We start from the raw sequence: 227,980 nt of genomic DNA, 5'->3' as shown, positions 1-227,980 counted from the left end.
GCACTCCTCCCGCACATGATCGCCACCGCCAAGGGTGCGATCGTGCACGTCACGTCGATCCAGCGCCGCATGCCGCTGTGGAACGGCACCCTGGCCTACGCCGCCGCCAAGGCCGCCCTGACCACCTACAGCAAGGGCCTCGCCAACGAGGTCGCCCCGCACGGCATTCGCGTCAACACCGTCTCGCCCGGCTTCGTGCAGACCACGGCCGCCGACCACCTCGTCGCCCGGATCGCCCACGACGCGGACATCACCCAGGAAGCGGCCCTGGGCCGGCTCATGGACTCCCTGGGCGGCATCCCGCTGGGGCGTCCCAACCGGCCCGAGGAAGTCGCCGAGCTCGTCGCCTTCCTCGTCTCCGACCGCGCCTCGGCCATCGTCGGCGCCGAACACGTCATCGACGGCGGCACCACCCCCACCGTCTGAACCCGCCACCCCCCAAGGAGCGTCATGCACGACAACCAGCCCCGCACCAGCATCCCGGACACCCTGCCCGAGGTGATCACCCGCTACCTGAACGCGCACCGTGCTCACGACACCGCCACCGCGATCACGGCGTTCACCCGCAAAGCCACGGTGATCGACGACGGCAACACCTACGACGGCACCGAGGCGATCGGGGAGTGGCTCGACCGATCCGCCACCGAATTCACCTACACCATCCACCTCACCGACGCCCAGCAGACCGACGCGACCCACTACATCGCCACCCACCACCTCGAGGGCGACTTCCCCGGCGGCACCATCGATCTGCGCTACCAGTTCACACTTCACGGCGGACTCATCGAACGCCTCGTCATCGAACCCTGAGTCCCCGCCCACGCGGGACCGCCGTTCCAGGCGTCGTGCAGGCCTACTTGGACGAGTGGTGATCCCCTGCTCGCTTGTCTGGTCAGGGGAAGGTCAGGGTCTGGGCGAAGAGCGTGACCAGGACGAGGACCAGCGGGAAGCAGACCAGGAACATCGCGAAGGTGTAGCCCATGATGTCGCGGGCCTTGAGGCCGAGGATGGTCAGTGTGGGCAGCATCCAGAAGGGCTGGAGGAGGTTGGCGCTCGCCTCGCCGAGGTCGTACACGACGACCAGCCAGCCCTGGTGCACGCCGAGTTGGTTGCCCGCGTCGATGACGTACGGCGCCTCGATCACCCACTTGCTGCCGCCGCTGGGCACGAAGACGCCCAGGGCGCAGCTGTAGACGGCGATGAAGGCCGGGTAGAGGAACTCGTTCGACACGGACACGAGCCAGCCGGCGATGGTCTTGCTCAGGCCGGTGAAGGCGATCATGCCGAAGATGCCGCCGTAGAGCGGGAATTGGAGCAGGACGCCGGAGGCTGCGGGAGATCCTTCCTTGACCGCCTGGGCGAGGCGGACCGGGCGCCAGTGCAGGATCAGCGCCAGCAGGATGAGGATGAGGTTGATGGTGTTCAGGTCGAGGGCGTTGAGGGCGTTGCCCTCGGCGCGGGCGAAGTAGCGGGCCACGTACCAGGCACCGAGCGCGAACAGCAGGATCGCGAAGACGGGGCTGTGCTCGATCCACTCGCCGGGGCGGCTGCGGCGCACCGGGGTGCGCTCCTCGCCGACGCTCGGGCCGAGCTCGATGCCCAACTGCTCGGCGCTCTTGGCGCGTTCGGGAGAGGGCGACAGGAACCAAGCTGTGACTACGGCGATGACGAAGACGATGGCGGTGGCGGCGATGCCCTGCCAAAGGAAGATCGTGTCGGTCAGCGGGATCAGACCGTTGCCCTCACCGCGCCCCTCGGCGATGACCGCCTGTACGGCGGGCGGGCTGGAGGCACTGCTGGCCACCTGCAATGCGGCCGAGCCGGACAGACCTTGCGCCCACACGGTGCCCAGGCCCAGGAACGCCATGGCGCCCAGCGCCCGGTAGTCGACACCCGTGAGCCGGCGGGCGATCTCCTTGGCGAGGATCGCCGTGAAGACGAGGCTGAACGCCCAGTTCAAGTAGGCGGTGACCATGGCGACGGCCGCCGTGAAGGCGATGGCCACCCGGGGCGTGCGGGGGATGCGCGCGATTCTCGCAATCAGCCGGCCGACCGGGGGCGAGACCGCCACCGCGTACCCCCCGATGATGATCATCGCCATCTGCAGGGTAAACGTGATCAGGGACCAGAAGCCCTGCCCCCATGCGTCCACCAGGCCGTATCCGCTGGTCGCCGTCGGATCGTCCGGCGCGCCGAGCAGCTTCTCGCCGGTGACGAGTCCGAGCGCGAACACCGCGAAGGTCCCCACGAGCACGAATCCGAGCGCGTCGGGCAGCCATTTCTCGGTGAAGGCGGTGAACCGCAGTGCCATGCGCGCCAGCCAGTTCTCCCGGCCGGTGGTCCGCTCGTTGGTGGGCGCAGAGGTCATAGAAGTCCTCTTCTCGAAGGGACTTGGGCAGCACTGACCCTGGTCCCGTGCGTGTGGGCTCGCGCGAGCACCCACGCCCTGGGCACTCACCTGGGTGATTCCGGCTAGCAAGGTCCCACAACACGAACGCGGTCGCCACGGTACGGAGATTGCGAAACAGCTACGGTGCGAGGCGCGGCGGGGCGGCGCCGTGTGCGTAGCGGAGGGCGTGCCTCCCCGCCTGGCACCGGGGAGTGCCCGGCTTGCAGCCAATCCACGGGTTCGACGGCGCCGAGGTGCCGTCGGCTCGCGTTTGACGAGCCTTCCTGAGGTGCCTCCTGCTGCCATCGCGGTGTCCGGCGGATCTTGCCAGGCTCTCCCCGAGCACCGACGATGCTGTGGCACTTGACGGTGCTTCCGATCAATTGCGTCGACATCCGTTCCGAGCTGCGGGAAACTCCCCGTGATGACTCAACGAACCGACACGCCTCCTACGTGGGACGAGCGTGCGCAGCTGGTCACCTTCCTGGACTACGCCCGTGACACCGCGCGAGGCAAGTGTGCGGGCGTGTCCGCCGAAGACGCCCGCAAGGCCCCGCTCCCGAGTTCACCGCTGATGACGTTGTGCGGGCTGATCAGCCATCTGCGGTGGGTCGAGTACTACTGGTTCCAAGTGATGTTTCTGGGCGAGGAACTCGCGGGACCGCTCACCGAGGCGACCGACGATGATCCCGACCCTGAGATGCGGACAGCAGTCGACATCCCGTTGCCCCAGCTTCTCGCCGAGTACGAGGAGCAGAGCGCCCGCTACCGCCGCCTGGTGTCCGACCACGACCTGAACTCAACGGCCAAGCGCCCCATCAGCGACGGCCGCCACGTCGACCTCCGGTGGGTGATCCTCCACCTCATTGAGGAGACGTCCCGCCACAACGGCCACCTCGACATCGTGCGTGAGCTCGTCGACGGGCGGACCGGCGCCTGACTGATCGTTTTAGAATGCGATGCGTAGTCGTCTCAAGCAGATGACGGAGCAGGCGAGTTCGAGTTTCAGGCTCCGGTCCTCTCGGATGCCTGGTCGATCGCCAGGGCGAGTGAGGCCGCGTACTACTCCGCGTGGCTCGTCAGCGTGTATTCGTCGCCCCTGTCACCAACCATGTCACGCCAGTGCTTTTCAGCGGAGCGGATGAGGTCGTCGCCGAGGCGTTCGAGGAATCGGCCTGCCAGGGCGAGCCGGGATCCGGCAGCGGTCTCGGCGCCGAAGAGCTCGGCGCCGCGCAGCGCGGTGGCGGCGAACCGCTGGTTGGCGGCGACGCTGGCCGCGACGGTCCGCAAGCCCGCCTTGTCGTCAAGGAAATACCGGTGGCGGCGGCCACGGTCATCGCGGCCGCGTCGAATCAGATCTTGCCGCTCCAGCAGGCGGACTGCGTACGAGATGGTCGCCGCGCTGACTTGCAGGTGCTGCGCCATCTCGATGGCGGTGCGACTGCCGGACTCGGAGGCGAACAGGCAGGCCATCACGCGGGCGGCGGTGCGCGGGAGGCCGGTTTCGACAAGTGCTGTGGTGAGGTCGGTGACGAACGCGGCCGTTGCGTCGGGGCGGGGACTGCGGCCGGCGCTGGGCTCGGTGGGTGGTCGCGAGCTGTGCGAGTTCCGCGCGGTACCGGGCAGGTCCGCCGTTGCGCGCGACCTCGCGGCTTACCGTCGAGGCGGGACGGTTCAGGCGTCTGGCGATGTCGGCGTAGCTCAGGTGCTGTGCCAAACCCGCGGCGATCTGGTGCCGGTCGGCTCTGGTCAGCCTGCGTCCTGGCATCGGGGTCGGTTCCTCTGATTCCGTCGTCTCGGCACACAGTGTGTGCACCGGTCGCCGATCGTTGCAACACCCTCTCTTTCGCCGTGCATTGACCATCACTGTCATTGCAATTGACAGTTGCGTAGCTGACCAGCGCAAATAGCACGGTCTCGAGGAGATCGCCGTTGACTGGCATTTCGACTCGTACCTAACGTTCGGCTCCGAGCGCCGAACACGGGTGTCAGGTGGTCGCCCAGGGAGATGCGAGGTGGCAGCGCGGCCAAGGTCGCCGTCGAGCTGATCTCCAGACGCACCCCGAGTAGTCCATGCGATCCGTCCGCCGAACCGATTCCCATCGACGTCCGGCGAGACGCAGCAACAGATGTCGATCGATCGTCAGGAGCATCCGATGCGAGCCAAAGGCATCACCTACGACACCGGCTTCACTCCGGGTGGAAAGAGTTCGCGGCCTGTCTTCGACGCCGACGCGGTGCGACGCGAGATCCGCGTCATCGCAGACGACCTGCACTGCGATGCCGTGCGGATCACGGGCGGCGACCCTGGGCGACTGGCCCTTGCGGCCTGGCACGCCGCCGATGCCGGGCTTGAGGTCTGGTTCTCCCCATTCCCTTGCGAACTGTCCGCCGAGGAGCTGCTGCCCTTCTTCGCCACCTGTGCCGTCCGCGCCCAGGAGGTGGGAGCGGACGTCTTCGTCACCGGCTGCGAGCTGAGCCTGTTTGCCGCCGACATTCTCCCCGGAGACGACAGCCTCGCCAGAATCGAAGCCCTGACCAGCGGTGCCCCCGAGGCATTGGCCGGGCTCGCCGAGGTTCCTGCCCGGCTGAACTCCTTGCTGGCCAACATCGCAGAGACGGTGCGGTCACGGTTCCGCGGAAAGATCACCTACGCTTCCGGAACGTGGGAACAGGTCGATTGGGCGCCCTTCGACATCGTAAGCGCGGACGCCTACGGCGATGCCAGTGACGCCTTCCGTCAAGGCCTGCGGGAGTATTTCCGGCACGGCAAGCCGCTCGCGGCGACCGAGTTCGGCTGCTGCACCTACCGGGGCGCAGCCGAGCGCGGCGGCATGGGCTGGGTAGATGTCGTCGATCACGACGCCGATCCGCCCCGCATCAACGGCGATTACGTCCGCGATGAGGAAGAACAGGCCCACTACCTGCGCGAGATGCTCGCCGTCTTCGACGAGGAAGGCGTGGACACCGCCTTCTGGTTCACCTTCGCCGGCTACGAGTACCCGCACCACGCCGACCCGCGCTTCGACCTCGACATGGCCTCCTACGGGGTATGCAAGGTCATGTCCGACGGCAGCCTCGCACCGAAACGCTCATTCCACGCCATGGCTGAGGCATACCGATCAGCAACGTCAGCGCCGCGCGACCTATCGGACACGCCAACTTGATCAAGTTGCTCAAGCGCCAGATGTTCTGCCGCCCAGGCTCCGAACTCCTCTGTAAACGTGTCCTGTTGGCGTGACTGAGCGTCACCGCACCATACGAACCGGACCAGAGCCCGAAGATCAATTGCAAAGCCACGAAGCATGAGTCGGCGCGTCACTGATCATCGAGGGATGCCTGCCGGGCAAGGAACTCCTCGAACGCCGCCTTCTGCTTCGGATCCATGAAGCCTTGGCGGACATTGCGGGCTTTCTCCTGGAGCCAGTGGGCCTCGTCGGGGTCCAGTAGCTCGGCGACCACCACGCCTTTTCGAGCGACTGCCGTGCGCCGTCCTGCGCGACGACGAAAGAGTGTGAACGCGCCGAATTCCGCTGGGTGGGCGAGTTCCGGCTCCTCCGCCACAGCCCGGTTCTCTTCCCCAGCGCCACTCATCGGGTAGGCGGTGGGAGCCCAATGCTCCCAGAGCGCCAGCGTGGTCGCTGGCACCAGCACCGCGCGTTCCGCCTCTTCACGCCCCTCCCACATGAACGTGACAGTGACGGGCTCGCCGACCGCCTCGGCCAACCCGAGCACTCTCTCCATCTCATCGTTGACCGGGTAACCCACCACTACATCGATCTGAATGCCCATGGTGCCTGAGGCTACGGGCCGCTTCTGACATGCCGGCCGCCCAAAGCTCCTGCGCCTCGTCGACCACGGCGCACCAGGTGGACCGTCCGCAACCGGTGATCTCACCGAACACTGGCGCTACCCCCAGAGCCCGGAACGTCCAGCAGGCTCCAGTCACCAAGATCCAGACCGACCTGACGGAGTCCGGAGTCCTACTCGGACTTGATGTCGGCCGTCGTGCCCTCCGGGTATACGTACGACTGCGCCAAGCGTGGCCGCAGCAGTGGCGCGCTCAGAAGTCCGCTCGGTTCCCCGCGGCCTGGCACGTAGTGGTTTGCCGCCGTGGATGCCACCGTGATCGTGACGGTGTTCATGCCGCCGCTCAGCACTCCGGGGGGCAGTGCGCAGATGAACGGACCCCATCCCCAGTCTCCGACCTGTTGTCCGTTGATGTCCGCGCGTGCGCTGCTGCCGACGCCCGGCAGCACGAGTTCCCATACGGGCCATTGCTCCAACTCCTCTGAGTCGAGCGTGAACTGGGCTGTGTAGATGCCCTCTCCCGCGATGTCCGGGAAGCCCTGCCGCTCCCATCCTCGCCGGACGTCGACGCCGGCCAGTTCACGGTCGGCCAGGCTCAGTGTCCAGCCACTGTCGAGCACCTTCGTCTCCGGTACGTCCTGGGATCCCGGCCCGGCTGCGATGCTCAGGCAGGAGAGCTCGGCAGGGTGCAGTACGAGCGACTGGGCTCCGGTCAGCGGGCGTGGCTTGCTCGTACGTCCGGTTGCGGGATCCCACCAGGTGACGGTTGCCGGAAGTGCCGCCGGGCGCACGGTGACCACCTGGCGCTCGGCGGTGTCGTTGAACAGCGCCAACCGGGTCGCGCCTGCCAGTGTGCGGCGCGTTGTCCACACGCCGTGTCCTGCTTCGGCGGTCGCGGCCGGGGGACTGGGTACCGCGGCCAGGCGGCTGTCGGCCTCGCCGGCCGAAGGCACATGCGGCCAGTGTGCGCCGCGCGGCCCGGTGAGCAGCGCCCGCATTCGCTGCGTCAACTCGTCGCGGCCGTCCCCGTGTTGAAGCAGCCGGGGGAGCGGCCCCGATGCCAGGACTGTGCCGTCCGCCCGGACGAAGTCCTCCACCGCGTCCACCGTGGCCATGTCTTCAAGAACCTCGGCGCCCGGCAGGATCAGCGCGATGGTGCCGGGCGCGAGGCCGATGCGGATCTGTTGCTCGTCGACGATCTGGAAGTCACGACCGGCACGCGCCAGGTACTCGGCCCAGAACGCGAAGTGCTCGCCGTAGGGGTGCTCGGGGCCGCCCGCCCAGCTGGTGCGCAGGGGGTAGAGAAGCGCAATGCCGGGCAGCGGCTCGGCGGCGTCGAGGAATTCCGACAGGCGGCCGGACTCCTCGGCGAATGAGCGGTGATGGGTGAACCACGGCTCGTGGTTGACGCCCGGGGGGAAGTCCAGCCGTGGGTCGGTGAAGACCTGTCCTTCGGCGCCGGGGCCGGCGGGGGCGTCGGTGAGCCAGAACGCGTGCGTGAGCAGTTGGCGCGCGCCCAGGAGATGGTGCCGCATCGTTGCCGCGCGCAGCCGTCCCAGGGTGAGTTCCCAGGCGCCTTCGGCGAAGTGCGATCCGGCTGTCGTGCTGGCGAAGTACTGCTCCACCAGGCAGCCGGACCGGCCGTGTGCCCGGGCGAGGGAGTCGCCGAACTTCGCCGCGAGCTGCGGGTGGTCGTTGCGGGCGTCGACCGCCGTCATGTCGCGCCAGCGGTCGAGAGCGAAGTAGTCGGTGCCGAAGTTCGTCCGCGGGTCGTCGGTGATGACGGTGCTGGTGGGATCCCATGAGGAGACATAGCCGAGCACCTCGTGGCCGGACAGGGCCACACCGTGCGCACGGCACCAGGCCGACAGCGTGCCGAAGAAGGCGTCGATGCCGGTGTTGGCGTACCGCTCGAAGAACGCGCACCGCCATGCCTCCGTTCGCGGTCCCACTGGGCGGGCCAGGGACAACAGCACCCGGAGGTCGTCGGGCACGATCGAGGGCGCGTACATCAGTGAGGCGGTGACATGCCCCGTCTCCGCCTGGCGTTCGGGTGCGAGCAGGTCCTCGTGGAGCTGTCGCCAGTGGTAGAAGCAGCCGTGCGGCTGATCGAAGAAGACATACCTGACCGTGGTGCCCAGGTGTTCCCCGAGCACGCGGGCCAACGGCTCGTAGCCCACCTGCAAAAAGCGCTCGGCGGCCTGCGGCAGCAGATAGTTGATCATTCGGCTGGAGGCACACCGGGCCGCGGTGAACACGGTCACCTCGGCATCCCGGCCGGCCCAGGCGACCACCTCGGCGGGCACGGACACCACGCAGCCGTCCGGGCCGGTACGCACCAGCCGCGCCTCGTCGGTCACGTCCACGATGGACGTCTCGTCGGCGATGGCGCCGCGGGGGTGGGCCAAGGCCGCCACGATCTCCCAGTCCTCCCACCGGGGCGCGCCGCCGTCGAAGACCCACTCCTTACCGGGCTGGAGCAGATACTCCACGTCCTGGGCGGTGATCGAGTCGACCGAGCACTCCACGGGTGCGCCGCCCGATCCTGCGGGGGCGGACGAGAAGAACATGTGGCGCTCCCGCAGATCGTCCCGCCCCTCGACCGTGCGTCCGCCCGCGTGTCCGGACAGCCAGTTGTACTCGTCGTAGATCCCCATCAGCAGCCCGCGCTCCGCTGCCTCCTCGGCTGCGCGCCGGTAAGCGGCGAGATAGGCCTCCCCCAGGTACTCCGCGCGGGGAAAGGACAGCCGGGCCTGGATCTGGAACGACCGGAACCCGGCCGCCGCGAGCGAATCGAGCTGCTCACGGATCTCCTCGTCGGTGGGGACACGCTGCCAGAACCAGTATGTTGCCGGCGCGTGCCAGTGGTCTGGGTCGGCGAAGCTCATGGCGGTGTCCTGTCGCTGTGGTCGCTCGCTGTGGTCGCTCGGTGGGGGAGTCGGGAAGGGTGGCCTACGTGGTCGTCCGTGTGGAGCCGTCCCCGTCCGTGGCCCCGACTTGGGTGCGCTCGCTGTCGGTGGCGGGATGCGCGGGGCCGGGCGAGTGACCTCGGCCAGGGTCGATCCGAAGCGCGAAGGTGAGCGTCGCGTACAGTGCGGCGCCGACTCCCATGGCGACCAGGACGCCGATGTTGGTCGTCCCGATCAGTCCCTTCTTCTGGTCGTCGGTGAGCAGGAACCCGACTGCCTTGGCGATGTTCGGATCGGAGGAGGTCACCATGCCCAGACCGATGACCGTCGCCGCCAACAGGGAGATCAGTGCCGTCCAGCGGCCGCTGCGGCCCCCCTGCCCGGCGGGCAGGGCCGGTGTCACTGGCCACCCCTGGCGGCGTTGCCGGATGAAGTCGAGCAGCTGGATGGCTCCCATGGTGCCCAGGACCACGGCGATCAGCGCCAGGAACGCCTGGAAGGTGGCGAGGAAGGACGTGGAGACGAACAGCAGGTAGAAGGCGCCGGCCGAGATCACCACCATGTTGATCACCGTGGTGCCGGCCCGTGAGACGGGGACGCCCAGGGCCAGCAGCGCCAGGCCGGAGGAGTACAGCCCGGTGATGGCGGCGGCCACCAGCGAGATGACGATGACGATGCTGAAGGGCACGAAGAACCACATCGGCAGCAGTCCTGTCAGCGCCGCCACCGGGTCCGCCGCGGCGGCCGAGCCGAGCGCGGGGTCACCTGCGACGAGCAGGATCCCCAGGACGAGCAGTACCGCGACGGGCAGGGTGATCCCGCCGGCCGTCCAGCCCACCACGCCCGCGGCCGGCGTGCGGCGCGGCAGGTAACGGGCGAAGTCGCCGCCGTAGTTCAGAAACCCGATGCCGACCAGGGTCATGGCGAGGATCATCCCGCCCACGAACTGGCCGAACGAACCGGCGGGCGCGTCACCGATGCGGCTCCAGTGGATGTGCGGAACCATCAGCGCGATGAAGATCACGGTCATCACCGAGGTCAGCCACGCGATCCACTGCTCCACCCGCACGATCACGGCGTGCCCGAGGACCGCGACCGTGACGGTGACCACCAGGACGACCACGAACCACACCACTACGGCGGCCGTCGTCCCATTGCCGTCCGAGTCGGCAAAGGCCCCCGGCCACAGACGGGCGAAGAGGTTGGCCCCGGTCGTGGAGGCCAGCGTGATGATGGTGACCTTCCAGCCCACGTTCGACAGGTAGGCGAAGAACGTCGGGAATTTGTTGCCGTGGAAGCCGAAGGCGATCCGGGTCTGGGTCAGCGTCGGCAGTCCCGTTCGAGGCCCTCCGACGGCCAGGATCCCGACGAGGACCGCCGACAGCGCGTAGCCGAGCAGCCCGGCCAGGGCAGCCTGCCAGGCGTTGAGTCCGACACCGAACACGTAGATGCCGTAGCTGACGCCGAGGATGGACACGTTCCAGGAGAACCACACGCCGAACAACTCGCGCGGTGTGCCGTGGCGTTCGTCGTCGGGAATGGGATTGACGCCGTTGCGTTCCATCTGGGGTATGGCGGGGCCCGGTTGGACGGTCTGGCTCATGGGTGAACTCCTTCGTACGCGCGAGCGGCGGGGATCAAAGAGAATTCGAGCGGGTGAATTCGAGTGGGTGAAGAAGCCTTCGGTCTCGAGGCCGTGGTGGGTTGCGTCGACCGGCTTCGTCGTCGGAGCCGACCGGGCCATGACTCGGTGACTTCGGCCATTCGATGGGCGCCCGGTTCACGGCCGCTGCCCGCGGCGCCTGCCCGCTGCGCGGAACCGAAGGAGCACGGGGCGGTCCAGACCGAGGTCGCGGATCACGGCTTCGGTGTCGTCCGTGTAGCTGTTCACTGTGGAGCCGGAGTCGGGCCGTATGGACCCACCGGCTGTTGGTGGGGATGCCGGCCCATGTCGTCGTTCGCGAGTCTTGGCCGGTCAGGTGTGGCGCTCACTCCATCGGGGTGGGCGCCAGGGTGGGGGAGTGGGGCATGATGGCAGATCCTTTCGAGCGGGGAGGTGACCCACCAGAAAATAATCCGGACACGGATTATTGGTGTCCGGTATACCAGTCGCCGCGAGTCCTGCCTAGAGTCTTCTTGCGGCGTCCAAGGGGGGATGCGGCAGGATCGGGAGGCTGGCTCGATGGGTGACACCGCAGAATCAAAGGCCGCGCCGCAGGCCAGCCCGCCGGCCTTGCTGGAGGCCCCCGGCTTTCTGGTCAGACGCTTGTATCAGGCATACACATCGGCCTGGATGCGTGGTGTCGACTCTTCGTTGACGGGTCCCCAGTTCGCGGCGCTCACCGCGGTGGGGGCGTGCCCAGGGCGGGACCAGTCGTCGTTGGCTTCTGCGGTCTCGCTGGACGCGTCGACGATGACGGACATCGTCCGACGGATGGAGAAGCGCGGACTGATCACGCGGCGGACGCCGGAGTCCGACGCCCGCCGCAAACTGCTGTACCTGACCGACGAGGGACGGAGCGTGCTGGAGCAGGCCAACCATCTGGCCCGACAGCTGGACGAGAAACTCCTCCGACCGTACGGGGCACTCGAACGCGAGCAGTTGATGGTGATGCTGGCCCGACTCGCCGACCACTGGGAAACCGTGCCCGGGGAGTTTCGGTAGTCGACTCCGCCGCAGCCGTCTCTTGACGTCCCGGGCCCGTCCACTTAGCTTCGCCTGAACACGTCTAGACAGGTAGGTCGATGATGGCGGAATCTCCCGGCAGCAGAACCGGCGGCGGCGCCCCCGGCAGGCAGCAGCTCCAGGTGGAGGCGCACGGCCTCGACGTGATCGGGGACACCGAGCGCAAGGGCACGCCGCGCACGCTGTTCTGGCCCTGGTTCGGGGCCAACGTCGGGGTTCTGGGCCTGAGTTACGGCGCCTTCGCGCTCGGCTTCGGCATCTCCTTCTGGCAGGCGCTGGTGGCCGGATCGCTCGGCATCGTGCTGTCCTTCCTGCTCTGCGGCTTCATCGCGGTGGCGGGCAAGCGCGGGTCCGTGCCGACGATGGTGCTCAGCCGCGCCGCGTACGGCGTCCGCGGCAACAGGCTGCCCTCGACGATCTCGTGGATGCTGACCGTCGGCTGGGAGATCGTGCTCGTCTCGCTCGCCACCATGGCCACCGCCACCGTCTTCGACCGGCTCGGCTGGGGCGGCGGTACCGAGACCAAGGTGGTAGCCCTGGTCCTGGTCAGCGCGCTGACCGTGGTCGGCGGGGTGATGGGCTTCGACCTGATCATGCGCCTACAGACGATGATCACCGTGGTCACCGGCGTACTCACGATCGTCTACATCGCGCTGGTGGCCGACCACATCCACTGGCACACAGTCAGCGCCGTGCCGGCCGGCTCCGCACAGGAGTTCATCGGCGCCCTGGTCTTCATGATGACCGGCTTCGGCCTCGGCTGGGTCAACGCGGCCGCGGACTACTCCCGTTACCTGCCGCGCGGCTCCGCCAGCCGGGGTGTCATCGGCTGGACCACCTTCGGCGGCTCGGTGGCGCCACTGCTTCTGCTGGTGTTCGGCCTGCTGCTGGCGGGCTCCTCCGGCGACCTCAGCGCGGCCATCGCCCTCGACCCGATCGGCGCGCTGACCACGATCCTGCCCAAGTGGTTCCTGGTCCCCTTCGCTGTGGTCGCCGTCCTCGGCATGGTCGGTGGCGCGGTGCTCGACATCTACTCCTCCGGCCTGGCGTTGCTTGCCGCCGGTCTGCGGGTGCCGCGGTACGTGGCCGCGCTGGTCGACGGCGTCCTGATGATCGCCGGTTCGGTCTACATCGTGTTCTTCACCGACAACTTCCTCGGTCAGTTCATCGGCTTCCTCACCACGCTGGGTGTCCCGGTCGCCGCCTGGTGCGGAATCATGCTGGCCGACCTGGCGCTGCGCCGCCACGACTACGACGAGGCCGACCTGTTCCGCGGCAGCGGGCGCTACGGCGATGTTCCACTCCGGCCGCTGCTGCTCACGCTGGCCGCGACCGCGCTCGGCTGGGGGCTGGTCACCAACGCGGCCGCAAGCTGGCTGGAGTGGCAGGGCTATCTGCTCGGGCCGCTGGGCCTGGGCGGGAAGTCGGGCGCGTGGGCGTACGCGAACCTGGGCGTGCTGGTGGCACTCGTGCTTGGTTTCCTCGGCACGCTGGCCCTCGGTGGCGGGCGGGTACGGGCGCAGGAACGGCGGGCGGCGAGCCCGGTGACGACGGAGGAAGTGCTGAGCGGATGAGCACAGATGGAGTACAGGAAGTTCGGTCGGATGACGGCGTACGGCGTGGTCGGCCGGGCGAGAACGCAGGGGAGGCCCGGCCGCAGGGCGTAGCGCACGCTCGGCCGGACGGTGTGCCGCGCGGGCTGCTCGCCGTCATCGACATGCAGCGCGTGTTCGCCGAGCCCGACAGCCCCTGGGCGACCCCCCGCTTCGACGAAGCAGCCGGGGGAGTACGCCGGCTGCTGCCGGTCTTCGGGGAGCGCGTCACGTTCACCCGGTTCGTCGCGCCCGACAAGCCCGTCGGTGCCTGGCGGGCGTACTACGAGCAGTGGCCCTTCGCGCTACAGCCGCCGGGGTCCTCGCTGTGGGAGCTGACGGACGAATTCGAGGCGCTGGCCCCGGACTTGGTGGACGCGACCACCTTCGGCAAGTGGACTCCCGAGCTGGCCGAGCGCGTCGGCTCCGACGGACGGCTGGTGCTGGCCGGGGTCAGTACGGACTGCTGCGTGCTGTCGACCGCTCTGGCTGCCGCCGATGCGGGCGTGGAGGTGGTCGTGGTCGCCGACGCGTGCGCGGGAGTGGACGACGCGTCGCATGCCATGGCGCTGCAAGTGATGGACCTGTACCGGCCGTTGATCCGGGTCGTCACGTTGGACGAGGTGCTCACCGGGAGCGACTTGGGCACCGGGGACCCGTCATGACCGGCATCCGGCTCAAGCACCAGCAGATCACCGACGTGCTCGCTCGGGAGATCCGCAGCGGGCGCCTGCCGACCGGCGAGCAGTTGCCGGGGGAGTACGCGCTGGCCCAGCGTTTCGGGGTCAGCCGCACCACGGTCCGGGCGGCGCTGGCCGAGCTGAACGAGACGGGCTTGATCACCACCCGCACGGGCAAGGGCTCGTATGTGCTCTTCGACGGCCGGCCGCTGGACAACCGGCTCGGCTGGGCGCGCGCCCTGGAGGTCCATGGCATCGACACGCGGGTGCGCACCCTCACGGTACGGGAGGTCACCGACGAACAGCTGGCGGATCAACTCGCCATGGACAAAGCCGTGTTCGTGACGGTCGAGCGGACCCGGGAGCTGGTCGGGAACGGCTGCGTGATCACGTACGAGCGGAGCTTCCTGCCCTGCGTCCCCGGGACCCGGGAGTTGCCGCAGCGGAGGGATCTCGATGAGCTGTCGCTGACCGAGGTGATGCGGCAGGCCGGGTTGCACGCCGATCATGGCGAACAGAGCCTGGCCGGGCGGCGGATCGACGCCCGCGAGGCGGAGCTGCTGCGGCGCAGACCGGGCGACTGGTTCCTGGACGTGCGGCGGACGAGCCGGGCGGCCGACGGCTCCCTCGTCGAGCATGTCGTCAGTCTGCTCGATCCCGAGCACTTCCAGCTGTCCCTCGAGTTCGGCTCACACGCCGACTGACGGGTCAGCCGACCCACCCCACCTCGAAGGCCATCAGTAGTGGTCAGCCGACGCTCGTCCAGCGAGAGGCGTCCGCGGTGCTGCGCTCGATGGCCTCCAGGACGTACTGGACCTGTAGGCCATCGGCGAACGACGGGCGCGGATCACTCCCGTCGTCCGCCACGGCTGTCAGGAAGTCGTGGACCTGGTGGACGAACGCGTGCTCGTAGCCCAGGCCGTGGCCGGGCGGCCACCAGGCACCCAGGTAGGGGTGTGCGGGCTCGGTGACCAGGATGCGCCGGAATCCCGCCTCCGTCTCCGGGTCGGCGGCGTCGTACAGCAGGAGCTCGTTCATCGACTCGAAGTCGAAGGCGAGTGCCCCGCGTGAGCCGTTGACCTCTATCCGCATCGCGTTCTTGCGTCCCGTGGCGAAGCGCGTCGCCTCGACCACGACGAGGCCGCCCCCTTCCAGCCGACCGGTGAACGCGGTCGCGTCGTCGACGGTCACCTGCCCGCGCTGTGCCCCGGCCCGCGCCGAGAGCCCGCTGGATTCCGTCGGCAGGGGGCGCTCGGTGACGAACGTGGCCTGCGTCGCCGACACCCCGGTGAGCCGCTCTCCGGTCAGGTGCTGGAGCAGGTCGATGACGTGCGACCCGAGGTCTCCGAGCGCGCCGGAGCCGGCCCGTTCCTTGCGCAGCCGCCACACCAGCGGGAACTCGGGGTCGACGATCCAGTCTTGAAGGTACTGGGCTCTGACGTGCCGCACCTCGCCGATTCGGCCCTCGGCGATCAGCCGCGTGGCGTGTGCCAACGCGGGCACGCGCCGGTTGTTGAAGCCGACCATCGACCGGACGCCGGCCTGGCCGGCGACCTGCGCGGCGGCGGCCATCCGCTCGGCCTCCTCGACCGTGTTGGCGAGGGGCTTCTCGCACAGCACGTGCTTGCCGGCGGCCAGGGCGGCGATCGCGATGTCGGCATGGGAGTCGCCGGGTGTGCAGATGTCGACCACGTCCACGTCCTCGCGTCGTACCACCTCCTGCCAGTCGGCCGCCCAGTCACCCCACCCCAGCCGCTCGGCCGCCCGCGCCGCGCCCTTCGGGTCACGGCCGCAGACGACGGTCATGTCGACGTCGAAGGGCAGGTCGAACACTCGGGGGGCGGTGCGCCAGGCCTGGGAGTGCACGGCTCCCATGAACGAGTGACCGATCATCGCCACCCCGAGGCGGGGGCGGCCGGGAACGGGGGAAGGGGAAGGGCGGGGCACGGAATCTCCGTATCGGTAGGGCGTCAGGCGGAAGCGGCGGCCGGCGGTGCCTGGTGCGGGGCGAGGGCGCCGCGGACCGATGGCCAGCCGGCGAGGGCGGCGCGTACGTCGGGGCGGTTCTCGTCCCGCAGAGCCTCCGCGTACGCCTGGTCGAGCACGTGGTCGACGAGCACGCGCTGTCCGGTCCGGGCCGACTCCACCGCGGCCTCGACCATCGCCAGGCTCATGGTGTTCTCGTGCACTTCGCCCATCGGCGTGCTGCCGGTCCGCAGCGACTCGACGAAGACCCGCAGCGCTCCGGCGATGTCGGAGTAGGGGGAGGGGGGACGCTCGGCGGGTTGTACGTCGGCGGCGAGCACGGGCCAGTTGTCGCCGTCCCACAGCGCCGAGCCCTTCTCGCCGCTCGCCCGCCACGTGCCGTTCCACGAGGTCTCGGCGCCCGGACTGCACCAACTGCCGTTGTACGCATAGCGCGCACCGCTCTCCATCTCGAAGACGGCGCTCGCGGCGGCGTCGCCGTCGTACCAGCTCCACGGCGGGTTGTACGCCTGGCAGTAGGCGGAGACTGGGTCCGCACCGAGCAGGAAACGGGCCGAGTCGAAGGCGTGGATCGCCATGTCGATCAGCAGCGGGTACGCCATCTCCTCGCGGAAACCGCCCATGTGCGGAGCCTTGAAGAACTCGGTCGTCAGCGTGCCGATCGCACCGAGTTCCTCCAACATGCGCCGCAGGGCGAAGAGTTGAGGATTCCAGCGTCGGGACTGGCTCACCATGAACAGCTCGCCGCTCACCTCGGACGCGGCGGCCAGGGACAGGGCGCGGGCCAGGGTGTCGGCGATCGGCTTCTCGCCGAGGACAGGCAGCCCGGCGAACAACGCGGCGGTGGTGACGGGGTGGTGGGCCACCGGAATCGTCACATTGATGATCGCCTGGGCGCCGGTGTCGGCCGCGAGCGCGACCGCGTCGGAGCCGACCGGCAGATCCGGCCGGCCCAGGCCGGCGGCGGACCGCCGGGCTGCGTCCAGGTCGAGGTCGACGATGCCGGCGAGCTCGGTCTCGGGCGCGGCGGTGACCGTGGTCAGCCACTGCTGTCCCATGGAGCCGGCTCCGACCACCAGTACGCGCAGGGGGTTGTCGGGCCCGCAGGGGATGGTCCGGTGGGTCATCGAAGCGGCCCCGAGTAGTCGATGCCGTTGAAGAAGTCGTCGGTGTCGTAGCGCAGTAGCACCGGGTGGCTGCGCTCGGGCCGGTCCGTACGCGCCCACTGGACGGCGTTGGCGATCACCCGGCGGATGTCCTTGTTGTGGTAGACGGGGTAGTCCTGGTCGCCGGGGCTGAAGTAGAAGATCCGGCCGTGGCCGCGGCGGAACGTGCAGCCGCTGCGTATCACCTCGCCGCCCGTGAACGAGCTGACGAAGACCAGCTCATCCGGGACGGGGATGTCGAAGAACTCGCCGTACATCTCGTCCTCGTCGACGACGAGCGGATGCGGGACTCCCTGGGCGATGGGGTGTGTGGGGTTCACTGTCCACACCAGCTCGCGGTCGTGCTCGTTGCGCCACCGCAGGGTGCAGCTGGTGCCCATGAGCTTGACGAAGATCTTCGACCAGTGGCCGGAGTGCAGCACCACCAGGCCCATGCCCGACAGCACGTGCCGGTGCACCCGTTCGACGACCTCGTCGGACACCTCGGCGTGGGCGGCGTGTCCCCACCAGGTGAGGACGTCGGTCCCGGCGAGCACCTCCTCGGTCAGGCCGTGCTCGGGGTCGTCCAACGTCGCGGTGCGTACGGCGCAGGCGTCACCGAGGTTCTCCTTGATGCCCTCGGCGATCGTGGTGTGCATGCCTTGCGGGTAGATCTTGGCCACGTGCTCCTCGATCTTCTCGTGGCGGTACTCACCCCACACGGTCACCTGGATCGGGGCCGGCGGCGGTGCGGAAGACGTGGTCACAGGGGTGTTCTGCCTTTCTCCGAAGTCGCCCAAAGGGCGGGTCATTTGACGGCTCCACCGGTCACGCCGGTGGCGATGTAGCGCTGTGCCACCAGGAGCAGCACGAGAGCCGGCACCGAGGCGAGGGTCGCGGTGGCCATCACCGCGTTCCAGTCGCTGACGTGGGAGCCGAGGTACTGGTAGAGGCCGAGCGTGACGGGGCGGACGTCCTCGGTCGTCGTCAGGGTCAGCGCGAAGAGGAAGTCGCTCCAGGTGAACAGGAAGGTGAACAGCCCTGCCGTGATGAGGGCGTTCCTGCTCATCGGCAGGACGATCGAGACGAACGCCCGGACCCTGCCCGCCCCGTCCACCCGGGCCGCCTCGATCACCGACGAGGGGATGTTGCCCATGAAGGCCCGCAGGATCAGGATCGCGAAGGGGATGCCCGCGGTGGAGTCGGCCAGGATCAGGCCCGGGATCGAGTTGAGCAGCCCGAGATCGTTGTACGCGCTGTAGAGGGCGTTGGCCACGACGATGCCCGGGACCATCTGGCTGATCAGGATCCCGAACAGCACCGGGCCGACCCAGCGCGCGTTGACGTGGGCGAGTGCGTACGCTGCCGGGCTCGCGACGATCAGGCTGAACACCACACTCCCCACGGCCACGACCAGGCTGGTCAGGAGGTTGGACCCCTGCTGGCTCAGCGCGGTCGCGTAGCCGTCGAAGTTCAGTCGCGTCGGGAACCAGGGCGTGCTCACAGCGGTGTTGGCCGGCTGGAGGGAGACGTTGACCATCCAGTAGACCGGGAACAGCATCACCGCCAGGATCAGCGCGCCGATGGCGGTGTATCCCCATGGCCGCCGCCGGGAGCGCCGCCGGTGGGTGGGTGTGTGCGTGGCCGGTTGGACAGATGTGTGCGTGACAGATGCCATGACGGCCTCACTGCTCCACGGCGCGTCGGTTCGCGCGCAGGTAGAGGACGGCGAAGACCAGCGAGATGACGATCAGGATGTTGCCGAGCGCGGCACCCTGCCCGAAGTCGAACTGCTGGAAGGAGAGTTGGTAGGACTGACTGGCGATGGTCTGCGTCGCGTTCGCCGGGCCGCCGTTGGTGAGCCCGAGGATCACGTCCAGCACCTTGACCGTGTAGACGACGCCGAGGACGAGCACCACGCTCACCACGGGCCGCAGCAGGGGCCAGGTCACGTGCCGGAACGCCCGCCAGCCCGTCGCACCGTCCAGGGCCGCCGCCTCGTACAGCTCCTCGGGGATGTCCTGAAGTCCGCCGTAGAGGATCGCGACGTTGAAGGGGATCCCGATCCAGATGTTGACCACGATCACCGCGAACAGCGCCAGTGAGGTGCTGGTCAGCCAGCCGGGACGGTCCTGTACGAGGTGCAGGTCACCGAGGAACCGGTTGAGCACGCCGTTGTCCTGGTCGAGGATCCAGCGCCACACCGCGCTGGAGACGATCAGCGGTACCAGCCACGGCAACAGCAGCAGGGAGCGCATCACGCCGTTCAGCGGGAACCTGCGGCGGAAGAACAGGGCGATCGCCAGACCGATGAGGAACTGCCCCGCGATCGAACCCACCGTGAACAGCACGGTGTTGAGGAGTGCCTTGTCGAACACGGCGGACGACACGACGGCTCTGTAGTTGGCGAAGCCGACCCAAGGCGCCTGGCCGGTGTAGAAGGTGGTCGTCGTGTAGTGCTGGAACCCCATGACGACGTTCTTCACGACCGGGTAGCCGAAGAAGGCCACCATGTAGGCCAGGGCGGGCAGCAGGAACAGCAGGTGGGACTGGCGCCGTCGGCTGCGTTTGCCGAGTCTCCCGACCACCGGGGCACTGTCCATGGCCCGCACCGTCCGCCGTACTGCGTCAGCCATCCTGGGCCTGCCTGAGTGCCTGCTCCGGGGACGCGCCCTGGGTGAGTGCGGTCTGTATCGCGGTGTAGATCGTGGTGGCGGCCTTCGGCCAGTCCTTGCCCAACTCACCTGTGCGGGCACGGGCGTTGCGCACCTGTTCGGTGAACGCCTTCATCCTGGGCTGTTCGGCGGCGAGCTTGTCCATCAGTGCGGTCTTCGTCGGCACGGTCTGGCGCTGCTCGGCGAGCGACAACTGGTTCTTGTCGGAGTTGAGGCACGCGACGACCTTGGCCGCCTTGTCCTGGCGCTGCGCGTTGCCGGTCTGCGGGATGGTCCAGGTCTCACCGCCCAGGGGGACGACCGGAGTTCCGCCCGCCTTGGGCACGGGGATCTGTACGACGCCGTAGTGCAGGCTCGTCTTCTTGTCCAGGATGGGGAACTGCCAGGGACCGTTGATCATCATGGCCGCGTTGCCCGCCGCGAACTGGTCGTTGGCGTCGGCCTGGGCCCAGCTGACCACCGACTTCGAGGCCGATCCGTCCTTGACCAGGTCCACCCACAGTTGAAGTGCCTGTGCGACCTGGGGAGTTGCTATGTCCTTCTCGTCGCCGCTGTTGGACCACATGAAGGGCAGGAACTGCCAGGTTCCCTCGTAGGTGGCCGGTGCGGCGAAGGCGATGCCGTACCTCTTGCCCGAAGTGAGCTTCTTGGCGGCCGACTTGAGTTCGGCCCAGGTGGTGGGCGGCTTGACCCCCGCCTTGTCGAGCATGTCCTTGTTGTAGAACAGGCCCAGCGTATTGGTGACCGGTTGCAGGCCGTAGAGCTTGCCCTGGTAGGTCGAGGCGTCCACTACACCCTTGGCGTATCCGTCCGCCTTCAGGCCGAAGTCGCCGAGCGGGGCGAGGGCGCCGCTGGCGGCGATCTGTTGCAAGTCGGGGTTGTCGAGCATCAAGACGTCGGGCAGGGTCCGCGACGAGGCCTGTTGCAGCACCTTGGGTATCAGGGACGGACCGGCCACGGCCTCCCGCTCGATCTTCACGCCGTTCTGCTGCCCGCACGCGTCCAGGACCTTCGCGTAGATCCCCTTGTCCGGCTGATCGGCGTAGTAGTCCATCACCCGCAGTGTGTCGGCGGCGCCGGACGATCCGCTGTTCGAGCCACAGGCGCTCAGGGAGAGCGGTGCCAGGAGCGTGAGGGCCACCGGCAGTGTCGTTCTGCTGAGGATTGCTCGTCGTTGAGCCATGTTCGTTCTCTCCTCGGTCGGCGCTGTCTCGGGCGGACCGCGCGGGGGTGTCGATACGTATCGACAGCAATGGCGCGTCAGCCCCCTGACTCGGGCAGTGAGGGTCAGCGGGCAGACAGGCTGGTCTGACGCCGGGTCAGTCTCGGGGTCACCAGTTCAACGGTCGAAGGGGCAGGCACGCTCTCGCGGTTCAGCAGCCGGAACAGGATCCTCATCGCACGGCGCGAGACGTCTCTGGGTTCCAGCGACAGGTTGGTGACGGGGGGTGTGGTGGTCTCGGCCGTCCGGTCCGTGCACAGTCCGATGACGGACAGGTCGCGGCCCGGCACCAGACCGCGGTCCAGCAGGCTCTGCAACGTCGGCTGGATCAACTGGGGATCGGGGACGACGAGTCCGAGCCTGCCGCCACCGCCGGGCCCCGGTTCCGTGAGTGCCTCGTCCAGGGCGACCTCGGCGCCGGCACGGCTGGTGTCCGGCGGGCTCACCTCGGCGTAGGCGATGCCGTGCGCGGCGGCCGATTCCTCGGCTCCCCGCAGGAAGCGACGGACGAAGTTGACGTCGCGCGCCATCACGTCACGCGGGTAGCCGAGCAGGACGACGCGGTCGTGCGCGGAGGTGGCCAACTCATCCACCGCCAAGCGCCCCGCCAGGGTGTAGTCCAGGTCGACGCAGTACAGGCCCGCGGGGTCGTCCGGCACGCCGATCAGGATGACGGGCACGCTCAGCCCGGCCGCCACGGAGATGCGCGGGTCCTTGGACCCGACTTCCATCAACACGATCGCGTCGCACAGGGATTGGTCGCTGAGCCGGGTGAGGCCCTCGGCGCCCTCGTCCTCGGTGGCCAGGATGACGTTGTGGTCCTCTTCCCGGGCGCACTTGGTGATCGTCTCGATGAAGGGCAGCACCCCCGTCATGTCGGCCCCCGGCGCGAACGGCACGACCAGGCCGATGACTTGGCTGCGCTGACTCGCCAGCGCCCGCGCACCCGCGTTGGGCTGGAACCCCAACGTCTCGATCGCCTCCTCGACCCGACGCCGGGTCTCGGGGGATATCGAGCGGCGCCCGCTCATGACGTAGGAGACCGTGCTTTGGGAGACGCCCGCCAACCGGGCCACATCCCGGCTTGTCACCATGCGAGCACCTCCCTCGGCGTCGATCGTTGTCGATGCGTATCGACTGACTGCGACGAGACTGTAGGGACCGCCCGCAAACAACGGCAAGTGTCCTGCGGGAAAAAATTCCGCAGGGCCAGGACTTGACGTCGTATCTGGGCAATCGGCTGATCCGACGCCGCGAGGAGCCTGGGTCCGGAACAACAGCAGGGCGAAAGTGGTGCGGCCGAGTTGTTGACTCTGGTCGCGTGCCGCTGTGGCAGCGCCACCAAGTACCGTGCCCAGGCCCGGAGTCCGGGGGAGTGGCACCAGGTCTTCAGCCCGATCGTTTGACCGGCCCGATCATCGACGGCAGTTTTTCCTTTCTGTGGACAAAGTGTGGACGCACAGGAGTCACATCCCTACGCTGAGCGTCGCTTTGCCACAGAAGTCTGCGTGCGTCGCCCCGAACAACGCAGGAGGAAGAGTGAAGCCACCCCCCGAGCGCCATGAGTCCCCCGGGCACATGTCCCGCCCCCTCCGTCACAGAGTTCGAAGAGCCGCCGGGCTGCTGCTCACCGCTCTCCTCGGCGGCGCCCTTGTCACGCCCGCCGCGGCCGACGACGATCCACGGCCCTTCGCCGACCTCCCGCCGCAGGAACCAGGCGTCACCCTGCGGGTGTTCGACATCCAGTCCCCGCTCAGCAAACTGTGCGATCTCAAGCCCGCACAGACGCCCAATGTCGACAGGCTGATTCCGACGGCCGACTGGACGTCCACCGACGGCTTCGGGTTCAGCGACAACTTCGTGTCGCAGATCATCGGCCATCTGAACGTGCCCGAGGCCGGCGCGTACACCTTCCGGCTGACCAGTGACGACGGATCGCGGCTCTTCCTCGGTGACCAGCAGGTCATCGACCACGACGGGCTGCACGGCGCCGAGCCCAAGGACGGCGAGATCACCCTCAACGCGGGCTACACCTCGCTGCGCATCGACCACTTCGACGCGGGCGGCGGTCAGCAGGTCACGTTGCAGTGGAAGCCGCCGGGGGCAGCTGAGTTCACGGTCGTGCCGAACTCCGTGCTGAGCACGGACGCCGGGGTCGTCAGGGTCACGGCTCCCGGACGCAAGGAGTGCGAGGGGACGTACGACACCCCGGGCGACGGGCTGCCCCTGACCGAGGTCAACCCCGGTTACAGGCTGACGAATCTGCGGCCCGACGGCTTCGAGCCGCAGGTGTCCGCGATGGACTGGCTGCCCGACGGCCGACTCGCGATCTCCACCTGGGGCGGCAGCGACCAGACCAAGGGCGAGGTCTATCTGCTCGACAACGTCACGGGGGACACCGGACCCGACAAGGTCACGTACAAGAAGATCGCCGACGGGCTCAAGGAACCCATGGGCATCAAGTACGTGGACGGGAAGCTGTACGTGTCGGAGAAGCATCAGCTGACCGAGCTGAACGACACCAACGGTGACGATGTAACGGATGAGAAGAAGAAGATCGCCGAGTGGCCGTTCGGCGGCAACTTCCATGAGTTCGCCTTCGGACTGCTGTACGACAAGGGCGACTTCTATCTGAACCTGTCCGTCGCCATCAACTACGGCGGCGCCACCACCGACCCGCAGCCCGCCGCCAACCGCGGCACCACCATCAAGGTCAACAAGGCCACGGGCAAGGTCAGTTACGTGGCCGGCGGCCTGCGCACCCCGAACGGCATCGGCCGCGGCCCCGACAACGAACTGTTCGTCACCGACAACCAGGGCGGCTGGCTGCCCGCCTCCAAGCTGGTGCATGTCAAGCAGGACCGGTTCTTCAATCACTACATGAACCCGGACGGCCCGTACGACGACCAGCCCGTCACCAAACCGGTGCTCTGGCTGCCGCAGAATGAGATCGCCAACTCGCCCAGCACGCCGATGCAGTTGAAGAAGGGACCGTTCGCGGGGCAGATGATGTTCGGTGACGTCACCTACGGCGGACTCCAGCGCGCCGACCTCGAGAAGGTCGACGGCGAGTACCAGGGCGCGGTGTTCCGGCACACGCAGGGCCTCGAGTCCGGCATCACCCGGATCAGCGAAGGGCCCGACGGTGCGATCTACACCGCCGGTCTGGGCGCCGACGGCAACTGGGGGCAGGCGGGCAAGCTCCGCTTCGGCCTACAGAAGCTGACCTCGAACGGCAAGACCGCCTTCGACATGAAGACGATGCGCGCGACCGCGAACGGCTTCGAACTCACCTACACCAAGCCCCTGTCGGAGGAGACCGCGGCCAAGCTCACCGAGGGCGCGTACTCCGTCGAGCAGTGGCGTTACGCGCCGACCCCGGCGTACGGCGGCCCGAAGATCGACGAGGAGTCGCTGCCGGTCACGTCGGCGAAGCTCTCCAAGGACCGCAAGAAGGTCCAGCTCACCATCCCCGGGCTCAAGACCGACCGCGTCGTGCATGTCCGCTCGCCGCGCCCGTTCTCGTCCACCGAGGGCGAGCAGCTGTGGTCCACCGAAGCCTGGTACACGCTCAACGCCAAGCCCGGACCCGATGAGCCCGTCACCACGTACGACGCCGAGTCCGGCCGGCTGTCCGGCAGCGCGGGCACCGACACCGAGCACGCCGGGTACACCGGCGGGGGGTTCGTCGACGGCTTCGGTGAGCAGGGTGCCGAGGTGAGCGTGGACGTCGAGGTCGGCAAGCAGGGCACATACGACGTGGGGCTGCGCTACGCCAATGGCCCTCACCCCGCCCCGGGCACGAAGACGGTCAGCGTCTCCGTCAACGGCGGCGAGGCGAAGCAGACGAGCCTGCCGTCGACGGACGAGTGGAACCGCTGGTCGACAAAGACCGAACGCCTCGAGCTCCGCAAGGGCCGCAACACGATCACGTACTCCGTGGGCGCAGGTGACACCGGCCACGTCAACCTCGACGCGGTCGACATCCGCCGCCCAGGCGCACGGATCGACCTGTTCTCCGGCGGCAGCATCTCCACGGCCTGGCAGCACATCGACGGCCGCAGCGCGGAATGGCCGCACACCGCAGAGAAGTCCATGGAGGTCTGCTGCGGCGACCTGCGCACGAAACAGCACTTCGGCGACTTCAAGCTGCATGTCGAGTTCCGCGTCCCCAAGCTTCCGGACGATGTCACCGGCCAGGACCGCGGCAACAGCGGTGTCTATCTCCAGGACCGGTACGAGGTGCAGATCCTCGACTCGTACGAGGACACGGATCTCGCGGACAACGAGGCGGCGTCGATCTATCTGAAGAAGGCCGCCGACCTCAACGCCGCGAAGGCTCCGGAGACATGGCAGACGTACGACATCACCTTCACTGCTGCGCGCTTCGACGGGGACGGCACGAAGACTTCGGACGCGCGGGTCACGGTGATATGGAACGGTGAGAAGGTCCACGACGACGTGGCCATCGACGGGCCGACGGGTGGAGGTGGCCCCGAGTCGGCCGCGCTCGGTGCGATCCGCCTCCAGGACCACGGCAACAAGGTCCGGTTCCGCAACGTGTGGGTGGAGCCGCTGTCCTGACCGAGGAGCAGAGGACACCATGACCCTGCCGGTGGCTCATCGGGCCGCCGGCAGGGTCTGGCCCGCACGGGCGAGCGGGCTGACCGGCGATCTGCTTCGGTTGAGCTCTTCGACCAGTCCGGTGGTGATGCCGCTGCTGTCCCGGGAGGAACCGCAGATCAGCATGGTGGTGGTCAGCGGTGCGGCCGGTTCACGCCTGGAACTCGGTGAGGTCGATGGCGTGTACGCGCAGTGGATAGTCGTATACCGGGTGTGTGGTCTCTCGCTCGGGCGCCATGCCGAGCTTTCGGATGATGTCCTCGGAGGCGTCGTCCCCGGCCTGACTGATGCTGATGATGCGGTCGAGGCCGCGGTCCTGGAGTGCGAATTCCAGGGTGGCGTGGGCGGCTTCGGAGGCGTATCCCTGGCCCCAGAACGGTGAGCCGAGCCGCCAGCTGATGGACACGGCGGGCAGGACCTCCGGCAGGAACTCGGGCACGGACAGACCCGTGAAGCCTGCCAGTTCACCCGAGGCCAGCAGTTCGACGGCGAAGAGTCCGAAGCCCTCCTCGTCCCACTCCTCCTCCCAGCGCTCGATGGCCTGTGCCGTGTGGTCCAGGTCGCGCACCGAGCCGTCGTCGATCCAGCGCATGACCCGGGGGTCTGCGTTGATATCCGCCATCGGCGCGAGGTCGTCGTCATGCCAGCGACGCAGGAGGAGGCGGGGTGTGCGGATCTCGGTCATGGCGCCCATCCTGCCGAAGACAGGGGCCTCACCGGTAATCCGGCACACGGCCGTGCCGCCGCTCCGGGACCGCACGGCAGCAGGCCGCCTGCACCGAACACCACGACGGGCGAAACATCGGGCCGAGGGACCGGGCAGACGACGTGCCGCTGCGGCAGCGCGGTCGCGAAGTGAGACCGATTCGGCGGCAGCTTGCCGCAGTACCGAGATCGTTCACGGGGCCGCGGTCGATAACGGGTGATCTGGGCGGTCCACTCGGCCGAGGCTCTCAGCAGGGCCTCGGGCGTGATCCGGCAGGCGACCAGTTCCTGGCCCGGCCGGATGGGGTGCTGGTGCTGGACGAGACGGAGTTCTTGAAGACGGGCCGGATGCCGAGCAGGGTGGCCCGGCAGAATGCCGGGATCACCGGGCAGACCGGGAACTGCCAGGTCGCGGTGTTCTGCGCGTATGCCGGCGGCACCGGACGCGCGCTATCGACCGCGAGTGGTACCTGCCCGCCGTCTGGTGCGCCGACGCCGGCCGCCGCTGCACCCCCGGTTCCGGTTTGGTCACCTTCGGCTGGGTGGCCGCCCACAGCGCCTTCGGCCAGGACCGCAAGCTCCGTGCCGCACTACAGCGTCGCCGCATCCCGTATGCCATGGCCGTCCCGGTGGACGAGACGGTGTCCACCCATGGCACCGGGCCTCTGCGCGTGGAAGGCGGCCTCCACCTGCTGCTGGGCAGGTGCTCGATCTCCGATCCGATCTGGCGAACGTACTGTCAGGTCCTTGACGTGGACTGTCGTTCCTCGACGAGTTCAAACGTGACCCCAGCCATGACCAAGCGGTCGATCAGCGCGTCGCCCATGGCAGCAGCCGGCGTAACCGGACCGGCCGTCCGCGGCAGGTCGTCGAATGCGAGGCTCATCGCGGCTTCGCCGAGGATCTTGGCTGTTTCGGTGTAGCCGGGGTCGCCGCCGGACACTCGGCAGACCACGTGTCGGTCGCCACCGGTGCCGTGGAAGGTGACGGTGAACGTGCTCTTGGCGCGGACCTCCTCCGTCGGCCCCGCACCCGAGTCCTTCAACTTGAGCAGTACCGACCGCAACGGCTTGATCTGCGCACCGACCAGCAATGTAGTGACCAAGCCGATGATCCCGGCCGCAGCCGGAAAGCGGCGGGTTCCGATCCAGTGGCGGTACGTGAAGTCCGGTCCGTACCGGTCGAGCAGTCGGCCCGAGTACGCGATGTTCTGACCGTCGACACCGGGAAACGGCACGAGCCAGAGTCCGAAGCGGTGCGTCGGCCGCGCGCTCGGGTTCTGCGAGACGCGCCCGGTCGGTTGCCCTTCGAGGGCGGCACGGGCTCGGGCCGCGGCACGCCACTGGCGCAGGCGCGAAAGGTAGTTGACGACAGTGTGGTACGTGCCGCCGGAGATGTCCGCCGAGGTCTGGACGACCCCGTCGACGGTGATCGGTACGTCCTCAGGAAGATGCTTGACGGTGAAGTACGTACCGAGGTCGTGCGGCACCGAATCGAAGCCTGCCGAGTGCACCCATGGAGATCCTCGCTGATGCCGGCTATCAAGGGATGGGCGCGCAGACCGGCGGACGGGTGGTGACACCGCCCCATCGCAAGTTCAAGAAGAACGCTCCCGCCTGGTACGAAGAGCGGCACGAACAGCAGCGCCAGGCGCGCTCCTCACGACGTATCCGCGTCGAGCACGGAATTGCGCACCTGAAGAACTGGCGGTCTCTGGCCCGCCACCTCGGCCGTCGTGAGCACCTGAGCGACATCGCCCAAGCGGTCGCCGGACTGCTCTCAGACCAGCAGACTGCCACCCTCTCCCTGAGCAGAGCTGTTGGTGCTGGGCTGATGGTGTGCCTACCCGAGGCTGTTGACGAGCTGCTCGATGCGTGGCTGGTCGAGCAGTGAGTAGATCTGGGCGATTCGGCCGTGAGAGATCACGAAGGCCATGATCGAGACAGGCTGGTGGTCGGTGCGGACGATGACTGCCGCGCTGGCGTTTACTGTGATCGGCTGGAAGGTGGCCTCCGGGATAGCGAACGTCGCAGCGCGCCGTGTCACGTTCTCTGGGCCGCGGATCGTGGCGGTCGCGGCATGCCTGGTCGCCCCGCCGTCAGCGTGGAATGTGATCTCGGGGTGCAGCACAGTTAGGAGCGTGTCGAGGTCACCGTCGCGGGATGCTGCGAAGAAGGCGTTGACCACGCTGCGTTGGTTGGCCGGGTTGGTCTCAATTTCGGCCGGATCTACGGCGTGCACTCGTTGACGAGCGCGGCTGGCGAGCTTGCGGGTGGCTTCGGTCGAATTTCCTAGGATGGCGGCGATCTCGCTGAACGGCATCCCGAAGGAGTCGTGAAGCACGAACGCGAGGCGCTCGGGTGGCGTCAGGCTCTCCAGGACGATATGGAGCGCCATAGTGACCTGCTCGGCGAGAAGAGCCTGATCCTCTGGGTTCAGGGCCTGGTCCGGTCGCACGTGGAGTTCGGGCCCGATTGGGTCTGTCGGGCTTTCGGGGCGTGCGGCTCGGGCTCTGAGCTTGTTGAGACATGTGCGTGAGACGACCGTGGTCATCCACCCGTCGAGGTTGGTGACGGCGGCGATGTCTGTCGCACCGGGGCGGCTGAGGCGGACCCAGGCATCTTGGACAGCGTCTTCAGCGTCGGCGCTGTTGCCGAGGATCCGGTGGGCCAGTGCAGTCAGCCGTAGACGGCTCTCCTCGAAGTGTCGGCTGAGCTGTTCAGCAGGGTCCATCGGTCACGTCCTCGTGTTGCGGGGTGTCAGTGCCTATGACACGCGTACGACCGAGAACGTGACAGGAGCACGATGTGACGCCCCCGAACCAATCAGTGCCAACCCTGGGCGCCCGCCAACGACGACGGACGGCGCTGCTGGCGTTGTGTCTGGCAGGTTTCGTGATCCAGCTCGATGTCACCATCGTCAATGTCGCCCTCCCGACAATCGAGCATGAGCTCCAGGCGGCCCCCGATGCGTTGGAGTGGATCATCAGCGGTTACGCCCTCGGGCTGGCTGCGTTGATCCCTTTGATGGGCGCACTCGGTGATCGGCTTGGCCATCGGCCTGTCCTGCTGGCCGGTCTCGTCGTCTTCGGCTTCTGCTCTGCGGCAGCAGCGCTGGCCCCCAGCCCAACAGCGCTTGTAGGTGCTCGTGTCGGGCAAGGCATTGGCGGAGCAGCCATCTTGGCGCTCACCCTCGCCGTGCTAACCGATACCCACCCGCCGGAACAGCGCGGTCATGCGATCGGCTGGTGGGCAGCAATCGGCGGCATCGGCTTCGGAGCGGGCCCGATCGTCGGCGGCCTACTGCTGACGGCATCCGGCTGGTCAACGATCTTTTGGGTCAACCTCCCGATCATCGTCGTCACGGTCGTCTTGATTTGGCTGACGGTCCCGCGGGCCGCCGCAACCTCCGAGCCGCGGCCGCTTGACGTGCCGGGTGTCGTGCTCGCGTCGTTGGGCCTGGCAGCAGTCACCTTCGGACTGATCACCGCGACCGACATCCCCTGGGAGCCAGCGCGAACCCTGGTTCCGCTGGTCATCGGTGGGCTCGTTCTCGCGACATTCGTGCAATGGCAACGCCGCGCCAGCGACCCTTTGGTGCCGAGAGCTGTGCGCAGCAACTCAGCGTTCATCGGCGCCTGCGTCATCTACTTCACCAGCTACGTAGCCTTCAGCGGCACGCTCTACTACGTCACCTTGATGTTCCAGAACCTTCTCGGGTGGTCCGCACTTCACACCGGGCTGTCGTGGCTGGTGATGAACGCCCCGTTCCTGGTTGCCGCGCAGATGGCCGGCAAACTCAGTCAACGCTTCACGCCACGTGCCATCGTCACCACGGGCTGCGCGGCCGGAGCACTCGGTGTGGCAGCGCTGAACACCTTGACGCCAACCACCCCATTCGTCGTTGCGGGCATTGGATACCTGGTCGCCGGAGTCGGCTTTGGACTGCTGGTTCCCGGGATCACCCACGTGGCCATGCGCGACGTCTCTGGGCCTGTCGCGGGTGCTGCCTCGGCGGTGCTGAACGCCTCCCGCCAGCTCGGTACCGCTGTAGGACTCGCTCTCGTCGGCGCCATTGGAGCGGCAGTGACCCACCATGCCTGGGCCGTTTCGCGATTCGGGCACACGCACATTGCCTCCGGCTCCGTCGCCACGGGGAACCTTCACGGAGTCCCCTCTCCTATGCAGGCCACGGCCCGCAACGCGTTCGAGGTGGGCTACCACGTCGCCCTCGGAATCTGCATCGCGAGCCTCTTGGCCGGCGTGTGGCTTTCACTGCGGGCGTGCCGGCCGAAGTCCGTGAACAAGGCCCACGCCCGGATCCGCCGCTGCGGCGAACGCGCCGTCGCCACCCTCAAGACCTGGAGAATCCTGACCAAGCTGCGCTGCGGCCCCTCCCGGACGACCGCATTGGTGCAGGCCATCCTAGTTCTCCACCACGTCGAAAACCCGACCTGCCAAGGAGGAAAACGCTCCGCAGCCATGCCGACCGACCCTGGACGAGTAGTTCCGATGTGGTTAGTGGTCGAATGCGGTCAGAGACCGCAGGACGGGGGCACCGGACTTGTGGTTGTGCCAGATCGCGGCGGCCATCGGGAGAACGCGCTGGGCGACGCGGACGGCAACGCCCTCGAAGGTCGGTCCACCGTGCTGTTCCAGATCGAGCTGGCCCTTGAGCGTGTCATTGACCGACTCGATCAGCTGCCGTACCGACTTCAGTAGCGACTCGCCCTTGCGGCGCTTCTCCCGCTTGAAGGACGGGCGGAGTAACTCGGCGCCCCGGAAGGCGAGATCGGTTTCGAACTCCTTCGAGGCGAAGCCCTTGTCCGCGATGACGAGCAGGCCAGGCCGGTCTTCGGCCAGAGATGGTTCGCGGTCCAGCATCGCGGCCAGCACCTCCCGCTCGTCGATCTTTGGGTTCGCCAGCGCCCACGTGATCGGCATCCCGATCGGCGTGCACACCAGGAATAGCCGCAGGCCCCAGAAGAACCGCGAATGCGAGGCGCAATACCCGTATCCGGCCCAGCCGGCCATCTCCGACCGCTTCACGGTCGGCCGGGACATCCCGCACAGCACCGGTGTGGAGTCCACGATCCAGTGGTTGTCGAACCAGAAGTCCGTGTCCGTGGCCAGCAGTCGTATTGCTTTCTTGACCAGCGGCAACGCCGCGCGAAGCCCCTTGTTGTATCCGGGCCGCTGGGGCAGATACGGGAACATCGACGCGAGGTTGGTGCGGGCGAACCGCAGCCAGCGGGCCTACGAGGCGAAGCCCAGCAGAGCCTGCGCCACGGCGAGACACACCAGCTCGGAGTCGCTCAACTGCGGTGGTCTGCCCAGCCATCGGGTCTCCGTGATCTCGTCGTCGATCTTCACGTACAGTCCGGTGATGAAGGTGTCCAGGAGCTCGTTCGGCATGGGCGTCCCTGTTGCGACGTGCGCTGCTGAGCTGGGGTGTTAGGCATCGCGGTATCGCGATGCCTAACACCTGACGGATGATCCGCCCAGTTGTTACGCGGTCATCGGACGGTGACGGTCTCCGTGGTCTCCGCCTCGTCCGTGGTGGCGCGGTCTGAGCCCTTCGGCCCGCGAAGAGCGACGTAGATGAGCAGCACGCCCATGACGGCGACGCCTGCCCACATGGCCTGCTGCCAGCCGTCGACGAAGGACTGCTGCGCGCTGTGGATCAGGTCCTGGGCGTGGCTGCCAGTGCTCGGGGCCACCTCGACGGCGTTGGCGATGCCTTCGCGTGCGGTGACCGCGGCCCCCTGGGGGATGCCGCCAAGCTTGTCGTCGATGGCGCTGCGGTAGCCGTTGGCCAGGAGCGCGCCGAGCATCGCGACGCCCAGGGCGGTGCCGAATTCGCGGGTGACGTCGTTGAGGGCCGAGGCAACGCCCTGCTTGGCGCGGGGCAGGGAGCTGGTGATGGCCTCGGTGGAGGGCGTCATCGACAGGCCCATGCCGATGCCCATGGCGAGCATGCCGGCGAGGATGGACAGGTAGCCGCCGTCGACGGAGACGAACAGCGCCATCAGCGCGAGGCCGAGGGTGGACAGGGCGATGCCCACGGTCATGGTGGAGCGGGCGCCGATCTTGGCGGCCATCTTGGGGGCCAGGCCGGACGCCATCATCATCATGATGGCCATGGGCATCATCGCCACGGTGGACAGCAGGCCCGACCAGCCCAGCACGGCCTGGAAGAACGGGAAGAGCACAACGGCGATACCGGCCTGGACACCGAAGACGACGAGCAGCGTGATGGAGCCGCCGGCCAGGCCGCGCTCACGGAAGAGGCGTACGTCCAGCAGGGATGCCTCGCGGCGGTGCAGCTCCCAGGCCACGAAGACGATGGCGGCGACGACGCCGACGGCCAGGCTGATCAGGGAGACGGGGTCGGTCCAGCCGCGCTCGGGGCCTTCCTGCAGGACGTAGATGAGTCCGATCACGGCAATGGTGGACACCCATGCGCCGATGGTGTCGAAGGAATGGGTGGAGCGTTCGAGGGAGTTGGGCACCGACTTCAGGGTCATCGCCAGCGCGACGACGACCAGCACCACGGGCAGCACGAACAGCCACCGCCAGTCCGCGACGTCCACGAGGAACGCGGAGAGGAACATGCCCAGGATGCCGCCGCCTCCGGCGACGCCGGTCCATACACCGATCGCCTTGCCCCGTTCCTCCTCGGGGAACGTGGAGGTGATGACGGCCAGCGTGATCGGCATGATCATCGCGGCGCTGACGCCCGCGGCCACACGGGCGCTGATCATCACTGCGGCCGACGGGGCGAGCCCGGCGACGACGCTGGCCGCGCCGAAGATGATCAGTCCGGTGATCAGCATGGGCTTGCGGCCCAATCGGTCACCGATCGCACCGAGCGGCAGCAGCAGGGCGGCCAGGGCAAGGGTGTAAATATTGATGATCCACAGGACAGTGGTCTGCGAGGCGCCCCACTCGACGGCCATGTGGGTCTGGGCGACGTTCAGACCGGACACCGACGCGATGACGGCCATCAGCGCGATCGACACGGTGATCAGGATCGCGCGCAGCTGACGCGCATCCGGCGTACCCCCGCCGCTTACTGGCGCGGCCGCCGCCTGTGGAGGCTGGCTGCTACTCATGATTTCCTCTCAAAAAGGGCATGCAGAATCAGCGCCGGAACAGGGCCGGTCGCCAAAGAAGGGTGGAACAGGGGACTCGTCGCGCGGACCGCTGGCTGCGGTCCGCGCGGATCAGGCCGAGGGGCAGGCGGGGGTGTTCGCGGCCTGGGCGGCGGCGAGGGCCGCGTCGGTATCGGCGGTGGCCAGCAGAGCGTTGATGTGGGATCCGGCCAGGGCGCCGGCCGCGGCGGACGCACCGACCTGCGCGGTCAGATCGGTGGCGTTGCCCGCCACCCACACGCCGTGGACGTCGGTGCTGCCGGCCATGGCGGAGGCGAAGCGGCGGCCCATGTTGCCGGGCAGGTCATCCATCGGCAGCTTCAGCCCGTCCAGGCCCTCGGTGCGGGCCTGCAACTGCGTGGCCACCGCGATCACGCGTCGGGCGACGAAGGTGCCGTCCACCAGGCGCAGACCGGCAGGCCGCCGCCCTTCTCGACAACTTCCTGTACCTCGGTCTCGACGATGCGGATGTTGCGGGCGGCGAACCGGGCGCGCGTGTCCTCGTCCAGGTCGGTGCCATTGGTGAAGTACACGAGGTCGTCAGTCAGCTGACGGAACAGCAGTGCGTGGTGGAGGGAAGCGGGGCTGGTGGCGAGGATGCCGATGGGCTCGTCGCACACTTCCCAGCCGTGGCAGTAGGGGCAGTGCACGACGCTGTGGCCCCAGTGCTCGGCCAGGCCCGACACCTCGGGCAGTACGTCGCGCAGGCCGGTGGCCGCCAGGACGCGGCGCGCGGTCACGCTGCGGCCGTCGGTGAGGGTTACGGTGAACCGTAGGTCACCCTCGACCGATTCAGGCGGGCTCGGCGGAGGCGACTTCACCGAAGACGATCCGCCCGCCGTATTCGCGGACCTGCTGGCGTCCGCGCTTGAGGATCTCGGGCGGCGGGGTACGTCCAGGACGATGAAGCCGTGCATTGCTGCGGCAGTTGCGTTGCGCGGGGTGCCGCTGTCGATCACGACGACCGAGCGACGCGAGCGTGCGAGCATCAGCGCGCCGTTCAGGCCCGCGGCACCGCCGCCGATCACCACCACGTCCACGGTCTCGGCTGGGCAGGGTGTCGCTCTCGTAGCGGGAAGTCTGCGCAGACATGTCGCGCCCTTTCGTCGTACCTGGCCCCCGTGCTGGACCATCTGTATTCGACGTTAAGCCCGCATTGCAGCAAGGGCATACCTTGTTGCCTATGACGCAAGAAGATGGGGCGCTGGACAGCCTCGTACGCAAACGGATCCGCGCACTGCGCGTCGCACAGGGCTGGTCCCTGGAAGAACTGGCCACCCGCGCCAACTTCAGCCAGTCCTCGCTGAGCCGGATCGAGAACGGACAGCGCCGCCTCGCCCTGGACCAGCTCGTCACCCTCGCCCGCGCCCTGGACACCACCCTCGACCAGCTCGTGGAGAACGCCGCCGACGACGTCGTCATCAGCCCGATGATCGACGGCACCCACGGCCTGATGCGCTGGCCCATCAAGGGCGACCCCGGCATGAGCGTCATGCGTCAGCGCATGACCGAGCCGCCGCCCGACAATCCCGCCCGCATGCGCGCCCACCCCGGCCGCGAATGGCTCGTCGTGCTCTCCGGCACCGCGATCCTCATGCTCGGCCACCGCCGGTTCCGCATCGAGACCAACCAGGCCGCCGAGTTCCCCACCATGATGCCGCACGCGGTCGGAGCCGAGGGCGGCCCGTGCGAGATCATGGGCATCTTCGACCGCGACGCCCGCCGCGGCCACCAACGCGACGCAGGCGAGACCGGCGAGTGAGACGGCCGGGCAGGGCCCCTGCGAATAGCACCCTCGCGAGTACGGAGTTCCGCCGCCACATGAGGGATGATCTTGCGCGGCGGGCAGCGCATCAAGCCACCTGTTTGCGTATCCCGCAAGGAGTCGTGCGATATACGCATGGGGTGCCTACGGTGATGTCATGACCCCAGCGCATGAGCACACCCCCCACCACGGCGGCTCGCACGGCCACCACCAGGAGCACGACGACAGCGGCCAGACGGAGATCCTCGACCTGGACGCCGAGGTCCTCGCCGAGCACATCGCATCCATCACCACCTGGCTGCCGCTGAAGGTCGAGCCGCGCCAGATCGTGGACCTGGGCTGCGGCACCGGCGCGGGCACCTTCGCGCTCCTTGAACGCTTCCCCGAGGTGCACGTCACCGCGGTCGACGCCTCCGCCGGCCACCTGCAGCTCCTGCGTGAGAAGGCATGCGCCCGCGGCGTCTCGGACCGGGTGCGCACCGTGCAGGCCGACCTCGACACCAGCCACTGGCCCGACCTCGGCACACCGGACCTGGTGTGGGCCTCCGCGTCGATGCACCACATGGCCCACCCCGACCGCGCACTACGTAGCGTCCACGAACTTCTCGCGCCGGGCGGGCTGTTCGCCGTCGTCGAGCTGGACGGCTTCCCCCGCTTTCTGCCCGCCGACGCCCCTGAAGGCCGACCGGGACTTGAGGAGCGCGCCCACAGAGCGGCCGACAGCTTCCACGCTGAACACGTCCCGTACCGCGGCGCCGACTGGGGGCCGATGCTGGCCGCCGCCGGATTTACCCTCAAGGACGAGCGCACCATCACCGTCAACATCGAGGGCAACCGCAGCGAGGCCATCGGCCGCTACGCCCACCGCAGCCTGCAACGCATCCGCGGCGCCGCCGCACCCGCACTCAGCCCTGAGGACCTCGCCGCCCTCGACGAACTCCTGGACGTCGACAGCCCGCACAGCATCCTGCACCGCGACGACCTAGCCGTGCGCACCGAGCGCACCGTCTGGGCCGCCCGCCGCACCTGACCCCTGAGCTGCCCGGTTGCCTGCCGGGCAGAAGCCGCTGCGCGGTGCGACCCCCATCCAGTCGGAGCGGCTCGCGGCTCCGCCAAGCACCCGATCAAGAATCTCGCTCTGCATCGGCTGCAACAGCGGCCCTGCTATCGCACGCTCACGCCATGCTTCGAGCCTTTCGGAACTACTCATCTAGTGATGAGTTTTCGCGGCCCCACCCGTCACACCTACGACCGGACACGACGAGACGGAAGGATGACGTGATGAGTGCGGACAGGCGGCTGGAGGAGCTGGGCGTGAGCGGTCTGGGTGAGGTCGACGAGCCGGCGTTCTCGGGGCTGGCGGAGCGGCACCGGCGGGAGTTGCACGTGCACTGTTACCGGATGCTCGGGTCGTTCGAGGACGCCGAGGACGCCGTGCAGGAGACGTTCCTCCGTGCCTGGCGGCGGCGGGAGACCTTCGAGGGGCGGTCGACGTTCCGGGCCTGGCTGTACCGGATCGCCACCAACGCCTGTCTGGACCTGCTCGCCAAGCGCCGCCCGGAGCCCGCGACCGGCGGCGAGGTGCTGTGGCTTCAGCCCTACCCGGACCGGCTGCTCGACGAGCTGCCCGCGGGCGACGCGGACGAGCCGGAGACCGTCGCCGTCGCGCGGGAGACGATCGAGCTGGCGTACCTGGTCGCCGTCCAGCACCTCGCGCCGCGCCCGCGGGCCGTGCTGATCCTGCGGGACGTGCTCGGCTGGCCGGCGAAGGAGGTCGCGGGGCTCCTCGGGGACTCCGTCAACTCCGTGAACAGCGCGCTCCAGCGGGCCCGCGCCGGCATGCGGGAGCACCTGCCCGCCGAGCGGCAGGACTGGACCGGCGGCGAGGAGGACGCCGGGACGCGCGAGCTGGTGCGCCGCTATACCGACGCCAGCGTCGCTACGGACGTCCCGGCGCTCGCCTCGATGCTGCGGGACGACGTCCGCTGCTCGATGCCGCCCACGCCTGGCCTGTACGTCGGCCGCGACGCGGTGGTGAACGACTGGGTCGAGAGCGGCTTCGAGGGCATGAAGGGCCTGCGCACCGTCCTCACCTCCGTGAACCGGCAGCCCGCCGTCGCCTTCTACCTCTGGCAGAAGGAGGAGGGCGCGTACCTGCCGCTGACGATCGACGTCCTGCGCGTCACCGGCGGGGCGATCGCCGAGATCATCACGTTCCACGACGACCAGTTCCCGCGGCTCGGGCTGCCGGAACGCCTGCCGGCGGACGGCACGGAGTAGTCCCGGTGTGGACGCTCACGCTGCGCGGTGGCGCGCGTGTCGCAGTGGTCGCGGCGGAGTGGTACGACGCGTTCGGCGTCGTCACCAGCGGGCGGGTGCAGCTGGAGCTGCGCGACGGCGATCCCGGGCCGGTTCTCGGACGCGACGCCGGGTTCTGGCTCCGCGGCACCGGCGTCCGCGCCCTGCGGAACCCCGGCCGTCGCACGGCGAGGGTGCGCATCGTCAGCCCACAGGGCCAGGACCGTCACATGCCAGTCAGCGCACCCCGTACCCCAGTTGCCGAAGGATGGAGGAACGACATGAACAGAATGAATGACACCGGGGTCGGCGCAGGCCCGGCATCGGGCCGGACGAGCCACACCCACGGACTCCGCGGGCTCGCCGGCACCGGCTTCATCGCCACGCTCGCGGCCATGGTGGCCACCACCCTCGCCGCGGCGCTTGCCCAGGCCGTTGGCGTCGACTTCGAGGTCCCCGATGGTGGCGAGACGATCCCGTTGTCCGGGTTCGCCGTGGTGACCGGCTTCTTCTCGGTCGTGGGCATCGTCGTTGCCGTCGCTCTTCTTCGTTGGAGCGCTCGCCCCGCCGAGCGATTCGTGTGGACGGCGGTGTCGCTGACCGCGATCTCGTTGGTCCCGCCCCTCCTCTCCGGGGCAAATGCCGTCACCACCACCGCCCTCCTCGCACTTCACCTCGTCGCAGCGTCGGTGATGATCCCCACCCTGGTACGGAGCCTCCGCACCCGGACCGATTGACGATCCCGCAACTCGTTTGAGCTGTTTGGATTCCGGTGGCTTTTGGCCTGGTCAGCGGCCGACGGCGGCGTCCCCGCGGAACGCTCCAGTCACCACGGGGACCAGCTGCCGCTCGATCTGCTCGGCGGACATAGCGGCCAGCTCGGCGCCGATGGGTGCCAGCGCGAGCCAGTTCAGCAGGCCGGCTGCGCATCGCGTACGGAAGATCAGTTCCTGCTCGTCGACTCCGGGAAGGTTCGCTGTCAGCACCCGGAGGGCCTCCCGGCGACTCTGGTCGAACTTGCCGGTCAGCCGCTCCCACCCCTGGGGCGGTTCGATGCCGACACGCGCCACGGTCCGCATCACGGCCAGGTCTTGTCCACCGGCCGCCAGCGCGCGCACCATCGGCCCGGCGAAGGCTGCCGCCAGGTCCTGGAGTGTCGAAGTGGAGTCAAGCGGATTGAGTGCCTGGATCTGCGCGTCCAGATACTGCTCCAACGCGTGCTCTATCGCCGAGTCGCACAGCGCCTTCAGCGACCCGAAGTGGTAGCTCACCGCAGCGACGTTGGCTCCGGCGCGATCTGTGATTTCGCGGAGTGTCACGCCCTCCTGGCCTCGTTGCGCGAGTAGCTCCAGGGCGGCCGTCTGGAGGCCGTCCCGCGTGCGCTGACCGGCCTCTCGGCGCAGGTCCGTCTTTTCCACCCGTACCACGGTATGAACTCAAGCACCTGCTTGAGTTCATTGTCAAACAGCCGTCTCGCGGATCGAGGCACTCGTGCTGGAGCTGCGGCGCGAACGAACAATTCAAACATTCGCTTGACAATCTGCCGCCGCCTTCATTCTGTAAAGCGATCGTTTGATTTGTAAGGACGCCGAGAGACCGTTGCGACGGATCTCAGATCCTGAGAACCAACCCAGAGGGAGCACGACATGAAGTTGCTCAGGCAGAAGACGATCATCGCCACGGCCGCGATAGCGAGCCTGGGTGGCCTTGCCATCGCCGCTGTGCCGTCACAGGCCGCAAGCCCCGTCGTCAGCAGCACGAGCACGGAGGTCCGCGCGGACCTGAGTCCTCGCGAGCTGTCGAAGCTGCCGCTCACGGACCGCCACCTGACCAAGCACGAGAGGGAGAACCTCGCCGTCGTCCTGCGCGCGTACCACGTGGCGGAGGGCGACAGTCTGGACGTCAACGCGTTCGTCAACAGCTTCACCAAGGACGGCGTCTTCAACGACGTGGTCGCCGGCCAGGCCTACCAGGGCGAGGCGCTCGGTGGCGTTCCGACGTACATGGCCAACCTCTTCCCCGATGTTCACCGTGAGCTCAAGAGCATCACCGTGAACGGCGACGTGGTCAGCATCGAGCTGGCGATCCAGGGCACGTTCAAGGGACCGCTCCAGTCCCCGGCGGGCACCGTCAAGCCGACCGGCGCGAAGGTCGACGTGCCCACTGCCGACTTCTGGTACCTGGACAACGGCAAGGTCGAGAAGTTCAACTGCTACGTCGGGTACACGGCCATGTATGCCCAGATGGGCGTGAACCTCGACTGGGCTTCGGCGGTCGACCCGAGCTGAGTCGTTCCCCGGCTGGTGAGGCCGGCAGTATCGGCCGCGCATCACCCGCCGGGTTTGGTTGCCGGCACGCCGGACCACACAGGGACGTGCGCAGATGCTGTCGTGGCATCGGCCGGGCGTCAGCTGGATCGCGAGGGACCGGCCGAGGGCGTGACCGTCTGGTTCGTCCGGCCTGTGGGGCAACTGCCGTGCGCCGCGAGGCGAATTGACTACACATCTCAGCCGCACTCACGAAGTGGATCACCGTCGTGCTGGCCGCCGACCTGCCTTACCTGCACGCCTTCGCGAACGGCCCCGAGAGAGCACTCCCGCAGTAGGAGGCACGACGGGCGAACGCCCGCCTGGGGGGCGCAGGCGGGCGTTCGTCTGTGGGGGCGCTCGTCTTGAGCCTGTCCGGCGTGAGCAGGGCACCGGACGTACGCCTCACGTGTCAGGGTGCGGAACGCGTCAGTCCACGATCACCTCGCCACGCATCGCCGGGGCTCGCCCGACGAGCACACTGCCGAAGTTCCCCTCGACCTCCGCCTTCTCTGCCCCGTTCGGATACGGGTTCGTGCACGCCGTGCCCGCGCTGGAACCGGACATCAGACTCGAGCACGGTCCGGGCTTGCGATCGGGCAGGCCCAGGATGTGCCCGAGTTCGTGGGCGGAGATACGAATTGTGTCGTAGCCCTGGTCGACGGCCTGGCGCCCGATGTAGACGGTTCCGTTGCCCAGAGTGGTGGGCAGGGCGCGCGGCCAGCCGTCATCCGCGAGGACCCGTATGTTCGCGCTCTGCCCGGCGGCGGCCGATCGTAGCTCGACGGCGTCGACACTCTCGTTCCAGATTGCCGCGCCCTGGTCGACAGCGCTCTTGAACTCCGCGGAGCCGCTGGCGTCGTAGGTCAGGACACGGGCTGCCAGAGGGGCATCCGACGTGTCGGAAGGAGCGGCCGTGGCCTGGCCACTCGTCAGGGACAAGGACACCACCAGGGCAGCGGCCAGGCCGCCGATCAGCGTACGTACGTGCATGCTCGACCTCCTTTTGGGGGAAGGGTAGTCGTGCTCATGACATTCTCAGCTCACACTGCCCCGTTGGGGTGGAGCTGAATCCGTCAATCCGACGTGGTCGCGGCCGGTCCCTGTCTTGGGGCTGGACGCCAAGGGAGAGGGCTCGGGAACTGTGGAGTTGCCCGATATCGGACACCTGGCAGATTCTTTGTCTCTGGTTCCTAAGCTCCTGCCGCTCAACACGGGCCCGCCGCCCCTCCCTTACCAGGTGCTCGTCATCAGTGGCCTCCGTCTGGCGGCCCGCCACGGCATCACCGAGGCCATCCGGTGGGCCGTCCGATGAATGACCAGAGCGTTCACCATCCTCGGCCTCACTTGGCAAAAGACCATTTTCTGAGCATTTGTTGCGGGTGTTGAAACAAAGCAGCGTTGACACGGTGTTCTGCGTCCCCGGAAGCGCCATCGGCCCATTACTGGATCGCACCCTGACCGACGCGGACCTGCGGCTCGTTGTGGCGCGGCACGAGTCGGGCGCGGTGGCCATGACGGACGGCTACGCGCGCGTGACCGGCAGGCTGGGTGTCGCCTTGGTGACCAGCGGGCCTGGAGCCTTGAATGCCCTGCCCTACCTGGAGGTTGCCCAGGCGGACGGTTCACCGGTACTCCTGATCGGCGGCGCGGTGGCCCGAAGTCATCACGGGCGCGGCGGCTTCCAGGAGGGGGCCGAGGACGGGGTGGACGTGGTCGGTGCGTTGGGGCGGTGCGTTGGGGCGGTGCGCCAAGTAGGGCAGGAGATAGGCAATTCCCACGCCGCCCCGCAATTGGTCGACAATGCTGTGCGTCACGCGTTGACCGCCCCTCGCGGAGCCGTGCACCTGAGCGTTCCCGTCGACCTGTTCACGACAAGGCCGGGTACACGATCGACGACGTCGACTTCCTCGTCGTCAACACGCCGGTCGCCTGGTTCGCCGCGTTCTGCGCCAGGGCAGTAGCCAGCACGGGCAGAATCAAGTCGGGCGACGTCGTCGTCCTGTTCGGGATCGGCTCGGTGTCCGCGGCCGGAGCGGGCGTCGTGGTGTGGGGTGACGACGTCGCCCTCGGCCCCCACCCTGTGTCCGGCTGAACCAGCACGGTGCCGGGGGTCGAGCAGCGCGAGATCGTCCTTCCGGCCATCGCGTTGCGATCACTCCCGAGCGCTCGGCAGTCCACGCGCGATGACCGATGCGGCGAAACGGCGGCACAGCACGGCCGGGCGCCGGGCGGCGCGGTCACTCGGCAGCTGTCACCTCCACGGAGAGGTCGTTGTCGACCGTGTAGTAGGGACGCACAGTGACACCGCCGACCGCGGCCGACGGATAGACGAAGATCGCCTTGCGGTCCGCCACGTCGTCAAACAGACGGCCGATACGGATGAGAGGGGCGCCCTCGGCGGTTTGAGCCTGAACACTGATGTCCCAGACGCGGCTTCCGGTGGCGTCGGCGGCGACCAACTCTTCGTAGTCCACGGTGAAGGAGAATCGCCGGCCGGTGCTCTCGGCCTGTGGCTCCCAGGTCCGTACAGCGCCGTTGGGACCCCTCGCGCGCAGTCGTACGACGGCTCCCGCGGAGAGCGTGGCGCCGTGCAGCCGCGCCTTGACCGTCATCGAGTGGTCCGTCACGTCGATGCCCTCGACCTCGGCATGGGCAGTGCGCAGCCAGGCCCGTACCGCGAGATAGCCATCCTTGGTGGCGTACGGAACCCGCACCGCCACCGGCGACGGCCAGTCACGGGTGTGTCCGTCGACGAGGGCTCGCAGGTCCCGCAGACCGGGGCGGACCCGCTGTCGCGGCGCTCCCGGTTCGAGGAGCAGGTACACGTCCCACCGTCCCTCGGAGAGAGGGTGCTGCGGCTCCAGGACGGCGCGCAGTCCGCCGCCGTCCACCGCTTCGACATCTTCGACATCGAGGACGTGGAGGGTTTCCTCGGGCTGTCCCTTCTTGGGGCGCAGCCGCAGGAGCAACTGGGCCGACTGGGGGTCTGGTGCCTCAAGTGTTGGAAGGTGAAAGGTGATTCGGCCGTCCGCGTCGGCCGTGCAGTGGGCACGGAGCTGAGCGTCAGGTGTCGTGGCTGGTTCCCTGTTCATCGGCGTCCCCTCCGTACCGTGCGCAGCGCACTGCCGGCCGCCGTATGGGCGGCGTCTCGCGCGGCAAAGCCCCGGCTGATCAGGGCGCGATGTATCCGTCCGCCTTCCGGCGCGACCGGTCGCCCGGCGCTTCTCGCCGATATGGCCTCGCCGATCAGGCGCTCGGCCTGCTCCACGACGGGGACCGGGGCGAAGCGTTGCGCGTTCTCCATGGCCGTACGGCCCATCCGTCGGCGTCGCTCGTCGTCACCGACGAGTTCCAGCAGGGCGTCGCCCAGCGCCTCGCGGTCGCCGACCGGCACCAGTCGGCCGTCGACCCCGTTCTTGATGATCTCGCCGGGTCCGTGCGGGCAGTCGGTGCTCACCACGGGCAGTCCGCAGCGCATCGCCTCGACGATGGTCATGCCGAACGGCTCGAAGTTGGACGCGGCCGCACCGATCGAGCCCTTGACCCACTCCGCCTCCATGGGCGCGGCCGCACCCATCAGAAAGACGTTGTCGCTCAACCCCAGGCTCTGGATGAGCTGACGCAGCCGGGCCTGTTCCTCTCCCTTTCCGTAAATCCGCAGTTGCCAGTCCGGGTGTTCGGCGGCGACCCGGGCGAACGCCTCGACGAGCAGGTCGTAGCGCTTCACCGGAACCAGCCGACCGGCCGCGACCACCACCTTCGCGGTGCCGTCCGCGGCAGGCAGCACCGGATCGGGGACGCTGTTGGGAAGCACCTCCACCCTGACGCCGGGCAACCGCATCTTGCGCCGGTAGGCGGCAGCATCCGCCTCCGTGACCGTGGTGAGCACGTCGAGCCGGCGGTAGGCCCGGCGCAACGTGGTGCGCAGCCATGGTGAGTGGTTGTCGAGGGTGAGGTGCTCCTGCCCGATGCGGACGACATGTCGCGGGGCCTGAGACGCGAGATGCACGTTGAGCCCCGGTCGAGTGCCGATGACCACGTCGGCGTCGGTCGCCGCAAGGCACTCGCCGATCCGCTCATCGGTCAACTCGCTGTACTGCTGGTACCGGTACTCGGAGGCAGGGAACACTCGCGCCGGTCTCAGATGAAGTGGATGATCCTTTTCCTGCCGCAGGTCCACCAGCGGTCGTAGGGAAACTCTCGGGTCCAGGGTGAAATTCGGGTGTTCCCGATGGCGCAACACCGAGACGATCTCCACATCGTGCCGTGCGGCCAGTGCCTGGGCCAGATTGAAGGTCGTGGTGATCGTGCCCCCGATGCCGTAGGCGTTGTGTATCAGGAAAGAGATCTTCATAGTGGACTAGACCTCGTCAACCCCCTCCCCGTTGCCTGGCATTATCGCTTCGTTCTCTTTCCCGTCACACTTCGGACGGTCGTCAGCCGGAGTCGACGCTTGAGGCTGGGGCGACGTTTCGGTGCCCCGGTCTGTAGTCACCGATAGAAGATGTGCAGAGCCACCACGCGGATTCGTTGGCTGCTCGCCTGGTCGGCTCGTGCGCTGTGCTCGACAGGACGAACCCGATGGAACCCCCGTCACCCAGTTCGGCGGCGGCCGCTCGGGCGAGCCGTACCCCGCCCAGGAGCAGGAAGGGTGTCTGACCTGTCTGTTCTTCTGCGCCTGTCAGGGCGTGAGCAGGTCGGCGAGTTCTGTTCGGGAGCTGATGCCGAGCTTGGGGAACGCGCGGTAGAGGTGGTGGCCGACGGTGCGTGGGCTCAGGAACAGGTGCGTGGCGATTTCGCGGTTGGTGGCGCCGGTGGCCGCGAGGCGGACGACTTCGCGCTCCTGGGCGCTCAGGCGGTTCAGGGGGAGTCGGTGGCGTCGGACGGGTCGTGGGTTTCTCCGGCTGCCTGGAGTTCCGTGCGAGCGCGGTGGGCCCAGGGTCGGACGTTCAGCTGATCGAAGATTTTCAGTGCGGTGCGCAGTTGGTCGCGGGCGTCGATTTTGCGGCGCGAGCGGCGCAGCCATTCGCCGTAGAGGAGTTGGGTGCGCGCCCGATCGAAGTCGTTGCCGCCGGTGTGCAGGTCCAAGGCGGCCAGATAGTGCTGCTCGGCCTGTGTGTCCGGGCTGGTCAGGGCCGCGCAGCGGTGCGCTTGGGCCGTGAAGTGGAGCTGTCCGAGGTCGGCCGCCCATGTCATGAGCTGGTCCGCGGGTGCCCGCGCGACTTCCGGATGTCCGGCGCGTACGGCCGCCTCGATCAGATCCGGCAACAGATGCCGGGCCAGGAAGGGGTGGCCCGCCGCCTGCCGGGCCGCCTCCAGATGGCCCAGCGCGTCCTGCGCCCGCCCGAGGCCGAGGTCGAGCAGGCCCAGCGCCCACAGCGCCTCCGCCGCGCCTCGTCCGACCTCGCGCGGGCGGGTGTACTCCAGTGCCTGTTCGGCCATTTTCCGGGTCTGTACCTGTGCTCCCCTTGGACGGCGGCCAGCACCGCCAACAGGGCACGCAGATGGGCTGCTCGGTGGTCCAGGTCGTAGCCGTCGGCCAGCCGGAGCGCTTCGGTGGCGTGTGCGTGCGCGTCGTCGAGCCGGCCGAGCGCCAGCTCCACCTGGGCGCGCAGATGCAGCGTGGTGGGCAGCCATCCACCCATGCCCTGCTCGCGGCAGTGGGCGACCGCCGTGTCGGTCAGTTCGTGCGCCGTCGCGTGATCGGCCATCAGGTGGCAGTAGATCGCGGTCACCAACTGGTCCATCAGCCCGACGTCGGCGAGGCGTCCGGCCCGTACGAGAGTGTCCAGGGCCCGGCGCGCGCCGGGCAGGTCGCCCGCAAGGAGGTGGGCGGGCACGGTCAGGATCGGCAGATGGGGTGTGCGGACGCCGATCTCCACCATGAGGGGTGCGTCGCCCGCGCAGAAGGCCGCATGGATGGCGTCGGTCAGCAGCGGCGCGAGCTTGTCGGGGCGGTCGGCCGAGATCGTGTCCGCGCAGTCGACGAGGATGCGGGCGGCCCGGCGGGGGCTGCCGTAGCCGAGCTCGACCACGGAGCGTACGCGGGCGAAGTCCGCCGCCATCCCCGGGTCCCGCAACGGCAGTGGCACCTGGTCGGTGAGAGCGCGGCACCGTTCGTCCTGGCCGGCCTCGCTCGCCTTCTGCGCGGCGGTGATCAGGCGGCGGGCGTGCCGGTGCGGATCGGCGCTCAGGCGGGCGGCCCGCTCGTACGCCGCGGACGCGGACGCCATCGCCTGCCTGCTTCCGGCCCACTCGGCGACCCGTTCCAACTCCGCGGCGACCTCTTCGTCCGGGCCGGTCGTCGCGGCGGCCAGGTGCCAGGCGCGCCGGTGCGCGTGCTGAGCGCCGTCCAGGTCCGCCGCCAACGCCCGGTGCGCCGCGATCCGCCAGGCCAGCGGGGCCTGTTGGTAGGCGGCGAACCGGATGAGGGGGTGCCGGAAACGCAGTTTCTGCGCGGAGACGAAGACCAGTCCGGCACGCTCGGCGGGCTCCAGATCCCTGACCTCCCCGTCGAGCCGGCCCGCGGCTGCCAGCACGGTGGGAAGGTCCCCGGTGTCGTCGGCCGCGGCCACCGCGAGAGTGCGCTGCGTCGCGTCGGGAAGGCGGCGGATCTGCTGTGCGAACGCGTCCTGGAGCCGATGGGGCAGCTCGGGCCGCGCCTCGGCCGGCGCCAGCGGCCCCAGCTGTCCGGCGCGCTGCGCCGGGGTCAGCGCGGCGGCCAACTCCCGCAGCGCCAGCGGGTTTCCCTGCGCCTGGTCGAGGATGTGCTCGGCGACCGGGGGAGCGAGGCCGGGCAGCAGCGCCACGGCCGACCGCCGGTCGATGCCGGTGACGTGTACGCGCGGCAGCGCTTTCGATCCGCTCTCCGGCGAGGTGCCGCGGGTGGCGAAGAGCATGACGATGCCTTCGTTCCGCAGCCGCCGGGCGGCAAAGGTCAGCGCGTCCCCGGACGGCCGGTCGAGCCATTGCAGGTCGTCGACCAGGCACAGCAGGGGGCCGTCCGTGGCCGCCTCGGACAGCAGCGACAGTGTGGCGAGCCCCAGGGTGAGACGGTCCCGTACGGGCTCGTCGCTCAGGCCGAAGACGGCGCGCAGAGCCCCGGCCTGCGGTCCCGGCAGCCGGTCGAGTAGATCGAGCACCGGCAGGAAGAGCTGATGGAGCCCTCCGAAAGCGAGCTCCATCTCCGACTCGATGCCCTCGACCCGCAGCACGCGCACGCCGTCCGCGTGGGCGGCCGCATGCTCAAGGAGAGTGGTCTTGCCGATGCCGGCCTCGCCGTGCAGCAACAGTGAACTGCTCGCTCCGCGCCGAGAGTTGGCGAGCATCCGCTCAATGTGGCGTCGTTCCTCTGCACGCCCCTGCACCGTCCGCCCCCCGCCAGCAACCGAGCATCATGATCGACACTGTACGTCGGGGGAGGGGTGATGCCGCAACGGGCCGTCCTCAGGCGCCTTCGAGCACCGGCCAGATCTCGATGGTCTCCAAGGTACCGAGCCCCTTGGCGAGTTCCACGGCTTCCTCACGGTCGGTCACGTCGACGACGAACCAGCCGCCGCGATCTTGCCGATCCAGGTCTCGTATGCCGCTCGGTGAGCGGCCCGGTCGGTCCGGATCCGGTGGCGCGACTCATCCGTCTCGAAGATCACGAGTGCGTACTTCATGAGCGTTCCCTTTCGTTGTCTCGTTGTCTCGTTGTTCGTTGCTTCGTTACGTGCGGACACGGACGCCGACGCGGGCCAGTGCGCCGATTTCCAGCGCTGTCCACAGAGCTCCGTCCGGGCCCAGGGCGATCCCGTGCGGCTCCGAGCCCGGGGTCGGCAGGTCGTGCAGGGTGACGGTGCCGTCGAGGGTGAGGGAGCCCACCCGGTTGCCGGCCCACTCGGTGAACCACAACGTGCCGTCGCTGCCGGCGGTGATGGCATGCGGCCGGGACGTGCGGTCCGGCAGCGGGAACTCGGTGATCCCGCCGTCGGGAGTTATCCGCCCGATCTGCCCTGCACCGATCTCGACGAACCAGACCGCCCCGTCGTGCCCGGCCGCGATGCCCACCGGGGCGGCGGACTTGGTCGGCAACGGATGCAGAGTGACGGCTCCGTCCATGCCGATCCGCCCGATCGCGTCGGCCTGGTTCAGGGTGAACCACATCCCGTCGTCGGCGCCTGCGGTGATCGCGGAGGGGTAGGTCCCCGTGGCCGGCAGCGGGAACTCGGTCACCCGTCCGTCGGTGGTGATCCTGCCGATCCGGTCGGCGGCGGTTTCGGTGAACCACAGCGCTCCGTCCGGCCCGGCGGCGATTCCGAACGGACCGCACTCCGCAGTCGGCACCGTGAATTCCTCGACCTTGCCGCCGAGGGCGATCCGGCCGATGCGGTGCGCCCGGTGCTCGGTGAACCACAAGGCGTCGTCCGGCCCGACAGCGATGATCGTCGGCCCGCAGTCCGAATCGAGTTGATGGTGCGTGAGCGCCCCTCCGGGCACAAGACGCCCGATGCCCCCGCTGTGAACCAGCGTGAACCACAGCGCCCCGTCCGGGCCCGTGGTGAGCGCGTAGGGACCGCTGTCGCTCCCGGCCACGGTGAACTCTTCGATGACAACCGGCATCAGACCGGCTCTCCTCTCTTCTTACGGCTCATACGGCTCTCTTCATACGGCGCGCCCGCTGCCGCCCTCAGCGCTCCGGCAATCAACCGTCCGCCTCCCCCGGGCGAAGGGACCCCGTCTCTCCGCCCTACGCCACCGGCGCCGAATACACCATGCGGATCTCCGAAGTCCGGTAGCCGGCGCGGGCGAAGGCCGCGGCCATGGGGGCGTTGCCGGTGTCCGTGGTGGCTGTGATCAGTTCGGCACCGGATTCCGCGTGGATGAGGGTGATCTCGGTGAGGAGGTCGTCCACGTATCCATGGCCGCGGAACTCGGGGACGACGCCCAGGTAGCCCACGTTGCGGGCATACGGTGTCGCGGAGGGGAGGGCCAGGCCCGCGACCTGCCCGTCCGGGGTGTGGGCCACGCGCCACCACTCGCGCCGACCGGGGCAGCCGAGATAGAAGTCCATCTCGTCCCTGGCCGTGGCTTCGGCGCCCTTGACGGCGATGTTCCTGCGGGTCTCGTCGTCCAGGCTGCCGACGGCTATCCGACGGAACAGCCGGAGGAACTCCTCGTCCGAAGCGGGGGCGAACGTCAGCCGGCCCCTGGACGCGGGGAGGCCGACATCGGCCGTCCATTGCAGGCGCAGCCGTTCCACCTCGTGCGTGAGGCCCGCTGCCATGGCGGCCCGGCGCCGCCACTCCACGGCGGCCACCGCGGCCGGGGTGTCACGCCAGCCGACGGGCAGCGTCAGGTTGTACAGCGGAGGTTTGGGCGCACCGGCGTCGGCGAACGCCCGCAGCGCGGCGGTCAGCAGCCCGGCCGCCACCTCCGCGCGGTCGGGGAGCGCCGGGTCGACATGCAGACAGTCCAGAGCGACGGGATGAGCGCTGTCCTGCCGCCCCCACCACAAGGAACGGCCCACGATCCGCCCGTCGTCCTCGGCGATCCACGTCCACTCCGGCCGGTACATCCCCTGCTTCAACTCGTCCAGGTAGCGGTCGGCGTCGATCCAGCCCACCGGTTCATCCACGATGACTGCGGCGACACGCTCTTGATCGGCCTCGGCCGTGGGGCGAAACAACACATGTGCTCCTACTGCTTGGTGTACGTGGTGACAGTCGCGCCGGTGGCGAAGACCCGGAAGTCGGTCAGCGTGAAGGCGGCAGGGTCGAATGCCGCGTGGAACAGCGGAACGCCGGCCCCGAACACCACCGGGTGGCGGTGGACCACGAGCTTGTCGACCTCGCGCAGCAAGCGCCCGGCCAGCACCGGGCCGCCGCACAGCCAGATGCCCATGCCCGGCCGCCGCTTCAGCCCGCGGACGAATTCCGCCGGGTCCCCGGCGACGACATCGACGCCTGACACGGGCCGTTTCAGGGATGAGGAGACCACGTACTGCCGCAGCCAGGGATACGGGCTGTCGGCACCGGCCGCCCGAGCGGATTCGTAGACGCCGCGCCCCATGACGACCGTGTCGAACAACCTGTTCGCCGTGCTGACGACGCCCAGCGGCCTGCGGACATGGTCCGGGACGGTCTCGGGGTACTCGGCCAGAACGGCGGCCTTGAGATCGCCGTCGAAGCCGAAGGGGTCGCACTGTCCGTCAGGACCGGCGGTGAAGCCGTCGACGCTGCAGGCGACGAGGTACGTGAGCAGACGCATGCGGGTCCGATTCCGATCCGTTGCCACCAGGGACGAGATGACACTAGGCACCCCGATTCAGGAAAGCATCGGTCATCGCGACGTAACGTGACCGGCCTCGCCCGGGACGGCATCGGTAGCGGTGTCGGGGTCGGAACCGGTACGGAAGGCGAGCTCACCCAGCTCCGACACGACCGCCGAGTCCAGTCCCAGCTCCTCCGCGGTACGGCCCATCAGTCATCAGGCATGAGACCGCCGACCCGCAGCGCCTCCAGGCTCCGGCCCGCCAGAGCTGTGTTCCACCCAGTTCCTAGTACGTCGCCGCGATCGCCTCTCCCTGCCCGGCGGTGTGGTGCAGGTACTGACCCTCTTCGTCGACCACGCCGCCGACCCGGACGGTACCTGTCTTCGGACCTCGTGCTCCACCTCGGTGGGGCCATCGGGCAGGCGGCCCGGCTGCTGGGTGCCGCGGATGCCCTGTGACGCGACGCCGGCAGTTCAGCCTCCGCGTTCGCCCGATCTGCGACTGATGACAAAGGCGCTGCTGACCGCTGCGTTCTTGTGAGCATCAGCCAAGCGCACCGTCCTCGCGGCTCTACGGTCCCGCTATGAACACGAGTCGCAGCAGAGGAAGAACTTGGCGCAGCGCCGCGCTGGCGGTGCTGTTGACCGTGGGGGCGCTCACCGCGGCGTCCCCTGATGCGCAGGGGGAGAACGCGCGGACCGAAGCGCCCGTGACAGCGACGAGTTCCGTCGCCGGAGTGGCCGAGTCGGTGGTGCGGGTGAAGGTGCCAATGCCGGCATCCCTCGGGGCGCGTCCGGCGGCGTGCGACTGGCTGTCGTATCTGCGCTACCGAGCCTTGGACGGCCCGGAGACATCGGCCGACGCCGATCGGATCCTCGTCGCCCAGCCGGGCATCCTGGAGGGAGCCGGCGCATTCGACAGCGTCGCCCGCAACACCGTGGCGCGCGCCGCCGAGCAGGGCCGGCACATCGAATTCTGGGCCCTGGACCGGCGCTCCAACTGCCTGGAGGACCGCACCGGAATCGCCTCCGGCGACCAGCACACGGCCGTCGACTACTACCACCGCGGCAAGCAGGTCGAGGGCCGCACCTTCGCCGGGTTCGTGGGCAACGACCGGCTCGGGTGGATGGCGAAGCTCGGCATCGAGCAGACCGTACGCGATCAATACGACCTGCTCGCCGCCGAGTTGCCTGACCAGCAGGTGCGTAAGCGCAAGGTGCTGTGCGGCGGACACTCGCTCGGCGGTGTCATCACCGGGTACTTCGCGACCGCCGACTTCGACGGGAACCGCGCCACCACTGCCGACGCCGGACACAACCAGTGCGCCGGCTACTTCGCCCTCGATACCACTGTCTCCACCTCACTCGCCGACCTGAGCGGCAGCATCCCGGACGACACCAACCTGCCCGATGTGGGCCTCGGCTACGGCGTGGTGCAGGCCGGGCTCGACAGCGGAGTGCTGCCGCGCTCGCTGTCCGCGCCGGTCCTGCTCAACCCCGAGACCATGACCCTGCTGGCCATCGCCGGCCTGGGCGCCGTACGGGATCCGGGTGGTGAGGCCGACCTGCCCCGCTATCTGCCCCTCAACACCAACATCGAGGTGACCAACCGCTTCCTGTTCTCCGAGGACACCGCCACGTTCCTCACCGGCTCACCCGCGGTGAAGGATTTCCGGCTCACCAACGAGGCGGTGCTCGGCGCGTTGATGGACGACCACTCCGTACCGCTGGCGTTCCTGCAGAGCAGTGTGGGCTTCTTCGACGGCGGGCCGATCGCCGACAAGAACTTCCCCGTCGCCAACGGCAGCGACCAGCAACCGGAGTTGTTCGGCAGCGACTACAAGGCCATCCCGGACCGGCCGGGCGGGCCGCTCTACACATGGCGCAATTACGACCGTGTGGGCGATCCCGACGACCCCGGGTACCGGTCGGCCGACGGCACGCCGTTCACCGACGCGGGCAAGGAGGTCACCGACATCCAGGAACTGGCCCGCAGCCTGGCCGAGCAGCCGCTGGACTTCACCGAGCAGTACTTCCCCACCAAGTTGGTCACCGACCTCCAACTGGCCACCTCGCCCCAAGTGAAACGGCTCGTCATGCACCCGGACGGGCTCACCGCCAACCCGACGCTCACGGTACTGGCGGGCGACGGACTCCTGGCGGGCCGCATCCCGGCCGACCTTGATCCCGTGGTCGCCGACGGCTATCAGCACCTTGACGTGCTGACCGCGGCGCCCGCACAGAACAACGGCCGTCCCGAGCCTGTCTCCACGAGCCTTGCGCAGTTCGCCAGGGCTCCCGAGTAGCTGTCCCCCCACGGAACAAGGGCCCGGGAGGAGATCCTCCCGGGCCCTTCTCCCGTGCGAGCGCGGGGATCAGACCTTGCCGGCGGCGAAGGCCGCAGCCGCGTCGGCGTTCGCGGTGTAGCCGAGGTGTGCGCCCACGTCGCCCCCGCCGTTCTCACAGATGGGATCACCCTGGGCACAGAAGTCGATGGTGCGGCTCTCGTAGGTGCCGGTGACGCTCTTGCCGAGGGCGCGGATCGGGTTGCCGAAGAGCAGTACCGCGGCGACCCTGGGTTCGAGCGCGTTGGGGATGGTGGCCACGATGGGGCTGCCGACCACCGCGCCCGCGCTGCTGATGCCGATCGAATTGTCGACGACGTTCGCGCCCTGTGAATAGCCCACCAGAATGAAACGCTGGTTCGGGCACGCCGCCGCCTGGCTCGTGACGTGGTTCACGAGGTCCGAGTTACCCTGCGCGGCCGAGGTCGGGGAAAGATCCGCGGGATAATTCACCTTGTAGCTGGACAGGGTTTTTCCCGTGATTTTCTGCTGCAGTGCCGAATAGACGGGGTCGCCGACGATGAGACCGAGCGTGCCCGGCTCGAAGGTGCCACGAGCTGCGAGGACGTCGATGTCGGTGCAGGCGGCGGCCGTTGCCGAGGGTGCCGAGACGGTGGCCAGTCCGGCCCCGCCCACCAGTGAGAGCGCGGCGAGGCACAAGCGGATACGCATGGGGATCCTTTGCGGGTGGGGCGCGAAATGCGCCTGTGGAAAAGGACGCCCCGAACGTATCCGCTTTGCCTGACCTAGCGTTATGGACGAGAATTCAGAAATTCCTCGTTTTTTTGTGCCGCCGTGAGTGGGGCAATTTCATTGTGCGGTGATGACGGCCTGGTCGCGCAACGCCTCGGCGCGCAGGGCCAGGATGAGGTCCAGGCGGGTACCGGGATCGTGCAGCGCGTCGCCGAAGAGCTTCTCCAGCTGGCGGAGGCGATAGCGGACCGTCTGCGGGTGGATGTGGAGGCGGGCGGCGACGTCGGGCACGTTGCTACCGCTGAGCAGCCACGCCAGCAGCGTCTCGGCGAGTCGGCCGCGCTGCCCTTCCGACGCCGCGTCGAGGGGAGCGAGGACACGCAACCGAAGCTGGGTGAGCATCGGTTCGTCGCTGTGCAGCAGCAAGGTCGACAAGTGGTCGGCGCTGCGCACCACGCCCTGCCGGGGGAGGATCCCACGACCCATCAGCCCCAGGGCCTGGATGGCCCAGCGCAGCGACCGGGCGGCCTCGGTGAGCGGGACCGTCGGGCCGATCGCGGCCGGCCGGCCGCGCAGGGCGAGGGTGAGTGCCCGGCCGCCGAAGCCGCCGGAACCGTCCGGATCGGGCACCAGCATCCGTGGCGGCCGGGATTCCATGTCCACCAGTGCTCCCGCCGCCGCCAAGGGCCAGTCCTCCTGCCGCTGGTCCGGGGTGGCCGCGAGCGCGACGACCGCGACCTGCCTCGGTACCGACCACCGGGCGCCGTGCGCCAGGTCCTGCACTGTCTCCAGGGACACCGGCCCCTGGCACAGCAGCAGGTCGAGCAGGCGCCTGCGGCGCCGTTCCAGCTCGTCCGTGCTGCGCAGCTGTGCCTCGGCGTATCCGGCCGCGGCCGCCTCTGCGACCTCGTGCACGGTGCGGAACGCGAGCTCACCCAGGGCGGCCACGACCGTGGAGTCGAGGCCGAGTTCCTCCGCCGTACGGCCCGTCAGCCGCCACGCGTGCAGACCCCCGACGCGGAGCGCGGACTGCAGCGCGTCCAGGCTGCGGCCCTCCAGGGCCTCGCCGCGTCCGAGTTCGTAGTACGTCTTCGCGATCGCGTCTCCCCGCCCGCACGGATCGGCGATGTGGTCGACGAAGAGGGTCAGCGCCTGCACCACGCCGGCTCTGAGGTGCTCGCGGTAGGTCCCATCGGCCGGGCGCGCGTACTCGGGCACCTGCCGGCGGACCTCCTCCTCCACCTCGTCGGCGACGTCCTCCAGTTGGGCGCGCAGCAGCAGCGCCAGGTCGGGCGGCACAGGGGTGGCGCCGAGACCGTCCGGTACGCCGTGCGGGGTGGGGGAGGCCACGGTGGACCCTCCTTTCACACGGAAGCGGCTCACCCGCGGACTCGTGCCGGTGGGACGAGGGGTAAGTCCTGCGTTGGACGGACGTTCCCTCCGCTGCGTTCCGTGCCCCGACGGCACCGAGATCACTCCGGCACTCCCAGCGCACTGGCGAGCAGCGGCCATGACGCTGTGAACTCCCGCTTCCAGTAGGTCCAGCTGTGTCCTCCTCCCCTGTAGTAGTGGGTCGTGGCCGGGATGCGGAGCATCGCGAGGGTGTCGGTGAAGGCGTGGGCAGAGGGCCACAGGGCGCTCTCCAGCGCCTCGGGCAGCCAGTCACCGGTTCCCCCGACCACCCCGCTGCCGCTGGAGACGTACAGGGCGGTGCCGCGCAGTCCCTGAGCGCGGGCCCTCGGGTTGAAGTCGCGCCAGGTGAGGAGGTTCAGCACCGGATTGCCCCAGAGGGAGTGGAGCGCCAGGTTCTCGCGGGCCACAATGGCGTCCATGAGGTGGGGGACACCGAGTGCTGTGGTGTCGAGGATTCCGCTGTAGGAGGCCGCCGCGGCGAACGTGCCCGGGTGTCGTGCCGCGTGCGCGATGGCGCCGTAGCCGCCGGTGGAGACCCCGGCGACGGCCCGCACGCCGGAGGCGCGAAAGTCGCGGGCGAGCAGCGCCGGCACCTCCGTGAGCTGGAAGGTCTCGTAGTCGGGGCCGCTGCGCCAGGCGGTGGGAATGCCGGTGGGTCCCGCGTCCGGCATGGCCACGATCAGATCCAGCCGCTGGGTGAAGGCCTCGATATCGGTTTCTCGAGTCCAGGACGTGTAGTCGTCGTGGGCGCCGTGCAGCAGATACAGCACGGGGTAGGTGCGCGCGGGTTGCGTGTCGAAGCCCGACGGCAGGATCACCCGTACCGGGGCACTGCGGCCCAGGGCGGCGGAGGACACGGACACGTCGAGGGTGCGCGGCCCTAGGGCCTGTGTCGAAAGTGGCGTCGTCCGCCCGGAGGGCGGGCCGGGCGGCGTCTGGTGCGTGCTCTCGGCGTGCCGGGCGGATGCCCTCGTACTGGATGTACTTGGGTTTTCGCCCGGTGCGGCGAGAGTGCGTGCCAGGCGTCGCCCGGCAGGCGCCACTTTCGACACAGGCCCTAGCCGGGTCGCGGCCAGTGCGGTGGTGGTCGTGGCCCCGAACACGGTGGCCAGACCGGCCACTGCTGCGGCTTTGGTGACGGTGCGTCGGGACACCTTGGTCGTGCGGTACGGCATGGCGGCTCCTCGGTCCGGTTCAGCGGCTCAGCTCGGTGAGCTGCCGCCGCAGATGGGCGGCGATCTCGTCGACGTGCGGCGGGTCGAGCAGCGACAGATGGTGTCCCGCGACCGGTACGACCGTCAGATGCGGGCACACCTCGTCCCAGCCGAGCGCCTCGTCGTCCCGTTCGTATGCGGGATCCCGCACGGTGTGCGGAGCGGGCTCGGTGGCCCGGTACAGGACCACCCGGCCGTCGTGGCGGCCCGGCCTGTGGGCCTCGCCGATGCTCAGGTCCAGATAGGAGGCCCGCTGGTGCTCCAGGGCGGCGGGCGGCACCTCGGCGGCCTCACGCAGGGCCCGCAGCACGGTGTCGATGCGTTCACTGTCGTCGTCCATCGCGACGAGCTCGTCGTACGACAGCTCCAGCCGGACTCCGTAGGCGTCGGCGACATGGCGGGCGAAGCCCGTGAAGTGGGCGCGGATCCGCTCGGCCGGTGTGCGGCCGGGCTGGGGGAGGGGGCGTACGGAGTCGATGAGCACCACCAGCTCGACGTCCCGCCCGGCGGCGGTGAGCTGCCGTGCGGTCTCCTGGGCGACGAAGCCGCCGAAGGACCAACCGCCCAGCAGACAGGGCCCGTCGGGGTGGGCGACGGCGACGGCCTCGGCGTAGCGGCGTGCCTTGTCGGTCACCGTGCGGGTGTCTTCGAGCCGCTCCAGTCCGTACACCGGTCGCTCCTCCCCGAGCCGCTCGGCGAGCGGACGGTAGACGTCGGTGGTTCCGCCGGCGGCGTGGACGAGGAAGAGCGGGGCCCGGGAGCCGGTGGCGCGCAGAGTGCGCAGCGGGGAGTCCTCGCCGGTCGTGCTAAACAGGTCCTGTGAAGTCCGATGCGGTTCGGCAGCGCCCTGAAGGGGCGCGGGGCTGTATCCATATGCGGCTCCGCCGCGGGGCGCGACCAGCCACGATGGTGCCGCAGACGATCGACGGCCTATCGCGGCCCCGCGGCGGAGCCGCAAATCGACACAGCCAGCGGAGCGCTCAGCGGGCAGCGCCCGTTGGATGCGACCGGCGGCCTCCCCGACGGTGGCGGCGGCGAACAGGTCACGCAGGGGTGGCCTGACGGCGAACTCGCGCTCCAGGGCGGCGAGAATGCGGACGGCCATCAGGGAGTCCAGGCCCAGGTCGGCCAGAGCGGTGGCGGGTGTGACACGGGTAGGCGGGTGACCGGTGACGGCGGCGATGTGGTGACACAGGCGGACGGACAGCGAAGTGTCCTGTGCCGAGGGGGAGTCCTCCATGGCTGGTGCCGGTGCGTCCGTGGTCGCCGTGGACGTACGCCCGTCCGTCCACCAGTGCCGCGCGTGCCGCCAGCGCGGCGCGGGCAGGTCGATGACGCGCCCGGGCGGCGGCGTCAGGCGCCAGCCCGCGCAGGACAGGGCGCCCACCTGGGTGAGGAAGTCGGCGGAGCCGTCGGCGTCGCGGCGCAGTGTGCCGACGGCGAGAACTCCGGGAGCGGTATCGGTGATGGCACGGGTCAGGACCGGGTGGGGCGAGATCTCGACGAAGGCGGTGTGGCCGTCGTCGGCGGCCGACGCGACGGCCCGGTCCAGACGCACGGGCCGTCGCAGGTTCGCGGCCCAGTGGGTGGCGTCGAACACACAGTCGTCGCGCGGGTCGTCCAGCACGGTGGAGTAGACGGTGACGTGGGCCCTGCCACCCCGGACGTCGGCCAAGGCGCCGGTCAACTCAGCGAGCAATGGCTCGACTTGGGGCGAATGCCCGGCGCCGACGACCCGCATGGCCCTCGCAGCGCGCCCCTCTTGCTCCAGCCGCCGCACCAGCCGAGCCACCGCCGACACCTCGCCGGTGACGACCTTCTGGCCGGGCGACGAGTGGACCGCTACGTGCACACCGGGGAAGTCCCCCGGCAGCGCGTCGATTTCACTGTCGTCGAGGTCGACGACGGCCATCGCGCCGCCACTCAACCCGCTGAGCAGCCGGGCCCGTACGGCGACGACCCGGGCGGCATCCGACACCTCCACCGCGCCCGCACACACCGCGGCGGCCACCTCGCCCATGGAGTGGCCGATGACAGCGGCAGGTTCGACACCGTGAGAGCGCCACAGCTCGGCGAGCGCGACCTGGACGCCGAACAGGACGGGCTGGGCCACTTCCAGACGATCGAGCTCGCCGCCAGAGGCCAGATGGTCGTACAAGGACAGCCCGCACGCCGCGGCCATCTGCGCGTCGAGCTTCTCCACGGCGGCCGCGAAGGCAGGTTCCTCGGCCAGTAGCCGACGCCCCATGCCGGCCCACTGGCTGCCGTACCCGGAGAACACCCACACGGGGCCGCGCCCCATGTGATCACGGTCGCCGGTGGCAACCCGCGCGTGCCGACGACCTTGCGCCAACGCGCCCAGTCCGTCCGCGAGTTCATCCCGGTCACCGGCGATGACCGCAGCCCGCACGGGTCCGCGCCCGGCGCGCCCGGCGAGCGTGTGCGCCACGTCGGCGGGGTGCGCGGTGCGCCCCTGGGGCGTACGGAGCCAGTCGGCGAGCCGGGCCGCGGTGTCCCGGACGCGTGCGGTATCGATGCCGGAGAGAAGGTGGAGGCGTGCGGCCGGCTCCTCGTCCGTGGGCGGCGGCAGGACACCGGGCCGCCATTCCTCCAGCACCGCATGGGCGTTGGTGCCGCCGAAGCCGAACCCGGAGACCCCGGCGGTGGCCGTCCCCGTGTAGCGCGGCCACGGCTCGCACTCGGTCACCACCCGCAGCGGTACGTCGTCCAGGGCGCTGCCCCCGGCGCAGTGCAAGGACGGTGGAACGCTGTCGTGGTGCAGAGCGAGCACCGTCTTCACCAGACCTGCGATGCCCGCGGCGGACTCCAGGTGCCCGAGGTTGCCCTTGACGGAGCCGAGCAGCAAGGGCTGATCAGGTTCGCGGCCCGCACCGAGCACGGCGCCGAGCGCGCCCGCCTCGATAGGATCGCCCAGCGGGGTGCCCGTGCCGTGCGCCTCGACATAGTCGATGTGCGCCGGATCGAGCCCGGCCTGCGCGCAGGCGGTCGTCAGCAGAGCCTTCTGGGCCGCCGGGTTGGGTGCCAGCAGACCGTTGGAACGGCCGTCGGAGTTGACCGCCGTGGCCCGGATGACGGCGAGGACACGGTCGCCGTCCCGCTCGGCGTCGGACAGCCGCTTCAGGAGCACGGCCGCGCATCCCTCACCGCGCCCTATGCCGTCGGCCGCCGCCGAGAACGGCTTGCACCGCCCGTCCGGCGCGAGGGCTCCCGCCCGCCGGAACGCCACGGAGACGGCAGGGGAGAGCAGTAAGTTGACGCCTGCGGCGATCGCCGTGTCGCTCTCAAGAGTGCGCAGACTGACACAGGCGTGGTGCAGGGCGACCAGCGACGAGGAACAGGCCGTGTCGACGGCCATGCTCGGCCCGCGCGTGTCCAGCACGTACGCCAGACGGCCCGCTGCCACGCTCAACGCCCCGCCGGCCGGCGCCCACGGGTCGACGGCGGCCGGGTCGGCAGCGGTGAGCGCGCCGTACTCCGGGGCGGAGATACCGACGAAGACACCGGTAGCGGTGCCGGCGAGGGATGCGGCCGGGACGGCGGCGTGGTCGAGGGCCTCGTGGACGACTTCCAGGAGGATCCGCTGCTGAGGGTCCATCACCGCGGCCTCGCGCGGGGTGACACGGAAGAAGTCCGCGTCGAATCCGGCGATGTCGTCGAGGTAACCGCCGTACAGGGGCGCGTCGGTGGGCGCGAAGGCGGTGAAGTCACGCCACCGGTCCTCGGGCACGCGGCGGATCGCGTCGACGCCCTCGCACAGCAGCCGCCAGTAGTCGCCCGGCCCGTGCACACCTCCGGGCAGTCGGCAACCGACGCCGATGACGGCGACGGGCTCGCCGGGGACCGCCGGGGGAGGGGGCTGCGGGACTGGCGGAGCGACGTCCGTCTCCGTGAGGCACAGATGTGCCACCAGGGCATTGCCGCTGGGTGCCTCCCACAGCAGCGTCGCCGGTAACTCGCGGCCGGTCAGATGGGAGAGCTCCCCCGCCAGTGCAACCGCGTCCCGCGAGGACAGACCGAAGTCCGCCAGCGGCCGGTCCATCGCTACCTCCTTGGGTGCGATGCCGTTCCAGGCGGCCACCCGTTCCGCGATCAGACGTCGCAGTGCGCTCTCGTCGACGGCCTTCATCCGGCGCTCTCCACCGCGTACGCGCCTTCCAAGTACTGCCGGCGGGTCAACGTCCGCGACACCTTGCCGCTGGACGTACGTGGCACAGCGCCCGGAGGCACGACGACGAGGTCTGCGAGCCGCAGCCCGTTCCGCGCGGACACGGCAGCACGCACGGCACGCACCAGGGCCGGTACGTCGATCTCGGCAAGGCTCGTGGTTCGTACGTGCTCGGCCACCACGACCACCCGCTCCCCGGAGTCGCCCGGTACGCCGAAGGCGGCGAGCCGGTCGCGTCGCACGGCCGGATGCGCGTCCTGGGCCGTGGCCTCCACGTCCTGCGGGTAGTGGTTGCGGCCGTCGACGACGATGAGGTCCTTGAGACGGCCGGTGACGATCAACTGACCGTCCAGAACGGTGCCCAGATCGCCCGTGCGCAGCCAGCCTCCCGGGATGTCCCCGAGCGTGGTGCCGAAGACGCGCCGGGTGGGCTCGTCCTGTCTCCAGTAGCCGCGCCCCACATTGGGACCCTGCACGCAAATCTCGCCGACCTCTCCCTCGGACAGGGCGGCGTGGCTCACGGGATCGGCGATACGGATCCGCTGCCCCGCCGGAGTGCCGCAGCCCGCCAGCAGCACGGCCCTGGGATCGTCGGGCCGCGCGGGCAGGGCCTTTCCGGTGGCGAGGGCGTCGCGGTCGAGCGCGAAACGGCTGAGCGGCATCCCGGGCCGGGCGGCGCTGACGAAGACGGTGGCCTCGGCGAGCCCGTAGGACGGACAGTGGGTGTCCGGCGCGAGCCCCTGGCCGGCGAAGGCGGCGTGGAACCGTTCGGCGGTGCCGGGGCGAACGGGCTCGCTGCCGTTGATGAGCGCGGCGACCCCGTCCAGGCGCAGATCTGCCTTCTGCGCGTCGGTCACGGCCGAGACGCAGTAGTCGTAGGCGAAGTTGGGGGCCGCACTCAGCGCGCGCGGATGCGCGGCCAGCAGCCGCAGCCAGCGCACGGGTTCGTGCAGGAACGCGACCGGGTCCATGAGCACCGACAGCAGCCCCCGCACGACCGGGGCGGCGACACTCAGCACGAGCCCCATGTCGTGGTACAGCGGCAGCCAGCCCACACAGGTCACCGGATGCGCGTCCGCCCGGTAGGCGGCCAACGCCTGACGCGCGTTGGCGACGACGTTGGCGTGGCTGATCTCCACGCCCGCCGGGGTACGGGTCGAGCCAGAGGTGTACTGGAGGTACGCGATCACTGCGTCGTCAGGTTCGACCGGCCGCCGGTCTCCGGCAGCGGCGTCGGGCACCTGGTCCACGGCGACGATTCGCACCGGCGTGTGCGCGCAGGCGTCACGCACCTGGTCGATGACTTGACTCGTCGTCACGACGACCGTCGGCCGCGCGTCAGCCAGCACGGCCGACAGCCGATCACCGTGCCCGGGCAGACCGGGCGGATACAGCGGTACGGCCACCAGGCCGGCGGCGAGCGCCGCCAGGAAGGCGGTGACGTACTCCGTGCTCTGCGGGCACAACAGTGCGACCCGCGCCCCCGGCTCGGCCTCCTCGGCGAGCCGGGCGGCCACCGCCCGCACCCGCACGTCCAGACGTCGCCAGGTCAGCGTGCGATGGACACCACGCGAGTGCGGGGCCGGATGGTCGACGAAGGTGAACGCCCGGCGGTCGGGGGTGGTTTCGGCCCAGTGCCGCACATACTCCGGCAGACTTCGGTACGCGGGGGCGAGCGGGGGACGACGGCTGTCCATCGGGGGCGGCTCCTCACGGCGCGGGACGGGCAGGTTTCGGCTGGGCGGGTCAGAGCGGGATGTTGCCGTGCCGTCGCTCCGGCATCGGGGCACGCTTACCGCGTAGCGCACGCAGGGCACGGCAGACGTGGGCACGGGTGTCGCGTGGGGCGATGACGGCATCGACGTATCCGCGCTCGGCGGCGAGGTAGGGAGTCCCGTGCGTGCTCTCGTACGTGGCGACGAGGCGGGCCCGCAGCGCCTCGGGGTCGTCGGCGGAGGCGAGTTCGCGCCGGTGCAGGATGCCCACCGCACCTTCGGCGCCCATGACGGCGATTCGCGCGGTGGGCCAGGCGAGGTTGATGTCGGCGCCCAGGTGCTTGGAGCCCATCACGGCGTATCCGCCGCCGTACGCCTTGCGCACCACCACCGTGACCTTCGGGACGGTCGCCTCGGCGTAGGCGTACAGCAGCTTGGCGCCGCGCCGGATGATCCCGGCCTGCTCCTGACGGACGCCGGAGAGATAGCCCGGGACATCAGCGAAGGTGAGCAGCGGGATGCCGAACGCGTCGCAGAACCGTACGAAGCGCGCGGCTTTCTCGGAGGCGTCGATGTCGAGGACCCCGGCGGCGTGCAGCGGCTGGTTGGCGACGACGCCGACGGAGCTGCCATCGACGAGTGCCAGCGCGCAGATGATGTTCTTCGCGAACAGCTCCTGAACCTCCAGCAGTTCGCCGTCGTCGACGACCGCCCGCAGTACGTCGCGCATGTCGTAGGCCTGCCCGAGACGGTCCGGCACGATGTCGTCGAGCCGGGCGCCGGCGGGCTCCGCCGTCGGCGCGTACTGCGGGGGCCGGTCCAGATTGTTGGCGGGTAGGTACGACAGCAGGTCGCGTACGGTGTCCAGGGCCTCCACCTCGTCGGCGGCGAGGAAGTGGGCGTTGCCGTTGACGGAGTTGCTGGTGCGGGCCCCGCCCAGCTCCTCGGCGCTGGTGCACTCACCGGTCACCGCCTCGATGACGTCGGGCCCGGTGACGAACATGTGTGAGGCGCCGTCCACCATCACGGTGAAGTCGGTGATGGCGGGCGAGTACGCGGCACCGCCGGCGCACGGCCCCAGGACGACGGAGATCTGCGGAATCACGCCGGACGCCCTCACATTGCGGCGCACCAGTTCGGCGTAGAGGGCGAGCGATGTGACCCCCTCCTGAATTCGGGCGCCACCACCGTCGTTGAGTCCGACGACCGGACAGCCGGTCTTCAGAGCGAGATCCATCAGAGCGACGGTCTTCTCCCCGAACGCCTCACCCATGCTGCCGCCGAAGACCGAGGAGTCCTGGGCGAACACACAGACCGGACGACTGTCGACCGTGCCGTATCCGGTGACCACCCCGTCTCCGTACGGGCGACGAGCGTCGTCCCCGGCCGGCCGGGCCCGGACGAACAAACCCGTCTCGGTGAATGACCCCGCGTCCAGCAACAGATCGATCCGCTCCCGCGCGCCGAACTCCCCACGTCTCCTCGGCCCGACCTCGGCCACCGCTTGTGCCCGACGGCTCTCCAGAACGGTGATGCGGTCGGCGGTGCCGTCGGGCACCTGCGGCCCCCTCTGCCCCGCAATCCGACTCTCCCGGGATGTTGTCGCCTCTAGCGTCACAGCCACCTCCGAATCGGCTTTCGAATATGGCAGCGCCGGAGGGGCGGACCGAGTCAATCGCTGTTCTGTTTGCGCGAGATGAGTCCTGCGAGGCCGATGTTCGTGCCTGCGTGACAAGGTCCCGTCCGGGACACGTGGCCGCCATTGCGTCACGAGCGAGATCGGCATCGCGCCCTCAACCACGCCGACTACGACAACTCCCGGATGTTCAGGGCCTACCTCCAGGTCAGAGGCCCGCGAGGCGAGATCACGGTAAAGGCCCCAAGCCTGTGCGCCGCGCTCGACCAGGTCTGCGCTTGCGGTCTTGAACTTGTCCTGGGTGGTGGGAAAGAAGATGCCCTTGGCGAGTTCTCTGTGGAGCGAATCGTGCACGGGACACGTCTTGACTGTGATCATGATCGTGCCCGCTGCCACGCTCCGGCCATGCCCTACCCCGGTCCGTTTCGTCTGGACCAGATTGGATGGCAACGGACACTTCCCGGAGTACTGGGACTTACACGTCCGCGCCGAACAACACCGGCCCCATCCCACCGGCCACCAGGCCAACTTCAAGCTCACGGCCTGATCGACAACCTCACCAGAGCAGAGCTACACCCAAGCGCACTTCTCGGACCGACTCGGCACGCCGGCTGCGCTTCGCGACGAGGGGGAGATCGGGGGACCGGACTGCCCGCGGTCACCCCCGAACTCCTCGCGGAAGGCCAGGCAAAGACGCCCGTCGCCGGCGTGCGGAGCATCCTCAACGTGGACGCCCGGCACGCCGTTCCGCCTCGTTGGCGGCCCCGGCCCACCCGCCGATCGCCTCTCTTCCCAGGCGGGGCCGCCGGTCAAAAGGTGTACACGTGGGCGTGCGTGATCTTGCCGCGGCGGCTGGTCAGGAACTCGCGTACCTCGCTCCGGTTGCCCATTCTCCGCGGACAAGGGCGTCACGCCGGGGCAGGTGGCCCTCGCCTGGCTGCTGGCGCGCAAGCCCTTCATCGTTCCCATCCCCGGGACCACCAAGGCGCACCGGCTGGAGGAGAATCTCGCCGCCGCCGACATGACCCTCACCACAGGTGAACTGGAGCGGCTGACCCGGGCGTCCGCCGCCATCCTTCGGTTGCGGCGGCCCCGCGCTCTCCCGGCGCGAGGACATCGTGCTCGCCACCCAGGTCCCGCAAGGCGATTCTCGAACAGGTCACGCTTCGCCCCCCCGGACGGGATGCGTATGTCAGTCCGAAGGCGACATCATCGCTGCCGTATGTGAACATCGTCGGCGACCCCACTGACCGACGTCCGTGCCCGACGTCCTGGCCGCCTTCTCTTCCGGTGGTGGGTGGAAGAGCCATGGCCGCACTGACCTGGTGGACCGCCCAGTGCGGTACGCGCCTCTCGTGTTGCTGGCGACAACTCGATACTCCGGTCCTCGGCACGTCAGGAGTGCGCAGTGAGATCAACACGGGGTTGTCGGTACAGACGGAGTTCGGCTGGTAGCCGAAGGCCGGCCCATCAGGGCCACACCCTTTCCTTCATCCCGGCTCGGCACCATGCCGGTGAGGCTGACGGCAGGCTCCCCGCCGAGGTCAGCACGTTCACAGCCGACCACCGGCCCTACATCCCGCGCCGCCACCCACGCCCGCAGGCGCTGCCGACCGAGTCAGCGACGTGGGCTTCCGCTCAGTTGGCCATAGCAGCGAGACGGCAGAAGAGTTCCCGGGTCGTGGAGCCTGGCTCGGCGCAGTAGACGATGAGGCGTTGACCGTTCTCGGGGATGTGGAGTACCTGGCACTCGTATTCCAGTGGCCCGAAGGTGGAGGAGTCGATCTTCTTGATGACCCGGCGCCGTACCGCGACGTCGCGGATGGCCCACATCTCGGCGAATCGTGGTGAGGTGCCGAGGAGTTCGGTGACGAGCCCTTCGATCCCGCGGTCGCCGGGGTGGAGGGCGTAGGCGGCGCGCAGGTCGGCGACGGTCGCGCGGGCGAACGCGATCGCCGACTCGTCGTCCCAGCGGTGGTCGTCGAGGGCCTCGCGGAACATCCAGCGGACGAGGTTGCGGTCGTCCTTCGGTGCCTGCGCGATGCTGCTGATGAAGTGCGCCGCGAGCGTGTTCCAGGCGAGGAGGTCGTACTTCGCGTCGACGACGTAGGCCGGTACCTCCGGCATGCTGTCGAGGAGGCAGCGCACTGCGGGAGTGAGTTCGCGGAGCGGGCCGGCGACCGGGGGCGGGCTTTCGTCGGCGACACGGAAGAGGTAGTCCCGCTCGTCGCGGGTGAGCAGCAGCGCCCGGGCCAGAGCGGAGAGCACCTGCCGGGACGGGTTCGGGCCACGGCCCTGTTCGAGCCGGATGTAGTAGTCGATGGACATTCCGGCGAGTTGGGCGACCTCCTGCCGACGCAGACCGGGCGTGCGGCGGCGCAGACCGTCCGGCAGACCGACGTCACGAGGTTTCAGACGAGCCCGGCGGTCCCGTAGGAATGCCCCCAACTCCTCGCGCAGGATCATGTCTCCATGCTGCCTCAGCCCTGGCGGCCGTGGGTGGCATCGCCGATACCAGCTTCACCAGGTCTCTGGTGGGCCGGCCACGGGCGCCGCAGGGTCGGGGCATGACACTGATTGCGCTGATCACAGGCGCCAACAAGGGCATCGGCTATGAGACCGCCCGTCTGCTCGGCGAGCGCGGGATGACCGTCCTGGTCGGTGCGCGGAACGAGGAACTCGGGCAGAAGGCCGCACTGGCGCTGCGCGAGGGCGGCGTCGACGCCCGCTTCCTCCAGATCGACGTCACCGACGATGCGTCCGTCCAGCGAGCCGCCGGCCAAGTGGACGCCGAGTACGGACGGCTCGACGTCCTGGTCAACAACGCGGGCATCGTCGGCGATGTCGAAGGCGCCCGTGGCGGACCGAGCGCCGCCACCCGGGTGGCCCTGCGTCAGGTCTTCGAGGCGAACGTGTTCGGCGTGGTGGCGGTCACCAACGCGTTCCTGCCGCTGCTGCGGAACGCCGAGGCTGCTCGTGTCGTCAACGTTTCCAGCGAAGTCGGGTCGCTGACCTTCATGAGCGATCCGGAGCATCCGCTCCACCGGCTGGCCACGATTCCGTACCCGGCGTCGAAGACCGCGCTCAACATGGTCACCGTGATGTACGCCAAGGAACTGCGTGACACCCCGATCAAGGTCAACGCCGCCAACCCCAGCCACTGCGCGACCGACCTCACCCGCCACACCGGCTCCCGCACGCCGGAGCAGGGTGCCTTGGTGAGCGTCGCACTGGCCACGCTCCCGGCCGACGGTCCGAGCGGGCGGTTCTGGGGCGACGGCGCCCCGGCCGCGGACGCGGAACTGCCCTGGTGATTCCCGACAGGGATCACCGGAACGACGCAGGACAGTGACGGACCAACAGGCCGTCCGGACGGTGGACTCGTCAAAGTCAGCCCCAGTTCCTGTTATGGCGCCCCGACGCACCACATCTCCTGTGTGACGGACGGAATTCGGCACACAGGAGAGCGAGCTCGTAGTGAGTCAGCAGAACAAGCACCGCGGCATCAACCGTCGCAGCATGCTGCACATCGCCGGAATAGCCATTGCGGGTACGGCGGGTGTCGCCGGAGTGGCCACGTTCGCCGGCGGCAGCGCGAACACGGCGCTGACGGACTGCAACGAGACGCTGTCGCCCACCGGCGGTGCGGTCGGCACGGCGACCGCACGACCCACCTCGGGGTTCGCCCACCCGGGGCTGTTGCACGCACAGGCTGACTTCACGCGTATGGCGGAGAAACGCTCTACAACGACATTCACGCCGCCTACCAGAACGCGCTGCGCTGGAAGGTCACCGGCGAGACCGCCCACGGCGACGCCGCCCGGAACATGCTCGCAATCCTGGTGGAGGACAGGTCAGGCGTCGGTCCACTGGCGGCCGTCATCGACGGTGATCCGTTTGAAGTCGAGCCCGGGGAAGTGATCGATACCGAGGGCCACTTCGGTGCCCGCGAACCGGGCGAGGAGTTCCTCCCGAGTCCGCAGCGCATGCTCGGGATCGGCGTCCATGAGGAAGGAGATGCCGGTGTCGCCGAGCTGCAGCGGGTGGTGCACGGCGTCACCCAGGAGGTATGCCTCCTGGCCGCCCGAGGCGATGCGGAGCGCGTAGTGGCCCGGGGTGTGCCCGGGAGTGTGGAGGGCGGTGACTCCGGGGGCGATCTCCACGGTGGGCGCGTCGATGGCCCGCAGCACCCCGGCCGACTTGGCGGCCTCCATGCCGACACGGGCCGGGTCCTCGGCGGGGGCCGGGGCGATCAGCGCGTCCCAGTCCGCGGCGCCGTAGACGATCTCCGCGTTCGGAAAGAACAGCTTTCCGCCCGGCGCGACCCAGCCGACATGGTCGCCGTGCAGATGGGTGAGGAAGAGCGTGGTGATGTCTTCTGGCGCCACTGACTCCGCGGCCAGGGCCGCGGGCAGGCGGCCGCCCACCGCGATGAACTCGGGCGCCGGCTCCAGGCCGGCCGCAGCAGCGAGCTCCGCGGGAAAGGGGATGCTGTCGGGGCCGCTGCCGGCGTCCACCAGGACCGTGAAGCCTTCGCCCTGGATCAGATAGCTCCCTGCGGGAATGTGGTAAGTCCCGTCGCCCTCCAGCAGTTCCGGATGGGCGTCGAAGTCCAGCCCCGGATAGAACATCGGCGGCATGTGACTCGCGCCGTCGCTCAGTGCGGTGATTCTGATGGTGCCGACCTCGATGGAGGTAGCCATGGTGTGGTCCTTTGGGAGAGGTGCCGGGAGGCGGAAACCGTCCCGGTCAGGCGGGAAAGTCGACCGACTCGCTGAGTGCGCGCCAGGCGGCGTCGGATGAGGCGAGTTCCTGGGCCGTGGCGGAGGCGATGGCCACGGCGTCGCTGCCGAGCAGCAGGTGCATCGGCGGCTCTTCGGCCTCGGTGACGCGGATGACGGCCTGGGCGGCCCGGGCGGGATCGCCGGTCTGGGTCCCGTTGTGGCGGTCCAGGAACTCGACGACGGGTCCGATGACCGGCTTGTACGGGTCACTGATCGGCGGTGTGCTCATCGATGATCCGGCCCAGTCGGTACGCATGCCGCCCGGTTCGATGAGGGTGACCTTGATGCCGAACGGGGCGACTTCCTTGGCCAGGACTTCGGAAAAGCCCCCGACAGCCCACTTCGCGGCCTGATAGGCGCCCAGGCCGGGCGAGCCGATACGTCCGCCGATGGAGGAGATCTGGACGATGCGCCCTCCGCCGCGCTCCCGCATCGCGGGCAGTGCGGCCCGGGTCACGTTGACCACTCCGTAGAAGTTGGTGTCGATCTGGGCGCGGAAACCGTCCTCGGTGAAGTCCTCAACGGAGGCGATGTCCGCGTAGCCGGCGTTGTTGACCAGCACGTCCAGCCGGCCGAAGGTCTCCAGGCCCAGCTCGACGGCTTTGCGGGCGGCGCTGCGATCGGTGACATCGAGAGCCACCGTCTGGACCTGGCTGCCGTAGCGCTGGACGAGATCGTCGAGCTGCTCCGGCCTGCGGGCTGTGGCGACCAACTGGTCGCCTGCGGCCAGGACGGCCTCGGCGAGGGCACGGCCCAGGCCGCGGGAACTTCCGGTGATGAACCAGACCTTGGACATCGAACTGCCTCTCTGCTCATGCCCCCGGTGGAGGGGGTGGCGCGGGCGAGGTGCCCGCTCGGAGCCGTGTGTGCACCCGGCATGCAGCAAGAAACTAAACGTTCATTTATATGCTAGCACTCGAAGCAACTGAACGTTTATTTGCACTACGCTGCTGGTATGCCCGAAACCCCACGCGCTCCACGGACCCGAGACTCGGAAGCGGCCAAGGCCCGGCTGCTGCAAGCCGCGACGGACGAGTTCGCCGCTCATGGCATCTCTGGTGCCCGCATCGACCGGATCGGTGCCGCGGCCGAGGTCAACAAGGCGCAGATCTATACGTACTTCGGCAACAAGGACCAGCTCTTCGACATCGTCATGGACACCCATGTCTCGCGGATCCTCGACGAGGTGCCCTTCGTCCCCGAGGACCTTCCGGGCTACTCGGGCCGCCTGTTCGACTTCCTGATCGCCAACCCGCACCAGCTGCGGCTCGCGACGTGGAACCGGTTGGAGCGCACCGGCCGCGACACCAGCCCCGTCCAACTCGCGGCGTCGATGGAGCGGAAGGTGGCGGAGATTACCCGGGCGCAGGCCGACGGGCTCATTCCCATGACATTCACTGCCGAAGACCTGCTGACCTTCGTCCTGGCCCTCGCCAGTGCATGGACCCCTGCCAGCCCCGTGATCCCGGCCGCATTGGAGGACGCCGCACTGCGTGCCCACCGTGCGGCGGTCGTCGAAGCCGTACGGCGGCTGGTCTCCGGCTGACACGAGCGGCGGTGCTGGTCCTCAGCCCAGGGCGGGGCGATCACCAGGCCAGTGGGTGGCGCACGCTCCCAAGGCGAGAGGCGTCAGCCAGCCGCTGAGCGGGGCCAGGGCAGTGAGCGCCACGAGGGAAGCCGCATTGGAGCGGGCGACGACCTCGAACACGAGGCGCTGATCGAGGCTGTACCCGAGGAGGAAGAGCTTCCACCACTCCATGGCAGGGGCATCACGTACTCCACGAGTCGGCGTGCAGCTCAGTCCGGGCCGGACCGGATCGGCGGTGTGCGATGGTGCCGGGGCACCATCGCACACCGCCGCCGGATTCAGCTGCCGGGCGTGAGCTCGAGCGTGTCGAGTACCCCGTACACCCCGAGGAACAGGATCGCCGCGCTGCTCAGGACGAGGGCGGCGGTCAGCCAGGGGTTGGCGCGGAAGCGGGGCGGGACGCCGGTGTAGCGCAGGCGCCAGACGGCGACCACGACCGCGAGGAGGAATATGCCACCGCCGATGCCACCGATCTGCACCATCAGGACCGGGGACTGGACCCACAGGAAGATGCACATCCACACCGGGGGCAGACAGCAGGTGAGGATGCGTATGGTGCGCGTGCGCGAGCGCATGTTGTGCCAGTCGACCACGCCGAGCAGACCGAGGGTGTTGGTCCACAGACGGGGGACGCTGGCCGACGAGGCGACGGTGACCGAGAAGAGGACGGCGATGGCGCCGGCCAGGAACAGGTACTCGGCCCATGGCCCGAGCACGTCGGTGTAGCTGTGCGACAGCGTGGTGATCATGTCGTTGCCCTCGGGCACCAGGCCCTGCGGATGGAGCACCGAGGCGCCGATCACGTAGAAGGACAGGGTGCAGACGGTGCACACGACCCAGGAGACGCCCACGTCGAGCCGCATGACCTTGAGCCAGCCCTCGGCCCGCCGGGCGCGCTGCTCGGTACCGTCGTCGGGACCGGTCCAGCGGGCGTAGCCCTTTTCCAGGCACCAGTACGTGTACGTCGTCATCTCGTCGGCGCCGACACCGGTGATGCCGAACATGGCGAGTGCGATGCCGACCGTGCCCGCGGGGATCTGGAAGCTCAGTCCGTCGGCGAGCTGCTCGCTGCCGTACCCGAAGGCGGTGAACGGGAGGGCGAGTGCCAGGCCGAAGGTGATGACCGTCTTGAGCGTGATGCCGACGACCTCGACCCGCTCGATGACGTGGTACTTGCCCGTCTGGAGGATGAGGATGGCGGCGCCGGTGACGATGAGGGCCCAGATGGTCAGCGACGACGTGCTCAGTGACTTGCCATGGATCGGCAGCAGGATCGAGCAGGCCGCCGCGGTGCCGCCGATGATGCCGCCGCGCTGGAACATCTTGGCGAAGTCCATGCCGATCCAGAGCCAGTTGATCCAGCTCAGCCTGCCGATCTTCGGACCGATCTGGCTGTAGCCCTCCAGCGCGGGCTTGCCGTTGAGGATGGTCCAGCGGGCCAGCTCCATCTGCACCCACACCTTGACCGCGGTGGAGATGATCACCAGCCACAGCAGCGCGAACCCGGCCTTCGCGCCGAGCGAGGTCGTGGTGATCAGTTCACCGGAGCCGACGACGGCGGCGGACAGCACGAGCCCGGGGCCGAGTTGGCGCACCCGGCCGCGGAAGGTCTCGGGGGCCGGGCGGGCGTCCTCGGCGCGCAGAGCGTACGGGTCGGTCTGCGCGGGTGGCGGCGCCGCCGTGGCGCCGTCGGTCGTGGTGGCCATAGCAGGTCCTTAGGGGATCTTCCGGCGTCGTCGCCGGTATCCGGAACGGGGACAGGGTGGTGCTGTGGTGATGTGGTGCCTTGTGCCGTGGGGTGCTGCGGCGTCTTGTGCCGCGAGTCTCAACTCGCCTGGTGGTACGGCTCCTTGCCCGCCAGTACGCGGACGACGTCCTCGGCGACCATCGCGCCCATGGCCTGGTTGGCCTCGGGCGTGCAGGCGGCCATGTGGGAGGTGAGGAGCGTGCGCGGGGCCTCCCGCAGGGGGTGGTCGGCGGGCAGCGGCTCGGTGCTGAACGCGTCCAGGGCCGCGGCTCCGAGGTGCCCGGCGCCGAGCAGGTCGGCGAGCGCGTGTTCGTCGACGAGGCCGCCGCGCGCGGCGTTGACCAGGATCGCGCCCGGCTTCATCGCCGACAGACGGGCGCGGTCGAGCAGCGGGGTGCCGGACGGGTCGGGCGGGGTGTGCAGGCTGACGGCGTCGGCGCGCGCCAACAGGGCGTCGAGTGCGGCCGGTTCGGCGCCGAGTGCGCGGACGTCGGCGTCGGAGACGTACGGGTCGTGGGCGAGCAGCTCCATCCCGAAGGCGCGGGCGTAACCGGCCAGCAGGCGGCCGATGCGGCCGAAGCCGACGATCCCCAGCGTCCTGCCGTGCAGTTCGGGGCCGTACAGCTTCGGCCACTCGCCCGCCGCCACCGCGGTATGCGAGGCGGTGAGGGAGCGGGTCGCGGACAGCAGCAGGCCGAAGGCGTACTCGGCCACCGCGCGCGAGTTGCTGCCCGGAGCGCACACCACCGGTATCGCGCGGGCGTGGGCGGTGGCCAGGTCGATGGTGTCGACGCCCACGCCGTGTTTGGCGATCACCTTGAGGCGGGGCGCGGCGTCCATCACCTCGGCGGTGATCGGGTCCATGCCGACGATCAACGCGTCCGCTTCCGCTGCGTACTTGAGGAGTTCGGCAGTAGGCAGCGCCCCGTCCTCGCGGGGGCGCAGGGGACCAGCTCCGGCCTCCTCCAGGATCTGCCAGGGGCGCGCAGAATGCCGGGCGAAGGTGGGCGTCGTGATGAGCGTGGTCGGCATCAGCGCGCCCCGCCGCGTGCCGCCTCAAGGTGGGACGTAGCGATCTGCTGCAGATGTACGACATCGGCAGCGACCGACGCGAACGTGAAACCCTCGGCGAGGCGACGCGCGGCGCTCGCGCCGTCGGCGTTGTGGATGCCGGCCGCGATGCCCGCCGCCTCGGCCGCCTTCCGGACGCGGGTGAGGGCCTGCTCGAACTCCTCCTGCACGGAGGGGTCCGTGGAGGTCGCGCCCCCGATGGCCAGACGCAGGTCGGACGGGCCGACGTAGATGCCGTCGAGGCCGGGGGTCGCGCAGATCTCCTCGACGTTGGCCAGGCCGTCGGCCGTCTCGATCATCGCGAGGACGGCGGTCTGTTCGTGCGTGTCGGCCGGGTTCGGGCCGATGCGCAGCTGGGCGCGCATCGGGCCGTAGGAGCGGCGGCCCAGGGGCGGGTAGCGTACGGCGGCCACGGCGTCGGCGGCGTCCTGGGCGTTGTCGATCAGCGGGACGATCACGGCGGTCGCGCCCGCGTCGAGCGCCTTGCCGATGTAGGTGAGGTCGTTGGCCTCCACGCGCACCATGCCGACGGCGGTGCTGCCCTTGGTGTCGGTGGCGAGGAGGTTGTTCAGCATGCCCTGGTAGCCGAAGAGGCCGTGCTGGGCGTCGAAGGCCAGGTAGTCGTAGCCGATGCGGGCGAGGCGCTCGGCGGCGATCGGCGAGTCGAGCAACGACCAGTAGCCGATGAGCTGTTCGCGGTTGCGCAGCGCGGCGGTGAACTCGGTGGGGGTGCGGCCTGTGGACATGTCTGTCTCCATTGCGGGGGCGGTGCGGTCAGCGGTTGTAGGCGGGCATCGGGCCGCGCAGGCGGGCGCCGACCTCGTCGCAGGCGGCCAGGATGTCCGCGGGCAGCGGGCCCGCGGACGCGGCGGCGATGTTGGCCTTCAGATGCTCGACCTTCGAGCCGCCGAGCAGCAGCGCGTCGGTGGAGGGCCGTGACAGCAGCCAGCGCAGGGCCAGTTCGGTCAGCGGCAGGCCCGCGTCGGAGGCGATGCGGGTGAGGTCCGTGACGGCACGGAACAGATCCTCGTTCCAGTACCGCTCGCGGTACATCGCGGCCAGCTTGGAGTCGCCGAAGCGCCCGCCGTCCGGGGCCTGTTCGAAGCTGTGGCGGCCGGTGAGCAGGCCGCCGCCGAGCGGGTTGTAGACCATGGTGCGCAGGCCGGTGACGGCGGCGTACTCGACGTACTCCTCCTCGATGCGCCGCGCGAGGAGATTGTGGAGCTGCTGGGCGACGACGGGACGCGGGGCGCCGACCTCGTCAGCCACGCGGCTCAGCTCGGCGATCTGCCAGGCCGCGAAATTGGAGACGCCGAGGGAGAGGACCTTGCCCGCCTGTACGAACTCGGCGACGGTCGCGAGGGTTTCGGTGAGCGGCGTCGCGCGGTCCGGTTGGTGCAGGTAGAAGAGGTCGACGTGGTCGGTGCCCAGGCGCTTGAGGCTCCCGTCGAGCGCGGCCCGCAGTCCCTCGGCGGAGAGCGGCGCGTGCTCGCCCTGGTCGGGGTGCGCGATGCCGGCCTTGGTGGCGAGCACCACCCGGTCCCGGCGGCCGGGCAGCAGCTCGGCGAGGATGCGCTCGCTCTCGCCTCCCGCGTAGCCGTTGGCGGTGTCCACGCCGGTGATGCCCGCGTCGAGCGCGGCGTCCAGCATCGCGGCGGCCGTCGCGCGGTCGGCGGTGTCGCCGAAGGTCATCGTGCCGAGAACGAGTCGGGACAACGGGACGGGGACGTGCGGGAGTTCAAGGCCGACAGTCACGGCGGTTCCTTCCAAGGCGGGTCGTGCGGGTGGTGCGGTCTCGTGCCCATGCGTGATGTGCGCATCGCGGGTGGTGCCGTGCGGCTATGCGGCCTCAGCGGTCGCCGCGGTGGTTCCCGGCGATGCGCTGTGCTGCGGCCACATGTGGTGCGATGAGCTGTGTAAGCGGGCACCCGTCGCATCCACGAGGGCGACGCGGTCCGCTGGTGACGGCCTCGGCGCCACGGGAACGCTCGCACGACTGCGTAATTCGCGCAAGAGGTCTCGCGCACTTCACGCAACTTGTGTCATGATCCCACCGGGCCGCTCACCGCCGACACGTCCGAGGAGGTTCGATCCCGTGGCTTCCCTGCCCCCGCCCGCAGTTCCCTGCGCCTCGCCGCGTGTACCGTACGTCGTTGCGCTCGCGGACGATCTGTCCGGCGCGGCCGAGACCGCCCGCGCGCTCGGCGGCCCGGTCCGTCTGTCGCTCGACGCCGTCGACGTGACCGAAGTCACTGGCCCGCACGACCTCGTCGTGGACCTGGACACCCGTCATCTGCCGCCCGCCGAAGCGGCCTGCGCTGTGCGGACGGCGCTGCGGGCGGCGCAGGCCGGCCCGCCTCGCCTGCTGTACAAGAAGGTCGACTCACAGCTGCGCGGCCACCTCGCCGCGGAGGCGGCCGCGTACGCGGAGGGGGCCGAGGCCGTCGTCATCGCCCCCGCGCTGCCCGCGGCTCGACGCACCGTGACCGGCGGCGTAGTGCACGTGAACGGCGTTCCACTGCACCGCACGGACGGATGGCGCGCGGAACACGGGTCCGCGCCCCGCTCGCTGCCCGAGGCGCTGTCCGGTCTGCCGGTCCGGACGGTCCCCCTCAATGCCGTACGGTCCGAGCCCGCCGCGCTGGACGCGGAGCTCCGGCGGATCGCCGCGTCCGGTGCGCACCCTGCTCCGGACGCCGAGACAGACGCCGACCTGGACGCGGTGGCCGCGGCAGTGTTGCGGCTCGGCCCCGGATTCCGGCTCCTGGGCAGCGGTGGTCTGGCGGCCGCGCTCGGGCGCGCGCTGCCGCGTCCCGCTGCCGCCGCACCCCCGCCCACTCCCATCCGGGATCGCACCCCGTTGCTCTTTGTCGTGGGGACCGCCGAGCCCGGCGCGGTTGCGCAGATCGCGCACCTCACCGCGCTCGGCGCACACCATGTGCCGCTGGATCCGGCCGACTTGGCGGCGGGCACGGTCCGCCTGCCGCCTACGGCCGCCGCCCCTGCCCTGACCGTGCTCTCCATCGACGGTTCGGCAGCCCTGCGGCCCGGCGCGGGGCGGGCCCTCAGTGCCGCTCTGGCTGCGCTCGCCGCCGCGTACCCGGGCCGCCCCGACCTCGTGCTGACCGGCGGCGAGACCGCCCGCGCCACCCTGGATGCCCTGGGCATAAGGGAGCTGGAACCGCTCGGTGAGATCCACCACGGCGCGGTCCACTCCCGTACCTCCGACGGTCGCCACGTCGTCACCCGCCCCGGCAGCTATGGCGCCGAGGACTCGCTGCTGCGCATCACTGTCGCGCTACGGCCCCGCCTGGCCGCCGCCACGGCCGCCCCCTGAACCTGTCACCGTCCGCCTCCCGCCTAGGAGTTGTTCCCATGAGCACCCCCCTCCCTCTCATCGCCGTCACCATGGGCGACGGTGCCGGTGTCGGCCCCGAGGTCGTCGTCGCGGCCCTGCTCGACGACGCGGTCCTGACCCGCTGCCGCCCCGTCGTCATCGGCGACGCGCAGCGGCTGCGGGAGGCCGCCCGCATCCTCGGCCTCGACTGCGAGATCGCCGTCGTCGACCACCCGCGCGACGCCGAGTTCACACCCGGCCGCGTCAACGTGATCGACCTCGGCCTGCTCCCCTCCGGCCTGCCCTGGGGCAAGCTGTCACCGGTCGCGGGCCACGCCGCGTACGCGTACATCGAGCGTGCCGCCCAACTCGCCGTGGCAGGCGAGGTGAACGCGATCTGCACCGCACCGCTCAACAAGGAGGCCCTGCACGCCGCGGGCCACATCTACCCAGGCCACACCGAACTCCTCGCCCACCTGACCGGGACCGAGGAGGTCTCGATGATGCTCTCCACCGAGAAGGTGAAGGTCATCCACGTCACCACGCACATCGGCCTGATCGACGCCGTCAACCGCATCGAGCCGGGCCTCGTCGAGCGCACCGTGCGCCGTGGCCACGAGGCGATGGTCCGCGCGGGCACCCCGAACCCCGTCATCGGTGTCTGCGGCATCAACCCGCACGCGGGCGAGAACGGACTGTTCGGCTACGGCGAGGAAGAGGAGAAGATCGTCCCGGCCCTGGAGAAGCTGCGCGTCGAGGGCGTCGACGCCCGGGGTCCGCTCCCCGCCGACACCGCCTTCTTCCTCGCCTCACGCGGTGACTACGACCTGATCGTGGCGATGTACCACGACCAGGGCCACGGCCCGGTCAAGGTTCTGGGCATCGAGGCGGGTGTCAACCTCACTGTGGGACTGCCCGTCATCCGCACCTCCGTCGACCACGGCACCGCGTTCGACATCGCCGGAACGGGCACGGCGGAGGCCGGTAGCATGGTCGAGGCGCTGCGCCGGGCAGCCGAGATGGCCACGGTGCCGGCCGCCCCGGTGGCCTGAACCGCCGTCCCCTGCACCGCCGTTACCACCGCACCGTAGAGGACTTACGCAGATGCCGCCGACCACCTCCCAGGCACGACGCGACCGCATCGTCCACCTCGCGACCACCACCGGCCTCGCCAGCGTCGAGGAACTCTCAGCGCTCTTCGACGTCACCCCCTCAACCATCCGCCGCGACCTCGCCCGTCTCACCACGGAGGGCCGCCTCGCACGCACCTACGGTGGCGCGATGGCGCTGTCCGCGCACCCCGAGGCGTCGCTGCGGCAGCGTACCGGCGAGGCGTACGAGGAGAAGCGGGCCATCGCGCAGTGGGCGGCGCGGCAGGTCGAGCCGGGTGAGACGCTGCTCCTCGACGCCGGTACGACGGTGGGCGCGCTGGCCCACGAGCTGCGCGGCGCAAAGGAACTGACGGTCGCGACTACGGGCCTGACCGCCCTGCATGCCCTGGCGGACGCGGAGGGAGTGCACGTCGAGTGCCTCGGTGGCACGCTCCGCCCGCTCAGCCAGGGCTTCGTCGGCCCGCTCACGGAGGCCGCGCTCGAGCACATGTCCTTCGACCGGGTCTTCCTCGGCGCCGACGGCGTCACCGTCGACCGCGGCATCTGCGAGGCGGACCTGCGCCAGACCCGCCTCAAGGAGCTGATGTCACGCCGCGCCGACCGGGTCTACGTGCTGGCGCACGGCGCCAAGTTGGGGCGTGCGCCGTTTCACGCGTGGGCGAGGCTCGGGGACGGGTGGACCCTGGTCACCGACGCATCGGCTCCCGACGCGCAGATCCGTGCCTTCGAGGCCCGCGGAGTATCCATCGAAATCGCCCCGCCCGCGGGGACGTGAGGGAACCGGCACGGGCAGTGCCGCGCCACCGATGCTGTCGCGGGTGCGGGCTGGGGACACGTAGTCCTCAGTCGGAGGCTGCCGTGGTATGCGCGTCGAGCCGCTGGCTTCCGATGACCGAGAGCAGTCGGAGCTTGTCGTGGTCTTCCGTGCCGGGGATCGCTGTGAACACCAGCAGCGATTGGGCCTGGTCCGGGTCGACGAGTGTCTGGCAGTGCAGGGAGATCATTCCGACCTGCGGGTGCAGAATTCTTTTGCGGTTGGTGTAGGAGATACCGACTTCGTGCTGGGCCCACAGTTCCGCGAACTCGGAGCTCTCCGCGCAAAGACGGTCGGCGAGCGTGGCGGCGTGTGAGCCGTGGCCTTCGCGGGAGGCGACCGTGCGGAGCTGGGCCACATAGACCCGGCTGTGCGTAGGGTGATCGTCGGGCGCGTAGTTCGTGCGTTCGTTCGGGTCGGTGAACCAGCGGTGGATGATGCTTCGCGCGAGCCCGGTGAATCGTGTCTGGTCGCCGAGCAGGGCCACTGCCAGCGGGGTCTGGACGATCGTCTCGCCGGTGCCGGTGACGACCTGCGCGGGGGTGTCGCCAAGGCGATCGAGGATGCGCATCATGCCGGCGTTCACGTGGTCGTCGCGTGTGGTGCGGGCCGGTGCGTTGTGGCCGGCGAGGACGAAGAGGTGGTCGCGTTCGGCGAGGGTGAGCCGGAGCCCACGGGCGATCGCGGTGATCATCTGCTCCGATGGCTGCGGTCCGCGGCCGCGTTCGAGACGGCTGTAGTAGTCCGTCGACATGCCACACAGCGCGGCCACTTCTTCGCGTCGTAGCCCCGGCGTGCGTCGGCGCTGCCCTGGAGGAACGCCGACGTCGTCGGGTTGCAGCGCCTCTCGACGCTTACGGAGAAATGTCGCCAGGCCACTCTGATCCATATCGACACTGTGCCTCACCCGGATACGGCTATCCACTGTCTGCCAATCCCAGGCTTGCGCCCCAGCCTGGGACCGCCGGACAGTGGATAAGCAGGCACTGGATGGCTTCTCGGATCGCGCGTCAACTGGTCATCGGGTTCGACAACAGCACCTCGAACCCTCCCGAGCGACCAGTGACCAAGGAGTCATCGTGAGTGCCACCCAGAAGATCGCCGTCATCACCGGAGCCAACCGAGGTCTCGGACGCGCATACGCACTGCACCTCGCCAGGGCAGGCGTCGATGTCGTGGTGACCTATCGAAGCAACCGGGACGAGGCCGAGGAGGTCGTGTCCGCTGTCACGGATCAGGGACGTTCCTCCGTCGCGCTGCGGCTCGACACCAGCGTCGTGAGCACCTTCGCGGACTTCGCGGAGCAGCTCGGCGCCGAGCTCCAGGCGCGCTGGGGCACGACCACGTTCGACTTCCTCGTCAACAACGCCGGCACCGACCTGACCGCCCCGTTCGCCGAGACGACCGAGAAGGACTTCGACGATCTGGTGGACGTACACCTCAAGGGCGTGTTCTTCCTGACGCAGACCCTGCTGCCGGCGCTTGCCGACGGCGGCGCGATCGTGAACGTCTCCAGCGGTCTGACCCGTTTCGCCGTCCCGGGGCATTCCGCCTACGGCGCGGTGAAGGGCGCGGTCGAGGTCCTCACCCGCTACCAGGCCAAGGAGCTCGGCAGCCGCGGCATCCGCGTGAACACCGTCGCGCCCGGAGCGACCGCAACCGACTTCGGCGGCGGAATGATGCACGAGGAACAGGTCCGCAACTACCTCACCTCGCCAGGTCGCGCTGGGACGCGTGGGCGAACCCGACGACATCGCGGGCGCGGTGACCGCACTTCTCTCGGATGCGAACCGGTGGGTCACCGCGCAGCGCATCGAGATCTCCGGCGGACAGAGCCTGTGAACGGCAGACCGGCAGGGGCAACGATTCCGATGCGTGATCTGACCGGGAAGACGGCCGTGGTCACGGGCTCCGCCCGAGGTATCGGCAAGGCGATCGCCCTGCGCTACGCACGCCTCGGCGCGAACATCGTGGTCAACTACGCCTCCAGCGCGAAGGAAGCCGACGCCACGGTCGCGGAGATCGGGCATCTGGGCGCGGATGCGATCGCCGTACAGGCCGACATGTCCGTCGTCCCCGACATCCAGCGCCTCTTTACCGAGGCCACCGAGCGTTTCGGACAGATCGACATGGCTGTCGCCAACGCGGGCGTCGAGCTCATCGGCATTGATTTCCTCGACATCACCGAGGAGCAGTTCGATCGTCTCTTCGCCATCAACACCAAGGGCACCTTCTTCACCCTCCAGGCGGCAGCGCGGTACGTCGTGGATGGCGGTCGCATCATCTACGTCGGTTCGAGCACGACGACCGTGCCGGTCCGGGGCGAAGGACTGTACGGGTCGAGCAAGACAGCACCGCGCTACGCCGTACAGGTCCTGGCGCAGGAGCTTGCTGACCGAGGGGTCACCGTCAACTCGATCCTTCCCACGGCGATCGAGGGCGCGGGCGTGTTCACCGAGCCGGACCCGGACCACCCGGTGCGGCAGTTCGTCGCCCAGCCCGGGCGCATCGGCCGCCGGATGGGGACCGTGGACGACGTTGCGGACGCCGCCGAGTACCTCGCCTCCGGCCTCGCGGCCTGGGTCAGCGGGCAGAGCCTCCTGATCAGCGGGGGTGCACTCCAGTGACCATGCCGACGGCCCCACACGGACCGCAGCACACTGAACGGAGCATGACCATGACTGACGATGCGTCCCAGACCACGGTCGGGCCCAGATGGGCAAGCCTCGGCTCGGCCGACCCGCACACCGTCGCTTCCTTCTACAGGGCCGTGCTGGGCTGGGCCCTGACGGAGACCGACGGTCAACTGATCGCATCCGCCGCGGGCACGCCGGTTGCCGACATAGCCGCCATCGTCGACGTCACTCCCGGATGGCTGATCCACTTCGACGTCGACGACCTCGACACCGCGCTGACCGCCGTCTCCAAGGCCGACGGCGCGGTGCTGCCCCCGGCCAAAGGAGCCACGGCCGAAACTGCGGTCGTGAGCGACCCCAACGGAACACGGTTCGCACTCCGCGCGCCCACCACACGGCACCGCGAGCGACCCGCTCACGGCACCCTCGCATGGGGCGAACTGATCACCGACGACGTCGACACATCCGCGGCGTTCTACCGTGGGACCTTCGGATGGGAGCTCACGGAGCCGAGGGGTCCCCTCGGCCGCCGCGAGTGGCAGACGCACGGCAGATCCTTCTCCGGGCTCCTGCCACGGCCGCCGGCCATGCAGGCCGAGACCCCCGCGTACTGGGACGTCTACTTCGCCGTAGACGACATCGAGGCCGCCGCGACGGTCGCCACCGAACACGACGGCACCCAGCTCATGCCGCCCACGCCGATCGAGATCGGCACGATCGCGGTCTTCCTCGACCCTGCAGGCGCCATCTTCACACTCGTCCAGCTCACCACCGAGGAGGCCGTCACATGACCCCCGGCACCCGCGACAAGCACGACAAGACCGGGAAGGTCGGACTCGTCACCGGCGCCGGATCGGGCCTCGGCGAAGCGGCCGCCAGACGACTCGCCGCGGACGGCGCGCGCATCGTCGTCGCCGACCGCGACGCAGCGTCCGCCGAACGCGTCGCCGCGGAACTCCGCGCCGCTGGCCACCTCGCTTCCGCGTTCGCCGCAGACGTCATGTCGTTCGACGACACCGAGAAGCTGGTCGCTTTCACCGTCACGACCTACGGCGCCCTCGACCTCGCCTTCAACAACGCCGGCATCACGCCCGGCCTGGTCGAGGTCCATGACATCGCTCTCGACGACTGGAACGACGTCATCGGCATCAACCTGACCGGCGTCTTCCACAGCATGAAAGCCGAGATCGCCCACATGCTCGACGCCGGCGGTGGGACCATCCTCAACATGGCCTCCACCGCCGGAGTGATGGCCCACGCCGGACGGGCCGCATACTCGGCCTCCAAACACGGCATCATCGGACTCACCCGCTCGGCCGCCGTCGAATACGCCAAGCGCGGTATCCGCATCAACGCCGTCGCACCCGGTCCGATCGACGCCCCATCGGCACTGGCACTCCCGCCGGAGGTTCGCGCCTCCATCGCCGCGAAAACCGCGATGGGCCGCGTGGGCCAGGTCGATGAGGTCGCAAGCGTGGTGAGCTTCCTGCTCTCCGACGATGCCGCCTTCGTCACCGGCTCCGTCTACGAGGTCAACGGCGGCCAGACCCAACTCTGAACGCAGCGCAACGGAGGGCGCCTCAACAAGCTCGGCACCTACGTGCGGTCCGGCGTCCTCGTCGTGGACGAGGCCGTGCTACGAACAAGACCAAGCGGGGTGATGGCACACTTCCGGGGACTCAACGCGCCGGCGTACTAGACCGCTGAGCTCAGCGGAGTCGTCGGGACCTCGGGAGTGTGAGGGTAGGCACCTGACCTGTGCTGGAAGGAGAGGATCTTCGGGTTCTGGACGACGCCGTCGCGGATCTCGATGGCCTTTCTGACCGTGACGTCGGTGTCCCATGCCGCGGGGCCGTTCATGACCTTGCGCAGGTAGGGAAGCAGCGCCTCGCTGATTTCCCAGGTGGCGGAGTTCCACAGATGCGACGGGCTGTGATCCACCGCGTAGTAGTGGCAGCCCGACCCCACCGCGGGCATGGGCTCACCGAAGGTGGTCGGGCGGGCCCACCCGAAGCCCATGCCTTCGTCGCAGGAAACGTCGATGAAGAAGGTGCCCGGCCGGAACAGGGCGAGTTCCTCGTCGGTGACGAACATGAGCGGCGCGTCGGTGTCCTGAAGGACGCAGTTGACGATGATGTCGAACCCGGCCAGGTACTCCGCCAACGGCATGGAACCGGCTGCGGTGATGGCCCGCAGGCGCGTCGGATCGTCCTCCTGTTCCTCGAAGTGGGCCATCACGACCGAGGGCATCGGCGAGGCCACCGCCGCGGCGGCGCGTTGGGTGAGCACCGTGACGTCGGTGACCCCCATGGCGCCCAGGCCCGTGACCGCTCCGCGTGCCGTGGCGCCGAAGCTGATGACCGCCGCGCGCAGGCGCCGACCGTAGCTGCCGGTCAGCCCGCCGAGCTGTAGGGCGTGCAGCACCGAGCAGTAGCCGGCGAGCTCATTGTTCTTGTGGAACACATGGACGCTGAAGGCGCCCGTGGACGTCCAGTGGTTCATGGCTTCCCAGGCGATGAGGGTCAGCCGTCGGTCGATGCCGAGCTGAGTCATCTTCTCGTCCTGTACGCAGTGCGGCCATCCCCACAGCACCTGGCCCTCGCGCATTTCGGCGACGTCGTCGTGCATCGGTTTGGGCAGCAGCAGGATGTCGCACTCGGCGAGGAGTCGCTCGCGGGAGTGCAGGCCGGCCACGAGTGGTCGCAGCGCGTCGTCGGCGACGCCGAACCGTCGGCCGTAGCCCTGTTCGAGGAAGATCCGCTCCCGTATGTCCGGGGCGATCCGGTCGAGGTGGCGGGGGTGCAGCGGCAGCCGGAACTCGTTCTCCTTGCGGCAGGAGGCGAGTACTCCGAGACTCATCAGGCTCATGTGGGGCGGCTCATTTCCGACCGGACGCGATACGCTCCGGCATTGCCGTTCCCCGAGGGCGACGCCGAAACGGATGACGGCGTGCGAGGTGCGCTCGGTACCGCCACCGTACTCCGATGCCGACCGCTCAACGCCCGCCGCTCGTTTGAGCACGAAGGATCCATAGGTCCAGGTCTGGAGAACGTCTGGTCATCCGGCTCTCCCGTGATCACGACGTGAACGATCTGGCCACTTGTGCCGCCTGGATGCGGTTATGACAGGCGTCGCAGGCCACGGCGGTGTTGCGGCGCCGGTCGAGCATGACGCGCCTCCAGTCGGACGGCGGCCATCCGGCATGCGCGAGGTCGGCAAGATCACGCAGCTCTCCATCACTTTCGACCATCGCGTCTGCGACGGCGGCACCGCCGGAGGATTCCTGCTACTTGCCCGACGGGAAGGCGACGTGTGCCGGTGCCTAGCGAGGACTCCTGGCGAGGTAGTGGCGCCAGGTGTCGGATCCCGCGTCAAACTCGCTGACCGCGGCGGTCATCAACTGCAGGACCGGGAAGTCGGAGGGACCTGTGTCGGTGCGGATCATGCCCCCCGCATGACCTCACACAGGCAGCGGTCGAAGGACTGGACTTCGCAGACCCGCTCCACACAGCGCGTCAGTCCCAGTCAGGCATCCTCCTCGGCCAGTGCCTCGGCGAGGTAGCGGTCGACGGTGTCGACCATGTCGCCGAAGAGTGAGCGATCACCACCAAAACACTAAGTGGAGAAAGATCCTCCACTTAGTGTTAGGCTTCAAATTACCCCGATACCTCCGTCCGCTTCTTCGAGCACCCGGAAAGAGATAGCCATGGCCACACGCAGCCGACTCGCCGCGGCCGCCGCCGGAGCCGTTGCCCTGGGACTGGTCCTCACGGCCTGCTCCTCGGGTTCGAGCAGCACCGGTTCCAGCGCCGCCTCGCCCGCCCCCTCGCCGACGCTCGGCGCCTGCCCCCAGAAGTCCCCGTCGACCACAGAGCCTGGGGCCGGCGGAGGTGGTGAAACGCCCAAGGGGGCGGCGTTCTCGGTATCCAAGACGGTGAAGGCCACGGACACCAGCACAAGCACGGTCATCGATCCGACGGGGCCGCAGATCAAGTGCGGGCAGGCCGACCTTTCGAGCCACAAAGACATCGTCTACTCCTCGCCGACCACGGCCGGGAAGAAGACCGACCTCAAGCTGGACCTCCAGGTGCCGAAGGGCTCCGGGGCGAAGCCACTGGTCGTGTACATCACCGGCGGCGGCTTCGTCGCGGACGACAAGGCGGCCAACCCCGGGCAGCGCACCTATGTCGCCGACCAGGGCTACGCGGTGGCGAGCATCGAGTACCGCACGATCGCCAACGGTGCGACCTACAAGGACGGGGTGGCGGACGTGAAGTCGGCCATCCGGTATCTGCGCGCGCACGCGGATCAGTACGGCATCGACGGCACCAAGGTGGCCGTGTGGGGTCAGTCCGCGGGCGGATACCTCGCAGCCATGGCGGGCACCACCAACGGCGACAAGCAGTTCGACATCGGTGACAACCTCGGCCAGAGCAGTGAAGTGCAGGCCGTCGTCTATGAGTTCGGGGCAGGAGACCTGTCGAAGATCGCCGACGACTTCGACGCGGCGACGCAGAAGACGTACAACGCCCCGGGCAGCTTCGTCAACGCCTACGTCTTCGGGCCGGGCTCCAAGAAGACCGTCACCGACGACGCGGCGGCCAACGCGGCCGCGAATCCGGCGACGTACATCAACTCCAGGACCGCGCCGTTCATCCTGCTCCAGGGCGACAACGATCACGTCATTTCCCCCAGCCAGTCGCTCATCCTCGCCGACGCCCTCAAGGCCAAGGACGTCGACGCGACGAGGTACGTGGTCAAGGGCGCCGATCACGGGGACATGTCCTTCGTCGGCGACCCCAAGGCGGGCATCCCCTGGTCGACGCAGAAGGTCATGGGCACGATCACGAGCTTCCTCGGCGAGCGAATCGGCGGCTGACCTCCACACGCCGACAGCTGCGACTTCGGTCTCGCCGCCGACAACCTGAACGGCCGCCCCGCGTACTCCCAAGAACAGGGATGGCCGTCTCGATGCCGATCCCCGAGGGCGGAGAGCCTTCAGATGACCCTTTGAGCACGAGGCAGCGCTGGACGTCTGCCGACATACCCGACCAACGAGGACGCACGGCCGTGATCACCGGCGCGAACACAGAGCTGGGCTTCCAGACGGCCAAGCTGCTCGCCGAACACGGCGCCACCGTCATCCTGGCGTGCCGCGCGACGGGGGCATAGTTTGAAATGTCCACGACCCGGGAGGGGGCCCGATGAGGCGCACGGAAGCGGCCAGGCAGTTGGGAAGGTTCGTGCGAGAGCACCGTACCGATGGCGCGCGGCGCCTGCGGCAGGCGGGCATCTGGCTGATGGTCGGGGCGACGGGCACCGCCTTCGGGGTGCCGGTGGCGATCGCATCGGTGGGCACCGCCGAGGGGCCCCGGGGCTGGCGGGGCTACTGCTCGGGGTCGGCCTGACGGGGTGGGGCCTGGGGATCTGGCGCCTGGTGCAGGCGTTCCGTACCCGGGAGCAGTGCTTCGACATCCATGAGCGGGGGTTCACCCACCGGGTGGCGGGCACCGCCACCGTGATCCCCTGGGAGGATGTCGCGCAGCTGAGCACCACCGGCGGTGACGGCCGGCCGCTGGCCGACGCCCGTGGCATGGGCTCTACGTGTGAGATCCGGCTGCACAGCGGACGCCGGATACGCGTCGATGCCTTCACGGAGGACGTCCGGGGCCTGGGGGTGGTCGTCCACCGTGCGGTTCACCTCGGGCAGTTCCCCGAGGGCCGGGGACGCTGACCGGCCCTCGGTTGACGCCGGGCGGTGCCCGGGCAGCTGGCGGGATGATCACCTCGCCGCGACAGTCATTGCGGCTGGGCCCGCTCAGCGGGTCGCCTCCTGTGCGCAGGCGACCGCGCGTTTCCGCCTCAACAGCCGCCGTATCCAAGCGAAACGGCTAGGTTGGCGCTGTCGTTCTGCGCTAAGGAAAATGAAGTCGGTCATGAGATTTCGAAAGCCGGGATTGTGGCAGGTTCGCTCCCACACCGTCGCCGCCGGTGCCTGCGTTCGGGCGGGCCGGTCGACCGCGCGGCGGATCACTTGGGTAGTGCCGATGCTGTCGCTCCTGGCGTTGGCCGGGTGCGCCGGAGCGGCTTCGTCGAGGTCGACAGCAACGGCGCCGGCCACGACGGCGACCGTCGATTGCGACCGGATCGCAGGGAACGGCCGGACGTTCTATGAGAACAACCCGACGTACACGGATCCCCGGGACGACGGTGCGGAATGGTCGTCGACCCCGCCGGAGGAGCAGGGGATGGATTCCACCCTGTTGCGTACGGGGCTGACCAAGCTCGGGAACAACGCATCATTGTTCAGCGCGCTGGTCATCCGACACGACCGTCTCGTGGCCGAGCAGTACTACCACGGTAGTGGCGTACAACGGAGCAACAACGTCCACTCGGCGTCGAAGAGCATTCTGCAGGCGCTGGTCCACATCGCCATCGCCAAGGGCGACATCGGAAGCCTGGACGACCCGGTGGCCGACTATCTGCCGGAGTACTTCGGGAATGTGTCGCCGGATAAGAAAAAGATCACCATCCGACACATGCTGACCATGACGTCCGGTCTCGACTGGACGGAGGATTCGACCGAAGGCCAGGTCGAGGAGGCGTCGAACTGGGTCCAGACGATTCTCGGCCGTTCGCTCGTGTCCGTCCCTGGCGCGACGTACAACTACAGCAGCGGCAATACGCACATCGTCTCGGCCGTATTGCAGAAGGCCACGCACATGAGCACCTGCCAGTTCGCCCACCAGCACCTGTTCCAACCGATGGGCATCACGGCCGAGCATTGGGGCCGTGACCCGCGAGGCATCTTCTCCGGCGGGTACAACCTCTACCTGACGCCACGGGAAATGGCCAAGTTCGGCCTGCTCTACCTGCACGACGGCAAGTGGGACGGTCAGTCGCTCGTGCCACAAAGAGCGGTGCGGGCGGCGCAAGCCCGGACCACACAGGTCGACGACACAATCGCCTATTCCGAGGGTTGGTGGATGCACACCATCTCCGGACGCTCGATGTACTTTGCCTGGGGCTACGGCGGGCAGTTCATCTACGTAATCCCCAGCGCGGACATCGTGCTCGTGACCAGCGAGAACACGAGCAACACCAGCAACAACAAGGAGATCAACTCAACGGCGTTCATTCGCGACTACCTGCTGCCCTCCATAACCGGACCCTGATCCCGGTACCCCCTCGCGTGGCAGTGTCGAGTTGAAGGGTGCCCTTGATCTTCGCCAGCGACGACACGCCTTCTCCTCCCCAACGGCCAGACACCCTCAGGGAACCGTAGGAGTCCCGCCGAACACCTCACGGCCGAAGCCAAGAACCCCCATCCGGTACGTGCCAGAAGATCTGCACTCCAGCCTCCCGCCCTCGACCAGCACAAGTACGCCACCGACCACCCACGCCGGCACCGCTGACCAGGACGGATTTAGGGCTCTTCGCAGTTGAGGGTGTAGGGCCGAGAATGTAGAGCTGTTGGACGGTTGGATGTGAGGCGTCAGGAGGTGCGAGCGTCGTAGTTCTCACGGTTTGCGAGGACCTCGGCCATGTGCGTCTGCGCCCAGTTTCTGAGCCCGCGCGTCATGTGGTGGAGCGAGAGGCCGAGGTCGGTCAGCTCGTAGGAGACGGTGACAGGGACGGTTGGCGTCACGGTACGGGTGAGCAGACCATCGTGCTCCAGCGACCGTAGCGTCTGGGTCAGCATCTTCTGGCTGACCCCGGCCAGAAGACGAGAGATCTCGGAGTAACGCATCACCTTCGGAGCGTCTGCGTGTGCTGCACCGGGCTGGCCAGGGCTGTTGTCGCCGCCCAGCGCACACAGGATCAGGACGACCCACTTGTCCGAGATTCGGTCGAGCAGTTGCCGGCTGGGGCACCCTGCCAGGAACGCGTTGTACTCCACCTTGGCCTGAGCCCTCTTCTGGGCCGCCTTCATCGTCGTCACTGATCGCACCTCTCACCGATGGGTGGGTTACGCACTCCCAAGTGCCTACTTCCCGACAGGAAGTTTCTCTCCAATGCTGATGCAGGGAGGCAGCAGGCGCCACCCCCCAAGTGCACGACGAAAGGCAACAAGATGAGCACACCCTCCCTCTCTCTTCCCGGCGGCACCTGGACTCTGGGTGACCTGACCGTCACCCGGTTCGGCTACGGCGCCATGCAACTGGCCGGCCCGTGGGTCATGGGGCCGCCCGCCGATCGCGAGGGTGCCCTGGCCGTGCTGCGTGAAGCGGTCGACCTCGGTATCACACACGTCGACACCAGCGACGCCTACGGGCCGCGCGTCACCAACGAGTTGATCCGCGAGGCACTGCACCCCTATCCCGAGTCGCTGCACATCGTGACCAAGGTGGGCGCGACCCGCGACGAACAGGGCGGCTGGCCCACGGCCCGGCGACCCGAAGATCTGCGCCGCCAGGTCCACGACAACCTCAAGTCCCTCCGGCTCGACGTACTCGACCTGGTCAACCTCCGACTCGGCAACGCCGAAGGTCCCCAGCCCGGCTCGCTCGCCGAGGCGTTCGAGACGCTCGTCGAACTCCAGCAGCAGGGCCTGATCCGCCGCCTCGGGATCAGCAACGCCACCGAGGAGCAGGTCACCGAGGCACAGAGCATCGCGCCGATCGTGTGCGTGCAGAACATGTACAACCTCGCCCACCGCCACGACGACAAGCTCATCGACCGGCTCGCCACCGACGGCGTCGCGTACGTGCCCTTCTTCCCCCTCGGGGGCTTTACCCCGCTTCAGTCCTCGGCGCTCTCGGCGGTCGCCGCTCGACTGGAGGCGACACAGATATCCGTCGCACTGGCCTGGCTGCTGCAGCGATCACCGAACATCCTGCTCATCGCCGGCACGTCATCGACAGCGCACCTGCGCGAGAACATCGCCGGCGCGGGACTCTCCCTCTCTCATGAGGACTTGACCGAGCTGGACGACATCGGCCCCTGAATGCCCCAGAGCTGAACGGCCCACAAGCCACGACCGAAGCCACCGTTGAAGTTCCGGCCCCGATCGCCTTCGCGTGACCGGGACCGAAGCAGAACGATTCACCCTCATCTGGTTGACTTCAGATCATCAGGAACTTGTGTCACACCGGCGGTGGCAGCTCACCCCGCGTCGGTGGCCGGGTAGGCGCCGAGGTCTCCCGAGGAAGGGGGTTCCTACACCAAGCCCATCCGGAAGACCTCGACGTTGCACGACGCTACCCCTGAGGCCGGCTTCGCCCGCGCTGACATGAATACGTTCTGCCGCCTTGACGAGCTCGGGCTCGAAGTCACCGGTCAGCGACTCGCCCCGGACCATGCGGGTTCTCGCGTGCCGGGTCGTCGAGTCCGATCAGTGGTGCCGCCGCTGCGGTTGCCAAGGCACACCGCGTGACACCGTGACCGGCGGCTGGCGCACGAGCCACTGGGCTCGCGGCCCACGATCCTTCACGTCACGATCCGACGCTACCGCTGCATCGACTGCGGGCACGTGTGGCGGCAAGACACCACCAAGGCGGCTGAGTCGCGGGCGAAGCTCTCGCGCCGCGGGCTGCGGTGGGCGCTTGAAGCCATCGTCTGCCAGCACCTCACCGTCGCCCGTGTCGCCGAAGGGCTCGGGGTCGCCTGGAACACCGCCAACGACGCCGTCCTGGCCGAGGGCAAGCGTGTCCTCATCGACGACACCGGTCGGTTCGACGACGTCACCGCGATCGGCGTCGACGAGCACGTCTGGCGCCACACCAGACGTGGCGACAAGTACCTCACCGTGATCATTGACCTGACCGGCAACCGTGACGGCACCTGCCCTCCCGGCTGCTCGGCATGGCTGAAGGCCGCTCCAAGCAGGCTTTCAAGGCCTGGCTCGCCGAACGCGACGAGTCCTGGCGCAACCGCGTCGAGGTCGTCGCGATGGACGGTTTCACCGGGTTCAAGACCGCCGCCAGCGAGGAACTACCCGACGCGGTCGCGGTCATGGACCCATTCCACGTCGTGCGTCTGGCCGGCGACGCACTCGACCGATGCCGCCGACCTGTCCAACTGGCCATCCACGGGCACCGCGGACGCAGGAGCGACCCGCTCTATACCGCACGGCGAACCCTCCACACCGGCGCTGACCTGCTCACCGACAGGCAGAAGGACCGACTGGCCGCGCTGTTTGCGAGCGACGCTCACGTTGAGGTCGAAGCCACGTGGGGGGTCTACCAGCGGATGATCGCCGCCTACCGCGAACCCGATCGGAGGGCAAGCGCGTTGAGCGAGATCATCACGCTCGGCCGGACACTGAAGAAGCGAGCCACCGACGTGCTGGCCTACTTCGAACGCCCGGGCACGTCCAACGGACCGACCGAGGCCATCAACGGACGGCTCGAACACCTCCGCGGCTCCGCCCTCGGATTCCGCAACCTCACCAACTACATCGCCAGATCCCTGCTGGAAACCGGCAGCTTCAGGCCACGACTACACCCTGGATTGTGAAGAGCCGGATTTAGGCTGTACAGGTCTCAATGAGGCATACCGGATATGGTTTGGTGGCCCATTGCCAAGCCGCACCGCGGTCGGCGTCACCGACCTGGCCCTGGACGCAGCACTGGAAATCGACGTGATCGCCGCGATCCCCGAGAGCACCAGCATGACTGGCACTCCCCACATCGCTACCTGACTTTCGCTCTGCCCTCGGCCTTTCGTGTTCGGTCGTCAGCTTCGGGTTGCCGCCCATTCGTCGGACTGGCGCATCGCGCCCTTCTCCCATCGTTCGTTCGCCGGGAGCGCAGGAATTGACCCCGCGTGGGCGGGACCTGCGCCCCGCAGAACAGGCGGTCATCGCGCCGTGCCCCTACCGGTCCATGTCGTCGGTGCTGTCGGCGCCGGCAGACCGCGCCGCTCTGCCGGCCGGATCACCGGCTCCAGCAGCGCCTTGCCGATGATGCTTGACGTGGTCCTGAAGAAACCCCGTCAACGCAGGTCGAAGGGCACTTCTTTGTTTCCGGAGACGCTGTCCGCAGGCATCAGGCCGGTGGATCCGGGCTCAGGTCGCGGCTCGCTCGGTGCCAACCGCCGCAGCAGCAGCGGGGTCATCCGCCGATAGGCCGCGGGATTGACCGCGCCCAGCCAGTGCGAGGCCCGGACCGTGGCGCCGATGTTGAGATCGAGGTCGCCGAGTACTTCGTCGACGTTGTGCATCGAGAACGGGATGATCTTGGTGCCGCGGCAGTGATGCGTGTCCGTCGCCTCGTCCATGAACGCCAGCTGCTCGACGACAGCCCGACGCATGGCCTCGGGGTCGGGCAGCGCCACTGCCTTCGCGAGGTCGGCCGCGATCCAGAGGGCCGCCATCTCGGCGTTGAGCGGGCTGAAGAACGAGGAGTTGTAGCCGTTGAAGTAGAGCCCGGGAACGCCCAGGGGCAGAATCTGCCGGTAGAGCATGAAGTTCCCGCGCTCGTCGAGCAGTCGTTGCCGGGTCTCCTCCGGCAGAAACGGCACGCCCTGGGTGAAGCCGGTGGCGCAGAGCACCAGGTCGGCGCGGTGCGTGCTGCCGTCGCTCAGCTCGGCCGCGGGGCCATCGTGCCCGGCGAGAAGCCGCGTGATGGTCCGGTCGCGGTGGACGATGATGCTTCCGTCCGCGACGCCCTCGAAGAAGCCCTCGCTCGCCAGCCCGATGGCTCCGCGGACGATGTCCTCCATGTGCCCGGACGGAACCAGGCCGAGCTTCGCGAGGCCGAACTGCCGTACCGAGACCGAGCCGATGGAGTTGATCATCCGTCGGCGCAGGCCGTCGCCCGGGCCGTGCAGGAACTTCTCGAGACCGCGCAGTCGCAGGTAGCGGAAGAGCCCTTCGCCCAGCCGCGTGAGCAGCAGCAGCTTGAAGTTGAGGAACCCGCCGATCTTGCGCGGTACCTTCCACAGCAGCTGACGGGCGATCACATCGGTGCCGGCGGCGACGCCGCTGATCGCCGCCGCGACATCGCAGGCCGATTTGCCGTACCCGACGACGAGGACGTGCTGGTCGCGAGCCTCCTCCGCGTCATGGAACTCCGTGGCCGCGCGCAGCCGCCCGCCCGCCGCGGTGAACTCCTCGAGGCCTGGATACGCCGGTACCAGGGGTTCGCAGAACACTCCGTTCGCGACGACGAGCCGGTCGAATGTCTCGACGGACTCCGCTCCTCCGGCACCACGGGTCTCGACCGTCCAGCGGCTGTCGCCGGCCGGGCGCGCTGCCATCACCTCGGTGTTCAGGCGCAGGGCGGATTCGAGGCCGAACTCGGCGACGTACGCGGCGAGGTATGCCTGCACCTGGGCGCCGCTGGGCCATTCCGGGTAGCTCTTGGGCATGGGGAAATCGGAGAGCGAATACTGCGCCTTCGGGCTCTGCGTCGTCACGCCCGGGTAACGCCGGGTCCGGCTCCACACACCGCCGACGTCCGGGGACTTGTCGAACACCCGCACCTCGTGACCGGCCTGGGTCAGCACCTTCGCGGTGGCGAGACCGGCGAAGCCGGCTCCTATGATCGCGATCCTCATGGTTGGGCGACCTCGGGCGGCAGCTGCAGCTCGATGCCGAAGTCCTCCATGATCTTCTTCATCAGCGAGATGTCCTTGGGTCCTGGCGGCATGTCCGCCAGCGCCTGGTAGTAGCGCTCCAGCCCGGCGGGCGAGACCACGGAGATCACCCGCGACTCCTCCTTGTACGGGTTGCGGAAGGCATGCACCACGTCCCGCGGCAGGTACAGGTAGTCGCCGTGTTCGAGGACGAAGTCCTCGCCGCCGAGGTGGACGTCGAGGCGCCCGGCCAGGCAGATGAAGGACTCGTCCTCGCGGGTGTGCAGGTGCGGGGGAGGCCCGTCGGTCTCAGGGGGGATCGTGTACTCGAACAGCGAGTACGCGTCACGGGTCGACGTGCCGTCGGCCTTCGTCGTGATGCCGAGCCCGATCGCCGCGATCGCCTGTCCCTCGCGCGAGGGCAGCATGTAGCCGCCGCCTAGAGTCATCGTCGTCTCCTTGAGGTCGCCGCACCGGCCAGCCGTCGGTGTATCAGCGCTCACAGCGTGCGGGCCGCGCGGCCCGATCGGCAATCAGAAGTCCCACTCAGCGGGACTTCGGTCTGGTCTGCGGCGGTCGATGACAGTCGGCGACGGTCACCGGCGCGAGCAGTAGGCCCGGGACGCCGCCGCGGCGGCCAAGCGTACGGCGGGGCCGATCGCCTGCGCCCGGATCAGGCCGGAGGGGCCGGTGACGGACAGTGCGGCCGCGACCTCGCCGAGCGGGCCGAACACCGGGGCGGCCACGCAGCTGACCCCGATGTTGCCCTCCTCGCGTTCGACCGCCCAGCCGCGCGGCGGGATCGCGGTCAGCTCGCGCAGGATGGCCACCGGATCGGTCAGCGTGCGCGGCGTCCTGCGTTCGAGGCCGGCAGCCAGCACCGCGTCGATGGTCGCGGGGTCGCTGTAGGCGAGAATCGCGCGGCCCAGCGCCGAGCAGTGCGCCGGGATGATCCCGCCGACCTGGGAAAGCATCGGCATCGGCCGATGGCCGGTGATCTTCTCGACGACCAGGATCTGCGCGCCGTCGAGCACCCCGAGCTGCACGGTGACCTTGGTCGCGCTGTGCAGGTCCTGGAGGAAGGGCAGCACCGCCTCGCGCAGCTGGAGCCGGATCGGGGCCAGGCTCGCGATCTCGAACAGGCGGTTGCCGATCCGGTACCGGTCCTTCGGCTTGTCGAGCCAGCCGAGCCGGATCATCCGGTCGGCGGTGCGGTGGGCGGTGGAGCGCGGCAGACCGCTGCGGGCGACGAGGGCGGCGAGGGTCAGGTCGCGGTGCGTCGCGTCGAAGGCGCCGAGGATCGCCGCGGCGCGATCGAGGCCGCCCGCAGCCTGAGCGCCACCGTCCCGCTCAGTGGGACTCAACGTTGGTTCCCGGGTTCATGCGGGCCACGATAGACCCGTCGCGACCGGTGACCCGGTCCGGGAACCTCAGAGCCTGTGTCACATCCCCAGCCGGGCGCCCGCCGCCTGGCACGCACGCTCGCCGCGTTGGCGAAACGCCCACGTGGCTCCGCCACGAGGGCGCTCCGGCGCCTTGCGATCGCACGCACCAGACGATGTGCGCTGATCCGGCTGGGGATGTGACACAGGCTCTCAGCGCCCGCGAACCCCGGCGTACGGAACCAGCGGTGCCGTAAAAACCAGGAGGCTGCCATCAACGCTCGCAACGCCCTCGTCGGCGGGGGCAGCGCCGGAATCGGGTACGCCGTCGCCGAACAGCTCCTGCGGTCGGGCCACCGCGTCGTCATCACCGGGCGGCGTGCCGAGCCGCTGGGGTCCGCGGCGTCGCGGCTCGGCAGGGACACCGGCGGCATCGTTCACGCGCTGGTCAACGACGTGTCGGAGCCGAAGTCCGCCGTGGCGGCCTTCGACGAGGTGGAGAACTGCTACGGCGCGCTCGACGTCCTCGTGCTCAACGCCGGCGGACCCCCGCCCGGCCGCATCCTCGATGTCGAGGACGAACGCTGGCAGCAGGCCTTCGAGCTGCTGCTGCTCGGCCCGCTGCGCCTGGCGCGGCTCGCCCTGCCGGGCATGGCCGCGCGGGGCTTCGGCCGGGTCGTCCTCGTGACCTCCGCGGCGGTGCGCCAGCCCCAGCCCGACCTCGCGACGTCCGTGGTCCTGCGGTCCGCGGTCACCGCGGCCGCCAAGCTGCTCTCCCGGGAGTTCGCGGCCGAAGGGGTCACGGTCAACTGCGTGGCGCCCGGCGCCACGGCGACCGAGCGCCGCCGGGAGATCCTGGACGCTCGCGTTCGAACTACCGCGGTCGCGTTCGAGGACCTCGACGCGGCCGACGCCGCGGGCATCCCGGCCGGCCGGGCCGGCCGGCCCGAGGAGATCGGGGCGGCCGTGGCCTTCCTCGCCTCGGCGGCCGCGAGCTACATCAACGGGACCGTGCTCACGGTCGACGGCGGAAGGACGGAAACGATCTGATGGCCCAGTCAGGAGACGGATTCGCGCTGGCCGACTTCCTCGGCGCGATCTCCGATACCGTGCGGCCCGGCGCCGCCCGCCCGGTCGTCGTGCACGCGGCGCAGCTCGAGACGCTGCCGGCCGACCAGGTGCACAACCCCACCACGCTCTCGATCGCCGGCAAGCTGCCGACCACCACCTTCGAGATCTTCCGGCAGACCATCCCGCCGGGGCTGAGCTCGGACATGCAGCGGCACCACCACGAGACGGTGCACTTTGTCATCAGCGGCGAGGGGTACAGCGAGGTCGAGGACGAGACCGAGTCCTGGTCGGTCGGCGACTTCATCTACACCCCACCGTGGACGTGGCACCGCCACTACAACGCCTCAGCCACCGCGCCGGTCGAGTTCCTGACCATCGAGAACTCCCGGCTGCTCGGCCTGCTGGGCGTCGGACGGCGGCAGAGCGCGGGCCTGGCCACCGTCGCCGAGGCGCGGGCCCGTTTCGGAGAGGACTCACGATGAGCGCGCTGCCCGAACACATAAGCCTCTGGGGCGAGTTGGCCGACGTCGACCACGAACTCCGGCACGTCGACGTGGGCGGCGTGCGCACCCGGGTGCTGCGGGCCGGGTCGGGCCCCGACCTGATCCTGCTGCACGGCACCGGCGGACACCTGGAGGCGTACGCCCGCGACATCGCGGGACTGGCCGCGGACTTCCGCGTCACGGCCTACGACATGGTCGGCCACGGCTGGTCCGACCTGCCGGACAAGCCGTACACCATCGACGTCCTGTCCGCCCACCTGCTCGGGCTGATGGACGCCCTGGGCATCAACTCGGCGCACCTGTCCGGCGAGTCGCTCGGCGGCTGGGTGACCGCCTGGACCGCGGCGCACCACCCGGACCGCGTCGAACGGCTCGTTCTCAACACGCCCGGCAACATCACCGACAAGCCGGAGGTGATGGTCCGGATGCGAGAGAGCACGCTGGCCGCCGTCCGGGATCCGAGCGACGAGACGGTACGCCGCCGGGTGGAGTTCCTGTTCCACCACAAGGAGATGGTGACCGACGAGCTGGTGAACCTCCGTCGCGCGGTCTACAGCCGTCCCGGGTTCCTTCAGGCGATCACCAACACGCTCGTCCTCCAGGACCCCGAGATACGCAAGGACTTCGCCTGGCGCCCGGCCTGGGTCGGCAAGGTCACCGCGCCGACGCTGCTGCTGTGGACCGATCACGATCCCACCGGCGGGCTCGACGAGGCCGAACTGCTGCTGCGCTGGCTGCCCGACGCCCGCCTGCACGTGATCACGGACGCGGGCCACTGGCCGCAGTGGGAGAAGCCGGGCGAGTTCCTGCGCGCCCACCGCGATTTCCTCGTCCTCGGCAAGGATCCCGTATGAGCGAGATCATCGGCCTGGTCGGCATCTCGCACTCGCCGTTCGCCACCATGACGCCGCCGCGCGGGCCCTCGGAGCCCGGCGGCAGGTTCCTCGCCGACGCCGCCCGAGTGGCCGAGGCAGTGGCCCGGCTGGCTCCCGACGCCGTCGTCGTCATCGGCCCCGACCACTTTCACGCGAACTTCTACGACCAGATGCCGCCGTTCGTCCTCGGCGTCGAACAGGCCGTGGGATTCGGCGACTTCGGCAGCCGGTCCGGGCCACTGCCGGTCGCCGCACAGCTGGCCTGGTCGGTGCGCGACGCGCTCGCGGGGGCCGGATTCGACCTGTCGCTGTCCTACTCGCTCACCGTCGACCACGGAGTGACGCAGGGCTATGACATGGTCTGCGGCGGGCGTCCGGTCCCGCTCGTACCGCTGATCGTCAACACGGCCGCCCCGCCGCTGCCGAGCATGCCGCGCTGCGTGCAGCTCGGCAGAGCCCTCGGCGAGGCCCTCCGCGGCGCCGACTTCCCCGGGCGCGTCCTCGTCGTAGCCAGCGGAGGCCTTTCCCACTGGCTTCCGCCCAACGATCCGCGCGACCCCGCGGTGGCCGGCGAGCGGCGGGAGGCGGTCATCCACGGGCGTGCGAATCTCCAGGCCTTCGCCGCGGCGCGCGAACCCCGGGTCCGGGCCATGGGCGGCGATCCGCACGCGCACGTCAACTCCGCCTGGGACCGCTGGTTCCTCAAGCAGCTGGCCGCCGCGGACCTCACGCCGATCACCGCTCTGGGGGACGAAGGCCTCGAAGAGCAAGCAGGGAGCGGCGGGCACGAGATACGCACCTGGCTCATCGGACAGGCCGCCGTGGACAGGCCGTTCGCGTGGACGAGCTACGAGCCGGTCCCCCAGTGGATCACGGGCATGGGCATCGGCACGACCTTCGAGGTGAGCTGAGAGGTGGTGGCGGCAGGGGCCAGGATCGTGGGACGCAGGGCCGGGCTCACCAACCTGGTCGTGCATAAGCAACTGGGCGTCGATCAGCCCGACTTCGGCGTCCTGCTCGACACCATGGCGTGCCCGGCCTGCGTACCCTTCGACATCGCACCCACCCTGCCACCCAAGATCGAGGCCGAGATCGCCTTCGTGCTGGCGCACGACCTGACCGCCCCGGTGATCGCACCCGCCGACGTGGCCGCCGCCACCGCGCACGTCGTCACCGCACTGGAGATCGTGGACAGCCGGATCGCCGCCTGGGACATCGACATCGTGGACACGGTCGCCGGCAACGCCTCCTCCGGGCCTGTTCGTGCTCGGCGGCGCGCCCGTCCGCTCACCTCCGTCGACCTGTGCTCGGTCAGTGCGACTCTCAACCGCAACGGCGAGAAGGTCTCCAGACCGGCGGGAAACGGAGCCGAGACGCCTCTGGAGGCAACGGAAAGTCACTGCCGGGCTCAGCAGCAGCGACAACACGCGACAGTTGAGAACGGGACCCCACCAGCAGTCATGGCCCGACACCGGAACCATCCGCACGGCGGACGCGACCACGACCGACACCCCGTGCTCGGCCGTGGCGCAGGCACGCATCGGGCTGCCCGGCGTGCCGCTCATCGAGGTGTCAGGGCTCACCGCGACCTCCAGCAGCGAGTGCGCCAAGGCCACGGGCAGGACCACACTCACCCTGAGAATCGCGGGGGTTCCGGTTACCGTGTCGGGTGATCCGAATTCCGAGATCCCGCTCGGCGGAGGTGGCCGGCTCATCGTGAACGAACAACTGCCCTCGACCGGCGCCGACTCCGGCCTCAAGGTCAACGGCATCCATCTCGTCCTGCCCGCCGGCGGCGGTGAGGTCGTCCTGGCCCCGACGGACAGCGCGATGCACAACTGCGATGACTGACGACACCGCCGCTTGGGGCGGACCGCAGGAATACTCGGACGTGTTCCTGCGGTCCGCCCTACGGGCCGTGCAAGATCTGTGCGAACGACGGGGCAGCGTACTCGAGTCGCTCACCTGCGACGTCGTACCCGACACCACGGGCGACGACGTGGTTGTCGCCGCCACGACCGTGGTGCTCTTCCGCGGTCACCGCTGCGTCTTCCGCCGCGGGATCTGGCCGCCGAACCACCCCGCTGACACCCGAGCCGCCATCTACGCGTCCGTTCTGGAGGAGCGCCTGCTGACGCGGGTACACCTGAGGATTGGCGACGATGCATCGCCAGTCGATCTCTGACGGCCGTACCCACGATCACGCTTGATGCGCAGCCGCAGTGGGCCGCCCGGTGCTGCCGCCCACGTCCAGCGGCCGCGCGGCGGGCGGCCGTTGGTTCTGGTGCCTCACATCGAAGCCCCTTCACCCGTCGACCTGCACCGTCGCACCCGCCGGACGCGTACCACAGCGGCCGCCCGGTGCGCGTCTTGGCGGGCCGGGCGGGGGAGAATGAGGGCCGTACCCAATGGTCGACGCTGGCGGAGGAGTGGGGAAATGCAGGACGTACGAGCGGGTCAGGTCGCCGGGCCCGAGGATCTCATCGATGTGGCCCGCCTGGTCACGGCGTACTACGCACTGCACCCCGACCCGGCCGAGCCGGGGCAGCGGGTGGCGTTCGGCACCTCGGGGCACCGTGGTTCGTCCCTCTCGGCGGCGTTCAACGAGGACCACATCGCGGCCACCAGCCAGGCCATCTGCGAGTACCGCGCCGCGCAGGGCACCGACGGCCCCCTTTTCCTCGGCGCCGACACCCACGCTCTGTCCGAGCCTGCCCGGATCACGGCGCTGGAGGTGTTCGCGGCCAATGACGTGACCGTCCTCATCGACCAGGCCGACGGCTACACGCCCACGCCGGCGGTGTCGCACGCCATCCTCGCCCACAACCGGCGGCGCACTTCGGGGCTCGCCGACGGTGTGGTGGTCACCCCCTCGCACAACCCGCCCGCTGACGGCGGCTTCAAGTACAACCCGCCGAGCGGCGGCCCGGCCGGTTCCGAGGCGACCTCCTGGATCCAGGACCGGGCCAACGAGATCATCGCCGGCGGCCTGAAGGACGTACGGCGCATCCCGTACAGCCGGGCGCTGACCGCACCTGGCACCGGCCGCTACGACTTCCTCGGCACGTACGTGGCCGACCTGCCGAACGTGCTGGACCTGGAGGCGATCCGGGGCGCCGGCGTGCGCATCGGCGCCGATCCGCTGGGCGGTGCCTCGGTCGCCTACTGGGGCCGGATCGCCGAACAGCACAGGCTCGACCTGACGGTGGTCAACCCGTTGACCGACCCGACCTGGCGTTTCATGACGCTCGACTGGGACGGCAAGATCCGCATGGACTGCTCGTCGCCGTACGCGATGGCCTCGCTCATCGAGCAGCGCGACCGCTTCGACATCGCCACCGGCAACGACGCCGACGCCGACCGGCACGGCATCGTCACGCCGGACGCGGGCCTGATGAACCCCAACCACTATCTGGCCGTGGCGATTTCGTACCTGTTCTCCCACCGGGAGCAGTGGCCGACGGGCGCCGGGATCGGCAAGACCCTGGTGTCGTCGAGCATGATCGACCGGGTCGCGGCGGACGTCGGCCGGCCGCTGGTCGAAGTCCCCGTCGGATTCAAGTGGTTCGTGGACGGCCTGTCCGACGGCTCGCTCGGCTTCGGCGGCGAGGAGTCGGCGGGCGCGTCGTTCCTGCGCCGCGACGGCTCGGTGTGGACCACCGACAAGGACGGCATCATCCTGGCCCTGCTCGCCTCCGAGATCACGGCCGTCACCGGCAAGACCCCCTCGCAGCACTACGCCCAGCTCACCGACCGCTTCGGCGCCCCCGCCTACGCGCGTGTCGACGCCCCGGCCTCCCGTGAGGAGAAGGCGCTGCTCGCCAAGCTGTCCCCGCGCCAGGTCACCGCCGACACCCTGGCCGGAGAGCCGGTCACCACGGTGCTCACCGAGGCGCCCGGCAACGGCGCCGCCCTCGGCGGTATCAAGGTGGCCACCGCCAACGCCTGGTTCGCCGCCCGCCCTTCGGGCACCGAGGACGTTTACAAGATCTACGGGGAGTCCTTCCTCGGCCAGGACCATCTGCGCCAGGTCCAGGAAGAGGCCAGGTCCGTGGTGCTGGCAGCGCTGGACGCCTGACGTGGACGATGCCGTGGTGACGGCGCTGATCGCCGCCGGGGCTGCGATCGGCGGCGCGCTGACGGGGGTGTTCACGTTCTCCGCCGCCGCATGGGACGTGGGACAGCTCCAGGCCACGGCCCAGCTCGACGTCGCCCGCCGCACCCTCACCGAACAGACGCTCGCGAACCAGTGGGCGGTGCGCTGAGCGGCGTCACGTACCTGAGCCCCACCGACAGCGCCCAACAGGGGTTGACGGCCTGGCAGGGCGCGATCGGCACCGCGGAGGAGTCGCCGCGCAGGAGGGAATGCGACTCAGCGATGGGCGCGGTGGGGGAGGCGCTTGACGTCGTACGGCTGGAAGGGCCGGACGCCGTGAAGGCGGCGGCCCTGCGGAGCTCTTGCGCCGTCACTGCTCCCGGAATGCCACGCTTGCGGCCGGCTCGCCTGAGCGCGGCCTGGGGCTGGGTGTATGCCGAGCGGCCCGGGAAGGGGTCTGTGCGGCCTTGATGAGTTCGCGTGCCTCCGGGCGGCACAGGCCGTTGGTCCATGTGGCGAAGGCGTCGAGGGCAGCGGGGTAGTACTCGCGCAGAAGGGAGCGCAGCCGGGCCAGCGCCCCAGCTCCCCGGGTCGGCTCGACAGCCCTACCGAGGCTGGGCGGCCCCATCGCGCCCGGCCGTGACAGCTCGGTGACGTCCGTCGTCGAGGTCTCTCCGAGGCTCGGCGGGCGCGTGGTTCGAGTTCACGCGGCTCGGAAGCAGCCGGGACGGCCAAGGTGGTGGTCCGGCTCGGCCCTGACGGGCCGTTGCGAGGCGACGGGGTGCCCGAGGGGCACCTGGGCGGGGTTTGTCGTGGCCCATCAGGAAGGGGCGTCGCTGGAGGAGGTGAGGTTGCGCATGCAGGCAAAGAGGGAGGGCATGACCTCGTCGGTGGCCGTCGCGCCGACGCCGGCCAGGTTCTGCGCGAGGTCGAGGATGAAGTCGGTGCTCTCCGGGCAGTCGGACGGGGTCGTGAGGCCCAGGCCGGTCCCGGTGTCGATGGGCTCCAGTACTTCTGCAGTGGCAGACGGGTCGTCGCAGGCCACCTCGCGGTAGATGCCCTCGCCGCTGACGGGATCCGGGGTGGCGCAGTCGCCGGGGCCGAAGTATTCCTCGGCGGGGGTGGATGTGGTCGCGGACGAAGAGGCGAACGAGGGGTGAGAGTCGGGGTCGGGATCGGACCTTCCTGTTTCGATCTCGATGCCGGCCGATACACAGCCCGTGAGAAGTACGGCCGCACACGCGACGGCGATGCCTTTCGCGGCAGTCGAACGCATGGCCACCCCCCAGGTGAGCAGCTGGCTCGGTGGGAGCGTACGTCTCAACTGCCCGCGTGGGAAGAGGGCCTTGATGGGCGTAACATCGGTGCGGGGGTGGGGAGTTGAAGCGTGCACGACGCATACGACGGCACCTGCTGGCGGGTGCGGTGTTCGGTTTGGCTGTCGCTGCCTGCTCCGGCTCGGACGGCTCGGATCCCGCATCGTCCCCGTCCTCCTCGGCCGCATCCGAACCGCCTCCGCCCTCCGTCCGGGGCCGGTTCATCGTGCTGTCCTCCACCGAGACCAGTGCTCCGGACGCCGGAGCATGGCCGCGCACGGACTACTCGGTGTGGCAGTTCGATGTCGGTCCCGGCGCCGGGCCGAAGACGACCCGACTGGCCAGCCCCGCCAGGGCGGGCGGCGCGGCCGTCTCTCCGGATGGCAAGTGGCTGGCGTACACCAAGACCAAGTCGCTCGTCCTGCGGGACCTGGCCAACGGCCGGGAGCGCGTGATCCCCAGCAAAGACACGAACGACTGCGTGCGGTGGTCGCCCGACAGCCGCCGCGTTGCCACCGCCCTCAACGGGGGCCTCGACCTCGTCGACGTCGATGGCCATGTCACCACCGTCGACCGCTCCCGTACCAACCGATACACCGACGGCACGGACAAACACACCGCCAAGGGCCGGGTGACCTGCCCCGACTGGCTGGACGCGCACCGGCTCGTCTACGACCGGCTGACCTCCTTTCCCTCCTTTATCAAGGGCACGCCGCAGACCATCGATGCCGACACCACCACACTCGCGGTACTCCGCGACGGCCGGGCTCCCCGGCTCGTGGACTCGGCCGGCAGGTGGACGCTCGTCGCGGCCTGCGGCAACCGGGTCATCACGGCGAACGAAAAGACCTGGTCACGAACCGCCCCGCCGAAGACCCTCTACGTCCTGGACAGGCTGGACGAGGCGGCCCTCGCCGTACGGGACGGCACCATGCCGCCCGCGCGCGCCATCGACACCGGCTTCCCGGAACTCAGTCCCTGGACCGTCACCTTCATCCCCGGCAGCTGCCGCCCGGTCATCAGCGGCAACGAGGCGGTCTTCTCAGTCGATACCGCCGGGCGTCGCGTCGATACCCGCCCGCTCGTCAGGAACGTGAGCGAGTACGCCTTCCTTGACGGCTACGCCTGGAGCCCGGAGCGGGACACCGACACTTTCGTGACCGGTGACGGCCGCGTGTACGACCTCGGCACCGGCGGCTCGGCCACCCTCGGAACCGACGCGATACCGCACTTCAGCGCAGTGCTGGCCTGGCTGCCCGATCCGGCATAGACCGCTCTGCCCGGTGTTGCTCAAGCCCGCGCAACACCGGGACGGCCTGCGACGTGCGCGGCGCCGGGGCACCGCCACGCGCTGGGGCCGAATGACCCCTCCCAGGAGCGGGCGGCCACAGGCGACCAGGCGTTTCGCCTTCGGCCGCAGGGCCTTCACCCGGGCTGGCCTGGACGGGAGCCTCGGTGACCTCCGCTTCGGCGGTGTTGCCATCGTCCGAAGCCAGCACCGCCTCGACCCGCCTGCGGGCGATCGCCCACTCCTGCCACTCCGGCTTGGCCGCGGCCAACTCGGCCTGGACACGGTCGGCCTCCTCACGCAGCCCGTCGACTCGACGGCGCGTCGCCAACTCGTGTTGTTCCAGCAGTCCAACAACCGACGCCCTCGTCGGCGATCCCCGTACCTCGCCCTGCATCCGGTCAACGCCGGGCACCCTGCAACTTTCGAGGTTTCCGGACGCGTGCTGTCACCGGACGATGAGTGTCCAGGCAACGAGTTGCCTGGACAACACACTGCACGGCACCAACGGGAGGAACCCATGTCCAAGATCCGTACCATGATGGCCGCTTGTGCGGCGACGGCCGCTCTCGCGGGCGGGCTGATGCTGTCCACCGGATCGGCGGGCGCACAGCCGGTGGGCGTGCTCGCCAAGTGTGACTCCGAGCATCATGCGGAAACCAGCGGAGCCGACGGTGACTGGACCATCAGCTGCTCTGGCGGCAAGGTCGACGTCTTCGGCAACGTCACCGACACGGAATCCGACGGCGAGTGCGCCCGCGTCTACGCGGTCTACAACGACGGCTCCAAGCAGTACAGCAAGAAGGCCTGCCCCAAGGGGGAGACCCAGGAATTCGATTTCACCGCGAAGTCGTACAACGACTCGAGCAATGCCGTGAAGGTGTACCTCCAGGAACTCTGAGTCCAGGTTCCGTCCGGGCCTGTGGCTTGCCGCGTCCCGGCCGACCGCGAGTGCCTCACGGTCGGCCGGGCCGAGCGCCTCCGCCTCGTTGATGCCCGGGGAGGAACTGTTGGAGAACGCCCTCTGAGACGCGCGACCGACCGGCCCCGTGGAAGGACCGGCCGGTGCACAGGGAGGTCGCTCAGGACGCCGGCCCCCAACTCTGCGCGCTCGGACGTGCCACGCGTGGGGAGTCCAGCGGCAGGTTGATGAAGGACGCGGCCCACGGGGACCGCTCGATGGTGTAGACACCGCCGGAGAGGTCGGCGAGCTGTTGCGGGGTCGGTGCGACAGGGTAGTGGAAGTCGGCCGGTGTCTGGCTGGTGAGGGCGATCCGGATGCGGTACCCGGCCGGGATCTCGGTGAGGCTCGGCAGCAGGGCGATGTCGTAGCGCGTGGTCGCCCCCGGCACGACCGGTCGTTGGGACTCCTGAGTGAAGGGGTGGCTCGGCTTGAGGAGCGCCCCGTTGCTCCCGTACCAGCTCTCGCGTCGGTCGAGGGAGCGCCGGCTGCCCAGGAGGATGCCGTCGGCCTGCTTGGTGACGGTCCCGTCCGGAGCGACGATGCTCAGCGTGGCCGACAGCTGGGTCTCCGGGGTGGTCGATCTGGCGTAGAGGGTGACGTCGGCAGGCCCGTTCAGCAAGGTCGGCTTCGTGAGCGGGGCCGTGCTGTAGGTGAGGGTGTTGCCGGCGGTCGCCTCCGCCCGGGAGAGGTTGTCGCTGCCGCCGCGCGTGGGTCTGCCGGCCGTGAGCGCTCCGTTTCCGAGGTAGTAGGTCCGAGCGTCCATGGACAGGGGCCAGGCGGCACTGTCGACCCACCTGGTCGCGCCGTTGTCGAAGAGATGCAGCGGAGTAGAGGTGGCGGCCATCCCGGTGGGGGCGTTCTTGAGCCAGGTCTCGAACCACTTCAGACGGATGGACTGAAGCGTGGGCTCGTCGACGTGCTCGCCATGCGTCCACGGTCCGACGATCGCCTGGTAACGGCCGGTGACGGCATCGGACCGCTCGATCGGACCGGTCAACTGCCTGTCGAAGTAAGCATTTTGGGCAGCTGTGTACGTGCCGAGGTTGCCACCGGGAAAGAGGTCGTACCAACCGGCCTGCGAGAGCGCCGGAATGCCGTTGCGGACGATCTGCGGCATGAGCTTTTCTACGTCCAGGTCCTGCCAGTAGGCGTTGTTGTACGCGCGTGGTCCGCCGTTCGCCTGCTGGGCGATCGTCACGGACAGCGGGTCGGTCGCCGGATCGTCCTCGGGTCCACGCGGCAGGCCCCGCCCGACGGACGCGACGAAGTTGGTGGGGATGCCGCCGTTGGCCGTGAGGTCGTTGTAGAAGTCCGAGTCGGTGCAGAACGGCGCGATGGCCTTGAGGGGCGAGTTCTTGCCCACAGCCGCCGCAGTGAACCACTGATTGACCCCGAGATACGAGCAGCCGTCAAGGCCGACCTTGCCGTTGGTGTCCGCCAGCGAACGGGCCGCCCACTTCACCAGGTTGGCACCGTCCTTGCCCTGTCGGTCACCGAACCAGTCGGCCTGTCCACCGGAGTCACCGGTGCCACGCACCGCCGACGCCACGAAGATGTAGCCCCGCTCCACGAAATAGGTGCCGCTGTCGGTGGGGTCGGAGCGCTGCTTGCCGTACGGGTTCTGCGTAAGGAGCACGGGGAAGTCGCCCGACGCGCGCTTGCCGGTGCTCGGATCCGTCGGATAGGCGACGTCGACGGCGATCTTCACGCCGTCGTCCATGGTGACGGTCATCGGTACCGGCTCGCTCGCGCCGTAAGTGGCTGCCGGCGGCCTCCAGACTGAGGCCTTCGCCGGCGCAGAAGCCGTCGCGGTCTGTCCTGCCGCCACGAGGATCAGGGCCGAGGAAGCTCCCGCAAGGACGGAAACGGCGCGCGGCCGCCGGTGTCTGCCGTTGGAGCTGGTCTGCGTCACGCGCGACCTGCCTTCCTGAGCGTTCTCATGGTTGTCCTCGACCGGCCGGCCCGGGGAGGGGGGGCCGGCCGGTGCGCAGAGGTGGCTACTTCTCGTGCGGGGCCCGGTATGTCTTCGCCTCGTCCGCCTCGAACAGCGGCTGTACGGACCGGAGTCCGCCCTCCGCGTCGGCGTCGGGCTGGGCGATGTAGACCTGACGCGTGGCCGGAGCGCCCGGCTTGGAGTAGTCAAGGGTGGCCACGAGATCGCCGGTGTCGGCGGAGGTGGTCTGCTGCATCGCCTTGAGGATGCCGTCGCGCGTCAGATCCTTGTTGTCGCACGCCTTCTTAAGGATCGAGCCCCACACCTCGGCCACCGCATAGCCGTACGGGACACCGGCGTTGGGCGGCTCGGCGTACCCGGCCGCCTTGTACGCGCCGGCGATCTCCTTGGCCTTGGGGATGTCGGAGGAGTACGGCACGGTGCTGGCCGCGACGTACAACTTGTCCAGAGCCTTGGCGGCCGGACCCTCGTGCAGCACCGGGTCGAAGGCCGGGTTGTTGGACAGCACCGGCACGTTCAGACCCAGCGCCCTGTTGGCGGCGAGGGCCGATCCGGTCTGGCCCGGCGTGGTGGTGAGGAGGATCGCCTTGACGCCGTCGCCCTTGAGGCCGGTCACGACGTTCGTCAGGTCGGTGTCCGTGGAGGTGATCTTGACATCCCGGAGCTTCAGGTTGTGCTGCTCCGCGTAATAGCGCGCGCCGCGCAGTCCGTTGGCGCCGTACTCGCCGTCCACATAGATGTGTCCGACCGTGTCGCCGTCCTTGATCAGGCCTTCCTTCTGAAGGTAGGACAGCCCGTCGATCATCTCGATGTCATAGGTGGTCCCGACGACCATGACGTACGGATTGCTCAGCAGCTCGGAGGACCAGGAGGCGGGCGTGGTGGTGACCTTGTCGGACTGCACATCGCCGGCCAGGGCCGCCACGATCGGCGAGCCGGTGAGCTGAAGGAAGCCGAGCACCTTCGGCTCCAGCTGCGGGTACAGGGTCTTCGCCGTGTCGGCCTTGTAGCCGTGGTCCACGACCTCGAGCTCCACCTGGCGGCCGCAGACCCCGCCCGCGGCGTTGAGGTCCTTCACCCACAGCTCGTTGCCGCGGGTGATGGCGGTCGCGAGGTTCTTGAACACCCCGGTCTTGTCGGTCATCACACCGAGGGTGATGGTCTTGTCCGTCACGCCGGCCCCGGTCTTCACCCCGTCGGCCCCGGACGAACCCTTCTCGTTGTCCGCCGCCTTGGTGCTGCAGGCGGTGGCGAGGATCAGCAAGGCGCAGCACGCCGCGAACCGTTTCATGCTCGTCTCCTTATGGACTGTGTGAGCCCTCGGCCGATCGCTGCCAGTCCGCCCGGTGCGAACAGCACGAGCAGGACGATCGCCGTGCCGTACACGAAGGAACCGACAAGGACCGGGGTGAATGCGCCTTCTCCCGAGCCGGCGAACCAGCCCAGATCCACGGAGTACAGCGCGAGGATCTGCGGCAGGCCGTTGACCAGGACGGCACCGGCCAGCGCCCCCGGCACCGAGCCGAGGCCGCCGATGATGGCCATCGCGAGATACGCGATGGAGATATTGATCCCGTACGTGCCGAACTCGCTCTCGTCCGGCTTGAGGATGTCGAACCACAGAACGGTCATCACGCCGGCGAGACCGGCGTACGCCGAGGACACGGCGAACGCGCCCGCCTTGGCGCGGCCCACGTCGACGCCCATCGCCGCGGCCGACGCCTCGTTGTCCCGCACCGCCCGCCAGGCCCGCCCCACCCGTCCGGTCACGGCCCCGCGGGCACAGACGTACGCGAGGACGACCAAGGCCAGGAACAGGTACCAGACCCGCTCGGTCTCCCCGAGCGGCACCCCCGCGATCGCCAGATCCCCCTCGTCGGAGAAGGAGAAGCCGAAGAGTTCGAAGTCGGCGGGCGGTCGGCCCGTCGACGTACCGCCGGTGAACGAAGTGATCTCCTGGCCCAGATAGAGGCCGAGGAATACGAGGGAGAGCGAGGCCACACCGAGATAGATCCCGCGCAGCCGTCCCGCCACGGGCGCGAACGCCAACCCCAGCGCTGCGGTGATGACGACCGCGCCGATGAGCGCGAGCAGCGGATCCCAACCGAGCCCGACGAGGTCGCCGGTCGACGGACCCGCGAGGACGGTGTACGAGGTGGCTCCTGCGAGGACGAAGAAGGCGTGGGCGAGGGAGAGTTGACCGGCCTGCCCGCTCAGCAGGGTCAGCCCGATGGCGCCGACCGCGCCCACCATCATGAACTGCCCGGCCTTCAGCCACGGCGCGGTGAGATAGAGCGGAAGGACGAGCAGCAGCGCGAGGGCCGCTGCCCAGCCGGCCTTCGACATGGTTCTAGACACGGGCCGTCTCCCTCGAACCGAACAGTCCGGCGGGACGCACGACGAGAACGACGAGCATCACCAGGAACACCGCGCTCTTGGCGAAGGCGAACGAGATGTAGTGCGCGGACAGCGCGTCCACCAGACCGACGATCAGCCCGCCGAGGACCGCACCCGCGGTGGAGTCCAGGCCGCCGAGGATCGCCGCGGGGAAGGCCGCCAGGGCGATGGAGTGGGTGCCGCGCGACAGGCCGGAACCGGAGAAGTCCTGGGTGGCGATGAACAGCACCGCGACTCCGGCGAGTACACCGGCCACCAGCCAGGCGACGGCCGTCACTTGGGAGCTGCGGATGCCGGCGAGCGCGGCGGCCTCGCGGTTCTCGGCCTGGGCGCGGATCCGGATGCCCCACGTCGAGTAGCGGAAGGCCAGGAAGAACGCGCCGATCAGGACGGTCGCGACGGCCAGCGCCACCAGATGCGTACGGAACAGGGTGATGCCGCCGACGGTGACCGGGGTGGAGTCCCAGCCTTCGCCGAGGAAGGGCACGGAGACGCCGAGCCGGCGCACGATCTCCTCGGTGATCACGACATCCGCGCCGATGGTGAGCAGCGCGAGGCTGAAGGGATCGGCATGCCGGGACCTGGCGAGGATCCGCTCCAGGCACAGGGCGAGCAGCCCGGCGCCGGCGATCCCGATGGCGCCGGCCGCCACCCAGCCGACGGAGTCCCGGGTGGCCACCACGAGATAGCCGCCGAACATCACGAACGAGCCATGGGCGAAGTTGACCACCCCGGTGGCCTTGAAGATCACCACGAAGCCGAGGGCGAGCAGGGCGAACACGGCGCCCTTGCCGATCCCGTTGACCGACAGTTGGACGAATGTGTTCACGCCTCAGCCTCCGTACCGAGATAGGCCTTGATGACCTGGGGATCGTTCTGGACCTCGGCCGGCGTTCCGTCGGCGATCACCCGGCCGAAGTCGAGGACGGTGACCTGGTCGGCGATGCCCATCACGAGGTTCATGTCGTGCTCGACCAGGAGCACCGAGATGCCGAGCCCTTCGTTGACCGCCCGGATCGTGCCCGCCAGTTCGTCGGTTTCGGCCGTGTTCATGCCGGCGGCCGGCTCGTCGAGCAGGAGCAGCGAGGGTTCCACGGCGAGGGCGCGGGCGATGTCGACGCGTTTCGCCTTTCCGTACGGCAGAGAGCCGACCGGTGCGTCGAGGATGTCGCCGAGCCCGAGGAAGGCGCAGATCTCCGCTGCCCGCTGCGTGTGCACGCGCTCCTGCCGGGCGGTCAACTTCAGTGCGCAGGACAGGAATCCGCCGCGGGTCAGCGAGTGCCGGCCGAGCATCACGTTGTCGAGCACCGTGGAATGGGGCGAGAGCGCGGTGTTCTGGAACGCCCGGCCGATCCCGAGTCCGGCTCGCTGATGGGGCCGCAGCGCCCGCAGGTCCTTGTCGTCGAAGGTCAGGGTGCCTTCCGTGGCGCGGTAGAGCCCGCCGATCACATTGAAACAGCTGGACTTTCCTGCGCCGTTGGGGCCGATCAGGGCGTGGAGGCTGCCCTTGGTGACGGTGAACGACACGTCGTCGAGAGCCCGCAGTCCGCCGAAGCGCAAGCCGACGCGCTCGACCCGCAGTTCGGTCACCGCGACCACCTCGCGAACGAACGCCTCCTGGGCGGCGTCCAGGCCGGGAGGGTGCGGGGCCGGTCTGGTGCGGCGGTCTTCCCCGCATTGCTGCTGCGAGCGCCATTCGCGTAGTCAGCGCCCGTATCGCCACCGGCACGACCGCGGCCTTCATGACCGCCGAGATACAGCCGCCGCAGCTCCTCGCTGCCCGAGACGTCCGCTGCCCTCCCGGACAACGCCACCTTCCCGACGTCGAGTGCGACGACCCGGTCGGCGACACTCAGCGCCATCATGGCGTTCTGTTCGACGAGCACCACGGCCGTGCCCTGGGCGTGGATCGAGCGGATCGTCGCTGCGATCCGCTCGACCATCTTCGGCGCCAGACCGAGCGAGGGCTCGTCGAGCAGCAGCAGGCGAGGGTTGGACATCAGCGCCCGTCCAATGGCGAGCATCTGCTGTTCGCCGCCGGACAGCAGCCCGGCTGGCTGCCGCGAGCGCTCCGCGAGCACGGGGAAAAGGTCGAGGACACGGTCCCTGGCCGCGGTGCGTTCGGTGGCAGAGGTGACGGTGATGCCGCCGGCCCGGAGGTTCTCCTCGACGGTCATCCGAGCGAACACCTGACGTCCCTCGGGAACGCCGACCACTCCCATCCGTACGATAGCGGCCGGATCGAGCCGGTCGATCCGCTTGCCGTCGTAGTGGATTTCGCCCTGGGTGACCGCACCCCGGTGCAGGCGCAAGGTCGCGGAAATCGACCGGAGCACGGTCGACTTGCCCGCGCCGTTGTTCCCGAGCAAGGCGAGTACTTGATCGTCCGCGACATCGAATCGGATGTCGTGCAATGCGGTGGCCGACCGGCCGTACCGCACGCACAGTCCTTGAATGGTCAGCACGCTGAGCCTCCGCTGCGAACTGGCGGCTTTGCCAGTGGCCGTATTGTGCGGAGGGTTCTGCGCGGGCCATACCCCCAAGTGGAGAGGTGGATACGGCGATCTGCGCCAAACTACGGGTGGTCAGAGCAATCCGGCCTCGCTGGCCTTTCTGATCGCCTCGACCCGGTTGCGCGCACCGAGCTTGTGCAGCGCGGACTGAAGATAGGTCTTCACGGTGTTGCGGGTGAGACCGGTGGCATCGGCGATCTCCGGATTCGTCTTGCCCTGCGCGGCGAACCGCAGCACCTCGTACTCACGCCGCGTCAGCCCGCTGCGGGCCAGCGCATCGGAGCGCTGTGAGGTGTCCTGGAAGATCCGCGGATCCACTACGCGTTCGCCGTGCAGCACCCGTCGCAGCGCACTGACCAGGTCGGTGCCGGCGACGTCCTTGAGCAGTCCGCCGTCCGCGCCGGCCTCGATCGCGGCGACGACGCCGCCGTGGTCCGCGTGCGCGGTGAACACCACGATCTTTCCCGCCGGATGGACCTGCCGCAGCCGGGTCACCACCTCCGGCGCGAGCATGTCCGGCAGCCGCAGATCGAGCAGCACGAGATCGGGCCGTAGCTCCATCGTCCGCTCGATCGCTGCACGTCCGGACTCGGCGGAGCCGACGAACACAAGGGACGGATCGGAGCGCAGCAGCAGCGTCACCCCGTCCCGCACCACCGGGTGGTCGTCCACGACAAGGACGGACCCGGTCACGCGGGATCCGGCAGCCAGGCGCGCAGAGTGCACCCGCCGTCCTCGTCGCGCACCAGACTGACCCGGCCCGCCACCCGCGCCGCGCGCTCGGCCAGCGAACGCACGCCCATCCGCGTGCCGTTGGAATCCGACGGGGCCGCGCCCGCGCCGTCGTCCGCGACGACCAACTGGACGCCGCCGTCGCACGGGCCGAGCGTGACGATCACCGAATGCGGCCGGGAGTGCTTCTCGATATTGAGCAGCCCTTCCCTGACCACCGCGAGCAGCAACGCGGTCCGCTCGGAATCCATCGGAGCCACCTGCCCGAGCTGCACGAACCGCGTGGTCACTCCCGTACGGGCTTCGAAGGACCGGGCGTACTCGGCGAGTTCCACCGGCAGCGCGCGCTCGGGGGTCGTATCCGACAGAGCGAGCAGCGACTCGCGCAGGGCGCTGGACGCCGCGGAAATGTCGGACTCAAGGCGTGACAGGCGCGTCTCAAGAGGTGGATTGTCCTGAATGGCCTGGTGCAGATCGCGGACCTGCACCCCGATGGAGAACAGCAGCGCCCCCACCGAATCGTGCAGCGCGTTCTGCATCCGGTGCCGTTCCGCCGTGACCGCGGAGGTCGCCTTGGACTCGGCGGCGCCGGCGATATGCAGCGCGGTCGCGGCCTGCTCGGCTATGCCTTCCATCCGCTGCACAGCCGTATCACCGAAATCGGTGGCCGAGCGCATAGCGGCATAGGCGACCGCGACCGTACGGCTCTTGCTGATCACCGGCACGGCGATCATCGCCCCGAGGCCCTCGCCGCGTACCTGCGCGTCGAAGTGATGGGTGATCTCGTGTGAGCTGACGTAGTCGCTCACCCGCACGGCCTGGCCGAGCGCCATGGCCCGGCCGCCGATGCCCTGGCCCAGCGGGACGGTGAGGTTCTGCAGCAGGTCCGTCCTGGTGCCCGACATCCACCGGACCACCGCCTGGTCGGTGCCGTCGAGGTCGGCCACGAATCCGGAGTCGACCCCGAGGGTGGCTCGGATGAGCCGGGCGGTCCCATGCAGGGCCACGATCCGGTCCATCACCGTGAGCAGACCGTCCCGTTCGCGCAGCAGCGCGTCGAGCAGGTTGATCTGCTCGACGGCACGATCGACGGGTCCTTGGCGCACGGCGTCAGAGTCGCACAGGGGTGCATGCCAGGGGTATCTCCAGGTGGAGACTTCTTTGGAGTGCCCCTGCGGTCTGGACCCGGCTTCCTCGCAGGCCCGGTCCTAGCCTTCGCGCAGGTCGATCACCCGCTGTAGTTTGCCCGTCGACCGCGCAAGGGACCCGGGCGGTACCACCTCGACGACTACGCGCACTCCGATGGTCTGCTTCGCCGCTGCGGCGATGCTCTGCGCAACGGGCGTACGCAACTCCGCGGGCGCCTCCACCTCCACCGTCAACTGGTCCAGGCGGTCGGCGGACGTCAGGACGATCCGGAAGTGGGGCGAGGCGCCTGCCGTGGCGAGCACGATCTCCTCGATCTGGGAGGGGAACAAGTTGACCCCGCGCAGGATGATCATGTCGTCGGTACGCCCGGAGACCTTCTCCATCCTTCGGAAGGCCGGATACGCGCTGCCGGGAAGCAACCGGCTCAGATCGCGCGTCCGATAACGGATCACGGGCATCGCCGTCTTGGTGAGCGACGTGAACAGCAGCTCGCCATGGCTGCCCTGCGGCAGTACGCGACCGCTGTCCGGATCGACGACTTCCGGGTAGAAGTGGTCCTCCCAGATGTGCAGACCATCCTTGGTGTCGACGCACTCCTGGGCCACGCCCGGACCGATCACCTCGGACAGGCCGTAGATGTCCACCGCGTCCAGCCCGAAACGCTCCTCGATCTCGGCGCGCATCCCCTCGGTCCACGGCTCGGCGCCGAAGACACCGACCTTCAGGGAACTGGCTCGCGGATCGATGCCCGCCCGCTCGAATTCATCGGCCAGCGCAAGGAGATAGGACGGCGTGACCATGATGACCTCGGGCTGAAGATCAGTGATCAGCCGCACCTGCCGGGCGCTCATCCCGCCGGATGCCGGAATGACCGTACAACCGAGCCGCTCCGCGCCGTAGTGAGCGCCGAGCCCACCGGTGAACAGCCCATATCCGTAAGCGACATGCACCGTGTCGCCGGGCCGCACACCGGCCGCAGACAGCGAGCGCGCCATCACTTCCGCCCACACGGAGAGATCACCTTCCGTGTAACCCACCACCGTCGGCTGCCCGGTGGTACCGCTGGACGCATGCACACGTCTGACCAGATGCCGTGGCACGGCGAACATGCCGTACGGGTAGTTCGCGCGCAGGTCCTCTTTGCTGGTCGTGGGGAACTTCGCCAGATCGTCGAGTTCGCGGCAGTCGTCCGGATGCACGCCATCGGCGTCGAACTTCTTCCGGTAGAAGGGGACATGGTCGTACGCGTGGCGCAGTGTGCGCCGCAGACGTTCCAGCTGAAGCGTGCGCAACTCCTCCGGCTGCGGGGCGGGGATCGGTGACTGGCTCCGGCTCCATCGCTGCACGGCGTGCACACCTCCTGGGACGCGGGCATCGGCGCCCGACCTGCCGCATCGTGCGGCAGGTGGACGCCGTCCAGGAACCTCCAAATGGAGAGGTACCGGAAGGCGCGACCCGGATGACGCGACCTCGCCTGTGGCAGGTCGGTGCAGGCGAGAGGTTCGCGCACAGGATGCCGACGCCCGCGGCAGCACTGTGGACGACGAGGCCGACACCGGGGCCGTCCGGAGAGCCGTGGAAGAGGCCTACGGGAACCATCCGGCGACGACACCTCCCCGCGACTTGAAGCCGTCAGCCAGGACGACGGCCGTTCCATGGCTCGCCGATCCTCGCCGTAGTACACCCGGGCCGTGCCGCCCGGCAGCTGCCACACCTCATTGGGCGGGGGTGGCTGGGGGCCCGGTCCGCCCAGCGGGGTCACGAGTCCGATCGCCGCGGCGGCGTTCCTGGCCTTCTACCGCGGCAGGGACGTCCGTGGCCGACAGCAGGACCGAGCAGGCCGTCGCCAGGAGACGTACGGGGAGCGGTAGGTGTGGTGCTCCGGCGTGCCCGCCCGCCGCATGGCGGTGACAGCCATCCCATTTCCACACGCAGTGGAGTCGGTCTCCGTGGCCCACCTGGATTGTTTACTGGTGTCATGCGGAGGGACGGGTGGCGGTACCTTCGACTGTCACGGCGTCGGTCGGGACGTTGAGGTCATGTTCCGCGAGTTCCTCCAGCGGTGCCTTGCTCACACCCATGAACATCAGCGCGCCGAGGACGGCGAGGACGGCGATGATCGCGACGCCGGGCGTTCCCGTGAGGTGGTCATCGGCCCACGTGCGCAGGTTGGGTGACAGGAAGTTGCCGATGTTGCCGATCGAGTTCACCAGGGCGATGCCGGTAACCGCCGCGAGGCCGCCGATCCGGTCCGTGAGCAGCGACCAGAAGGTGGGCTGCAGGGCCCACAGGCCGGCGATGGCCGCGCACAGGATGGCCAGGGCCGCTCCCGTCGGAGTGATCGTCGAGAGGAACAGGCCGACGGCCGCCACGAGGCCCGCGATACACGCGGTCGAGCGCTGTCGCCCGCTTCGCGATGCGTAGCGCGGTACCAGTACGGTCGCGACGAGCGCGCAGGTCCACGGGACCGCGACCAGGAGGCCGACCTTCAGGCCGACGCTGGTGCCGAGAAGGTCGGCGATCTGTGTCGGGAGATAGAAGGTGACCTGGGCGGCCACGAGCTGGACGGTCAGGAACAGGAGTCCGAAGTACCAGACGGTCGGCGTCCTGAACGCTGCCAGGAAGGTACGCGCTCCGGAGTGGGCCTGCTTGAGTTCCTGTTCGGCGTCGATCTGGGCCTGGAGGGCAGCCTTCTCGGGGCCGGTGAGCCACGAAGCGTCCTTGGGCTGGTCCTTGAGGTAGAAGAACGCCAGCACGCCGATCGCCGACGCGGCGACGCCTTCGATGAAGAACATCCACTGGTAGCCGTGCAGGCCGCCGAGCCCGTGGAACTTCAGGAGCAGGCCGCTGAGGGGGCTGCCGAAGATGAACGACAGCGGGGTGGCGATGTAGAACAGGCCCATCACGGAGGCGCGGTACCGGTCGGGGAACCAGAAGGTCAGGTACAGGATGGCGCCGGGGAAGAAGCCGGCCTCGAACAGGCCGAGCAGGGCGCGCAGGCCGTAGAACTGCCCCTCGTTCTGGACGAACATCATGGCGGCGGACGCCAGGCCCCAGGTGACCATGATGCGGCACATCCAGATACGCGCGCCGACCTTCTTCATGAACATGTTTGAGGGGACTTCGAACAGGATGTACGGGATGAAGAACAGGCTCGCGCCGAGAGCGAAAGCCGCGTCACTGATGGCCACGTAGGTGCTCAGCTCGTCCTTGGCGAAGCCGACGTTCGAGCGGTCGATGTAGGCGAACGCGTACATCAGGAGCAGCAGCGGGACGAGGCGTTTCATAGCCTTCTTGGCTGCCTGTTCAACGAGCCTGTCGTGCTCGCTGGTCGGTGACGATGGAACGGTCACGGTGCCTCCCGGGCAGGAGCCGCCGCCGAGGACGTGTCAGGGTGCGGGTGCACTTTCTCGGGGTGGACTGGCCGGTGAAGCTATGCGAGCTGCAATGTGTGAGGCAAAGCACGGCGTCCACTGAGTGGCAGTGTTCATTTTGCTCGATGTTCAGCCACAGGCGCGGGAGATGCCCAGAGCGGCCGTCCGGACGGCTGGTGCCAGCGCGTCGAGGTTGCTCGTGGATCGAACGACGATGCCGAGGGAGCCATGCAGGATCCCGCCGGGGGAGACGATGGGAGAGGCGACCGAGATCGCCCCGACGGACATTTCCTCGTGTGAGTACGAAACGCCTTTGCGCCGGGCCTCGCGCAGCACAGCGGCGAGCCGTCCCAGCTCGGTGATCGTGTACGGAGTGTGACGCCGCAATCCCCTCTCGTAGAGACTGTTCAGCAGGTCGATGGGCGAGAACGCCAGAATGGACTTGCCGACCGCGGTGGCGTGCAGAGGCAGGCGTCCGCCGACCTCCGTCCGCGTCGGCACCGCCTTCTTCCCCGAGATCTTCTCGATGCAAAGCGCCTCGTAGCCGTCGATGACGACGAGTTGGACGTTCTCCTGTGTCGCCGAGTAGAGGTCGTGCATGCTCGGCAGGGCGACATCGCGCAGATCGCGCTGCTGTGGCGCCAGCGAGCCCAGCTCCCAGAGTCTGATGCCGACTCGATAGTGCTTGTCGACGAGGCGTTCGAGAGCTCCCCACTCCTCGAGCTCTGCCACCAGACGGCGCACGGTGGACAGCGGGATACCGGAGTGCAGGGCGATCTGACTCAAGGTGAGCGTGGGGTGTGCGACGTTGAAGCAGTCCAGGATCGACAGCACTCGTCCGGTCACCGAGGCGCCAGGGGTATTCACTCTTCCAGCCATGGGCGAAAGGCTAGTGCTGCCACTGAGTGGCAGCCAAGGGTTGGGGTGGCGACGCCCGATCCTTAGTGTGTGGATCACTGTTGCTGCTCAATGGGCGACCGGGAGATCCACTGCCGTCGTGTCGAGCGGCGGACCTGAGACAAGGAGCGCGTGATGCTCAGAGGCGAAGCCTTCATGGCTGTCTGGCATGACATCCAGACCGAGGACGAGGTGGAGTACAACCAATGGCACACCGTCCAGCACATGCCGGAACGCGTCGGTGTTCCGGGTTTCACCGCGGGCAGGCGTTACGTCGACTGGAACCTGCCACTGCATCGCTACTTCACCCTGTACGAGGGCGAGCGGCTGGACACCTTCAGCTCCGAACCGTATCGGGAGCGTCTGAACAATCCCACTGAGTGGACGACCAGGATGCAGCCGCATTTCACGAATTTCGTGCGATCCGCTTGCACCACCCTCTCGACGAGCGGGATCGGCTTCGGCGGCGCCCTGTTGACCATCCGTGCCTACTCCACCGGAAACGGTCGTGCCGCGCTTGAAGAAGCCGCCGGGTCTCTCCAGGAGCAACTCAGTGGCCAGCACGGCGTGACCGGCATCCACCTCGGCTGGGCGGAACCGGAGACCACGCGGGTCCGGACCGCGGAGACGGACCTGCGCAGGCTTACGGGAGAAGAGGTCTTCGATGCGGTCCTGATGGTCGAGGGGATCGGCCGCCGAGAGGTGGAGGCGGTCACGCCGTCAGCACAGAAACTCCTGGGACAGATTGGCGGCATCCGTGACGGCGAGGCGGCTGTCTACGACCTTGCGTACCTCTTGACCTCTCAGGAGCTGTGATGACGCGCCCCATCGCGACCGGAAACACACAGCTGCTCGGCATCATCGGACACCCCATCGCCCAGGTTCGCGCGCCCGAGGTGTGGAGCGCGCTGTTCAAGGCAAACGGATTCGATCACCTCTGCATCCCCATGCACGTGCAGCCGGAGGACCTGGGCGACTTCCTGACCCACGTCGGCAGACTACAGAACCTTGCCGGGCTCATCGTCACGATCCCGCACAAGCCGGCCGCGCTCAGCCATGTGAGATATCCGACCGACCGGGCCCGTCTCACCGGCGCTGTCAACGTTCTGCGTCCGGCCCAGGACGGTTCATGGGCCGGTGACGCGCTGGATGGGATGGGCTTCGTCTCGGCGCTTGCAGCGCAGGGCAGGAGCGTGAAGGGTCTGCGCGCTGTCGTGGTCGGGTCGGGCGGTGTGGGCACGTCCATCGCCATCGCGATCGCCGAGGCCGGTGCGGCGGAGGTCTCGGTCGCGGACGTGGCAGCTGATCGCGCTGCCGACCTGTCGGAGCGCATCCGGTCGATGGGCGTCACCTCTTCGGTCGTCCAACCGAAGGCCGCCGGCTTTGACCTTGTGGTGAACGCGTCACCGGTGGGGATGAGGCCCGACGACCCGATGCCCGTCGACCTGACCGGGATCTCATCCGACATGATCGTCGCAGACGTCGTAGTCCACCCACGTATGACGAGGCACCTCACAGCCGCCGCCGAAGCCGGCTGCTTTGTTCAGTGCGGCGACCAGATGATGGACGCGCAACTGGCCCACATGGCTTCCTTCTTCGGATTCGACACAGGCGACTGGAGTCCGCAGGCCGTCGCCGCTGCCACCCTCTGACACCCTGAAGGGCTGAACCTGACGTGACTGACACGACCCCTCGCCAGGACATCATCGACGTGGTCAACAACTGGGCCGTGTGGCGCGACGCGGGTGACTGGGACCGTTTCGCAACCGTGTGGCACAGCGACGGCTATATGACCGCCACATGGTTTCAGGGCGCCTACCAGGATTTCATCGCGGTGAGCCGCAGGGGCTTCGACAACGGTGTCCGGATTCTTCATTTCCTGGGTGGTACATCTGTCGATGTGGCGGGGGACCGCGCGATCGCACAGACCAAGATGACCATCAACCAGCGGGCAGACGTGCATGGTGTGGCCGTCGACGTTGTCTGCACCGGTCGCTTCTACGACTTCTTCGAGAGGCGCGACGGCCGCTGGGCCATCGTGCGCCGTCAGCCCATCTACGAGCAGGACCGGATGGACGTGATCGACCCCGCGCAGAGTGTGACACTTGACCGAGACCTCCTTCACTCGTTTCCCGAGGGATACCGTCATCTCGCGTACCTGCAGATCAAGCAGGGTTTCGAGGTGAAGCCCGGGCTCCCGGAACTGGTCGGTGATGCAGTGGAGAGGCTCTACAAGGAAGGCCAGGCGTGGCTCGGGGGCTCCCCCTCGGCGGGGAGCCCGCTGTGACTCCGGCCCGCCGTCCGCTGACCGTCAGCGCGATGTCGCTGCGCTTGTGCGGCTTCGAGGAACGGGTGCGGGTTGCTTCCGCCGCCGGCTTCACCGGCATCGGTCTGCGCCTCTCGGACTACGCCGACGCCCGCGACGAGGGACTCCAGGACGCCGATCTCGTGTCGATGCTGAACACGTACGGTCTGACCGTCACCGAGATGGAAGCATCGTGGGACTGGGTCGCGGCGAACGCCCAGGCAGGTCGTCGGCGCGACGAGACGCAGGAGAACCTGCTGCATGCCGCGCGTGCTCTGGGCTGCCGGCGCATCAACCTGGCGTCCTTCTTCCACCATTCGCTCCATGACATCGTCGACGCGTTCACCAATCTCTGCGAGGCGGGCGCGGCCCAGCAGATCGGCTTCGGGCTGGAATTCCTGCCCTATGCGCAGATCTCCCACCTGACCTTCTGCCAGCAGATCATCGAGGACGTCGCCGCGCCCAACGGGAAGATGCTGCTCGACACATGGCACTTCTTCCGGTCGGGATCGCAGCTCGAACAACTGCGGAAGATCGATCCCGCGCTGATCACAGCGGTTCAGATCAATGACGTCCTGCCAGTGCCCACGAACGATCTCAAGCACGAATCCCGCCACCAGCGCCGGCTGCCCGGCGAGGGCACCGGACAGCTGACCGAGTTGCTGTCCGTCCTGCGCGGCATCGGCTTCGACGGAGAGGTGACCGTAGAGGTCTTCTCCGACGTACTCGACGAGGCGGCGCCGGCCCGCGCGGCCGAGCGACTGATGGGCGCCGCGACACGCGTCCTCGACCTGGCCGGATGGCCACTGAAGGAGGCGTGACGTGGGATCGGACTTCACCGAAGAGACCGCGACCCAGGCCGTCGTCGACAGCTTCGCGCAGACACAGGACCCCAGGCTCCGGGAGATCCTCGAGTCCTTCACCCGCCATCTGCACAGCTTCGTCCGCGAGGTCGAACCGAACCAGGGAGAGTGGGAGGGGGCGATCGACTTCCTCACGGCGATCGGGCGCATGTGCGACGACAAACGCCAGGAATTCATCCTCTTCTCCGACGTCATGGGCGTCTCGATGCTGGTGGACGCGATCAACAACCGTAAGCCGCAGGGCGCGACGGAGTCGACGGTCCTGGGGCCGTTCCACGTCATCGAGTCACCTGTCCGCAAACTCGGTGAGGACATCGCCGTCGACCACACCAGCCCCCGCTGCCTGGTCCGAGGGCGCGTGCTCACCCTTGCCGGTGTCCCCGTCCCAGGTGCTCAGGTCGACGTGTGGCAGGCCGACGACGAGGGCTTCTACGACATCCAGAAGCCCGACGCTCCCGATCAGGACCTGCGTGGGCTGTTCACAGCCGACGAGGAAGGACGGTTCTGGTTCACCACGATCCTGCCGCTCCACTACCCGATCCCGGCCGACGGTCCGGTCGGTGACCTGCTCCGCCGCACAGGGCGACACCCCTACCGTCCGGCGCACATCCACTTCATCGCCGGCGCGGCGGGCTTCAGCCCGGTGACCACACATCTCTTCCTTGAGGGCAGTCCGTATCTCGACGACGACACGGTCTTCGGGGTGAAGCAGTCACTCATCCGTCCGGTAACCCCCGTCGACGACTCCGAGCAGGCCAGGCACTACGGACTCGACAACCCCTTCCAGGTGATCGACTTCGACATCACCTTGGCCCAGCCGCCGAGTGCCGAGGAGACGCAGTGACCCGCGCATTCGTCCATACCGGGCTGCCGTCGCGGGTCGTGTTCGGTTCGGGAACTCTCGCGGGTGTTCGAGAGGAGGTTGACCGCCTCGGCCTTTCCCGGGTGCTGGTACTCAGTACGCCGCAGCAGAAGGCAAGCGCACATGAGGTGGCAGAACTGCTGGGCGATGCGTGCGTCGGCGTGTACGCCGAGGCAGTCATGCATGTGCCGACCGATGTCGCGGCTGCGGCCGCGGCGCATGTCAGGTCCGTAGAGGCGGATGCAACCCTCGCAGTCGGAGGCGGATCGTCGATCGGGCTCGGTAAGGCGATCGCGCTCGAGACCGGTCTGCCGCTCGTGGCCATCCCGACGACTTATGCCGGTTCTGAGATGACGCCGGTCTGGGGGCTCACGGACGACAGTGGCAAACGCACCGGCCGCGATCCCAAAGTCCTGCCCGTGTCGGTCGTCTACGACACGAACCTGACCACAAGCCTGCCCGTCGAGATGTCGGTGACGAGCGGAGTCAACGCCCTCGCACATGCCGTCGAGGCCACTTATGCCCCCGACGGATCCCCGATCACCGACCTGATGGCCGGGGCCTCCATCAAGGCCCTGGCGAGCGGGATCCCGGCGATCGTGGCCGATCCGAGCGATGCCGAGGCCCGGTCCGATCTGCTGTACGGCGCCTGGCTGGCCGGCAGCTGCCTGGGAGCGACGACCATGTCGCTGCATCACAAGCTCTGCCACATCATCGGCGGATCCTTCAACCTCTCACACGCATGGACCCACACCGCCGTGCTGCCCCATGTCATGGCGTTCAACCTTCGGCCCGGCTCACGAGGGCACGACATCGTCTCCACCGGCTTCGGTGACACAGATCCAGGTGGTGCCTTGTACCGCATGCTTGACACCCTCGGCCTCACACGGTCCCTGGCCGACCTCGGTATGCCTGCGGACGGAATCGACCGCGTTGTCACTCAGGCAGTGTCGTCGCCGTATGCAAATCCACGATCAGTAAGCGACGACGACATCCGACGCATCGTCACTTCGGCGTTTGCGGGAACCACTCCGGCGGTCTTCCGGCGATGACCTGTTGGAGAGTGCGCGTCGGGAGGATGCCCGGCGCCGGGGAACTTGACGCGGGGTCACCTGGTGCGGTAGCCGTCGATGATCGTCTGGTTGAAGGTGTTGCCCTGACGGTCTCTCACCTCGGCGCGAAGTGAGACCGAGCCGCCCGCGGGCGGGTTGTCGACGGTGATCGCGCCGTGCCGTACGGCCGCCGGGTGCCAGGTCGTACCGCCGTCGTAGGACACGGACACCGTCAGTGAGGCGAGGCTGCGGCCGGCGGCCGAACCCTGGACGGTGACGGGCACCTTCTGCCGTACGCCGGCCACCGCCGTGGAGTCCAGGGCGAGTTCGGGCGTGTAGCGCACCACGCTCGCCGGGACGGAGGCGGCCGCCGTCGTGTGGGCCGAGGTGAACTGCGCCTGCCAGGTGACCTTCGAGGTGACCGAGGCGATACCGGCCGCGGCGCGGCCGATCGTGGTCACCAGCCGGTAGCGCGCCTTGTCCGGCGGCAGTTCGAAGCTCGTGGCGTCGAGCGGGCCGCCCGCGGTGGCGAGGAGCTTGCCGTTGCGGTAGAGCGAGGTCGACGCCGACGCGGCATCGTACAGACTGCTCCCCACGTGCCCCGCGCCGTCGGAGAATGGTGCGATCCTCCCGGTGAGCGTGTCACCGGTCCTCACGAGCCCACCGCCGGTGCCGATCGCCGGCCCGAACACACCGGTGTTGACCGTTTCGGTACGGCTCGATCCGGCGGGGTAGGTGCGGGCCGGGATCTCGTACTGGGCCTGGACGCCGCCGTTGGACGGGTCGATCTGCTGGGTGAGCGCCGCCCAGGAGTAGCCACCCTGCACGTACACCGTCCGAGTGCCCGGCAGGTCGCTGTAGAAGCCGACGGACGAGCCGCCTGCCCCCGGCAGCACCGTCCAGTTCACTCCCATGGCACCTGGGACCGAGGCCCCTTGGCGGAGCGTCAGCCTGGCCAGGTCGCCCTCGGTCACACGCTGGACGTGTCCGGTGTAGAAGGCGCCCGGGAGGGTGTGGGCGATGTGGTACTCGGTCGAGCCGTTGTACCAGTTCGAGGCGAAGTACGAGGTGACCTCTCCCGGCGGCGGCGGATCGCCGAACGTCCCGGTGCGGGCGCCCCTCAGACTGGCGTTCAGCCCGATGCTGAGGGAACTCTCGGTGCCGCCGGAGCGCACCACGGTCGACATGAGCGTGGAGTATCCGACGGCCTCCGGGTCCGGCAGGGTGACCTCGACGGGCCGTGTGTCCCGTGCGTCGAAGGCAAGGGTCATGTCGTGGTCGACCGTCACCTTCGGGGCGATGAGGCTGTCGATGCCGTCGTCGGCGAAGTTGCGGCCGGCGACCAGGTAGTCACCGGCCGGAAGCTCCACCGTGGCGGTACCGTCGTCGCCCCTGACCAGTTCGAACACGTCGTTGCCGATGCCGGTGAACCAGGCGGCCCAGCTGAAGTAGTCGGGCGGCAGGCCGTCGCGTCCGGTGGCCTTGACCGTGACTTCGTAGGTGTGCCCGGACCGTTCGACACCGCCGACGCTGCGGATGGTCTGCCCGCCGCCGGTGGCCACCAGCGTCACGCTGTACGCGCCGGTGGTGTCGCCGCCGACGCGGGTGTCCGCGGTCACGTCGACGCCGGCGGTGCCGCCCGCGGGCACGGTGATCCGATCGGCCCCGAGCGTGAAGAGACCCTCGGGGGCACCGCCCCCGCCCGGGGCGCTGGTGGTGGCGCTCAGGTTCAGGGTGACCGGCTGGTCGCCGTGGTTGCGGAAGGCGACCGTGCGGGTCCGCGGCTCGTCGTCGGTGTGCGGCCACTCCGCCTCGCCGAAGTTCAGCGAGCCGGGCTCGGCCACGACGGTCTGCGCGGCGGCCCGGGTCAGGTCGATCCGCCCGGTGCCCTGTTGGTACGCGCTGTAGCCGGCGGGCTTCGCCGAACCGGTCAGCAGGGCCTTGATCCGGCTGCCGCTCCAGTCCGGGTGCTTCTGCATGAGTAGAGCGGCCGCCCCGGCCACATGAGGTGTGGCCATGGAGGTGCCGTTGAGGGTGACATACCCGGGGGCGGGGTGCGGCTGGTCCGGCAGGGTGCCCTCGGCGGAGGCCGCGGTGATGGAGACGCCGGGCGCGGTCACGTCCGGCTTGACGCCTCCGTCCATGCGCGGGCCGCGCGACGAGAAGTCGGCGAGCTGGTCGAGCTTGTCCACGGCGCCCACGGTCAGCGCGTCCTCGGCCACGCCCGGGGTCAGCAGGGTTCCCGATCCGGAGCCGCTGTTGCCCGCGGCGACGACGAACAGCGCCTGGTCGGACAGGGCGTCGACGGCCTCTTCGAGGGGGTCGGTGCCCGGAGTGTCGTCGTCTCCGAGGGAGAGGTTGACGACGTCGGCGCCCTGCGCGACGGCCCATTCCATGCCGGCCACGATGCCGGACGTCAGGCCCGAGCCCGCGGTGTTGAGGACCTTGCCGTTGAGCAGCTGGGCGCCGTGTGCCACGCCCTTGTACTTGCCGGCGGAGCCCGCTCCGGTACCGGCGGCGGTCGAGGCGACATGCGTGCCGTGGCCGTTGTGGTCCCGGACGTCCGTGTCCTCCGAGAAGTTCTCCTCGGCGACGACCCGGCCGGCAAAGTCAGGGTGAGTGGAGTCGATGCCGGTGTCCAGTACGGCGATCTTCACGCCGGTGCCGTCGAGTCCCGCCTGCCACAGGCCGGGGGCGCCGATCTGCGGCACGCTCACGTCGAGGGCGGCGGTCGCCACCCGGTCCAGGCTCAACTCCGCCACGCCAGGGGCGAGTTCGCTCGTGCCGTGCTCGGTGTCGGTCAGGGCAGCCCAGGCCGTCGTCGTCTCCTCGGGCGACACCACCACGGCCTCGGAGTCCACGGAGGTGAGCTCCCGGACCGGTGCGTCGGTGCCCGCGTGGAGCCGGCCGCGTGCCGCCGGGTTCTTCGCCGTGTACCGCACCAGCACGGGTGAGCCGCCGTCCGCCACGTCACGGTACTCGGGCCGGCTCAGCTCGGCCACGTCGAAGAGAGCCAGGTCGACCTCGCCCTCGGCGATCAGCACTTCGGCGTCGGCGGGGACGACGTAGGTGTGGTCGCCGGTACGGCTGATCTGGAGGGGTATGCCGGAGCGGCCCTCGGCCGGCGTCGCGCCGACGGCGTTGCCGTGCTGGTCCAGCAGAACGTGGTCGCCGGTGATCAGCGTGACCGTCTCATAAGAAGGCGCGGAGGATAACGCCGCGCCCGCCGTCGGGGTGCCGGCCGCGACGGCCGGGACGGTCGTCAACCCCGTCGACATGGCCGCCGTCAACAACAGTGCCCCGGACCGGACCGAGGCATGGGTGAACCGTCTTCTTCGTCGTGATCCCAGCATTGTCGTCCCTGTCTGCTCGTGGGGAGTCTGCAGAGCTGTGTGACGTCTGCGCCTTGACAGAGAGTTGATTGTGTCAGGTACGCGCCATGGCCTCCATGGGGCGATCTGCCGGAAACGGGCTTGCGATGGGCGACCAACTGGCCTGCTCCCGCAAGCAATTGACGTGCGCGACGGGATACGGTCACATGGGAGCGGCCGGATCGGGCCCGAACCGGCCACGGCGCCGAGGTGCCAGGTGACATTCCCGAAAGCCCTACCGCTCGCCCTTGCGGCCGTGGCGCACCAGCATCCGGAAAATGAGCCGGGTACGCCATCGCCCGGCCTGCGGCACACCTGGCCGGCGAGTGGGATGCGTCCCGAGCCCCCGGTCCGGAAGGTGACGCGGATGTCGACGGCCGTCCCCGAACTCCGCATCCGCACTCTCGCCCCGCTGTACGTCCCCGGCCTCATCGCCTGAGGATCCGGTAGCTGCTGCGAGATCCGTCGTGCCCCGCTCGCCGGGCATGAACTCACCGTCCCGGTGAAGTCGGGCGGCGCCGCGATGCTGGAGCTGGCGGCCAAGGCCTCGGTTGCCTCGTGTGGACAGGAGCGGGCCGCCACCCCTGCGGCTGGTGTCGACGGCGGCGGCCGCGTCAGATATCGACGCGCGTCAGAGGGGCATCGGTCGCCCGGTCGCGGTGTCGAGGGCGTGTTCGGCGGCGGTCAGATGGCGGCGGCCGGCCGGCTTTCGGCGAGGTGTGGGCGTGGCTCAGGGGGGCGTGCCAGTAGCGGCGGGGGATGAGCGGCGGTCGTCGTCGAAGCGGGCCAGGCGCCGGTCAGCGAGAAGGCCGCAGTGAGTCGATGCAGGTGCAGACCGAGTGCGGGTGGGGTGGCGTCCCGCCGAGTGGTGTGGTCACCGGCGGCGTGTGCACGTCCCGGGCAGACGCCCTGCGTTCACGACCCGTCGAGCCCTGGTTTCGTGCCAAGTCGAGCCGGCCGCCGGGGAAGTTCTCCGGGCCGCCTTGCGGGAGAGACGATGAACTGGAAGCCATCGGCACGACATGGCGTGACCCTCGTGGCGCCGCTGTCGGTTGCTGCGCCGCTGCTCACGGGATGCGGGGGCGATGGGCCGGACGCGTCCGCGGCGACGAAGCGCGCGACGCCTACCTCTCCCGCCGGGACGAAGCCGTCGAACTCTCCTTGTCCGAGTTGGACGAGGTAGGGGTCCGGTCCGGTCTGGCAACGCTCCTGCTGGGTGTCGGCAACGCGCTCAGCCAGCTGCCATTCATCTGGCACCGGACCGGCCTGTCGTACTTGGGGCTCTGCGTCGCCCTGCGCGGCCTGTTCATCGCAGCCCTCTGCGTGGTCGACGACTTCAAGCAGTGCAACGTAGCGGAGGTCGTAGCCATCACGGAAACCCGGTCACAACGCGGTGTGGTTGTGCAAAACGTTTTGGATATCTAGCTTGTGCGCCATGAGCGACAGAACGCCTCCGCCGACCGGCCGCCTCCTGGTGAGCGGCTGCGATGTGCTGCGCGTCCCGGCGCAGGGCGAGTGCGAGATTCTGCGGGCGCGGGACATCGTGGTGGCGGACGGCGTCATCGAGGACGTACGACCGACCGGGGACCCCTTCGGTCCGGGCCCCGCGGCTGACGTGATCGACGGGCGCGGCCTGCTGGCCGTTCCCGGCCTGGTCAACGCGCACACGCACAGCCCCATGGTCCTGATGCGCGGCGCGGCCGAGGACGTGACGGTGGAGGGCTGGTTCAACGACCGGGTCTGGCCGATGGAGTCCAACCTCACCCCGGCCGACGTACGGATCGGGGCGAGGCTGGCCTGCGCGGAGATGATCCGCTCCGGTGTCACCACCTTCGCCGACCACTACTTCTTCCCCGAGCAGATCGCCGAGGCGGTCGCCGAGACCGGCCTGCGGGCCGACATCGCGCCCACGTACTTCAGCAGCCGGGGCGAGGCGGCCCTGGAGGCCACGGTGAAGTTCGCGGAGGCGTGGCACGGCGGTGCGGGCGGGCGGGTCACCGTCTCGCTCGGGCCGCACGCCCCGTACACGGTCGAAGACGGCGACCTGCGGATCCTCGCCGGACACGCCCGACGGCTCGGCCTGCGCATGCACATCCACGCCGCCGAGCACCTGGAGCAGACGCAGTCCAGCCTGGAGCGGCGCGGCATCACCCCGATCCGGGTGCTGCACGAGACCGGGGTACTGGAGGCCGGGGCACTGATCGCGCACGGCTGCGGGATCGTCGAGGACGACCTGCCGTTGCTGGCCGAGTACGCCGACACGACCGCCGTGGCCTGTTGCCCCAAGGTGTACCTCAAGCACGCCCTGTCCCCGCTCACCCCGGTCCGGGAACTGCTCGCCGCCGGAGTCGCGGTCGCCGTCGGCACGGACGGCGCCGCCGGTCACAACACGCTCGACGTGTGGGAGGCCCTGCGGCTGGTCGCCCTCACCCAGAAGCAGGCGGAACGGGACGCCACCTGGATGACCGTCTCCGACACGCTGCGCCTGGCCATGCGCGGCGGAGCCCGAGCCCTCGGCCTGCGGAAAGAGATCGGGGCGCTGGAGCCGGGCATGCGGGCCGACATCGTCCTGACCGACCTGTCGGGGCTGCATTGCCGTCCCCTGCACGATCCGCGTGCCGCGCTGGTCTACAGCGCCCGCGCCAGTGACGTACGGACCGTCGTCGTCGACGGTCGGATCCTGATGCGCGACGGCCGACTGCTCACCGTGGACGTGCCGGCGCTGCTGGCCGAGGCCGACACCCGGGTGGCCCGCATCCTCGACACCTCCCATGGCAGGGCGGTGCAGCACTATGACCCCTGAGCCGTACGTGCGGGCGGCGGTCCGGCGCCCGGCGTCCATCAAGGACGTGGCCGCCGCGGCAGGCGTCAGCGCCACCACCGTCTCCCACGTCCTCAGCGGCAACCGGCCGGTCAACGAGCACACCGCCGCACGGGTGCGCAGCGTCGTCAACCGGCTCGGCTACGTCCCGGCATCCCTGGCCCGCAGCCTCCAGGCCGGTTCCACCTCGGTGATCGGCCTGCTGATCCCGGACATCAGTAACACCTTCTTCGCCGAACTCGCCAAGGGCGCCGAGGACGCCGCCCACGACCTCGGCTACGGCCTGATCCTGTGCAACACCGAGTTCGACGCCGACCGCGAGGACCGCTACCTCGGCATGATCCGCAGCCGGTTCATCGACGGCATGGTGTACGCCTCGGGGTCCCCGCCGTCCCGGCGGAGGCTGGAAGCCCTCATGGGCAAGTTCCCCATCGCGCTCGCCGACGAGGAGGTCGAGGGCCTCGAAGGCGCCCTCATCGCCACCGCCGACCACGAGGCGGGCGGACGGCTGGTCGGCGAGCACCTCCGGGCGCTCGGCCACAGCCGGGTCCTGATGCTGACCGGCCCGCGCGCCCTGAAGAGCAGCAACGCTCGCGCGAACGGTTTCGTACGGGCCTTCCGGGGCGAGGTCGTCGAACGCGTCGGCGACTTCAAGGAGACCTCCGGATACGTCCTCGTCGCCGAACTCCTCAAGGAGGGCGGTCTCTCCGAGGACTGCACGGCCGTCTTCGCGGCCAACGACCTCATGGCGTTCGGCGCCCTGACCGCGCTCCGGGAGGCGGGACTGTCGGTGCCGGAGGACGTCTCGGTGGTCGGCTTCGACGACATCCGGGCCGCCTCGCTGGCGCATCCGCCCCTGACCACCGTCCACCAGCCGGCCTACGACGTGGGCCGCACCGCCACCGCCCAACTCCTCCAGTACGTCACCCGGGGCGAGGTCCCGCCCGCCTCCCGGCACACGCTTCCCGTCGAACTCAAGGTCCGCGGCAGCACGGCACACCGCGCGCTGACTCCCACCTGACCGTCACCTGACCTCAACCACCCACGCATCGCACGGAGTTGCCGTGCCGCGCGGCAATACCCCCTGCCCGGAAAGGCGGTTCGCCATGCCCAGAGTGCTCGTCGTGGGCGAGTCCTGGTTCACCTACACGGTCCACCAGAAAGGCTTCGACGCCTTCCACACCTCCGAGTACACCGAGGGCGGAGGCGCCTTCCTCGACGCGCTCCGCTCACGCGGCCACGAAGTGACCTATGTGCCCTCGCACGAGATCCCGAGCCGGGTTCCGGCCTCCGCCGACGGTTTCGACGCGTACGACGTCGTCGTCATCAGCGATGTGGGCGCCAACAGCTTCCAGCTCCCGCCCGAGACCTTCAACCGCTCCGTCCCCGCGCCCGACCGGTCCGAGCTGGTACGCGGCTTCGTGGAGCGGGGCGGCGGGGTGCTGATGATCGGCGGCTATCTGACCTTCAGCGGCATCGACGCCCGCGCACGATGGGGGCGCTCCCCGCTGGCCGCCGCCCTGCCGGTGACGATGCTGGACCGCGACGACCGGGTGGAGCTTCCGGCCGGTGCCGTCCCCGAAGTGGTGGGCGAGCACGCGGTCGTACGGGGCCTTGACCGGTCCTGGCCCGCGCTGCTCGGACTCAACGAGGTCACGCCGCGGCCGGAGGCGTCGCTGCTGGCCGAGTGCGCCGGGCATCCGCTGCTCGTCGTCGGCGGCCACGGCGCGGGCAGATCGGCGGCGTTCACCTCCGATGTCGCACCGCACTGGGCACCGCCGCCGTTCCTGGACTGGAAGGGCTATCCCGAGCTCTGGGACCGGCTGGTGCGCTGGCTGGCCGGAGCGGAGCTGTGATGGCAGGACACGTGAGTACGTCGTCGGTCACCGGCACACCGCACATCGCGGCCCGGCCGGGCGACTTCGCGCCGCTCGTGCTGATGCCGGGCGACCCGCGCCGCGCCCGGCGGATCGCCGAGACGTTCCTCAAGGACGCGCGGCAGGTCACCGACGTACGCGGCATCCTCGGCTACACCGGAAGTCACCGGGGCGTGCCGATGTCGGTGCTCGCCTCCGGCATGGGCATCCCGTCCGTGACGATCTACGCGACGGAACTGTTCCGCCACTACGGCGTGCGCAGGATCGTCCGGGTCGGCACCGCCGGTGCGATTCCGGCCTCGGTGTCGGTACGGGATGTGGTGATCGCCTCCGCCGCGCACACCGACTCCAGCCTCAGCCGCCTCCTCGTGGACGGCGTGACCCTCTCGCTCGCTCCCTCCTACCCGCTGCTGCGCGCAGCAGCGGACGCCGCCGAACGGGAGCTCTCCGGCGGCGGGGCAGTGCACATCGGACCGGTGTTCAGCAGCGACCACTTCTACCTCGACCGCCCCGCCCTCTTCGACGCCCTGGAGCGCCGGGGCACGCTCGCGGTCGAGATGGAGGCGGCGGGGCTGTACGCCGTGGCCTGCGCGGAGGGCGGCGAGGCCCTCGCCGTGCTGACCGTGTCCGACCACCTCCGCACGAGGGACGCCCTCACCGCCGAGGAACGCGCGACGGACTACGACCGGACGCTGCGCATCGCCGCGACCGCACTGCTCAACGATGTCTGAAATTCCCCCACCGGAAATCAAACCGAAACCGGGCAACGTAGCCAAAACGTTTTGCACTTTCTACTGTCAACGCAGCCGCTGACTCAGCAACTAAATGATCAGGAAGTCGAGGTCGATGATGCGATACGGGAGAAGCGCCGCCGTCGCGGTGACAGGGATGCTCGCTCTGACCGCTTGCGGAGGGTCGGGCGGAGACGATTCCGGAGCTTCGTCCTCCGGCAAGCCGCGCATCAAATTGGTGCTCAATGGCGGGCTGGGCGACAAGTCGTTCTTCGACTCCGCCTACGCTGGACTGAAGAAGGCCGAGAAGGACCTCGGCTACGAACTCAAGGTGGTGGAGCTCGGCTCCGACCGCACCAAGTGGGAGCCCGGCTTCGAGGACGCCGCCTCGGCCGACGACTACGACATCCTCGCCGCCGGAACCTTCGAGGTCACCGACTACATTGGCGAACTCGCCCCGCAATTCCCGGACAAGAAGTTCTGGCTGTTCGACGCCCCGGTCGACTACAGCGGCAAGAACGGCGGCTGCTCCAACAAGTGCGAGAACGTGTACTCCGTCACCTTCAAGCAGAACGAGGGCGGTTATCTCGCGGGATTCCTGGCCGAGAAGCTGGTGGCCGCGAAAGCCCTCAAGGGAACCGAATCGCTGAAGAAGGTCGGCGTCATGGGCGGCGTGAAGATCCCGCTGATCGAGGACTTCGTCGTCGGTTTCAAGTCGGGCTTCCAGGCCGCCGGCGGAAAGAACTCCGATGTCCTCGTCCAGTACGTCGGCGGCGACAAGCCGTTCGCCGACCCGGCCAAGGGCAAGGAGATCAGCACCGCCATGTACGGCCAGGGCGCCGCCCTGGTGTGGCCGGTCGCCGGGCTCTCCGGCCTCGGCACCTTCGAGTCGGCCGTCGGCGCCAAGAGGTACACGTTCGGCGTCGACTCCGACCAGTACCAGACCCTCACCGACCAGGCGCAGAAGAACACCGTCGTCACCTCCATCCTCAAGAACGTCGGCAACGCCCTGTACAAGGCCGCGCAGGACGACCAGAAGGACTCCCTGAAGTACGGCGCCGTCTCCACCGTCGGCCTCGCCGAGGACGCCGTCGGCTATGTGAACGACGACCACTTCAAGGAGTTGGTGCCCGAGACGATCCGTACCGAGGTCCAGGAAGCCGCCGACCAGGTCAAGTCCGGCTCCGTCACGGTGCCCAGCGCCCTCTAGCCGAACGGCCTTGATGATGAACGAGCCATGGGGCAAGGACGGACCGGCCGTCGCCGCCCGCCGGGTCACCAAGACCTACGCCAACGGGGTGCGCGCGGTGCGCGCCGTGGACCTGGAGATACCGCCGGGCGAGATCCGGGCGGTCGTCGGTGAGAACGGCGCGGGCAAGTCCACGCTGATGAAGATGTTCTACGGCCTCGAACAGCCCAGCGCGGGCGAGATCCTGGTCGGCGGACGGCCCCGGGTGCTGCGGGGTCCGGCCTCGGCGATCGCGCTGGGCGTGGGAATGGTGCACCAGAACCTCATGCTGGTGCCGTCCTTCACCGTTGCCCAGAACGTCGTCCTCGGCGTGGAGCCGGGCCGTCGCGGTCTGGTCGACCCGAAGGCGGCCGTGGAGACGACCGCCCGGCTCGCGGAGGAGTCCGGACTCGTCGTCGACCCCAGGGCACGGGTCGAGGAGGTGTCGGTCGGGATGCGCCAACGCACCGAGATCCTCAAGGCACTCCACCGGCGGGCCCGCGTGCTGATCCTCGACGAGCCGACCGCCGTGCTCACCCCGCAGGAGACCGAGGACCTGTTCGCCGCCGTACGCAGACTGCGCGACAACGGAATGACCGTGCTGTTCATCTCGCACAAGCTGCGCGAGGTACGGGAGATCAGCGACAAGGTGAGCGTGATGCGCGCCGGCTCCCTGGTGGGGACGGTCGCCACCGCCGACGCCACCGAGCGGTCACTCGCCGCCATGATGGTCGGCCGGGACATGTCCCTGGACGTGGACCGTTCCCCCGCCCGCCCCGGGGAGACCACCCTGCGGGTACGGAGCCTCGGCTACCAGGCCCCGACCGGCCAGTCCCTGCACGACCTCGATTTCGACGTCGCCGCCGGGGAGATCGTCGGCGTGGCCGGCATCGAGGGCAACGGCCAGAGCGAACTCGCCGAAATCCTCGCCGGGTTGCGCCGCGCGACCGCGGGCACGGTCCACATCGACGGCACCGACACGGCCGGTCTCGACGTGGCGGGACACCGCAGGGCCGGCATCGGCTACGTACCGGAGGACCGGCTGCACAACGGCGCCGCCCTCGACGCGTCCATCGCCGACAACCTCGTCGTCGACCGGCACGACCGACCGCCCCTCGCCCGCCGCGGCGTCCTCCACCCGGGCGCCGTACGCGAACACGCCGACCGGCTGATCGACCAGTACGCGATCCGCACCCCCGACCCGTCGGTCCCGGTACGCGCACTGTCCGGCGGCAACCTGCAGAAGGTGATCGTCGCCCGCGAACTCTCCGCGGGACCACGCCTGTTGATCGCCTCCCAGGTCACCCGCGGGGTGGACATCGGCGCGATGCGGTTCATGTACGAGCGTCTCGTCGCCGCGCGGGACGTGGGCGCCGCCGTCCTGCTGATCTCCGCCGACCTCACCGAACTCCTCGCCCTCTCCGACCGGTTGCTCGTCCTCAAGGACGGCCGCTTGGTCGCCCGGTTCGACGACACGAGCGGCCTCACCGAGAAGCGGGTCGGGCTCTACATGCTCGGCGTCGAGGAGCACGACCGCGACCAGCTCACGGCCCACCTGGAAGACCTGGGGGAGGAGTCTCCGTGACCACCACCCCCATGACCGCGATCGAGATCGAGGACCGGAGCCAGTACCGGGCGACCCGCCGCCGCGACTTCGTCGTCGACCTGAGCATGGCCCTGGCCACCATCCTGGCCGCCCTGGCCATCGGCTTCCTCGTCATGCTCGCCACGGGCAACGACCCGGTCCGCGCCTACGAGGTGATGCTCACCGGCCCGCTGGACCGCTCGTTCCGCGTCGGCCGCTGGCTGGAGGACGCCACCACCCTCACGCTGCTCGGGCTGTCGGTCGCGATCCCCTTCCGCGCCCGGCAGATCAGCCTCGGCGCCGAGAGCCAGGTCTACGCCGGTGCGCTGGCGGCCGCGACCGTCGCGATCTTCCTGCCGTTGCCGCCGGTCGTCGCCGTGATCGTGCCCATGGCCGCGGCGGCCGCCGCGGGCGCCGGAATGGGCCTGGTTCCGGGATCGATGAAGGCACGCCTCGGCGCCAACGAGATCGTGGCCACGCTGATGCTCAACGCCATCGTCGTCCGCGTCTACGACTACCTCGTCAACGGCCCGCTGAAGGAGTCGGGCAGCAGCGCCGTGCACTCGAAGAACATCCAGCCCGACTCCGCGCTCACCCCGCTGACCGACTGGTTCGGCATCCCCCTGGGCCGGGCCAACATCGGCCTCGGGGTGATGCTGCTGACCGCCGTCGCGCTGTGGCTGCTCCTCACCCGCACCCCGCTCGGCTACCGCATCCGCATGACCGGCGCCAACCCCGACTTCGCGGCGTACGGCGGCATCCGCGTGCCCCGCGCCATCGAGTGGAGCTTCGTCATCGGCGGCGCCGTCGCGGGCCTCGCCGGAGCCCATCTCGTCCAGGGCGTGTACGGGCGACTCGAACCAGGGCTCGCCGGAAGCCTCGCCTTCGAAGGGATCGTGGTCGCCCTGCTGGCCAGGAACAACCCGCTGGTCGTCGTGGTCGCCGGACTCTTCTACTCCTACCTGCGCGCCGGGGGCGACATCATGGAACAGCAGACGGACGTCGGCACCGAGATCGTGGTGGTCATCCAGGCGGTCATCGTGCTCCTGGTCACCGCCCAGGCCCTGCCGAACCTGCTCAAGCGGCGCATCGCGCGCAGGCAGGTGGGCGTCCGATGAGTGCCGTACTCGACGTCGTCCTCAGCAGCGCCTTCCTGGCGGCCGCACTACGGATCGCCACGCCCTACCTGCTCGCCGCGTTCGGGGGGCTGGTCGCGGAACGCGCAGGCATCAGCAACATCGCCCTGGAAGGCCAGATGCTGAGCGCGGCCTGCACCGGCGCGCTCGTCGCCGGTTACAGCGGCTCCGTCGCCGTGGGTGCGCTGTGCGGTGTCGCGACGGCGGCACTGCTGGGCGTACTGCTCGCCGCGCTGCGCCTGGAACTGGGCGCCGACGCGATCATCGCGGGCATCGGCCTCAACCTCCTCGCCTCCGGCGGCACCGCCTACGCCGTCTACAGCCTCCTCGACGACAAGGGCGGCACCTCCGGCCTGAAGAGCGGCAGCCTGCCGACGGTCACCCTGCCGGGCGTCGAGCACGTGCCGGTGCTCGGCGATGTGCTGAGCGGCCAGAACATGGTCACCTGGTTGGCCTTCCTGGCCGCACCGTTCGTCGCCTGGCTGTTCTACCGCACCCGCTTCGGCTTCCACCTGCGCGCGGTCGGCGAGATGCCCGACGCCGCCGAGTCGGTCGGGATCGCGGTACGGCGGGTCCAGTACACCGGACTCGCCCTCAGCGGAGCCCTCGCAGGACTCGCCGGGGTCTTCCTCAGCATGGGCTACGTCTCCTTCTTCGTACGGGACATGACGGCCGGCCGCGGCTTCATCGCCCTCGCCGCCGTGTTCCTCGGCGGCCTGCGGCCCTGGGGTGTCTTCCTCGCCGCGCTCGGCTTCGGAGCGGCGGAGGCACTGGCCGTGCAGCTCGGCACGCTCGACGTACCACCGCAGCTGGTGTCGACGATCCCGTACGTGATGACGCTGGTCGCCCTCGCGCTGTACGCGTGGCGCCGCAAGCGCCGGGGCCGTGCCGTGCCGGCCGCCGCCTCACTCTGACGCCCCGGCAGCACCCTCTCTCCCCTCAGCCACAGCCCCTTCGGATAGGACACCCATGCGCCACAAATCCCCAGCGCGCCGCGGACGCGCGCTCCTCGCCTCCCTCGCCGCGGCCGGACTCCTCGGCAGCCTGGCCCTCACGAACGGCTTCGCGGCGGAACCCGGGGCGGACACCTCCGGGAAGCCGCAGGGCGTGCGGCTCCTCGACACACTCACGGTCCCCGCCGGGACGACGGAGTTCGGCATGCCGTTCGGCGGGTTGTCCGGCATCGACTACAACCGGCAGTCCGGCGAGTACGTCGCCCTCAGCGACGACCGCTCGGAGAACGGCAAGGCACGCTTCTACACCCTCCGACTGCCGCTCGACGGGGCAGCGTTCGCCGACGACAAGCCCGCCATCGACGGCCTGACCGTGCTCGCCGACACCACCGGTGAGCCCTTCGCCCCCAAGGCGGCCGACCCCGAGGCGATCCGCTGGACCCCGGGCGGCAAGAGCCTGCTGTGGACCAGCGAGGGCGCCTCTTCAAGCGGGCAGCCCGCCTTCGTCCGCGAGGCGGCCACCTCTGGCGGGTACGTACGCGAACTCCCGCTGCCCAAGGCGTACGCCCCTGTCCGCTCGGCCTCGGGCACACTCACCGCCGGGGTGCGCAACAACCAGGCCCTGGAAGGGCTCACCCTCTCCCCGGACGGGCGCACGGTGACCACCGTCACCGAGAACGCCCTCGTCCAGGACGGCCCCGCGGCCGGGCTGACGGTCAAGAGCCCGTCCCGGCTGCTGCTGATGAACCGTCGGACAGGCAAGCCGAAGGCGGAGCACGTCTACGAAGTCGACCCGATCTCGGACGCGCCCACCGCGCCTTTGCCCCCGCCGGTCGGCACGTACTCGGCGGACCGCGGAGTCTCCGAGATCCTCGCCGTCAACGAGACCGACTACCTCACCGTCGAACGGTCCTTCGCCTCAGGTGTCGGCTTCTCCATCCGCCTCTACTGGACCAGCACCATCGGCGCGACGGATGTCAACGGCAAGGAAGCATTGTCCGGCACGGAGAAGCCGATGCCGAAGAAGCTGCTGTACGACTTCACCACCTCCGGCACCGACGCCGACAACGTCGAGGGCATCACGTGGGGACCGCAACTGCCCGACGGCTCCCGCTCACTCGTCCTCGTCGCCGACGACAACTTCGGCTTCAACGGCAGCGTCACGAAGTTCCACCTGCTGTCCGTCCGTTCGGATCTCCTTGCCACCCGCACCCCGGACGTCAACGGCGACGGTGCCGTCAGCGCCAAGGACCTGGCTGCCGTCAGGACCGCCGGCGCGGCCGGAGACCTCGACGGCAACGGCCGTACGGACGCCGCCGACGTCCGGCTCTGGATCTCGTACGCCCGCGCCTTCCCCACAACCCAGTAGCCGCAGTCCATCGGCGCCAGCCCCTTCCTGTCCGGCCTTTTCCACGACAAACCCACCGTCGAATCCGTGGATTAGCCGCTCAGGGACGTCACCAGCGTCGAACAGCGTCTCATCGGGCGTGTCCTGTGTTCCGCCGCCCTGCGGCCGCACCCCTCGGCGCAGGGATCAACGGCTTCGCAATCTCCGACAGCCCGTCCGGAACAATCCAACTCCACGTTCCCCGCTTCGACGACGGCGATCACCGCGCAGACTGTCGCCGGGGCCGGCTACCTCCTATGGCTTGGCTGTGGCGTGCTGAGGCAACCGACCACCTTGACGGCCACCGACGAGATGATGACCGTCATTGGCGGTTCCTTCTGATCGCACGCATCTCCCACATCGGTCCCGGCCGCGTGCACGTCGTGCTCCCCGGCCGGCCCGAAGTCACCCAACAGCACGGCTACTTCCACGCCGGTGCTACCAGTGCCATCGTGGACAGCGCCGGCGGCTACGCGGCCTTCACGTTGTTCCCCGAGAACACCGAGGTGCTCACCGGCGAGTACAAGATCAACCTCCTCGCGCCTGCCGTCGGCGACCACATTGAGGCGGTCGGAACCGTCCTGAAGTCCGGACGCACCCTGACCGTCTGTCAGTTGGAGGTGTTCGGCGTGCAGGAAGGGCGGCGGAAGCCCGTCGCCAACGGGCAGCAGACGCTGATCCCTGTGAACAGGCCCGAGCAGTGAGTGAGGAGCCGCTGCCGTCCTGGGTGACCTGGCAGCAAAGGCCGTTCCCCGACGCCAACCTGCTGCTGCTGCGCGGGCGGCAACCGGCCCTGGTCGACAGCGGGTTCGTCGGCCACGCCGAACAGACGGCCGCCTGGGGCCGTGCCCACGCCGGACCCATCGACCTGGTCGTGAACACCCACTGGCACTCCGACCACGTCGGTGGCAACGCCCTGCTTCAGGCGAGCGGCACCGGCATCGCGGCCGGGACCCCGGAAGCCGAGGCGATTGCCCGCAGGGACCCCGGCTGCTGCGCGGCCGAACACCTCGACCAGCCCGTCGCCCCCTACACGGTCGACGTACCGCTCGACGACGGGCAGATCCTCCGCCTCGGAGATGCGGACTGGCAGGTCATCCGCACCCCCGGCCACACGCCCGGTCACCTCGCACTGTGGCAGCCGGAGGAGCGCCTGCTCGTGGTCGGGGACGCCCTGTCGGACTACGACGTCGGCTGGGTCAACTTCGCCCTCGATGGTCCCGACGCGGCCGCCACCGCACTCGCCTCCCTGAAGCGGATGGCCGACCTGGCCCCACGCGTGCTGCTGCCCTCGCACGGGCCGATCCCCGCCGACACCGGCACCGCGTTCACCACCGCGCTGCGCCGCGCCCAACGCCTCGTCGACGACCCGGCTGGAGCTGTCTGGTACGGCGCGCGGCGGATCTTCGCCTTCGCCCTCATGATCCGCGACGGGATACGGACCGACGAGATCGAGCCCTACCTGCACGCGCGGGCCTGGCTCACCGATGCGGCACGGCTGTTGGGCAGGACACCCGAGGCACTCGCCGCCGAACTTGTTGGCTCGATGCTCCGCAGTGGCGCCGTCGTCCTGCAAGATGGACGCCTGCGAGCCAGCGCCGAGCACACGCTGATCGCCGCAGAATCGCTTCGGGTGCCCTACCCCCGCGCGTGGCCGGCGGCGACCCGCTAGAACGTGTGCTCCGGTCCAGGGAAGGTTCCTGCCGCCACATCCGCCGCGTAGTCCCGCGCAGCATTGAGCAGGACGGCGTGCACGTCGGCGTACTGCTTCACGAAGCGCGGCAGCTGCCCGGTGCGCAGCCCGACCATGTCCTGCCACCCCAGAAGGTGGTCCCGGAGCGTGGGCCGGGAGTTGTGGAGTCCGCGTTGCCGGCGGAGTATCAGCGCATCCTGGCTGCCGTGCGGTCGGCCGGCAGTCCGGTCGCAGGGCGTAACCAAGGTGCCCCCGGCGGCTGTTGGAACTGTGTGACGAAAACCAATAAGCATGCCAGGTACACCGTTTCCCTGGTCTACTAGTGCCGCCTGCCCGCTGTCCACGCGCACCGTGAACTACCTCGCCGATCTGCTGTGCGGCCACCTGAAGTCGATACGGTCCAGGTGGCGGGCACTGCCGGCCGGGAGGATCGCGACCATCGTGCTGGCCGCGCCCTGAAGAAGATCGCCCGGCGGGGCGGCGAGGTCGTCCTGATCGACGGCACCCTGATCCCCACCCAGCGCCGCACCGGGACGGCGAACCGGCCGAACTACTCCGGCAAACACCACCGCCACGGCCTGCACGTCCTCGCCCTGACCGACGAACGGGGCCGGATGATCTGGATCTCCGCGGCTCGGCCCGGCCGCACTCACGACGTCACCGCCGCCCGCCGTGACCGCATCCTGTCCCACCTACGCGCCGCCGGCCTCGGCGCCCTGGCCGATCTCGGTTTCCTCGACCTGGACGACGACCCGGATGACCCCGTGGTCGTCACCGGCTTCAAGGCCCCCCCGCGCCCGGGTCGAGCACGGCTTCGCCCATCTCAAGACCCGGGACCTCCGCCCAACACCAGCATGACCACCCCGAACGACCCTCACGCCACCACCCTGACCAGCTACTTCAAGAGGGCGCAGCTTCACTGAAGTTCGCAGCCACGGAGCGTCACGGAGTCATATTCGGCGCGGTGCGGCTCCGTCCTGCCAGAGGTAGAGGTCGCGCAGCAGGGAAATCTCGGCGCCGTGATGGATCAGCTCCCTGTTGACGTGCAGGACCCTGTTTTCCATGGGAAACCGCTCGGGACCCACCGTGGGCGGATTCTCCAGGTCAGCGTCCGAGAGCTCGCGGACCCCCGCGTTCCATCTCCCATACATCTCATCGAGCTGTTTCAGCGCCTCGTCAGCGGTCCCCGCGTAGGCGAATGTCTCGGAGTCGACGCCCTGGCCGCCGAAGTACCATCCGACCCGATAGCCCAGGCACGAGACGATGATGTGCGCCAGTCGCCAGGCAATCGTGGTCACCGGCGCCGGCACCGGGCCAGGGGACGCGGAGTCCATCGTCCATTCCCCCGAACCGGCCGACATCGGTGCGGCCGACGTGCCACGTGGGCGAACGCTCCAGCAGCCGCGCACCGGCTCCCAGAAATACTCCTCATCGGCAAGACCGTCCAGCCGCGGCCGCAGGTTCTTGTGCCAGTACCAGTCCAGTTGCTCCGCGAGTCGCTCGCCTCTTGTCATTTCCGCACACTACAAACAACGGAGACCCGACTGCGACCCTCGCGGACGCCATCGCCGGCCGTGGGCCGCGAGTGCGTACCCGCACCGGGAGTTGACGCTGGGGGCTGATGTGCCCTTCGGGCCGCGCCGCCGCGAGCGGCTGTTTGACATTGACAACCCGGCTGGCTGGGTTGGGTTCAATGACCAGCAGCTCCACCGGCCGGCGGCTCTCCACGTCCACCAGCACGGTTCCGTAGACACGGCCCTTGCGCATGGCGTACTCGTCGACGCCGACCGCCGTCGGAGGCGTCGGGGTTGGCTCGGGCAATGCGTGAACCATTCGCAGCACCCCGCGTCAGCCCCGGCACCTGTTCCACGAACGTTCGCCGCGGGCACTCCGCAGTCGGGCAAGTGAACTGCCGCACCCGCAACGCACCTTCACCCTGAAGGGCATCAAGGCACGCTGTTTTCGGGCAACTTCACGTGCGATTCCGAGAGTCTCCGCTATCACGGTGAGTGACTGCACCACACAAGTCGGCTCTGTCGCTGATTTGGGGGTGCGCGGCGACCGCGGACGGGTGGGCATCACCTGGGTGTGATGGATGCGGTACGCGTCGGCGACATTCTTCTCCCGGGTGTCGGGGTGCAGGTCGAGCAGGTAGCAATCGAGGACACCAAGGTCCGTCTTGTTGTGCGGTCGCTGGCGGTGTCGGCTTCCTGTCCGGAGTGCGGGCAGAGATCCTCGCGGGTGCACTGCTACTACCAGAGGCGTCTGGCGGACCGTCCCGTCGCTGGCCGGCACGTACGACTCGACCTGCGAGCACGTCGTCTCGTGTGCGGGAACGACTGTTGTTCTCATCGGACGTTCGCAGAGCAGATCCCGGCCCTGACCCGACGGCACGCACGCCGCACGGACGCTCTCACCGCTCAACTCACGGACATCGCCCTATTCTTGGGCGGCCGCGCGGGAGCACGTCTGTCCATGCGGATGGCCATCACCACGTGCAAGGACACTCTGCTCCGGCTGATCCGCGCACTGCCCGTCCCCCAATCCGGCCCCGTTCCGCATCTCGGTGTCGACGAGTTCGCCGTGCGCCGCGGCCGAAAGTACGCGACGATCCTGGTCGACATGGCCACCCACCGTCCCATCGACGTTCTCGCGGACCGCACCGCGAACACCTTCGCGGCGTGGCTTCGGAAGCATCCCGAGGTGCGGATCATCTGTCGTGACCGTGCTGGTTCCTACCGCGACGGGGCTTGCGCGGGTGCTCCACAGGCCCGACAGGTGGCCGATGCCTGGCATCTGCTGCACAACCTGGCCCAGGCCGTCGAACGCATCGTCGGCCGACACCGCGCCAACCTGCGCGAACCCTTCATGCTCCGAGACAATCAGGACGACGACCCCTCGCCTGCGGCCTCCGCCCTCGCCGAGTTGGACATCCACGGACGACCGCGTCCCCTCGTCGCCCGCACCCGTGAGCGCCATCAACAGATCCACGAGCGCATCGAACGCGGCGACAGTCTGCGCGCCATCGCCCGTGAACTCCATCTCAGCCGCGGCACCGTGCTCCGTTTCGCACAGGCCGCCGGTGTCGAAGAACTCCTCGTCGCAGCGACCCACCGCCCCAGCCTGATCGACGACTACCGGCTCTACCTGCACCATCGCTGGATGGAAGGCTGCACCAACGCCTCCGCGCTGACCCGGGAGATCCAGAACCTGGGCTACCGCGGTGACGTCAACACCGTCCGCCGCCACTTACGGCCCTATCGCACCGGAGTGATCCCGACGGATGCCCCTCTGCCTCAGCTGACCGTCCGCCGTGTCACCGACTGGATCATGCGTCGGCCCGAGCAGCTCATGGACATCGAGCGCAAGTGCCTCGACGACTTATGCGTACGCAGCCCCGCACTGGCCACGACCACCGAGTACGCCCGGCGCCTGACCCTGTTGGTGCGGGAGCGGCGCAATGAGCACCTTGCCTTCGACGTCTGGCTCGCCGACGTCCGTCTGGACGGACAACGAGAACTCCGCACGCTGGCCGGCGGCTTGCGGCGCGACCGCGCAGCGGTCCTCGCGGCCCTCACCACCACGCACACCTCGGGAGCAGTCGAGGGCAACGTCACCAGGATCAAACTGCTGAAGAGACAGATGTACGGTCGGGCCAACTTCGACCTTCTTCGACGCCGCATCTTACTGTCACCGTGATCAACCGGGTGCCACCCCCAAATCAGCGACAGAGCCCACAAGTCGAGCCAGAGCATGGGAGCTGACACCACTTGTCACTCAGAACGGGGGAGCCCGGTTTCGCCGGAGGGCGAAGTATCTGAGTTCTGGCAACACCCGGGGACTTGCGGTGGGAGCCTGAGGGCGCTCTGCGGGATGAGGGTGCGGTGGCGCTACCGATGTCCAAGGTTGATCTGTACGCGGCGAGCAGAAACCTTCCAGAGAGGAGCACATTCGATGCCCCGAGAAGTCATCTCCACCCGCGAGGCGCCGGAGTACCCCAGTTACAGCCAGGCGGTCAAGGTCGGCAGCACGGTCTACGTTGCTGGAACAGTCGGAGTCGACGTGGCGACCGGTGAGCTCGCAGGACCCACGGTCCAGGAGCAGACCCGCCAGTCACTGCTCAACTGCCGGGCGATCCTGCGCGCCGGTGGCGCCGAGCTGAGCGATGCCGTCATGGTCCACACCTTGCTCATGCGCCCCGAAGACGCTGACGGCATCATCGAGGTCTTCGACGAGTTCTTCCCCGACGTGCGGCCGCCGCGCTGCGTGAGCAAGCTGGGTGTCGAACGGCCAGGGATCCTGGTGTCGATTGCCATGGTGGCCGTCACAGACTGAGCGTCTGTGGGGTGCTCATGCGGTTACGGGAGCAATCGTCGATACCTGTGGATGAGGTGGGGATGACGCCGCGCGTTGCGCTGCGGCCGTGCCGAGGGGAGCGTCGCCACCCCGCTCACCGTGACCACCTCAGGAGAAGTCTGCTGCGGTGATGCCCTCGGGATGTCCGAACGGCCACTCCACCAGCTCGATCCGGTAACCGTCCGGGTCCGTGAGCCATGACGTCTTCGGGCCGTGAGGGCCGCCCGGATACTGGACAGGCTCCGGCTCCATGCTGGCTTCGGCCAGCGTCTTCAGGGTGACAGTCAGCGTGTCCACCTGGATCGCGAGGTGGTCGATTCCGCTGCCCACGTCGACGCGTCCGTCGGCGGGACGGTGGACCAGTTCGAGTGAGGCCGCCGGTTCGCCGGGGAACTTGAGGATCACGAGACGGCTCCCGTCGCCGACCTCGACCCTGCCCAGCTCGACGTAGCCCAAGGCGGCGTAGAAACGGAGCGAGCGATCCAGATCGGTGACGCGGTAGGCGGCGAAGAGCGTCTTCACGCGGCCTCCCCGGGTCGGCGCACCCGGTAGCGGAGGTGCGTGACGTCTCGATCCTCGAGCCGTCGGACGAGGTCGAGTTCGATGTGATCACCACCAAGGTGGTCGAACAGCCGTCGACCGTCCCCGAGGAGGACCTGCACCAGGTGGATCTCCATCTCGTCCATCTGCCCGGCTCGGAGAAGCGCTTGGGCCGCCCCCGCCCCATGGACCATGACCGGCCGGTCCCCGGCGGCGGCGCGAGCCTGACGGGCGCAGTCCTCGACGTCGGTGACGAAACGCGCATGGCCGGGTGGCACGTCCCCGTCATCCACCTGGTGGGTGAGGACGAGGATCGGCACGCCGTCGTGATGGTCGCCCTGCCAGCGCCCCGCGAGTTCGAAGGTCCGTCGGCCGGAAATCACCGCGCCGGTCGCCAGCGCTTCGCGGTACACCTGGCCGCTCGGACCCTCGGATTCCCGATCGTCGAGCCAGTTGAAAAGCCGTCCGCCGTCGCGTCCGAGCTCCTGACCTGGCCGATCGCCCGGCCCGGCGATGTAGCCGTCGAGCGACATCGACATGTACAGCCGAATCGGATTGTGCATCCTGGCCTCCATCTCTCCTCCATGACACCGGGACCCACCGCTTCCTGATCCGCCGACGGGGCGGCCATGTCACCAGGAAGACTTCAGGCAACCGGCAAATTCATCGGCCTGACGCGCCGGCCCTGCTGCCAGGCCGGCGCGCGTGGGGGAGTTGCAGTCAAGATCTGTGGATGAATCGACGTCGTTCAGGCTGCGTGGCGCGGGCGTTCGACGCGCCTCATCGCCCCGCTTGTCGTTGACCCACGAGGCCTTGACCTCCACCGCCCCGCCCGCAATGGTCACCGAACATCGTGTGGGCGCTGGCCAACCCGAAGACCGGCGAACGCGAAGTCCTGGCCTCGATGCTGGAGACCGACGCCGGCCTGGTCGCCGTATGCGAGGGCATCCTGCTCATCTCGGATGCTCGAGAAGGTCCGCCAGCTCATCGAATCTGTCAATGACTCCCTCGAAGGCCAGCTCGACCTGGAACAACACGGCGGCCGGACCTTCGAGGGCGAAGCCGTCCGGGTCGCTCAGCGCATCCTCGCGATGACGGCGGCGATCTGGCACAACCGCAGGACCAGCGCCCCGGTCACCCGATGCGTGATCGCGTACGACCACTGATCACCGTTGGCAAGCAGCGCCTTGAGAGCCTTGTACGCGGCGATGGTCTTCTCGAAGCGGCCGGTGCAGGATCAGCAGGTCGATCTGCTCGACGGCGAGTTCGCGGAAGACGCTGCGCCTCCGGGAGAGAGGCGATGGCTCCGACGGCGGTGGTCAACGCTTTTCGCGTCGGCTGCGGATGCTCAGGGCGATGACGGAGACAAGGAACCAGAAGGCACCGAAGGCGGAGTATCCGGCGAGGGTGGACAGGCTGCTCGTCGCCGAGGCGGACATGGCAGCGAAGGAGGCACCGGCGAGGACGGACAGCCCGCCGCTGATGACCATGGGCCACTGGGCACCGACGGTGCGCCGACGCCGGATCGCCACGACGAGCTGGATCGCTCCGGAAAGGAGGGCCCAGATGCCGAACGCGAGCAGGGTCGTCCCGATGGTGGAGAAGACGGCGATGATCATCCCGGCGGTAGTGGCCAGGCCGAGAGCCATGTTGATCGTACCGACGCGGTCCGTGGAGCCGGTGGTGCCGGACATGCGGCGCTCTAGGAGCGTGACGATGACGTCCCACAGGGGGTAGACGACGAGCAGCACGGCCGCGATCAATGTGGGCTTGTCCGTCGACACGAGCGAGGCGGAGGTCGTGGCGACGAGTGCCACCCAGACCAGGGAGAAGGCGACTCGGATCAGATAGAGCGATCGGAGCCCGGAGAGCGTGGTTGAGGTCGTGGTCGTGCTCGAAGTCAGGGTGGTCTGAGTCATCGGGTGTCCCGTTTTGTGATCGTGATGGTGTGAGGCGGTCGCCTCGATGAGGAGTCTCAGCGGCCTCGGGAGGGGCCGCGTACTTCGAACGAAGTAGTTCTGCCATCCACTTCGAATCGAATGAGTTCTGCCCTCCCCATCGCCCGGACCGGGCTCGCCGTCTACTTCATTCGAAGTACACGGCCGCAGCACACGTGGGCGAGAATCAGGCCATGGTCAAGGCGCAGATCAATCAGGACGGGCCCGTGGCACCCCTGTGGGTCCGCCGCCCCGATGCGCTGCACCTCGTCGCCTATTCGGTGGCCGCGCTGGTGTTCACCGGCCAGATCGTGGCAGTGATCCTGCGAGGGTCGGATTGGCCGACGGCCCTCTCCGTGCTCCTTGCCGGTGGCGGTGTCGCCCTCTCGTGGCGGAGGCCGTGGGCGGGACTGGTCGTGACGAGCGCGGCGTCCTTCGCCGTCACGGCGGTGGGCCACGACCCGCTGTCGGTGTGGATGATGGCGGTGCTCGTGCTGTTCTCGGTCACCGTCAGGGGGAAGCAGCCGCTGGTCGGAACCGGCATCGTGGCGGCGTTCTTCCTGGGGGCGTTCATGACGCTGGGAGGATTCCGTGGCGGCGCGATCGTGGGAGCCGCCGCACTCTTCTCAGCCATCGCAGGAGGTGCGACAGGGGCCGCGCTGCGCATCCACCGAGAGCACTGGCGCACCCTGGAGGAACGGGCCGAAAGCGCCATCGCCACCCGCGAGATTGAAGCCACCCGACGGGTGACCGAGGAACGACTCCGCATCGCCCGGGACCTCCACGACGTCATCGGCCACCAGGTCGCGATGCTGAGCCTGCATCTCGGTGCCGCGGAGATCGGGCTGCCCGAAGACGCCGAGGCCTCCCGGCAGGCCCTCGTCTCAGCCAGGTCCAGCGCCCGCACCGTCGTCGTCGAAACGCAACGGATCCTCGCGCTCCTCCGCCTCGAAGACGACATCTCCGACGACGAGGCACTCCGGCCGACCCCGGCGCTCAGCGGCCTGGAAGGCCTCATCGCCTCTTTCGAGAGCATCGGCCTCGACGTCCATCCCTCCATCGACATCCCCGCCGGTTTCGTGGAGCCCAGCGTCGGCGTGACGGTCTACCGGGTCGTTCAGGAAGCACTCACGAATGCCTACCGGCATGGAGAGGGGGCGGCAACGGTGGATGTGCGCGAGCGCGACGGCAGGATCTGCGTCACCGTGGAGAACCGCGTCGGTCACTCACCGCGCGGCTCCGGCTCGGGCGGCGGACTCGGACTCGTGGGGATGCGCGAACGCGTCGAGTCCTCCAGCGGGCGGCTGACGATCAACAGTGACGACGGGCGATTCCGGGTCCATGCGGAGTTCAGCCCCCTGGGAGCCGTCGTCTGATGACGCGGATTCTGATCGTCGACGACCAGGAAGAGATCAGGGCCGGTATCAAAGCAATGCTCAGGCTCGACCCAAGCCTTGTAGTCACGGGCGATCTCTCCGACGGACTTCAGGTCGTCCCCTTCCTCCGGGACCACCCCGTCGACCTGGTCCTGATGGACATCCGGATGCCCGGCATTGACGGTGTCGAAGCCACCCGCCGGATCCGCAAGGAGCACCCACCCGAGGAGATGCGGGTGATCGTGCTGACCACTTTTGACCAGGACGACATCGTTCTCGCCGCCCTTCGCGCGGGCGCCAACGGTTTCCTGAGCAAGACCGTGAGCCCCGCTGAACTCGTCGCCGGAATCACCGAGGTCGTCGGCGGTGGCGGTGCGCTGTCGGCCGCCGCGACGGCCGCGCTCATCGGTCACATGACCGACAGCCCGCCCCCGGTGATCGACCAGGAACTGTTGCGACGCTTCGACGCTCTGACACCCAGGGAGCGGGACGTGGTCGTTCTCGTCGCGAGCGGTCTCGGCAACGATGAGATCGCGGCACAGATGTCGGTGTCGCCGTTCACCGTGAAGACGCATGCGGTGCGGGCCATGACGAAGGTCGGCGCACGTGATCGAGCGCAACTCGTCTCGTTCACTTTCCGGGCCGGCCTCTACCCCTGAGCCTGCCGGGCAGAACCCCGAAACAGGTGGCCGCCGTGGCGATGCCGAGCAGTCCGGCGGGCGGGACGGCGTGGGCACGTACCTGGAAGACCTCGCCGTCGCACTGAGCGAGCAGCGTGCCTGGACCTGTACCCGGAAAGACCCCGAAACGGGCCGAAACCCTCACCGAACACGTCCGCTTGAAACAGCAGCGAGGTCAGACGCCAAGCTCAAGGGGTCCATCGGCGTGTCAGTGATCTCGTTGAGGTCAGCTGTTGTGTCGTGGCCCGTACTCGATGACGTTCGTGGGGACCACCGTGCGTCGTGCTGGAAGGGGGCGGTCGGAGCTGGGGCGGATGCGGTCGATCAGCATGCGGGCCGCGCGGCGTCCGACTTCGTCGGGATCGTAGGCGGCGATGGTCAAGGGGATGCCCAGGACGTCGGCGAGTTCGAAGTTGTCGAAGCCGGCCAGCGCGGTGGTGCGTGCGGAGATTCGCACGGCACGTACGGCCCCCTGGGTGAGCCGGTTGTTGGTGCAGAACAGGGCGGTGGGCGCATCCGGTCTGTCGAGCAGTTCCTGGGCCGCCTTCTGCGCTGTGGCGGGGTCGCGCAGGCCGCGGCGTACGAGCAGTTCGTCGGGCTCCAGGCCTGCTTCCTCGTGTGCGGCCCAATAGCCGCGGAAACGTTCGGCTCCGGTGTACAGGGCAGGGGGATTGCCCAGGAAACCGATACGGCGGTGGCCCGCGGCGATGAGGCGTGCGGTGGCGTCCCGTGCACCGCCGAAGTCGTCGACCAGGACGCAGTCGGTGTCGATGTCCAACGGCGGGCGGGATGCCAGCACCAGCGGCATTTTGCGTGCGGCCACCAGGGCCAGCGGCCCCTGTCCGGTGCCCGCCGGGACCAGCACGATGCCGTCGACCTGCCGGGCCAACAGATCGTCCACCAGCTCCTGCTCGCGGTCGGTGTCCTCACCCGTATTGGCCAACAGGACACGCAGTCCGTGCTCGCCCGCCACTTCCTGCACGCCCAGCGTCAGCCGCGAGTAGAACGGGTTCGCGATGTTCGTGACGACCAGACCGATCAGGCCGCTGCCGCCCACACGCAGGCTGCGCGCAGTTTCGTTGAGTCGGTAGCCCAGCTCCTCGACAGCGGCCAGGACCAGGGCCCGCGAGCCGTTGCTGACCCGTGGATCCCCTTTGAGGACGCGTGACACGGTCATGGCGCTGACGCCTGCCTGCGCGGCCACGTCCCGCATGGTCGGTGCGCCGCCGCTTGAGGCTGGCTGAGCCATTGCACGTCCCCGAATTCTCGCTGTGCCCACGCCACGTCGCGTGCCTGAGGGGGCTGAGCGGATCCCGCCCATTCTATGGGACCACCGGCTGCTGTTCGGTGGCCGTGGAGCGGGCCCAGTGGGCGGCGCCGACCAGCGGAGCCTGGTCGGGCCGCTGCGCGGGCCGCAGGGGCGGTACGTGCCGGCCATCATCCGAAAGGCCCGCGGAGAGAGCTGGGCCGAGTACGTCGAGGGAGGCAGCCATCGAGCCGCCGACGACGATCACTTGCGGGCCGAAGCGTGACAGCCATGGTGCCAGGGCCCGTCCCAGGGCTCCGAAGCAGTGCCCGACGGCGGCGCATGCCGCCGCGTCGCCGCCCCTGGCGGCGGCCATGATCTCCCGTACGTCCGGAGCCGCATGCTTCTGGGACAGCGCGGCTGATTGCGCGTAGCGGTCCCGTATCGCCTGCCGTGACACCACTTCCTCCAGAGGCACCCCGTCGACGGTGAGCCGGTGGACGCGGCCCTCCGGCGGCACGTTGTGGCCTTGCGTCAAGGGGTGTCCTTCCTCGAGGAAGGTGGATCCCACACCGGTGCCCAGGGTCAGGCACAGCGCGCGTTTGTGGCCTGTCGCCGCTCCGCCGTGATACTCGCCCAGGGCGAAGGCGTCCGCGTCGTTGAGAAAGCACAGTCGTGCCGGAGCCGGTTGGATGCCGGCGCGCAGGCTCGCTGCGACATCGACACCGTGCAGGGATTCGAACTTGCCCATGCCACGGAAGAGCCCGACACCCCGTACGCAGTCGAACGGTCCCGGAACAGCCACCCCCCAGCGCGCGCCCGCCGGTGCACCGATGCGTTGGGCCGCGCCGGCGATCGTGTCGAGGATGTCGGCTGACTGAGCCTGTGAGTTCAGCTCCTGCCGGATGCTGGTGGGGATGCGGCCGTCCGCCGTCACCAGTGCGGCCGTCACATGCGTTCCGCCCACTTCCAGGACCGGCACTGTGTCCTCGTCCGCAGCGGTGTGAGCCTCCGGGGTCATCACGGCCGCGTCACCAGGGACTTGACCACGGTGACCGGGCGGGTGCCCACCGGCCGCAGCCGGTAAGCACCCACGCCGGCGGGAACTGTGATCGTCTCCGCGAACGCGAGAGTGTGCGTACGCCCGTTTCGCGTCTCGATGACGACACCGTCGCCCGCCGCGACGTTCAGGATGTGGAACCTGCCGTCGGTGTCGTCCTCGGCCACTGCCTGCGGGGAGTCGATGACAAAGCGGTGCACGGCGTAGAACATCTCCGGCAACCCGCCGATGAGTTCCTCGCGCCAGCCGTCCTCGGACCGCAGCGGCTGCGGTTCGGGCACCAACTCCTTGCCTACGTCTTCGCCGAGCCGTGACGTGTCCAGGTTGGCGAACGCGTGCGCATGGGACAGCGGCCGCGGCGCGCCGGAAGAGGAGACGCGCTGCCAGTCGTAGAAGCGCAGCGAGTACAGGTAGGGGGTGGCGCTGACTTCCAGAACGAGGTTGCCCGCCCCGGATGCGTGCGGGGTGCCGGCCGGGATGAGGAACAGCTGTCCCGCGTCGGCGGGGTGCACCTGCACATGCTCGGACGGGTCCATCGCCGTGCCCTGCGCGGCGGCAGTACGCACGTCCCGGAGCAGCGCCTCGGGATCGGCGTCGGAGCGCAGTCCGAGAAAGACCTGTGCGCCGGGCTCGCCGGCGGTCACGTAGTAGGACTCGTGCTGGGTGTAGGGCCAGCCGAAGCGCTCGCGCATGTACTGCTCGCGCGGGTGGCAGTGCAGGGAGAGGTTGCCACCGCCGACGGTGTCGAGGTAGTCGAAGCGGATCGGGAAGGAGGTGCCGAAGCGCGCGTGCACGTCCGCACCGAGGAATTTCTGCGGATGCAGCACGCACAGCAGCTGGAAGGGCAGCTCGACCTGTGCGTCGGCACTGTCGCCGACGAGGACTCCCGATTCAGGGGCGATCAGCTCGTAGCCCAGCGCGGTGTTGCGGTCCTGCGGTGCGAAACCCAGTTCCTGCTCGGCCCAATGGCCGCCCCACGGGGTGGAGTTGAAGTAGGGGCGCGTGCGTACGGGCCCAGCGGCCAGGTGGGCGAGGGTGGCGCGCACCGCGTCGCCGTCGAGGAAGGCCGGGCCGCCGGAGCCCTGGACGTCGAGCCACCCGTCGATGCGGGCGGCCCACGCGTCGCGGTGACGGTCGGCGACCGGCCAGTCGGTGTAGAACAGGCTGCGCAGTTCGCCGACTTGGTGCGGGCGCCCGAGGTTGGCGCCGACGGGCAGTTCGCCGCGGGTGACGGCGGCCTCCGCGTACCGCTTGGGCAGATCGGCCCACCACAGCACGTCCGCGCCGCACAGTGCGGCACCGGGGCCGAAGGCCAGCATGACGCCGGATGACGGGCGGGTGATGACGGGCATGCCCGCCGGGAAGAGGTCCGCCATGGTGAACTCGGCCAGTTCGAGGAAGAACGGGTCAGCATCCGGCCCGGGCACGCACAGCTTCCGTACGGCCTGCTCGTCCCACTGCTCTCGTACGTCACACACTTCGACCGGTACCCCCTGTGCGTGCAGGGCCGCGGTCATGCCCTCGGCCAGGACCGGCCAGTCCAGCGCGGCCGGTCCGTCGACGGCCAGGACCAGTGGCCTGTCCGGCAGGGCCTCGACTGCGGACGCCCATCCGGCACGTACGGCACCGCCGACGGCGACGTAGCGGGGGTGGCGTTCGTAGCGGCGGGGCTGGGACACGGCGACTCCTTGGTGGACGTGCAACGACGACGGCTCTGATATCGATAACATTCATGCTCCAAACATGCCACCACCTGAGCGGCAGTTCGATGACGCCACCCTTTCGGCCAAAAGCCGCCTGCTGCTGCACATATGGCGGCCCATTGGTGCCGTCGAGGAAAGTTGACCGCTTCCCGCGGGTTCCATTGGGATGAGATATCGATAACATCCATCGCGGCCGGCGCGCCCTGATCGTCCATGCCGCGCTTCACCGATCCGGGTTCCAGGACGAGGAGGCCCATGACTTTCGCCAACCGCGCCAGAGGGCGCCGCATGCCCGTGGTGGCCGCGGCCCTGTCGGCTGTGCTCGCAGCCGGGACGCTCGCACCCGAGCCCGAAGCCGCCGCGGCCTCCGGGGGATCGCCGCCGGTTGCGCAGAGGCAGGACGGTGTGCCGGCCCCGGTGTTCACCATCGGTGCCGCCGACCAGTCCGACCAGGACTTCGCCCTGGCACCGGGCAGCTACAAGGACTACCCGAAGGCATTCCCCTCGGACGTCGACTACACGGTCGGTAAGAACACGCCTGCCGACTGGCCTTACGTCCAGCCCGGCCCGGACGACGCCTGGGCCGGGAACAAGGCCCATCCGTTCACCGTGCACTACCGGTTGACGAGCGATCAGGTGCGCGACCAGATGCTGCGGATCGACCTGCTCGACACGCAGAAGAGTCCGTCGGTCCGCGTAGCGTCCAACGGTCGTGACCTCGCGACGGCCACCGCACCACAGGGCAACGGCGCCGGCGTCTACGGCCTGAGCGACGCGAGCGGGACCACCTCGGCGATGACGCACCCGCGCCAGATGGGATTCGTCGTCCCGAAGCAGGATCTGCACGTCGGGGACAACACCCTGACCCTCACCAACGTCAAGGGCTCGTGGAGCGTCTACGACGCACTGTCGCTGGCGCCGGCCCCTGACCGGCTCGGTCCGGTGCATGTCCTGGCCACCGAGCCGACACCGTTGTTCGTCCGCGACCACGGGTCCGATCGGCAACTCGTCGACGTGTCCGTGGACAATACCGCCGCCGCCGGGCCGGCCACGCTGACCGCCACAGTCGGCGGGAAGCAGACGGCGACCCGCATCGACACGCTGCCGACCGGGCGCTCCACCCAGCGCATCAAGGTCCCGCCGACGGCATACCCCGGCCCCGGCCGCCTGGACATCCGGGCGGAGTTGGGCGACGACTCGGCCACCTATCCGTTTTCCCTGCCCTACCAGCGGCGATGGCAGATCGACATGGTGGCCGGCAGTCACCTGGACATCGGCTACCACTACGACCAGGACACGACGCGCCAACTTCAGAACGCCTACCTCGACCAGGCGGTGGCCCAGTGCCGCGCCACGGCCGACTATCCCGACGCGGCCCGCTTCCGCTGGATGATCGAGCAGTCGTGGATGGTGGAGAACTATCTCAAGGACCGTTCCCCGGCCGACATCGACAAGCTCAAGGGCTGCCTGAAGTCCGGTCAGTTGGAGATCACGGCCGGACGCAACAACAACCTTCAGGACCTGGCGAGTACCGAACAGCTCACCAGATCCCTCTACCAGGGCACCCGGACCTTCCCGGACAAGTTCGGCGTCACGGTGGACACTGCGGTCCAGGACGACATCTCGGGGGTGAGCGCGCAGTACATTCAGATGCTCTCCCAACAGGGCGTCAAACTGCTGCTCAACGGAACAAATCCGGATCACACCACCCGCTGGAGCGTCCCGCACACCACTCAGGACGCGCCGGCCCTGTTCAACTGGCAGGCCCCCAATGGCAGCAAGGTCCTGACCTTCTTCGGTGCCAACAGCTACAACGAGGGCTACTACGTCGCCCCCGACCTCAAGTGCAAGCTCGCCCCCTGGCCGTCGGGCGACTCCTGCCGCCCGGACAAGGCCAACAGCGACAATCCACTGCCCTACACCCCCGTGCCGCCACCCGCGCACCCCGAGTCCTTCGTGCCCGGTCTGGCGTCCGGCGTGGCCAACCAGCTGGCCGGTCTCCAGGCGTCCCGCTACCCGCAGTCGGTCTACCCGATGATGTTCGCGCAGGACAGCAATCCGCCGATGAGTGGCATCTCCGACGTGGTGCGCTCCTTCAACCAGACGTACAGCTGGCCCAAGTTGGTCCAGTCCACCTCCTCGCGCTACCAGAAGGACGCCGCCACCCGCCACGGTCAGACCTCGCCCTCCGGCTACCGGCCCGATCCCACGTCGAAGGACGTCGACCAACTGCCCGTGAAGAAGGGCGACTACACCGACTGGTGGTCCGACGGCGCGGGTTCGTCGTCCGCGGAGACCGGCGAGACGATGCGCGCCCAGTCGCGGACCACCGCCGCCGAAAGACTCGCCACCCTGGCCTCCGGGCCGAAGGCCACCACGCCGTGCCGTACCGACGAGGCGTACGCCCAGGCCGACCTCTACACCGAACACACCTGGGCCAGCCCCAGCCTCATGGAGAACGACCCGCAGTGGGCCGTGAAGAAGTCACGAGCCGACCAGGCGAGCGCACTCAGCACCAAGGCCCTGCACTGCGCCGTACACGCCATGGGCCAGAGCATCGACGGGCCGGCCAGGACGCCCGGAATCGCCGTGCTCAACTCCCAGTCCTGGAAACGCACCGACATCGCCACCGCGACCGTGCCCCAGCACTGGAACGGCCGCCTGGTGGACACCTCGACCGGCCGTCAGGTGCCCTACCAGCACACCGGCGCGCGCACGATCCGGTTCCAGGCCGCGCAGGTACCCGCCCTCGGCTATCGCACCTACGCCCTCGAAGCCGGGCAGCACACCGCCGCCGCACCCGATCCCGATCTGCGGTGGGACCAGAACACCGGCACCCTTGAGAACTCCTACTACCGCGTCAAGATCTCGCCCCGAAGCGGTGCGGTCACCTCGGTGTATGACAAGAGTGAGCGACGGGAACTGGTGGATGCCACCTCGCCGTTCAGGCTCAACCAGTACGTCTACCGGCCCAACCCCGCACGCAACAGTCCCACCACACCTGACCGGCAGTGGTCGCCGAGTGACGCCAGGATCTCGGTCGCCGAGCACGGCCCGCTCAGCATCACCATCAAGATCACCTATCCCGGCACACCCGGCGGCAAGGACGCCGACGGCAAGGCCACCGGGGTTGAATCAGCAGGCGCCACCCTCACCCTGGATGCGAACACCCGGCGCCTGGACATCGCCGACACCATCGACAAGACCAAGGTGTCCACACCCGAGGAGGGCTACTTCGCCTTCCCCTTCAAGCAGGACAACCCCACCGTCACATACGGCGGTACGGGTGGCCCGGTCGCGCTGGTGGACGGACAAGCACCCGGCGCAGCGATGGACTGGCAGGCCGTGCGTGGCTATGCCGACGTCTCCGGCCCGGGCGGCGGTGTGACCCTGTCCACCAGCGACACACCGCTCATGGAGTTCGACCACATCCGCAGCATGGAACTGACCGGGCGGCCCGGTCGGCTGGACACCGCCGACGACCACCCTGACCTGGACAGCGTGCGGCCCAGGAACGGATCAGTTTTCTCCTACGCGTTCAACAACCTCTGGGGGACCAACTACCGGCAGTCCCAGGACGGTCCGATCACCTACCACTACACGGTGAGCAGCCACAGAGGCGGCTTCGATGCGGTCGCCGCGACCCGCAACGGCGAGAGCACCGGTGACCCGCTGCGGTCCGTGTCCCTGGCCACCGGTCACAAGGGGGGCCGCCCGCAGGGCAGTCACTCCCTGCTCTCCCTGGACGCCCCCGGAACCATCGTCCAGACCGTCAAACCCGCCTACCGCGACGGCCACGGCAGTGAGGCACGCCTGCCGCTGACCATCCGCCTACAGGAAGTGGCCGGCACCGACGGGCCTGTCAAGCTGCACCTGCCCTACGCGGTATCGGCCGCCCAGCTGGAAAACCTGACCGAAGAACCAAGGCGCCACGGTCAGTTGTCCGTACGCAGGGACGGCCAAGGTTCGGTGGTGACCGTGCCCGTGCACGCCTACGACATCGTGACCCTCGGCCTTCGTCCCTCGGCCGGCTGACCGTCCCCCTGCCCACGGGGCGGGAGCGTGGCGCGGATCGAGCCGGTACATACGGCCTCCTTTGTGAGGCGCTCATTCCTTGCTCGATCCGGCGAGCATCCCGGAGACCAGAGTGCGCTGCGAGAAGACGAAGAGCACCAGCACGGGCAGGATGGCGATGAGGATGGCCAGGGCGAGTTCGGGGATGGTGACGTTCAGTCCGGCGCCGGCGACGGGGTTGAAGGACGGCGTCGAGGTGAGGAGTTGGTTCAGGCCCACCTGGACGGGGAACTGCTCGCTGTTCGGCAGGACGAGATACGGCAGGAAGAAGTTGTTCCAGTTGCCCACGAAGCTGAAGAACGCGACCAGTCCGACCACCGGTTTGGCGAGCGGGAGCGCGATGCGGGAGAAGAGCTGCCACTCCGTGCAGCCGTCGATCCGCGCGGCGGACAGCAGGTCCCTGGGGAGGCTGCTCCCGAAGTAGATGTAGACCAGGTACACGCCGAACGGATAGAAGGAGAAGGGGAGTATCACCGACCAGATGGTGCCGATCAGATGGAAGCGGTTGAGCTCCAGGAAGATCGGCAGCACCAGGGTGGCCTGCGGCATGATCATGGTGACCAGGGTGATCACGAGGAGCGTCTTGCGTCCCCGGAACTTCGTCAGCGCGAGTGCGTAGCCCGCCGGAACGCTGACGGCCAGCGTGAGGATGAGCGAACCGCCCGAGTAGACGGCCGAGTTGCGCAGCCACCTCGTCATGGCGCCGTCCTGGAAGGCGAACAGGTGCTGCCAGGCCGTGGCGATCTGATGGAACGTGCCGAAGGAGAGGGGGTTGTCCCGCACCACTTCGCCGGCGGTCTTCGACGGTGCCAGCAGCAGCCAGATCACCGGCAGTACGAAGAACACCAGCAGCAAGGCCAGGAGGAGTCCCACGACCAGGAAGGGGAGGGTCCTGGACGGACGGACACGCCGCCTCACGGCCGTAAGGAAGAGGGTCGTCTGTGTCATTTCTCGTCCAACTTGAACAGGTTCGAGCGAGCGACCAGTAGCCCGGCGGCGAGGAGGCCCACGGCGAGGAGGACGACGGAGATGGCGGCGGCGCCGTTGAAGTCGCCCTGCTGAAAGGCGTAGACGTAAGCGAGCTGGTTCGGCGACCAGGTGGGACTCACCCTGCCGAGGCTGGCGGTCTGGAGAAGCTGGGGCTCCACGAACAACTGGGTGCCCGTCGCGAAAGCCATGATCGTCATGTAGACGATCCACTGCCGGATCATCGGGATCTGGATGTGCCAGGCGGTGCGCCACGGGCCCGCGCCGTCCATGCGGGCTGCTTCCAGCACCTCGTCGGGGATGTTGTTCAAAGCCCCGTACATCACGACCATCCAGCCCCCGGCGCCGGTCCAGAAGGCGATCAACATGAGGATCAGCGGCAGGTTGCCGGGCGCCAGGACGGCGGCGAACGTCTTCAACCCCATGGCGGTGAGCAGCCAGGACACCGGGCTGACGGCGGGGTCCAGCATGAACAACCAGACCAGAACGCTCGCCACTCCGGCGAGGGCGCCGGGGATGTAGTACAGGAAGCGGAAGAGCGCCGATGTGCCCGGACGCACGCGACTGCGCAGGATCACAGCGGTGAGCACGACCAGGACGACGAGGGTCACCAGCCACATGACCAAATAGATCAGCATGTGAGTGAAGGCCGGGGCGAAGCGGTAGTCCTGGACGACCTTCACGAACTGGTTGAACCCCGTGAACTGGCCCCGGTCATTGGTGAACGCGAGGAAGAACGCGTACCCGGTGGGGAAGACGCCGAACGCGAGCAGCAGCAGCACGTAGCCGGCGACGAAGAAGTAGCCCGCGCGACCGCGGCCCTTGCGCCGCGGCGTGGTACCGCGGCGCAAGGGGGAGACAGCGACGCGCTCGGTCTCCAGCAAGGTCACTGATCGACCACCTTGTAGCCCTGGGTCCTGGCCTCGTCGGCTATCTCCTGCTGCCAGGCCGGCAGCGTCTCGGTCAGGCTCTTTCCGGCGGTCAGGGCCGGGAGGACGACGCTGGACCAGGCGGTGGAGTCCGAGAACCTGGTGTTCGACCAGCCGGTCCACACCTCGTTCGCGGCCTGCTCGAACGGCTCGCTCACGTCATTGGCGAAGTAGTTCCTGTTGGCCGGGTTGGCCACCCAGGCCTTGGCGGCCTGGGTGTAGGCCGGATAGGTGGGCGCGGTGGCCTGGTTCTCGTCGGAGGTGGTCAGCCAGGTGACCAGGTCCGTGGACGCCTTGAGGTTGGCGCTGTGCGAGGACACCATCCACACGCCGCCGCCGACGTTGCCCGTGGCGGTCGTGCTCTCGCCCTGCCATGTCAGCGGGGGAGCCGCGGCGATCTGCTTGGCCGGAGTCTTGAAGCCGGCCTTGAAGAGGTACTGGCCGTACCAGGAAGGGCCGTAGGCCATCAGGACCTTGCCGCCGCTGTTCTTGGCTAACCCCTGGCTGAAGAAACCCTGCGTGGCGATGGCCTTGGCGCTGATCAGGTTGTCCAGCAGCTTCGCCATCCGCGTGCACTTCGGGTCCCGTAGGTCGGTGCGCAGGGTGTCTGGCTTCACCAGGCTGAACGCGGGGCACTGGCCCGACCAGAAGTACGACTCATGGGAGTTGGTGTCGCCCACCGAGCCGACCAGATAGCCCGGATGGTCCTTGGCGACCTCCTTGCCGAGGGCTTCGTACTCCTGCCACGTGGTGGGGACCTGGTAACCCCACTTGTCCATAAGGGACTTGTTGTACCAGAGGAGGACCTGCGCGATGTCGTTGCGCATGCAGTAGGTGTGGCCGTTGAATTCACAGGGCGTCAGCGAACCCTTGGCGAACCCGTCCAGGGTGCTCTGCGGTACGAGCTTCTCGTCCAGGGGGGCGGCGAACGGCTGCGCGTCTGGCGTGGTGGCCTCCGACGCCCAGGTCACGTCGGTCGGCGTGCCGAACACCACGTCCGGCCACCCGCTGCCGGTCCTGTCGAACAGCTGGACCTTTGACTTCAGATACGTCGATCCGTCGGCTCCGCCGTCGTACGTGACGATCTTCAACTTCACGTCGGGGTGCGACTTCTGGTACGCCTGCACCGATGGCAGTCTGGTCGAGTCGGCCCACACCGTTATCCGCGAGCCCTCCTTCTGCGCGGCCGGCTTGAACGCCGACTGCCCGGAGGGGGAATCGGTGGTGGTGTCGGCGCTGGCGCAGCCTGCCAGGGCGGTCGTGGTGGCCAGGGACAGTGTGACTGCCGCCGTGCGGAGCAGCGAGTGACGCCGGCCGGTTCTCGGAGATCGGGAAGACTCCATTGTCTTGCCTTGCCTTTCTGTTCTTGCGCCGCTCAGCGCGGCTGCTCGACGAACGGCAGGAGCTCGTTGCCGTAGCCGAAATCGAGGGGAAGAGCTATGCCGGGCCCCGTGGGGGCGTGCACCAGGCCCTGGTCGTCCACGTGGCGCTCACGGACGACATTCACCGAGGTCACCAGGGACTCGTAGTAGGTGGTGTTGGAGATGGCCATGCACAGGTGGTGGTTGGGAATGTCCGAACCGTGCACCTCGGCCCGCAGACGGTAGGCGTCGGCGAGATGCGCGGTGCGCATGGCGCCGGTGATACCGCCCCGGAGAGTGGTGCCGGCCCGGACACCGAAGGTGGCGGCACCGGCCCGGATGAAGTCGGCCGCGTTCATGTGCGCTCCGTCGGAGGTCTCGGCCACGAGAAGCGGTACGTCCACGGTCTCGGCGAGCCGCTGATAGGCCGAGATGCTGAATTCGCGGATCGGCTCCTCGTACCAGAGATAGTCGGCCTCGGAGAGTGCCCGCCCCAGCCGGATCGCGTCGGGCAGGTCGAAGCCCGCCGAACCGTCGTACATGAGAGGGACGTTCGGACCGACGTGCTCGCGCAGAGCCAGGCACAGTTCCGCGTCACGGCGGGCGTCGCCCCAGGCGTGCAGTTTGATGCCGCGGTATCCCAGGTACAGGCACTGGTCCGCCACGTCGAGGAACTCCGCGATGCCGGCGAACGTCGATGTGGATGCGTAGGCGGGGATTGCGTCCCTGAAGCCGCCGAGCAGGCGCCAGACCGGCTCACCGTGGTAGCGGCCGGCCAGGTCCCACAAGGCGATGTCGATGAGGCCGAGGGTGGGGAGCGGGAGTTCGTGGATACGGTCCAGCTCCCACACCCGGTGCCACAACCATTCCCGCTGGAACGGGTCGGCTCCGACCAGTTCCGCGCGGAAGACCCGGTCCACCAGGTCCTGCAAGACGAGGTAGGCGCCCGGGCGAGCGAATAGCGCCACTCCCTCGGCTCCCTCGTCCGTCCCGATGTGCAGGACCGCGCCGTCGCCCACCGGAGCGCTTCCGCTCAGCCCGTCGCGCCAGCGGAACGGCGGACTGGCTGCCGGAACATCGATCCGGTGTACCTCGACATGGGTGATCTTCATCCTGGCTTTCGTCTTCTGTAGGAAAGGATTTGGCTCGGCAGCGGGGTGCTCAGAAGCCGCCGTACGCCTGGAGCCCGTAGATGCTGCCGCCGTTCCCGCCGGAACCGGTGACGGTCAGGCGCAGGTAGCGCGCGGTGACGGGTTTGTCTGCGAAGGAGGAGACGGCCGACGACGAGGTGGGGTCGGAGGTGTGGTCCTCGAACATGGACCAGGTCGTGCCGTCGGTGGAGTACTCCAGGCGGTACTTGTAGCCGCCGGCCTTCTCGAAGGTGGTCACCACGCTGGAGACACCCGTGTCCTTGCCCAGGTCGACCCGGATCCAGGACGGGTCGGGCAGGCCCGCGCCCTGCGCCCAGCGGGTGGAGAGATCCCCGTCCACCGCCATCTCGGGCGCGTAGTCCTCGGAGTACGACGACGAGGCGGTGACCGGCTTGTCCAGGGCCAGGTCGTGGTCGGCCGGCGTGGTGACGACAGCCGCTTCGCTGGGGTCGGAGGCGTTCAGCGCCTCGTCGCGTGCCACGACGGTGAAGGAGTACTCCGAGTCGGCGGTCAGGCCGGAAACCCGCAGGGTCGTGGCGTCGGTGACACCGATCCGCTTGCCGTCCTGGTGGACGACGTAGCTGGTCACGCCGGTGTCATCGGTGGCCGCGGACCAGCTGACATCCACCAGGCCGGGCAGCAGCGGCTTGACCGTGGGCTGTCCGGGCGCCGTGGGGGCCGTGTGGTCCGTGACGGTCCTGGGAGTGCCGTAGACCTGGAAGTCGTAGATGCTGCCGCCGTTCCAGCTGGATCCGGTGACGGTCAGTCGTACGAAACGGCCCGCGACCGGATCGCCCGTGTGGGCGTAGTCGGTCGCCGCCGTGGTGTTCGCGGCGGTGCGGTCCACGAGTGTCTTCCAGTGGACCTCGTCGGGTGACACCTCGATGCGGTACTTGTACCCGCTCGCCTTCTCGAAGGCCGTGATCGCGCCGTTCACGTCGTACGACGCACCGAGATCGACCTGGATCCAGGACGGATCCGGTAGGCCCAGGCCCTGCGCCCAGCGCGTGGACAGGTCTCCGTCCACCGCCTTTTCCGGGGTGTTGTCCTGCGAGTACGACGAGGCGGTGATGGACCTCTTGAGGGCGAGGTCCGCGCCTGAGGGCATGGTGACGTGCAGTGTCGGGCTGGGACTGGACTCGTTGCCGGCCGCGTCACGGGCGGTGATCTTGAAGGCGTACGTCTTCCCGGCGGTCAGGCCCGGAAGGCGCACCGAGGTCTTGCCGGTGGCGCTGATCAGCTTGCCGTCGCGGTAGACGGAGTAGCCCGTGACCGCGGTGTCGTCGGTGGACGCGGCCCAGGTGAGGTCTGTCACCGTCGGGAAATCGGTGACCGCGACCGGAGTGCCGGGCCTGCTGGGCGACTGGTGGTCGGAGACGTCGGGGCCCGGGTCGAGGTGGCGGTAACCCGGCTGGAGGCCTGCGTTGTTGACCACGGAAGCCGGCAGCTGGGCGCAGGAACCAACGGTGGTGTTGCCGCTGATGGTGCTGCCCGTGCTGTTGGCCTGGGCGGAATAGGCGGGCTGGGTGGTGAAGTTGCCTGTGGCGTTGATGTCCATGCCGTGGTTGAGGAACAGCCACTGGTAGGCGACGTCGCACAGAGCGTTGCCGGTGTTCGTCCAGTACCGGCTGCCTTCGTCGTGGTAGATCGCGCCGTAGGCGGGCGACGGTATGCCGTGGATGTAGTTGCCGGACACCACGCCGCCGGGGTTGGAGCTCAGCGTGTAGACGGCACCGCCGTCGGCCTGCGACTTCATGATGTCGTAGATCTCGTTGTCCGTGACCTTGGTGTCGCGGCTGGTCGTGGGGGTGTCCCAGATCGGTACGCCCAGATTCCCCGGGGAGTAGTTGCTGTTGCCGCCCTGGTCGGTGAGGCCCCAGCCCCAGCCGACGGAGATGCCGGTGTAGGGCAGGTCGTAGACCTTGTTGTGGGTGATCGTGGTGTGGTCGGTGTAGCCGGCCAGGATGCCGATGGAGCCGTTGTACTGGTCGGCGACCTTGGTGACCACGTTGTTGGCGACCCTGGTGTTCTTGGTGATGTCCCGGGAGTCGTCGGGGTGGGCGTCGATCACCTCGACCCCGCCGATCTGGATGCCGGTGGCGGCGATCTGGCGGAAGACGTTGCCCGTGATGTCGGTGCCCTGGGTACCGGTGTTCAAGTTCAGCCCGACCGCGCCGAGATGGGTGAAGGTGTTGCCCTCGAAGCCGATGCCGTGGCCGTAGGTGACATTGACGGCGCCGGGCGTCTTATGCCACTTCAGGCGGGTCGCGTCGAAGTCGGGATCGTTGCCGACCATCCGGAAGCCGGCCTGGCCCTCGATCAGGCCCTCGGAGGAACTGGGCGCGAGCCAGGTGGAGTAGGAGAAGGTGATGCCCCGGAAAGACACGTTGCTGACCGGGGCGGTCCTGGTGCCGTTGAGGTCCACCAGGTCCTGCACCAGCGGCACGGTGACGGTCGCGGTGGACAGGTTCTGGCCGGCCTTGGGCATGTAGTAGATCTCGCCCTCGCCCTTGTCCAGGTACCACTCACCGGGTGTGTCCAGCAGTTCGCGGGCGTTCTCCAGCCAGGTCGGGTTCTGGATCTCCTGGCCCTGCTGGAGATGGGCGTTGTGCCAGCAGGGCTGCCGCATGGTCATCTTGTTGTCGGCGATCGACTGCACGGGGCAGCGCATCAGCTTCCAGCCCCAGGAGCTGACGACTTCCAGGTCCGAGGGACGCTTGTAGGTGTTGAGGCCGGGGTCGGTGAAGGTGTAGCCGGTGGACGTTTTGCTGAAGCCGGAGGGGTTCTTGGCGCTGCGTGCCCGGGTCTCCAATTCGCCGTCCACATAGAGCTGGCGGGTGTCGATGTCGCCCACCTTGGCTTTGTAGACCCCGCCTGATCCGTCGGCCGGAACCCAGCCGGTGATCCGCTTGCCTCCGCTGATCACCGGGTGTGCGCCGGGGGCGGCCTCGTAGACGATCCTGTGTCCGTCGCGGCCGGAGTCCTGGGCGGTCAGGGCGAACGTATGGCTGAGCGGGTAGGTGCCGGACATGAGCCGGACATGGATGTCGCCCTTGGCCTTCTGCTTGACGTCGCGCACGTAGTCCCGCGCGTGGTCGAGGGTCTTGAAGGGGTGTGCGGCGCTGCCCGAGCCCACGTCCCGGCCGGTGGGAGAGACATAGACATTCAGGTCCGGCGACGAGGGAGCCGCCTGGGCCGGCATGGCATGCAGCAGGGCTGCTGCCACAGCGGCCACCGAGAAGGCGGCCGTGAAACTTCTTCGCAGCGGCGCGAAGACGCCCCTGCGCGCAGACGGATGAGACACACGTATCCAATCGCCTGAGGGAGGTTGATACCTGGGAGTCCCGGTCGTCCACCGGGACTTCAGGGCGTTGGGCGGCTCGATCGCTGTGCTGCGGCACATGCGGGGTCGGCCGGTTGACGAGGCTGCTGCTTCCGCGGACGGCGGAGGAGCCCCGGTGCTGCCGCTCCGCTACGGCCCCGGAGGTCCTTCAGGGGCGGCGTGAGCGCCGGGACTGAACAGGCGGTCGCGAATCTTCTTCTCGAACTGGCTCTGTGTGGTGGCGATGTGTTCCACCATCAGCCGCTCGGCGAGATCTGCCGCCCCCGCGGCGACCGCCTCCGCTATGGCCACATGCTGATGTGCGGCGACTTCCAGCGATCCGGGCACGTCACCGTGGAAGAGCAACACGTCGGACTGGGATGTCAATCGCCTCACACCGGCGACACTCGACCTCAGGAACACGTTGTGCGAGGCGGCGCCCACCGAGTCGTGGAAGGCCGCATCTGCCTTGGCGAAGGTGTCCACGTCGTTCATCGTGGCCGCTGCCAGGGAGCTCTCCGCGCTCTCCCGTATGGCCCGGACCTCGATCGGGGTGGCGTGGGAGGCGGCACGGCGTGCTGTCTCCGACTCGATCACCTTGCGGTAGTCCAGGAGCATTCGGACGTCTTCCATGCTGGTCGGCCGGAAGTGCGAGAGTTCGTCGTCCAGTGGCCCGCCGACCGAGGCGGCGACGAAGATACCGGCGCCTCGCCGCACATTGAGCCGGCCGATGGCGGCCAGGACCTTCACGGCCTCCCGGGTGACGTTGCGGGATGCTCCCAGGATCTGGGCCAGGCCCTGTTCGGTGGGGAGGCGGTCGCCGGGCCGCAGGTTCTGCTGGGCGATGTAGTTCAGCAGTTGTTCCGCGACCAGTTCATACCCCGGACGGTAGGGCTGTGACGTCGCGTCATCTGCCGTGCCAGAAGCCTGTGTTGAGTCACTCAAGGCGACCCTCCCCTTGCAGCATGGTCTTGCACCACGGATTAACCTGATTCATTGGCGTGGCCAATATGGCACTGCCGCTGCATGTTGGGAAGAGATCGGACAGATCCCAGACGGAAGCCCGGCTGAGATCCTCTGAAAACGGGATGAACTATGCAATCTTATCGGGGCGTTGCGCAGAATGGATCCCATCCTTGAGGTCCTGCCTGCCAGATAAAGCAGATCCATCCTGATGTGGTACGCGATGCCGAGGAAGGCTTCATGGATGTCGTCGCGTCGCTCCCATCGGATGCGCAGGCGACGGTACTTGTCGTGGTCGTAGCCGCGATCTGCGAGGAGCGCGTCGGGTCGGTGTCTGGGGCGGCCGACGGCGCCGGACACCGCCGGGACCTTGTCGAGCGGGGCAGCAGCTGGGTGACGTCGTTGCGATTGCTGCCCGGCCGTGCACGATCGACCGGGCTGGGGCCCACTTTTGAGCGTCGCCGAGCGGCCCGCACGTGGGAAGAGTCGATCACCGCCCGCGACCAGCCCAGCTTCTTCAGCCGAACTGGGCCTGGCAACGATCCGCCGGGGCGTTCCGGTCACCCCCTCCCTGGCGGGCGCCAACCGCGACCCGGACGTCTTCCCCGACCCCGACCGCCCCACTGCTCCGTGCGGTCTGGTCTTCCACAAGCCCTCCGCCCTGCATGTGCTGTGGACGGTCCCTCAGCGTGACGGTCGTGGCCCGTCACCGCAGCGAATCGGTGAAGGCGCGGGCACGTCTGGTGATCTCCGGCCAGTCGCCCGCCGCCACCACGGCGGGCGGTACGACTTCCGAACCGGCGCACACCGCATGGGCCCCGGAGGTGAGGAAACCGGCCGCGTTGTCCGCGTTGACGCCACCGGACGCCACCAGCGGTACGTCCGGGAACGGGCCGGCCAGGTCACGGAGATAGCGGGGGCCGAACGCGCGCGCGGGGAAGATCTTCACCGCGTCCGCGCCGAGGTCGAGTGCCAGCCCCACCTCCGTCGGGGAGAGGGCACCCATGACCACCGGTACACTGGCCGCCGACGCCGCCTTCGCCACCTCCGGACGGCAGCCGGGAGTGACGAGATATCCGGCGCCCCGCGTCGATCAGCTCCTCGGCCTGCTCGGCGGTCATCACCGTGCCCGCGCCGATGCCGTCCCCGTTGTCGGCCACTGCCCGGCGCAGGTGCGCGGCGAGCCCGGGGGTGGTGCGGGTGAACTCGATCCAGCGGATGCCGCCGGCACGCAGGGCCGCGCACAGTGCAGCCGCGTCGGGGATCTCCGGCGCGCGGACGACGGCGATCACACGGTCCTCGGAAAGCTGGGAGAGGAAGTCGGCGTTCATGGGCGGGAGTTCTCCTACGACGGTGGTGTGAGGTACCGGCTGCGCTCAGCGCGGTGCCGTGGCGGCCCAGGCGTCCTCGTCCAGGGCGAGGCACCGGTCGATCTCCGCGCGCGGCGGCATGACGGGGACGTCGTCCCGCGTGCGCAGCGCGGCGGTGGCCGCCAGGTGGCCGAGGCGCAGCCGGGAGCGTTCGGTGCGGTCCTCCAGTACGCCGGCCAGGTATCCGGCCGCGAACGCGTCGCCGGCGCCGACCGGTTCGACCACCTTGGTGGGCAGCGAGGGCACGAACGTCCGCACGCCGCGGGCATACGACGTGGCCCCGTGCTCGGCGTCCTTGACGACCACGACCGGCGTGGAGCCGAGCAGGTCCGCGATGTCGTCCGGGCGTGCCGTGCCCCACACCTCCTCGGCCTCGTCCCGTCCGACGAACACGATGTCGGCGGAACGGGCGAGGGCCAGCAGGCTCTGCGCGGCGTCCGCGCCGTTGCGCCACAGCGCGGGGCGGTGGTTGACGTCGAAGGAGACGAGCGGTCCACGCGTGGGGCCGCCGTCGAGTATCGCCCCCAGCAGCCGGGCGCAGCTGGCGGAGAGGGCGGCGGCGACGCCCGACAGGTGCACGACCCGGGCCCGGCGGAGCGCGGGGTGCCGGGCCAGTTCCGGTCCCATCCCGGTCGCGGCCGAACCGCCGCGGTAGTAGTGCGTGCGAGTGCGGTCCGGGCCCGGGTCCTTGAAGTACACCCCGGTCGGACGCTGCGGATCGGTCTCCACGGCGCTCACATCCACGCCGCGCGCGGTGAGTTCGGCCAGGATGCGACGGGCGAACGGGTCGTCGCCCACGCGGCTCAGCCAGGCGGCGCGATGCCCGAGGCCGGCCAGCCCACAGGCGACATTGGACTCGGCGCCGCCGACGGCCAGGCCGAGTGCGGGCTGCTCGGCGAGCGGGCGGTCGTCCTGCGGGCTGAGGACGACCATCGTCTCGCCGACGCAGACGACGTCGGCCACGGGGGAGGTGACGGTCACGGGAATCTCCTGACTGGGCGGCTTCACACCTGGTTGGCGAGGCGCAGCATGACCTTGCTGCTCCCGCTGTGCGGGTCGGCGGCCACGGAGAGCGCCTCCTCGGCACGCTCCAGCGGGAAGCTGTGGGTGATCAGCGGGGTGAGGTCGAGGCCGTCTCCCAGGGCGCGCAGGGCGTCGTCGATCTCCTCGACGAAGCGGTACGAGCCGATCCAGGTGATCTCGCGGGTCACCAGGTCGCCGAGGGCGGCGGGCACGGCCGTACCGGGCAGGTTGCCGACCTGGACGAGGGTGCCTCCCCGGGCCGTGGCCCGCAGCACCGGCCCGAGTGCGGCCGGGGCGCCGGACGCCTCGAAGACCACGTCCACGTCCTCGGGCAGTGCCTCGCCGAGGGAGAGGTCGCGGGTCTCGTCGGCGCCCATGGCGCGGGCGATTTGCAGAGAGGAAGCCGCCAGGTCGGCGGCGATGACCGTGCCCGCGCCGCGGTGCCGCGCGGCGGCGACGACCAGGGAGCCGATCGGCCCGCAGCCGTTGACCAGGACGGTGCGGCCACGCAGGTCGGGGACGCGGCCGACGGCGTGCAGGGCGACCGCCAACGGCTCGGCCAGGGCGCCCTGTTGGGTGTCGACGCCGTCGGGCAGCGGCCGGATCTGGCTTGCGGGAACCGTCCGGTACTCGCTGAACCCGCCGTCGGTGTGCGGGTCGAAGGCCGCGGAGCCGAAGTAGCGGACCCGCGGGTAGAGGTTGGTGCGGCCGGCGATGCGGTCGGGAAGGGCGCCGTCGCCGACCAGTTGGGCCGGGTGGACGGTGACCGGCTGCCCCTCGCCGAGGCCGGTGGCTCCGTCGCCGAGCGCGGCGACACGGCCCGCGAACTCGTGCCCGAGCACCAGCGGGTGCGCGAGCGCGGCGGTGCCGGACGCCCCCTTCTTCCAGTACGCGATGTCGGATCCGCAGATCCCGCCCCACTCCAGGGCCAGCAGCACCTCGCCCTTGCCCGGTACCGGCCGGGGCCGTGTGTCGATGCGCAGGTCGCCGGGGCCGTGCACGACGACCGCCCGCATCGGGGATGGTGCGGCGACCGCCCGCAGCGGGTCGTGTTCCGTCACGGTCTTCATACGGCGTCCTCCAGCCGGACGAGGTCACGTCCGCGGGTCTCGGGCGCGAGCAGCGCGCTGACGAAGGTGATGAGCGAGTAGACGACGAGCATCGCCGCGATGGGCCACCAACTGCCGGTGACGGCGGTGAGGGTGGCCGCGAGGACCGGGCCGATGGCGGTGGCGAGGATGCCGCCGATCTCCTTGGCGAGGGCCAGCTGGGTGAACCGGGTGCGGGAGCCGAAGAGTTCGGCCATCGTGACGCTCTCCAGCGAGAACAGACCGAGGACACCGACGTTCAGGCCGAGAACCATGCCGAGCATCACGCCCGGGGTCGAGCCGGAGGTGATGAGGAGCATCACGGGGAACGCCACGACGACGGTCAGCGCCGTGAGCGCGAGATAGACCACGCGGCGTCCGAAGCGGTCGCCGAGCAGACCCACCAGCGGCACGGTCACGAAGCCCAGCAGCGAGCCCCACACGATCGCGTCCGTCGGGACGGACCGGCTGACGGCCAGGTTGGTGGCGATGTAGCCGACGAGGAACGTCTGGACCAGCCCCGAGTTGCCCGCCTGTCCGAAGCGGAGCCCCAGCGCGAGGAAGAACGCCTTGCCCTTGCGCTGCCGGATCCCGGCCGCCAGAACGCTGCCCTCGTGCTCGTCGGCGGTGGCGATGGCGGACTCGACCTCGTCCCGGGCCAGCGCCACCCCGTCCACCACGTCGGGGCGCTCCTCGAAGACGGGGCTCTCCTTGAGACCGCGGCGCAGCCAGACCGCGAACAGCATCAGCACGAAGCTCAGCAGGAACGGCAACCGCCAGCCCCAGGACAGCAGTTGGTCCTCGCTGAGCACGGAGAGCAGCACGGCCCACAGCCCGGACGCGGCGAGCGTCCCGGAGTTGGTGCCGAGCGATACCAGCGAAGCGACCAGGCCGCGGCGCTTGACGGGGGCGTACTCGGCCAGCATCACGGTGGCCCCGGCGATCTCGGCGCCGGCGCCGAACCCCTGGACCAGCCGCAGCGCGACGAGCAGGATCGGCGCGAGGATGCCGATGGTGGCATAGGTGGGCAGGGCGCCGATGAGAGTGGTGGAGGCGCCCATCAGCAGGATGGTGAGGTAGAGGACCTTCTTGCGGCCGATGCGGTCGCCCATCCGCCCGAAGTAGACGGCCCCGGCGAGCCGGGCGACGTATCCGACGCCGTACGTGGCCATCGCGGCGATGAGCCCGATGGCCGGGCTGACATCCGGGAAGAAGATCTTGTTGAAGACGATCGCGGCGGCCAGCGAGTACAGCTGGAAGTCCATGAACTCCATCGCCGTGCCGAGCCAGCCCGAGACGGCGGCACGGGCCAGATCACGCGTGGTGCGTTGCGCGGTTGGCGTCTGCTGAGCGGCTATGACGCTGTCCTTCATCGTGAACTCCGTTGTTCGGGGAATGAAGTGGGGACTGAAGCGGGGATCGATGTGGGGTCTGAGGTGGGGAGGGAAGTGAGGCGGTCGGTGGGGACGGGGCTCAGATCTCGATGCGCCCGGCACGCAGGGCGGGCAGCCGGTCCGCGACGGCGGCGGTGAGGGCGTCGTCGTCCGCGAGGTCCCCCGCGCCGAGGACGCGCAGCAGTGCGCGTACCGTCTCGGCGGGGTGAGTCGCGGGCCCCCAGCAGGCGGCGAGCGCGTCGTCCGCGGGGTCGGTGGGTGCGTCGGACCGCTGGGTGCTCAACACCCATGCGGCGAGGGCGAGTTCGAGGACCGGGGCGCTCGTGCCGCGGGCGCGCAGCTCGCGCAGGGCGGGCAGCCAGCGCTCCGTGACCTTCAGCGATCCGTCGGAGCCGATCTGCCGGAGCAGGTGGTGCATCGCGGGATTGCGGAACCGTACGACGAGATCGTCGGCGTACGCCAGCGGATCGGGGTGGCCGAGGGGGAGGGTGGGGGAGACCTCCGCGCACAGTGCCCGCACGAGGCGTTCGCCCCAGTCCGCCGCCATGGTCTCGGCGATGGTGGTGAGGCCCGCGGCCGTGCCGAGGTAGGCCAGGGCCGAGTGGGAGCCGTTCAGCAGGCGCAACTTGGTGAGCTGGTACGGCGCGACGTCGGGGACGAACAGGGCGCCGTCCGACTCCCAGCGCGGCCGGGGAGCGGCGAAGGAGTCCTCCAGCACCCACTGGTGGTACGGCTCGGCCGTCACCGGGAGGGCGTCGCGCACCCCGAGCGCGGCGACGACCGCGGCCCGGTCGGCCGCACCGGTGGCGGGCACGATCCGGTCCACCACCGTTGCGGGAAAGGCGACCGCCTCAGCCATCCGGTCCAGGATCTCCGCACGGTCCTGCCAGGCGGACGCCCGCACGAAGTCGTGGACGACCCGGCCGAGCGCGGCGCCGTTGCCCGCCATGTTGTCGCAGGAGACGACTCCGACCGGGGGCGCGCCCGCGCGCATCCGCGCCGCAAGCCCGGCGGCCAGGCGCCCGACCACCGTGTCGAGCGGCCCGTCGGGGTCTGCCGCGAGGTCGGCGGCGACGGGCGCGGCAGCGGTGTCCAGGCCACCCGTGAGCGGGGACCGGTGGTAGCCCTTCTCGGTCACGGTCAGGGTCACCACCGTCACCTCGGGGTCGGCGAGCAGGGCGTCGACGGCCTTGGCGTCGGGTCCCATGGCCAGCGCGCCGACCACCGCGCCCACGACGCGGGAGGCGTTTCCCTCCGGACGGCGTTCGGTGAGCGAGTACAGGCAGTCCTGGTCCCGCAGGGCATGCACCGTCTCCGCCGACCGCGGCGCGACGGCGGTGATGCCCCAGGGCTCGCCGGAGAGGGCTGCGGCGCGCTCGGTGTACACCGCCTGGTGCGCCCGGTGGAAGGCGCCGAGGCCGAAGTGGACGACGCGGGTGCGCAGTTCGGCCGGGTCGACCGCGGGCCGCAGCCCGGGGGCCAGCCGGGCGACCGACGTACGGTTCAGCACGGCGCTCACCAGTCGTGCACCGAGCCGTCGAGGCGGCGCGCGACCGGGAGGTAGCGCCGCTGGTAGGGGAAGCGCTCGGCCGCCTTGTCGTCGTAATCGACGCCGAGGCCCGGTTCCTCGGAGGGGTGCAGCATGCCGTCGGCGAAGGTGACGCCCGTACGGAACACCTCGGCGGTTTCGTCCGGGTGGCCCATGTACTCCTGGATACCGAAGTTCGGCACCGAGATGTCGAGGTGCACGGCGGCGGCCATGCTGACGGGGGAGAGGTCGGTCGCTCCGTGGGAGCCGGTCCGCACCTGATACAGCGCGGCGAGGTCGAAGATCCGCCGGAGGTGGGTGATCCCGCCGGCATGGACGACGGTGGTGCGTACGTAGTCGATGAGCTGCTCCGTGATCAGGTGCTGGACGTCCCAGATCGAGTTCATCACCTCGCCGACCGCGATCGGCGTCGTGGTGTGCTCGCGGATGAGCCGGAACGACTCCTGGTTCTCGGCCGGGGTCGGGTCCTCCATCCAGAACAGCCGGCAGCCCTCGACGCTCTTGCCGAACCGGGCCGCCTCGATCGGCGTCAGCCGGTGGTGCACGTCGTGCAGGAGATGGAAGCCGAAGCCGAAGCGCTCGCGCACGGCTTCCAGGTAGGTGGGTGCGAAGCCGAGATAGGCCTCGGTGTCCCAGGGCTGCTCCTCGGGCAGCTCGGTGGCGGCGGGCTCGTAGACCTTGCCCTTGCGCACCCCGTACGTGCCCCCGACATCGGGCACGGCGGCCTGCGCCCGTACGGCCTTGTAGCCCAGCTCCAGATAGCGCTCGACGTCGTCCAGCAGTGAGGGCACGTCGGTGCCGCTGGCGTGGGAGTACACCAGCACGCCGTCCCGGGAGCGGCCGCCCAGGAGCTGGTAGACCGGCAGGCCGGCCGTCCTGCCCTTGATGTCCCACAGCGCGGTGTCGACGGCGGCGATCGCGGTCATCGTGACGGGTCCGCGCCGCCAGTAGGCGCCCTTGTAGAGGTACTGCCACATGTCCTCGATGCGGGCCGGGTCCCTGCCGATCAGCAGCGGTACGACGTGATCGCGCAGATAGCTCGCCACCGCCAGCTCGCGACCGTTGAGCGTGGCGTCACCGAGTCCGATGACCCCGTCGGTCGTCGTGATGCGCAGCGTGACGAACGTGCGTCCCGGCGAGGTGACGAGCACCTCGGCCCGTTCGATCTTGCTCACTTGCGGCTCCCATCCTGTCGTGCAGTACTTGTATACAAGCATCTGTCGCGCAGATGGACAAGACCCTTCCGGCAGCTACGTAGGATGTGCACATGGCTCAATCGAACGGGCGGCGGACGAGTCGACGCGACATCTACATCAAGCTGCGTCAGATGGTCCTGACCCTCGAACTCGCCCCGGGCGCAGCCCTGTCGGAGAACGAACTCGCCGCGTCACTGGGCGTCAGCCGCACCCCGGTGCGGGAGAGCCTGATCATGCTGGCCCAGGAGGGCCTGGTGCAGGTCTTCCCGAAGGTCGGGTCGTTCGTGTCGCGGGTGGACCCGGCGCAGGTCGCCGACGCACAGTTCCTGCGGGAGGCGGTGGAGCTCGCCTCGCTGGAGGATCTGCCCGAGCGGCTCGACTCCGTGGTGGTCGAGGAACTTCGGGACAACCTGACGCGCCAGCAGCGCGCCGACCTCGGTCTGGAGGAGTTCTTCGCCCTGGACGAGGCGTTCCATCAGGGCCTGATGCGGCTGAGCGGACATGCCAACGTCTGGACCACCGTCGCCGCGGCCAAGGGTCACCTGGACCGGGCCAGGCGTCTCGGCCTGCACGAGAACGTGTCCCCGGCCGTCTTCGCCACCCAGCACCTCGAGATCTTCGACGCCATCGTCGGCGGGAACGTCCCGCTCGCCCGCACCGCCATGCGCACCCATCTGCGGGCCGTCTTCAGCGACATCGAGCGCATCCGCGCGCACTCGCCCGAACTGTTCGCGACCGACGCCTCGACCGTGCCGGTACGGCGCAATGTCGTGGTCTGGGAGTGAGGAGCTCTACGTGGACAGCGACGGCCGCGGTGACGGCCAATTCCCGTACCTGGCCACGGTGTTGGACCTGGGCTCGAAGCGGACGGCGGGCTGGTCGAGGCCCGCGCTGCTGAGGTTCCTTTTGTAGCGGTTCGCAACCGGCATGCAGGCCTCCCCACGTACCACAGCCGGCTTCTCCCGACCCGCCACACCCGCCCTTATCGCAGCGCGCACACTGTACATATTGTTCACTCGGTCAGCGATCTCCCTGGGCAGATTGAGCAGTCTGCACGGATATCGCTGGACCTCTTGCTTGGGAGCGCTGTGAACGTCTGTGCTGGACCTCGCCAAGCGTTGCGACAGCGAGGAGATGCGTTGTGAGTATCGAGCAGACTCTCACCAGCCAGGAGCGGCTGGCCGAACTGGATCTGACGCAGCTTCAGCAGCTGGTCGGCCTGGTCGAGTACGACGAGAAGAAGGATCCGTTCCCGGTGACGGGCTGGGACGCGGTGGAGTGGGTGGTGGGCAACGCCACGCAGGCGGCGCACTTCTACCAGTCGGCGTTCGGCATGGAGCTGGTCGCCTACTCGGGGCCCGAGACGGGCAACCGCGACCATCAGGCGTACGTGCTGCGCAGCGGCGCGATCCGCTTTGTCTTCAAGGGCGCGGTGGACCCGGGCAGTGCCCTCGCCGACGCACATCGGGAACACGGCGACGGGGTGATCGACATCGCGCTTGAGGTGCCGGATGTCGACCGGTGCATCACGCACGCGAGGGCGCAGGGCGCCACCGTCGTGGAGGAGCCGCATGACGTCAGCGACGAGCACGGCACCGTGCGCCGGGCCGCGATCGCCACGTACGGAAGGACCCGGCACACGCTCGTGGACCGCTCCCGCTACGACGGCCCCTACCTGCCGGGCTATGTGAGCCGCAGGTCCTCGTACGTGAAGCGGGCGGGTGCGCCGCGGCGGATCTTCCAGGCGCTCGACCACGTGGTGGGCAATGTCGAAATCGGCATGATGGACACCTGGGTCGACTTCTACAACCGGGTCATGGGCTTCACGAACATGGCCGAATTCATCGGGGACGACATCGCCACCGAGTATTCGGCGCTCATGAGCAAGGTGGTCGCAAACGGCAACCATCGGGTGAAGTTCCCACTGAACGAGCCGGCCGTGGCGAAGAAGAAGTCGCAGATCGATGAGTTCCTGGAGTTCTATCAGGGCCCCGGCGCGCAGCATCTGGCACTGGCCACCAACGACATCATCGCCTCGGTCGACGCGCTGCGTGCCGAGGGCGTGGAGTTCCTGGCGACTCCCGATTCGTACTACGAGGACCCGGAGTTGCGCGCCCGGATCGGCGAGGTCCGGGTGCCGGTCGGGGAGTTGCAGCGGCGGGGAATCCTCGTCGACCGCGACGAGGACGGCTATCTGCTGCAGATTTTCACCAAGCCGATCGGCGACCGTCCCACGGTCTTCTTCGAGCTCATCGAGCGGCATGGCTCGCTCGGCTTCGGCAAAGGCAATTTCCAGGCCCTGTTCGAGGCGATCGAGCGTGAGCAGGCCAAGCGCGGCAACTTCTGACCGGCAGGCGACGAACCGGTCGCGCATCCCGTGCGCCTCGGTGTGCTCGGCGAGCCGGCCCACGAAGACTCCGAACCCGAAAGTGACACCAGCTCATGACCTGGCCAGACCTGCCGCCCGACGACCGGTTCGGGATCGACAACCTTCCCTACGGGGTGTTCTCGCCGCCCGGGGGCGCGCCCCGCGTCGGCGTCCGGGTAGGCGACCGCGTCCTCGATCTCGCGGCCGTACTCGATGATCCGGTCTTCGCCCGACCGGCGCTGAATCCCTTCATGGCGCAGGGGAGGGGGCGCTGGACGCAGGTGCGCGCTCACGTCACCGAGCTGCTCACCGACCGGCGGCATCAGGCGGCCGTCACGTCGCATCTGCACCCGCTCCCGGACGTGCGCCTGCATCTGCCCTTCGAGGTGGCCGACTACGTCGACTTCTACGCGAGCGAGCACCACGCGACGAATCTGGGCCGCCTCTTCCGTCCAGGCAGCGAACCGCTCACCCCCAACTGGAAGCACCTGCCCATCGGTTACCACGGAAGGGCCGGCACCGTGGTGGTGTCGGGCACCCACATCACCCGCCCACGCGGCCAGCGCAAGAGCTCCGACGCGCCGGCCCCCGTCTTCGGCCCCACCCAGCGCCTGGACATCGAGGCAGAGGTCGGCTTCGTCATCGGTACAGGGTCCGCCCTCGGCGAGCCGGTCTCGACGGCCGACTTCCACGACCGGGTCTTCGGCGTCTGTCTGGTCAATGACTGGTCGGCGCGTGACGTGCAGGCTTGGGAGTACGTCCCCCTCGGGCCGTTCCTGGCAAAGTCGTTCGCCACGTCCATCTCGCCGTGGATCACTCCGCTGGATGCGCTGGACGCCGCCTGGACCACCCCTCCCGCCCGCGTCCCCGAGCCGCTCCCGTACCTCGCCGACGTCGGCAAACAGGGCCTGGACCTGAGCCTGAAGGTCCACCTCAACGGCGCCGTCATCTCCAAACCCCCGTTCGCCTCGATGTACTGGACCGGTGCGCAGATGCTGGCCCACATGACGATCAACGGAGCCGCCTCCCGCACCGGCGATCTCTACGCGTCCGGCACGGTCAGCGGCCCGAACGCCGGCGAATGCGGGTCTCTCATCGAACTCACCCAGGGGGGAGCCCACCCTCTCGCCTTGCCCGGCGGCGGTGTACGCACCTTCCTGGAGGACGGCGACGAGATCACCCTCAGCGGCACGGCACCCGGCAACGGCGGCGGCCGCATCGGCCTGGGCGAAGTCACTGGCCGTATCCGCCCCGCCCTGACCTGAACGACGGCAACGGCCCAACGTGTCAACGGCGTGCTCTTGGGTGGGCGTACCATCCGTTGACGAGTGCGGTCCGGCATTGCCTTCCTGGCTGAATGCAATGTATACGTTGTACATGCTTTCATCCGGTGGCCGTCCCGAAGAACGTCCTGGGATCCACAACCAGGCCGAACTCGCCTACCGGCGGCTGCGCGAACGGCTGACGGACGGGCACTACAGCCCAGGTGACCGCCTCACCGAACTCGGCATGTGCGAAGACCTCGGTATGAGCCGAACTCCCGTCCGTGAGGCGTTGCGCCGCTTGCAGAGCGACGGCCTGGTGACCTCGACGGGCCGTGGTGTGGTGGTCAGTTCGCTCTCTCCGGACGAGATGCTGCATGCCATGCACCTGCACGGCGCACTGGACGCGCTGGCCGCCAAGCTCGCCGCCACGGCGCAGCGCGAGGGTCAGTTGTCGCCCGCTCAGCTCGGCGGCCTCAAGGAAGCAGCGCACCATGTGGAAGAGCGGGCCGAGGCCGGTGACGCCGCCGGGGCCTGGCGCGCCAACCTCGACTTCCACATGATGCTGGCCCGCCTCTCGGGCAACCCGCTGCTGGAAGACGCGCTCGACCGCATCTGGGCCCGGTTCGCCATAGTGAGCCTGAGCAACATCAACCGGCGCAGGGACCTGACGCCCCGCCAGCACGACGCGATCCTCAGCGCCATCCTCGACGGCGACCCGCAGCGGGCGGAGGCCGCAGCGGCCGAGCACGTACGGGAGGCAGTGGAGAAGTTCGGAGAGGGCCACCACTGACGCAGAAGGCGCGCCGGGCCAAGGGCGACTCCGTCCGTCCCGCGAGCCAGAAGCTTTTCGGCGAGGTCGTGCTCGTGAAGACCGGGGTGCTCGACGCCCCGGCCGACCTCGTCGGCTCAGGCGTTCTCCCGCCGTCGTGACCCTCCGCCTCACCGGCGCACCCTGCGCGGCGGGCGGCTTCACCCAGCCGGGACCTGGTTCTACCGACGAGTAGCGCTTTTTCAGGCAACCCTTGTCCGTTCCCTTGTCGACCCTTGATGTGCAATGTATACATTGCACATCAAGGGCGAGGGTGCCTGCGGGCACCCTCGACTGTCACCAGCCACAACCGGGCGGCGCCCCGCCCGGCGAGACGTTCCACGCGCAAGGGACAAGCGCCGGCGTGCGCCTACGGAACTGCGGGGCTGTCCCTGTGAACCGCCATCACGATCACCAACTTGAGGTGAATGTCATGCCAGGATTCGGTCGAAGCGGACAGCGCAACACCCTGCTCGGTGCGACAGCGGCGGTGGTGCTGCTGTTCGCCACCGCATGCGGGTCGGGATCGGGTTCGAGCAGCGCACCGATCAAGATCGGTGCCTCGTTGCCGCTGTCGGGCCCGGTCGCCGATGCCTCCAAACCCGCGTACGAGGGCTACAAGATGTGGCTCGACCAGCTCAACGCCGATGGCGGACTGCTGGGCCGAGACGTCGAACTGAAGGTGCTCGACGACGGCTTCGACCAGAACACCGTCGTCACCAATTACAACCGCCTCATCAGCCAGGAACGCTCCGACTTGCTGCTCGGCACCTTCTCGTCAAGGCTCAACCTGCCCGCCTCCGCCGTGGCCGAGCGCAACAAGATGCTCTACGTCGAGCCCTCCGGCGGCGCCGAGGAGATCTTCAACCGCGGCTACGACTACCTGTTCTTCGCGCAGCCCAGCACCTCGCTGGACCTGCCGGAGCAGTTCGTGCAGTACATCAAGTCACTGCCGGCCGCCCAACGGCCGAAGACCGCCGCATACCCCACCCAGGACGACCCCAACACCGATGTCACCGTCGCCGAGTTCCGCAAGGAGCTGACCAAGCTGGGCGTGAAGTCCGTCTACAGCAAGAAGTACGCCCCGGACACCGTCAACTTCGACTCCATCGCCAGCGCCGTGGCACGGGCCAAGCCCGACCTGATAGTTCACGGCGCGGTCGCCGCCAACGACGGCGCCGGGTTCGTGAAGGCGCTCCAGAAGCAGCAGTTCAGTCCGAAGATGATGTTCCAGACCAACGCTCCGAGCCTCATCGGGTCCTACCCCAAGGCGATCGGCGCGGCGAACACCGAGGGCATTTTCACCTCGGCCGCCTGGAGTCCGAAGGCCGACTACGCGGGCAACGCCGAGTTCGTGGCCGCTTACACGAAGGCCTATGGAACGGCGCCGGGTGACGACGCCGCCAACGCGTACACGGCGGGCCAGGTGCTGGAGGCCGCGGTCAAGGCCGTGGGCAGCCTGGACCAGGACAAGCTCGCAGACTGGCTCCACTCCCACACCGTGCAGACCATCGTGGGCCCGCTGAAGTGGGACTCCCGCGGGGTCCCGGACGGCAACATGCTGCTCGCCCAGTGGCAGAGCGGGAAGTTCGAGTTCGTCGCCCCCGCGGCTCAGACCACCGTGGACAAGGTGGTCAACCCGAAGCCCGGGTGGTCGTAGTGGGAACGTTCTTCCAAGCGCTGGTCCTGGGGCTGCTGGTCGGCGGTGTGTACGCCCTGGTCGCCTCCGGGATGAACCTCATCTTCGGCGTGATGAAGGTCGTCAACATCGCCCAGGGCGGCATGCTCATCCTCAGCGCCTACCTCACGTACACGCTGTGGAATGCCACCGGCATCGACCCCCTGCTCCTGGTGTTCATCACGACGCCGTGTCTGCTGGTCGTCGGCTGGGCCACGTACTACATCTTCATCGAGCGATCGCGGACCACCGACGCGTCGATGGCCATGGTGACGACCTTCGGACTCACACTCGTCACCAAGGGCGTCATCGCCCTGATCTGGGGCAACGAACCGAAGTCGGTCACGCCCGACTACGCCAACCGCTCCTTCTCCGCCCTGGGACTGAAGTTCCCGCAGGCGCAGGTGTACGCCTGCCTGGTCGCCGCGGTGGTCCTCACCGGCCTGTTCCTGCTGTTGCGCCACACCTGGCTGGGCAAGTCCATCCAGGCCACCGCGTCCAGCTCCGAGGGCGCCCGGCTCATCGGCATCGAGGTCCGCTCCGTGTGGGCCGCCGCCTATGCGCTCGGGGTGGCGGCGGCGGGAGCGGGCGGGACGCTGCTGAGTCTGCTGTACCCGTTCATGCCGAGCTCGGCCGACCACTGGATCGGACTGACGCTCGCCATCATCGTGCTCGGCGGCATGGGCAGCCTGCCCGGCAGCGTGCTCGGTGCCGTGGTCATCGCCGTCGCCGAGTCCCTGACCTCCACCTATGTGGCGCCCGACTGGGCCGCCGCGGTCCCGTATCTGGCCATCATCCTGGTGCTCGTGGTCCGCCCGCAGGGCCTGCTCGGCACCCGGCTGCGAGAGGACATGAGCCGCGCATGACCATCAACCGCCTGCGGGCATACGGGATAGGTCTCGCCGCCGTCGGCCTCGCCATCCTTCCGCTCGTCAATGACAACGCCTATCTGCAGAACATGGCGATCATGGCGTTCCTGCTGGCCGTCATGGCCTCCGGCTGGAACATCATCTCCGGCTACACCGGCTACATCTCACTCGGGCAGAGCGCCTTCCTCGGCGTCGGCGCCTACACCACCGCCCTGCTGTCCATCCACACCGGCATCTCCCCGCTGCTGGCAGCCCCCGTGGGAGGCGTCGTCGCGGCGGCCTCCGCCCTCGTCCTCGGCCTGGTCGGCCGGCGTACCCGCGGCATCGCCTTTGTCATCATCAGCTTCGCCTTCCTGGAGTTCACGGCGCTGCTGGTGTCCAACTGGGGATCACTGACCAACGGCAACCACGGGCTCGCACTGCCGCTGCCGACCTGGGACCGCGCGTATCTCAACTGGCCGTTCTACTACTACCTGTTGGGCCTGCTCGCGCTGACCGTGTGGGGCTCGTGGGCGATCCGCCGCTCCAAGTTCGGCATCGGGCTGATGGCGATCCGCGACGACGAGTCGAAGGCGGACGGCGTCGGGCTGCGCACCGACCGCTACAAGATGCTCGCGTTCGCGGCGAGCGCCTTCCCGATCGGCGTCGCCGGCGGCATCTACGCCTACTACGTCGCCTTCCTCGAACCGGCGTCGATGTTCGACATCGTCATCGCCATGCAGATCGTGCTCGCCGCACACCTCGGCGGAGTGGGCACGCTGTGGGGGCCGGTGCTCGGCGCGTTCATGCTGGAGCCGCTGACCCAGTTCACCAACCAGAGCCTCAGCGGTCCGGACGCCGGTTCGTGGCGCCTGATCATCTACGGTGCCCTGCTCGCGGCGATCGTCCTGTTCTTCCCCAAGGGTGTGCTCACCGAGGGCGCTGCCCGGGTGGCCCGATGGCGCCGTACCGGCCCGCAGGCGGTGGCCGGTACCCGCCTGACCGCGGTCCCCGAAGCCTTGCCCAGTGCCGCCGTGGTCCGTGACCGCACCCCAACGACGGCGAAGGGTCCGCTGCTGAGGGTGGAGGACCTGAGCAAGGCGTTCGGCGGGGTGCGCGCCGTCGACGGCTGCTCCTTCACCGTCGAGCGCGGCTCGATCACCGGACTGATCGGGCCCAACGGGTCAGGAAAGACAACGGTGTTCAACCTCCTCGACGGCAGCCTCGCGGCCGACGGCGGCAGCATCCACCTGGGCGAGCGGCGTATCGACCGGCTGCCACGCTGGCAGCGGGCCCACGCCGGGCTGGCCCGCACCTTCCAGGCCACCAGGGTGTTCCCCCAGCTCACCGCGCTGGAGAACCTCGCCGTACCCAGCCGCTCGTTCTCCACAGCGGGGCTGGCCGCCTCGGCGATCAGCGGCAAGGAGGCGGCGCGGGCCCGCGAATGGCTCGACTTCGTCGGGATGCAGGGGTACACCGAGCACCACGCGGGCGGACTGTCGTACGGGCAGCAGAAGCTCATCGAACTCGCCCAGGCCCTGATGCTGGAGCCCGAGATCCTGCTGCTCGACGAACCGGCCGCCGGCATCAATCCGGCGCTCGTGGAACGGCTCAGCGGCATCATCCGCAAGCTCAACGAAGCCGGCACGACCGTGGTGATCGTCGAGCACAACATGCCGCTCGTGCTGTCGCTGTGCGACCACATCCATGTCCTGGCCCAGGGGCACGTCATCGCCGGCGGCCCGCCGGGGCTGATCGAACAGGACCCCGCGGTGCTGGACGCCTACCTCGGTGACCACACACCGGGCCCGGGCACCACCCCGGCCACCTCGGGAGCCAACTCATGATCACCTTCAGGAATCTGGTGGCAGGCTACGGACGCGCCGGCGACATCCTGCGCGGCGTCGACTTCGTCGCCGCCGATGCCGCCATCACGTGCATCGTCGGCCCCAACGGAGCGGGCAAATCCACTGTGCTCAAGGCCTGTAGCGGACTGCTGCGTCCCCGCGGGGGCCATGTGCTGCTCGGCGACGAGGAGATCGGCGGTCGTTCTCCCGCGGAGATCCTGCGCCGCGGAGTCGTCCAAGTGCCCCAGCATCATGGGCTGTTCCCGTCCCTGACGGTGCGCGAGAACGTCATGCTCGGCGCCTACGTCAACCGCAGGGAACGCGAGCGCAACCGACGCCGGTACCAGGAGATCACGGAGCTCTACCCGCTCATCGCCGCTCGCGCGGAGGACAAGGCCGCGTCCCTCTCCGGAGGGCAGCGCCGCACCGTCGAGTTCGCACGCGCCCTCATGCTGCGCCCCCGTGTCGTCCTCCTCGACGAGCCGACACTCGGCCTCGACCCCAAGTCCAGCAAACAGCTCGCCGACTCCGTCATCACGCTCAACAAGGAGGGGGTCACTGTCCTGATGGTCGAACAGAACGTCCGGTTCGGCCTCACCCTCGCCGACCACGCCGTCGTCATGGAAGGCGGCCGCGTTCTGCACACCGGCGCCGCCGCCGCGCTGCTCGCCGACCCGGACATGGCCCAGCTGTTCTTCGGAGCCGCCCCCAGGCAGGAAGCCTCATGAACACATACCTGAACCTGATCCAGACCATTCCCGCTTCGGGAGCCAGGGCCGCCGAGGCCTTCCGTGTCGGCGACCTGGAACTGCTCGCCATCCCGCAACTCGCGTACGACATCCCTGGTACGCCCGCCCAGATGAACGGCGGCGACAGCGAGACGGAGATGCTGCTGCTGCGCCGGAACGGGGACCGGTTCGAGCAGTGGGGGACCCTCGCGGCGCCGGGCGGTGAGGACGCCGAGTTCTTCACCATCGGGGACCGGGCGTTCCTCGCGGTGGCGAGTATCCGCACCGGCGCCGGGCCGTACGACTACACCATTCCGTCCCTCCTCTTCGAATGGGACGGGGCACGGTTCCTGCCGTTCCAGGCCTTCGATGCCTTCGCCGCGAAGCAGTGGCGGCACTTCACCGTCGAAGGGCGGCACTTCCTCGCGCTGGCTCAGGGGGTGGCGCTTCCCCATCTCGCCGAGCAGAACCGGCCCTCCGCCATCTACGCCTGGGACGGCAGACGCTTCGCGCACTTCCAGGACATTCCTTCTCAATGGGCGTACAACTGGCACGCGTTCGAGGCCGGTGGGCACACGCTGCTCGCCCACGCCGACCATGTCGGGCCCAGCGTCCTGTACCGGTGGGAGGGGGGACGGTTCGTCCCGCGCCAGGACCTCGCCGCGGCGGCCGGCCGGGCCTTCGCCACGTTCGACGACCCCGCCGGCAGCGGTACGTATCTGGTGGTGGCCTGCATCGACGACGGTTCTCGGGTGCTGCGCTGGGAGTCGACGACCGGCCGGTTCGTGGAGCACCAGAAGCTCATGGGGGCGGGTGCGCGGGAACTCGCCGTCGTGCGCACCGCCCGCGGGCTCTATGTGATCCGGGTCAACTTCATCCATGGCGTCCCGGCCGAGCCCACGGCCGCGCTGATGTCGCAGGTCTACCGGTGGGACGAGGGCCGGCTGGACGTGGTCGAGGAGTTCCCCACCACGGGCGGCACCGACATCGCTGTCCTGGACTCCGCGGCGGGCCCACTGATCGTGCAGACCAATGCGCTGGCGTCCGATCTCCGGTTCGCCGCCGGGAGTTGCGTCTACCGCTTCATGGGCTGAATCCGTCCTGGGCTGAAGCCCCCGATCCGGCCCCGGCCGCGAGCGGTGGCTGTTCGACCCCTGCCTTGTGAAAGAGAGATCCACGTGTCCGAGCACGAAAGTCCCGAGCTCATCGATCTGTTCACCGCGTACACCGCCGGTCCGCACTCCATCGGTGCGCATCTGCGGGCCACGGCGGCCCGGGCTCATGCCCGCGACCCGCTCCTTGCGGTGACCGGCGCCGACATGGCGCTGTACCCGGGCGACGGGCGGCCGCCGACGGTCCTGCCCTACCGGCTGAGCAACCGCGGTTTCAAGGAGCTGGCCGCCGTCTCGCACCTGGGCACGGCGCTGGCCTCGCTCGTGGAGCTGTACCACCACGAGCCCGGCGGCCAGTGGCGGGCCGATGCCGCGAACCTGCTGCATCAGGTACGGCGTTCCCGCGCGGCCAACAGCACGGCTCTGTGGCGCGACCGGATCGCGGCCGTCTCGCACCGAGGCCGGGAGGAGACCATCGCCGCGATGGTCGACTACGCCTGCGCCGTGACCGAGCGGTATCTCGTGCGCGCGCTGGCCGACCCGTCCTGCCTCAACCACCCGACACTGCGCGAGGAGTATCTGGAGGACGGCCACCCGGACCTTCCGGTGTCCTTCAACCGGATCATGGTCGCCACGTTCTTTCTGGTCGGGATGGACAACGCGCACCGGCTCATCGCCTGGTGCGACGGCCAGAACATCGACTGGGCCCGCACCATGGTGGTCGTCGTCGGACAGATCGGGCGTCCCACCGCCGGAGTGACCTGGCGGACGAACGGAGTCGCCCGCTGCGTACTGGCCGCCTCCCGCAACACGTTGCCCCTCGACCGTCTCTACATCGCTCCGCACGCCCAGGGGTTCGCGACTCCCGTCGGGGGAGACCTCAGCGAGGTCGAGGCGTTGGAACCGGTGCTGCGGCAACTGTGGGCGGGTACCAGGGTGACCGTCGAACTCGGCGGGGCGATGTTCGAGGGCTACCCGGCCTTCTCTCCCGGCGACGGGCTCCCCGGGCACCTGGGCGAGCGAACCGTCACCCGGGCCGACGAAGTGATCACCGAGCAGCCCCGTATCGGCTCGCCCAAGGACTGGTTCGCCCTGGTCACCCGGTTGCGCCTGGTCATGGAAGACCCCCGCCAGCTGTTGTCGGGGGCTGTCACCGACTACGCCGCCCAGCAGCTCATCGCACACGGCAACGACCCACGCGCCGTCACCGTCCCCGGCCTCGATGACGAGCCCTACCCCGTGTACGGATCCACGTCCGCAGCGGCCTGACCCGAAAGCGACCGCCCATGTCACCACACCCCCACTCCGGCGGGTTCCTGGAGCGTCTGCACGCTGGCGAACCCACTCTCATGCTGATCGTCCGTACCAGCCGCACGATGGACGTCGTCCACATCGCGCGCTCGACCGGTCACCACGGCATCCTCGTCGACCTGGAGCACTCCACCATGTCGACCGATGTCGCCGCCCAGTTGTGCGCGTCCGCCGACAGCCTCGGGCTGACCGCGCTGGTTCGGGTTCCCGAGCGTGAGTACGGGATGATCGGCCGGATCCTGGACGGCGGCGCCCACGGGATCATCGCGCCGCGCATCGAGACGGTGGACCAGGCGCGTGACATCGCCCGCGCCTGCCGCTTCGCGCCCCGGGGCCGACGCTCCCAGACCAACATGGTCCCGCAGCTCGGTATGCGGCCCACGCCCGCGGGGGAGTTGAACCCGGCGCTCGACAACGCCACGATCGTGCAGATCGTGTTGGAGACACCGGCCGGTATCGCCAACGCGGAGGAGATCGCCGCGCTGGACGGCGTGGACATGCTCGCCCTCGGTGCCAACGACTTCACCGCGGAGCTGGGCGTGCCCGGCCAGTACGGCGATCCGCGCGTCCGCGACGCCGTGAAGACGATGACGGATGCCTGCCGCAAGCACGGAAAGCTCATGGTCCTCGCCGGTATCGGCGACCGGGCGACCGTCGACGCCCTCGTCCCACTCGGAGTGTCCTCGCTGCGCATCACCGGCACCGACACGGCCCTCCTCTTCGAGGCCGCGAAAGCCCATGCCCAGCAGGAACTCGCCGCCGCCGACCAGACCCGCTCAGAGTGAGGACAGACCCATGACCGCACTGCCCAAGCCATCACCCATGCGGGCGGCCGAGAGCAACACACCGCCGCGGTTCCAAGTGCCCCCCGACAGCTGCGACACCCACTTCCATGTCTTCGAGCCCGGCTATGCGCACGCGCCCGGCCGGCTGTACTCGTTTCCCGACGGGACCCTCCGGCAGTACCTGCGCATGACCGAATGGCTCGGCATCGACCGCATGGTCCTCGTGCAGCCCACCTACTACGGCACCGACAACAGCCTGCTGGTCGACGTCCTGAAGAAGGTCGGCAGCCACTGCCGCGGTGTTGTGCGCATCGAGGAGGACATCTCCGAGCAGGACCTCGACCTCTACCACGAGCTGGGCGTGCGGGCGATCCGCCTCGACCTGTTCGCCCGGGCCTCCTGGCCCACCGCCGACCTCATCGCATACGTCCGCAGGATGGCCGACCGCGCCCGGCCGCGCGGCTGGCACCTCCAGTTCTACACACCCGGGACCGTCGTACGGGACCTGCTGCCCTTCTTCGCCGACCTCGAAGACACCTTCGTCATCGACCACATGGGATACATGAAGGAATCGGACGGGCTGACGCGGGCCGACTTCGACCGCCTGGTGCGCGTCCTCGAAGGCGGGAGCTGCTACATCAAGCTCTCCGGGGCCTACCGCATCGCCCAGGACAAGCCGTTGTCCTCGGTCGAGTCCCTCGGCCGCGCCCTCGTCGCGGCCCGCCCCGACCGCCTTGTCTGGGGATCGGACTGGCCGCACCTGACCGACGGCCAACGAGACACCGGAGAACTGCTGAACCTGCTGGCCGACTGGGCACCCGAGGCGGCCGACCGCCACCAGATCCTCGTCGAGGCACCCGTGCGCCTTTTCTACAGGGACTGACTCCCGACCCGCTACGACCTGTCGATCCGTGCGGCCGCGTGACGGGTGCTCTGCCCGTCGGATTCACCGCCGCCGACCGAAGGAGAATCGTGACTCGCAGGCCGAGAAACATCCTTGCCGGAGCAGTGCTGTGCGGATTGGCTTTGGTAGCAGGCGTTCCAGGGCAGACGACGGCCCTGCCGCGCATGAACACAGCCGCGGCCGCCACCGCGGACTGCGACTCGCCCCCACCCTTCAGCGCGGGTTACCCCTTCGCGACCTCGGTGGCAACCGGCGACAACCGCACGAGCCGGGTCATCCGTCCCGAGGCGACCGAGCCGCAGATGCAGTGCGGGGCCAGGGATCTGACACTCCGCACGGACATCACCTATGCGACCGTCGAGGGAGCCGGCGGGCAGCCGCGCGAACTGAAGCTCGACATCCAGACTCCCAGGACCGGCGGCCGCCACCCGCTCGTCGTGTACGTGCCCGGCGGCGGATTCATCCGCGCGGACAAGACCTCCTTCCTCGGCAAACGGACTCACATCGCCGAGCAGGGGTATGTGGTGGCGTCCATCGAATACCGCACCACTCTCGACGAGGCGACCTACGTCGACGGCGTGGCGGACGTCAAGGCGGCGATCCGGTTCCTGCGCGCCCACGCCACCGAGTTCGGCATCGACTCTCGCAACGTCGCCGCCTACGGTGAGTCCGCGGGCGGCTACCTGGCCTCCATGGTCGGCACCACGGGCGGAGTCCAAGCGTTCGACCAAGGCGGGAACCTGGACGAGAGCAGCCGGGTCCAAGCCGTCGTCAACTGGTTCGGGGCCTCCGATCTCTCCCGGATCGCCTCCGACTTCGATCCCGCCACCAGAGCGTTCTACGAGAACTCCGTCGACAACGCACTGGTCAAATACGTCCTCGGCCCGGACAACCCGACCCGGCTCCTGGACGTACCGGACGCCGTCGCCGCAGCCAACCCGGCTACTTACATCGACCGGAGAGACCCGCCGTTCGTCCACTTCCACGGGACCCGGGACGGCGTGATCTCGCCGAGTCAGACCCTGCTGCTCCACCACGCGTTGCGGGCGAAGGGGGTGACGAGCACCAGGTTCGTCCTCAAGAACGCAGGCCACGGAAATCTCGTTCCCGACGGTGTCACGACCGCCCCCATGTGGACAACGAGCCAGGTCATGGGCCTTGTTACGGGCTTCCTCGGTAGTTCAGGGTGGCAGGCGTGGAGTGCGTCAGACTTTGTGGCAGGGTCCGAGGCTGACCGGTCACGAAGGGTGTCTGGGTGAGCAGATCGCAGAAGCCGTCCCGGCAGGTGTCCGTGGACGAGCTGATCCGTCGTCGGGCCCTCAGCGCCTGGTCTCGTACCTGGTCAGCAACACGCCGTCGGGAAACGTCCGGGTCTCCACCAGGCTCAGGTTCACCCAGTTGTCCAGGGCTGTGAAGAACGGCGTGCCGCCGCCCACCAGGACCGGATGGGTGACGATCGCGTACTCGTCGATCAGCCCGGCCCGCATGGCCGCCGCGGCGAGTGTGGCACCGCAGATGTCCATGGGGCCGCCGTCGTCGGCCTTGAGCCTGGTGATCTCGGTGACCGCGTCGCCGGTGACCAGACGGGTGTTCCAGTCGACCGTGCTGATCGTGGAGGAGAACACCACCTTCGGCATGTCCCGCCAGCGGCCGGCGTACTCGATCGCCGCCGGTGTGGCACCCGGCTGCTTGTCGGCGGTCGGCCAGTGGGAGCTCATCGTCTCCCACAGCTTGCGCCCGTACAGCGCCAGGCCCGTTGCGTCGACCCGGTCGGACCACCACTGGAACAGCTCGTCGCTCGGCACGCTCCAGCCGAGGTCGTCGCCGGGCGCGGCGATGTAGCCGTCCAGGCTCATGTTCATGGCGTAGGTCAGTTTCCGCATGGCGTCAGCCTCCCGTGAGTCGGTATTCGGCGTACAGACCAGCACGGCGCGCAAAAATCACCGGTCAGGCCACACCGAGGACCAGTTGACCACCACGCCAAGCAGCTGCTCCGCACGGTGAAAATCTCACTGACCGGAGGCTTAACAGTGGGCTCTGGCACAGATCTTGGGGAGCGGTCGCGGAGCGTCACTGGAGCAGGGTCATCTTCCGTAAGAGTTCGAATCCGGCACGTCCGTATAGCTGCCGCTTGATCTTTTTCACCCTGTTCACGGCGCCTTCGGTACCGCCGGAGCTCCAGTGCACGGTGAGTGGGGAGTTTGGCCACCGAGAGCGCCGTGCGGGGCGATGGTAGTGCGTGTCTGGCGTGGAGATGGCTGTGCCGTAGGAGGACGCGGAGACTCCAGAAGGGGATTGCACGCGGCTCGTTCACAGACCGCACACATATCCTCCTCGATACCGCCCTTCCTTCTCCTGCACGGCAGCGCCGACCCGTTGGTCTCGCCCAGTCAAACGCTCAACCTGTTCACCGCCCTCAAGGGCAAGGGAGTCGACGCCAAGCGCGTCGTTCTCACCGGAGCCGGTCACGGCGACATGACCGTCACGGAGGCGATCGCCCAGAGCTCGCCGAGTGCCTCCTCCGGCACCGGCACCGGCATCGCGTCCGCCGACGGCAGCAGCGGCGAAAGGCCCTGGTCCACCAAGAAGACGATGAGCTACATCACGGACTTCCTAGCCGGCCACCGCGGCTAGCCCGCCGCTAACTGCTCAGCGACGACCGCCTGCAGAAGCTGGCTACGACGCTCGGGGAAAGATTGCTCGTAAATCCCCAGGAGGACATGCGGCGCACGATGGTTCGCCATTAACGCTCGTGGCTTTCGGCGATTGACGGGTCGTCGGCGGCGGCCATGGAGCGGGCGAGGGATTTGCCGAAGGGGACGTTCAGGTAGTCGGCCAGCGACCCCGTGAAGGTGATGAGGTCCTCGCGCAGGGTCCCAGTGTCGGCATCATCGCCGGTCGACGGCCACGCGGAGTCCGCGGATCACATAGCCTCCTATCTCGTCCTGGAACGTGACGCGGGGCGGAGTGAGCATGCGGATGCCCTCAAGGGCAAAAAGGTGACCGAGGAAGACGTTGGCCTCCATCAACGCGATGTCGGCACCGGGGCAGCGGTGCGGTCCGTCGCCGAAGGACAGGGCGGCAGCGTATCGACCGGTCGTCGTCGGCCTGCCGGGCTGGACCGCTGTGGGGGTCTCGCCCACGGCCTCCGGGTCGGTGTTCGCCTCGTCCACGAAGATCTCGACGAGCGCGTCGCCGGGCACCGTGACCAACCCGTCGGTGCTCGGCACATCCAGGGCGCCGGTGGTCCGCCGCTTCAGGCGGGCGACCGCAGGCTCCAGGCGCAGGAGTTCGTGAATCACCGCCAGGCGTTCGCTCTCGCTCCCGGCCGTGTAACGCTCGCGCAGCGCGGCGTCGGTGAACAGATGCCATGCGGCGACGCTGATGAACTCGCGCGTGGTGACCATGCCGGCAGCGGCATAGGTGAGGCACTCGCCGAGGATCTCGGCATGGGAACAACCCTCGGCGATCAGGTGCGAGATGAGGTTGTCCGCGGGCCGTCTGCGGTGGGCGCGGACGGCTGGGCGGACGTCGGCGAGGTAGATCCGCAGCCAGTTGCTGTTCTGGCGGAACAGCCAGTAGATCCCGTGCCAACTGGTGAACCCGGGCCTGCCGAATTCCTCGGGGAAGAAGCGCTCCAGCCGACGCTGGATCCCGCGTCTGCTCCGCGTCAGACCGATCACCCCGCACGCCACATCGATCGAGACGCCGAAGGTGAGGTCCTCCAGCCATGCCTCGCCCTCGCTCTGCAAGGTGTTGAGGTGCTGGCGCGCGATGCGTTCGGTCAGTTCCCGGTAGTGCTCGTCCACGCGGCGGGGTGTGAAGTAGCGGGCGGTCTGACGGCGGTGTTCGCGGTGCTCAAGCCCGTCGCGGTACAGCACGGGCCGCCGGATCCGAGCCGGCAGCTTCTCCACGGTCTCGATCCCGAGGCCCGCCTGCACGGTGTCGGTGCTGCGCAGAACGGCGCGTGCCGCGTGATAGCCGCGTATCCGCCACGTGTCGTCGTCCCCGCGGTCGATCGGGCAGACGGGTCCGGCGTGATCCCTGCGAACCTTGCGTGCGTCGTCGGCTCGGTCCATCAACTGCTGCCTCCGTCGTAGTGTCGACACCCTGGTGGGAGGAGCACGCTGTCAGGCATGTGCGGTCAGACTTCAGGATGGGTGCCCTTGCCGCTAGTGCCTGTTCCGCCAGGGACCGTGGCTCGTTCTCGACACCGGGCCAGCTCCCGCCGGAAGGGCTGAGCGGACTCGCGCACATCGTGCCCGCTGCGACTCGTTGACGGCGATGGCGCGGGAGCGGACCGGATCCTGGCCGCAGCGAGACGGACCCGGTCATGAACGTCGCCCCCAGAAGGATGCCGGCACCATCGCCGTTGGCGGACGACCTGCCCCCTGCTCATGGACCGCCCCAAGCGGAGTGCCCGGGCGCCCGGTGCTGGCGAGCGGTGGGCTGCTGGGGGAGCGGAGCACGAGCAGGGTGATCTCGCTGGGGGCGAAGACGCGGAACGACGGGCCCCAGAAGCCGGTGCCGCGGCTGGTGTGGAGGAGAGTGCGGGTGCCGTGGTGGCTGAGGCCGGCGAGGGCGGGCTGGTCGATACGGACCAGGTGGTGGAAGGGCCAGATCTGGCCGCCGTGGGTGTGGCCGGAGAGCTGCAGGTCGATGCCCGCGTCTGCCGCCCGGTCGACGAATCGAATCCGGCGACGGAACGCAGCGGCTGCGGCTGCTCTTCGAGGCGGCCGGGTTGGCGGGGGCTGCGGCGGCCGTGACCTCCGGTGTGCAACCTTCGGGGCACCCCGCGCATCGAACGTGTATGAACCCTAGGTGCACGGCGTTCGGCGCAGTGCCGACTGCCGTGCTGCTCGCCCTGGCGCCCGGTGCGGCCGCCGTAGCCGACGATCCGTCCCCCCTGCCGACGCGGGCACACGCGACGATCAGCGCCGAACAGCAGATCAACCTGGGGGCGGCGGCGCAGCCGGCCACCGTGGGCTGGATGTTCTGGGACGGCGGGGCGCAGGTCCCGGTTCCCACGCACGACACGGTCGTCATCGATGCGCGTGACCTGGCGGGCGTAGCGGGCGTGGAGGTCGACGACCCGAGGTGCAAGGCCGACGGGCAGGTCTTCACCTGCGTCAACAAGGACGCCTCGCAGAGCCGGGACGTCGAGCTCACCCTGCGTGCGGACGCGGGCGCCGCCCCCGGCGACGGCGGCACGATCACGTACACCCTCACGGCGGACGATGCCACCGGCGCCACTGCGAAGACGAACGTGGTCGTCGGCACCCGGGACCTGGTCGTCGGCAGGCTGCCGGAGGTGACGGACGCCGGAATCGGGTCCCGGATCGATCTTCCGCTTCGGCTCCGCAACACCGGGGATCTGGCCACCGACCGGCGGATCATGCTGCGATGGGAATCGGTGGGCGGTCTGGTCTTCGACCGGAAGTTCTCCAACTGCGCCTACGGCGAAGGCGACGACCCCATCGAACCCGGCAGCCAGACATCCGTCACCTGTATCTTCCCGGCCCCGGTGCCCGCAGGGGCCGTCGTGGAGCTGAGCAGCCCCCTGACCGCCACCGTCGGCAAGCGTGTCCTGACCGCGGTGGTCGACTACTCGGTCAAACTGCTGAACCAGGGCGAACAACCCGGCGGCGGCAGTCACCAGGGCACCGGGCAGGCGCTCACTCTGGTGGAGGTGTCCGGAGCGGGAGGCGGATTCGAGAACGGTGCCGAGGGCGGGATCACCGTCTCGGCCGACAACTCTGCGGATCTCGCGGCCGATGCCAAGGCAGTGCCAGGCCGCAGGGCGGACGAGTGGACCCTGGACATCAGCGCCGTGAACCACGGCCCGGCCTCGGCGTACGGGATTGACCGCAGGTCCATCGCCTTGGTCGAGGTTGTCCTGCCCAAGGATGCGGTCGTGACCGGCACCGCTGACATGGAGCAGGAGGACGACCCTTACGGCCCCTGCCTGCTCTGGGTCAGCGGCACCGAGACGGCACCTTTCGAGGCGGGTCATCGGCATTACGTGTGCACCGTGCCGTTCGGTGTCGCCGCCGGCAAGAGTCAGCTGTTCGAACTGTCGGTGAGGACCGGCAAGGGGTACGAAGGCGCCAAGGGCACGGCGACCGTGCGTCCCGGCCCAGCCGGTTTCCCCCTTCATGACCCGGACGCCTCCAACGACAGCGTCACTTTCGCCTTCGGCACGTCGGCCACACCGTCCGGCGACACTCCCTCCACCAGGGGCGCGGGCCGCACGGCACTCGTCGCCACCGCAACAACGGGGGTCCTGCTGGGCGCCGTCGTCCTCGTCGTCCGCCGCCGCAAGCGTTCCCGCTGAAACGCCGGACGATCCGATGGGCAACCACCCCCTACTGACGTCCGTCGCACGGGGAGACCCAGGTCATCGCCGGCGGGTGGACAAGCGCCCGGAGCCGGTGGCGCGGGCGGTGGAGGCGCCGACGATCAACTCGGTGGCGATGCGCAGCCTTCGGGCGCGCTTGGGAGGGTTGGGCTCCTGGAGCAGGCGGATCGCCGCGATGCCCGCTTCTTCGAGCGGAACCCGTAGTGCCGTGGTGTCGGGACGTTCCGTGCTGATCGAGGTCAGGTCGTCCGACGCGGCCAGGCTGATGTCCTCGGGGACCCGCACACCGGCGTCGCGCAGCCCCAGATGCAGGCCGAGCAGCAGGTAACTGCTGTACGCCACCACCGCGGTGACGCTCCGTTCGGCGGCGATGCGTTCGGCGACGGCCAGCCCTGCGTCGATCCGGGGGGCGACGGGACCGAGCACGGTGAGGTCGACGCCGCTGCGGCGGGCGGCCTCCTCGACCGCGCTGTTGCGCCGTTCGGCCATCCATGAGCCCTCCGGGCCGCCCACGTAGGCGATGGCCCGGTGACCGAGGCCTGCCAGGTGCGTGACGATGTCCGCGACGCCACCGGGGGTGTCGATCAGGACGCCGGGCACCGCTGGCACGGTGCGGTCCACGGTGACGACCGGCAGTTTCGAAGTGAACTCCCGGATCGCCGAGTCCGGGCTCACCGGCGCTATGAAGACGAGTCCGTCGACGCGTGAGGCGAGCTTCCCCGCCAGCTCGTGCTCACTGCTCTGTGAACCCTCGGAGACGGCGAGCAGGATGTTGTCGCCGTGCTCGGACAGTGCGCGCTGCACGCCGGTCACGATCGGGGCGAAGTAGGGGTTGGCGAGGCTCGGGACCAGAACGCCGATCAGGCCGGTCCGGCCGGTGGTCAGTGCCCGGGCGCTCGCGTTGAACTCGAAGCCCATGGCCCCGGCGGCGGCCAGCACCCGCTCGCGGGTGTCCGCCGCGACCATGTCGGGCCGGCTCAGCGCGCGTGACGCGGTCGCCTTGGACACCCCCGCCGCGCGCGCGACGTCTGCCAGCGTCACCATCTCGCCCCCAGTGTGTGCGTAACGGGATCTTTACACGAGCGCGTTGACGCCTCGATCCGGCCGAAAGTATCGTCCACGTCGACCGGTTGCTGCAACCGGTTGCAGCAACCGGTTGCAGCAACCGGTTGTAGGAATCTCTGAGAGGGGGTGTGAGTATGTCCCGGAAGGCCACCTTGGGACTGCTGCTCGCGCCCGGCCTGGCTCTGCTGGCCTTCGGCTTCGCGTTCCCCTTCGTCGTGACGCTCTTCGCGCCGCCCGCCGCCGAACACCCCGACGTGCTCGGCAAGCTGGGCGCCATGCTCACCGACAGCTACGTACTGGGCGTGCTCGCCCGGACCGTACGCGTGGCCGTCACCGTCACCCTCGTCTGTCTGGTCCTCGGTTTCCCGACGGCCTACCTCATCGCCCGTGCTCCCAAGAGCCGCCAGGGCCTGCTGCTCGCGCTCGCGGTCTTCCCGCTGCTGCTCAGCACGGTGGTGCGGACCTTCTCCTGGCTGGTCGTCCTCGGCCGCAACGGCCTGATCAGCGACGCCGTCCTGGCGACCGGACTCACCGACCGTCCGCCCGAGTTGCTCTACACGGAGTTCGCCCTGGTCGCCGGTCTCACCCAGCTGTTCATGCCACTGATGATCCTCACCTCGTACAGCTCGCTGTCGCACATAGACCCCGGCCTCGAAGACGCCGCGCGCGGCCTCGGCGCGAGCCCCGGCCGGGCCTTCCGGCGGATCGTGCTGCCGCTCGCCCTGCCCGGCGTACTGGTGGGAGGGACCCTGGTGTTCGCCGGAGCGGTCACCGCCTTCACCACACCGCTGCTGCTCGGCGGCTCCCGCAACCGCACCCTGGCGACGCTGCTCTACGACTACGCGAACGTGAAGCTGGACTGGGGCGGGGCCAGCGCCGTCGCACTGATCATGACCGTACTGGTGCTCGTGGTCGGCTGGGCCTCGGGCCGGATATCGGCGAAGGTGGCCACGTCGTGATACGCCGACGCCCCGTTCTGTCCCTGCTGTCCGCCCTGGCCATGGTCTTTCTGCTCGGGCCCATCCTGCTGGTCGTCGCCATCGGATTCTCGTCCGGCGACACCGTCGAGTTCCCGCCGCCGGGCTTCTCGCTGCGCTGGTTCGACCAGGCGCTGTCCAACGCCTCGTTCCAGCAGGGCCTGTTGACCAGTCTGCTGGTGGCCGCGGCGGCGACCCTGTTCGCGCTGGTGCTGGGCATCCCGGTGGCCCTGGCCGTGCAGCGCCACACGTTCCGCGGCCACAAGGCGGTCGAGACGCTCTTCCTCTCACCCGCGATCGTCCCCGAACTGGTCCTGGGCTTCGCGCTCTTCCAGCAGCTCATGGTGACCATGCGGATCACCGCTCTCGGCGCACTGCTGATCGGCCACACCGTCCTGCTGCTGCCCTACGCGGTACGCGTCACGGGCGCCTCGCTCGCCCTGTCGGACCCCGCGCTGGAGGAGGCCGCCAGGGGCCTCGGCGCCGGACCCCTGCGGACGTTCTTCACGATCACGCTGCCGGTGATGGCGCCCGGCATCGTGTCGGCGGCCGTGCTGTCCTTCCTGACCTCTTTCAACAACGTTCCGCTGTCGCTGCTGCTGAAGGGGCCCGGGATCTCCACGCTGCCCGTCGAGATGCTCAATTACGTGCAGTTCTCCTACGACCCCACGGTGGCCGCGGTGAGCACCCTGCTGCTTGCCGCCACGGTCGGCGCGGCCCTGCTGACGGAGCGCCTCGTCGGTTTCAACAAGGTCTTCAGCCGGTGAGCACAGTACGCGACGACAGGAAGACGCCGATGACGCCAGTGGTTCAACTCGACTCCGTTTCACGGGAGTTCGCGGGGACGGCAGCGGTACGGGAGCTCGATCTGACCGTACGCCGCGGGGAGTTCACCGCCCTGCTCGGCCCCAGCGGCTGCGGCAAGACCACCACCCTGCGCATGATCGCAGGGTTCCTGGAGCCCACGGCGGGCCGCGTTCTGCTGGAGGGCGAGGACGCCACCAGGCTCCCGCCGGAGCGCCGCAACATCGGCATGGTCTTCCAGTCGTACGCGCTCTTCCCGCACATGACCGTGGAGAAGAACGTCGCCTTCGGACTGAGGATGCGGGGCATCCCGGACGGCGAGCTGCGCACCCGGACGGGCGAGGCGCTGGAGCTGGTCGGCCTCTCCCACCTCGCCGGCCGCAAACCCAAGCAGCTGTCCGGCGGCCAGCAGCAGCGCATCGCACTGGCCCGCGCCGTCGCCGTACGCCCCTCGGTGCTCCTCCTCGACGAGCCCCTGTCCAACCTGGACGCGCGGCTGCGTATCCAGATGCGCCAGGAACTCGCCCGTATCCAGAAGGAGACGGGGCTCACCGCGATCCTGGTCACCCACGACCAGGAGGAGGCCCTGGAGCTCGCCGACGACATGGTCATCCTCGATCAGGGCACCGTCGCCCAACAGGGCGCCCCGCGCGAGGTGTTCCGAGCTCCAGCCAACCGATTCGTCGCCGAGTTCCTCGGATACGAGAACTTCGTCGACCTGCCGGACGGCCGTACGGTCACCATCCGGCCGGAGCACGTCGACGTGCTCACCCCCGAATCCCCCACCCCCTCCGGCGGCACCACGGTCGACGCCGTGCTCACCGCCGTACGGTTCCGCGGCACCGACTGTGTCGTCACCGCCGTGTCCCAGGGCCGCACCGTCCTGGCCACCAGCAGCGACTTCGAGCTGCACACCGGCCGTCAGGTACGCCTCCATCTCCCCGCCGCGCACACGATCGACCTCCCCCGGACGAAGCAGGAGCAGCCCACCTCATGAGACGACTCGCCACCACCACCGCGGCCACCCTGCTGGTCCTTCCGCTGGCCGGCTGCGCCGGATCGGCCGCGGGGGAGCAGGACCCCAAGAAGCTGACCGTCTCCACCTTCGGCTTCGGCGTCGACCTGTTCGAGAAGAACATCGTCAAGCCGTTCGAGAAGGAGACGGGCATCGACGTCGAGGTCGAGAGCGGCGACAACGCCGAGCGGCTCACCAAGCTCCAGATCAACCGCGGCAACCCGACGGTCGACGTCGCCATGATCTCCGATTTCTTCGCCCAACGGGGCCGTGAGCAGGGCCTGTTCGACAAGATCGACCCGTCGGCCGTCCCCAACGTCGACAAGATCCACGACTTCGCCAAGGACAATGACGGCTACGCACCCGCGTACACGTACCAGCTGCTCGGCATGCTCTACCGCACCGACAAGGTCGACAAGGCGCCCGGTATCAAGGACCTCTGGAAGTCCGAGTACAAGGGTAGGATCGCGATCCCCGACATCTCGACCAGCGCCGGCGTGCCCTTCCTCTACGCCACCGCGGCGACCTACGGCTCGGGCCCCGAGGACACCGACACGGCGTTCAAGAAGCTCGCCGCCAACTCTCCGAACGTACTGAAGTACTTCAGCCGCAGCACCGAACTCGTCAGCCTGCTCGACCGCGGCGAGGTGGAGATGGCCCCGGCGCTCGACCTGTTCGCCATCGACCCGGTCAAGGCGGGCAAGCCGATCGCCTGGGCGCCCCTGGACAAGGGCCGGTACGTGGTCTCCAACACCGCGCAGCTGGTGAAGGGCGCGCACAACAAGGCGGGCGCGGAGAAGTTCATCAACTACCTGCTGTCGGCGAAGGTCCAGGAGAAGGCCGCGGCGACCTTCCACGACAAGCCCGTCAACGAGGACGCGAAGATTCCCTCGGACATCACCAAGGTGGTGGGCGACGCAGCGACCGACCCCGCGGCGGCCGGCTTCACCGTCCCGGACCTCAAGCTGGCCGTGAAGAGCAACGACGAGTGGGTCGACCGCTTCCAGCGCGAGGTGTCCGGGTGACACACCCGCAGCCGGTCGAGGTACCGGTCGCGCAGCCGGTCGTCATCGACTGCGACCCCGGTATCGACGACGCCGTCGCACTGCTGCTGGCCTTCGCCTCGCCCGAGCTCGACGTCACCGGCATCACCACCGTCGCCGGGAACGTTGGAATCGGAAAGGTCGTCGACAACGCGCTGCGACTGTGCGATCTGATCGGGGTGGACGCGCGGGTACCCGTGGTGCGCGGGCACGCGGGACCGATCGCCCGAGCCGTCCGCATCCCGGACGAACCCGTGCACGGCGAGGGCGGGCTCGGCGGCGTACACCTCCCTCCGTCGGCGCGTACGCCGCACCCGGCGCACGCCGTCGCATGGCTGGCCGCGCAGCTGCGGGACCGAGGGCCCGCGGGCACCACCGTGATCGCCACCGCGCCGCTCACCAACATCGCCGCGCTGCTGCACGCCCACCCGGAGGCCGCCTCGTCGATCAAGGAGATCGTGCTGATGGGCGGGGCGGCCTTCGCGCCGGGCAATGTCACGCCGTCGGCCGAGTTCAACTTCCTCGCCGATCCCGAGGCCGCCCGGTTCGTGACCGAGGCCGGGGTGCCGCTGCGGATCGTCGGGCTCGACGTGACCCGCAAGGCGCTGACGACCCGGGCCGACATCGAACAGCTGCTGGCCGACGGCGCGCCCGCCACCGCTGCGGCGGGCCGAATGCTCGACCACCTCGCCACCCGGTACGAGCAGCGCCATGGCGTCGCCGCCTGCGCGGTCCACGACGCGCTCGCGGTGGCCGCCACCGTACGCCCCGACCTGATCGAGTGGACCGACGCCTGGGTGACGGTGGAATGCGGCGGCGAGTTCTCCCGCGGCAAGCTGATCGCCGATGTGCACGGACGCACCGGGCTGCCGCACAACGCCAAGGTGGCCACCGGCGTCGAAACCGATGCCTTCCGCGCCTTCCTCGTCTCCCGCCTGCTGCGCCACTACGGCGCCGACGCCCACAACCCCCTTCACCGAGGCTGATATCGGGCCCTGAACCCGACGACCGACGCTCACCATCGAAGCCGACAACCGAAGCCGACGACCGAAGCCGACGACCGAACGAGAGAACCGTCGATGCCTGCGCCCAGCCACTGCGATCTGCTGATCCGCGGAGCCCGCGTGGTCTCCGCACACACCGGGGAACAGACCGCTGCCGATGTCGCCATCACCGGCGACCTGATCCGCGCCCTGCTGCGCCCCGGCACACCGATCGACGCCGGCCAAGTCATCGACGCCGATGGCCTGTTGGTGGCGCCCGGTTACGTCGACGCGCACATGCACATCGAGAGCTCGCTGCTCGCACCGCGCGAGTTCGCGCGGATCACGTTGCCCCGCGGCACCACGACGGTGCTCGCCGACCCGCACGAGATCGTCAACGTCGCCGGGCGCGAGGCCATGGCCTGGATGATCGAACAGGGCCGCTGCGCCCCGCAGTCCATGCACTGGGCGGTGCCCTCGTGCGTGCCGGCCCTGGAGGGCTTCGAGACGGCGGGTGCCGCGCTCAGCGCCGACGACATCGCCGACATGCTGGACTGGGAGGGTGTCACCACGCTCGGCGAGGTGATGGACTACCGGGCCGTCGTCGACGGCAGCCGCCGGATGCGTGAGATCGTCGCCGCGGCGCGTGCCAAGGGCGTACGACTGGACGGGCACTGCCCCAATCTCTCCGGCGACGACCTGGGCGAGTACCTGTGGGCCGGCATCGACTCCGACCACACCAAGAACTCCCCGGAAGTCGCGGTCGAGAAGGCCCGGCTCGGCATGCTGCTGATGCTCCAGGAGAAGTGCCTCACCCCGGAGTTGGTGAACAGTCTCGCCGCGCTGCCGGTGCAGCCGGACTTCTGCCTGGTCACCGATGACCTCGCGGCGGACGCCATCGTCGAGCGCGGCCACCTCGACCACATCGCGCGCGTAGCCGTCGGCGCAGGCATGGACCCGCTCACGGCCCTCCGCGCGCTGACCCTGCACCCGGCCCGCCGCCTCGGCCTCGACGACCGCGGAGTGGTGGCCCCCGGACGCCGCGCGGACCTGGTGCTGCTGCGCGACCTGGGCGACTTCACGCCGGTCATGGTCGTCTGCGGGGGCGAATTGGTCCAGGAGAGCGCACCGGCGCACCTGTCCGGCAACCCCTTCGGTGACTCCGTCCACCTCGACCCGCTGGACGCGGACGGCTGCGCCTGGACGGTGGACCTGCCCGACGGCGAGCACGTCTTCCGTGCTCTGCGGGTCAATCCGGTGGACACGTTCACCGAGCCCGCCGAGGTCGTGCTTCCGGTACGGGACGGCGTCGTGCAATGGGAGGGCCGTACCGCGGTACTGGCGGTGTTCGAACGCCACCATCGCAGCGGGCGGCACACGATGGCGCCGGTGGTCGGCTTCGAGCTGTCCGACGGGGCCGTCGCCACCACGTACGCGCACGACAGCCACAACCTGACGGTGACCGCCACCACGTCCGCGGCGCTGCGAGAGGCCGCCAACCGTGTCATCGCCTCACACGGGGGGATCTGCGTGGTCGCCGCGGGCGATCAGCCGGTGCACCTGCCGCTGCCGGTGGCCGGGGTCCTGTCCGACCGCCCCGCCGAGGAGGTGGCCCATGGCGCGGCCGCGATCCGCGAGGCCCTGCACCGCTGGGGATGGGCGCACCGGAACGCGTTCATGTCCATCTCGACCATGACTCTCCCGGTCTCCCCGCAGGTGAAGCTTACCGACCTGGGGCTGGTGCGGGTCGTCGACCGGGCCTGGGAGTCCGCGGTCCTGACGTGAGCGCCGCGCCGCGAAGGGCAACGGACCTGTTGGTCTGAGCGGATCCCTGCCACGGTGCCGTGACAGCCGAGCCCTTCGCCAGACGCGCTTCAGGTCCAGAAGGACCTTGGCGGCGACCGCCCGGTCGTGGGGCGATGTCGAAGGCCGCGCGGGCCTCGGCGAGAGGGAAGGTGTGCGTCACGATCGCGTCGACGGACGGGCCCTGGGCCGGCAGGTCGATCGCCTTGTCGAACTCGGAGTCGAAGCGGAAGGCGCCCCGGAGGTCGAGTTCGCGGGTGACGGCGATGTCGACGGGCTCCGTCCATGCGTCGTCGTAGGGTCGTCGGCACGAGGCTCTAAACGGGGTTCTGGCACGGATCTTGGGGTGCCGTCGCGGAGCGTCACCGCAGCTGTCAGAAGAAGTTCAGCTGGTGTCACGGCCATGGCGTGAGGCGGGGCGGGCGGAGCTGACGGCGCGGGCTGTGGAGCAGCGGCTGGATGCCGGTGTCACCGCCCTGATGGACGCGCTGGGTTGAGCCAAGGCAGGCCGGGGCGCGGGCCGGCTGCCACGTTCGGCGGCGGAACGGGAGTGGTGCACGTGCGGAGCCCCACGTCGGGGTTTGTTGTTCTGGGAGCGCGTGAGGTGTGGCAGTTCGGTGCTGGGCGATCGCGGGGGATGCCCGGCACTGCACCGCAGGAGGGGCGGGGCCAGCCCTCAGGTCTTTTCACCTTGGCGACCCTGACGCCGAGTTGGGCGGCGATGAGCATGCCGGCTTCCGGGTAGCGGACGATCAGAGCTTTGCCGGGGGAGCGGAGTGCCGTGTCGGGGAGTTCAGTGAAGTTGGGCCAGAACCTGTGGATTCGCGCAGTGCGCGAGTGGCCGGCCTTCCAAGAATCGTCCTACTTCCGAGGCCACGATGGAGGCGGCGTTGAAGGCGGTCTGTTTGCTGGCGCCGGCCAGATGGGGCGTCATGACGATGTTCCGGGTCGTCAGCAGGCGTGAGTCCGCGGGGATCGGCTCGCGGGGGAAGACGTCGAAGGCCGCGCCGAAGAGCTTTCCGGCGTCGAGGGCGTCGCATACGGCGTCGTAGTCGACGAGGGACCCGCGGGCACAGTTGACCAGCACGCCGCCCGCAGGCATCAGGTCGATCAGCTGCCGGGAGATCAGGCCCTCGGTCTGCGGAGTCGCGCGGGCGTGGACGGTGACGAACGTGGAGCGCCGCATGAGGTCCGCCAGGTCGGTGACCTCGGCCGGTGACACGTCGTCCGGACGGACAAAGGGGTCGGCGACCAGCACGTGTGCGCCGAATCCGTGGAGGATCCGGGCGACCCGGGAGCCGATGGCCCCGTATCCCACGATGCCGACGGTGCTGCCCTCCAGCTCCGGCCCGACCTTGTCGAACATGTAGTAGTCACCTCGCCAGGTGCCTGCGGTGAGATCCGCGTGGGTGGCGGGGACGCGTCGGGCCGCGGCCATCATGAGGGCGACGGTGTGCTCGGCGGTGGCGGTGGCGTTGCGCCCGGGGGCGAAGGAGACGGCGACGCCGTGCCGGGTGGCTGCCTCCAGGTTGGCGTTCACGGGGCCGCCGCGGCTGACGCAGAACAGGCGCAGATCGGGGCAGGCTTCCAGGATTCGTTCGGTGAGCGGAGCCATCTGGGTGACGCAGATGTCCACTCCGCCGAGGGCCTCGATGAGCTGCTCCTCGGTGCCCGATGCTTCCCGTACCTCGGCTACCTCCCCGAAGGGCTCGACCGGCCAGGGCAGGGTGAGTTCGCGGAAGGTCGCGGTGGGTGCGGCCGGCCGGAGCCTGTCGGTGAGCAGGGAGTTGAGGACGAAGTGGTCACCGGCACAGAGGATGGTGGTCACTTGATTGCTCCTGAGGTCACGGGGTGGTTCAGCGTCAGCAACGACGGCAGGCCGTTGCTCAGGACGAGTTCGTTCAGGGCGCAGTTGGCCAGGAACGGGAAGATGCGGCGGTATTCGCGCAGAGGCAGGCCGAGTATGCGGCAGAGCGCGAGCCGGATCGCGGTGGAGTGGCCCACGACGAGGACGCGGCCTTCGCGATGATCGGCCTGGAGGTCGGTGAGGAACTCCAGATAGCGGTCGCCGGCGGCCAGGGGGTTCTCTCCCTTGGGGAAGTGGTTCGTCACCGGGTCGGTCTTGAAGGCCGAAAGATGTTCGGGAAACCGCTGTTGCATCTCCGCGCGGGTGAGGCCCTCGGCGATACCGAAGTCGAGTTCGCGCAGCCGTTCATCCACGCTCGCCGGCAGCCCGGTGCTCACCGCGCTGTCGCGTGCGGTCTGTTGCGATCGCGTGAGTGGGGAGGCGAAGATCGCGGTCAGGTCCGCCTGCTCCGCCCAGTCCGCGAGCGCGCGTGATTGTGCGTGGCCGTGCTCGGTCAGCGCGATGTCGGTGCTGCCGGCGTACCGGTTTTCGGCGTGCCACAGGGTCTCCCCGTGTCGGACGAAGATGACATGGAGGCTCAAGGCGCCGTCCTTTCTCGTGCGTGGGTCGCGACGACGCCGGGGAGCCAGCCGCGTTGGACAAGCAGATCGAGCAGCCGGACGTAGCCTTCTTGGTGAGGGTCCTTCTCTGAACGGCGTGGTTCGAGGGTCTGGTCGAGTCGCACCATCGCGGCGGCGACGCTGTCCAGAGCGTCACGGCTCGATGCGGCCAGTACCGCCATGCCGAGCGCGGGTTGCGCGTTGCGCGGAAGGGTCACCGGGCGTTGCAGCACATCGGCGCGCAGCTGGTTCCACAGGGGGTTGCGGGTGGCCCCGCCGGTGAGGACGACCGCTCCGTCAGTCGGGGCGCCGAGCAGGTCCACGTAATCGAAGCAGAGCCGTTCGACGTATGCGGCGCCCTGTAGCAGCGCGGCGAAGGACTCGGCGCGGGTGGCTGGTTCGCGGCTGCTGAACGCGCGGGCATCCGCGGCGACGAAAGGGAACCGTTCACCCCGGGACACCAGTGGGTAGCGCAACAGGTCGGTGGGCAGCAGTGCCGCGGCCTCGCGGGTGAGCCGGTCCAGGTCGACGTCCGCGAATTCCCGTGCGACCAGGCCGGCTCCGACACTGGAGGCTCCGCCGGGCAGCCAGCGGCCGGAGGGTGATCGGTGGGAGTACACCACCCCGTGCGGATCACGGACGAGGTCTTTGGTGACGCCCTTGAGTACCAGGGTGGTGCCCATGACGGAGTTCCAGCTTCCGACCTCTGTGGCGCCGGAGCCCAGTTGCGCCGCGCAGCCGTCGGTCATCCCGGCGACGACGGCGGTCCCTTCGCTGAGCCCGGTCTCCGCGGCGGCCGCGGCGCAGACCTGACCGATGACCGTGCCGGGCAGCACCAGGTCGGGCAGCATCGCGCGGGGGATATCCAACGCGGCGAGAACGGGCTCGGGCCATGTCACCTGTGCGGCGTCGGCGCCGGTCTTGAGCGCATTGCTGGTGTCGGTGGGTACCTCGTGCCCGACGAGCTTGCTGTTGATGACATCGTTCTGATGCGCCAGTCGCCAGCCGTTCTCAGCAGCGTGGGGATAGTGGTTGAGCAGCCACCGGAGCTTGGGCAGAGCCCAGGATCGCTGCATCCGCTGGTAGCCGGCCTTGGCCCACTGCTGCTCCCCGGCGGCGTTGACCTGCTCCACCTCCGCCACGGCGCGCCCGTCGTCGTACATCAGCGCCGGTGTCACACAGAGGCCACGGCGGTCCAGCATGGTGATCGTGCCGGAGGTCGCGTCGACGGCCACCCCCTGGACCCGGCGCAGGTCGGCACCCGCGGCGCGTGCCAGGTCGATCGCCGTGAGGACGGCGCGCCACCACTGCTCGGGTTGCTGTTCATGGCGGTCGCCCTCCCGGTGGCTGGTCAGCGGGCACGAGCCCTCGCCCAGCAGACTGCCGTCGGACGCGGCGACGACCACCCGTACGCCCTGAGTCCCCAGGTCGATGCCCAGCCAGGCAGCACTTCCGATGGCGGTCATACGCCGACTCCACCGGTCGGGGTCGAAGATGTCTGTCCGCGGTCGCGTGTCCACAGCGGCTGGTTCAGCTCCCGCAGCCGCAAGAAGTCGGCGTACCGGTCGCTGAAGTCGTCGAACGCCTCCGGATCGGGCTGGTATGTGGCGGCAACCTCCACGTGCCGGGCGGCGGCGGTCGGGAAGTCCGGCTCACGGCCGGTGGCGACGAGACCGGTCAGCCAGGCGCCGCGGGCACCGACCTCCGCGGAGGCGGGAACGGTCACAGGAAGGCCGGTCACATCGGAGATCAGCCGCATCCAGAAGTCGCTCCTGGTGCCACCGCCACAGAGCGCCAGTCTGTCCGGGGAACCCGGGGCCGCGGCCAGGCAGTCGCGGATGGTCATGGTGACTCCCTCCACCAGCGCACGGGCCACGTCTTCGCGGCCGGCTTCCAGACTCAGGCCGGACAGGGAGCCGCGCGCGGTGGTGTCGAAGAACGGGGCCCGCTCTCCGGCAGGGGAGAGGTAAGGGATGAACCGCACCCCGGCTGTATCGCGACTGCCCGGCGCCGCCAGACCCATGAGATCTGTGACGGAGGCCAGTCCGAGCAGGCCCGCCCCCCAGTCCAGGACGTCGCCGCCGCTCATGGTGGGGAAGGCACGGAGGTAGCGACCTGGGGCTCCGAGCGTCACGGTGATGCCCACCGGCTCGTCGGTGACCACCGTGTCCGTGATGACCTCGGTGGCCAAGGTGGTGCCGAGGATGCAGCACGCCTGACCGGCGGTCACCGCGCCGGCGCCGATGGCGGTGGCGCAGATGTCGTACGGCGCCAGCACCACCGGGATACCTGCGGGCAGGCCGGTCTCCGCGGCTGCCGAGGTGGTGAGCGTGGTGACTCGGTGATCGTCGTCGCGAAGCTCGGGCAGGAGCCGCCGCGCCCACTGAAGGCCGTAGAGCTCGAACAGCCGGTCGGACCAGTCGCGCCGTCGGATGTCCATGAACGGTGCAGAGGCGTCCGACTCGTCGACGGCGGGCTCACCCGTCAGCTTCAGGTGAAGCCAGCCACCGCAGGTCAGCAGGTGGCTCGAGCGGGCCACCCGGTCGGGGTCGTTCTCGCGCAGCCAGGCCAGTACGGCGTTGGGCATCCCGGTGGACACGCGCGACCCGCTGATCCCGAACGCCTCCCGTGCCACGCCGTCGCGCTCCCACGCGGTGATCTGGGCTGTGGCCCGTCCGTCGTTCCACAGCACGGCAGGCCCGGTGGGACGCCCCTGGCTGTCGACCAGCCAGGCGCCGTCGCCCTGTGCGGTGACCGCGACCATGTCGGGGGAGTCGGGGAGCGCGGCGACGACTTCCCGGACGGCGTCGGCAACCGCGGCCCAGACCTCGGACATGTCCTGCTCGGCCCACCCGGGACGGGGTCGCATCACCTGGGTCGGCCGACGGCTCACCGCCAGCTCCTTCCCGTCGTCGGCGTATCCGACCACCTTGATGGTGGTGGTGCCCGCGTCGATGGCGATTGCAGTCACCTGCTTCACCCCCGACCGTGTGCCTGGCGCGAGCGCCGGGCGACGGAGTCCAGGCCGACCGCGATGAGCAGGACCGCACCGGTGATCATGAACCGGTAGGAGGAGTCGAGGTTCAGCAGAGTGAGACCGCTGGAGATCGACTGGATGACCAGGACCCCGAGCAGGGCGGCAATGGCCGAGCCCCGGCCGCCGAACAGGCTGGTCCCGCCGATCACCGCCGCGGCGATGGCGTTGAGGTTGACGTCTCCGGTACCGGTGCTCTGGTTCGCCGCGGCCAGTCGCGAGGCGGCCAGGATGCCGCCGACCGCGGCCAGGCCGGAACACAGGACGAACGCCGAGGTGTATACACGCCGCACGTTGATCCCCGCCCGGCGGGACGCCTCGGCATTGCCGCCGACCGCGTAGATCGATCGTCCGAACTTGGTGCGGGACAGCACGTAGTGCATCACCAGCACCAGCGCGACGAAGAACACGAACATCCAGGCGACACCGCGAGTGCGGTTCAGGTAGAAGACCACGAGCAGCAGCCCGGCCAGCAGCACAAGCGACTGCATGACAAGCCACTGCGGCGACGAGGACGACAGCCCGGCGCCGCGGCGGGTTCGGGCACGCACCCACCCGGTGGCCAGGAACCCACCCGCGGCCGCCACCGCCAGTGAGTAGGCCATCCAGTCGGGGACGAACCACAGCTGTGCGAACTTCACCAGAGTGGAGTCGTAGGGCAGGTTGATGGCGTTTTCGCCTCGAAGCAGCCACAGCTGTACGCCGAGGAAGGCCAGCAGCCCGCCCAGGGTGACCACGAAGCTGGGCACGCCGAAGCGGTTGAGTACCTGGCCGTAGAGCCAGCCGATCAGGCAGCCGCCGGCCACCGCCGCGAGGACCGCCAGCCACATCGGCTGCTCGTTCTTGACCATGACGACGGCGGTGATCGCGGCCGACACACCGCTCACCGAGCCCACGGAGAGGTCGATCTGGCCGACCAGCAGGACGCACACGATCCCCAGCGCGAGGACGCCCACCGGGACCATGTCGAAGGACAGGTTCACCAGATTGGTGCTGGAGAGGAACGTCGGGTTCAGTGCCTGGAAGATGGTCCAGATCACCACGATGCCGCCGACGACGGGCAGCATGCCCAAGTCTCCGCCCTGAACGCGGCGGATCGTGGCCCTGATGCTGTCGCTGATGCCTTGCGGCGTTACGAGACGCTCATCCTGTAGGTCGGTGGCCGTTGCCACCGAGTCTTCGGTGATTGTCACAGCTCTTCCTTCTCTTCCTGCATTTCCTGCTTTTCCTGCGGGGAAGTCAGGCGGCCGGCGGCTCGCCGCGAGACCACGTTGTCGGTCGCGCCGGTGATCGCAGCGACGATCTCTTGGGAGGAGACGTCCCTGGCGTTGTACACACCGTTGTTGCGGCCCAGCCTCAGCACCGCGACGCGGTCGGCGACGGCCCGGACGTCCTCCATGTTGTGGCTGATCATCACCACGCCGAGTCCGTTGTCCTTGAGCCGCTCGACCAGGTTGAGGACCTCGGCTGTCTGCGCGACGCCCAGGGCGGCGGTCGGCTCGTCGAGCAGGACGATCTTCGGGTTGCTCAGCAGGGATCGGGCGATCGCGACCGTCTGCCGCTGGCCGCCGGAGAGGGCGGCCACCGGGACGCCGAGTGTGGGGATCTTCGCCGACAGCTGTCGCAGCAACTGCCAGGAGCGCTTCTCCATGGCGACGTCGTCCAGCATCCAGGGCCGAAGTTCCTGGCCCAGGAACAGGTTCGCCTTGACGTCGAGGTTCTCGCACAGGGCGAGGTCCTGGAAAACCGTCGCTATGCCCATCGCATGGGCAAGGGCCGGTGAGCCCAGAGACACCTTCTCGCCGTGAAAGAAGATCTCTCCCGCGTCGGGCCTGTACACCCCGGAAAGGATCTTCACGAGCGTGGACTTGCCGGCGCCGTTGTCCCCGACGATGGCGACCACCTCACCGGCCGCGACGTCTAGCTCGATATCGGTCAGCGCGGCGACCGCGCCGAAGTTCTTGCAGATTCCGCTCAGCGACAACACAGTGTTCGTGCCCGCACCGGTAACCGCGGTGCCTGTCATCGTGACCCTCTTCTCCTCAGAGACTTCAGATCGCTACTGGATGCCCAGGCGTCCGCAGTCGGCGGCGTACTGCGCGGTGCACACGTCCTTCGCCTTGAGCACTCCACCGGAGCCGAAGATGACCTCCTTGAGGTTCTTCTGTGTCACGACCGTCGGCTTGAACAGCTGCGACGGGGTGTTGAACAGCGTGCTGTCAGCCTTGGGCTCCTCGCCCTTCAGCAGCTGGTGGACGGCGTCCGCGGCCGCCTCGGCAACGATCTTGATCGGCTTGGAGATGGTGCTGAACTGATCTCCCGCGATGATGCGCTGGATCGCTGCCAGCTCCGCGTCGTTGCCGGTGATCGGCGGGACCTTCACATCGGCGGCCTTGAACGCCGCGATCGCACCTCCGCCGGTGCCGTCGTTGGCCGCCACCACGCCGGCGATCTTGCCGCGGTACTGGGCGATCTGCCCGCTCGCCCACTGCTGGGCCTTCTCCGGCGACCAGCCCGGCGTGTCGTACTCGGCCAGCAGCTTGAACCCGCTGTCGTCGACGGCGTTGTGGACGCCCTTCTTGATCAGCCCGGCGGCGGCGTCGGTGGGCGACCCGTTGATCTGGAGCACACCTCCCTCGGCCTTGGTCTCCTTCAGGTGATCGACCAGCGACTGGGCGATGGCCTCGCCGATCGCCTCGTTGTCGAACGACACATAGAAGTCCGCGGGCTTGTCCGGGACGGGACGGTCGTAGGCGACCACCTTGATGCCCTGGGACTGCGCCGTCTGCACGATCGTGGCCGCCCCGGCCGAGTCCACCGGGTCGATCACGATCACCTTGGCACCCTGGGCCATCGCGGAATTCGCCTGCTGCTGCTGAAGCGAGGCGTCACTGTTGGCGTTCTGGTAGATGACCCCGCAGTCCGGGCACAGCTTGGCCATACGCTTCTTGAACAGCGGAGCGTCGTACTGCTCGTAGCGGGTGGAGGCCAGGTCGGGCATGAGGAAGGCGACCTTGCCCGACTCTCCGTCCGCCTTGGCGGTCCCGGAGTTCCCGCCACTCGGTTCCTGAGCGCATGCGGTGAGAGCGCCCAGGGCGAGGATGCCGGCGAGTGCACCACTGGCCAGTCTTCTCATGTTCGACTCCTTGATCCAGGGCCGGGTAGCTGCCGGTTGGCCGCTATGACGTAACGCACAAGAAACGCGCGGCTCCTGCGGGTGTCAACACATCCTGAGAACTGAACACCGATGTCTGATCCTTTGATCAGCCTGACTGTTCGCTCTCTGGGCATGGGCGAACATCGGTGTGCCATGCTGCTTCGGGAAGCCCGCCACAAACCCTGCTGTAACACGCTCGTTGCAGGTGGAGAGCGCGCAGCGGACGAGAGGGAAGCCCGACGCAACACCTATGTGTTCTGTTAACAGAAAGGGAACAGAGGGACTTCATGGAGGAAGACAAAGATCCGGCCACCGGCGAGGGCGGGCGAGGGCCGCGCGAGAGGCGGGAGCGGATCAAGAGCCGTGTCGTCGACGAAGGCTTCGTCCGCATCGAGCGGCTCGCCGACGAGCTGGGCGTGACACCGATGACCATCCGCCGGGATCTCGACTACCTACAGGGCAAGGGGTGGCTGAGGAAAGTCCGCGGCGGGGCGACCGCACGACCGTCGACGGCGTTCCACGGCGACATCCGGCACCGCACCCAATCCATGGCGCCGGCGAAGAGCGCACTCGCCCGTGCCGCACTTGGCCTCGTCAAGCCCGGACAGTCCCTCATCGTCGACGACAGCACCACCGCCCTCGCGCTCACCGGACTGCTCTCGCAGCGCGCACCGCTGACGGTCATCACCAACTTCGTACCCGTCATCCAGGTTCTCGCCGGAAGTCCGGGAATCGACCTCATCTCACTTGGCGGCGCGTACTACCCCGCCTACGACGCATTCCTCGGCATCCGGACCATCGACGCGGTCAACAGCCTGCGCGCCGACACGCTGTTCGCCTCGACGACCGCCATCACGCGCGGCCACTGCTACCACCAGTCCCAGGAGACGGTGGGAGTGAAACGAGCCCTGATGGAAGCCTGCGACCGCAAAATCCTTCTGGTCGACCACACCAAGTTCCAACGCCGTGGCCTCTACCAGCTCGTCCCCGTCACCGCGTTCGACCTCGTCATCGTCGACGCCGCCATCTCGGCGTCAGAGCTCGACACACTTCAGGCCAGCGGCGTGGAAGTCCTCGTCGCCGACCCGGAGTGAAACCCGGCTCGCGTGCGACGGGGGAGCGGCCCGCGGGCGCCGCCGGCGTCGTGCGCGGGCTCCTTCACGATGCCGTCTGCGCAAGCCATGGCTGCGATCGCCATGGTCTGTTGGTAGGTCGGATGGTCCGGCAGCTTCGAGGGCGGCGGCCTGGGCGGACAAGCTCGGGCAGCTCCAGTAGCTCCAGCAGCGTCTTGCGGGTGATGCGGATCTCCTCGGCGGTGCGGTGAAACTTCCCGGCGCCGCGCGTCGGCGAGGAACGCCATCAGGCGCCAGGGCGGCTTGCCGCGCGCCGCCAGGTAGAGCCTCGCCACCACGAACCGGGGCCACGCCTGGCCCATCAGGACGAGGAGTGTGGATCAGGGACGTGGCCGAAGTGAAGCGTGCGGGCTGGATTGTTGGCGCCAACCCTGATAGATCACTCTGTCATGACCATGAAAACGATTGAACTGCACAGCATCAATCGTTGGGAGGCGTCCTTCCTGCGCGAGGAGGTGGGCGGCTACTTCACCCACGGCATCGAGTGCACGCCGGGCGCGACGGTACTCGACGTGGGCGCCAACATCGGTGTGTTCTCGGCGGCCGTCTATGAGCGGCTGGACGGGGACGTGCGGATCTACGCCTTCGAGCCGATGCCGCCACTCCACGCGACACTCGAACGCAATGCTCGCGAGTTCTTCAACGGACGTCTGACCGCGCTCTCTTACGGCCTGGCGTCCCGTGACGACGAGCTCGATTTCAGCTACGTTCCGGCCGCCACGATCTTCTCGTCCTCCTCGCGGGATCAGGGGAACATCGAGGCTGAGCGGCGCCGGGTCACCGCCAGCGTTGTCGAAATGATCCGCCAGGGCGGCCTGGGACCGGTCCTGCGCCGCGTACCCGCCCCCGTCCTCACTCTGCTCGTCAGCCGCAAGCTGCGGGTGTTGCGGCGCATTGAGACGCACCGGGTGAAGGTCAGGCCTCTGTCATCGGCGCTCGACGAGCTGGGCATCGACCACATCGACCTGCTCAAGGTCGATGTGGAAGGCGCCGAACTCGAGGTGCTCAGAGGCATCGAGGAACGGCATTGGCCGCTGGTCCGCCAGGCCGTCGTCGAGGTGGAGCGCTGGCAGCAGAACCGCGACACAGTCTGCGAGGTCCTCCGCACGCACGGCTTCACCGTCAGCACCGAGCAGGACCCGGTACAGCAGGCCGGTGACATCGGCATGGTGTTCGCGGTCAGGCCCTGACCATGCGCAGCACCCGGCACTCGATGGTCAACGGACGTGCCGGTCTCCCCGGCCGGGCGGGACTCACGGAAGGATCTACGGCAGCGAGCCCGGCCGCAACACCTCCCACCTTGTCTGGGGCTACGCCTCCCTGCCCGTCTCACTAGTGGGTGAGCTAACCTGCCCGGATGCGGGGACAGTTCACCGGCTGGCCGGAGCAGGCCATGGACGTGTTGTGGCAGCTCCAGGGCGAACCGACCCACGCGACCCGCGAGCGCTACCGCGCGGACCGCGAACGCCTGGTCCGGCAGCCGATGATCGCCCTGCTCAACGAGGTCGCGGACACCGACCCCCGGTACGAGGACTTCTCCGTCTGGCACTACCGCACCGACTCCTGGTGGTGGCAGCACCAGGGCGCGGTGATCCGGCTCGGCCGCAAGATCGAGATCAATCTCCGGTTCGACCTGGACGGCCTGCGGATCCAGGGCGCCTGGTGGTACCCCGATCCCGGCCAGGTGGACATGTTCCGCAAAGCCGTGGCCTCCGAGGGGAGCGGCCGTGAACTGTCCGCCATCGTCGAGGACGTGCGGAAGAAGGGCTACGACATTTCCGGGGACGTGATGAAACGCCCGCCGCGCGGCTATCCGACGGACCACTCCCGTGCGAACCTGCTGCGCCACCGTTCGCTGATCGCCGCCCGTCCTCTCGGCTGCGAGGAGTGGCTGCACACCCCCGAGGCGGTCGACCGGGTCCTCTCGGCAGCCGCCGACCTGGACGCCCTGCTGATGTGGCTGGTCCGCCACGTGAAGCGCGCCGCCTGACATCACGAGGGCGCCGCGCGGCAAGGGAGGAACGACACCCGTGCCGCTGGCCCCCGCGCTCAGAAGGTGACGCGCACCTTCAGCGCCGACCGGTCGTGCATCGCCCGAGGGGATGCAGGCGCGAGCCGGGGCGATGTCCCCGCGCAGCGCGGTGTTGCGGTCGGGCATCCGGCGCAGAACGCCTCGCCCCGCGTTTTCCGCAGCACGGCACCCCCACACAGCCGACCGCACCGCCGTCCCGGGTGATAGCGGGCCGTGAGACAGCGCAGGTCAGCGGTCTGCCCGTCCGGAGCGGCCTTAAAGGCCCTAACAAAGCTGTTGGACATGGCGGTGGGTGATCAGGCACACGGTGAGTCCGAGGAAGGCTTCGTGGATGTCGTCGCGTCGTTCCCAGCGGATGCGTAAGCGACGGAAGCCGTGGAGCCAGGAGATCGTGCGCTCGGCGACCCGGCGGAAGGTGCCCAGGCCGGTGCCGTGAGGTTGTCCTCGTTCGGCGATCGCGGGGCGTATGCCACGCCGGCGAAGGAGCCGGCGGTACTTCTCGTGGTCGTAGCCGCGGTCCGCGAACAGCATGTCGGGTCGTCGACGGCGTCGTCCGATGATGCCGGCCACGGCCGGGACCTTGTCGAGCAGGGGCAGGAGTTGGGTGACGTCGTTGCGATTGCCGCCGGTCAGCGACACCGCGAGCGGGATGTCCTGGCCGTCGGTGAGGACGTGGTGCTTGCTGCCCGGCTGTGCGCGGTCGGCCGGGCTGGGCCCGCTTTTGGGCCCCTGCGGGCGGCCCGGACGTGGGAGGAGTCGATCACCGCCCGGGACCAGTCGAGCTGGTTCTTCGACCGCAGTTCTTTCAGCGGCACGGCGTGCAGGCGGTCCCGGACGCCCGCTTCGTTCCACGCGGCCAGGCGTCTCCAGCAGGTCATGCCCGAGCCGAAGCCCAACTCCTGGGGCAGATACTCCCATTGGATGCCGGTGTGCAGGACAAACAGGATCCCGCACAAGGCCTGCCGGTCCGGCACCCGCGGCCTGCCTTCGATCAGCTGCGGAGCAGGCTCGGGCAGCAACGGCACGATGAGCGACCACAGTTCGTCCGACACGATCCAGGGCCGCGACTGGCGGTTCCCCATGACCAGACCAACGAGCCGACAGCCAACAGTCACATGATCAATAGCTCTTGTTAGGGCCAGTAAGTCGTTCGTATCGCGCCCCTCGGAGACGACTACTGAGCTTTTCGGTTCAGGGTGACGTCATGTGTCAACACTTTGAACAGTGGACGGCCCCTGCGGGAATCGTGCTCGGCACGGCGAGGTCAGCGAAAGGAGTCGATGTTCTCGCTCACCCAGTCGTGGTAGGTGCGCAGTGGGCGGCCGATGATGTCCTGCACGGACGGCCGCTGGTCGAGTGTCCACTGAACGAGTTCGTCGAAGCGGGCGCCGTACTCTTCAAGTGCGTACAGCGTCACGTCGATCGCACCGTCCGGCCAGCCACGACGTCGCCAGATCGCCCGACTCTCGTCCGCCGCCAGATCGACCGTGTCGATGTCGCGGCCGAGAGCGGTGGCGATGCTCCGTATCCGTGAACGCGTGCTCAGCGGCGGGCCCACAGCCTCGACGATCGTCCCGGTGTGATCGTCGCTGATCAGTGCTGCGGCCACGACGGCGGCGAGGTCCTGCTCGTGGATGAAGGGGTAGTGACCCTGGTTGAGGAAAGCCTCCCTGACCACTCCGTCGGCGCGGACGGTGTCAGGCCAGTCCGACCCTGTCGCCGGGTAGGTGCTCTCGATGACGGCACCCATCACAGCCGACGGCCGGATGTGCGTCCAGGCGATGCCCGAGTTCTCCACAGCTTTCTCGATCGCCAGCCAGAACCAGGTCTCCGGCGGATTCACCTCTTCGTACTCGGGCCCGTGAGACGACAACAGAACGACTTTACGGGCGGAGGCGTTTCGCGCCAGAGTGAGGGCGTCCTGGACCGTCGACGGATGGGCACCGGCGAGGAACACGGCCTCGACACCGTCGAAGGCTCGGGCACACTCCACGGGCCGGGTGATGGACCCTTGCACGACGTCGACCGTGTCAGGCCAGCCACCGCACTGGTCCGGCTCGGCCATTACCCGCACATGCCGGCCCACGGCGAGTAGTTGTCGGGCCAGGCATCGGCCGACGGTTCCGGTCGGGCTGTTGCCTTCATCTCTGCGCGGGCTGACGACGGTCAGCAGGCAGATGCCTTCGGTTACCGGCGTCTTGTCATTCTGCTCGAACCTGTCCACGGCAAGACCTTTCAACGCGTGTGCGGAGATCTTGCACCGGGCCCGGGCATCGGACGGCCTCTGCCATGCCCCACGGTCACGGCTGCGGATCGAGGCCGGAAAGTTTACCAGGATGCACTTGGCGACAACTTCGTTGCCGGAAGGCTCAGTAGGGCGCCGGAGTCGTCGTGACACCGCCTCAGCGGGCCGCTGTTCCTCGTCGACCGGCGGCCGGCCCCGCACCGGTAGGCCCAGGGCAGAGACATCTTTGCCGGAAATATTTGAGGTGTTCGGTTCGGGCTGACGTCATGGTGGGACCCGGATTAATCCGGTTACGGCAATGAACCCGTCGAGCAGGTCGGGCCGGTACTGCATCCGCTTGAGGCGCGTGCGGACCAGCCGTGCCAGGTCATCGATGCTGCATGGGGCCAGATTGCCCAGGCTCTTCTTCAGATGCGCCCACACGCCCTGGGCCGGGTTGAGGTCGGGGGTGTAGGCCGGGAAGCGGTAGACCGCCAGCCACGGCCGCTTTTCGATCAGCTCGCGCATGGCGGCGTCGACGTGGTGGCTGTAGTCGTCCCAGACCAGCACGATGTTGCCGCCGAGTTGCTGGTGGGCGACATCCAGCAATGAGGCGAAGTCCTTCTCCCGGAAGCCATTTTTCTCGCCTTTGCGGCCGTGGTGCACCAGCATCCGGAATATCAGCCGGGCGCGCCGGCCGGCCTTGCGGCAGACCAGGCCCGCCAGGGAGATCTGGCCCGACTCTTCCGCGAAGCACAGCCACGCGTCCTGGTCTCCCAGCGTCTTTCCACCCGGGGCCAGGTCTCCCTGATACAGCCGGTCACGGCGTCCTCGTCGCGTTCGGCCGCCCGGCGCGCCGGGGCGGCTTTCGGCGGCGCCAGCGCCACGGGACATGCGCGGACCTTGGTGCTTGGGGACAAGAAACCTTGTTCCGAAGTGATCATTAAGCCGAGTGACCTCGAATGACAAAAGGCCGAATCGGACGTCTTTTAAGCGACTGGCTCCAGATCGGGAAATCTCACTGGTTTCGATCGGTTTCCTTGATCGACAGGGCGTGCGGTGGATTCGTGATGATCGCGGGAGGCTGGCACGCTTCTTCAAGACTCCGAGCCTTGATGACGAACAGCGCACGATCAACATCAACGCAGAGATCGCGGATGATTTGCCAGTAATGTCTGCGCAAGAATGTGGTGACATCTACTAGGTTTCCGTATCTTCCTTCGGCATGGCCGTTCCGGCGCAAAGCGCATTTACTCAGCCCGAGCAACTGACCCAGAGATGCAGTCAACAGGGCTGAAGGTCCAGGTGATGTGGGCCTCGCTGTGGGAGACCAGCCGCTCGTAGTCGCGCACGTTTCTGCGTGCTCTCGCGATCCACGCTGGTGCGCAAGCGAATATCGGTGGTGTGCTTGTTCCGCGAAATGATGCAGCGGCGGATCATGCTGCCCGTGGCCTTGGTGGGCCGTCGTCAACAGCGCCTGTCTGGCCGCTGCTATTGGTGCGCGCCGGGCGTGGACGGCCACTTCGAACCTCGTCTGCCGTGGTCTGCCCGCCGGGCCGCAGGTTTCCCGTCCGATAGGCACCGTGCGGCATGCGCGTATGGCACGCACGCTCCACATATGGGGGCTGACGAGGTGCCGCGGTTGGGCGGCAAGCAGACGTTCACGTGCCCGTTCTGCGGCCTACCGCAGGATCGGGTGCCGACGCTGGAGCAGGACTGGGTGCTGTTGGAGCCGGGTGTGGATGTTTTGGCGCATCTGGTGCCAGCCGAGTATCGGTGGATTGGGCTTTCGGATGGGCGGGTGACGGTGTACGCGGTGTGCCCTCCGGACAGCTCGCAGCGGTGCCGGATCGAGCATCGGCTGGCGTGTTCGGAGCAGCAACTGCCCGACTTGTGGCCTTGGTTGACGGTGCTCCGGGGAGAGAATGCGCGCCGGACTGCGCGGGAGTCGAGCGCGGCGCCGCCTGTGCTGGCGGAGGTGGAGTTGCCGGACGTCGGGTAGCGGCGATGTTCCGGCTGGCTTGCACGGGGCCGTTCCAGAGGGCATCGAGACGCCCCCGCATCGGACTCCGGCGCGAGGGCGTTTTCGCACATTAGGGCTGACTACTGCCAGACGTTGTGGTGATCAGCGCGGCTATGGCTGTTGCCCATTCGGGGCTCAGTCCGGCGCAGGCGGTCACGATGATGGTGATCGTTATGGTGATCACGATCGTGTGCCGCTCGCGTGCGCCGTGTGCTGAGCATCCGGTGGGGTATGCCTCACGGGGAGGTACGGTCACGTGCTTCTCCTTCCAGGTCGTGCTGGGAGTGGCCCTCGGGGTAGGTCGGTTGGTAGCCGGTACGCCTGCTCCGGGGGCCTTCTGCTGTCGTCGCGTCTCCTACCCAGCACGGGGTGCGCTGCTGTGCGCTGGAGGTTCGCCGGGGAAGCATGTGGGGGCGCACGTTCGCATCTGTCTCGCTGCTCGGACGCGGCCGTGCTCCGCGAAGCAGCCCGTCCAGTTGACGAGCATGGATGATCGTGTGGCGTGACTGGAATTGTCTTCAGGGGTAGCTCTCGGTGGAGTCGGTATCGCGGCCAGAACCGATATCGCCGTCGTTCACAGGATTGTTCGGCTGTCCGCCATCACCAATCGGGAGCCTCATCCACGAGTCGCGATAGGGCTGTTGGGGGCCATCGCCTTGCCCGGTCAGTTGAGAGAGGCAACTGCGGCAGTCCAGCACGAGGCTGTGGTCGGGGCCCAACGATTCGGAGACGTGGTCCAGCAGTGAGTTGAACTGGGTAACCGCCGCTTCCGAATCGCCGCATGCACCGGTCCACAGGGCAGCCTCGAAGCGTGCGTTGAGTATCACCGGATGCACGTCGGGAGTACCGTCGAGCCTGTCAGTGATCACGTCTTCGGCGATCTCCAGGGCCTGGTGAGGTTGCCCTGCCTGGCCGGTCGCGTGTGCCAGGCCGGTGCGCGCACCGAAGGACCGCAGGTGTCATGGCAGCGATAGGTGTCGCAACGTGGCGGGGGACGTCGAGCACGGCCTGCCTCTCTTCGAGGCGGTCGCCGACAGCGTTGTACTCAGCCCCAGCGAGACACTGACTCCGCGCATCGTCGCGGCGCGGCCGTGCTTTCGGCTGTGGCGGATGTCTGGCCAGGTACCGCTGCTTCTGTGCTGGTCGCGGGTGTCGGCGTGGTTGGTGCCGTCGCCCGTGCCGACACGGGGAACACCCGTACAGCGACCAGGCGTCGAAGATCCTGCTCAACTTCTCGCAGCGCTCCGCGGCGGTCGACCCGGGGCTCAAAGGTCATTGCCGTCTCGAAGGGTTCGGCGGGCAGCGGCAGCAGATGCTGAGCCTCCCGGGCGAAGTCCTGGCCAATCGTCCGGATCCGCGATCCGATGCGGCGGCCCGTTTCACGCTCCTCGAACTCGGCGATCCGGCAGTTGAGTTCCTCCAGCGTCTCCACCCGCGGAACCGGCGTGAGGTAGTTGCGGCGGAAGTAGCCGACCTGGCCCTCCACCCCTCCCTTCTCATGGGCCCCGCGGAGTCCCGGCTCGCAGTAGAACGCGGTGAATCCGTAGAACTCCCGCAGCGCCGTCCACTTGGGGTCCTCCTCCCGCAGCCGGCTGCGGAAGACGACCTTGCGGACCGCCGGCGTGAGGTTGTCGTAGCGCACCTGGCCCGCTGGTACTTCGCCCAGCACCCGCAGGGCATGGACGTGCCCCTCGAAGAACGCCTGCTGCCCGCACGATCGGGAAATACGGTGCACCGACCGGCCCGAGTAGGCCAGGCGGAACGCAAACAGGAAGCACTTCACCCGCTCCCCGGCCAGATCGATCCAGACCTCTCCGAAGTCGACCTCGGCGTCCGCGCCGGGCACGTTGTGCCGGGTCAAATAACCCTCGACCGGCGCCCCTTCCTCCGCGGCGATCGCCCGGCGGCGGGCGGTGACGAAGTCGTGCACCGTGGTGTACGGGAGCGTGACCCCGAACCCCTCCTCCAGCCGCGTACCGATCCGCTTGGCCGTGTGCCGCTGTTTGCGCGGCTTCGCCACCGGCGAGGCCAGCGCCTCCCGCACCAGACGCCGGTGAACGCCGTACTTCCGCGACAACGCCCGGATCGACAGCTTCCGCTGCCAGCTGTCCCGGCGGATCCGGTCAAACAACTCCTGCTTGGACAAGGCCATCCACAGCACCCATCCTCGGCGGACCACAACCACCGTTCCACCGCAAGGCCCAAGGTGTGGCCACTCGCCTCGCCACCACCCCTCAGTACCCCCGAACGCCCCTCCCGACGGGGCCAGTTGGGTTCGCCTCAGGTGGAGCCGCCGACACCCGCCCTAGCCAGCATGTGAGTGGGTGAGGTCCCGCCCTACGTCTGGGGCAAGTCCGAGACGGCGGTGGTGGTGCTGGAGCCCCGGGTCGACCGGCACAACTAGCCCAGCATGCAAAGAGCCGCGCGCCGGCCCTCCCGGGTCGGCGCGCCGCCTTGCGTCCTCTCCGCTAGCCCAGTGTCACCTTCAGTACCCGGTCCGAGCCCTCCGGCTGCCCTCCGTTCGCGTCCGCGTTCGTCGTCGTCAGCCAGAGCTCTTCCTGGCCGGGGGTCTTCGCCAGCGTGCGGAGCCTGCCGTACGTGCCGACGTAGTACGCCGTCGCCGTGCCGACGTTCTCTGTGTCGCCGGTGATCGGGATGTGCCAGAGGCGCTGGCCGCGCAGGGCGGCCATGTAGACGACGTTGTCCGCGATGGCGATGCCGCTGGGGGAGGCCTCGCCGGTCGTCCAGGTCTTCTTCGGGTTGGTCATGCCTGCGACGGAGCAGGTGCCCTCGCAGGTGGGCCAGCCGTAGTTGGCGCCGGGCTTGATGAGGTTCAGTTCGTCGAAGCGGGTGTCGCCGAACTCCGCTTCCCACAACCGGCCGTTGCGGTCGAAGGCGATGCCCTGCGGGTTGCGGTGGCCGAGGCTGTAGACGAGGTTGCCGAACGGGTTGCCGGGGGCCGGCTGGCCCGCCTTGGTCATGCGCAGGATCTTGCCGTTGAGGGAGTTGCGGTCCTGGGCGAGCGCGGTGTTCTGGGCGTCGCCGGTCGTGGCGTACAGATAGCCGTCGGGGCCGAAGGCGAGCCGGCCGCCGTTGTGGTAGTGGGCCTTGGCGATGCCCTGGAGGATCACCGTGTAGTTGGTGAGCGTCGTGCCGTTGTACGTCATGCGCGCGATGCGGTTGCCCTCGGCGGCGGTGTGCATGACGTACACGTGCTGCGTGGTGGCCCAGTCGGGGTCGACGGCGACGCCCATCAGGCCGCCCTCGCCCCCGGTGGTCACGGTGTTGGGGACCGTTCCGACCTGCGTCTTCTGGCCGGTCGGGGTGACCTTCCAGACGCGGAAGTCGTCCCGCTCGGTCACCAGGGCGTGGGAGTTGTCCGGCGTCCAGCCGACGCCCCAGGGGACGGTCAGCCCCGTGGTGAGGTTGGTGACGCCCGTCGGTACGCCCGTCGGGGCCGCGGTGTCCGCCTGGGCCGTGCCCAGGCCGGTAAGGCCGGCCAGCAGGACGGCCGCCGTCAGCGCCGCCGGTGTTCTGAAAGCCCTGCGCTGCGGTGCGGCGGGGCCGCGGCCTCGTGTGTGGGCCAGTCGCATCGGTCCTCCAAGTGGGGGGTGGGGAAGTGCGGTGGAACGTCAGGGGGGTGGTCCGGCTTCGCCCGTGCGAGCAGTGAAGGATCGGGGGGTCGGCGGCCGGACCGGGGTCGTACGTGGGGCGTCCACCAACGCCCGTACTACGCCGTGGTCCGGGGCCAGCGCGCACACCGGGTCCGTGCGTGAGGCGTCGCCCGTGAGTGCGTACGCCTGGCAGCGGCAGCCGCCGAAGTCGGTGTCGCGCAGGTCGCAGGAGCGGCAGGGGTCGGGCATCCAGTCGGTGCCGCGGTAGCGGTAGAAGGCCGGTGAGTGGTACCAGGCCCACTCCAGGGAACTGGTCTTGACGTTCGGGGGGTTCAGGGTCGGCAGGACCGCGGCGGCCGGGCACGGCAGGACTGCGCCGTCGGGGGCCACCGTGAGGGAGACGGCTCCCCAACCGCCCATACAGGGCTTGGCCGTTGCGTCCACGTAGTCCGGGACCACCCACACCACGTCCGGGTCGGTCGGGCCGGTGCGCCGGGCGTCGACGACCGCCCGCGCCGCCTCGATCTGCTCTCGGTCCGGCAGCAGGTGGTCCCGGTTCGTCAGGGCCCAGCCGTAGAACTGGGTGTTCGCCAGCTCGATCCGTTCGGCTCCCCAGTCCTGCGCCAGGTTCAGCAGGGCGTCGACCGAGTCCAGGTTGTCGCGGTGGAGTACGACGTTCAGGCCCAGCGGCAGCCCTGCCTCGCGGACCAGTTCCGCCGCCCTGCGCTTGGCGGCGAAGGAACGGTGCCCGGCGATCCGGTCGGAGGCCGCGGGTTCCGCGTGCTGGACCGACAACTGGAGGCTCCGCAGCCCGTGTTCGGTCAGCTCGGTGAGGCGCCTCTCGGTCAGGCCCACGCCGCTGGTGACCAGCTGGGTGTGGATGCCCGAGCCGTCCGCCGCCGCGACGATCTCGGGGAGGTCGCGTCGCAGGAGCGGTTCGCCGCCGGAGAGATGGGTCTGTACGACGCCCAGGTCCGCGGCCTGTCGCATGACGTCGGTCCATGCGCCGGTGCTCAACTCGGCCGATCTGCGGATCAGTTCGACCGGGTTGGAACAGTATGCGCAGTGCAGGGGGCAGCCGTGGGTGAGTTCCGCGAGCAGCGCCCAGGGCGGCGTGACGGGGGCAGTGGTCATCGGACCCAGCCCTCCTCGCGCACCCGTCCCAGGAACTCCGGGACCTCCTTCGCGACCGGTGCTCCGGGGAAGGCCTCGGACAGTGCCGCGACGATCGCCGTGAGGGTGTGGTCGCCGTCGCAGAGCCGCAGGACAGCGGCCGCGCTTCCGTGCAGCACGACCACCCGTTCTGGCATCAGCAGCAGATCGGTGTCGCGGACCCGGTCGTGCCGGAGCATGACGGAACGGCTCAGCTCCGGGCGCCAGTCCGCGTCCTGCGGCACAGGAACAGCCGCCGCCCCATCCCGTGTCCCAGCCGCCGTGTCCCTCACGACCGCACCCGCACGCCGTCCACCGCGTCCAGCAGCGACCACAGCACATCGCACTTGAACACCAACGCCGCCACGGCCCGTTCCTGCTGCTCACGGCTCCGCGCCCAGCGCAGGACCAGCTCCAGCGCCTCCGCGCTGTCCCGGCTGCCCTGCCCGACGCGGGTACGGAAGTAGGTGAGACCGTCCCGCTCGATCCACGGGTAGTGCTGCTCGAAGGCGGCGATGCGGGTGCGCATGATGCCGGGCGCCGACAGCTCCGTGAGGGACGCGGCGACGGCTTCCAGCGGGGTGCCCAGGCGGCAGAGGTTGACGTAGCCGTCGACCGCGAGCCGTACGCCGGGCAGGACCTCCTCGGCCGACCGGAGCCGGGGCCGGTCGATGCCGGCGGCCTCGCCGAGCCGCAGCCAGCGTTCGATGCCGCCCTCGCCCTCGTGTACGCCGTCGTGGTCGACGATTCTGCGCAGCCACATGCGCCGCAGGGCCGGGTCCTCGAACTTGGCAAGGATCAAGGCGTCCTTCACGGGAATGTGCCGCTGGTAGTGGAAGCGGTTGATGATCCAGCGGCGCAGTTCCGCGGGGGTCAGGGTGCCGTCGTGCATCCGTACGTTGAAGGGGTGCCGGTCGTGGTAGCGGGTGGTAGCGACGGCACGCAGCCGTTCCTCGAACTGGGGACCGCTCCAGGGTTCCTGGTCGGTGGGAGTGTCCCGTACGGGTGTTGTCGTCACAGCTCGATGACCATTCCGTCGGCGGCGACCTCAAGACCCCGGTCGGCCAGCTGTTTGTGCCGGTCGTCGTCCGGGTCGGTCAGGGGGTTGGTGTTGTTGAGATGGGTGTACAGGCAGCGGGCGTCCAGGCTGGTGAGGCGGCACGCCGTGCCGGCGGGCCCGTCGATCGGCAGATGGCCCATGTCGCTCGCCGTTCTGGCGGAGATGCCGGTGCGTACGGGTTCGTCCTCGTCCCAGAAGGTGCCGTCCACGATCACGCAGTCGGCGGCCTGCGCGGCGTCCTGGAACGCGTCGGGCCAGGCGGCGAGGGCCGGGGCGTACAGCAGGGACTTTCCCGTGGCCGGTTCGGTGAGGACGAGGGCAACCACCCAGTGGGGGTCGTCGGCGCCGGTGCCGGCCGCGTAGCGGGGGCGTTTGGCGGCGACGGGGACGGCGGTGACCCGGAGTTCCGGGCCCAGGGTGAGCGGGTGAGCGCCCAGTTCCCGCCAGTTGAGGTCGGTGTACGGGCCGAGGACCGCGCCGAGGCGTGGTCCGGCGAGCAGGGCCTCGCGCACCGGGGTGGTGGCGACCAGCTCCACCGCGTCCGCCTCGCGCAACCGCGCCACGCCGAGGGTGTGGTCGAGTTCGGCGTCGGTGAGGACGACGCCCGCGAGCGGGCTCTGCCGGGCGGCGGGGCCCGGGTGCAGTGCGGGGGTCTCCTCGATCTGGTCGCCGATGTCGGGGGTGGCGTTGACGATGTACCAGCGGCCGGCGTCCGCCCTGACGGCGAGGGACGCGTGGCGGCGGCGCCGCTCCGGGTGGGCGCGCGCCCCGGCACAGCCGGGACACGCGCAGTTCCACTGGGGCAGTCCGCCGCCCGCCGCGGTGCCGAGCACCTGCAGCAGCACGGCAGCTGCGACTAGCGCGTGGCCAGGAGGTACGCCGTCACTTCGAGCGCGGTCTCGACGATCTCGTACTCCGGGGACCGCCAGCCGTTCTCCGCCGTGACGGCGGGGGTCTGCTGAAGCTCCTGGATCTCCTGTGTCTCCTGCATGTCTGTTCCTGCCTTCCTGCGTGGGGGGTTCAGGACGAGCAGAGCCTTGCTTGTGTACCTTCGTCGGACCGCACACGAACCGGGCAGCCCGTTCACGGACGTGCCCTGCGTTCAGCCCTTCGCTCCAGGATCGCGAACTGACCGTACGCGGTCAATCATGCGAAGCGATCGTTCCGGGCCCACACTGGAACCGGAGGGACGAGCCGGCCGGAAGTCGCCCGCACTGAGGAAAAGCGGAACCGCTCCAAGGCGCAGGTCATCGCGGTGAGTGCACTGAGCCATCCCGGGCCGCTGAGCGAGCGGAACTAGGACAGCCTCGTCGTCGGACCCTGGCCGCTGTGCGCCACGGTGACCGAGAGCCCGCAGACCCTGTTCTTCCCGCTCGCCACGCCCCTCGTCGTCGCCGTCACGGACGGCCTCGGCGGGCATCCCGGCGGCGAGGTGGTCAGCGCACTGGTCGCCCGGCTACTCGCGGCGGGCGGTCCCGCGCTGCACAACGCGGAGTCCGTGCACGACGCCCTGAGAGGGCGGTATGAGAGCTGATGCCCGAGTCGCTGAATCGTCCGGAGTGAGTGGGCAGGTCGTGGCCGTGCCGGGTGGCTTACGGCCGTGGTCGGGTGAACAAGCCCTGCTCGGTCTCGGTCAGGATCCCGCGCTCGGTCAGCCGCTTGAGCTTCAGGCGGGTGTTGTTAATGGTGTTGGACGCGATCTTCATGTCCATCGTCTCGCACACCGCGCGGGCCCGGAGCGGGGCGTCGGCCGCGGCGAACACTGCCATGATCTGCTGGCAGGCCGGATGGTCCGGCAGCTTTGGCTGCGGCGGCGCGGGCGGGGCCGGCTCGGGCAGCTCCAGCAGCGTCTCGCGGGTGACCCGGATCTCCTCGGCGGCCCGGTGAAACTCCTCCAGCTGCGCGGAGAGCTCCGTGACCCGCTCATTGGCCGCCTTGGCCTGCGCAGTGAGTTCCCGCTCCCGTTCCTCCAGCCGCGCCAGCACCGCCCCGAGCGTCAGCTCCCCGTCACCCGGGCCCCAGTCGGGGCGACGGCCACGGCGGCCTCCTGCACAGCCCGGTCCTGTTCGGCCAGCCGGTGCAGGACCCGCTCGGCAATCACCAACTCCTCCCGCTCGGCCTGGACCTCCGCCAGCTGCTTGGCCAACTCCTCGGCGAGCGTGTCCAGTTCATTCCGCGAGCCGTGATCCCCTCCAGCTCCAGCATTTCCACGCCCTCCCCGCGCTCTCCCGGCGCACCGGCCCGGCCACGGATCGTAGGAGCGGCACGGCGGTCGGCGCAGCAGAACCCGGCAACGGCTCCGGCCGACAGGTCACACGATCTTCGCCTTGGATACCCACCGACGACCAGCGCGAGTACCCCGCCCGCTCCGCACACCGGACCCGTGAACTGCGTGCTTCATGTTGCACAGGTCTCAGTGAGCGGTGTGCATCGTGAAGTCGCAGGTCACAGGTCTGGTGTGAATGGTGAGTTGGATACTCGTGCCGGTCGGCGGCCGATGACCATGGCGTAGATCATCAGGGGGGGTCCGGCTCCGGCGGGATGCCGGGTTCGGCTGCGCCCACGACCGGCCCCCGCCTACGATCCGTCAGCAGGTCGACACGCCGTGAGAACGCGGGAGGACGCGGGGGATGCAGGAGCGGCAGTGGATCACGGCCCGCCGGAGCGAACTGAACGCTCTCGCCGAGGAGTTGGCCAAGAAACTCCAGGAGGTCCAGGCCGAGCGGGATGAACTGGCGATCGCGGAGCGGGTGTTGAACCGCCTGGCCGAACAGGCCCGGGCCGACGCCGGGGCTGTCGCTCCGGTATCGGCGAAGGTGGCCGGGCGGGCAGTCCTGCCCATCCCGCACCGCAGCGACGCGGCCGACGACGGCGCGCTGCCCGGCGACTACCGCAAGATCCTGGCGATCGTGCGGGAGGCCGACGGCCCGGTGCAGGTCCGGGCGAGCGGCTGGGGTTGGACGCCTCGGTGCGCGGCAAGCTGGAACCTTTGCGGGCCAAGATGACCAAGCTCGCCGACCGCGGCTGGCTGCACAAACGCCCTGACGGGCAGTTCACCGCACGTCCATAACTGTGCGGGGCGGGGGCGTAACTGACGGCTCTTCGACGGCAGTTGAGTTTGGTGTGAAGAAAAACAACAGTTCCGTCGAGGGCCCTGACGGCCTCGTCTACACTGCCCGCCTGCCGCTGTCGAGTGCCGCTCTGGATTGGCTCGCCGACCTGATACGCGGCCACCTCAAGAAGATCGGCTCCAGGTGGCGCGCCCTGCCCGCAGGGAAGATCGCCACCATTGTGCTGGCAGTGCTGCGCTGTGACCAGCGGCCCGGCGACCTGGCCGGCGGCAACGGAGTACACCGCACCACCGTTACCCGGTGGGTCCGCGAGGTCATCGGCTTGCTCGCCGCCCGCGCTCCACGCCTGGACCGGGCCCTGAAGAAGATCGCCCGAATGGGTGGCGGCATCGTACTGCTGGACGGATCGGTGGTCCGCACCCGGCGCAGAACCGGGAAGGAGAACCGGGAGAACTACTCCGGCAAGAACAAATGCCACGGCCTGCTCGTGATCGCCCTCACCGACGACCGGGGCCGGCTGCTGTGGATCTCGGCGGCCCGCCCCGGGCGCATCTCGGAGATCACCGCTTGCCGGCACGACAAGCTCGCCCAGAAACTGCGGGAAATCGGGCTCGGAGCCATAGCCGACCTGGGATTCGTCGGCCTCGACGACGGCGGCCCCGACGCCGACCCGGCGGTGGTCACCGGCCACAAGGCTGCCCGGAACCGGTCTCTGACGCGAGGCCAGAAGCTGTCCAACACGGCACTGACGGCCGTCCGGGCGCCTGTCGGGCACGGCTTTGCCCACCTCAAGAACTGGCGCGTCCTCGGCAAGGTGCGCACCGACCCCGCCCGGGCGACCTCCCTGGTCAGGGCCTTGCTGGTCCTCACGAACCGCGAAGTCGCCCGATGACCGACGATCTTCACCAAAGTCACCTGCCAGCGCCCAGCACGAGCATCCCGATGTCCACGCACACCAGCCCTGTCACCAGCAACTTCAGCTTGCACGGGACTGAATGGGAACCACTGTTCCCTTTCGAAGTTTCGCGGCGCGGTCCGGCCCACCAGAGGGCGGGGCGGGTGGCGCCTCGTCACGGTTGGTCAGACCTGGACCTGTCCGCCGTCGACGAAGTGCTCGGCGCCGGTGATGAAGGAGCTTTCGGGTCCGGCGAGGAAGGCGGCGAGTGCGGCGACCTCCTCGGGGCGGCCCATGCGCTGCAGTGGGATGTTCGCGGCCAGTACGCCGTGGAAGTCCTCGGTGGTCTGGCCGAGCAGGCCGGCAAGGCGGTCGATGGCGGGGGTGGCGATGGGGCCGGGCGTGATGACGTTGACGCGGATGCCGCGCGGGGCCAGTTCCGCGGCCCAGGTCCGGCCCAGGCTGCGTACGGCGGCCTTGGAGGCGGCGTATACGCCCATCCGGTCGGCGCCCTGGTGGATGGTGGAGGACGCCAGCAGGATCACCGAGGCGGGTTCGGTGAGCAGGGGCAGTGACTTCTGCACGGTCAGCAGACTGCCTTTGGTGTTGACGCCGAAGACGAAGTCGAACTGCTCCTCTGTGACGTCCTGGAGGCGGGCGCCGTCGCCCAGGCCGGCGTTGGCCACGACGGCGTCGAGCCGGTGTCCGTCGGCGCGGATGACGTCCATGACGCGGTCGAGGTCGGCGGCCCGGGAGGCATCGGCCGGCACAGCGACCGCATCGGGACCGATGGCCTCTGCTGCGGCTTCGAGCTCGTCCTTGCGGCGGCCGGTCAGGTAGACGCGGGCGCCGTCGTCGGCGAAGCGCTGGGCGATGGCCCGGCCGATTCCGCTGGAGGCTCCGGTGACGAGAGCGGTCTTTCCGTTCATGGGGGGCATGGCACCTAGTCCTTTCGAGATGGCAACGGCGTTTGCGCTGCTCGTAGCCATTGCTGGGACAGTCGATCGATTTTCTTGACCGTCTCGTCCAGAACGTAAGCAGTTCTGGACGAGTTAGTCAAGAACTGGTATCGTCCGAGCATGGCACGACCCCGAAACTTCGATGAGAGCGAGGTCCTGCGCGCCGCCAGGGACCAGTTCTGGTCGACCGGATACGCGGCGGCGCGGGTGGACGACATCGCCGCCGCCACCGGCCTGGGCAAGGGCAGCCTCTACGGTGCTTTCGGCGACAAGCACCAACTGTTCCTGCGCACCTACGCCGACCACTGCGCCGGGCTGGTCGAGGCCGTGCGCCGGGCGCTCGACGGCCCGGACGCCGACGCGTACGAACGGCTGCGCGCGTATGTGTTGAAGGTGGCCGAGGCCACCGCCTCGGACGTCTGCCTGCGGGGCTGTCTGCTCGCCAAGGGCGCCGCCGAGCTGTCGGAGCAGGACCCGGCCGTCGCGGCGACGGCCCGCCGGACGTTCACGGCCATCGAGGAACTGATCACCTCCTGCGTCGCGGGAGCGCAACGCGCGGGTGCTATCGCGCCGGACGCGGACCCCGCCCGGCTCGCCGGGCTCCTGCTGGCCGTGCTGCGCGGCATCGAAGCGCTGGGCAAAGGCGGCGGCAGCCCCGACTCACTTCGCGCGATCGCCGAAACGTCCCTGGCGGTCCTGCCACGGCCGTAGAACGACCGGGACCCGACAGATCGATGCTCCGGGCGGACAGGTTGGCCCGGCGGTAG

206 protein-coding genes and 14 pseudogenes (1 of these 220 running past the window's edge) are annotated in these 227,980 nt (G+C 69.0%); 103 read left to right on the top strand and 117 right to left on the bottom strand.

Annotation, left to right across the window (positions count from 1 at the left end; translation table 11 throughout):
• Together KCH87_RS01590 and KCH87_RS01585 are read left to right on the top strand one after the other, a co-directional pair.
• On the top strand, positions 1–426 hold the 3' portion of the coding sequence (locus KCH87_RS01590) for an SDR family oxidoreductase (protein ID WP_210583434.1). It extends 360 nt beyond the left edge of the window; the window shows 426 of its 786 coding nt (coding positions 361–786); its start codon lies beyond the left edge, outside the window; the stop codon is at positions 424–426.
• A gap of 24 nt (positions 427–450) precedes the next feature.
• Positions 451–810, top strand: coding sequence for a nuclear transport factor 2 family protein (locus KCH87_RS01585; protein WP_210583432.1), 360 nt, complete (start codon positions 451–453; stop codon positions 808–810).
• A gap of 82 nt (positions 811–892) precedes the next feature.
• Here the strand turns inward: KCH87_RS01585 and KCH87_RS01580 are convergent, their stop codons facing one another.
• Positions 893–2,368 carry a short-chain fatty acid transporter gene (locus tag KCH87_RS01580; RefSeq protein WP_210583430.1) on the bottom strand — a complete coding sequence of 492 codons (1,476 nt, stop codon included), beginning with the start codon at positions 2,366–2,368 and terminating at the stop codon, positions 893–895.
• Between the two features lie 445 nt (positions 2,369–2,813).
• On the opposite strand from KCH87_RS01580, the gene KCH87_RS01575 reads away from it, so the two are divergent.
• Entirely contained in the window at positions 2,814–3,329 is a 516-nt protein-coding gene (locus KCH87_RS01575; protein WP_210583428.1) for a DinB family protein, read from the top strand.
• 122 nt (positions 3,330–3,451) lie between these two features.
• On the opposite strand, the gene KCH87_RS48765 is transcribed toward KCH87_RS01575, so the two are convergent.
• Both KCH87_RS48765 and KCH87_RS48760 read right to left on the bottom strand, forming a co-directional pair.
• Positions 3,452–3,862: a MarR family transcriptional regulator gene (locus KCH87_RS48765; protein ID WP_247195622.1), complete on the bottom strand. Its 411-nt coding sequence runs from the start codon at positions 3,860–3,862 to the stop codon at positions 3,452–3,454.
• 208 nt (positions 3,863–4,070) lie between these two features.
• Positions 4,071–4,157 (bottom strand): annotated as a pseudogene (locus KCH87_RS48760) (MarR family transcriptional regulator); the annotation flags it as partial.
• Between the two features lie 361 nt (positions 4,158–4,518).
• On the opposite strand from KCH87_RS48760, the gene KCH87_RS01565 reads away from it, so the two are divergent.
• Positions 4,519–5,556 (top strand): hypothetical protein, encoded by a 1,038-nt coding sequence (locus tag KCH87_RS01565; RefSeq protein ID WP_247195542.1) that lies wholly within the window; start codon positions 4,519–4,521, stop codon positions 5,554–5,556.
• Positions 5,557–5,707: 151 nt separating this feature from the next.
• On the opposite strand, the gene KCH87_RS01560 is transcribed toward KCH87_RS01565, so the two are convergent.
• From KCH87_RS01560 to KCH87_RS01550, 3 genes are all read right to left on the bottom strand, one after another.
• Positions 5,708–6,181, bottom strand: a complete 474-nt coding sequence (locus KCH87_RS01560) for a hypothetical protein (RefSeq protein ID WP_210583427.1) — start codon at positions 6,179–6,181, stop codon at positions 5,708–5,710.
• 191 nt (positions 6,182–6,372) lie between these two features.
• The gene (locus tag KCH87_RS01555; protein WP_210583426.1) at positions 6,373–9,087 is read right to left on the bottom strand and encodes a hypothetical protein; all 2,715 of its coding nucleotides are present in this window, start codon (positions 9,085–9,087) and stop codon (positions 6,373–6,375) included.
• A gap of 64 nt (positions 9,088–9,151) precedes the next feature.
• Positions 9,152–10,711: a cytosine permease gene (locus KCH87_RS01550; protein WP_247195541.1), complete on the bottom strand. Its 1,560-nt coding sequence runs from the start codon at positions 10,709–10,711 to the stop codon at positions 9,152–9,154.
• Between the two features lie 744 nt (positions 10,712–11,455).
• Between KCH87_RS01550 and KCH87_RS01545 the strand changes: the two genes are divergently transcribed.
• From KCH87_RS01545 to KCH87_RS01530, 4 genes are all read left to right on the top strand, one after another.
• Positions 11,456–11,773 (top strand): MarR family transcriptional regulator, encoded by a 318-nt coding sequence (locus tag KCH87_RS01545; protein WP_308298738.1) that lies wholly within the window; start codon positions 11,456–11,458, stop codon positions 11,771–11,773.
• A gap of 83 nt (positions 11,774–11,856) precedes the next feature.
• Entirely contained in the window at positions 11,857–13,368 is a 1,512-nt protein-coding gene (locus KCH87_RS01540; protein ID WP_210584008.1) for a cytosine permease, read from the top strand.
• A gap of 113 nt (positions 13,369–13,481) precedes the next feature.
• Positions 13,482–14,051 carry a cysteine hydrolase family protein gene (locus tag KCH87_RS01535; RefSeq protein ID WP_210584006.1) on the top strand — a complete coding sequence of 190 codons (570 nt, stop codon included), beginning with the start codon at positions 13,482–13,484 and terminating at the stop codon, positions 14,049–14,051.
• Complete coding sequence (locus KCH87_RS01530) at positions 14,048–14,770, top strand: GntR family transcriptional regulator (RefSeq protein ID WP_210583424.1); 723 nt, start codon at positions 14,048–14,050, stop codon at positions 14,768–14,770. Before KCH87_RS01535 ends, KCH87_RS01530 begins: the two co-directional genes overlap by 4 nt.
• 43 nt (positions 14,771–14,813) lie before the next feature.
• Here the strand turns inward: KCH87_RS01530 and KCH87_RS01525 are convergent, their stop codons facing one another.
• From KCH87_RS01525 to KCH87_RS01495, 7 genes are all read right to left on the bottom strand, one after another.
• Positions 14,814–15,959 carry a Gfo/Idh/MocA family protein gene (locus tag KCH87_RS01525; protein WP_210584004.1) on the bottom strand — a complete coding sequence of 382 codons (1,146 nt, stop codon included), beginning with the start codon at positions 15,957–15,959 and terminating at the stop codon, positions 14,814–14,816.
• Between the two features lie 77 nt (positions 15,960–16,036).
• Positions 16,037–17,179 (bottom strand): Gfo/Idh/MocA family protein, encoded by a 1,143-nt coding sequence (locus KCH87_RS01520; RefSeq protein WP_210583423.1) that lies wholly within the window; start codon positions 17,177–17,179, stop codon positions 16,037–16,039.
• On the bottom strand, positions 17,176–17,964 hold the full coding sequence (locus KCH87_RS01515; RefSeq protein WP_308298720.1) for a ThuA domain-containing protein: 789 nt from the start codon (positions 17,962–17,964) through the stop codon (positions 17,176–17,178). The genes KCH87_RS01520 and KCH87_RS01515 overlap by 4 nt, the downstream gene beginning before the upstream one ends.
• 41 nt (positions 17,965–18,005) lie before the next feature.
• On the bottom strand, positions 18,006–18,875 hold the full coding sequence (locus KCH87_RS01510) for a carbohydrate ABC transporter permease (protein WP_210583421.1): 870 nt from the start codon (positions 18,873–18,875) through the stop codon (positions 18,006–18,008).
• Between the two features lie 7 nt (positions 18,876–18,882).
• Positions 18,883–19,800 carry a carbohydrate ABC transporter permease gene (locus KCH87_RS01505; protein ID WP_247195540.1) on the bottom strand — a complete coding sequence of 306 codons (918 nt, stop codon included), beginning with the start codon at positions 19,798–19,800 and terminating at the stop codon, positions 18,883–18,885.
• Between the two features lie 25 nt (positions 19,801–19,825).
• Complete coding sequence (locus tag KCH87_RS01500) at positions 19,826–21,055, bottom strand: sugar ABC transporter substrate-binding protein (RefSeq protein ID WP_247195539.1); 1,230 nt, start codon at positions 21,053–21,055, stop codon at positions 19,826–19,828.
• A 104-nt stretch (positions 21,056–21,159) separates the two neighbouring features.
• Positions 21,160–22,188 (bottom strand): LacI family DNA-binding transcriptional regulator, encoded by a 1,029-nt coding sequence (locus tag KCH87_RS01495; RefSeq protein WP_210583417.1) that lies wholly within the window; start codon positions 22,186–22,188, stop codon positions 21,160–21,162.
• 484 nt (positions 22,189–22,672) lie between these two features.
• Between KCH87_RS01495 and KCH87_RS01490 the strand changes: the two genes are divergently transcribed.
• Complete coding sequence (locus KCH87_RS01490; RefSeq protein ID WP_210584000.1) at positions 22,673–25,678, top strand: family 16 glycoside hydrolase; 3,006 nt, start codon at positions 22,673–22,675, stop codon at positions 25,676–25,678.
• 190 nt (positions 25,679–25,868) lie between these two features.
• On the opposite strand, the gene KCH87_RS01485 is transcribed toward KCH87_RS01490, so the two are convergent.
• The gene (locus KCH87_RS01485) at positions 25,869–26,402 is read right to left on the bottom strand and encodes a GNAT family N-acetyltransferase (RefSeq protein ID WP_210583416.1); all 534 of its coding nucleotides are present in this window, start codon (positions 26,400–26,402) and stop codon (positions 25,869–25,871) included.
• A 759-nt stretch (positions 26,403–27,161) separates the two neighbouring features.
• Complete coding sequence (locus KCH87_RS01475) at positions 27,162–27,935, bottom strand: hypothetical protein (protein WP_210583414.1); 774 nt, start codon at positions 27,933–27,935, stop codon at positions 27,162–27,164.
• Positions 27,936–27,937: 2 nt separating this feature from the next.
• Between KCH87_RS01475 and KCH87_RS01470 the strand changes: the two genes are divergently transcribed.
• Positions 27,938–28,315, top strand: coding sequence for a transposase family protein (locus KCH87_RS01470; RefSeq protein ID WP_247195538.1), 378 nt, complete (start codon positions 27,938–27,940; stop codon positions 28,313–28,315).
• Here the strand turns inward: KCH87_RS01470 and KCH87_RS01465 are convergent.
• Positions 28,265–29,155, bottom strand: a complete 891-nt coding sequence (locus KCH87_RS01465) for a sigma-70 family RNA polymerase sigma factor (RefSeq protein ID WP_210583413.1) — start codon at positions 29,153–29,155, stop codon at positions 28,265–28,267. The two genes, KCH87_RS01470 and KCH87_RS01465, sit on opposite strands and share 51 nt — an antisense overlap.
• Before the next feature lie 74 nt (positions 29,156–29,229).
• Here KCH87_RS01465 and KCH87_RS01460 point away from each other — a divergent pair.
• Together KCH87_RS01460 and KCH87_RS01455 are read left to right on the top strand one after the other, a co-directional pair.
• A pseudogene (locus tag KCH87_RS01460) lies at positions 29,230–30,465 on the top strand (MFS transporter); the annotation flags it as partial.
• 249 nt (positions 30,466–30,714) lie between these two features.
• Positions 30,715–30,867 (top strand): annotated as a pseudogene (locus KCH87_RS01455) (IS5/IS1182 family transposase); the annotation flags it as partial.
• A 72-nt stretch (positions 30,868–30,939) separates the two neighbouring features.
• On the opposite strand, the pseudogene KCH87_RS01450 reads toward KCH87_RS01455, so the two are convergent.
• The 4 genes and pseudogenes from KCH87_RS01450 to KCH87_RS01440 all read right to left on the bottom strand — a co-directional run bounded on the left by KCH87_RS01450 (position 30,940) and on the right by KCH87_RS01440 (position 34,615).
• A pseudogene (locus KCH87_RS01450) lies at positions 30,940–31,836 on the bottom strand (IS982 family transposase).
• Positions 31,837–31,937: 101 nt separating this feature from the next.
• On the bottom strand, positions 31,938–33,536 hold the full coding sequence (locus tag KCH87_RS01445; RefSeq protein WP_210583412.1) for an MFS transporter: 1,599 nt from the start codon (positions 33,534–33,536) through the stop codon (positions 31,938–31,940).
• 111 nt (positions 33,537–33,647) lie between these two features.
• Complete coding sequence (locus KCH87_RS48755; RefSeq protein WP_247195537.1) at positions 33,648–33,977, bottom strand: hypothetical protein; 330 nt, start codon at positions 33,975–33,977, stop codon at positions 33,648–33,650.
• Entirely contained in the window at positions 33,947–34,615 is a 669-nt protein-coding gene (locus tag KCH87_RS01440) for an FAD-dependent oxidoreductase (RefSeq protein WP_308298719.1), read from the bottom strand. The genes KCH87_RS48755 and KCH87_RS01440 overlap by 31 nt, the downstream gene beginning before the upstream one ends.
• A 143-nt stretch (positions 34,616–34,758) precedes the next feature.
• Between KCH87_RS01440 and KCH87_RS01435 the strand changes: the two genes are divergently transcribed.
• The 4 genes from KCH87_RS01435 (at position 34,759) to KCH87_RS50370 (ending at position 38,375) form a co-directional block, all read left to right on the top strand.
• On the top strand, positions 34,759–35,337 hold the full coding sequence (locus KCH87_RS01435; protein ID WP_210583411.1) for an XRE family transcriptional regulator: 579 nt from the start codon (positions 34,759–34,761) through the stop codon (positions 35,335–35,337).
• Positions 35,338–35,497: 160 nt separating this feature from the next.
• On the top strand, positions 35,498–36,370 hold the full coding sequence (locus KCH87_RS01430; RefSeq protein WP_210583410.1) for a trans-aconitate 2-methyltransferase: 873 nt from the start codon (positions 35,498–35,500) through the stop codon (positions 36,368–36,370).
• 251 nt (positions 36,371–36,621) lie between these two features.
• Positions 36,622–37,620, top strand: coding sequence for an RNA polymerase subunit sigma-70 (locus KCH87_RS01425; RefSeq protein WP_210583408.1), 999 nt, complete (start codon positions 36,622–36,624; stop codon positions 37,618–37,620).
• A 5-nt stretch (positions 37,621–37,625) separates the two neighbouring features.
• Positions 37,626–38,375 (top strand): DUF6069 family protein, encoded by a 750-nt coding sequence (locus KCH87_RS50370; protein ID WP_210583406.1) that lies wholly within the window; start codon positions 37,626–37,628, stop codon positions 38,373–38,375.
• Positions 38,376–38,426: 51 nt separating this feature from the next.
• On the opposite strand, the gene KCH87_RS01415 is transcribed toward KCH87_RS50370, so the two are convergent.
• Positions 38,427–39,056, bottom strand: a complete 630-nt coding sequence (locus KCH87_RS01415) for a TetR/AcrR family transcriptional regulator (RefSeq protein ID WP_308298718.1) — start codon at positions 39,054–39,056, stop codon at positions 38,427–38,429.
• 228 nt (positions 39,057–39,284) lie between these two features.
• On the opposite strand from KCH87_RS01415, the gene KCH87_RS01410 reads away from it, so the two are divergent.
• On the top strand, positions 39,285–39,926 hold the full coding sequence (locus tag KCH87_RS01410; RefSeq protein WP_210583403.1) for a nuclear transport factor 2 family protein: 642 nt from the start codon (positions 39,285–39,287) through the stop codon (positions 39,924–39,926).
• Positions 39,927–40,373: 447 nt separating this feature from the next.
• Here KCH87_RS01410 and KCH87_RS01405 read toward each other — a convergent pair whose 3' ends face one another.
• Entirely contained in the window at positions 40,374–40,937 is a 564-nt protein-coding gene (locus KCH87_RS01405; RefSeq protein WP_210583402.1) for a snapalysin family zinc-dependent metalloprotease, read from the bottom strand.
• A gap of 389 nt (positions 40,938–41,326) precedes the next feature.
• Here KCH87_RS01405 and KCH87_RS01400 point away from each other — a divergent pair, with 389 nt between their 5' ends.
• Entirely contained in the window at positions 41,327–41,908 is a 582-nt protein-coding gene (locus KCH87_RS01400; RefSeq protein ID WP_308298717.1) for a thiamine pyrophosphate-binding protein, read from the top strand.
• Here KCH87_RS01400 and KCH87_RS01395 read toward each other — a convergent pair.
• The 11 genes and pseudogenes from KCH87_RS01395 to KCH87_RS01360 all read right to left on the bottom strand — a co-directional run bounded on the left by KCH87_RS01395 (position 41,814) and on the right by KCH87_RS01360 (position 50,198).
• On the bottom strand, positions 41,814–42,089 hold the full coding sequence (locus KCH87_RS01395; protein ID WP_210584054.1) for a hypothetical protein: 276 nt from the start codon (positions 42,087–42,089) through the stop codon (positions 41,814–41,816). The two genes, KCH87_RS01400 and KCH87_RS01395, sit on opposite strands and share 95 nt — an antisense overlap.
• 95 nt (positions 42,090–42,184) lie before the next feature.
• On the bottom strand, positions 42,185–43,039 hold the full coding sequence (locus tag KCH87_RS01390; protein WP_210583400.1) for a transferase: 855 nt from the start codon (positions 43,037–43,039) through the stop codon (positions 42,185–42,187).
• Entirely contained in the window at positions 43,036–44,301 is a 1,266-nt protein-coding gene (locus KCH87_RS01385; RefSeq protein ID WP_210583399.1) for a glycosyltransferase family 4 protein, read from the bottom strand. The genes KCH87_RS01390 and KCH87_RS01385 overlap by 4 nt, the downstream gene beginning before the upstream one ends.
• Before the next feature lie 193 nt (positions 44,302–44,494).
• A pseudogene (locus tag KCH87_RS48745) lies at positions 44,495–44,587 on the bottom strand (oxidoreductase); the annotation flags it as partial.
• A gap of 41 nt (positions 44,588–44,628) precedes the next feature.
• On the bottom strand, positions 44,629–44,802 hold the full coding sequence (locus KCH87_RS50665; RefSeq protein WP_374198945.1) for a response regulator transcription factor: 174 nt from the start codon (positions 44,800–44,802) through the stop codon (positions 44,629–44,631).
• Positions 44,803–44,807: 5 nt separating this feature from the next.
• The gene (locus KCH87_RS48740; protein ID WP_247195535.1) at positions 44,808–45,215 is read right to left on the bottom strand and encodes a hypothetical protein; all 408 of its coding nucleotides are present in this window, start codon (positions 45,213–45,215) and stop codon (positions 44,808–44,810) included.
• Positions 45,203–47,314, bottom strand: a complete 2,112-nt coding sequence (locus KCH87_RS01375) for an AAA family ATPase (RefSeq protein ID WP_308298716.1) — start codon at positions 47,312–47,314, stop codon at positions 45,203–45,205. The genes KCH87_RS48740 and KCH87_RS01375 overlap by 13 nt, the downstream gene beginning before the upstream one ends.
• A gap of 165 nt (positions 47,315–47,479) precedes the next feature.
• Positions 47,480–47,611, bottom strand: a complete 132-nt coding sequence (locus KCH87_RS49995) for a hypothetical protein (RefSeq protein WP_282612891.1) — start codon at positions 47,609–47,611, stop codon at positions 47,480–47,482.
• Positions 47,612–47,657: 46 nt separating this feature from the next.
• Positions 47,658–48,551: a virginiamycin B lyase gene (locus KCH87_RS01370; protein WP_210583396.1), complete on the bottom strand. Its 894-nt coding sequence runs from the start codon at positions 48,549–48,551 to the stop codon at positions 47,658–47,660.
• A gap of 127 nt (positions 48,552–48,678) precedes the next feature.
• Positions 48,679–49,620 carry a GNAT family N-acetyltransferase gene (locus KCH87_RS01365; protein WP_210583394.1) on the bottom strand — a complete coding sequence of 314 codons (942 nt, stop codon included), beginning with the start codon at positions 49,618–49,620 and terminating at the stop codon, positions 48,679–48,681.
• Positions 49,621–49,628: 8 nt separating this feature from the next.
• A complete protein-coding gene (locus KCH87_RS01360; protein ID WP_210583392.1) occupies positions 49,629–50,198 on the bottom strand; it encodes a dihydrofolate reductase family protein in 570 nt (189 codons plus the stop codon).
• A 587-nt stretch (positions 50,199–50,785) separates the two neighbouring features.
• On the opposite strand from KCH87_RS01360, the gene KCH87_RS01355 reads away from it, so the two are divergent.
• The gene (locus KCH87_RS01355) at positions 50,786–52,507 is read left to right on the top strand and encodes a hypothetical protein (RefSeq protein WP_210583391.1); all 1,722 of its coding nucleotides are present in this window, start codon (positions 50,786–50,788) and stop codon (positions 52,505–52,507) included.
• Positions 52,508–52,576: 69 nt separating this feature from the next.
• On the opposite strand, the gene KCH87_RS01350 is transcribed toward KCH87_RS01355, so the two are convergent.
• The 6 genes from KCH87_RS01350 to KCH87_RS01325 form a co-directional block, all read right to left on the bottom strand.
• On the bottom strand, positions 52,577–53,218 hold the full coding sequence (locus tag KCH87_RS01350; RefSeq protein ID WP_210583389.1) for a cutinase family protein: 642 nt from the start codon (positions 53,216–53,218) through the stop codon (positions 52,577–52,579).
• A 138-nt stretch (positions 53,219–53,356) separates the two neighbouring features.
• Positions 53,357–54,589, bottom strand: a complete 1,233-nt coding sequence (locus KCH87_RS01345) for a CdaR family transcriptional regulator (RefSeq protein WP_210583386.1) — start codon at positions 54,587–54,589, stop codon at positions 53,357–53,359.
• Positions 54,590–54,711: 122 nt separating this feature from the next.
• A complete protein-coding gene (locus tag KCH87_RS01340) occupies positions 54,712–55,827 on the bottom strand; it encodes an alpha/beta hydrolase family protein (RefSeq protein ID WP_247195532.1) in 1,116 nt (371 codons plus the stop codon).
• A 19-nt stretch (positions 55,828–55,846) separates the two neighbouring features.
• Positions 55,847–60,013: a type I polyketide synthase gene (locus KCH87_RS01335; protein ID WP_210583385.1), complete on the bottom strand. Its 4,167-nt coding sequence runs from the start codon at positions 60,011–60,013 to the stop codon at positions 55,847–55,849.
• A complete protein-coding gene (locus tag KCH87_RS01330; RefSeq protein WP_210583383.1) occupies positions 60,010–61,749 on the bottom strand; it encodes a fatty acyl-AMP ligase in 1,740 nt (579 codons plus the stop codon). Before KCH87_RS01330 ends, KCH87_RS01335 begins: the two co-directional genes overlap by 4 nt.
• A 49-nt stretch (positions 61,750–61,798) precedes the next feature.
• Entirely contained in the window at positions 61,799–63,325 is a 1,527-nt protein-coding gene (locus KCH87_RS01325; RefSeq protein ID WP_210583381.1) for an acyl-CoA carboxylase subunit beta, read from the bottom strand.
• Between the two features lie 1,000 nt (positions 63,326–64,325).
• Between KCH87_RS01325 and KCH87_RS01320 the strand changes: the two genes are divergently transcribed.
• A complete protein-coding gene (locus tag KCH87_RS01320; RefSeq protein ID WP_210583379.1) occupies positions 64,326–64,631 on the top strand; it encodes an aldo/keto reductase in 306 nt (101 codons plus the stop codon).
• 410 nt (positions 64,632–65,041) lie between these two features.
• Here the strand turns inward: KCH87_RS01320 and KCH87_RS01315 are convergent, their stop codons facing one another.
• Positions 65,042–65,869 (bottom strand): helix-turn-helix transcriptional regulator, encoded by an 828-nt coding sequence (locus KCH87_RS01315; protein WP_210583378.1) that lies wholly within the window; start codon positions 65,867–65,869, stop codon positions 65,042–65,044.
• A gap of 101 nt (positions 65,870–65,970) precedes the next feature.
• Between KCH87_RS01315 and KCH87_RS01310 the strand changes: the two genes are divergently transcribed.
• Positions 65,971–66,717, top strand: a complete 747-nt coding sequence (locus tag KCH87_RS01310) for an SDR family oxidoreductase (RefSeq protein ID WP_210583377.1) — start codon at positions 65,971–65,973, stop codon at positions 66,715–66,717.
• 540 nt (positions 66,718–67,257) lie between these two features.
• Here the strand turns inward: KCH87_RS01310 and KCH87_RS01305 are convergent.
• Positions 67,258–68,106 carry an MBL fold metallo-hydrolase gene (locus tag KCH87_RS01305; RefSeq protein ID WP_210583376.1) on the bottom strand — a complete coding sequence of 283 codons (849 nt, stop codon included), beginning with the start codon at positions 68,104–68,106 and terminating at the stop codon, positions 67,258–67,260.
• 46 nt (positions 68,107–68,152) lie between these two features.
• On the bottom strand, positions 68,153–68,983 hold the full coding sequence (locus KCH87_RS01300) for an oxidoreductase (RefSeq protein ID WP_210583375.1): 831 nt from the start codon (positions 68,981–68,983) through the stop codon (positions 68,153–68,155).
• 159 nt (positions 68,984–69,142) lie between these two features.
• Between KCH87_RS01300 and KCH87_RS01295 the strand changes: the two genes are divergently transcribed.
• Entirely contained in the window at positions 69,143–69,733 is a 591-nt protein-coding gene (locus KCH87_RS01295) for a TetR family transcriptional regulator (protein ID WP_210583374.1), read from the top strand.
• A 21-nt stretch (positions 69,734–69,754) separates the two neighbouring features.
• Here the strand turns inward: KCH87_RS01295 and KCH87_RS01290 are convergent, their stop codons facing one another.
• From KCH87_RS01290 to KCH87_RS01270, 5 genes are all read right to left on the bottom strand, one after another.
• Positions 69,755–69,946, bottom strand: a complete 192-nt coding sequence (locus KCH87_RS01290; RefSeq protein WP_210583373.1) for a hypothetical protein — start codon at positions 69,944–69,946, stop codon at positions 69,755–69,757.
• A gap of 107 nt (positions 69,947–70,053) precedes the next feature.
• The gene (locus KCH87_RS01285) at positions 70,054–71,481 is read right to left on the bottom strand and encodes an Nramp family divalent metal transporter (RefSeq protein ID WP_210583372.1); all 1,428 of its coding nucleotides are present in this window, start codon (positions 71,479–71,481) and stop codon (positions 70,054–70,056) included.
• Between the two features lie 119 nt (positions 71,482–71,600).
• The gene (locus tag KCH87_RS01280) at positions 71,601–72,554 is read right to left on the bottom strand and encodes a phosphoglycerate dehydrogenase (RefSeq protein WP_210583370.1); all 954 of its coding nucleotides are present in this window, start codon (positions 72,552–72,554) and stop codon (positions 71,601–71,603) included.
• On the bottom strand, positions 72,554–73,339 hold the full coding sequence (locus KCH87_RS01275) for an HpcH/HpaI aldolase/citrate lyase family protein (protein WP_210583368.1): 786 nt from the start codon (positions 73,337–73,339) through the stop codon (positions 72,554–72,556). Before KCH87_RS01275 ends, KCH87_RS01280 begins: the two co-directional genes overlap by 1 nt.
• Before the next feature lie 28 nt (positions 73,340–73,367).
• The gene (locus KCH87_RS01270) at positions 73,368–74,348 is read right to left on the bottom strand and encodes an aldo/keto reductase (RefSeq protein WP_210583367.1); all 981 of its coding nucleotides are present in this window, start codon (positions 74,346–74,348) and stop codon (positions 73,368–73,370) included.
• 340 nt (positions 74,349–74,688) lie between these two features.
• On the opposite strand from KCH87_RS01270, the gene KCH87_RS01265 reads away from it, so the two are divergent.
• The 3 genes from KCH87_RS01265 to KCH87_RS01255 are packed head-to-tail and all read left to right on the top strand — an operon-like array spanning position 74,689 to position 77,817.
• Complete coding sequence (locus KCH87_RS01265) at positions 74,689–75,930, top strand: four-carbon acid sugar kinase family protein (RefSeq protein WP_210583365.1); 1,242 nt, start codon at positions 74,689–74,691, stop codon at positions 75,928–75,930.
• A 38-nt stretch (positions 75,931–75,968) separates the two neighbouring features.
• On the top strand, positions 75,969–76,982 hold the full coding sequence (gene pdxA, locus KCH87_RS01260) for a 4-hydroxythreonine-4-phosphate dehydrogenase PdxA (protein ID WP_210583364.1): 1,014 nt from the start codon (positions 75,969–75,971) through the stop codon (positions 76,980–76,982).
• A 52-nt stretch (positions 76,983–77,034) separates the two neighbouring features.
• Positions 77,035–77,817 carry a DeoR/GlpR family DNA-binding transcription regulator gene (locus KCH87_RS01255; RefSeq protein ID WP_210583362.1) on the top strand — a complete coding sequence of 261 codons (783 nt, stop codon included), beginning with the start codon at positions 77,035–77,037 and terminating at the stop codon, positions 77,815–77,817.
• Positions 77,818–77,884: 67 nt separating this feature from the next.
• On the opposite strand, the gene KCH87_RS01250 is transcribed toward KCH87_RS01255, so the two are convergent.
• On the bottom strand, positions 77,885–78,745 hold the full coding sequence (locus tag KCH87_RS01250; protein WP_210583361.1) for a helix-turn-helix transcriptional regulator: 861 nt from the start codon (positions 78,743–78,745) through the stop codon (positions 77,885–77,887).
• Between the two features lie 190 nt (positions 78,746–78,935).
• Between KCH87_RS01250 and KCH87_RS01245 the strand changes: the two are divergent.
• From KCH87_RS01245 to KCH87_RS01230, 4 genes and pseudogenes are all read left to right on the top strand, one after another.
• Positions 78,936–79,698 (top strand): annotated as a pseudogene (locus tag KCH87_RS01245) (SDR family NAD(P)-dependent oxidoreductase).
• Positions 79,699–79,727: 29 nt separating this feature from the next.
• On the top strand, positions 79,728–80,483 hold the full coding sequence (locus KCH87_RS01240) for an SDR family oxidoreductase (RefSeq protein ID WP_210583359.1): 756 nt from the start codon (positions 79,728–79,730) through the stop codon (positions 80,481–80,483).
• Between the two features lie 50 nt (positions 80,484–80,533).
• Positions 80,534–81,283, top strand: coding sequence for a VOC family protein (locus KCH87_RS01235; protein WP_210583357.1), 750 nt, complete (start codon positions 80,534–80,536; stop codon positions 81,281–81,283).
• The gene (locus KCH87_RS01230; RefSeq protein WP_210583355.1) at positions 81,280–82,050 is read left to right on the top strand and encodes an SDR family NAD(P)-dependent oxidoreductase; all 771 of its coding nucleotides are present in this window, start codon (positions 81,280–81,282) and stop codon (positions 82,048–82,050) included. The genes KCH87_RS01235 and KCH87_RS01230 overlap by 4 nt, the downstream gene beginning before the upstream one ends.
• A gap of 137 nt (positions 82,051–82,187) precedes the next feature.
• Here KCH87_RS01230 and KCH87_RS01225 read toward each other — a convergent pair whose 3' ends face one another.
• Positions 82,188–83,360, bottom strand: a complete 1,173-nt coding sequence (locus tag KCH87_RS01225; RefSeq protein ID WP_210583353.1) for a N(5)-(carboxyethyl)ornithine synthase — start codon at positions 83,358–83,360, stop codon at positions 82,188–82,190.
• A 253-nt stretch (positions 83,361–83,613) separates the two neighbouring features.
• Between KCH87_RS01225 and KCH87_RS50660 the strand changes: the two genes are divergently transcribed.
• The 6 genes and pseudogenes from KCH87_RS50660 to KCH87_RS01205 all read left to right on the top strand — a co-directional run bounded on the left by KCH87_RS50660 (position 83,614) and on the right by KCH87_RS01205 (position 87,667).
• On the top strand, positions 83,614–84,054 hold the full coding sequence (locus tag KCH87_RS50660; RefSeq protein WP_374198932.1) for a 2-oxo acid dehydrogenase subunit E2: 441 nt from the start codon (positions 83,614–83,616) through the stop codon (positions 84,052–84,054).
• A 144-nt stretch (positions 84,055–84,198) separates the two neighbouring features.
• A complete protein-coding gene (locus KCH87_RS01220) occupies positions 84,199–85,371 on the top strand; it encodes an alpha/beta hydrolase (protein WP_210583351.1) in 1,173 nt (390 codons plus the stop codon).
• Positions 85,372–85,463: 92 nt separating this feature from the next.
• A pseudogene (locus KCH87_RS01215) lies at positions 85,464–85,655 on the top strand (hypothetical protein); the annotation flags it as partial.
• An 80-nt stretch (positions 85,656–85,735) separates the two neighbouring features.
• Positions 85,736–85,900: a hypothetical protein gene (locus KCH87_RS48720; RefSeq protein WP_247195531.1), complete on the top strand. Its 165-nt coding sequence runs from the start codon at positions 85,736–85,738 to the stop codon at positions 85,898–85,900.
• A 29-nt stretch (positions 85,901–85,929) separates the two neighbouring features.
• Positions 85,930–86,226 (top strand): hypothetical protein, encoded by a 297-nt coding sequence (locus KCH87_RS48715; protein WP_247195530.1) that lies wholly within the window; start codon positions 85,930–85,932, stop codon positions 86,224–86,226.
• A gap of 313 nt (positions 86,227–86,539) precedes the next feature.
• Positions 86,540–87,667, top strand: a complete 1,128-nt coding sequence (locus KCH87_RS01205) for a serine hydrolase (RefSeq protein ID WP_210583349.1) — start codon at positions 86,540–86,542, stop codon at positions 87,665–87,667.
• A gap of 320 nt (positions 87,668–87,987) precedes the next feature.
• Here KCH87_RS01205 and KCH87_RS01200 read toward each other — a convergent pair whose 3' ends face one another.
• Entirely contained in the window at positions 87,988–88,425 is a 438-nt protein-coding gene (locus KCH87_RS01200) for a helix-turn-helix domain-containing protein (protein WP_217506699.1), read from the bottom strand.
• A gap of 141 nt (positions 88,426–88,566) precedes the next feature.
• Here KCH87_RS01200 and KCH87_RS01195 point away from each other — a divergent pair, with 141 nt between their 5' ends.
• A complete protein-coding gene (locus KCH87_RS01195; protein WP_210583348.1) occupies positions 88,567–89,439 on the top strand; it encodes an aldo/keto reductase family oxidoreductase in 873 nt (290 codons plus the stop codon).
• A 285-nt stretch (positions 89,440–89,724) separates the two neighbouring features.
• Positions 89,725–90,950: pseudogene (locus KCH87_RS01190) on the top strand (ISL3 family transposase).
• Between the two features lie 477 nt (positions 90,951–91,427).
• On the opposite strand, the gene KCH87_RS01185 reads toward KCH87_RS01190, so the two are convergent.
• The 3 genes from KCH87_RS01185 to KCH87_RS01175 form a co-directional block, all read right to left on the bottom strand.
• Complete coding sequence (locus KCH87_RS01185; protein ID WP_210583346.1) at positions 91,428–92,993, bottom strand: NAD(P)/FAD-dependent oxidoreductase; 1,566 nt, start codon at positions 92,991–92,993, stop codon at positions 91,428–91,430.
• Positions 92,990–93,460 (bottom strand): cupin domain-containing protein, encoded by a 471-nt coding sequence (locus tag KCH87_RS01180; RefSeq protein WP_247195529.1) that lies wholly within the window; start codon positions 93,458–93,460, stop codon positions 92,990–92,992. The genes KCH87_RS01185 and KCH87_RS01180 overlap by 4 nt, the downstream gene beginning before the upstream one ends.
• Before the next feature lie 147 nt (positions 93,461–93,607).
• Entirely contained in the window at positions 93,608–94,375 is a 768-nt protein-coding gene (locus KCH87_RS01175; protein ID WP_210583344.1) for an IclR family transcriptional regulator, read from the bottom strand.
• Between the two features lie 291 nt (positions 94,376–94,666).
• On the opposite strand from KCH87_RS01175, the gene KCH87_RS01170 reads away from it, so the two are divergent.
• From KCH87_RS01170 to KCH87_RS01155, 4 genes are read left to right on the top strand one after another with little or no spacing between them, the layout of a single operon-like run.
• On the top strand, positions 94,667–95,443 hold the full coding sequence (locus KCH87_RS01170) for an SDR family oxidoreductase (RefSeq protein ID WP_210583997.1): 777 nt from the start codon (positions 94,667–94,669) through the stop codon (positions 95,441–95,443).
• Positions 95,443–95,946: a cupin domain-containing protein gene (locus KCH87_RS01165; RefSeq protein ID WP_210583342.1), complete on the top strand. Its 504-nt coding sequence runs from the start codon at positions 95,443–95,445 to the stop codon at positions 95,944–95,946. The genes KCH87_RS01170 and KCH87_RS01165 overlap by 1 nt, the downstream gene beginning before the upstream one ends.
• Complete coding sequence (locus KCH87_RS01160; protein WP_210583340.1) at positions 95,943–96,821, top strand: alpha/beta fold hydrolase; 879 nt, start codon at positions 95,943–95,945, stop codon at positions 96,819–96,821. Before KCH87_RS01165 ends, KCH87_RS01160 begins: the two co-directional genes overlap by 4 nt.
• Positions 96,818–97,753, top strand: coding sequence for a 2,3-dihydroxyphenylpropionate 1,2-dioxygenase (locus tag KCH87_RS01155; RefSeq protein WP_210583338.1), 936 nt, complete (start codon positions 96,818–96,820; stop codon positions 97,751–97,753). The genes KCH87_RS01160 and KCH87_RS01155 overlap by 4 nt, the downstream gene beginning before the upstream one ends.
• An 83-nt stretch (positions 97,754–97,836) precedes the next feature.
• Here the strand turns inward: KCH87_RS01155 and KCH87_RS49990 are convergent, their stop codons facing one another.
• Complete coding sequence (locus KCH87_RS49990) at positions 97,837–98,064, bottom strand: hypothetical protein (protein ID WP_282612890.1); 228 nt, start codon at positions 98,062–98,064, stop codon at positions 97,837–97,839.
• Positions 98,065–98,105: 41 nt separating this feature from the next.
• Between KCH87_RS49990 and KCH87_RS49985 the strand changes: the two genes are divergently transcribed.
• The 4 genes from KCH87_RS49985 (at position 98,106) to KCH87_RS48710 (ending at position 101,107) form a co-directional block, all read left to right on the top strand.
• Positions 98,106–98,693, top strand: a complete 588-nt coding sequence (locus KCH87_RS49985) for a choice-of-anchor P family protein (RefSeq protein ID WP_308298715.1) — start codon at positions 98,106–98,108, stop codon at positions 98,691–98,693.
• Complete coding sequence (locus tag KCH87_RS01145; protein ID WP_210583334.1) at positions 98,686–99,027, top strand: hypothetical protein; 342 nt, start codon at positions 98,686–98,688, stop codon at positions 99,025–99,027. The genes KCH87_RS49985 and KCH87_RS01145 overlap by 8 nt, the downstream gene beginning before the upstream one ends.
• Before the next feature lie 252 nt (positions 99,028–99,279).
• Positions 99,280–100,920, top strand: coding sequence for a phosphoglucomutase (alpha-D-glucose-1,6-bisphosphate-dependent) (gene pgm / locus KCH87_RS01140; protein ID WP_210583333.1), 1,641 nt, complete (start codon positions 99,280–99,282; stop codon positions 100,918–100,920).
• A 1-nt stretch (position 100,921) separates the two neighbouring features.
• Entirely contained in the window at positions 100,922–101,107 is a 186-nt protein-coding gene (locus KCH87_RS48710; RefSeq protein ID WP_247195528.1) for a hypothetical protein, read from the top strand.
• Between the two features lie 651 nt (positions 101,108–101,758).
• Here KCH87_RS48710 and KCH87_RS01130 read toward each other — a convergent pair.
• Positions 101,759–102,214, bottom strand: a complete 456-nt coding sequence (locus KCH87_RS01130; RefSeq protein ID WP_210583331.1) for a hypothetical protein — start codon at positions 102,212–102,214, stop codon at positions 101,759–101,761.
• Between the two features lie 104 nt (positions 102,215–102,318).
• Between KCH87_RS01130 and KCH87_RS01125 the strand changes: the two genes are divergently transcribed.
• Complete coding sequence (locus KCH87_RS01125) at positions 102,319–103,524, top strand: PD40 domain-containing protein (protein ID WP_210583330.1); 1,206 nt, start codon at positions 102,319–102,321, stop codon at positions 103,522–103,524.
• Positions 103,525–103,735: 211 nt separating this feature from the next.
• Here the strand turns inward: KCH87_RS01125 and KCH87_RS48705 are convergent.
• Positions 103,736–103,939, bottom strand: a pseudogene (locus tag KCH87_RS48705) (hypothetical protein); the annotation flags it as partial.
• Positions 103,940–104,062: 123 nt separating this feature from the next.
• Here KCH87_RS48705 and KCH87_RS01120 point away from each other — a divergent pair.
• Complete coding sequence (locus KCH87_RS01120; RefSeq protein WP_210583329.1) at positions 104,063–104,443, top strand: hypothetical protein; 381 nt, start codon at positions 104,063–104,065, stop codon at positions 104,441–104,443.
• Between the two features lie 181 nt (positions 104,444–104,624).
• On the opposite strand, the gene KCH87_RS01115 is transcribed toward KCH87_RS01120, so the two are convergent.
• The 11 genes from KCH87_RS01115 to KCH87_RS01065 all read right to left on the bottom strand — a co-directional run bounded on the left by KCH87_RS01115 (position 104,625) and on the right by KCH87_RS01065 (position 117,504).
• Positions 104,625–106,238, bottom strand: a complete 1,614-nt coding sequence (locus tag KCH87_RS01115; RefSeq protein WP_247195527.1) for a CocE/NonD family hydrolase — start codon at positions 106,236–106,238, stop codon at positions 104,625–104,627.
• 265 nt (positions 106,239–106,503) lie between these two features.
• Positions 106,504–107,751: an ABC transporter substrate-binding protein gene (locus tag KCH87_RS01110; RefSeq protein WP_210583327.1), complete on the bottom strand. Its 1,248-nt coding sequence runs from the start codon at positions 107,749–107,751 to the stop codon at positions 106,504–106,506.
• On the bottom strand, positions 107,748–108,818 hold the full coding sequence (locus KCH87_RS01105) for a branched-chain amino acid ABC transporter permease (protein ID WP_210583326.1): 1,071 nt from the start codon (positions 108,816–108,818) through the stop codon (positions 107,748–107,750). The genes KCH87_RS01110 and KCH87_RS01105 overlap by 4 nt, the downstream gene beginning before the upstream one ends.
• The gene (locus KCH87_RS01100) at positions 108,811–109,686 is read right to left on the bottom strand and encodes a branched-chain amino acid ABC transporter permease (protein ID WP_210583325.1); all 876 of its coding nucleotides are present in this window, start codon (positions 109,684–109,686) and stop codon (positions 108,811–108,813) included. The genes KCH87_RS01105 and KCH87_RS01100 overlap by 8 nt, the downstream gene beginning before the upstream one ends.
• Entirely contained in the window at positions 109,683–110,447 is a 765-nt protein-coding gene (locus KCH87_RS01095) for an ABC transporter ATP-binding protein (protein WP_308298714.1), read from the bottom strand. The genes KCH87_RS01100 and KCH87_RS01095 overlap by 4 nt, the downstream gene beginning before the upstream one ends.
• Positions 110,444–111,322, bottom strand: a complete 879-nt coding sequence (locus tag KCH87_RS01090) for an ABC transporter ATP-binding protein (RefSeq protein WP_210583995.1) — start codon at positions 111,320–111,322, stop codon at positions 110,444–110,446. Before KCH87_RS01090 ends, KCH87_RS01095 begins: the two co-directional genes overlap by 4 nt.
• A 120-nt stretch (positions 111,323–111,442) precedes the next feature.
• A complete protein-coding gene (locus tag KCH87_RS01085) occupies positions 111,443–112,063 on the bottom strand; it encodes a response regulator transcription factor (protein WP_210583324.1) in 621 nt (206 codons plus the stop codon).
• Positions 112,060–113,208: a GAF domain-containing protein gene (locus KCH87_RS01080; protein WP_210583323.1), complete on the bottom strand. Its 1,149-nt coding sequence runs from the start codon at positions 113,206–113,208 to the stop codon at positions 112,060–112,062. Before KCH87_RS01080 ends, KCH87_RS01085 begins: the two co-directional genes overlap by 4 nt.
• 102 nt (positions 113,209–113,310) lie before the next feature.
• Positions 113,311–114,597, bottom strand: a complete 1,287-nt coding sequence (gene paaK / locus KCH87_RS01075; RefSeq protein ID WP_210583322.1) for a phenylacetate--CoA ligase PaaK — start codon at positions 114,595–114,597, stop codon at positions 113,311–113,313.
• A 630-nt stretch (positions 114,598–115,227) separates the two neighbouring features.
• Positions 115,228–116,538: an MFS transporter gene (locus KCH87_RS01070; RefSeq protein ID WP_210583321.1), complete on the bottom strand. Its 1,311-nt coding sequence runs from the start codon at positions 116,536–116,538 to the stop codon at positions 115,228–115,230.
• A 216-nt stretch (positions 116,539–116,754) separates the two neighbouring features.
• Positions 116,755–117,504, bottom strand: coding sequence for an IclR family transcriptional regulator (locus KCH87_RS01065; RefSeq protein WP_210583320.1), 750 nt, complete (start codon positions 117,502–117,504; stop codon positions 116,755–116,757).
• A 153-nt stretch (positions 117,505–117,657) separates the two neighbouring features.
• Here KCH87_RS01065 and KCH87_RS01060 point away from each other — a divergent pair, with 153 nt between their 5' ends.
• Genes KCH87_RS01060 through KCH87_RS01035 form a run of 6 tightly spaced genes read left to right on the top strand, consistent with a single transcriptional unit; the run spans position 117,658 to position 122,604 of the window.
• Entirely contained in the window at positions 117,658–118,338 is a 681-nt protein-coding gene (locus KCH87_RS01060; RefSeq protein WP_210583319.1) for a hypothetical protein, read from the top strand.
• Positions 118,338–119,174, top strand: a complete 837-nt coding sequence (locus KCH87_RS01055; protein WP_247195526.1) for a shikimate dehydrogenase — start codon at positions 118,338–118,340, stop codon at positions 119,172–119,174. The genes KCH87_RS01060 and KCH87_RS01055 overlap by 1 nt, the downstream gene beginning before the upstream one ends.
• 23 nt (positions 119,175–119,197) lie before the next feature.
• Positions 119,198–119,809, top strand: coding sequence for a nuclear transport factor 2 family protein (locus tag KCH87_RS01050; RefSeq protein WP_210583317.1), 612 nt, complete (start codon positions 119,198–119,200; stop codon positions 119,807–119,809).
• The gene (locus KCH87_RS01045; protein WP_210583316.1) at positions 119,806–120,648 is read left to right on the top strand and encodes a sugar phosphate isomerase/epimerase; all 843 of its coding nucleotides are present in this window, start codon (positions 119,806–119,808) and stop codon (positions 120,646–120,648) included. Before KCH87_RS01050 ends, KCH87_RS01045 begins: the two co-directional genes overlap by 4 nt.
• A gap of 1 nt (position 120,649) precedes the next feature.
• Positions 120,650–121,534: an intradiol ring-cleavage dioxygenase gene (locus tag KCH87_RS01040; RefSeq protein ID WP_210583315.1), complete on the top strand. Its 885-nt coding sequence runs from the start codon at positions 120,650–120,652 to the stop codon at positions 121,532–121,534.
• Entirely contained in the window at positions 121,531–122,604 is a 1,074-nt protein-coding gene (locus tag KCH87_RS01035; RefSeq protein WP_210583314.1) for a maleylacetate reductase, read from the top strand. The genes KCH87_RS01040 and KCH87_RS01035 overlap by 4 nt, the downstream gene beginning before the upstream one ends.
• A 56-nt stretch (positions 122,605–122,660) precedes the next feature.
• Here KCH87_RS01035 and KCH87_RS01030 read toward each other — a convergent pair whose 3' ends face one another.
• On the bottom strand, positions 122,661–125,882 hold the full coding sequence (locus KCH87_RS01030) for a S8 family serine peptidase (protein WP_210583313.1): 3,222 nt from the start codon (positions 125,880–125,882) through the stop codon (positions 122,661–122,663).
• Between the two features lie 310 nt (positions 125,883–126,192).
• On the opposite strand from KCH87_RS01030, the gene KCH87_RS01025 reads away from it, so the two are divergent.
• From KCH87_RS01025 to KCH87_RS00975, 11 genes are all read left to right on the top strand, one after another.
• Complete coding sequence (locus tag KCH87_RS01025) at positions 126,193–126,414, top strand: hypothetical protein (RefSeq protein ID WP_210583312.1); 222 nt, start codon at positions 126,193–126,195, stop codon at positions 126,412–126,414.
• A gap of 383 nt (positions 126,415–126,797) precedes the next feature.
• Positions 126,798–127,400 carry a hypothetical protein gene (locus KCH87_RS01020; protein WP_210583311.1) on the top strand — a complete coding sequence of 201 codons (603 nt, stop codon included), beginning with the start codon at positions 126,798–126,800 and terminating at the stop codon, positions 127,398–127,400.
• 10 nt (positions 127,401–127,410) lie between these two features.
• Complete coding sequence (locus KCH87_RS01015; protein ID WP_210583310.1) at positions 127,411–128,778, top strand: amidohydrolase; 1,368 nt, start codon at positions 127,411–127,413, stop codon at positions 128,776–128,778.
• Positions 128,768–129,817, top strand: a complete 1,050-nt coding sequence (locus tag KCH87_RS01010; RefSeq protein WP_210583309.1) for a LacI family DNA-binding transcriptional regulator — start codon at positions 128,768–128,770, stop codon at positions 129,815–129,817. The genes KCH87_RS01015 and KCH87_RS01010 overlap by 11 nt, the downstream gene beginning before the upstream one ends.
• Before the next feature lie 85 nt (positions 129,818–129,902).
• On the top strand, positions 129,903–130,652 hold the full coding sequence (locus KCH87_RS01005; RefSeq protein ID WP_210583308.1) for a glutamine amidotransferase: 750 nt from the start codon (positions 129,903–129,905) through the stop codon (positions 130,650–130,652).
• The gene (gene deoD / locus KCH87_RS01000; protein WP_210583306.1) at positions 130,652–131,404 is read left to right on the top strand and encodes a purine-nucleoside phosphorylase; all 753 of its coding nucleotides are present in this window, start codon (positions 130,652–130,654) and stop codon (positions 131,402–131,404) included. Before KCH87_RS01005 ends, deoD begins: the two co-directional genes overlap by 1 nt.
• A 115-nt stretch (positions 131,405–131,519) precedes the next feature.
• Entirely contained in the window at positions 131,520–132,614 is a 1,095-nt protein-coding gene (locus KCH87_RS00995) for a BMP family ABC transporter substrate-binding protein (RefSeq protein WP_210583303.1), read from the top strand.
• 16 nt (positions 132,615–132,630) lie between these two features.
• Positions 132,631–134,217, top strand: coding sequence for an ABC transporter ATP-binding protein (locus KCH87_RS00990; protein ID WP_247195525.1), 1,587 nt, complete (start codon positions 132,631–132,633; stop codon positions 134,215–134,217).
• Positions 134,214–135,335, top strand: coding sequence for an ABC transporter permease (locus KCH87_RS00985; RefSeq protein ID WP_308298712.1), 1,122 nt, complete (start codon positions 134,214–134,216; stop codon positions 135,333–135,335). The genes KCH87_RS00990 and KCH87_RS00985 overlap by 4 nt, the downstream gene beginning before the upstream one ends.
• A complete protein-coding gene (locus KCH87_RS00980; protein ID WP_210583299.1) occupies positions 135,332–136,267 on the top strand; it encodes an ABC transporter permease in 936 nt (311 codons plus the stop codon). The genes KCH87_RS00985 and KCH87_RS00980 overlap by 4 nt, the downstream gene beginning before the upstream one ends.
• Positions 136,268–136,322: 55 nt before the next feature.
• On the top strand, positions 136,323–137,675 hold the full coding sequence (locus tag KCH87_RS00975; protein ID WP_210583298.1) for an esterase-like activity of phytase family protein: 1,353 nt from the start codon (positions 136,323–136,325) through the stop codon (positions 137,673–137,675).
• 93 nt (positions 137,676–137,768) lie between these two features.
• On the opposite strand, the pseudogene KCH87_RS00970 reads toward KCH87_RS00975, so the two are convergent.
• A pseudogene (locus KCH87_RS00970) lies at positions 137,769–137,880 on the bottom strand (IS5/IS1182 family transposase); the annotation flags it as partial.
• A gap of 151 nt (positions 137,881–138,031) precedes the next feature.
• Here KCH87_RS00970 and KCH87_RS00965 point away from each other — a divergent pair.
• Both KCH87_RS00965 and KCH87_RS00960 read left to right on the top strand, forming a co-directional pair.
• On the top strand, positions 138,032–138,397 hold the full coding sequence (locus KCH87_RS00965; RefSeq protein ID WP_247195602.1) for a PaaI family thioesterase: 366 nt from the start codon (positions 138,032–138,034) through the stop codon (positions 138,395–138,397).
• A complete protein-coding gene (locus tag KCH87_RS00960; protein ID WP_210583294.1) occupies positions 138,394–139,365 on the top strand; it encodes an MBL fold metallo-hydrolase in 972 nt (323 codons plus the stop codon). The genes KCH87_RS00965 and KCH87_RS00960 overlap by 4 nt, the downstream gene beginning before the upstream one ends.
• Here KCH87_RS00960 and KCH87_RS49980 read toward each other — a convergent pair.
• The gene (locus tag KCH87_RS49980; RefSeq protein WP_282612905.1) at positions 139,362–139,679 is read right to left on the bottom strand and encodes a 3-methyl-2-oxobutanoate hydroxymethyltransferase; all 318 of its coding nucleotides are present in this window, start codon (positions 139,677–139,679) and stop codon (positions 139,362–139,364) included. The two genes, KCH87_RS00960 and KCH87_RS49980, sit on opposite strands and share 4 nt — an antisense overlap.
• A gap of 111 nt (positions 139,680–139,790) precedes the next feature.
• Here KCH87_RS49980 and KCH87_RS48700 point away from each other — a divergent pair, with 111 nt between their 5' ends.
• A complete protein-coding gene (locus KCH87_RS48700) occupies positions 139,791–140,309 on the top strand; it encodes a transposase family protein (protein ID WP_308298711.1) in 519 nt (172 codons plus the stop codon).
• A 27-nt stretch (positions 140,310–140,336) separates the two neighbouring features.
• Here KCH87_RS48700 and KCH87_RS00945 read toward each other — a convergent pair whose 3' ends face one another.
• Positions 140,337–140,900: a DinB family protein gene (locus KCH87_RS00945; RefSeq protein ID WP_210583292.1), complete on the bottom strand. Its 564-nt coding sequence runs from the start codon at positions 140,898–140,900 to the stop codon at positions 140,337–140,339.
• 577 nt (positions 140,901–141,477) lie between these two features.
• Here KCH87_RS00945 and KCH87_RS00940 point away from each other — a divergent pair.
• Both KCH87_RS00940 and KCH87_RS00935 read left to right on the top strand, forming a co-directional pair.
• The gene (locus KCH87_RS00940; RefSeq protein WP_210583291.1) at positions 141,478–143,085 is read left to right on the top strand and encodes an ISL3 family transposase; all 1,608 of its coding nucleotides are present in this window, start codon (positions 141,478–141,480) and stop codon (positions 143,083–143,085) included.
• Positions 143,086–143,340: 255 nt separating this feature from the next.
• Positions 143,341–143,721 (top strand): RidA family protein, encoded by a 381-nt coding sequence (locus tag KCH87_RS00935; protein WP_210583290.1) that lies wholly within the window; start codon positions 143,341–143,343, stop codon positions 143,719–143,721.
• Positions 143,722–143,850: 129 nt separating this feature from the next.
• On the opposite strand, the gene KCH87_RS00930 is transcribed toward KCH87_RS00935, so the two are convergent.
• Both KCH87_RS00930 and KCH87_RS00925 read right to left on the bottom strand, forming a co-directional pair.
• A complete protein-coding gene (locus tag KCH87_RS00930) occupies positions 143,851–144,264 on the bottom strand; it encodes a VOC family protein (RefSeq protein WP_210583289.1) in 414 nt (137 codons plus the stop codon).
• Positions 144,261–144,845: a dihydrofolate reductase family protein gene (locus KCH87_RS00925; protein WP_210583288.1), complete on the bottom strand. Its 585-nt coding sequence runs from the start codon at positions 144,843–144,845 to the stop codon at positions 144,261–144,263. The genes KCH87_RS00930 and KCH87_RS00925 overlap by 4 nt, the downstream gene beginning before the upstream one ends.
• A 399-nt stretch (positions 144,846–145,244) precedes the next feature.
• Here KCH87_RS00925 and KCH87_RS00920 point away from each other — a divergent pair, with 399 nt between their 5' ends.
• Positions 145,245–145,448 carry a hypothetical protein gene (locus KCH87_RS00920; protein ID WP_210583287.1) on the top strand — a complete coding sequence of 68 codons (204 nt, stop codon included), beginning with the start codon at positions 145,245–145,247 and terminating at the stop codon, positions 145,446–145,448.
• Between the two features lie 153 nt (positions 145,449–145,601).
• Here the strand turns inward: KCH87_RS00920 and KCH87_RS00915 are convergent, their stop codons facing one another.
• On the bottom strand, positions 145,602–146,201 hold the full coding sequence (locus KCH87_RS00915) for a DUF308 domain-containing protein (protein ID WP_210583286.1): 600 nt from the start codon (positions 146,199–146,201) through the stop codon (positions 145,602–145,604).
• 212 nt (positions 146,202–146,413) lie between these two features.
• Between KCH87_RS00915 and KCH87_RS00910 the strand changes: the two genes are divergently transcribed.
• Positions 146,414–147,595, top strand: coding sequence for a sensor histidine kinase (locus KCH87_RS00910; protein ID WP_210583284.1), 1,182 nt, complete (start codon positions 146,414–146,416; stop codon positions 147,593–147,595).
• Entirely contained in the window at positions 147,595–148,254 is a 660-nt protein-coding gene (locus tag KCH87_RS00905) for a response regulator transcription factor (protein ID WP_210583283.1), read from the top strand. The genes KCH87_RS00910 and KCH87_RS00905 overlap by 1 nt, the downstream gene beginning before the upstream one ends.
• Before the next feature lie 247 nt (positions 148,255–148,501).
• On the opposite strand, the gene KCH87_RS00900 is transcribed toward KCH87_RS00905, so the two are convergent.
• The 3 genes from KCH87_RS00900 to KCH87_RS00890 all read right to left on the bottom strand — a co-directional run bounded on the left by KCH87_RS00900 (position 148,502) and on the right by KCH87_RS00890 (position 152,260).
• Positions 148,502–149,488, bottom strand: coding sequence for a LacI family DNA-binding transcriptional regulator (locus tag KCH87_RS00900; protein WP_210583993.1), 987 nt, complete (start codon positions 149,486–149,488; stop codon positions 148,502–148,504).
• Between the two features lie 109 nt (positions 149,489–149,597).
• A complete protein-coding gene (locus KCH87_RS00895) occupies positions 149,598–150,542 on the bottom strand; it encodes an ROK family protein (protein WP_210583282.1) in 945 nt (314 codons plus the stop codon).
• Positions 150,542–152,260 carry a class I mannose-6-phosphate isomerase gene (locus KCH87_RS00890; RefSeq protein ID WP_374198930.1) on the bottom strand — a complete coding sequence of 573 codons (1,719 nt, stop codon included), beginning with the start codon at positions 152,258–152,260 and terminating at the stop codon, positions 150,542–150,544. The genes KCH87_RS00895 and KCH87_RS00890 overlap by 1 nt, the downstream gene beginning before the upstream one ends.
• 279 nt (positions 152,261–152,539) lie before the next feature.
• Here KCH87_RS00890 and KCH87_RS00885 point away from each other — a divergent pair, with 279 nt between their 5' ends.
• Positions 152,540–156,319: a polysaccharide lyase family protein gene (locus KCH87_RS00885; RefSeq protein WP_210583281.1), complete on the top strand. Its 3,780-nt coding sequence runs from the start codon at positions 152,540–152,542 to the stop codon at positions 156,317–156,319.
• A gap of 72 nt (positions 156,320–156,391) precedes the next feature.
• On the opposite strand, the gene KCH87_RS00880 is transcribed toward KCH87_RS00885, so the two are convergent.
• The 14 genes and pseudogenes from KCH87_RS00880 to manD form a co-directional block, all read right to left on the bottom strand.
• Positions 156,392–157,306 carry a carbohydrate ABC transporter permease gene (locus KCH87_RS00880; protein WP_210583280.1) on the bottom strand — a complete coding sequence of 305 codons (915 nt, stop codon included), beginning with the start codon at positions 157,304–157,306 and terminating at the stop codon, positions 156,392–156,394.
• On the bottom strand, positions 157,303–158,235 hold the full coding sequence (locus KCH87_RS00875; protein ID WP_210583279.1) for a carbohydrate ABC transporter permease: 933 nt from the start codon (positions 158,233–158,235) through the stop codon (positions 157,303–157,305). Before KCH87_RS00875 ends, KCH87_RS00880 begins: the two co-directional genes overlap by 4 nt.
• Positions 158,232–159,617: an ABC transporter substrate-binding protein gene (locus KCH87_RS00870; protein ID WP_210583278.1), complete on the bottom strand. Its 1,386-nt coding sequence runs from the start codon at positions 159,615–159,617 to the stop codon at positions 158,232–158,234. Before KCH87_RS00870 ends, KCH87_RS00875 begins: the two co-directional genes overlap by 4 nt.
• A gap of 32 nt (positions 159,618–159,649) precedes the next feature.
• Complete coding sequence (locus tag KCH87_RS00865) at positions 159,650–160,747, bottom strand: enolase C-terminal domain-like protein (RefSeq protein WP_210583276.1); 1,098 nt, start codon at positions 160,745–160,747, stop codon at positions 159,650–159,652.
• Between the two features lie 49 nt (positions 160,748–160,796).
• Entirely contained in the window at positions 160,797–163,988 is a 3,192-nt protein-coding gene (locus KCH87_RS00860; protein WP_210583989.1) for a discoidin domain-containing protein, read from the bottom strand.
• Between the two features lie 270 nt (positions 163,989–164,258).
• Positions 164,259–165,053, bottom strand: coding sequence for a FadR/GntR family transcriptional regulator (locus KCH87_RS00855; protein ID WP_210583274.1), 795 nt, complete (start codon positions 165,051–165,053; stop codon positions 164,259–164,261).
• A 48-nt stretch (positions 165,054–165,101) separates the two neighbouring features.
• A pseudogene (locus KCH87_RS48695) lies at positions 165,102–165,586 on the bottom strand (hypothetical protein); the annotation flags it as partial.
• Between the two features lie 191 nt (positions 165,587–165,777).
• Positions 165,778–166,116, bottom strand: coding sequence for a bifunctional 4-hydroxy-2-oxoglutarate aldolase/2-dehydro-3-deoxy-phosphogluconate aldolase (locus tag KCH87_RS49975; RefSeq protein ID WP_308298710.1), 339 nt, complete (start codon positions 166,114–166,116; stop codon positions 165,778–165,780).
• 103 nt (positions 166,117–166,219) lie between these two features.
• Positions 166,220–166,402, bottom strand: a pseudogene (locus KCH87_RS49970) (2-dehydro-3-deoxyphosphogluconate aldolase); the annotation flags it as partial.
• A gap of 45 nt (positions 166,403–166,447) precedes the next feature.
• Positions 166,448–167,422, bottom strand: a complete 975-nt coding sequence (locus tag KCH87_RS00840; protein ID WP_308298709.1) for a sugar kinase — start codon at positions 167,420–167,422, stop codon at positions 166,448–166,450.
• Positions 167,423–167,445: 23 nt separating this feature from the next.
• On the bottom strand, positions 167,446–168,534 hold the full coding sequence (locus tag KCH87_RS00835) for an L-idonate 5-dehydrogenase (protein WP_247195524.1): 1,089 nt from the start codon (positions 168,532–168,534) through the stop codon (positions 167,446–167,448).
• Entirely contained in the window at positions 168,531–169,925 is a 1,395-nt protein-coding gene (locus KCH87_RS00830) for an MFS transporter (protein ID WP_210583272.1), read from the bottom strand. Before KCH87_RS00830 ends, KCH87_RS00835 begins: the two co-directional genes overlap by 4 nt.
• Before the next feature lie 100 nt (positions 169,926–170,025).
• The gene (locus tag KCH87_RS00825) at positions 170,026–171,465 is read right to left on the bottom strand and encodes a mannitol dehydrogenase family protein (protein WP_308298708.1); all 1,440 of its coding nucleotides are present in this window, start codon (positions 171,463–171,465) and stop codon (positions 170,026–170,028) included.
• Positions 171,462–172,712, bottom strand: a complete 1,251-nt coding sequence (gene manD, locus KCH87_RS00820; RefSeq protein ID WP_210583271.1) for a D-mannonate dehydratase ManD — start codon at positions 172,710–172,712, stop codon at positions 171,462–171,464. Before manD ends, KCH87_RS00825 begins: the two co-directional genes overlap by 4 nt.
• Before the next feature lie 50 nt (positions 172,713–172,762).
• Between manD and KCH87_RS00815 the strand changes: the two genes are divergently transcribed.
• From KCH87_RS00815 to KCH87_RS00755, 13 genes are all read left to right on the top strand, one after another.
• Positions 172,763–173,476 carry a GntR family transcriptional regulator gene (locus KCH87_RS00815; RefSeq protein ID WP_210583270.1) on the top strand — a complete coding sequence of 238 codons (714 nt, stop codon included), beginning with the start codon at positions 172,763–172,765 and terminating at the stop codon, positions 173,474–173,476.
• Positions 173,477–173,832: 356 nt separating this feature from the next.
• Positions 173,833–175,038 (top strand): 4-hydroxyphenylpyruvate dioxygenase, encoded by a 1,206-nt coding sequence (gene hppD, locus KCH87_RS00810; RefSeq protein WP_210583269.1) that lies wholly within the window; start codon positions 173,833–173,835, stop codon positions 175,036–175,038.
• 95 nt (positions 175,039–175,133) lie between these two features.
• Positions 175,134–176,324 (top strand): fumarylacetoacetase, encoded by a 1,191-nt coding sequence (gene fahA / locus KCH87_RS00805; RefSeq protein WP_210583268.1) that lies wholly within the window; start codon positions 175,134–175,136, stop codon positions 176,322–176,324.
• A 112-nt stretch (positions 176,325–176,436) separates the two neighbouring features.
• Entirely contained in the window at positions 176,437–177,114 is a 678-nt protein-coding gene (locus KCH87_RS00800; protein WP_210583267.1) for a GntR family transcriptional regulator, read from the top strand.
• Between the two features lie 451 nt (positions 177,115–177,565).
• Positions 177,566–178,792 carry an amino acid ABC transporter substrate-binding protein gene (locus tag KCH87_RS00795; protein ID WP_210583266.1) on the top strand — a complete coding sequence of 409 codons (1,227 nt, stop codon included), beginning with the start codon at positions 177,566–177,568 and terminating at the stop codon, positions 178,790–178,792.
• Complete coding sequence (locus KCH87_RS00790) at positions 178,792–179,676, top strand: branched-chain amino acid ABC transporter permease (RefSeq protein ID WP_210583265.1); 885 nt, start codon at positions 178,792–178,794, stop codon at positions 179,674–179,676. The genes KCH87_RS00795 and KCH87_RS00790 overlap by 1 nt, the downstream gene beginning before the upstream one ends.
• Positions 179,673–181,505: an ATP-binding cassette domain-containing protein gene (locus KCH87_RS00785; RefSeq protein WP_210583263.1), complete on the top strand. Its 1,833-nt coding sequence runs from the start codon at positions 179,673–179,675 to the stop codon at positions 181,503–181,505. The genes KCH87_RS00790 and KCH87_RS00785 overlap by 4 nt, the downstream gene beginning before the upstream one ends.
• Positions 181,502–182,233: an ABC transporter ATP-binding protein gene (locus KCH87_RS00780; RefSeq protein WP_210583261.1), complete on the top strand. Its 732-nt coding sequence runs from the start codon at positions 181,502–181,504 to the stop codon at positions 182,231–182,233. Before KCH87_RS00785 ends, KCH87_RS00780 begins: the two co-directional genes overlap by 4 nt.
• Entirely contained in the window at positions 182,230–183,327 is a 1,098-nt protein-coding gene (locus KCH87_RS00775; RefSeq protein WP_210583260.1) for a hypothetical protein, read from the top strand. The genes KCH87_RS00780 and KCH87_RS00775 overlap by 4 nt, the downstream gene beginning before the upstream one ends.
• A gap of 84 nt (positions 183,328–183,411) precedes the next feature.
• On the top strand, positions 183,412–184,614 hold the full coding sequence (locus tag KCH87_RS00770) for a DUF5624 domain-containing protein (protein ID WP_210583259.1): 1,203 nt from the start codon (positions 183,412–183,414) through the stop codon (positions 184,612–184,614).
• 17 nt (positions 184,615–184,631) lie between these two features.
• A complete protein-coding gene (locus KCH87_RS00765; RefSeq protein WP_210583258.1) occupies positions 184,632–185,441 on the top strand; it encodes an HpcH/HpaI aldolase/citrate lyase family protein in 810 nt (269 codons plus the stop codon).
• Positions 185,442–185,451: 10 nt separating this feature from the next.
• A complete protein-coding gene (locus KCH87_RS00760; RefSeq protein WP_210583257.1) occupies positions 185,452–186,324 on the top strand; it encodes an amidohydrolase family protein in 873 nt (290 codons plus the stop codon).
• Positions 186,325–186,509: 185 nt separating this feature from the next.
• Positions 186,510–187,604 (top strand): alpha/beta hydrolase, encoded by a 1,095-nt coding sequence (locus KCH87_RS00755; protein WP_247195523.1) that lies wholly within the window; start codon positions 186,510–186,512, stop codon positions 187,602–187,604.
• A gap of 60 nt (positions 187,605–187,664) precedes the next feature.
• Here the strand turns inward: KCH87_RS00755 and KCH87_RS00750 are convergent, their stop codons facing one another.
• On the bottom strand, positions 187,665–188,228 hold the full coding sequence (locus KCH87_RS00750) for a dihydrofolate reductase family protein (RefSeq protein ID WP_210583256.1): 564 nt from the start codon (positions 188,226–188,228) through the stop codon (positions 187,665–187,667).
• Positions 188,229–188,574: 346 nt separating this feature from the next.
• Between KCH87_RS00750 and KCH87_RS00745 the strand changes: the two genes are divergently transcribed.
• The gene (locus KCH87_RS00745; RefSeq protein WP_210583255.1) at positions 188,575–188,979 is read left to right on the top strand and encodes a S9 family peptidase; all 405 of its coding nucleotides are present in this window, start codon (positions 188,575–188,577) and stop codon (positions 188,977–188,979) included.
• A 254-nt stretch (positions 188,980–189,233) separates the two neighbouring features.
• On the opposite strand, the gene KCH87_RS00740 is transcribed toward KCH87_RS00745, so the two are convergent.
• Together KCH87_RS00740 and KCH87_RS48690 are read right to left on the bottom strand one after the other, a co-directional pair.
• Positions 189,234–190,424 (bottom strand): cytochrome P450, encoded by a 1,191-nt coding sequence (locus KCH87_RS00740; protein WP_210583254.1) that lies wholly within the window; start codon positions 190,422–190,424, stop codon positions 189,234–189,236.
• 366 nt (positions 190,425–190,790) lie between these two features.
• Positions 190,791–191,036: pseudogene (locus tag KCH87_RS48690) on the bottom strand (metallophosphoesterase); the annotation flags it as partial.
• 119 nt (positions 191,037–191,155) lie between these two features.
• Between KCH87_RS48690 and KCH87_RS00735 the strand changes: the two are divergent.
• Complete coding sequence (locus KCH87_RS00735) at positions 191,156–192,679, top strand: hypothetical protein (RefSeq protein ID WP_210583253.1); 1,524 nt, start codon at positions 191,156–191,158, stop codon at positions 192,677–192,679.
• A gap of 63 nt (positions 192,680–192,742) precedes the next feature.
• Here KCH87_RS00735 and KCH87_RS00730 read toward each other — a convergent pair whose 3' ends face one another.
• Positions 192,743–193,747 (bottom strand): LacI family DNA-binding transcriptional regulator, encoded by a 1,005-nt coding sequence (locus KCH87_RS00730; RefSeq protein WP_210583252.1) that lies wholly within the window; start codon positions 193,745–193,747, stop codon positions 192,743–192,745.
• A 155-nt stretch (positions 193,748–193,902) separates the two neighbouring features.
• On the opposite strand from KCH87_RS00730, the gene KCH87_RS00725 reads away from it, so the two are divergent.
• From KCH87_RS00725 to KCH87_RS48685, 7 genes and pseudogenes are all read left to right on the top strand, one after another.
• Positions 193,903–194,727: an ABC transporter permease gene (locus tag KCH87_RS00725; protein WP_247195521.1), complete on the top strand. Its 825-nt coding sequence runs from the start codon at positions 193,903–193,905 to the stop codon at positions 194,725–194,727.
• Positions 194,724–195,512 (top strand): ABC transporter permease, encoded by a 789-nt coding sequence (locus KCH87_RS00720; RefSeq protein WP_308298707.1) that lies wholly within the window; start codon positions 194,724–194,726, stop codon positions 195,510–195,512. The genes KCH87_RS00725 and KCH87_RS00720 overlap by 4 nt, the downstream gene beginning before the upstream one ends.
• A gap of 29 nt (positions 195,513–195,541) precedes the next feature.
• The gene (locus tag KCH87_RS00715) at positions 195,542–196,546 is read left to right on the top strand and encodes an ABC transporter ATP-binding protein (protein ID WP_210583251.1); all 1,005 of its coding nucleotides are present in this window, start codon (positions 195,542–195,544) and stop codon (positions 196,544–196,546) included.
• The gene (locus tag KCH87_RS00710) at positions 196,543–197,589 is read left to right on the top strand and encodes an ABC transporter substrate-binding protein (protein WP_210583250.1); all 1,047 of its coding nucleotides are present in this window, start codon (positions 196,543–196,545) and stop codon (positions 197,587–197,589) included. The genes KCH87_RS00715 and KCH87_RS00710 overlap by 4 nt, the downstream gene beginning before the upstream one ends.
• The gene (locus tag KCH87_RS00705; RefSeq protein WP_210583249.1) at positions 197,586–198,593 is read left to right on the top strand and encodes a nucleoside hydrolase; all 1,008 of its coding nucleotides are present in this window, start codon (positions 197,586–197,588) and stop codon (positions 198,591–198,593) included. Before KCH87_RS00710 ends, KCH87_RS00705 begins: the two co-directional genes overlap by 4 nt.
• Positions 198,594–198,686: 93 nt before the next feature.
• Positions 198,687–200,375, top strand: a complete 1,689-nt coding sequence (locus KCH87_RS00700; RefSeq protein WP_210583248.1) for an adenine deaminase — start codon at positions 198,687–198,689, stop codon at positions 200,373–200,375.
• Between the two features lie 392 nt (positions 200,376–200,767).
• Positions 200,768–200,890, top strand: a pseudogene (locus KCH87_RS48685) (aminoglycoside phosphotransferase family protein); the annotation flags it as partial.
• A gap of 296 nt (positions 200,891–201,186) precedes the next feature.
• On the opposite strand, the gene KCH87_RS00695 reads toward KCH87_RS48685, so the two are convergent.
• The 7 genes from KCH87_RS00695 to KCH87_RS00665 form a co-directional block, all read right to left on the bottom strand.
• Positions 201,187–202,221 carry a 2-hydroxyacid dehydrogenase gene (locus KCH87_RS00695; protein WP_210583246.1) on the bottom strand — a complete coding sequence of 345 codons (1,035 nt, stop codon included), beginning with the start codon at positions 202,219–202,221 and terminating at the stop codon, positions 201,187–201,189.
• Positions 202,218–202,841 (bottom strand): histidine phosphatase family protein, encoded by a 624-nt coding sequence (locus KCH87_RS00690; RefSeq protein ID WP_210583245.1) that lies wholly within the window; start codon positions 202,839–202,841, stop codon positions 202,218–202,220. The genes KCH87_RS00695 and KCH87_RS00690 overlap by 4 nt, the downstream gene beginning before the upstream one ends.
• Complete coding sequence (locus KCH87_RS00685) at positions 202,838–204,325, bottom strand: FGGY-family carbohydrate kinase (RefSeq protein ID WP_210583244.1); 1,488 nt, start codon at positions 204,323–204,325, stop codon at positions 202,838–202,840. The genes KCH87_RS00690 and KCH87_RS00685 overlap by 4 nt, the downstream gene beginning before the upstream one ends.
• Positions 204,322–205,830: an FGGY-family carbohydrate kinase gene (locus tag KCH87_RS50365; protein WP_308298706.1), complete on the bottom strand. Its 1,509-nt coding sequence runs from the start codon at positions 205,828–205,830 to the stop codon at positions 204,322–204,324. The genes KCH87_RS00685 and KCH87_RS50365 overlap by 4 nt, the downstream gene beginning before the upstream one ends.
• A 5-nt stretch (positions 205,831–205,835) precedes the next feature.
• On the bottom strand, positions 205,836–206,960 hold the full coding sequence (locus tag KCH87_RS00675; protein ID WP_210583977.1) for a sugar ABC transporter permease: 1,125 nt from the start codon (positions 206,958–206,960) through the stop codon (positions 205,836–205,838).
• Between the two features lie 122 nt (positions 206,961–207,082).
• The gene (locus KCH87_RS00670) at positions 207,083–207,919 is read right to left on the bottom strand and encodes an ATP-binding cassette domain-containing protein (RefSeq protein ID WP_210583242.1); all 837 of its coding nucleotides are present in this window, start codon (positions 207,917–207,919) and stop codon (positions 207,083–207,085) included.
• A gap of 33 nt (positions 207,920–207,952) precedes the next feature.
• On the bottom strand, positions 207,953–209,029 hold the full coding sequence (locus KCH87_RS00665; protein WP_210583241.1) for a sugar ABC transporter substrate-binding protein: 1,077 nt from the start codon (positions 209,027–209,029) through the stop codon (positions 207,953–207,955).
• A 308-nt stretch (positions 209,030–209,337) separates the two neighbouring features.
• On the opposite strand from KCH87_RS00665, the gene KCH87_RS00660 reads away from it, so the two are divergent.
• The 3 genes from KCH87_RS00660 to KCH87_RS00650 all read left to right on the top strand — a co-directional run bounded on the left by KCH87_RS00660 (position 209,338) and on the right by KCH87_RS00650 (position 212,173).
• A complete protein-coding gene (locus KCH87_RS00660; protein WP_210583240.1) occupies positions 209,338–210,144 on the top strand; it encodes a DeoR/GlpR family DNA-binding transcription regulator in 807 nt (268 codons plus the stop codon).
• A gap of 434 nt (positions 210,145–210,578) precedes the next feature.
• Positions 210,579–211,373 (top strand): FkbM family methyltransferase, encoded by a 795-nt coding sequence (locus KCH87_RS00655; RefSeq protein ID WP_210583239.1) that lies wholly within the window; start codon positions 210,579–210,581, stop codon positions 211,371–211,373.
• A 167-nt stretch (positions 211,374–211,540) separates the two neighbouring features.
• Positions 211,541–212,173 carry a DUF2461 family protein gene (locus KCH87_RS00650; RefSeq protein ID WP_247195519.1) on the top strand — a complete coding sequence of 211 codons (633 nt, stop codon included), beginning with the start codon at positions 211,541–211,543 and terminating at the stop codon, positions 212,171–212,173.
• A 306-nt stretch (positions 212,174–212,479) separates the two neighbouring features.
• On the opposite strand, the gene KCH87_RS00645 is transcribed toward KCH87_RS00650, so the two are convergent.
• The 4 genes from KCH87_RS00645 to KCH87_RS00630 form a co-directional block, all read right to left on the bottom strand.
• Positions 212,480–213,297 (bottom strand): IS5 family transposase gene (locus KCH87_RS00645; protein ID WP_247195518.1). Its coding sequence is split into 2 segments (ribosomal slippage): positions 212,480–212,946 and positions 212,946–213,297, totalling 819 coding nucleotides; the frame shifts between segments, so codons are not numbered across the junction.
• 182 nt (positions 213,298–213,479) lie between these two features.
• Positions 213,480–214,439 (bottom strand): SDR family oxidoreductase, encoded by a 960-nt coding sequence (locus KCH87_RS00640; protein WP_210583238.1) that lies wholly within the window; start codon positions 214,437–214,439, stop codon positions 213,480–213,482.
• Positions 214,440–214,724: 285 nt separating this feature from the next.
• Positions 214,725–215,333 carry a transposase gene (locus KCH87_RS00635; protein WP_308298705.1) on the bottom strand — a complete coding sequence of 203 codons (609 nt, stop codon included), beginning with the start codon at positions 215,331–215,333 and terminating at the stop codon, positions 214,725–214,727.
• Positions 215,334–215,457: 124 nt separating this feature from the next.
• On the bottom strand, positions 215,458–215,727 hold the full coding sequence (locus KCH87_RS00630; protein WP_210583236.1) for a hypothetical protein: 270 nt from the start codon (positions 215,725–215,727) through the stop codon (positions 215,458–215,460).
• Positions 215,728–216,057: 330 nt separating this feature from the next.
• Here KCH87_RS00630 and KCH87_RS00625 point away from each other — a divergent pair, with 330 nt between their 5' ends.
• On the top strand, positions 216,058–216,441 hold the full coding sequence (locus KCH87_RS00625; RefSeq protein WP_210583234.1) for a DUF6083 domain-containing protein: 384 nt from the start codon (positions 216,058–216,060) through the stop codon (positions 216,439–216,441).
• A 539-nt stretch (positions 216,442–216,980) separates the two neighbouring features.
• Here KCH87_RS00625 and KCH87_RS00620 read toward each other — a convergent pair.
• The 8 genes from KCH87_RS00620 to pqqA form a co-directional block, all read right to left on the bottom strand.
• Positions 216,981–217,331: a hypothetical protein gene (locus KCH87_RS00620; protein WP_210583233.1), complete on the bottom strand. Its 351-nt coding sequence runs from the start codon at positions 217,329–217,331 to the stop codon at positions 216,981–216,983.
• 176 nt (positions 217,332–217,507) lie between these two features.
• Positions 217,508–218,614 (bottom strand): transposase, encoded by a 1,107-nt coding sequence (locus KCH87_RS00615; protein ID WP_210583232.1) that lies wholly within the window; start codon positions 218,612–218,614, stop codon positions 217,508–217,510.
• 316 nt (positions 218,615–218,930) lie between these two features.
• Complete coding sequence (locus tag KCH87_RS00610; RefSeq protein ID WP_210583231.1) at positions 218,931–220,055, bottom strand: sorbosone dehydrogenase family protein; 1,125 nt, start codon at positions 220,053–220,055, stop codon at positions 218,931–218,933.
• A 39-nt stretch (positions 220,056–220,094) separates the two neighbouring features.
• Positions 220,095–221,210 (bottom strand): pyrroloquinoline quinone biosynthesis protein PqqE, encoded by a 1,116-nt coding sequence (gene pqqE, locus KCH87_RS00605; protein WP_210583230.1) that lies wholly within the window; start codon positions 221,208–221,210, stop codon positions 220,095–220,097.
• Positions 221,207–221,473 carry a pyrroloquinoline quinone biosynthesis peptide chaperone PqqD gene (pqqD, locus tag KCH87_RS48670; RefSeq protein ID WP_308298704.1) on the bottom strand — a complete coding sequence of 89 codons (267 nt, stop codon included), beginning with the start codon at positions 221,471–221,473 and terminating at the stop codon, positions 221,207–221,209. Before pqqD ends, pqqE begins: the two co-directional genes overlap by 4 nt.
• 44 nt (positions 221,474–221,517) lie before the next feature.
• Positions 221,518–222,246: a pyrroloquinoline-quinone synthase PqqC gene (gene pqqC, locus KCH87_RS00595; protein WP_210583228.1), complete on the bottom strand. Its 729-nt coding sequence runs from the start codon at positions 222,244–222,246 to the stop codon at positions 221,518–221,520.
• The gene (gene pqqB / locus KCH87_RS00590) at positions 222,243–223,133 is read right to left on the bottom strand and encodes a pyrroloquinoline quinone biosynthesis protein PqqB (protein ID WP_210583226.1); all 891 of its coding nucleotides are present in this window, start codon (positions 223,131–223,133) and stop codon (positions 222,243–222,245) included. The genes pqqC and pqqB overlap by 4 nt, the downstream gene beginning before the upstream one ends.
• An 11-nt stretch (positions 223,134–223,144) precedes the next feature.
• Positions 223,145–223,279, bottom strand: a complete 135-nt coding sequence (pqqA, locus tag KCH87_RS00585) for a pyrroloquinoline quinone precursor peptide PqqA (protein WP_210583224.1) — start codon at positions 223,277–223,279, stop codon at positions 223,145–223,147.
• 348 nt (positions 223,280–223,627) lie between these two features.
• Between pqqA and KCH87_RS00580 the strand changes: the two genes are divergently transcribed.
• The gene (locus tag KCH87_RS00580) at positions 223,628–223,822 is read left to right on the top strand and encodes a hypothetical protein (protein WP_210583222.1); all 195 of its coding nucleotides are present in this window, start codon (positions 223,628–223,630) and stop codon (positions 223,820–223,822) included.
• A gap of 58 nt (positions 223,823–223,880) precedes the next feature.
• Here KCH87_RS00580 and KCH87_RS00575 read toward each other — a convergent pair whose 3' ends face one another.
• Together KCH87_RS00575 and KCH87_RS00570 are read right to left on the bottom strand one after the other, a co-directional pair.
• A complete protein-coding gene (locus KCH87_RS00575; RefSeq protein WP_210583220.1) occupies positions 223,881–224,273 on the bottom strand; it encodes a hypothetical protein in 393 nt (130 codons plus the stop codon).
• A gap of 11 nt (positions 224,274–224,284) precedes the next feature.
• Entirely contained in the window at positions 224,285–224,434 is a 150-nt protein-coding gene (locus KCH87_RS00570) for a hypothetical protein (protein ID WP_247195516.1), read from the bottom strand.
• Positions 224,435–224,918: 484 nt separating this feature from the next.
• Between KCH87_RS00570 and KCH87_RS00565 the strand changes: the two genes are divergently transcribed.
• Together KCH87_RS00565 and KCH87_RS00560 are read left to right on the top strand one after the other, a co-directional pair.
• Positions 224,919–225,293 (top strand): hypothetical protein, encoded by a 375-nt coding sequence (locus KCH87_RS00565; protein WP_247195515.1) that lies wholly within the window; start codon positions 224,919–224,921, stop codon positions 225,291–225,293.
• A 118-nt stretch (positions 225,294–225,411) separates the two neighbouring features.
• The gene (locus KCH87_RS00560) at positions 225,412–226,251 is read left to right on the top strand and encodes a transposase family protein (RefSeq protein WP_210583218.1); all 840 of its coding nucleotides are present in this window, start codon (positions 225,412–225,414) and stop codon (positions 226,249–226,251) included.
• 188 nt (positions 226,252–226,439) lie between these two features.
• Here the strand turns inward: KCH87_RS00560 and KCH87_RS00555 are convergent, their stop codons facing one another.
• Positions 226,440–227,192, bottom strand: a complete 753-nt coding sequence (locus tag KCH87_RS00555) for an SDR family NAD(P)-dependent oxidoreductase (RefSeq protein WP_210583216.1) — start codon at positions 227,190–227,192, stop codon at positions 226,440–226,442.
• A 141-nt stretch (positions 227,193–227,333) separates the two neighbouring features.
• Between KCH87_RS00555 and KCH87_RS00550 the strand changes: the two genes are divergently transcribed.
• Positions 227,334–227,924 (top strand): TetR/AcrR family transcriptional regulator, encoded by a 591-nt coding sequence (locus KCH87_RS00550; RefSeq protein WP_210583214.1) that lies wholly within the window; start codon positions 227,334–227,336, stop codon positions 227,922–227,924.
• The last annotated feature ends 56 nt before the right edge of the window (positions 227,925–227,980 follow it).

It is taken from the genome of Streptomyces sp. GESEQ-35 (assembly GCF_017948485.1).
Lineage (GTDB): Bacteria > Actinomycetota > Actinomycetes > Streptomycetales > Streptomycetaceae > Streptomyces.
The sequence above is the reverse complement of the archived record's forward strand: the minus strand, read 5'-3'. Positions and strand labels throughout refer to the sequence as shown.

Bases quoted from the DNA above. Each gene is read 5' to 3' on its own strand.
- pgm (WP_210583333.1), top strand. From the start codon at position 99,280: ATGCAGGACGTACGAGCGGGTCAGGTCGCCGGGCCCGAGGATCTCATC.
- KCH87_RS01575 (WP_210583428.1), top strand. From the start codon at position 2,814: ATGACTCAACGAACCGACACGCCTCCTACGTGGGACGAGCGTGCGCAG.
- KCH87_RS01425 (WP_210583408.1), top strand. From the start codon at position 36,622: ATGAGTGCGGACAGGCGGCTGGAGGAGCTGGGCGTGAGCGGTCTGGGT.
- KCH87_RS01255 (WP_210583362.1), top strand. From the start codon at position 77,035: ATGCCGCCGACCACCTCCCAGGCACGACGCGACCGCATCGTCCACCTC.
- KCH87_RS00755 (WP_247195523.1), top strand. From the start codon at position 186,510: ATGAACACAGCCGCGGCCGCCACCGCGGACTGCGACTCGCCCCCACCC.
- KCH87_RS49990 (WP_282612890.1), bottom strand. From the start codon at position 98,064: ATGTCGATGTCCCAGGCGGCGATCCGGCTGTCCACGATCTCCAGTGCG.
- KCH87_RS00735 (WP_210583253.1), top strand. From the start codon at position 191,156: ATGAACCCTAGGTGCACGGCGTTCGGCGCAGTGCCGACTGCCGTGCTG.
- KCH87_RS01555 (WP_210583426.1), bottom strand. From the start codon at position 9,087: ATGAGCTTCGCCGACCCAGACCACTGGCACGCGCCGGCAACATACTGG.
- KCH87_RS01585 (WP_210583432.1), top strand. From the start codon at position 451: ATGCACGACAACCAGCCCCGCACCAGCATCCCGGACACCCTGCCCGAG.
- KCH87_RS01070 (WP_210583321.1), bottom strand. From the start codon at position 116,538: ATGAAACGCCTCGTCCCGCTGCTGCTCCTGATGTACGCGTTCGCCTAC.
- KCH87_RS49980 (WP_282612905.1), bottom strand. From the start codon at position 139,679: ATGCTTATTGGTTTTCGTCACACAGTTCCAACAGCCGCCGGGGGCACC.
- KCH87_RS01280 (WP_210583370.1), bottom strand. From the start codon at position 72,554: ATGCCGACCACGCTCATCACGACGCCCACCTTCGCCCGGCATTCTGCG.
- KCH87_RS01540 (WP_210584008.1), top strand. From the start codon at position 11,857: ATGGCGGAATCTCCCGGCAGCAGAACCGGCGGCGGCGCCCCCGGCAGG.
- KCH87_RS01155 (WP_210583338.1), top strand. From the start codon at position 96,818: ATGAGCGAGATCATCGGCCTGGTCGGCATCTCGCACTCGCCGTTCGCC.
- KCH87_RS01115 (WP_247195527.1), bottom strand. From the start codon at position 106,238: ATGACCGTCACCATGGACGACGGCGTGAAGATCGCCGTCGACGTCGCC.
- KCH87_RS00750 (WP_210583256.1), bottom strand. From the start codon at position 188,228: ATGCGGAAACTGACCTACGCCATGAACATGAGCCTGGACGGCTACATC.
- KCH87_RS01355 (WP_210583391.1), top strand. From the start codon at position 50,786: ATGAACACGAGTCGCAGCAGAGGAAGAACTTGGCGCAGCGCCGCGCTG.
- KCH87_RS01445 (WP_210583412.1), bottom strand. From the start codon at position 33,536: ATGAGTAGCAGCCAGCCTCCACAGGCGGCGGCCGCGCCAGTAAGCGGC.
- KCH87_RS01395 (WP_210584054.1), bottom strand. From the start codon at position 42,089: ATGGCCGGAAGGACGATCTCGCGCTGCTCGACCCCCGGCACCGTGCTG.
- KCH87_RS00745 (WP_210583255.1), top strand. From the start codon at position 188,575: ATGGTAGTGCGTGTCTGGCGTGGAGATGGCTGTGCCGTAGGAGGACGC.
- KCH87_RS00870 (WP_210583278.1), bottom strand. From the start codon at position 159,617: ATGGAGTCTTCCCGATCTCCGAGAACCGGCCGGCGTCACTCGCTGCTC.
- KCH87_RS00730 (WP_210583252.1), bottom strand. From the start codon at position 193,747: ATGGTGACGCTGGCAGACGTCGCGCGCGCGGCGGGGGTGTCCAAGGCG.
- KCH87_RS00625 (WP_210583234.1), top strand. From the start codon at position 216,058: ATGGGGGCTGACGAGGTGCCGCGGTTGGGCGGCAAGCAGACGTTCACG.
- KCH87_RS01005 (WP_210583308.1), top strand. From the start codon at position 129,903: ATGCCCAGAGTGCTCGTCGTGGGCGAGTCCTGGTTCACCTACACGGTC.
- KCH87_RS00945 (WP_210583292.1), bottom strand. From the start codon at position 140,900: ATGACAAGAGGCGAGCGACTCGCGGAGCAACTGGACTGGTACTGGCAC.
- KCH87_RS00655 (WP_210583239.1), top strand. From the start codon at position 210,579: ATGAAAACGATTGAACTGCACAGCATCAATCGTTGGGAGGCGTCCTTC.
- KCH87_RS00725 (WP_247195521.1), top strand. From the start codon at position 193,903: ATGTCCCGGAAGGCCACCTTGGGACTGCTGCTCGCGCCCGGCCTGGCT.
- pqqA (WP_210583224.1), bottom strand. From the start codon at position 223,279: ATGCAGGAGACACAGGAGATCCAGGAGCTTCAGCAGACCCCCGCCGTC.
- KCH87_RS00800 (WP_210583267.1), top strand. From the start codon at position 176,437: ATGCTTTCATCCGGTGGCCGTCCCGAAGAACGTCCTGGGATCCACAAC.
- KCH87_RS01295 (WP_210583374.1), top strand. From the start codon at position 69,143: ATGCCCGAAACCCCACGCGCTCCACGGACCCGAGACTCGGAAGCGGCC.
- KCH87_RS00550 (WP_210583214.1), top strand. From the start codon at position 227,334: ATGGCACGACCCCGAAACTTCGATGAGAGCGAGGTCCTGCGCGCCGCC.
- KCH87_RS00780 (WP_210583261.1), top strand. From the start codon at position 181,502: ATGATCACCTTCAGGAATCTGGTGGCAGGCTACGGACGCGCCGGCGAC.
- KCH87_RS01195 (WP_210583348.1), top strand. From the start codon at position 88,567: ATGAGCACACCCTCCCTCTCTCTTCCCGGCGGCACCTGGACTCTGGGT.
- KCH87_RS00880 (WP_210583280.1), bottom strand. From the start codon at position 157,306: ATGACACAGACGACCCTCTTCCTTACGGCCGTGAGGCGGCGTGTCCGT.
- KCH87_RS00865 (WP_210583276.1), bottom strand. From the start codon at position 160,747: ATGAAGATCACCCATGTCGAGGTACACCGGATCGATGTTCCGGCAGCC.
- KCH87_RS01120 (WP_210583329.1), top strand. From the start codon at position 104,063: ATGTCCAAGATCCGTACCATGATGGCCGCTTGTGCGGCGACGGCCGCT.
- KCH87_RS00925 (WP_210583288.1), bottom strand. From the start codon at position 144,845: ATGCACAATCCGATTCGGCTGTACATGTCGATGTCGCTCGACGGCTAC.
- pqqE (WP_210583230.1), bottom strand. From the start codon at position 221,210: ATGACCACTGCCCCCGTCACGCCGCCCTGGGCGCTGCTCGCGGAACTC.
- KCH87_RS01060 (WP_210583319.1), top strand. From the start codon at position 117,658: ATGCTCAGAGGCGAAGCCTTCATGGCTGTCTGGCATGACATCCAGACC.
- KCH87_RS00910 (WP_210583284.1), top strand. From the start codon at position 146,414: ATGGTCAAGGCGCAGATCAATCAGGACGGGCCCGTGGCACCCCTGTGG.
- KCH87_RS01010 (WP_210583309.1), top strand. From the start codon at position 128,768: ATGACCCCTGAGCCGTACGTGCGGGCGGCGGTCCGGCGCCCGGCGTCC.
- KCH87_RS00610 (WP_210583231.1), bottom strand. From the start codon at position 220,055: ATGCGACTGGCCCACACACGAGGCCGCGGCCCCGCCGCACCGCAGCGC.
- KCH87_RS00980 (WP_210583299.1), top strand. From the start codon at position 135,332: ATGAGTGCCGTACTCGACGTCGTCCTCAGCAGCGCCTTCCTGGCGGCC.
- KCH87_RS01160 (WP_210583340.1), top strand. From the start codon at position 95,943: ATGAGCGCGCTGCCCGAACACATAAGCCTCTGGGGCGAGTTGGCCGAC.
- KCH87_RS01520 (WP_210583423.1), bottom strand. From the start codon at position 17,179: ATGACCCACCGGACCATCCCCTGCGGGCCCGACAACCCCCTGCGCGTA.
- KCH87_RS00785 (WP_210583263.1), top strand. From the start codon at position 179,673: ATGACCATCAACCGCCTGCGGGCATACGGGATAGGTCTCGCCGCCGTC.
- KCH87_RS01335 (WP_210583385.1), bottom strand. From the start codon at position 60,013: ATGAAGGCCGTCGACGAGAGCGCACTGCGACGTCTGATCGCGGAACGG.
- KCH87_RS01310 (WP_210583377.1), top strand. From the start codon at position 65,971: ATGACACTGATTGCGCTGATCACAGGCGCCAACAAGGGCATCGGCTAT.
- KCH87_RS01275 (WP_210583368.1), bottom strand. From the start codon at position 73,339: ATGTCCACAGGCCGCACCCCCACCGAGTTCACCGCCGCGCTGCGCAAC.
- KCH87_RS01495 (WP_210583417.1), bottom strand. From the start codon at position 22,188: ATGGTGACAAGCCGGGATGTGGCCCGGTTGGCGGGCGTCTCCCAAAGC.
- KCH87_RS01505 (WP_247195540.1), bottom strand. From the start codon at position 19,800: ATGGACAGTGCCCCGGTGGTCGGGAGACTCGGCAAACGCAGCCGACGG.
- KCH87_RS00775 (WP_210583260.1), top strand. From the start codon at position 182,230: ATGAACACATACCTGAACCTGATCCAGACCATTCCCGCTTCGGGAGCC.
- KCH87_RS01300 (WP_210583375.1), bottom strand. From the start codon at position 68,983: ATGTCCAAGGTCTGGTTCATCACCGGAAGTTCCCGCGGCCTGGGCCGT.
- KCH87_RS01015 (WP_210583310.1), top strand. From the start codon at position 127,411: ATGAGCGACAGAACGCCTCCGCCGACCGGCCGCCTCCTGGTGAGCGGC.
- KCH87_RS01410 (WP_210583403.1), top strand. From the start codon at position 39,285: ATGAAGTTGCTCAGGCAGAAGACGATCATCGCCACGGCCGCGATAGCG.
- KCH87_RS00815 (WP_210583270.1), top strand. From the start codon at position 172,763: ATGGCTCAATCGAACGGGCGGCGGACGAGTCGACGCGACATCTACATC.
- KCH87_RS01285 (WP_210583372.1), bottom strand. From the start codon at position 71,481: ATGGCCACCACGACCGACGGCGCCACGGCGGCGCCGCCACCCGCGCAG.
- KCH87_RS00555 (WP_210583216.1), bottom strand. From the start codon at position 227,192: ATGCCCCCCATGAACGGAAAGACCGCTCTCGTCACCGGAGCCTCCAGC.
- KCH87_RS00990 (WP_247195525.1), top strand. From the start codon at position 132,631: ATGAACGAGCCATGGGGCAAGGACGGACCGGCCGTCGCCGCCCGCCGG.
- deoD (WP_210583306.1), top strand. From the start codon at position 130,652: ATGGCAGGACACGTGAGTACGTCGTCGGTCACCGGCACACCGCACATC.
- KCH87_RS01225 (WP_210583353.1), bottom strand. From the start codon at position 83,360: ATGAGCCTGATGAGTCTCGGAGTACTCGCCTCCTGCCGCAAGGAGAAC.
- KCH87_RS00975 (WP_210583298.1), top strand. From the start codon at position 136,323: ATGCGCCACAAATCCCCAGCGCGCCGCGGACGCGCGCTCCTCGCCTCC.
- KCH87_RS01340 (WP_247195532.1), bottom strand. From the start codon at position 55,827: ATGCCGTACCGCACGACCAAGGTGTCCCGACGCACCGTCACCAAAGCC.
- KCH87_RS00710 (WP_210583250.1), top strand. From the start codon at position 196,543: ATGAGACGACTCGCCACCACCACCGCGGCCACCCTGCTGGTCCTTCCG.
- KCH87_RS00665 (WP_210583241.1), bottom strand. From the start codon at position 209,029: ATGAGAAGACTGGCCAGTGGTGCACTCGCCGGCATCCTCGCCCTGGGC.
- KCH87_RS01580 (WP_210583430.1), bottom strand. From the start codon at position 2,368: ATGACCTCTGCGCCCACCAACGAGCGGACCACCGGCCGGGAGAACTGG.
- KCH87_RS00615 (WP_210583232.1), bottom strand. From the start codon at position 218,614: ATGGCCTTGTCCAAGCAGGAGTTGTTTGACCGGATCCGCCGGGACAGC.
- KCH87_RS01165 (WP_210583342.1), top strand. From the start codon at position 95,443: ATGGCCCAGTCAGGAGACGGATTCGCGCTGGCCGACTTCCTCGGCGCG.
- KCH87_RS01525 (WP_210584004.1), bottom strand. From the start codon at position 15,959: ATGATCGGTCACTCGTTCATGGGAGCCGTGCACTCCCAGGCCTGGCGC.
- KCH87_RS01565 (WP_247195542.1), top strand. From the start codon at position 4,519: ATGTCGATCGATCGTCAGGAGCATCCGATGCGAGCCAAAGGCATCACC.
- KCH87_RS01305 (WP_210583376.1), bottom strand. From the start codon at position 68,106: ATGGCTACCTCCATCGAGGTCGGCACCATCAGAATCACCGCACTGAGC.
- KCH87_RS50660 (WP_374198932.1), top strand. From the start codon at position 83,614: ATGACAGGCGTCGCAGGCCACGGCGGTGTTGCGGCGCCGGTCGAGCAT.
- KCH87_RS00995 (WP_210583303.1), top strand. From the start codon at position 131,520: ATGATGCGATACGGGAGAAGCGCCGCCGTCGCGGTGACAGGGATGCTC.
- KCH87_RS00900 (WP_210583993.1), bottom strand. From the start codon at position 149,488: ATGCGGGACGTGGCCGCGCAGGCAGGCGTCAGCGCCATGACCGTGTCA.
- KCH87_RS00635 (WP_308298705.1), bottom strand. From the start codon at position 215,333: ATGTCCCGTGGCGCTGGCGCCGCCGAAAGCCGCCCCGGCGCGCCGGGC.
- KCH87_RS01145 (WP_210583334.1), top strand. From the start codon at position 98,686: ATGACTGACGACACCGCCGCTTGGGGCGGACCGCAGGAATACTCGGAC.
- KCH87_RS01200 (WP_217506699.1), bottom strand. From the start codon at position 88,425: ATGAAGGCGGCCCAGAAGAGGGCTCAGGCCAAGGTGGAGTACAACGCG.
- KCH87_RS00835 (WP_247195524.1), bottom strand. From the start codon at position 168,534: ATGAAGACCGTGACGGAACACGACCCGCTGCGGGCGGTCGCCGCACCA.
- KCH87_RS00905 (WP_210583283.1), top strand. From the start codon at position 147,595: ATGACGCGGATTCTGATCGTCGACGACCAGGAAGAGATCAGGGCCGGT.
- KCH87_RS01290 (WP_210583373.1), bottom strand. From the start codon at position 69,946: ATGGAGTGGTGGAAGCTCTTCCTCCTCGGGTACAGCCTCGATCAGCGC.
- KCH87_RS00895 (WP_210583282.1), bottom strand. From the start codon at position 150,542: ATGACCCCGGAGGCTCACACCGCTGCGGACGAGGACACAGTGCCGGTC.
- KCH87_RS01490 (WP_210584000.1), top strand. From the start codon at position 22,673: ATGTCCCGCCCCCTCCGTCACAGAGTTCGAAGAGCCGCCGGGCTGCTG.
- KCH87_RS00915 (WP_210583286.1), bottom strand. From the start codon at position 146,201: ATGACTCAGACCACCCTGACTTCGAGCACGACCACGACCTCAACCACG.
- KCH87_RS00650 (WP_247195519.1), top strand. From the start codon at position 211,541: ATGCGGGGACAGTTCACCGGCTGGCCGGAGCAGGCCATGGACGTGTTG.
- KCH87_RS00685 (WP_210583244.1), bottom strand. From the start codon at position 204,325: ATGACCGCCATCGGAAGTGCTGCCTGGCTGGGCATCGACCTGGGGACT.
- KCH87_RS00830 (WP_210583272.1), bottom strand. From the start codon at position 169,925: ATGAAGGACAGCGTCATAGCCGCTCAGCAGACGCCAACCGCGCAACGC.
- KCH87_RS01020 (WP_210583311.1), top strand. From the start codon at position 126,798: ATGCAGGTGCAGACCGAGTGCGGGTGGGGTGGCGTCCCGCCGAGTGGT.
- KCH87_RS01350 (WP_210583389.1), bottom strand. From the start codon at position 53,218: ATGCGTATCCGCTTGTGCCTCGCCGCGCTCTCACTGGTGGGCGGGGCC.
- KCH87_RS01205 (WP_210583349.1), top strand. From the start codon at position 86,540: ATGCTGTCGCTCCTGGCGTTGGCCGGGTGCGCCGGAGCGGCTTCGTCG.
- KCH87_RS01315 (WP_210583378.1), bottom strand. From the start codon at position 65,869: ATGATCCTGCGCGAGGAGTTGGGGGCATTCCTACGGGACCGCCGGGCT.
- KCH87_RS01485 (WP_210583416.1), bottom strand. From the start codon at position 26,402: ATGACCGAGATCCGCACACCCCGCCTCCTCCTGCGTCGCTGGCATGAC.
- KCH87_RS01180 (WP_247195529.1), bottom strand. From the start codon at position 93,460: ATGACTCTAGGCGGCGGCTACATGCTGCCCTCGCGCGAGGGACAGGCG.
- KCH87_RS49995 (WP_282612891.1), bottom strand. From the start codon at position 47,611: ATGAAGTACGCACTCGTGATCTTCGAGACGGATGAGTCGCGCCACCGG.
- KCH87_RS00860 (WP_210583989.1), bottom strand. From the start codon at position 163,988: ATGCCGGCCCAGGCGGCTCCCTCGTCGCCGGACCTGAATGTCTATGTC.
- KCH87_RS01185 (WP_210583346.1), bottom strand. From the start codon at position 92,993: ATGAGGATCGCGATCATAGGAGCCGGCTTCGCCGGTCTCGCCACCGCG.
- KCH87_RS00660 (WP_210583240.1), top strand. From the start codon at position 209,338: ATGGAGGAAGACAAAGATCCGGCCACCGGCGAGGGCGGGCGAGGGCCG.
- KCH87_RS01030 (WP_210583313.1), bottom strand. From the start codon at position 125,882: ATGTCGACGGGGTTGACGACCGTCCCGGCCGTCGCGGCCGGCACCCCG.
- KCH87_RS01330 (WP_210583383.1), bottom strand. From the start codon at position 61,749: ATGGACAGCCGTCGTCCCCCGCTCGCCCCCGCGTACCGAAGTCTGCCG.
- KCH87_RS01510 (WP_210583421.1), bottom strand. From the start codon at position 18,875: ATGGCATCTGTCACGCACACATCTGTCCAACCGGCCACGCACACACCC.
- KCH87_RS01390 (WP_210583400.1), bottom strand. From the start codon at position 43,039: ATGAACAGGGAACCAGCCACGACACCTGACGCTCAGCTCCGTGCCCAC.
- KCH87_RS01220 (WP_210583351.1), top strand. From the start codon at position 84,199: ATGGCCACACGCAGCCGACTCGCCGCGGCCGCCGCCGGAGCCGTTGCC.
- KCH87_RS01470 (WP_247195538.1), top strand. From the start codon at position 27,938: ATGGAGATCCTCGCTGATGCCGGCTATCAAGGGATGGGCGCGCAGACC.
- KCH87_RS01065 (WP_210583320.1), bottom strand. From the start codon at position 117,504: ATGGCTGGAAGAGTGAATACCCCTGGCGCCTCGGTGACCGGACGAGTG.
- KCH87_RS00760 (WP_210583257.1), top strand. From the start codon at position 185,452: ATGACCGCACTGCCCAAGCCATCACCCATGCGGGCGGCCGAGAGCAAC.
- KCH87_RS01405 (WP_210583402.1), bottom strand. From the start codon at position 40,937: ATGCACGTACGTACGCTGATCGGCGGCCTGGCCGCTGCCCTGGTGGTG.
- KCH87_RS01560 (WP_210583427.1), bottom strand. From the start codon at position 6,181: ATGGGCATTCAGATCGATGTAGTGGTGGGTTACCCGGTCAACGATGAG.
- KCH87_RS01235 (WP_210583357.1), top strand. From the start codon at position 80,534: ATGACTGACGATGCGTCCCAGACCACGGTCGGGCCCAGATGGGCAAGC.
- KCH87_RS01550 (WP_247195541.1), bottom strand. From the start codon at position 10,711: ATGAGCCAGACCGTCCAACCGGGCCCCGCCATACCCCAGATGGAACGC.
- KCH87_RS01110 (WP_210583327.1), bottom strand. From the start codon at position 107,751: ATGAAACGGTTCGCGGCGTGCTGCGCCTTGCTGATCCTCGCCACCGCC.
- KCH87_RS00675 (WP_210583977.1), bottom strand. From the start codon at position 206,960: ATGCTGCCCGTCGTCGGCGGCATCGTGGTGATCTGGACCATCTTCCAG.
- KCH87_RS01500 (WP_247195539.1), bottom strand. From the start codon at position 21,055: ATGGCTCAACGACGAGCAATCCTCAGCAGAACGACACTGCCGGTGGCC.
- KCH87_RS01370 (WP_210583396.1), bottom strand. From the start codon at position 48,551: ATGCCGGTTGTCATCGAAGAGTTCACCGTGGCCGGGAGCGACAGCGGT.
- KCH87_RS01230 (WP_210583355.1), top strand. From the start codon at position 81,280: ATGACCCCCGGCACCCGCGACAAGCACGACAAGACCGGGAAGGTCGGA.
- KCH87_RS00940 (WP_210583291.1), top strand. From the start codon at position 141,478: ATGGATGCGGTACGCGTCGGCGACATTCTTCTCCCGGGTGTCGGGGTG.
- pdxA (WP_210583364.1), top strand. From the start codon at position 75,969: ATGAGCACCCCCCTCCCTCTCATCGCCGTCACCATGGGCGACGGTGCC.
- KCH87_RS01130 (WP_210583331.1), bottom strand. From the start codon at position 102,214: ATGCGTTCGACTGCCGCGAAAGGCATCGCCGTCGCGTGTGCGGCCGTA.
- KCH87_RS48765 (WP_247195622.1), bottom strand. From the start codon at position 3,862: ATGGCCTGCCTGTTCGCCTCCGAGTCCGGCAGTCGCACCGCCATCGAG.
- KCH87_RS01385 (WP_210583399.1), bottom strand. From the start codon at position 44,301: ATGAAGATCTCTTTCCTGATACACAACGCCTACGGCATCGGGGGCACG.
- KCH87_RS00765 (WP_210583258.1), top strand. From the start codon at position 184,632: ATGTCACCACACCCCCACTCCGGCGGGTTCCTGGAGCGTCTGCACGCT.
- KCH87_RS01360 (WP_210583392.1), bottom strand. From the start codon at position 50,198: ATGCGTCTGCTCACGTACCTCGTCGCCTGCAGCGTCGACGGCTTCACC.
- KCH87_RS00740 (WP_210583254.1), bottom strand. From the start codon at position 190,424: ATGGACCGAGCCGACGACGCACGCAAGGTTCGCAGGGATCACGCCGGA.
- KCH87_RS00565 (WP_247195515.1), top strand. From the start codon at position 224,919: ATGCAGGAGCGGCAGTGGATCACGGCCCGCCGGAGCGAACTGAACGCT.
- KCH87_RS00795 (WP_210583266.1), top strand. From the start codon at position 177,566: ATGCCAGGATTCGGTCGAAGCGGACAGCGCAACACCCTGCTCGGTGCG.
- KCH87_RS01530 (WP_210583424.1), top strand. From the start codon at position 14,048: ATGACCGGCATCCGGCTCAAGCACCAGCAGATCACCGACGTGCTCGCT.
- KCH87_RS01430 (WP_210583410.1), top strand. From the start codon at position 35,498: ATGACCCCAGCGCATGAGCACACCCCCCACCACGGCGGCTCGCACGGC.
- KCH87_RS00715 (WP_210583251.1), top strand. From the start codon at position 195,542: ATGACGCCAGTGGTTCAACTCGACTCCGTTTCACGGGAGTTCGCGGGG.
- KCH87_RS00670 (WP_210583242.1), bottom strand. From the start codon at position 207,919: ATGACAGGCACCGCGGTTACCGGTGCGGGCACGAACACTGTGTTGTCG.
- KCH87_RS01435 (WP_210583411.1), top strand. From the start codon at position 34,759: ATGACGCAAGAAGATGGGGCGCTGGACAGCCTCGTACGCAAACGGATC.
- KCH87_RS00920 (WP_210583287.1), top strand. From the start codon at position 145,245: ATGCTCGAGAAGGTCCGCCAGCTCATCGAATCTGTCAATGACTCCCTC.
- fahA (WP_210583268.1), top strand. From the start codon at position 175,134: ATGACCTGGCCAGACCTGCCGCCCGACGACCGGTTCGGGATCGACAAC.
- KCH87_RS01250 (WP_210583361.1), bottom strand. From the start codon at position 78,745: ATGGATCAGAGTGGCCTGGCGACATTTCTCCGTAAGCGTCGAGAGGCG.
- KCH87_RS00700 (WP_210583248.1), top strand. From the start codon at position 198,687: ATGCCTGCGCCCAGCCACTGCGATCTGCTGATCCGCGGAGCCCGCGTG.
- KCH87_RS01240 (WP_210583359.1), top strand. From the start codon at position 79,728: ATGCGTGATCTGACCGGGAAGACGGCCGTGGTCACGGGCTCCGCCCGA.
- KCH87_RS01465 (WP_210583413.1), bottom strand. From the start codon at position 29,155: ATGGACCCTGCTGAACAGCTCAGCCGACACTTCGAGGAGAGCCGTCTA.
- manD (WP_210583271.1), bottom strand. From the start codon at position 172,712: ATGCTTGTATACAAGTACTGCACGACAGGATGGGAGCCGCAAGTGAGC.
- KCH87_RS00935 (WP_210583290.1), top strand. From the start codon at position 143,341: ATGCCCCGAGAAGTCATCTCCACCCGCGAGGCGCCGGAGTACCCCAGT.
- KCH87_RS01055 (WP_247195526.1), top strand. From the start codon at position 118,338: ATGACGCGCCCCATCGCGACCGGAAACACACAGCTGCTCGGCATCATC.
- KCH87_RS00885 (WP_210583281.1), top strand. From the start codon at position 152,540: ATGACTTTCGCCAACCGCGCCAGAGGGCGCCGCATGCCCGTGGTGGCC.